Source organism: Streptomyces sp. 147326 (assembly GCF_045000215.1).
GTDB lineage: Bacteria > Actinomycetota > Actinomycetes > Streptomycetales > Streptomycetaceae > Streptomyces.
The window spans coordinates 8,738,881-8,928,490 of sequence record NZ_CP134201.1 but is presented as its reverse complement, the minus strand read 5'-3'; the positions used below and the strand labels follow the sequence as shown (position 1 = coordinate 8,928,490).

Genomic DNA, 189,610 nt, shown 5'->3' with positions numbered 1-189,610 from the left:
TAGCACCCCTGGCGTCGTACCCCGTTGTGGGGTGGGTCAGATCCCGCGGACCCGCGCGGCTTGCGGCCCCTTTGGGCCCTGCTCGATGTCGAATTCGACTCGCTGGTTCTCCTCCAGGTTTCGGTAGCCCTCCCCCTGGATCTCGGAGAAGTGGACATACAAGTCCGGACCGTCATCCTGGGAGATGAACCCGAAGCCCTTCTCTCCGTTGAACCACTTCACAATGCCCTGCGCCATGCCGGTTCTCCTCCATCGTGTGACGACCACGCTGATCTTCCCTCGTGATCACACGGGGAAACCTGACGAGAGGCTCCGGAACGCAGGCGGGAGCGGTACAGTCATCAGTATGCATCACATCGAAGATGATGCGTGTAGCTGTGTAGGATCCCGAGAACATCGCCACCCCCTCCCCGGCGGGTCTGTCCGCCGCTTCGAGTTCAGCGGAGTGCCGAATGCAGAAGTCTGGTGACATCGTGCTGCGTCCTCATCAGGAGGAGGCGGTGGAGGCGATTGTCCGGGGGCTGGATATTCCGCCCGGGAAACGGATTCCGGAGGCCGGTCTGCGCGCGACGGTGGTGGCGGCGTGCGGGACCGGGAAGACGTTCATGGCGGCCGCGGCCGCGCTCCGGCTGGCCCGGCACGGCCGGGTCCTGGTGCTCCTGCCGACCCTGGACCTGCTCACACAGACGGTCCGCGGGTGGAGGCTCGCCGGACACACCGGGCCGGCAGTCGCAGTCTGCTCGCTGGAGGGCGACCCTGTTCTGTGGGGCCTGGACGTGCGCTCGACGACGTCGGCGCCGCAGCTCGGTCTTTGGCACGGGCGCGGCCAGGTCACCGTGTACGCGACGTACGCCTCTCTGCCGGTTCTGGCCGAGGCGCACGAGGGTGCGTACGGGCTGCCGATGGACGTCTTCGACCTGGTCATCGTGGATGAGGCGCACCGTACGTCCGGCTCGGCCGGGAAGGCGTGGGCGGACGTTCATCGCCAGGAGGTTATCCCCGCCATGCGCCGGCTCTACATGACCGCGACCCCCCGGATTTGGAAGGAGCGGCCGCCCCGCACGCGGGCCCAGGAGCTGGAGATCGAGGAGGCCCGCCGGCTCTCCGAGGAGGAGCGCAGGGAGGCGGAGGCCGAGGGGCGGGTCTACGTCAGCAGGCCGCGCTGGGACCGCCTACCTCGGGAGCTGGCGTGTTCGATGGACGACGAGACAGTGTTCGGACCCGTCGTCTACGAGCTGTCCCTCGCATCCGCCATCTCCCGCGGACTGCTGGCGAAGTACCAGATCGTCGTGGCGGAGCTGACTGATCCGGTTGTGACCCCGGACCGGCTCCTGGGTGAGGAGCGGTACGAGGAGCAGCTGCGCGGCGAGCGGCTCGCCGCCCTACAGACCGCGCTCCTGGAGACCATGGCCGCCCACGGTCTGCAGACCACCATCACCTTCCATCACCGCACGATCGAGGCGGAGGCCTTCGCCGCAGGCCTGCCCCGCGTCGCCGCGCGGCTGCACCAGGTGGATCCGGGGCGGCATCCGGAGCGGGTGTGGGCGGGATGGCTGTGCGGGGAACACGAAGGCGCCCACCGGCAGACGGTCCTCGCCGACTTCGGACGCCGAGCTGGCCGCGCCGTGCTGGCCAACTGCAAGGTCCTGGGCGAAGGAGTCGACATCAGAAGTGTGGATTCGGTAGCCCTGGTCGACCCCAAAGGATCGGCCGTGGACATCGTGCAGGCGATCGGCCGGGCCCTGCGCCAGCAACCCGGGCAAGGGAAGATGGCGACTCTGATCGTGCCCATCTTTTTGGGTGCGGATGAAAAGCTAGAGGACATGCTTTCCTCGAATTCCTACCGCCCTCTCATTCGGGTTTTGGAAGGACTCCGGGCACACGATGAAAAGGCTGTGGAAATGCTTGCTATTCCGCAGGAGAGCCAGAAAAAGGTCGTGGACCCGTCGCGGCCGGTCGGGAAGGCACCGGAGGAGGGTGAGGAGGAGTCGCGGCTGTTGCTCCGGTTCGCCTCGCCGCGGGATCCGGCGCTGATCGCGAAGTGGATCACCTACCAGGTCATCAACACCGAACGGCAGGACTGGCGCCGCGGCGCCGAGGCCGCGTACCGGTACCGGCAGCGGGAGGGCGATCTGCAGGTCCCGTACGAGCACGTCGAGCCGGAAGGGGCGTTCCCGCTCGGGCGGTGGCTGTCCGAGCAACGGCGGGCCTACCGGGCCGGGACCATGACCGGCGAGCGCGCGGCCGAGCTGGAAGAGCTGGGGATCGTCTGGGACACCGCCGACGCCGCGTTCGAGCAGAACCTCGGCGCAGCGCGGGCCTACTACGAGCTCCACGGGACCCTGGCCGCGCCGCGGCAGGCCACCGCGCTCGACCAGGCCGTCGGACAGTGGCTCACGAACGTGCGCCGGCACGGGGGGCTGGGCAAGGACCCCGAACGGGCGCAGCGGCGGGGCGCGGCGCTCGCCGCCATCGACCCCGACTGGAACCCGGGGACGCTGGGATGGACGGTCGACTGGCAACGCCACTACGCCTACCTCACCCAGCTCCTCGCCGAAGGCGCCCGCCTGACCGCGATCACGCCGGGGGTGACACGGCACGGTGAGGACGTCGGACGGTGGCTGGCCACCCAACGGCGGGGCTGGGACCGGCTCAACGAGGAGCAGCAGCGCCGGCTCGGCGAACTCGGCGTGAAGAAGGCCCCACGCGCCCGCAAGACGGCGGCGAAGACGACTACGGCCACCGGGCCGCGCACGGGCGGCGAGGCGTTCCAGAAAGGCCTCCAAGCCCTCACGCAGTACACCGCGCGGGAGGGGGGCCTGCCGGGGCGCGGTGCCATCGAGCAGCTCCCGGACGGTCCTCACCGGGTTGGCATCTGGATCGGGAACCAGAAAGCCCGCCGCGACAAGCTCGACCCCGCCCAGCTCGCCGCCCTCGCCGACCTCGGCGTCGACTGGGCCGGGTAGCCCCAGAAGAATCCCCCGCCGGCGGGAGGCGGCAAGGACCATCCACAAGCGCAGGGCCGACTGAGGCCCGGGAGCGAACTCGACGCCGAACCCGGACGTCTTCGCAGCGACGCCAAAAAGCCCGTCGGACCATCCCCGCGGACGCGGGGTTGACGTGTACGCGCGCAGCTCCGCGTCCTGGCCCTGCGGACCATCCCCGCGGGCGCGGGATCGACAGGTTCCGGAAGCTGGCTTCCGTCATGCCCAGCGGACCAGCGGGCGCGGGGTCGACGGAGTGGAAGGCAACCTGATCGCCGACCCCAGCGGAGCATCCCCGCTGCGCGGGCCGACCGGCCGCACCTTGTACGCGCGTCGTCGACCACCCCCGCGGGCTGGTCGACGACAGAACTGTCCAGACCAGGTCAGTGCCGGTCTCTACGCCGGCCCCCTCTCAGCACATGGGGCAGGGCGCGTTACTGGTACGGACGAACGGTCAGGCCCAGAACGTGTCGGTGACGGTGATCTGCGGGTCGGTATGGCGGCGGATGAAGGTGAAGATGAGCCAGCCGCGGCCACCGGCGAGGTCGGCGATGTGCGGGCCGCCCGGACTGGTCGAGGCCAGCGGGCGGACGGTGATCCAGTGCGGCAGTGACACGTCGGCGTCGATGCCCCGGTAATAGGGATCCGGGGCGGTGATCAGCTCGGCGCGGGCTGACAGGCCCAGCTGCTTACCGTCCTGGGGCATGCTCTCGAAATCCTGGAGCGCCTCTGCCGTCCAGTCCATCTTCCAGGGCGGGAGTGGGAGCTCATCGGTCACCGACCGGGCTCCACCCCAGCCGCTTGGCGGCGTAGTCGGCTGTACTCGGCCAGGAGCGGGGCGGACTCCTCGGGGTCCTCGGACTTCGTGGCGCGGGCTTCGAGGTCACGCAGGTGGGCTTCCAGGCCTGGGTCGCGGGCGATGGCGTACTGGGTCCACCACAGGCGCATGAAGGCCGGTACCGGGGTGAGGTTGAAGGCGTCGCCGATCGCGCGGCGCCAGTGGGCCTCGAAGTCCGGCAGCAGATGCGGGGCGTGTTCCTGAATGGCCAGGCGCAGGGCCTGCGGGGTGCGTTCGGGCATCGGCGGCACCGGGCGGGGCTTCTCGCCGCCGGGGCCGTCGAAGTGAATGGGCTGCGCTGTCATGGCGAAGGGACTCCTGGTCTGCCTGCGGTCCGGCCCTTTCAGGCGGCGTTCTGGTCGGCGCCGGGGGCCGACGGATGCTGTGCCATGTACTGCTCGAACCACTCGGCCGGCACGAGGTAGGCCAAGGTCTTGCCCTTACGGGTGATCGCGGCGGGCTCCCCCGCAATCCGGGTGCGGTCGAGGATCTCGCCCATCTGCTTGCGGAGGTCGATCGTCGTGTACGTCTTCGGCTCCATCCCCCCAACCTACCCCAACTATCATAGTTGCGATAGTTCGCCTCCACGCACGCAAACCCCTGCCGGACATATCGCCAACGGCACCCTCGAACCATCCCCACAGACGCGGGGAGCGACGCCACGACCGCTCTCCTCCGAGTCCGCAGCGGCGGACCATCCCCGCGGGCGCAGGGTCGACTCTTCGATCCCTTCGTCGGCTCCGGCTCCACCCGGACCATCCCCGCGCGGGGTCGACGCGACCTCCCAGGCGTTCTACGCGGCGCAGCAGGGGACATCCCCGCAGGTGCGGGGTCGACGTCGGCGCGAGCTTTGCCAGCTCCTTTCCGAACGGACCATCCCCGCAGGCGCAGGGTCGACGCTCTGCGGCCGGCCTCGCGACGGTGGCAGCAGGACCATCCCCACGGACGCGGGGTCGACAGCATCAGCGCCGGGACTACGACGGTACCCGCGGGCGCGGGGTCGACCCGGTGGCTGTGGTTAGGTCGAGATGGCCGGCCGGACCATCCCCAGCAGGCGCAGGGTCGACCTGACTCCGCTGGTGAAGGCGGCATCGTCGGAGGGACCATCCCCGCAGGTGCGGGGTCGACACTTTCTGAGCTGCGGTTTTGTCGGCCCAGGTGGCTGTTCTCGTTCAGTTGCTTCGGGGCGGGAGGACCAGTCAGTACAAGTCGACAAGCTTTCATCCGGCGTGGTGCACCATCGTATCCCCCACCCCCGCGGACCTGAATCCGGTCCGGCGAATCCTGAAACCAACAGGGCGGAAGCTGCGGTGCGCACCGTCACCCTTCCTGGGCGGTCAGGAGCAGGACCAGGGCCTTTGGAGCGGGTAGTGCCGAGCGCGGGGGCCACCGCTTCGGCAGGCATGGCGTCGTCACACAGCGCGCCGGCGGTCTCCCGGCCGATCCGGGCGGCGATCCGCTCCAGCACTCCGGCGGCGCGCAGCGCGGCCAGCGGCGTGTCCGCGGCGGTGGCGGTCAGCTGCTCGGCCATCTCGACGAGGAGTGCGGCCAGCGGCTCGGGCAGCGGCACGGTGGCATCGCGGACGACGGACAGGTGCGCGGTCCAGTCCGCGAGCGGTCCCGTCAGGTCGAGGTCCGCTTCGTAGAGGGGCTGGTCGCCGATCGTGTTCCAGTCCAGGGGGAATTGAGCCGCGCTGCGCCATCCGCACGCGCACACCGCCCGGAGCGCGTCGGCGCGCGGGCGGCGGGCCCGGCCGTCGTAGGCCGACCAGTGCGTGGTCGACGGCACGTCCGGACCGCTCCCGACATCGAAGTAGACCGGGCCCGGCTCGCTGCCGCCGACGAGTACACCCGCCGCGCCCGCGTGCGCGTCCCCGAAGTCCACCGTCCACCAGTCCCACTCCCCCAGCACACCGCCCTCTCCCACGCACCCGCCGACAGGCCGGCCGGATCCTGTCTGCGACCTTGCCCCGTCCGCGCATGCGCCCACACCCGGGCGGCCCCAACAGCCAGTGCAGTTGGGTACCGGGCTCCGCGACAATTCCGAAAACACAGCACCCCCGATAGGGTTAAATCCAATCTCTAGGTGGGGTTAATTTTGCTAGGGTTCGGGGTGGAGGTGGGCCATGCCGAGCCAGGAAGAGCTGTTCGAGGCGGTGGACGCGCTGCTGGAGGGCGAGCCGCGGTTGCCGTCTCCGGCGGAGCGGGCGCGGCTGCGTGAGGCGGCGGGTGTCACGCAGGCCCGGCTCGCGGCCGCGTTGAAGTCGACGCCGCAGACTGTGAAGAACTGGGAGAACGGCCGCTCCGAGCCGCGCCCGCCACGGCTTCAGGCCTATCTGCGGCTGCTGGACGGCTGGGCCGAGCGGTACCCCGCACCGGCCGCCTCCGCGCCCGCTCCGGTTCCCGCGCCCGCTCCGGTTCCGGAGGCGTTCACCGGCCCCGTGGAGCAACCCAGCGGGCCCGCCGGACACTCCAAGGCCGCCATCGCCGCTGCACCGGATCCGGTCATGAAGGCACCCGTGGAGGCGGCCAAGCCCTCGGCAACGTCGCGCCGCCCGGCGAGGAAAGCCGCCGCGCAGCCGGCCGCCGACCCGCGGTTCCCGCACGGGCCCCTCGCGGTCCTGGACGGCGATGGGACCGCATACGGCGTCAACGGGATCGTCCTGGACTGCCCGGCCACCACCATTCCGCAGCTGGTGGAGTGGACGCTGGCCGAGTTCGGGCTCGGTGCGCCGCGCCTGAACCGCAACGGCAAGGACTCCGACCCGCTGATCGTCCTCACCGCAGCGGCCGCCGTGAAGCTCGGCCTGCCCGAGCGGCTGGAGGGCCACGAGCAGCGCCGCTCCCTGCGCTTGGAGGACGACCACCCCGTCGTCAAGCAGATCGCGAAGGCGAAGTGGAAGCTGACGCAGCGCGGCTTCGGCCCCTGGGCCCGGATCTACCGGCCAGCGCAGGCCGGGCAGCGCCAGTGCGTGCAGCTCGCGATCCTGCCCTGGGACGCCCTCGATGCCCGCTCCTGGCCCGGCGTCACCGGCATGGAGCCGGCCGACATCGCGCGTGTGCTCGGCACGTACGCGGCCCGGGTGATCACCCCGCGCGGCTCCACCGCCACCTCCGGGCTGGAGCTCATGACCGCGTTGCGGCCGCCGACCCGCGCCGTGAAGAACGAGACCACCGGCGAGTGGGCATCCGCCTACAACCCGGGCTCGCTCGGCACCGAACCGATGGACCCCGCCCCGCCAGAAGCCCCGCAGGAGCACCCGGTCGCGCAGGGATGGACCGGCGGCTTCCTCGACGAGGAGGCCTACCAGTGGGTGCGCGAGGTGGAGCTCCTCACGGATGAGGAGTGCCTGCGTCCGTACGCGGTCGGCCTGGACATCAACACCGCGTTCCTCGCCGCCTCCGCGCGCCTGGTCGTCGGCCTGTCCGGTCCCGACCACTTCCACCGCCCGACGTTCAACAAGAAGATCCCCGGCTCCTGGCTGGTGGACCTGTCGCACATCGAGCTGGACCCGCGTCTGCCGTCGCCGTTCACGCCGTCCGGCCGGCGGCCCGAGGGGCCGGCCTGGTACCAGACGCACACCCTCGCCTACGCCCAGGAACTCGGTTACGACGTCGCCCCGATCGAGGCGTACCTGCGCAGGGAGACCGGCGCCTACCTGGACCCGTGGCACGACCGCCTCAAGACCGCCTACCTCGACACGCTCGCCGACCTCGGCGTGACCGCCGATCTGGACGACCGGCAGTTCCTCGCCGCGATGGAGCAGCACAAGCAGGTCGACCCGGGCTTGGCGGCCGTCCTCGCCGCGATCAAAGCAACCGTCAAAGGCGGCGTCGGCAAGCTCCGCGAGCGCCCCCAGGGACGCCACTACCGTGACGGGGAGCGGTGGCCGGCGCTGGAGCGGCCGACCTGGCGCCCCGACATCCGGGCCGCAGTCATCTCCAAGGCGCGGGTCAACATGCACCGCAAGATGGCCAACACAGCGAAGGCCACCGGCCAGTACCCGCTCGGCGTCCTCTCCGACTGCGTCGTCTACGCCAGCCCCGGGCCTTCCCCGCTCGACTTCCTGCCCTACACCACCTCCGGCAAACCGCTCCCGGGCGCCTTCCGGCTCGGGACGACGCCGGGCCTCGCGAAGGTCGAAGGTGTGCAGGAGATGGCGTGGGCCGTGGACCTCATGGAGAAGGGCCTCAACCCGGCCCGCCACATCAAGGGCGGCGACGCCGTCCTTGAAGAGGGCGAGTAGGTCCGTGGCGGCCGACACCGGCACGCCCTCGCCGGAGGCCGGCGCGGAGCTGGAGCGGACGCTGGACCGCCTGGAGGCGCGCATGGAGGCCCTGCAACTCTGCATCCGTGCCCACCGGGCCTCGCCGCGGTTCGAACTGTGGCGGCATGACCTGCGCGAGACACGCGAGATCTGGTTCCGGCTGGTCGACCCCGCCGGCCAGGACCCCATTCCCGAAGGGAGCTGAGGATCACCGTGGGAGAGATTGAAGACGCGATCGAGCGCGCAGACCGGGAATCATTCACCCGCGAGCCGCCCAAGACGTTGAAGGGCCGCATCAACTTCCTGATGGGCAAGCTGAAGACGACCAAGGCCGTGGCCACCGAGCTCGGCGTCAGCCAGCGCTCCATCGAGCGCTACCGCACCGGCGACCGCAAGACCCCGCCGAAGGGAATCACCGACCGCATCGACGCCGCGGTGCGGGCCCGCTGGCAGCCGGTGGTGCGCGGCCGCCGCCGCAAGCAGGCAGCCACCGCAACCGGCATCACCGTCGAGACCCGCGCCCGGTTCGGATACACCGCACCCGTCGGCACCACCGACGACGGCCGCATGCGACGACTCACCGTCCACCTCCCACCCGCCTACGCGCAACGCCTCTTCGACGCCCAGCAACAAGGCGCCGCAGACCCGGAACTACGGGCGATCGTCGCCGAAGGCCTCCAGGAGACCTACTTCAAGGACGGCGGACGCCGCGCCGACCACCTCGAAGTCGAACTCACCGACATCGACTACATCGATGTGTCCTTCTAGCGCCTCTCGCCCGTACCGCCTGCCGCGCCCCAACGGTGAGCCGAAGCGCGATAGCTGTCACATAGGCAGGCTTGTTGTCACCGGCAAGGCCGTGGGTGCACACAGGTGAGACTTTGGCGACGACGACTTCGCCGCACTCACGGCATGGACGACCGGCCTGCGGACCTGAGGTGGGCCCCGGCCGTGTGGAACCGGGCGGTCGGGGCCGCACGTCCCCCCGTACATGCTGATCGTCCTGGGGATACTCTTCGCCGTCGCGCCCGCCGTCATCTGGATGACGATCGCCCGCACCCGCCCCGTCGGCTTCGCGATCGGCGGCACGCTGCTCGCCGGAGCCAGTCTGCTGATCAGTGTCCAGCGGGGCTGGATCGACGCCCCCAGACCCGACGCCCATCTCGTGTTCACGGCTCTCGCGCCCCTGCTCATCGCATGCGGCACGGGACTGGAAGGACGGCACGAGAACTCTCCTTCCCCGGAATGGACCTCCCGCCGCAAGGGAGCGATCGGCTTCCTGGGGACGCAGTTCGCCCTCACCCTCGTGGTCGGCCTTCTGTACGCGCTGATGATCAGCGAAGGCTCGGAGGCCCCGCCGTCCAAGGCTTTCCCCTCACTGCCGCCAGGCATCAGCATGGTCAACGAAGGCACCAGCTGCGGTTCCGGCGGCTGCTCGCGCGCCGCGACGGTCACCAGCGAGGACGGCATGTCCCGCCCGGAGATCATCCGCGAACTGGGCCTCCAGCAGGAGAGCTGCCGCTCCAGCGGCTGGCTGCTCGACTGGCGTGACGTGTGCGTCGGAGCCAGGGACAATGGCGAGAACGTCACCATCTACGCCAGCTGGGGATACTGAGAGGTCGTTTCGTAGTCGGCCACGGTGGTCCGGAACGAGGATCTGTGACAAACCGCGTGCCTCACAGATGACAATCAGGCTCCTTCGACCGGTGTCATACACCAGCTCAATCAGCTCTGCCGGCGACAACTGCCGTGCTTCGGATCAAACGGCCGACGAAGTCGACCAGGGCGCGGCGCTGCTGTTCCTCGCGAGCGATCTGCTGTGCCAGCACGGTGCGGTCGACGTACGGGGCGATGGCGGCGAGGACGAGGCGCTGGAGCTCGGCCGGCTCCAGGGCTTCGACTTCCCACTGCACGGGGCGGTCGATGGGGAAGTCGTAGCGGCGGGCGAAGGCCGGCCATCTGGGGTCGCCGCGTTTGCCCTCGGTCGCGGGCAGCTCGTACTCGCGGACCTGGTCGCGGGTGAGCAGCACGCGCCGGGTTTGGCTCCAGCATGCGGTGCGCGCGACCCAGTCGCGTTCGACGTCCTCGCCCGAGCAGTCGAAGTCACCGACCACGAGTAGACAGGCTTCGCGTTGCTCGTGGGTGACACGGTCGCGGACGACGTCGGCGTAGGACTGGGAGCTGAAGCCGCGGACCACGAGCACCGGGATGCCGCTTCGCTGCGGCTTCTTCGAGGACGACGTCGGCGAGGGCGCGGCGGGGGCTGTCCGCCAGCAGCTGTCGTGCCTGGCGCTGGACGTCGGCGGCCACGGCGCGGGCGTGGCCCGTAGAGGGCGATCTGCTCGTAGTCGTGGGGCTGGAACCCGGCGTGCGGGACGCTCCAGCCGAGTACGGCCTTGGCGAGCAGTTCGCGGGGTTCGCGGTCGAGGGGGAGCAGCTCCGCCTCCATGCGCCCCTCGGGGTCATGCAGGACGGTGTGGGTGCTGGTTGTGTTCATCGGGCCTCGCTGTTGTCGCCCGGGTGGCCGACGCCCGGCGTCGGGCCGTTGGCATCGTGCTCCTGGTCCTCGCTGTCGTGGCCGAGGAACCGGGCGAAGCCCCGGTCGGCGCGGGCCAGCAGGGCCGGGAGGGGGTGCTCGTAGTACGGAAGTCTGTTTGACCGCGAGCGGTTCATCACCATTCCGGACCGGTGCCGAAACGTCTCTCCTGGTAGCGCCCTTTAAGACATTGAATACAAACCCAACTCACCCGAATTGGCTACCGTCGGAAAATGAGGGCGTGGCGTGGCGCATATCCTGTGTACCGCGAGGCGACTGGACAGCAACCGCGCCAGCAATCGCTGTCGTTTCTGCCGCTCAGCGCTCCAGGGACCCGCTCCGGCCTCTCGGTTGCCGAGCCTCGCGCCCGCTTTTATCCCTTTAGATCCGAGCGTTGTCCGATTCTGTCGCCGTCCGGTTATGACCTGAACCGGGCAGTCGTTTCGTGAAATCGCTCAGAATCGGACACGGAATGACTATCGAGCACTCGGGTACGTCTGTGGCGGCGGTGCCGACCAATGACGACTACCGGCTGGGCGCTGACGCCTACTCCGACGAGCAGCGGATCGCGGTCCTGGCCAAGCTGGAGGGGTACCTGGGCGAGCAGCGCGGTCGTCTGCTCGGGTATCAGGTGAACTTGTCGCTCGACGGCCACGCGGCGCTGGGACGGTTCCTGGGCTTTCACATGAACAACATCGGGGACCCGTTCGTCGACAGTCACTACAGCCTGCACTCACGGTGGTTGGAGCGGGCGGTCCTGGAACACTACGCCCGTCTGTGGCACGTGTCTCTGCCCGAGGATCCGGCCCGCCCGGGCGTCGAGGACGGATGGGGCTACGTGCTGTCCATGGGCAGTACGGAGGGCAATCTGTACGCGATGTGGAACGCGCGTGACTACCTCGACGGCAACGCCCTGGTGCGTGACGAGGTCTCCGGCGAAGCCAGCTGCCGCACCAGCTACCTGCGGGCCAAGCACCCCGACGACAATCCCAACGCCTACATGCCGGTGGCGTTCTTCTCGCGGGAGACGCACTACTCGCACATCAAGGCGATGCGGGTGCTGGACATCCCGACCTTCTACGACCTGGGCGGAAGTCTCTACCCCGGGCAGTGCCCGATCGACGTGGCCGGCACCGGGATGCCGACGTACAACGGATGGCCGCTGGGCGGTGTCCCGACCACCGGCGGCGACGAGGGGCCGGGCACGGTCGACGTCGACGCCTTGGTCGCCCTCGTGGACTTCTTCGCTGCCAAGGGCCACCCCGTGCTGGTCAACTTCAACGTCGGGAGCGTCTTCAAGGGCGCCTTCGACGACGTCCAGGGCGCCTGCGAGCGCCTGCGGCCGGTCTTCGAGCGGCGCGGTCTCGTCGACCGCACCGTGCGCTTCGATCCCGACGACCCCGAGCGCGTCAGCACCCGCAACGGCTACTGGATCCACGTCGACGGGGCCATGGGCGCCGCCTACGCCCCCTACCTGGAGAAGGCCCGCGACACCGGGCTCATCGACACCGCGCCCCCGGTCTTCGACTTCCGGATCCCCGAGGTGTCCTCCATCGTCACCAGCGGCCACAAGTATCCCGGAGCGCCCGTCCCCACCGGCCTCTACATGGCCCGCGCGGGAGCCAAGCTGCGCCCGCCGTCCGACCCGGCGTACGTCTCCTCCCCCGACAGCACCTTCGCCGGCTCCCGCAGCGGCTTCGCCTCCCTGGCCATGTGGAACCACCTCGCCCAGTCCAGCGAGGAGCAGCAGATCTGCCAGGCCGCCGAAGTCCTGCGGATCGCCAAGTACACCGCCGAACGCCTGCGCGAGCTCAGCGAGCAGCTGCGGGAACGCGGTGAGTCCTGGGCCGAGGACGGCATCGAGGTCGGCCACGGCGATCACGCGCTCAGCATCTGGTTCCAGCAGCCCCGCGCCGAAATCACCCGCAAGTACTCGCTGGCCTGCATGCCCCTCAACCTCGACGGCCGCCGGCACGACTACAGCCACGTCTACGTCATGCCTCACGTCACCCAGGAACTGATCGACGAACTCCTCGCAGACCTCTCCCAGCCCGGAGCCTTCGATCGCTCCGCCGACAGCGACGCAGTGCGGCCCCCGCTCCCCCACCAGCGCTGACCCCGACCGGCAACGGGCAACGACATCACCGACTGACGGCCATCTGCGGTGCTGCCCCGCGCGCCCGCGGGCAGGGCAGCACCGCAGACGGCTCGTGTTCACGCCGTGACCGGACGCGGGCAGGCCGTCCGAGCAGTACCGCCGCTCCTCACTTGGGAAACCGTGCCGCCGCCGGGCGGGTGGGAGTTCCCTGACGGTCCCGCCCGGCCGCCCTCGCCACGCCGGCAACGGTGCTGGACCGAGGAAGGCGGCGGGCCCGCCCCGGGCGGCTGCGCACTCCTTCTCTCTCCGTCCCCTTCTTCGAAGAGGTACCTGCCGATGTCACCCGAAGCGTGGCTGCCCCGCATCACGGCGCTTTCCCGCGCCTATGACCTGGACGGCGACGGTCAGCCAGCGGGAGCCCGGACCGAAAGCGGAATCCAAAATTCACATCAGCTGAATCGACCCGGCAGCCTCCACGTCACCCCTCCGAGTCGATGACGTCCTGGCAGCCGAGCACCCCGACCTGGCCGATCCTGCAAAGCGAACTGCGGACTCCGGGCGCAACGGAGGCATGCTGTTCGGGCATACGCTCCTCGTTGCGTGCAGCGTGGTGTGCAGGCGGGTGCGCAGGTGTATGAGGGCGTCGAAGTCTGCGATCTGCGTGAACCTGGTCAGCAGGTGGCCGATCAGTGCGTCGTCACCGTCTCCCACCGCCAGCACGATCGCCTCGATTGTCTCCCGAACCGTGGGAGGCAGTCCCGTAGAGCCAGCTGCGTGCCCACCGAAACCGTCCCCTCCCTCTGCGGACAGCAGCCTCACCTCGTTACGCACGGGACAGGTTGCGGCGCGTTGGCACGCACGGTTTCGGCTCCGGGTCGGCGCTGTGTGGTCATGGCCCGATCCTGCGCTCGCCCGAGGTCAGCCAAACTCAGGAAGGCCGGTGACAGATCAGCCCAGCCTGCGCTTCGTGGCGGGCAAGCAGTCTCGGCTGCTCGGGCGGTTTCGACCTCAGCCGCCGACGGGGGCCGGTGGTGTGCAAGCGGCGACCACATCCACCCCAACGACGCCGGCTACCAGCGCATGGCCCAAGCCATCCCCTCACCAGACTCTGACAAGCAACGCCGGCCCCAGTCGCAGCCATGAACAGGCGGCACCGTCAGGGGTGCGGTGATCCGGCGCTGTCGCTTACGGGGGCACCGTCGTCCGGGGCTGCTGAGCGGGGGAAGAAGAGGTCTTCGAGCGCGTCTGCAACGAAGAGGAAGACCATCATCACGGCCGGTAGAAGCAGGGCAAGCAGGATCACAGAACCTCCCAGCAGGTCGGTCTGCGGGCTTCGCGGCCCGGCTCTCAGGATGGGGCCGAATGGCGGAACGCGCACGGTGACCCGGCCCGGCCTCTGCCGGGAGCCGTGCTCGATGTGCTGGAGCACGGCTTCGGCTGGGTCGGACACGTGCAGCTGGTCACCGGACGGCCGGCCAGCGACATCGACAAGGCCGCGGCCGCGGCCGCCATCGAGGACGCGTATGACCTGCTGCCCGGGTCGGTCGTGGTCGACTCCGGCGGCAGCGGTGCGGAAATCTGGGTCTACGAGCGGCCCTCCGCCGCCCGGCACCACGGCGCCACCCTCAGGACTGATGGCCGCCACGGACGTATGGGTGGAGCTGCACAGCGAGGCCCTGGGCGTGCGGATGGTGCGCGCCGACACCGTCAAGCAGGTGTGGTGGGCTGCGAAGCAGCCCGCGTTTTTCACCCTCGCCCTCCAGGGCGGGCGGAGGCCCGCCAGGACGACGCCAGCGCTGGCAGCGTTTTGCGTCGGTCCAAAGCCCACGCCGCGGCCGGGCTCAGCCCGAACTGGATCACCCACGACGGCACCTTCCACCTGGTCGACCGGTCGAACTGGATGCTGACCAACCAGGCCACCTGGCGGGAAATCAGCAACGCCGCCGACCTGGCGCTGGTCGGCGGATACCGTGTGCTCGCCAAATGGCACTGCGTCGCCGCCGCCCAGCGCCCCTGCCCGGACGGCAAGGCCAAGACAGGGTGCGGCAAAGTGCACCTGCAGTGGGACACCCCGCGCCGCATGGACGGTGAAGCCTCCGGGTGGACCAGCTACGACGGCGACGTCACCAGCGTCACCGTCGGCATTTCTTCGGCCCCGCGGCATCAGCCTCCTGAACCTGCCGGGCTGACCCACCTTTCCGCGGCGCGGAAAGGGTGAGCCGCCGGATTCGGCTGCGGAGCTGACCTGCAACAACGCGTGGTGTCCGATTTGAGGGGCTCCCACCTCCGGCAGTACCTCCGGTCCCCTCCGGTGCAACCCTCTGCGCGGGCCGGGGCAGGCACGGCGCGGGCCAGACCGGGTTCCAGCGCCAGGCCGTCCACGCGGCGGCGTCCGCAAACGGCTGGGAACGGTCAGCGAGCATCGCGAGCACCTGGCCGGGGGCGCGTTCCACCGCCTGGTGCTCGGCGTCGGTGACGATGCCGAGCCGCCGTACGTGCACGTCTCGTCCAGGTCCTCCACTGGTGCCGGGTGAGGTCGGGGTCGATGACCAGGTCCACGGCCAGGTCGAAGGTGTCGAGCCTGCGGCCGTGCGGACGGTGGGGCCCTCGAAGTTGATGTATCCGCAGCCGGCGCCCCGCCCCGTCGGGGACGAAGAAGGCATTCATGCTGAGCCAGGCGGGCGGAGGCTTCCAGAGCAGCAGCTCGGTCTCCAGCCACCGGCAGTCCGCGAGCTCCCACTCCCCCCTCGGCATCGCCTCGAACGCCTCGGTGCGTACCGACCGGTCGCCGTCGGGGCGGGCCTTGGCATACCGGGATGTGGCCCCAGCGGGCGAGGGCCTTGGCGATGACGGGGCAGGGGGCGAAGCACCGGCCCGCGAAGCACGACGCCGCCACGAGCACGAGGAATACCACGGCTTACGTCATCCCACCGATGCCGGCGGTGGCGAAGACGGGCGCATAGACGCCGATGTTGTCGCCGCCGTGGGCGAAGGTGACCGAGGCGACCTCCAGCGGGCTCGGCCTGCCCTCCCTGGTGTCTCGTCCCTCGTTCCCGCCGCCCTCGCGATGGTTCTTCCACGCCTGCCAGGCGGCCTTGAGGTCCAACGCGAGCGGCAGCAGACCGAGGTAGGGACACCTGACGCTGACATCACCGCCCAGGATGAACCGCCTCAGCTTGTCAGAACCGGGAACGGAGCACGCGTGCCAGGGCCACGGAGGCACCGGCCTCGGAGCGCTCGGGGTTATCCCCCGGGCGGTGTGCATCCCCCAGTCCAACGACCGGACAGCCATCCGGTTTCAGGCCGGGCCACGCTTCATACCGAACCGGGTTGCCTTCCCTTGCTGCCCCGGGCCTGGGGAGGTCTGGGTGCGGCTCAGGGGCGGAGGGAGAGGTAGTAGTCGCCGACTGCGGACAGGTAGTCGTGGTCCGCTGTCTCGCTGTCAGTGGTGACCCGGGGAGCGGCTTTGATCTCCTCCCTGCTCGGTGCGACCTTCACCGTCTGCTCTTCGGTGTCGATGGCGGTGACGGCGCCGGCCGGGATCAGAACGCTCCTGCCGAACACCCACACACCGGTGTCCACCACCAGGTGCTGCCTGCCGGGCTGGTCCTGCTGGCGGTCCACGTGCCCGATGACCCCGTCCGCCGCCTCCACGGTGAAACCCACCAGCGACTGCCGGGACGTGTATCCGCTGTCCTGCGCGTATATCCACACACTTCCCACAGACCAGTCTCCTCATCGTCGGCAACCTGCCCAGCGGCCTCATCGGCTCGTACCGTCTGCCCTCATTCCCCAGTACTTGCTGGACAATCGAGGGTTGGTGAAGGCCCGCAGGAGGCTTCGAGCTGTGCAACATTCTGACTGACGCGCGGGCCGAGGAGCTCCCGCTGGAGCGTCACCGCAGGACCCCGTACGCCGCGGGCACTGCTGATGGGGGTCACGGCCGGTGCCCTGCGGAAGCCCATCGGTGCGGTAGGCCGGTCTCGACACGGATAAGGGCCGCGCGTAGTTGCGCAGCCCTCATCGCGTGCGTGTCGGTTTCCGCCGAGGCCCCGGGCAGGCTTCCGTTGTTCGGGACGGGCGCTACAGGCTGCCCGGGGAAGCCAAGCCGATTGCGGTGCCCGCAGGCCGGTCGGGGAAGGTCAGGCCAGGCTGATGTTCTCCGCTTGGGGGCCCTTCTGGCCCTGGGTGACGTCGAACGTCACGGTCTGGCCTTCCTGGAGTTCGCGGAAGCCCGAGGAGTTGATCGCGGAGTAGTGGGCGAAGACGTCCGGGCCGCCGCCGTCCTGGGCGATGAAGCCGAAGCCCTTCTCCGCGTTGAACCACTTCACAGTTCCCGTAGCCATGTCTCATGCCTTCCAGTCGATGATGCCTCCCACGACGTGCGGAAGGCGGAGGTGATCGCCCTGGTTCCTGCGGCACAGCACAGCAAAACGCCCACGCCAAGGCGTGGGCAGAGGGAACTTCCGAACCACGACAGCTGGCTCAGACGCTACACGCCCGCACACCCTGTCACCACAGGAAACGGCGCGTACGCCACATAGGGGCGCGGGACCCGCCGGCACCCGGCGGATGCCTCCACCTCAGGCCGCGGCCGCCGGGTCCACCGCTGCGGCCGCGGCCCGCCGGTACTCGACGTTGGCGAACCGGTCTTGCACCAGCGACCCGCGCCGGGTCTGCAACAACACCCCGACGTCCGGGCCGGCCGAGGTGAACAGCAGCGGCGTGCGGGCCGCCACCCGATGAGGATGCCAGCCCTCGCCAGCTCCCGGCGGAGGCCGGCGCCCCCACCTGACCCAAGTCCACGTCGGAGGACTCCACCTTTCCACCGAGGCGGGCCAGGAAGCCGGCGCCTCCACGGCACGGGCCTGGTCGGCAGCGAACGGGCAGGTCAGCCGGCCTCGCGGCTGATCGGCTGCTCCGCCGCGGCGTCGTTGTTCACGGGCTTTACGCCAGCGGGCTTCGCAGAAGGACTCGGCCCTACCGACCAACTCGTCGATGAGCTGGTCGTACAGCCCCTTCGTTGGCTGAGGCTCAGCCGCCCTCGACGGACTCGGCCTCGGTCACGTTGTCACTGGTCATCGATGCATCTTCCTTGAGCAGGAGTTACACCGAACGATGTCCAGTCCCCGACCCTCGTCAAGGAGCGTCGCCGGACCAGTCCCGGCGGCGCCGATCGCCGGGGCACGGCTCGAGAACGCGCCGCGGGTGGAGGACGACCCGCAGAAGCTCTTCACGGAGGCGTGCCTGCATGGGCTGAGCGCCCGGCTGCGCGAGGACGTCGACGCGCTGGACAGCTACCTGCCGCCGCAGGTGGACAAGCTGGCCAGGAAGGTCGCCGAGGTGCTGGAGGAACCGCAGCCAGCCCCCGCGTGACCTCACTCTCTACCGCCGCTTTACTACGCCGCGTTCAGCAGCCAGAAACGGGTAATGCGCAGATTGCCGGGGTTTTTGCGCGCCTTCACCAGTGTCCGGATTGCCGGGGTTTTAATGCGCGCGGCAATGTACGGAACGGATTGCCGGGGTTTTTCGGCGATATCAGCCGCCCTTTCGACCTGTCGTACTTGACGACGAGTGCTGGCGAAACGGCCTACTGGGGTGCGGAATTGGATGGCGCACCAGCCGGCCGCGTCGGGCTCTTCGGGCCACGGCTCGCGAAGCGATGTCACCGCCGACGACAAGGCGCTTGGCCGACCATCGCCGCGGCCTTCCCTTGACCCAGAGCCTGCATCACCCGGGATGCGGGCCTCCCGCGGATCCCAGGGAAGTTCCGGAAGCCGCGCCAACGCCATCGCCCCGGGGAGGCAGAGGCGAGGGCCGGCGAGACATCCGAGGTGCAGTCATTCAGCGCGTGGTGTCGGCTGCCGGCGAGGTGCTCTGCCCTAACGGTCTGGTGTGCAGAGTGGCCAACACGGCTCATGGACGACTCGGAACGGCTCCGCACCCGAACGAGGGGAGACGACGGTGACGAGCTTCTCCCCTGGCCGTGCCGGCGCCGTGGCTGCCGGACGAGACAACCGGACGGCGTCTACATGGAGGGACAGGACGTGCTTGAAGCGTTGGTGGCGCCTCAGTTCGAGGGTGTCCACATGCCAGAGTCGGCCGGTCCCGGATGACGTCAGTACGGTGCAACTTGTGCCTACCGCGGCAGAAATGAGCACGATCCACAGGAGGATGCCTCCCACAGCTGGTCCTTTCAAAGGCTGAGGTTCAAGGGGATGCGCAGGGCCGGGGTCCTGGCGACCCTCGGCATAACGCGGAGGCATATGTGGAGTTGTGCCCTGTCCTCCGATTGCAGCCATGCGCAGCAATCTGCCGGCTCGGCATCTCGATCTATTTACCGATGATCAGTCGGTGGCTGTGGTGGCCAAAGGAGGGTTGACAGGTGACCCGGCGGACCACAGGCCGAGGATCGGCGCGCTTCCGTGGGCTACGGGGCCGTCCGCTAGGCGGGATGCAAGTCAACGGAGCCGGCGATGGGGGCTCAACGCTGAGGGGCAGGCAGGGATGACGGCCTGCGGCAAGAGCCGGCGATATGCATGGACAATCCCGCCGGGCATGAGAGCCGCCGCCGGGGGTGCGCGGCACGCAGCAGGGCCGTCGCGTCGGAACATGCGCGTGGCTGCCCGGCCGGTGCGGGACGGGGTGAAGGGTCCATCGCGCTGTTTGCGCCGGCCGCAGCGCATCGTCTTCCGAGTCGCGGCGTGGCGGCGCGAAAAAGGGGCGCGGCTACTGCCCTCCTGATTGGTATGGAAAACCGATAGGCCGGCGTCAACGCTTATTCGTCGACCACCATCACCCGGATGGCACACACCCAGACCGACACGGAGAGCGTTTATGGAATATGGCAACAGTAAAGCTCCCCGTCTTCCTCCGCAGGACTGCGGAGGAAGACGGACAGGGAGGCAGCTTTCACTCCGGGTCCACTCGGATCGGGAAGTGGATGTTCACTCCGGCCTCCACCGGCTGGGGCGAGACCCGGAACGCAACGCTGGGTAACGAAGATGTGGAAATCGATCTTCGGTACTCCTCCTCGATCTTTGAGGACTTCCTCCACACGATGAGCGTGATCCAGGTCGAGTTCGGCAGTCGGTTGGGGAACACGGCGGCGTCCGCAACGGCTGTCGGCGAGTGCTCGGGTGGCAGCCCCCGTGTATGAGCCGTACGGGTACCCGGACATCCACGGCCTGCATCCCCAGCCGGAGACCTCCGCGTTCTGGGACCGGCCCGAGCACGCACAGCACCCCTCCACCGGGCAACCGCTCGGCGGGCCCGGCGAGGCGCATCCGTCGTGGGATCCGGTGGAGGAACTCGCCATCCTTCTCCAGGAAAGCGCTGCACCCGGGCAACCGGAGCCCTTCACCCGAGTCGGCTTCGACGACACCGGGGTCACCGGTGACACGGTCAGCACCCTCGGCCTCGTCGCAGGGCTGAAGCACACCCCTACCGGGCGGCCGCCCACACAAGCCTCCAGCGGGCACCGCCGGAACCCGTCGAAGCCGCCGACTGTGACCCTGCTGCAAACGGGCAGTGTGTTCACCGCCGTGCTGGTCGGTGCCATCGCCACTGTGGTGAGCATCCTCAGTGGGCTCGCCATCTGCGACGCCCTGCGCCACAGCGCCGCGGCCCACGCGGACCGCGAGGTGGCCAGCTGGTGGCCCCTGCTGATCTACGGCCCCTGGATGGTCGCCTCCCTGTCCATCCTCAGATCGGCCCTGCACCAGCGCCGCGCGCTCCATTCCTGGTCCATCGTTTTGCTGTTCTCCACCCTGGCCACGCTTCTGTGCGTAGCCCAGGCACCCAGAACGATCGCCGCCGTGGCTGCGTCTGCTCTTCCTGCCGTCGCGGCGCTGGCCTGCTTCCAGCAGCTGGTCCGCCAGATCACACTCACGCGACCGCCTCGCCAAGCCGCTCCGCGACACCGAAACCCGACGCCCTCTGTGTCCGTTCCGCTCAGGCAGACGGCCGCGGCCAGACGCAGCCCGGGCAGTGTCCCTCCCGGCTACCCCGCGGAAGACAACAGAGTTGTCCACTCTCCGTCCCACAGTCACAGATTCGGGTAAGACGCATAACGGTCGTACGTGTGGGGCAGTGCCACTCGTGCCAGTCAGTGTCACGGTCCCAGGCTCGGGCAATGGGCTTGGGTTACTCGAGTCCGTACCGTCAGCGGAGTCTGACTGGCCGACAGTCTTGCCGTCGGCGAGATCGGTCCGCCGTCCAAGCGCGGGGAGTGGGGATCCTGGGCGAGCGTCCCAGCGGAAACGGCACTGTCGGACGACGACGCAAGAGGGTCGAGCATCCCATGGGCGGCGACCGCGAAGCACAAAGGCGGTAACAGCCGCTAACTCCGTGGACAACCCGGTCCTTCCCACACGTCAAAGGGGTGCTCGCCTGCACCTTTGAAACGAAGATCGAAACCGATAGTCACGGGCCGTGCGCAGACTCAGCCCGACGGTCTACCCCCCTTGCCCCATCCGAGCCTGGGGCTACCCACCGCGATGCGTCTCGGACCGCACCCCGGCACCCCAGACGTCCGGTCACTGCGGCACATCCGAGCGGCGTGCCGTGGGGAATGGTCCTGCCCGGGCAAGGCGGGCGACTGCCGTCGGCATCTGCAGCGTGTGTGCTGGCCAGGGCCGGCGCACCGGGCAAAGACCACCTCACGGCGACCGACGCGCTCCGGCGCCTCATCCCCGCGCTTACCACAAGAGGTCAGCAACATGGTGTACGAGTTGTCCCACGCTGAACGAATGCAGTACAAGCGGCGTCAGGACGCCGCCTACCAGGCCGGCGAAGAGGCTGTCACCAACCTCCAGGCGGCGCTCGCGCTTGCAGACCTGACCCTTCCCTCCCTGAGCAACGGCGGGCCGGTGGCCGGCCACGGCTTCGTCCGGCTCGGGGGATGCAACGCGGCCTTCGCCAACCGGCTCGCCGAAGTCATCGCCGCAGGTGCCGCGGCTCTGCAGTATCAACGGTGAATAACGCCAGGACACTGGGGCCTTCTCATCCGGGGCTGAGGCCGCTCGCGCGGGCAATGCCATCCAGTTCGGCGGTGATGGACATTTGCTCGTTGTGCCGGCAGGCCACCGCGTCACAGACAGCCCTCGACGCGGCAGTGCCGTGCTCGGCGCCGCCCTCCAGCACCGCGCACCCCGATGTGCCATCAGGCCCCGGGACCTCCACGAGGCGGTGATCCATACGTCCCGTGATCATGACCGCCAACACGGTCAGGTACTCCCGCCGCAGATCACTGGACAGGAAACCGTCGCCCGGCACCGTCAGAGGAGCGGACCGCCCATCTGACAGCAGCCCGCACGTCGCCTGCACAGCTCTCACCAGGGCCCGGAACTGCTGCGGAGACATCTGAGCCCGCAGTGTTTCCAGGTACACGCCAAGGACGTCGAACTCATCACCAGCGCCTTAGCCGTCGTCCATGTTCATGCCTCCAACCCTCCCCAGGCCTCTGCCGCCTACACCCGGCTCACGCAGCACACCCCAGAGGCGAGCGCTCCCTCTGTGTCATGCCATCTGCCCTCAAGCCAAAATCCAGGGGGCTCGGCAGGGCAGCGACCGCATCGTGCCAACGGGCCTCCCCCGGGCCGGGAGAGACGGGATTTCCGTTCAGCCAGGTACCTGGACACGTTTGAAAGAGCTCTATGCCGCAGCGCTCGTTCGAGACGGGCCGCCCCACCAGCGGAGCGGCCCGCTCTGAGGTTTTCCCCAGCCGTGACGGCTCCGGTAGGCACGGCGCGTGCCCCGGCCTCGGACCACCCCGCCGAACCAAGCCACCAAAGGTCATCCGGCCGCGTCTCCAGCGCACCAGGATCCGTAGCGTTCGGGGCAGCGGTGTCAGGCGGGCGCAAGAATCGTTTAAGCATCGTGACCGCTGATCAGCGAAAGTTCTTGCCTCATGTCCTGGGGCAGAGCCGGCTCATGCCCGGTTCCCTCATTCCCACGCAGATCCAGCCGTATGCTGCCGGATCCGGTCGGCATGCCCGCCGCGGCGGCCCCGAAGTCGCAGACCAATCCGCGCCCCTGTATGCGCGGCTCGCAGCGGAGTGGACTGCCCGCGGCGCCACGGTGCCCGGTATACCCGATCCCCTCTGGCAGCGCCTGATCTCCGTAGAGCACTTCGAGCGGGAAACCGAATCCACCCTGCGCCGGCTCCACCTCGCTGCGGACCCGACCCCAGCCTTGTGCCTGCCGGACCCAGATGCCGGCGAATCACGTGAACCACCCACCCGGCACCAGTGAGCCTGCTATCACCCGCGGGCGTTCTAGCCCACAGCCCGGCCCACGGGTCCGTTGAGCCGAATGGTGTGAACGACCAGGACGGGCACTGCCCGTGGCCGCAGGACTGGCAGCGGCACTACCGCGTCCTCCCTGACCTGGTCGACGCCGACGGCATCCTGCCCGACATGCGCGAGGGCTTATGGGCTGCCGCGCTTGGGGCGGCCCGGGCGCGGTCGACGCTGACGCTTCTTCGCGGGCACCGGCTGACCACGAGCTCCACCGAACGAACCGGGCCCGGCCTGTACCCCGGGGCAATCCGGGTACAGACCCGGGCCCGGTCGTCGTCAGTTTCCGAGCTGGGCAACGACCTTGGCGTGGGCGAGGTCATCCCTCTGGGAGGCGAAGACCTCGGCATCCCAGTCCTGCACGACCGCCTGGAGCACCGTCTTGTCGTAGGAGAGCATGCTCTTCTCGCGAAACTCCGTGTACGCCGGGGACCAGACGAACAAGGCGTACTTGGCGCGCTCAGAGCCGTTCTCCTCAGCTTCGAAGCGGCGGTAAGCGAAACGCACCTTCACTTCGAAACTGGTGGAAACGACACGCGCAGCGGCGTCGTCGGTCGCCAACCGGCCGCAGAAGGCGTCGTAGTCCGAGTCCACGCCCACGTGATCGACGGCGAGCTGACGGTGGCCCCCGTAGCCGAAGACGGCCCACGTAAGATCGCCCGCTCTGATCGCTTCGTACGTTCGTTTGATTTCTTCGCCAAGCACCACCGGCATCGGTTTCCTCCTACAGGTTGACTTCAGGGCTCACGTCGGGTCAGACATGCCCAAAGCGTCATGATCACCGGGCGAGATCTCCCCCTGAGCCCTCAGAGAACACTCGATCGGGTAAAGTCGCTCTCCCACTTTTTCGTGATCGGCTACCTACCGGCTCCGGCATCGGTCGTGGCCGTACGGGCAGTGATCCACTCAACCTTCAGCGAGAACGCTCAAGGTTCGGCGCAACAGAACCATCCCGGACAACGACCGCGCCACCCCACCCGACCCGAACCCCGGCACAACAGTTGTTCAGTCAGACCGTCGGGGACGCGGTGTAGTCGTGGCGTTGGTAGCCGCGTCCGTCGCCGTGCCAGTCCAGGAACAGCACCGTATCGCCGAGCGTGGCCGGCCCGGCCCGGTGGCTGATGGTCGCGGTCCGGTAGGTGCCGGTGCGCGCCCCGCTGGACGTGCTGTCCTCCAGCCGATCCTCGAGCTGGGGAAAGTCTCGCTCGGCCACCACGGGGTCGGTGCCTTCGCGGGATTGTTTGACTGCACCCGCAGCTTGGCACCGTCGAAAATCGTCGGGTCGTCCACGGGGTAGAAGCTGGCTCCGTCCCAGCGCACTTCGGCGTACGCGTACACGGTGCCCCCGGACCGGGCCGCGCACGTCCGCACCGTCACCTTCTAGTTGTCTGGCCACGGCCCGTCATAGCTGCTGTCGTCAATGTCCTTCGTGCTGCTCGCGCACTTGTAGGCCGGGGCCGCCGTGGCGGAGGGAGCGGCGGGCGCCGCCACCGCCACGACGGCCACCGCGGCCACCGCCGCGCGCTTGATGGTGCTCATGCCCGGTCAATGCCGGGACCGCGGAAGCGACACGGCCCCGCCCCGAAACCGCCTCGGACGAGCAACACCGCGGCGCCCGGGCGTCGATCGCACGTCCGGTCAGCCGGAAGCGGGTACCGCTCCGGTCCAGGCGAGGACGTCGTCGCGGCGGTAGTCCTCGCGCGTTGCGGGCCGTACGAATCGTGTCGGCCTCGGGGCGGTACCGAGCGGCCTGGCAGCGCAGGGCGGGTGATCAGCAGCTCCGTGGTCCCGTACCAGTCGGTGCGCTGGCAGAGGGTGAGCCAGGCCCGGGCGGTCAACACGGTGATGGTGGCGGCGTCCTCGCCGAACCAGCCGGCCAGAGCGGACTCCAGCTTGTAGGCGAGGGCGACCGCGGTGGGCACGTCCCCTTCCGCGTGCGCGGCCCACACGGCCGCCCACATCTCCCGGTACGCATCGGATTCGAGGAGCGCGGGCAGGGCTGCCGGGGGCGCGGGAGCCGTGGCGATGGCGGGGTCGGGGGCGCGGGCGGTGCGGGATGTCCGGCCGCGGGGGCGGGGGCTGCGGGGTGTTCGGCGGCGTCGAGCACGGTTCCGTCCGGGCAGACAATCATGCTTCGTCGCTACCGATTACGGGACAGACCCCCGGCGCCCGCCTGGCGATCCCCCCACCGTGCCGTCACGGCTGGGAGATGGTCCGATCAACCCTCGCAGTTGGTAGGGGTGTCGCATCGCAGTTGCTGCGGGTGTCGCCAACATCAGCGAGGCAGGCGTCAAAGCCGTTTTCGCCATCGACGATGTCATTGCCTCCGGCGTTGTCCCGGCCGTCCAGAAAGTCGTTGCCGTCGCCGCCGCGCAGGAAATCGGCGCCGGCGGTCCCGTACAGGATGTCGTTGCCGCCTCGGCCGAGGACACTATCGTCGCCAGAATTGCCGTCGAGAGTGTCGTTGCCGTCACCGCCATCGACATGGTCGTTGCCCTCGTCGCCATCGATAAGGTCGGCGTCGGCTTCGCCGAAGAGGTGGTCCCTGCCTCTGCCGCCGCTCATGCGATCGTCGCCAGCGCCGCCTCGGAGTGTGTCGAGGCCGGCAGAACCGCGCAGATCATCGTCGCCATCACCGCCGACGAGGGTGTTGTTGCCGGCTGCGCCAGCTTCGCCAAAGCTCTCATCAAGGGTGTCGTTTCCCGCCCCGCCGTCCATCCGATCATCGCCGCTCCTCCCGCTCAGGGAGTCATCGCCGCCGGCCCCGTACAGGGTGTCGTTTCCCGCCCCGCCGCCGAGGTCGTCAGCGCCGTCACTGCCATAGAGGGTGTCGTCACCTCCCTCCCCGATGAGCGAATCACCGAGCGGGCCGCTATTCCCGCTGTCGAGGATGTCGTTGCCCTCGTTACCGACGAGGAGATCATCGCCGTCACCGCCGTCAAGGAAGTCGGACCCCCTACCACCGTCGAGGCGATCGTTGCCGCCACCTCCCAGCAGCGTGGCGGGAACGCCGATATTCGACTCCGCGATCACACTCGCCGCGAGCCGGATCCGGTCGTCTTGATCCCCACCTTCGACGTAGATGCGCCTGATGGACAGCAGCCCGCAGCGTACGGCGCTGTTCGTCCCAGGCACCGGCCTACATCCGGGACCGGCCGTGACGGTATCGTTGAAGTCCCGAACCTCCAGGTAGGGGATGAATCCGACGACCACGCGCGTGATCGCAATTTCGTTTGCCTTGCCAGATGCCACCACAACGCGCAACGTTCCATTCGTGACTGCCACCACCCCAGTTAATGCTTGCGCTGGTCCGGCAAAGTACAGCGATTGGACCAGAGCGAGGGGTGTGAGCAGGCTGACGTAGCCCCAGGGCTTTCTCATGTAAGATCTCTTCTTTCGTAGACGGTGCCGAGAGCAGGTCACGCTCACGGATCGCTGTCAAGGGAGAGGCATGACCGCTGGTGCTCATTCCATGGACTCGTCAGATCAATGCTTGATTCCTTGCGAGTCAGCAAAGCGGCGGCACTAGGGCCGACGGCGAACCGCTCCCTTGTTCTCACCGTCGGAAGGGAATGGAGCGGATCGAACGAGCAGCACATTGCCGAGCCCGGCCTGGTCGTTCTGGACATCACCGGCGGCGACGAGGACACCGTCCGGGCGGTCATGGCCACGCTGGAGGGGCGCTGGGCAACCTCGGGCATCGTCCCGGTACGCCGGGCCAACTGCGGCCAGTCCGCCCCGACCGTCAGCACCGCCAGAATATCGTCGCCCCGGTGGCCCCGCAGCCGGTCGGCCGACCAGCCCGGAGCCAATCTTCTCCGCGTCCTCGCCGAGCTTCTGTCAGGCGCCTCTGAGCGGCGCGGCGGACCGCGTCGGAGATGGCCATCGCCAACCAGTAGGCCATCATCCCCGCGGTCTGGGCCGCTTCCCCGAGCGCCTCGGCGAACGGCTCGGGCTCGGGCGCATACGTCATCGGTAGCAAGCTCCCTCAATCACGGCCGCGGGCGGACCACGGCCCCGGCCTCAGCGCCTGGCCTGTGCGGAAGAGAGGGTGGTGGTGCGCGGGAGGTACCGGGTCACTGCGGCGAGGAGGGCGTTGGCCCGGCCGGGGACGACGGTGGGGCGACGGCGTCGGCGCAGGGCGGCGACGACGACCGCCTCGGAGGTCCGGACCAGGGCGGCCGGGACGTTGGTGTGCAGGCCGGGGCGGGTCGCGGTCGGTCCGGGGCAGAGGGCCATCACGTGGCCATCACGTAGACCCCGCGGGGCCTTTGCTCGTACCAGAGCGCTTCGGAGAAGGACGCGGCGAAGGCCTTGGTCGCACTGTAGACGGCTTGGCCGGGTTGCGGGGCGAAGGCCAGGGTGGAGGCGGCGGGAGCCGCCCGCTGGGCCAGAACCGGCCTCTATCTCGCCGTTCAAGGCCCCCAAGTCCCCGCCCATGACCGCCCGCCTGCACACCATGTCCGCCCTCACCTCATGCACAGGGCTATTTGGTTCCCCCCTGCCCGGCTGTCCCCCATACCCGAGGACACCCGAGCGGTACAGAGACCGGGACAGGTCGGAGAACAACAGCGCTCCGGTCAGGGCACGAAAACATGCAGGCGAGTCCCCACCTGACAGGCTCGCACCCTCACAGATGCATCGCTTGTCCCTGTCTCTGCTCCGCCGCCCTGCTCGCGGCATCCGGATTGCGTCACCATCCGCCCCGACCCGCCGCTCTCCCCTATGTCCTATGCCCCGTCGGCCGGGCAGCCGGGCGCGAAGCGGCCTTTCGGCGACGCGTGGGATATCCAGCTAGCGCGATCACATATAGGTAACGGACAATTCATACTCTACCTCAATTGCGAACAATCCGCCCGATTCTGCCGTTTTGACACTGCCGGGCCGATTCGCTACTTTTCCGCCTTTTCCAAATGGGATATCCATGGCGACCAAAGGGGAGTAACTGCCATCATCCGGATTGAAAATATCATCCTCCTCGAGAGCCTGCACATAAATGGCTACAACGAGGCTCTGCGCGTCTATCGCTTTGGGGCCCGATATTACCTGATAGGACAGAGCCTCGTCCGCACCCTTCTCTTTCTCCACGATGAATAGCTTGGAATCGAAGTAGCCAAGCGTGTCTCCCCCCTCGGCGAACGTGCAGGTAAATCTGACCTGCCCCGGAGCTGCCTCATCGATGTTTGTGAATATCACACGGGTGAGATCGATAGCGACTTTGCGCTGCAGCGTTTGGAACGGGTCGCTCAGCTGGTCCCACCCACCGGATCTGTCGACGACGACCAGCCGGGAGTCCATCGCATTACCCGGCAGTAGAGGCTCAATCAGCATGTCATGACGGGGGGAGAAGACGGGGTCGCTGTCGGAGCCTATAATCGAGGCGAATTCTTGAAGGCCATCGGGATTCTGCAGTGGCGCAAGGTGGCCCACATCGAGGAAGGATACGGTGTCCTCGGCCGTCGTGACGGGGGCGCCAGCGCCACCAGGGGTGGCGCCTGTGGTCACGACAACCCCCAGGTACGTGCCTCCTAGTACTGGCTTTGGGTCGGCGATTAGCTTTGTCCGTTTGAGCTTGGAGATGGCGACAGCCGCCACTTCGCCTGCGGGCTCATTGAAGGTTGACTTGGTAGGGTCGACCTGAATTCCTTTTGGAAATACGCGCGCCCTGTATGTAGCAGGTCGGCGACAAGGGCGACCAGCTGCTGGACGTGACCAGCGGGCAGGCCCGCGCCGCCACCGCCATGCCGCCGGGGATGCGCGCAATGGACTGCACCTTCGACCGCGGCCAGACGCTGGTGTGCACGCACGGATTCGCGGTCGTGGCCGTGGACGCGGCCACCGGCAAGCTGCTGTGGGCCCTCAAGGACGGTGAGGGGGACCGCAAGCCCCCGGCAGTGACCGCGGTGTGGCACGGGCGGGTCTACGGCCGAGGCGTGGGCGGTCCCGTCGTTCTCGACGCACGGACGGGTACGGACATGCCGACCAAGCCCGAAGCCGCGCCGCTTCTCCTGAACGAATACGCAGGGCTCGTGCTCGACGACAACCGCCTGTTCAGTTACCCGGCCGGCGGCTGAATGCTCCCACTTCTGCGCAGTGCGTCAACGGATGTACCGGTTCCGAGGCCGCCTACCGGCCCATGGCCTCGAAGAGTTGGTCCCGGCGAACGGTGACAGAGGCGGCCTCACGGCAGCCACACGGCAACCGCAGCCACACGGTCGTGTCCGAGCGGGTCGCGAGTTCCGTGGAGCCGTCGCCGAGCATCAAGTCCAGCTCCCCGAACGCGAACGCACCCCGGACGTCCCACTCGGAGAAGCCGCGCTCGGCTGCCCTGGCCATCAACAGTTCATGGGCCTCGATGCTCTCCGCGGTCTCCTCCCCGGCGCCCTGGGTGACGTTGAACGTCCGGCCCCGGCACGAGTAGCAGTCGACCTCCGCCGACTCCTCGCCGTCCCAGTCGTCGAGGAGGTCGTCCTCCTCGTAGGTGGCGTGGATATCGGGACGGCACCCGTCGTGCGCGGCACGACCACAGCCCAGGCAGACGCTGCAGAGCGTCTCCACGATCAGGGCGACCGCCCCGTCCGGGAGGGGCTTCTCGTAGGCGTGCTCGTAGAAGTCCTCACCGAGGCCTGTCGCCTGGCAGTCCGCGCATGGGGCGGCACCGCCGAGGTCGGGGGGGGTATGGCACGAACACGATGAGCTCGGCAAAAGAAGAAGGGCGCACGAGGCGGCCAGCCCGTCAGCCACGACGCCGACCTCTACAAGGAACGGAATACGGTCGAACGCCTGATCAACAAGTGGCTGGTCCAGCAGTACGCCGAGATCGCGCTGCAGTCCCTGGGCACCAAGGGCATGACCGCCCCGGCGAAGGGCACCGCAGACAAGCCCGGCCGCAAAGTCCGGCAGAAGGCCGGCCTCAACCACGCAATCTTGGACGCCGGGTTCGGCGAGCTGAAGCGCGAGATCGCCCAAAAGGTGGCCTGGCACGGCACCACCATCGCCCGCGGCGGCCAGCCGCATGCGGTCGTACGCTGTTTGCCACAGCCCTGCCGGGACCCCTACGGAGCGATGTTGTGGTTGAGCCGGAACAGGTTGCCCGGGTCGTAGCGGCGCTTGAGCTCGCGCAACCGACCCGAATTCTCACGGTAGTTGGCGCGTACCTTGCCCTGGTCGTCGCCGTCCATGAAGTTCACGTAGCCGCCGCCGTCGGCCGAGTACGGCTCCAGCGCCGCGTAGTAGCCGCGGATCCAGTCCTTCTGGGCCTCCATGTCCTCCCGGTTGGTCATGGTGAGGTTGAGCGCGGTCGAGAACCGGGCGTCCCGGTAGGAGAACGCCGTGTCCGTACGGCCGACCCGCCCGCACGCGCCGTCGATGGGGAAGACGATGGTGACGCTCTGAATGGACGGGGTGGCTGCCCCGAACTCGACGTGGGCGTCGATCAGGCCGTCCGGTAGGTCCTCACTGAACGTTCCCTTCCAGTAGTGGAACAGGCCCGGCGGCACCAGCTCGTCGAAGAGCGTGTTGATCACGGGGTACGGGATCCGGCCCACGTGCTGCCCCAGCACCGGGCCGAGCTCTGCGAGCATGGCCCGCACCCGGTCGTCCTGGTCCTCGGGGCCAGTCCAGCACAGGATCACCCCGCACACCGGCCGCCCGTGCCAGCGCTCGGGCAGGAACGGGACGGGCGGGCCGAGCCCCACCGCGAGGACCGCGCCGAGCTCCTCCGCCGAGTCGGCGATCAGCTGCCGGTAGCGGCGGATCACGTCGCCGTCGAGGGGGTAGAAGGTCGGCCCGCCGAGGATGTCACCCGCGGGGTGCAGCCGGTACTCGAAGGAGGTGACCACGCCGAAGTTGCCGCCTCCGCCGCGCAGCGCCCACAGCAGGTCCGCCTCGCGGTCCTCGGCACAGGTGCGGAAGCTGCCGTCGGCGGTGACGACGTCGGCCGAGAGCAGGTTGTCGCAGGCCAGGCCGCAGCACCGGGCCAGGTAGCCCATGCCCCCGCCGGTGGTGAGGCCGCCGATGCCGGTGGTGGAAACCATCCCGCCGGTGGTGGCCAGGCCGAAGGCGTGGGTGGCGTGGTTGACGTCGGCCCAGGTGCAGCCGCCCTGGGCGCGGGCGGTACGGGTCTGAGGGTCGACCCGGATTCCCCGCATCCGCGCGAGGTCCAGGACGACGCCGTCGTCGCAGGTACCGGGGCCCGCGACGCCGTGGCCGCCGCCGCGCACGGCGAGGGTCAGGCCCTGGTCGCGGGCGAAGCCGACCGTTTCGATCACGTCTCCCGCATCGGCGGCGCCGACGACGACCGCCGGGTGCTTGTCGTGCACGGCGTTGTAGACCTTGCGGGCCTCGTCGTAGCCGGGGTCGCCGGGTGCCGCGACGCCGCCGTGGACGGTCTCACGCAGTCGCTCCACCGGTGGGGCAGTGCCAGTGGTGGTCATGGCTGCCACCTGCCTTCGGTCGTTCCGGGAGTCCTGCTTCCGTTGTAGGCGCCGCGCCGACGGCCGCGCATCCCCGGAACTGCCCATTCCGGCGGTCGTGGGGCATGGGCGGAACAGCCCATGCCCCCGTCGGCCGGGGTCCGTGGCGCTCAGACCAGGCCGTGCGTGTACGCGTACGCGGTGGCGGCGGCCCGGGAGGAGACGTCCAGCTTGGCGTAGATGTTGTTCACGTGGCGGGCGACCGTGTGCTCGCTGATCACCAGCTCGGCGGCGATGGACCGGTTGGTCCCGCCCCGCGCGACCAGGCGCAGCACCTCCGTCTCCCGCAGGGTCAGCTCCCCGGAGCCGCGCTCCGCCATCGCGTCGAGGAGGACGGCCGCCCGGCGCGCGTCCGGTACGGCGCCCAGTCCGTCGAAGGCCGCCCGTGCAGCCCGCAGCTCCATCCGAGCACCGTCCAGGTCGCCCGCCGCCCGGTCGGCAGCGGCCAGGGTCATCCTGACCTGGCCTGCCTCGTACGGGACCGCCAGCTCCAGCCAGAGCCGCAGCGCCCGGCGCAGCAGGGCCAGCGCTGTCGGGAGGTCGCCCTCGGCGAAGGCCACCGTGCCTTCCGCTGCCGCGGCGCTCGCGTGCAGGGGGGTGGTGGCGGACGCGCGCCGCCGCTGCCAGGAGTCGGCAAGGCGGGCCAGCTCCCGCGCCGCCCTGCGGGCCTTTTCGAGCCGGCTGAGGGCGAGGGCCGTCTCGGTGCGGGCGGCGAGCAGCCGGCCCCGTTCGAGCAGGCGGCCGTCCCCGAGGTCCTCGGCCGCCTCGCCTGCCCCGGTGGTGCCGACGGCACCGGGCGCGCCGGCTGCGGACGTGGGCAGCCACAGGGCGGCGGCCGCGGCTTCCGCCCTGCCTTGGGCGAGCCGGAGCAGGGCCAGGCCGGGCTGCGGGTCGCGGCCGAGTTCGTGCGCCCGGCCGTAGGCAGCCTCCGCCTCGGTGTACGCGCCGCACCGCCGGTGGATCTCGGCGGTCAGGTAGCAGGCCTCGGCGGCGATCCGGGGCTCGTTCGGCAGCAGCTCCGTGCAGGTCAGCTCGGCCTCGTCGAGCGCCTGCGGCCAGGCTCCGCGCAGCTCCAGCACCTCCACCCGGTGGACCCGGCACAGCCCGCGGAAGTTGTTCTCGCGGGGCATGGAGGCGCACCAGGCCATGGCCGCGTCGGTCCACTCGACGGCCCGCGCGAAGTCGGCGCAGGCCATGCACTGCTGGAGGCCCAGGCAGTAGATCCAGCCGGTGTAGAAGGAGCTGAGCTCGCCGGCCGCAGCGGCGCACATGGCCTCATCGAGCAGCGCGAGGCCGTCGGCGACCCGGCCCTGGGCGAGCAGGACGGCAGCCTGCGCGTGGATGCTCATCGCGTACAGGTCGTTGCTGCCGCACCGCCGGGCGACGGCGGCCATCCGCCGGGCGGAGGCCGTCGCCTCCTCGAAGGCGCCGCGCTCCTGGGCCTCCTGCGCCTCGACCCAGGCCAGGAAACACTGTTCGGCGCATTCGGGTGCGCCGTCGAGCTGTTCGCGTGCCCGGCGCAGCCAGCCTGCGGCCGACCCGGACCGTCCGGCGAGCCGGTGCTCGTAGTAGAGCATCCAGGCGCAGTATCCGGCCTGGCGGGGGGCGCCCGCGGCGGCGTAACCGGCGTACGCGCGGGCCCGCGCCGTGAGCGACTCCTCGACCCGGCCGGTCCACCAGGCGGCGTCGGCGAGCGCGGCGAGGTCATCGGGGCCCAGCAGCCCGGGGTCCAGGCCGTCGAGCAGCGCGTACGCCTCGCCCCACGCTTCCCGGGCGATCGCGTCCTGTGCCTGCCGGACGGTGTACGCGGCCGCTTTCGGCGGCGCCGTCGCCCGTGGCTGACTGCCCACGCTCACCAGCATAGGAGCGGCGCAGAGGGTCGCATCGCGGACGGGAGCCGTCCGCGAGCCGGGTCCGGGTGGCGACGCGGCGACGCGGCGACGCGGCGACGCGGCGACGCGGCGACGCGGCGACGACGGCAGGTTGCTGACGCAGGAACCCGGCGGCTTGTCCGATCGTCCAGCGGCCCGGAAGCCGGCGGTGAGACCCAGGATCAGGGGCTCGAGAGCGCGCAACACGGGCGCGGCAGGAACGGCGGTGTCTTGGGCTTTCCTGCGGAAGGGCCCGCCCTGTGGACATCCCGTCTTGATCGGGTGCTCGTCGGGGTGGCGGGCGGAGTGATGAAGCCGAATCGTCGGCAGAACCTGTCCCCACGGCAGACCGAGAGCGCCAGAACCCGCCCGCGCGTGCTGCCGGCAGCCGTGGCACCACGCAGCGGCGCCCCCAGAGGGACTTCCTCGTCGTCTTCGCGGTCTCGACCGCAGGCCTAACTTGCCTCTGCCTGTTAACGCTCATCGTGGTCTGGAAGCTGGGAGGAGACGCCGAGGGCAACGTGGGCGGGGTTGCTCCGCAGTGGGAGCTGGCGCTCTCACAGCCCTTGCAGCAGCAGCCCGTACTGGACGGGGTGGTGGTCACCGCGGCGTGGCACGGTGAGGTCTACGGAGTCGACACGAAGTCAGGCCGCCGCATGTGGGCCGTTCCGACCAAGGACATCAACAGCCAGCCGGTAGTTTCGGGCGGTCTCGCGCATGTGTACTCCTGGAACGGGGAGCTGACGACGATCGACACCCGGACGGGAAGAGTCACGTGGACGAACACCGGCGTCCTCGATTCTCTCGCTGCTGACAACGGCACCCTGGTGACGGGCTCCGAGACAGAGGTGGCCTCCCTCGATCCGGGCGACGGCAAAGCGCGGTGGACCACCAAGCTGAAAGAGAAGATCGTCGGGAGCCCCGCGCTGACGAAGGACACGGTCTTCGTCAGCGACAAGAACGGTGAGGTCTACGCCCTGGACCTGAACACCGGGACGACCCGGTGGAGCAAGCCGTTGCTGGGCATCAGCAACGACCAGGGGCCCGTGACAGCCGGTAACACCGTGGTCGTGGCCACCGGCAAACAGATCGTCGCCCTGGACACCGGCAGCGGGAAGGAACTGTGGCGCCGTGACTTCGTCGTCGCCGGTCGGAACCTGCTGGCCGCCTCCGGATTGCTGATCTTCAAGAACACAGCCGGTGACGACGAAGCGCTCACCGCCCTCGACGTAAGCGACGGAACGCAGAAGTGGTCCCGGGTGAGGAGCAAGACAGGCGATGCCCGGGTCGACGGATACCTGTCGGCCTCAGCCGACCGCCTCTACGTCGCGTATGACAGCGAGAAGCTCTGCGCCCACCGGATCACCCACGGCACCCTCCTGAACTGCTTTCCCGGCATCAACGACCTGCCCGGCTCCGCGGCGACGTCCGATGGCGTGTACGTCAACAGCCACAACCAGCGCCTCTACTACCTCCGGAAGGACTCCTTCGGATGAGGACCCTGCCGCGGCTGCTCACACGCAGTCTTCTCACACTGCCGGCCCTCACCCTGACGCTGTCGGCCTGTGGCAGTGGCCCTCCTCCCGAGGAAGAGATCTCGGATACCCCTGTGTGGACGACATCGGCCACGGGAAAACGCACCTGTCCGCAGTACAGCGAAATCGATAACGCCTTGTTCGATGTAACTCCGTCCGAAGTGACGATGCGGGACGCAGCTACAGGCAACACCCGATGGACGCAGAAGCAGGAAAATGCGTCATGCCCACTGGTGACGAAAGAAGCCGTATACGTCACCATCAAGGGCAAACTCCTCGCTCTAGACAGAGGGACCGGGAAGGAAAAGGCAGCGCTCGAAATGCCTATGTCGGAGTCCCGCGTCCCTCCGGTGGCCACTCCCTCTGGTGTGCACGCAGGATTCAGCGGAGACATCCTGACAGCAGACATCCAGCTGCAACGCGAACTCTGGAAGCACGAAGAAACGTCAGACATGTGGATCGATGAGACCGAGGCCTCTAATGACACTCTCGTCATGGCGACCCACAATGGAAAAGTAAAGGCTTTGTCCGGCAAGGACGGACACCTTATCTGGACCTATACAACGCCGACGTATGGAGAGATCGACGCAACGATGTCTGTTGATGACGGGCTCGTCTACTTCGCTTCAGGAGACGGTTCCCTGTATGCCGTGGATGTGACCACCGGGAAGGAAGCCTGGGACACCAAACTCAATGAAATAGACGCATGGACACCGAATCTAACCGGCAGCATGCTGATCACGGGCGGCGGTGAATACTTGCACGGACTCGACAAAAAGACCGGCCAGAACATCTGGAAAAGAAAAATCTTTCCCCAGGTGTTCATTGCCGCCGCCGACCAGGTCATCTACGCGACCGAACCGAGCGACGGGAAGACATGGGTCACGTCACTCAACGCCGCAACAGGCGCCGTCAACTGGAAATTCTCCTCAAGCTCCAAAATATTTTCCCTCGCCATCAGCTCGAGCCACTTCTTCGTATGGACTGAAACAGAAATCAAGGCATACGAACTCACCACACCCAAATGACTTTTCCAGCCCTGTCAGACCGGCCGGAGACCACCGGCAGCACCCTCTCCTCTGGAGGCGGCAGCAGACAGCCGACCAGAATATGGATCCGGCGGCGGCTGCCCACCATCGGTGTCCTTTGTCGAACCGGGTACTCCCCCAGCAGACACGCTGCAGGAGCACTCTCATTAGGTGACCGTCGGCAGATACGGCCGTGAGTTCCATGGGTACGGCGATCCTGCCGTGGGCCAGGCGACGCCGCGGCCTCCGGCCGGGGCCAGGAAGTCAGGGTGAATCCTGGCCGGTTGGCGGCCGCGGGCCGGCCCTGCGCCGCCGCCGGTTCGGCGCTGCGCCCGCAGCTCCGCCCCGGCCCTCGTTCGAACATCACCAGACGTTTTCCTGCGGGCAGACCTCGGCCAGGAGCTCCAGCAGATGGGCCGCGACCGGTTCGGGCTCACCGCGCCGCACCCAGCTGTAGACGGCAGCCCCAGCCGTCGCATCGACGTTCTGCAGCACATACCCGTCCACCAGCCCGCGCGTACCGGGGCACTCCCGTACCCGGATCTGCCGGGGCCTCCCATCCTGCTCGGCCATGACCTCGACGACCTTGCGCTCCGGGCCGTCCCGAAACTGATACACCCAATATGTCCGCATATGGCCATTGTTTCCATTGCCACGCGCCGCCGTACATCGGACACCCCATGGGCGCTCAACTCTCTCCGCGTAGCCCGCCGACCTCCGCAGAGCGGCGTCCGGTCGCCGGGCAAACGGGTGCACCGATGGCCGCCGGCGCGGCTGTGGCCACGCAGTGGGGAACCGATGGACGGTGATGCCGGGACCGGCCCGGCACACCGTGAAAGAGGAGCCGCACGATGGAGCAGTCTGAACTGGAGAGCAAGATTCAGGCGCTGGAGACGGGTCTGGCCGTCCAGGAGGCGTCCATGGCGGGGGCGCAGGCCACGCAGGCGGCGACGCAGGCGGGGATGACCTCGACGTTCGGCGCGACGCAGGCCGGGACGTGGTCGGTGATGGCCGTCGGCAGTGTCTCGCTGGTGGTGGGGATCTTCCTCGGCCTGGCCATCGCCAAGGACTGACGACCGGCCCCGCCCTACCGGGAGCCCGCCGTCCGGTTCTGCGCCGCCCTCTGCCCGGCCTATGGCCGGTCGGGGGGCGGCTCGCTGCGAGGTGGCCGGGCCCCGGCAACAGACCCCGGTGTTCACCTCACCCGATGAACGTTCCCCCGGGGCGAGCGGGTGAAGACCGCAGCGGCCTGGGTATCACCCGTTTGCGAATCCCCCACCGCCACGAGGAACCCGAACGCGCAGCCCGCGCCCGTCGGCCGAAGGTCATGAGTGGTCGTCGTAGTGGTCCCGGCTGCCGGACTTGGCCAGCCCTCGGCTGATCATGTAACCGAAGGTGAGGATCACGATGTAGAGCCAGGCCCGGTCGGCGCGGAAGTAGTCGAGGTGACCCTCTTCCGTGCCCACCACCATCGAGGCGATCAGGACCGCAACCACACAGGCGATGTAGACGAAGAACTCCGTCGTCTTCAGCGCCGACTTAGTCTCGGTCGACAGACGGCGCGTTCCGCGTCCGGAAACGTCGGCACCGGCGGGGCGACCCGCAGGGGTACCGGCCGGGTTCGCAGTGGTCATGGCAGGTGTCCAATCCGTTGTGCGGAGCACGTAGTGCACTCCACGAGTCGGGATCACGCCAAGATCGGCGCCGTCCCACCGGAGCGACTACCCCAAATGGGAAGAATGAACATCACATAAAGAAGATCATGATCCTTGAGCTCATCGGACCTGAGGACGGAACGAAGTCGGGCGCGGGCGCGCGAGCACCTGGAAGAACTGGACCGCGCGCTGGAACGACTCGAACGGGGTGAGTACGGGCAGTGCGAAGGCTGCGGCGAGCTCGATGAGTTCCGGAGTCACCGGCCGCTGCGGCCATGACTACCTGACCACCAGGCGGCCCAGGCACAGGCCCGTGCAACGGACCCCGCCTGCGGGGTGCCACTCCATCGCCGGCGAGGTGGCCCCGTGTTCCGGGCACCAGGACACGGGAACGATGCCGCCGCAGTCGTACCGCCTGCACACGCGCTCCTCCCCCGGGCCGGCGTACGCGACCGCATGCCGGACCACCCCGGACGTGCCCGCGGTGGCGGTACCGCGCAGGCCGGCCGGCCAGGCCAGCGTCAGGCGCAGGTCTCCCGATCCCGACCGGAACCGGTCGATCACGCGTGCCTCGCCGAGGACGGCCAAGGGCGGCGTCCCAGGCGCGGCCAGGTGCTTCACGGTCAGTCCGAACGTGCCCGCGGACAGGGCGGCGAGCGCGTCGGCGTCCTCATCGGTGGACCAGCCGGACAACCGGTCCTCGTCTTCGGCGTCGTCGGCCAGGAGCAGGTGCGGGTCCTCCAGCCGGAAGCGACGTGTCTCGCCCCCTGCTGCGGCGACGACCAGGGCGGCGGACGGTACCTCCGTCGGGACGGCGATCTTGCCGTGGGCGAGGAGCCAGGAGACGACCGCGGCCCGGTCGAACTCGGGGCTGGTCGCCGTACCGGCTACTGGTGTCGGGAAGTCGTCGTGTCGGCGGCGCCAGTTCGCCGCCGCGGCCCGGCCCACCCCGGCGATCCGCCCCACCTCCGCCAGCAGCACCCGGTCCTCGCCCGGGACGACCGGGGTGAGGGCGGCGAGCGGAGAACGGCGGCCGGTCCGGGCGGTGGCCACCGCCCGCCAGTCCACCAGCGGCTGGACGACGGGGAGCAGGGCGACGTCCTGGGCGGAGTAGAGCGGCACCGTGGTCCACCCGCCGTGGGACTTGTAGTCGATCTCCACCGTGCCGATCGGGGAGAGGAACCCGAGGCGCACCGCGGCGTCGAAGTCGGCCCTGCGGACGCCGAGTCGGCGGGCGGCCTGGTCGGGGCCGAGGGGGACGTGCCGGTCGAGCAGGGCGGGCAGGTTCCGGCGGCGGGCGAGCGTGTTGACCTGGTCGGGGTGGACGTCGGGGAACTCGACTCCACCGCCGAGGTAGACGAGGAGCCCGGCACGGACCAGGTGGCCGACCGCAGACGCCGTCACCCGCGGCCGGCACCGCGGCAACGGGATGCCGAGCGCCTCCGTCAGCCGGTCCGCCGCCCACCCGCCCCCACCGGGCCCCGCAGCGCAGCGCGGACCGCTTCCGGGTCGGCGGCCTCCACCACCGCACGCGACCACCGGCCCGGCCCGACATCCGCGGCCGGGACCAGACCCGAACCCGTCGCCCACCGCCACGCCGCGACCGGCACCCGCAGCTGGCCCGACGCCTGACCCTCGTCGAACACCCGCACCGAACGCACCACGACTCACACCCCAATCAGCACATGCGCGGCCCGACCACCGGGCCGCGCCCGAAACATGCCGAAAGATCCCGCTTGATGTCAATAGGCATGATTTTAGGGCGCGTTGGAGGCGCACCGCACAAGCCGCGTACGCGTACGCGAGGGCGAAAATCACCCCTGCGGGGGGGCTGACCGGCTCCGACCAGACGGAAGCGGGGGCTACCATCGCGGCCCCCGCTCCTCCCTCGGACGGCCTACAGGTAGTCGGTCCGCTCCGTGCCGTAGGTGCCCTCGTACGGGCCGTGCAGGCGGGTTTCCGTCAGCCGGACCCGCACCACGCGTCCCCCGGGCAGCGGCACGGAGACTACGGTGCCCGGGGGCTCGGAACTGGGGAACGGCTTCGTGTATCCGTCGACGTCTGCGGGGGTGTACCAGCGGGTGATCTTCTTCGTGAACCTGTCCTTCCGCGGCCAGGACCCCATCGGCCCTGCCTCACCCCGAAGCGCGGAACGTCCTCCGTGGTCACGTCCAGGCGCAGCCGTTGGAACCGGAGCGGGGGGCGGTAGACGCCGCCGTGGTCGATGGCGCGGTCGGCGCTGACCTCGGCCGCCAGGACGGGGCGGACGAGGGTGGTGTCCAGGACGTCGCGGCTCCCCCAGGTCGCCGAGAAGCGCACGCCCTCCACGGGTGCCCGGGCGCGGCCGCGGTGAGGTGCTCGGCGACCTGCCGGGCGGCGTCCGGGCGCAGCGGTACGGTGCGACCGACCGCGCGCAGCCGGCCGTCCTGGTCGTGGCGGCCGAGGACGTACAGGCCGGGGCGGGTAAGGGTGCCGGTGATCGCGCCGACGATCGCCTCAGTGGTGTCCCGCCTTCTGATCTTGGTCCAGCCGCGCTATCCGGTCAGATAACGGCTGTTCAGGGGCTTGAACAGGATCCCCTCCACCCCGGACACGTCCGTCCAGGACTCCAGCCACTCCCGCGCCATGGCCAGGTCCGTCGTCATCGGGCACAACGTCCATGGCGCCATCAGGGCGCGCTCGGAGAACAGGTTCTCCAGCAGTGCGCGCCGCTCGGCGTACGGGCGGGTGAGGAGCTCCTGGCCGTCCTGCTGCAAGAGGTCGAAGGCGACGAAGTAGGCCGGCCACCGGGCGGCCAGAGCCAGGGCGCCGCGGGCGCGGGTGGCGGCCCAGCGCTGCAACGCCTCGAACGACAACCGGCCCGCCTCGGCGTCCCAGACGACCAGTTCGCCATCAAGGACCAGGCCGGGCGGCAACTGCGCCTCGGCGGCCGCCACCAGGTCCGGCCACCGATCCTGAACCAGCGCCCCGCGGCGAGTCTGCACCAGCACCGTGCCGCCCGGCCCGGCCGCGGTGAACAGCAGCGCCCGATGCCCGTCCAGCTTCTGCTCGTACGCCACCCCCGCCCGCAAAGCGGCCGGGCCCGGCACCGACTCCGCGGCCAGCGCCAGCATCGGCTCAACCGGCGGTCTCAGCGTCACCCTGGGACCTTCCTCGTAACCCCCTCTTCCAAGGATCCACCGGATCGGACGGACCCCGCCCGGCAGGCGCCTTGGGTGTCATCCATCCGAGGGGCCGGCGGGGCCGACCGGGGAGGGGCGCAGCTCCGCCCCGGCACAGTGGCAGCACTCTGTACCCGGGCGGGCATGGGCCGGGCCCAGGAACGGCCTCTAGGTGAGTTGGTTACCTGTCCCCTGGAAGTCGGCGACTGCGGTGATCACATTTCCGATCCCGTTGTTCACCGAGTCACCGAAAGTCTGCGAGTTGAAGTTGAACGACTCGTCCCGTGCGACGCTTCCGATGTCGCCCTGGCTGTCACCCTGACTGGCCATTGCGGTTCCCGTGAACGACAGGGCGGCCCCCGCGAGGGCGACAGCAGCAAGTACGCGCTTGGTGTTGTTCATGCCCAGCCAACGATCTTGAATCCTGCCAGGTTACGTCCGGACCGGACGGGCCCGGCCTGGCAGGCGCTTGGAGCGTCATCCGTCTGAGGGGCCGGCGGGGCCGGCGGGGCCCGAGAGTGGTGGTGTCAGCGTCGGGCGTCAACGCCGACCCTCGCGTTCACACGGGATGCCGAACGCTGTGGTTGTGCTGCGGGGTGCTGGCCGCCCGCGGCTATGGTCGGGCGCAGTCCGCGCCGATAAGGCGTGCGCGGGCGAGGCCCGGTGACCAGAGCGCTCTGGCGGTACTAGCACCGGGCCGCCCCACCACCCACCGCGACCGAGGTCCGGTCGCGCGGACCGGGAGGAGCGGAACCCGCTCCCCGTGGCCTGGCTCGGCTGGTGGCTGGCTGGCTGGCTGCACGAGCTGGCCTCGTCATGAGAACGGCCTCCCCTTGGAGGATGAGGGGAGGCCGATCTGTACAGGGCTTCGCTGCGGCTGGTTCAGATGACGGCGCTAGATGTGCCCGCGCGACGAGCGCGCCCGATCCAGGACTTGGTGCTGTCAGTACTTGCCGTGGTGGTCGGCCTTGTGGTGCCCGTCCGAGCCGCCGTTGTTGATGCAGGTGTTGCCGAAGGCGGGGTTGAGGAGGCCGACGATGTTGACGGTGTTGCCGCAGAGGTTGACCGGGATGTGGATGGGCACCTGGACGACGTTGCCGGACAGGACACCCGGAGAGCCGATCGCAGCGCCCTCTGCCGTGGCGTCGGCGGCGGCCATGCCGGCCCCGCCTGCCAGGACGGCACCAGTGGCGGCGGTAACGGCTACGGCCTTGGCGAAACGGAACATCAAGATCTCCTTGAACTCACTCTGCCGCGGGGAAGTACGGCAGACGACGTCCCCCACAACGGCCGGAGGCGCCCGCCCGTCACGGACAATGCGCCGAACCGGTGAGCTCGAGAAGCGTCCGCTCAGCCTGACCCAGGCCGCGACCGCCCGAGCCGGCATCCGCGCCGCCATCGCCCTGCGGGCCTGGCTGCGCCGGCAGGGCGTCGAACTCGCGCGATGCACCCACGGCTGGGCATCTATCCCGTCTAGGGCCTGTTGTGAAAGTGCTAGTCAAAGCCACTCGTTGATGACTGCGACCAGCACTGTCGCTTCGTAGCGCACGGCCAGCTTGATGCCCCTATGGATGTCAAGCAGCGATCCCGACGGGTCCCGTCTGCTCAGCCGGACGGTTCGCTGGGATGAGAAGTCGGTAGATCTCTCGTGCGACGTAGCGTTTGAGGCAGCGGATGATCTCGCGCCTTGTCTTGCCCTCGGTCAGGCGTCGTTGCAGGTAATCGCGGGTGCGGTCGTCCCAGCGCAGACGGCTGAGGACGATCCGGTAGAGGGCGGCGTTCGCTTGGCGGTCGCCGCCGCGGTTCAGCCTGCGGCGCTGTGTCTTCCCTGAGGATGCCTCGACCGGGCTGGTGCCGCATAAGGCTGCGAAGGACGCCTCGCTGGCGAGTCGCTCGGGGTTGTCGCCGGCCGAGATGAGCAAGGCAGCGGCGCTGTCCGGGCCGACGCCACGGACTTCCAGCAAACCCGGTGTACTGACTTCGACGGCCTCGGCTATCCGCTTGTTGAGATCGTCGATCTCCTCGGTCAGGTGCCGGATGCGGCGGGCCAGCAGTCTCAAGGTGTGGCGGGCGACCCCGGCCCTGCTCCGTCGCGATGTGGATCTTCGTGGTCAGGCCGCCTCGCGAGCGTCCGAGGCCGTGGTCGCTGGGTTCGATGTCCACGCCGCCAGGGCGCTCGCGTTGAAGATCCCTTTTTTACGTGCGCCAGCGGCATGCTGGTGGGCGGTCGAGTCCACACTCACGTCCCAGCTGATCCGACCCTCCGCGTCGGCCTGGGCCTGCAGTTCCTCCAGGACCCGCTTCCATGTTCCTCTCGCTGCCACCTGCGGAACAGGTCGTAGATTCGGTCCCACGGGCCGTACCGCTTGGGGACATCCCTCCATGGCGTTCCGGCCCGGGTCCGCCACCGTATCCCGTCGATCAGCTGCCGACGGGTCCACGTCCGCGGCCTCCCCGGCTTCTTCCCCACCGGCAGCAACAGCTCTAGCCGAGCCCACTGCCGATCTGTCATATCCCCTCGCGCCACACGATGATCATCGCAAGTCGAGATCCACTTCCGCAGCGGACATGGCGGTGAAGGTGAGGATGGTCGAGCGCCGGCGTCCACGTCCTGCTGTCGGACCGAATCTCGCGAACGACATCACTCACTGACCTGAGTGTGTGTCGGTCCTGAGTCGTAGCGGTCGAGAAACGCGTTCGCCAGGAGGTCGAGTGCGTGCAGTTTGGAGAACACCTCCGTACCCGCTCCCATCTCCTCGTCGCCGTCGGAGATCCGGTATGCCTGCACCATGTCGAGGACTTCGAAGTCTCCCTCCCTGGCGTACTCGGCCGACTCCCGCTCGGCCAGTTCGATGGCCTCATCGAGGGACCGCGCTCGGAATAGCACGACACGTTCCTCGAAGGGACGGTTTTCCCAGGTCAGCCATCGATAGAAGGTTCTGGCGCTGTACCACGCCTTCGACTCTTGCCTCATTGCCGGTCCGCTCCCCTCGCGCCAAACCGTGATCATCGCAACAGAAGATCCACTTTCGCAACAGGCCCTAGACGAGTAAGTCCGAAGGCCTGGTCAGTGGTCGTAGGCGATGAGTGACCTGGTCAGGGGTGTGTTGTGGGCCCGGTTGTGCCAGATGGCGGCGGTCAGGGCCAGGAGGCGTTGTCCGACGCGGGCCAGGACTCCGGCTGGGGTTCTGGCTCCGTGGCGTTCGAGGTCGAGTTGGCCTTTGAGGGTGTCGTTGACCGACTCGATCAGCTGCCGGATCGGTTTGAGCAGGTGTTCGCCCGGCCTCGCTTTGAGGTTGCGATAGCTGGGACGCAGCAAGGTCAGGCCGTGGTCGGCCATGAAGGTGTCCAGGTGCTTGGAGACGTAGCCCTTGTCGCCGACGACGGTCTGGCCGGGGTGGGTGGTCAGCAGGTCGGGATCACCCGTGAGCATGTCGGCCAGGACCTCACGTTCATCGACCTTGGGGTTGGTGGCTTTGCACACGTCGAACAGCAGCGTTTCGACAGCAGTTCGGGAGTCACCCTGGCCCTCGGCGCCGAGCCGTTGTTCATGACGACGGGAGGCACCGCCCACCGCTGGAAAGTCGTAGCGACGGTCTGGGCGTCCCCCCCGAGGCTGGGTCCGGCCTGGGGAGCATCGGTACAGCGCTGCTCCGGGACAACGGCTGCCTTTGCGGTGGGCGGTCTTCTGGGCCGCCGACCTGACCCGCACGCCGTCGGGCGAGGCATCTGGGCGACACGGCAGCTTCGGACATTTATCCCCGTATCCGGTACGGCCGCGTGCTAGAGATAGGGGGTAAATAATCCCAAAGTAGGAGGTATGTGACGATGCGCACAACTCTTCTCCGTGTGACGGCCGCGCTGGGTGCCGCGGCAGTGCTGGCCATCTGCGGCGCCGGCGCGGCCAGCGCCGACGGCGTGGGCAACGCAGGCGTGGGCAACGCAGGCGTGGGCAACGCAGGCGTGGGCAACGCAGGCGTGGGCAACGACGGCATCGGCAACGCAGGTGCTTTCAACGACGGCATCGGCAACGCGGGCATCGCCAACTGGGGTCTGGGCAACGCGGGCATCGGCAACACGGGCATCGGCAGCCACGGCATCGGTAATTCAGGCATCGGCAGCTCCGGCATCGGCAACTGAGACGGGCTTACGGCCCCCGCACCACCAGGTCGCACGACGCGCCCGGCTGACGCCGGGCCGGTCCACCCGGGCTGCCCGCTCCACCAGCGGCCGGCCCGGGTGTGTGGCGTCGAGCAGCTGGCCCGCGAGGATGGCGAGCCGCGCGAGCAGAATCGGCTTCACCTCGTTGCACGAGAACCTGGATGCCGTCACCCCCGGCGGCCGGCCTGGCCGCCGCCCGAGGGTCGCCACCGAGGAAGTCGTCCGTGCCGCCTGCGCGCTAGGCGTCTCACGACCCCCTGTGGCTTGCTGCCTCCCGTTCTCGTGAACATCGATGTCCTGTCTCGGCGGGTGCCTCCCGAAGTCATGACGAACAGGCTTCACTACCCGTGAATAAAGCCAGGTTGGCCAGGGCCCAGGCGATGGGCAGGCCGCCGGGCGTGCAGAGCAGGTGCAGGCGCAAGCCCCAGAAGAAGCGTGAGTGGGAGGGGCAGTAGCCGTAGCCGGCCCAGCCCGCGAGGTCGGAGCGTTTCACGGTGGGGCGTGAGCGGGCGCATTCCACGGGGGTGGAGTCGACGATCCATACGTCGTCGTGCCACAGGTCGATGTCCCGGGCGAGGGTACGGATGAACCGGCTGATCAGCGGGTTCGCGGCCCGCAGGCGCTTGTTGTAGCCGGATTGTCCGGGCAGGTAGGGGAACTCGGCGGCCAGGTGGCGGCGTGCGAACCGCAGCCAGCGGGTCTCGGAGGCGAAGCCGAGGACGGCCTGCATGACGGCGAGCGTCAACAGCTCGGCATCCGTCAGCCTCGGCGGGCGACCCGACCGCCGCGTTCCTGCCAGAGAGTCATCAATCCTCACGTACAGTGCAGTCGCGAGGGTCTCCAGGTTTGTCGTCACAAACGAACCAACGAGACCCTCGCTTCATGCGCCCGAAGACATCGGACTTACTCGTCTAGTCCGGGCCTCCGCCCTGATTGGGACTCTCCACTCAGCTGCATCAGCCTCCAGGAGTTGCGGACTCTCCTTCGCAGGGGTGGTGCTGCTGCTCGACGTCACGGACGCCCGCGCGATCCGCTCGACCGTGGCCTGGGCCCGGAGATCAATGCCTGCCGGACCCAACCAAGGCCAGACAGGCCGGCAGACTGCCCGGCCCGCCACCCGCCGGGCGCCTGACACCGCCGTCAGATCTTCCCCGCCACCGTTTCCGACAGTGGCGGTGACCGCTCTGTTCAGACGGTCGCTTCCTGGGGCAGGCCGCGTGTGGTGACGACTCGGGCGCTGCCGTCGGCCAGCCGGTAGGACAGGCCGACCACGGCTACCTGGCCGGCGGCGACCTGGTCGGCGAGCACGCGGGAGCGGTCCAGGAGGAGGTCGACGGTGTGGCGTATGTGCTCGGCGATGATGTCGTCGTCCTCGGTGAGTCCGGCGGCGCGGGCGGCCAGGACACTGGGCGTGACGCGCTCGATGACATCGCGTACGAACCCGGTGGCCATCACACCGTCGGCCAGGGCGGTGCGGGTGGCCGCGACCGCGCCACACGTGTCGTGGCCCAGCACCACGACCAGGGGGCAGTCCAGCACGCTGACTGCGTACTCGATGCTGCCCAGCACTTCCGCCCCCGCCACGTGGCCCGCGGTGCGGACGACGAACAGGTCGCCCAGCCCACGGTCGAAGATGATCTCGGCCGCGAGGCGGGAGTCGGAGCAGCCGAAGAGCACGGCAAAGGGGCGCTGAGCGGGCGCGGTCTCGGTGCGGCGCGCCGCGTCCTGGTTCGGGTGCTCAGGCGTGCCTGCTGTGAACCGCTGGTTGCCGGCCAGCAGCAGTTCGAAGGCTTCGGACGGAGTCGGGGAGGGTACGTCGCTCATGGCGGCAGGCTACGGCTTCGCCCGGCCCGCCACAGCGCTGGGTCCGCCAAAGGAGCGCGAGCGCTCCGGCCGGGGCAGGGGTCACGGCTCCTTGAGGTCGGGGACGACCTTGCGCAGGATCTCGGCGCTGATCGCGCCAGCACGCTTGAGGACCGGTACCGGCCCGGTGAGGTCCACGATCGACGAGGCGACGGCAGCCTCGGTGCGCCCGCCGTCGAGGTAGACGGCGACCGAGTCGCGGAGCATGCCCTGAGCGGCATCACAGTCCTGCGGGGACGGGTGCCCGGTCAGGTTGGCGGAGGAGACCGCCATCGGCCCCGTCTCGGCGAGCAGCTCAAGGGCCACCGGATGGGAGGGCATCCGGACCGCGACCGTGCCGTGGGTCTCCCCTAGATCCCACGTGAGGGATGGCAGGTGGCGGGCGACCAGAGTCAGCCCGCCCGGCCAGAACGCCTCCACCAGAGCCCAACCCTCATCGGGGAAGCCGGTGACCAGATCGTGCAGGGCGTCCGGGGAGGCGACCAGCACCGGGGAGGGCATGGCCCGGTCCCGGCCCTTGGCACCCAGCAGCCTGTCCACCGCGTCGCGGTCGAAGGCGTCCGCGCCGATGCCGTAGACGGTGTCCGTCGGCAGCACCACCAGCTCGCCCCGGCGCACCGCCGACGCGGCCTCGCGCAGCCCGTCGCCCCGGCCCGACGCCGTCAAGCAGTCAAAACGAACGGCCATGTCCGTCCTCCATCCCACCGGGCGCTCGGCCCGCACCTGCTGGCTCACCCCGGCAGGCTACCGGCACGCACACCCCCACATACTCCTGCTCATCGTCCGAGACTTGCCACGTGTCCAGCCTGGCTTTGTAAACGAGTAGCGGCTCTGGCTCACGTGCTGTGAAGTGCGTACCCTGAGTGACACATACGGCGCTACACGGCTGACGGCGCATGCTCTGGTTTCTCGCCGGGAAGGGCGTGCGCGACTTGGCGATGTGGTTGAAGCGGACGTGGGTCGACTGGACTGTCCTCGTGTCCATGATTGTGACCGCGGCCATGTGTGAGAGTCCCTTCCTGATCGTCTTCTTCACAGCCGTCGCGGTTGTTGCGGCAGTCGTCGGCGCGCACACGACGTGGCAGCTGGTGCGTGCACCCCGACACGCTCGGTGAACGAGGCAGGGACACACCACAGAACCTGAGCCAGAACCGCAACCCGTGAACAAAGCCAGACCTGTTTTGAGGGTGAGGCGGAACGCACCCCGGACATCGACGCTGAGCGCGCCGACCTCATGGCCCGGGTCCGCTCGGCCTTCGGAGACCACCTTGCCGTCGACCACGACGGAAACAAGAACGAGTACTCGGAGATCGTGTCGTCCGTGGCGCCGTAGCGGGTGACGAGGGTGGCGTACTTGCGGTCGAGCTGCCAGGTGGTCTCCGCGCAGTGTGAGCTGAGGGTGACGGGGTACGTCACCAGGTTCGCTCTCCGGGAGCCGGTGTTGTAAGGGCTGTAGGTGGTCGTGAGCGGGTTCAGCTTGACTAGTGAGGTGGTCGGCTCAGAAGGGGCGGTGAACGCAGGATCGGGGCTGGTGGTCGGTGGCGGACTCGCGGATGGGGAGCTGGTATCCGCTGACGGGCTCGGCGTCGGTGTGGGGGTGGGAGTGTTGGTGGCGCCGGGTGAGGATCCAGGCGGCTTGGCGTTCGCGGCGGCCGGCTCGTCATCCGAGGCTGCCCACACACCTGCGGCGACACCAACAGCCAGCAGAACGAGCGCGCAGACGATGGCCAGGAAGACCCTCCCCCGTCCCCGTCCTGCTCCGTTGCTCGGCGGGAAGGGGGGCTCCGGCGGGATGGTGATGTGGGGAACCAGCTGGTTCTGGTCCCCACCGCCATCCCCGGTCGTCTCCAGCAGCTGCAGGTGGACCCGGGTCCGGTCCAGGTCCGCGGCGCGGGCCGCTGGCGGTGGCGATCCGCGCCGGTTCCTCTGCTGCTGCGCTGCGGGCTTCGTGCCGTCCGCGCCACGGGGCGGGGGCGCCGCGTGCAGCGCCCCCTCGGCTCTTGGGCCGATGCCGTCAACGACGGCGGCGCACGAGTACCGCGATCACGTGCGGGGGTCCGAGCGCCGCTGCGTGCGTGCGGGCCCCCAGCAGGCCCCATGGGGTCCGCTGGGGGGGTCGGTTATGGGTGGTGGGTTCCCTTGCGTACGACCTTGGGGTCGTGGCTGCCCTTGCGGTTTCCGCTCTGCGGGTCGATGCGGAAGACACCGCCGGCTCCCGTGACCACGTTCAAGCTGTCGAACAGATAGAGCTGGTCTCCCACCGCGCGCACGTTGGGCGGGGTCTGGGACGTGCCGGTGGCGTTGCGGACTGCCAGCCGCGCCGTGAGCAGGGCGTCGTGTGCCATGACCGCCCAGCCGCTGGCCAGGTGGGTTTTGTCGAACTCCTGTCCGTGATGGGGAGTGGTGAACTCGGTGGCGAAGTCCTTGTAGAGGGTTTGGTCGGGGTTGGCGCTGTCGGCGAGCTGGTCAGGGTCGGCGAGCGGGACGTAGAGCACGGAGATGGGCGCGCTGGGGTCGTTCAGTCCCTCGATCTCGAAGTTCACGGTGGCGGCGTCGGAGCCGGTGACCACCGTGATCGCGGTGGTGCGGCAGGGGCGGTCATGCAGCTTCGCGATGAACATCTCCAGGTAGGTCGCGCGGCCCGCGTAGAACACCACGTCGGTTTTGGGAGTGCCGCACAGGTTGTTGGCGATGGTGCCCAGGCTGCTTTCCTCGGCACCCTGCTGGACCGTGAAGTTAAACGAGAGACCTCCCGCCTCCAGGTAGGGCAGCAGGCCCATCTGCGGGTTGCGGATGGCGGCTTCCAGGGACTGCGTGTAGAAGTCGGGATTTCCGTCCGGGGTCTCCGGCGCGCTGACCAGGGCCCCGGCCTTCATCTCCGGACGTTTGCCCAGTTCCTGGGCGAGCGCCTTGATCTGCGTGCTGACGTTGGGGGCCACTCGCACCAGGCCCGGGATCTGTGCGCCGCGGTCGATCGCGCCGCTCTTGTCGAAGCCGTCTGCGGTGATCACGTCGCCGACCATCGGAATGTGGGCCTGTGACAGTGAGCGCGCGGCGTCGATCGACTCTTTCTGACTCAGACCCATGCCGGTCACCGCGACGAGCCGGTCGTCTCCGCCGGTCATCGCTTTGAGCTCCTCGACGACGGCAGGCCAGTTCGACTCGTTGCTGCCCATGTTGGCCAGCACCAGCCGAATCTTGGGGTAGGCCTTGTCCTTGTTCGCTTCGTGCTGGGCGATGAAGGCCCCTTCGACCTGATGCGCGGCCCGGTCGCTCGTCAGGCTCTTGTCGCTCTTGGTCAGCGGCGCCATCAGCGCCACCGTGACGTACCCGCCCTCCTTCATCACCGCCTGGTTCTCGGCGTCGATCGCGGCGAGGGCCTTGTGGAGACCGGGGCCGAAGATGCCGTGCCCGTCGCTGCCGTCTGTGACTCCCGAACATTCACCGCCCAGCACGGTGCGCAGAGCCGGATTCGTGGTGCCGCAGTGGGCGCTGTACCACCACACGCCACCGCCGACGGCCGGGGCCACCAACGCTGCCGCGATCAGCGTGACCAGCCAACGCCGGGGCACGCCCCGGGACCGATCACGCGCGATCCCGGGAAGCCGAGCCCAGCCGCGGGGCACCGCCGCTGCGGAGTCTGCCTCCTTGGCCGAGCCCGAAGAGTCCGTCTGCTCGGGCACGGAGCCCTTCGGGGGCACTAGGTCCTCCGGCTGCCCGATGGGGGCACGACCGTCTGCCACGGCGTGCCACACCCGAAGCCACAGGGCCTGGTCGGCTTCCTCCACCTCGCAGACCCGGAGCAGCTGCTGCACGAACTCGGCCTTCGGGAGCTTGTCCCGTGACAGGGTTGCCCCCACGGTGCCTTTCGGAAGCGGCAGGCCCCCCTTCTCCGCTGCCTTGGTGGCGACCTGGTCCAACGTCAGTCCCATGGACCGCGGGACGCCGGCCAACAGCCCGCGAAACTCCTTGTCGGTGCCGATCGTGTACAGCTGCTCCCGCCAGGCGGCAGCGCCGCCGGGCAATGTCAGGCCCGTCATGCCGCTCCCCCGGGAGCGGTAGCGGCGCTCTGGCCGAGCCACGAGCTGATCTGGACGGCCGCGCCGGCGGCGACCGCCACGAGCCCGAACGCGTCGAGCATGGACTGGCCGGACTTCAGGAGGGCGACGACGACCGTCACCACGACCACGAAGACGACCACGCGAAGGCCGCCGGAGAGCGCACCCGTCCCGCAGGACGGGGCGCCGGCAGCCGGCCGGCCGTGACGGCGGGGAAATCGATGAAGATGCATGGGAAGCCTCCTGGGCGACGTGACGTGCAGGGCAGGCCCGAGCGGCGCTTTACCGGAGCACCGGGTTACGGGCCGTGATGGGAAGTAAGCCTGCAGTGATCAGTCAGCGGCTGGCAAGCATCTGGTCCCACCGGAACACGCGGCCCTCAAATCCGTTCCTGGCACCGGTCGTTCCGCGATCGACCAAGCCGGATTTCGCCCCGCTCACGAGGATTCGAACGGCGCCGTGAACGGGTCGGCCGGGGCCGCGCACACGGCCCCACCGACGCACCCGTCCAGAACGCTGGCCTGGCCATTTGACGTTCGGAACACGCCGGAACGGCCATTCGATCTTGCTATTGCCCGCCGACCGTGGTGAGACTGAACTGTGCGGCCGCTCCCCGGGGCGGCCACGGCCGTGAGACCCCCCGTCAAGTCCTCCTGGGCCAGGCGCGGACACCCCACGGATATGAGAGGGCCCCTGTTACCGGCGGGGGCCCTCTTCCGCACACGCTCCGCAACCGCCACCGTGGGACGGAACCGTACGGATCACCGAGGAGGCGGTCCGGACGGCCGCCCCGGAAGGGCCCGCCCCGTACGCACCCGCACTTCACGCGGCAGAACTGCCGTGGTGCTGGTCGGGCTCCTCGCGCCCTGCGCCGGCACCTATCTCACGATCGGCGAGGCCGGGTCCGGCGGCGCTACCGGCGCCGCCGCCCTCTACGGCACCTGGCGTGCACGCCGTGCGGATCGCCGGGGTGGGCCGGGCCGCAGCGGCGAACTGGCGTTGTCGTCGGCCCGCATGCTCGACCTCGCCCGCACCGCCGCACACGGCCCCTGGCGGCTGCCGCCCCGTGCCCACGCCGAAGCCCTCCAGCAGGAAGCCCGCGCCCCCGCGCTCACCGGCGCCGCCCCCGACACCGTCGCCCGCACCCTCGACGAAGCCCATCACGCCCTCGACCAGGCAGGGCCCGCCGCTCCAGCCAGCTGCACCGGACCCCTGTGCGCCGGTTACACCGAGGAGCGGCTGATGGCCCAGGCCGCTATCTGCTCCGCGCTTCGCTGGAGCTGCTGGGGCGCACGCGGGAGGCGGAACAGGCACGTCGCCAGCTCGCGGACATGGACCCCCCGGAGGAGTGATCCGGTCGACGGACGCCGGTACGGGTGTGTTGCCGCCTGGCGCTGTACCGAGGGCGGGGCGCTTCAGACAAACGACTGTGAAAGTAGCCGCGCGTGCGGCTCTGGCCCTGGCTCGCGCTCGGGGAGGATCGCCAGGGCGAGGCGGACGGCGTCGCAGCCATTTGTTCGAGCTTCGCAATGAGGAGCCACGCGTCGGCGACCGCGTCGTGCAGGCCGCCGAGCGCCTGGTTGCAGTAGGTGCCGCGCTGTCGAAGTCCAGCCGGTCAGCCCGCCGTCCACGGGCGGAGTTTGTCGGGGTTGCGCACTGCCCAGATGCGCGTGATCCGGTCATCCGCGACGTCGAACGCGTACACGGCCACGGTGACGCCTTCGTGCTCGATCACCAGACCGGCCCGGCCGTTGACCGTGCGCTCCAGGACCGTCAGGGCGCCGGACGCCCGGACGGCGAGGTCGGTAAGGTAGCGCGCGATTCCTTCGCCGCCCTCAATCGGGTGGAGCGCGGCGGCGACCACGCCGCCGCCGTCCGCCGTGAACGTCGCGCCGGGGGCGAGGAGTCTGACGAGGGCGTTGATGTCCTGCGCGTGCCACGCCTGCTTGAAGTCCCTGACGAGGCCCGCCTGGTGGGCTGCCGGGGCCGCAGGGGGCAGGGAGGCGCGGACGCGGCGCCGGGCGGAGGAGGCCAGTTCGCGGCATGCCGCCGGGGTACGGCCGGTGATCCCGGCGATCTCGGCGAACGGGTAGCCGAAGACATCGTGCAGGATGAGTGCGACGCGCTGAGCCGGGGTCATGGATTCGAGGGCGACGAGAAACGCCATGCTCACCGACTCGTCGAGTGTGACCCGGTCGGCCGGGTCCGCGGGATCGGTCGCGGCGGTGCCCGGGCGCCCGCTGATCCAGTCGGTCTGCTCGGGCAGCGGCTCTGGGATCCATTCGCCCATGTAACGCTCGCGCCGGACCCGCGCCGAGCCGAGGAGGTCCAGGCACACGCGGGTGGCGACCGTCGTCAGCCAGGCGCCGGGGGACTCGATGGCGTCCTGCTGCTGTCGGGACATGGCATACCAGCGGGTGTAGGTCTCCTGGACCGCGTCCTCGGCCTCGGCCAGGGAACCGAGGAGCCGGTAGGCAAGACCGATCAGCCGCCGCCGCTCGCTGATGATCCCGTCCAAGCCTGCGTCGGACTCGTCGTGCCGTGACTTCGCGTGATCGGTCATGGTTCCGGTGGCTCCCTGATCTCGGATCGTACCTCGGCGGTCCGACGAGACAGCACGTCCGATTGTCAGGTCTTCGACTCTCCCTGACGTTCCGCGGGGTCGTGTCGTCATACCGCTCAGAGACGCCACCGGCCCGGAGAACCCGGGTGAAACACATCAGGAGACAGCGATGACCAGGATCGGAATACTCATCGGCAGCACCCGCCCCGGCCGCAAGGGCGACCAGGTCGCCCGGTGGATCCACGAGCGGGCGACCCGCCGCGGCGACGCCGCATTCGAGGTGATCGACCTGCTCGACCACCCGCTGCCGCATCTGGACGAGCCACTGCCCGCGCTCGCTGGGCGGTACCAGCACGGGCACACCCGGACATGGGCTGACACCATCGCCCGCTTCGACGGATTCGTCATGGTCACCCCCGAGTACAACGCCTCCATCCCCGGCGTGCTCAAGAACGCGATCGACTACCTGTACGCGGAGTGGACCCACAAGGCCGTTGGGTTCGTCTCCTACGGCGCTGGCGGCGGCGCCCATGCGGCCCGGCAGCTGCGGGCACTGTGTGAGCTCCTCCAGATGGGTGCAGTGACCCCGCAGGTCTCGCTGTCCCTGCACACCGACTTCGAGGACCACTCGACACTCAAGCCGGGCGCCCACCGCGTCAGCGCCCTCGACACACTGCTGGATCACGTCGTCGCCCAGAGCACGGAAGGACGGACAGCCACCCCCACACAGCGCGAGACGGACGAAGCCGCGATCCGCCGCCACATCGACGGGATCATCGACGCGATCCAGGCCAAGGATTTCGAGGGTCTGAGGCGGCTCTACTCGACGGACGTCGTGTCCTTCGACATCGATCCGCCGCTCCAGCACGTGGGGATCGACGCGAAACTCAAGAACTGGGCGAACGTGTTCACCTTCTTCCAGGAGGTGACCTACGAGGTGCGCGACCTGATGCCCACGGTGGGCGAAGACGTGGCGTTCACACACGGCTTCGGCCGCCTCAGCGGCACGCTGCCCGACGGGACGGCGGCGGGCGGCATGTGGGTCCGGGTCACCTTCTGCTTCCGGAAGATCGACGGCGAATGGCTGATCACGCACGACCAGGTCTCCGTGCCGCTGGACATCCTGGGAGGCAAAGGGGTCGTCGACCTCGAACCGTGACACCAACGGGCCCTGCGCCGCCCCGCCCGGCGGGGCGGCGCAGGGCAGGTGCGCGGCTCCGGTGAAGTCTGCACTCGAGACTCGAGCCCGTCCAGACCACACCCGCCGCGATCGACGGCCGCATCTGGAACCTGTCGATCCCCACCGAGACCCACGGCGGCAGCCTCAACGCTCCTGGCCGCCAGGTCCTCATCGTCCCCGGCCGCAAGTGGGCCCAGACCCCCGCCACCTGCCCGGTCTCCGACACCGCCCCCGGCGAGTGGATCGGCACCGGCCCCACCGAGGTCCTGGTATGCACCGGCTGCGGCCTCGGCGTCACCTGACCGCCGCGGGCCGGCTCCCGCCCCACCCGGGGCAGGAGCGCCTCAGGCGCCCGCGCGTCAAAGCAGTGCGTCGGCGCCACCCGCAACATGAGCGCCCCCAGAGCAGGAGTCGCATCGTTGTACCGGCATGATCAGTACACAGCAGATCGCCGGTGAGACGGCCGCCCTGGACCTGATGCTGGCCCACCTCACCCACGACGCCGAAGCCATCACCTCCTCCACGGCCGACAGCACCGCCTGCCCGACCACCCAGGCCTACGCCCGCCAGCAGCTCTGCGGACTGCTCCACGACGCCGTCCTCGCCCGCCCCAAATTCTCCCTCAACCGACCGGCCGTCCTCGGACCCGCCGGACGGACCTGGCTCCAGCACGTCACCATGAACGGACCCGTAGCGGACACCGTCATCGCCCTCGCCGACGACGGACCGACCCCCGCCACCACCTCGACGACAACCAGTGGATCGGCCGCCTACGCCATCAGCGCCGTCGCCGCCGAACGCCTCACCCAGCTCCGGGACGCCGGCTGGCTCCCAGACCAAGTACACGCGCACCACGGTCTCGTGAAGACCCCAGTAAGCGGGCCCCCGGCCCGGCGAGGACGTCGAGGCGCGGGGTAGCGGCGTACGCGTGGGGGCGATGCCGACCGGCTGCTGTTACCTGTCCTGCGCGGTCAGGAGGAGGACCAGGGCCTTGGAGCGGGCGGTCCCGAGCCCGGTGGCGACCGTCTCGGCGGACATGCCGGCGTCGCACAGCGCGCCGGCGGCCTCCCGGGCCACCCGGGCAGCGACCCGCTCCAGCACCCCGGCGGCGCGCAGCTCGGCCAACGGCGCGTCCGCCGCCGTGACGGTCAGCTGCCCGGCCATCTCGACCAGGAGCGCGGCCAGCGGCTGAGGCAGCGGTACCGCATCGTCGCGGACGAGGGACAGGTGTGCGGTCCAGTCCGCGAGCGGTCCGGCGAGGTCGACGTCCGCCTCGTACAGGGGCTGGTCGCCGATCGCGTGCCAGTCCAGGGGGTACTGAGCCGGGCCGCGCCAGCCGCATGCGCACACCGCCCGCAAAGCCTCGGCGCGCGGGCGGCGGTGCCGGCCGTCGTACGCCGACCAGTGCGTGGTCGACGGCACGTCCGAACCGCTCCCGGCATCGAAGTACACCGGCCCCGGCTCACCACCGCCGACAAGGACACCGACCGCGCCCGCGTGCGCGTCCCCGAACTCCACCGTCCACCAGTCCCACTCCACCAGCACACCACCCTCACCCACACGTTCCTGCCGCCACCGTGCCCCGCCCGCGCACCCGCTCACATCCCCGGCAGCCCAACAGCGCACGCAGTTGGACCCTGCCGGCCCGCTGCGGTCAGGAGCAGCCCGAGGCGTTTGACGCGTCCGGAAGGGCCCGAACGCGACCTGAACGCGACGCGAAAACTCTGGAGCATGACGAAGGGCTGCCACCCGTCGGTGGCGGCCTTCACCTCCGGGCCGCTCTATGGGGCGGGGGTGAACTCCACGTCGGTGCCGCCGCAGCCGGCCGCGATGTCGAGCAGCCGGTCGCGCTCCGCCTCGTCGACCGCGAGGCCCCAGCGGAACTTGGTCGCCGTCCATTCGGCGCCGTACCGGCACAGCGCGTCCGGGGCCGGCGGCAGCCACTCCGCCGGATCCTGGTCCGCCTTCGACCGGTTCGAACGCGCCGTGACCGCAACCAGGGAGGAGAGCTGCTTCTGGTCGTTGGCGTACGCTTCGCGCCTTTGCGCGGTCTACGAACTGGCGCCCGAATCCCACGCTTCGGCGAGCGGGACCATGTGGTCGATGTCGAGCGCGCCGGCCGGTGTCACCTCCCGCTCGTCGTAATACGACCACCACACGCCGCCCGCCAGGGTGCAGCCCGGTCCGATCTCCGGATACACGACCGCCTCGGCCAGGAGGACCTCCTGGCGGGTGTTGCAGCCGTCGGCCGGGATGTCGCCGGCGTTCCAATGCCGGAACGAGGTCCGCTGGTAGCCGGTCCGGTCCTCTACCTCGACGGGCAGCGCGGATACCGCGACCCCGATCGGCAGCACCTGCGGCACGACGGCCGCGGCCGGAGCCTGGGTAGGGGGTTGTGCGGCCGCGTGCGCGGCCGTGGGCAGAGTCAGGGTCAGGGCGAGAGCAGCGGCGGCCGCGACAGCGGACCGCATCATGATCATCATGGCCCGGTTCTACCGGCCGCCGCGCCGTCAGCAACAGGCCCACGGGACCTGGTTCACCCGCTCGGGCACGCCGGTTCACCGGCGAAACGCCACTGCACCCGCCCCCGCCCGGTCAGCCGGCGGCCACCGCCGGACCCTCGCCGAACCCGGGTACGTCTTCGAGCCCGACATCCAGGCGAAGGCGCTGAAAGCGGAGCGGGTGGCGGTAGACGCCGCCGTGGTCGATGGCGCGGTCGGCGCTGACCTCGGCGACCAGGGCGGGGTGGACGAACTGCACCAGTGACTCCGAGTCCGCAGCGAGTTGATCCATGGGCTGAAGGAAGCTCCCGTTGTTGGACCTCCGCCACTAGCTGATCGAGGGTGGGGTCGAAGTACCTCGCCTTGGCTCGGTCGTCGAGCTGGAGTCCATACCCCAGTACGCCGTTCTCGGGGCCGACGCGACCGCCGTCGCCACCGGCAGTAGCCGGCTACACGTGCTTGGGCCGGAAGCCGCTCAGCTCATCGGCGACGGCACTGAGCCAGCTGCCCGGAGAGTGGTCTCCCGGCGGTTCGAGCTCCATTCCCAGTTCTGCCACGGCGACTGCGTGGTCGGTCTCGTCCAGTCCGAGTGCGAGCAGCTCGTGGATCTCGCCGACGACGCGGGCCACGAGAGTGTGGTCTGTCGAGACGGCGTAGTCGCGGACGGCCGCTTCGTGGTCAGTGAACTCGTCTGGCATGTCCTGCGAGAACCAGCCGCCGAGGAACTGGCCGAGTTCGGGGAAACGCGCATGCCATTCCCAACGGGTCTCGGGCAGCTCCGATGGGCGAGGGGCCTCACCGCTCTCGATGCTCTGCTTGATGTGGTCGGCGAGCTGGACGAGCCATGACTGGATCTCGGAGTCGGGTAGACCGATGTCCGGGACCGGGTAGAACTCGCCCAGCCGCTGACGCAGCCGACCGGGCGGATTGTTGGCGTAAGCGCGCAGTTGCTGCTCCGCGGCAGACAGAGCCCAGGGGCGAGTGTGCCAGGTGTGCCGCAGGTACGCGCTGAGAGCGCGGCTCGGCCGGTCTTGCTCGTCGTCTCCGGGCTGACCGAGGTACGCGCTGACCACTTGGTCCAGCTCGCCATAGCGGCGGTCGAAGTCGATGGGCTTCATGGACATCGGGGACGGCCTCTACAGGTAGATCGGGACGGTGGTGTGCACGACGAAACCGTCGGGCGCGCCGGGCTCGCGCCGAAGCACCACCCGTGCCGCCCGTACGTCCACGGGCCCAAGCCCGGCGAAGGCCATGGCCTGGAGCAGGACGCGGCCGACCGCATCGGGACGGGAGGGCCAGGCCGCTTCGAGGGTGATCCGGAGGCGGGTGCCCTGGGCGAGCCAGCGGTGGATGGCCTGCTCGTTACGGGTGATGACCTCCTGGGTAGCCCATTGGGCGGTTTCCCGGTCGGGGTAGGTGGCGGTTCGCGTCAGCATGGATTCCCAGTTCGGTGGATCTGATCAGGTGGGGTCGAAGTACCAGATCATCGCGACTTCGGCGTCGTTGACGGCAATCAGACCGGCATCCCAGCCGTAGCGGCTGAACGGATCCGTCTGGCGGACGGGCTGCTCGTAGAAGTCCGGGTTGTCGGTCTTCCACCCCACATTGGAGTAGAAGCGCGTGCCGTGGAGGAAGCGCGAGAGGATCAGACCCGCTCGGCGTTCCATTTCGGGCCGGTCACGTCCGAAATCCGCCGCCTTGGCCACCTCCAGGCCGGAAATACCGAGCAGGACGACCAGCGACTGGACCGAGCTCCGGGGAAGCTCGGTCACTCGCTGCCGGAAGCGGACCACGTCTTCGGGTGTAGTCGGGGCCTCGGCGAAGGGGAACAGCGGATCGTCCCGTCGTTCGTCCTCGTCCTCGTCCGGATCGAGCGATCGCCATCCGCGTGGGTCGGGAGTCTGACCGCGCATGATCGCGGCGGTGTCGAGCCACCACTCCTCGTGCTCCCGGCGGACAACGGATACGGAGGTATAGCTGTATTGGTAGAGCTCGAGCGCGTCTGCCCACGCCTCCGCGGTGAGTTCAGTCATCATTCACTCCACTACTCAGGTGACGATGTGTGGACGACGAAAGGCGGATTCAGGTTCGGGTCGTACTGAAGGCGCGTTCTCACACCTTTGGCATCCTCAACGGGCATCGGCACGTTGTTCACACCCCGAGAGGTTCGTCCGGTCACTGCGTCTCCGGTGAGCGGGCCTTCCAACGGTATCGATGGCACGACGATGGACAGTGCACGTTTGGCCGGGGGAGGATTCTTCAGCCATTCCTGGATTTCCGCGGTGTTGTGGCGGATGTTGTACTGAGTGTATTTCTGGGCGGACTCGAAGTCGGCGAAGCTCGACGCCGACATGAGCTCGAGCTTCCCGGACGGCTTGGACTGGTCCCGGTGCCTTTGCAGCAGCTGCTCATCGGTCTTGCCGACGTGCTTCTCCAGGGTGTGCCCGCCCCCGAGGTCCTCGTTCGTCGCCAGGTCGAACGAGTACATGAACGGGGTGGGACTCTCGCCGCCGCGCTGCCAGCTGTGTTCCTGCTTGAACTCGTTGAGCGACCGCGCACCGAACCCCTGGGCGCGCGCAATTTCGGACTGGTACGTCGGGGCGCTGAGGATCGCCTCTTCCAATTCCGGTACGAGCTTGATCAGCTTGTCGGCCGCTGCGTCGAACTCGCTGTGGTAGTGGTCGACGGCTGTGTCCACGGTCGCTTGGTCCATGTGAGACCGGAATGAGAGCATGACTTCGCCGACGATCGCGCCGACCGCGAGCTTGGTGACGTCCCTCAGGTCCAGGCCGTTCGTGAAGTCCTTGGCCGTGGCCCTGGCGGCCTCTTTGCCGCAGCGCTCGGTCGTCGCCCTGGTGGTGTCCATGACCTGGGCCAACCACTTGATGCTGTTGACGGGCCGTACCGAGGCGGCTTGTCGATGACGGCGGGCTCCGGGGTGTTCCTCGGCTGCGTACCCTTGCGACCGCTCGCCTCCCAGTCAGCCAGCACATAGTGGTTGGCGGTGATGGTCAGGCCCACGGCGGCGCCGCCGACGCTGACCACGCTCCTGCCCCAGGCCTCCAGGAACTTCTCCGTCACGATCATGTAGGCGACCGCGAAGTTGTGGGCGCCCCAGCCTCTGCCGGCGGACTGGTTGTACTTGTTCAGCGCGTCGACGAGCGCGAATGCCCGGTCGGCGTGGGCGAACTGCGCATCCTTCACCAGCTCCGAGGCGTGGTAGACGTGCACTGGCTGGACGTCGAAGCCGCCGTTCTGGTTTGGCGGGGGCGGAGCGGTTCCTGCCATCAGGCCGCTCCCCATCCGCGCAGCACGGCCTTGTGGGCGTTCGCGTAGTTGTGGTGCCCGTTGACGACGATGTCGTGGAGCCAGGCCTGGGTCGCAACCAGGTCCTGCGCCGACCGGTCCCATCGGTCGAGTTGGTCGATGAACGACTGCCTGGCTTCGCCGTCCCAGGTCAACACGACCTTCTCGGCCCGTTCGTAGAGCGCGTCGAGCTGCTTGTTAAGTGTCTTGAGGATGGCCTCAAGGTCGCCCGCGAGCTGCTGTTGCGTCGCGAAGTCGACTGATATCCCGTCGTCGCCAGACGGCACGGTTCCCCCTCGTGTCCTTGATGGTCGGTCGAGCCGGTGTTACCTGCTCACAGGTCGGCTATGCGGCTCCGGGGCGCGGTGACCGGTGCGACGTTCGGTGTGGAGAGGGCGTCCGCCTCCGCTGACACGTCAGCCCCCGCCTGTACCCGTCTGAACTGCTGCAGGACTTCGAGCTCCTGCGCCGTGAACCCGCCCTCGCTGAGGCGCACCGCCTCAGCGAGCAGGTTCATGGTCCCCCTGATCGTTACGGCGTCCTCCGCTGCCGCGCGATGCCGGGCGCGGTACGCCTCCGCTGCCGGCCCCCGCCACCGCGCCTCGATGGCGTCCACGATCTCGTCCATGCGCAGCAGTTGTTTCGTCAGAACTTCCTGCATCGCGTCGAGGTCGCGGGCGAGGCTCTTGAGCCGCTCGGCCTCCACCGAGAGATCTACGTTTCCCACGGTGCCTCCCCCCCCTGAGCTCCGGGTCGACAGATGATCAACATGTTTGACCTTAATAAAAGCGTTCGATCGGATTTGATTCGGATAGGGGGCACCGATCGGCAACCCGTGATCGCGGCAAGGACGACGGGAGCGTGTCAGCGGGCTGTCGGTGAGCTGTTCGGTCCGGTCAGCCCGGCGCGTCATCGTGACGTCGTCGCCAGGCAGGAACACCGAAACGAGGACCCCCGATGAACACCACGATCGCCGCTCTCCAGATCCTGATCGCGCTCGCCTTCCTCAGCATCCCGCTCGTCCGCCACCGTTACCCAGGCCGCCGTCGAGGCGGAGTTGAGCCGCCAGGGCGTACGGACCACGGTCATTGCGGGAGAACGGGATGCGCGTCGACGTCGGCGGGCAGGAGACCTGGGCGCCGGTCGGGATCGCCCTGGCCCTGGCGGTGCCTGCCGTCGCCGGGCTCGCGTAGCCTCCCGCGAGTTGGTGCAGTGCCCCGAACGGAAAGTCATCGTGAATGCCGAGCCTGCCACTCCCGTTCATGCCGTACCTGCGCCGCGTTCCCACCCAGCAGGGGCGGGTGGGGTGACGGAAGTCGACCGGGCTCGCCACGACCTGGCCAACCATCTCGCAGCGCAGGTACGGGACGACGGGTCCGTGCCTGGACCTTGCGCCAGCCGGGTCCTGGAATCGGCGCTGCTGCTGTCGCTGCTGCGCAGGCAGCGACACCACACCACCGCACAGAGGAGCCTGGAAGGATTCCTGACGCGGGACCCCGATGCTCGGACCACGCGTTTCGACTCCGCGCTCAGCGATGCTGTCCTTGCCGGCCGGCAGAGCGACGCCGACTGGGTGCACACGGAACTCCTCGCCGGCTTCGACCGCTTCACTTTCGCCCGGATGCGTGAGCTGCTGGTGAAGCTGCTGCGGGAAGGCCAGCGCCGTGGCGTGTGGGAGAACCATGTGACAGCGCACCTGCTGGCACTGCGGGCCGTCAGCGTCTTCGCCCCCGGGAGCGCAGATGTCGTGAGCCGGCCGACGCGGACGCCAGCTCCAGCGTGATCAGCTCGGCGAAGTTCGAGCAGCTGCGCCGCCTGTTCCGCACACCCCTGGCCGCGAACAGCGCGATCCACGCGGTCGCGTATGCGCCTCTGCCCGGCCCCCACCTGGTGACCGAGTCCGGCAGCGATGCGCTCTACCTCTTCGCCACCGCACCAGCCCCCACCCTCACCACCGACAGCAGCCAGCTCGCGCTGCCCCACACCTACACCACCGGCAGCCCAACGCCCCCGTACCCGGAACAGGCATGGCTCGATGCCGAAGCGAACGCGCTTCTCGTCTTCTCCACCTAGACACGTGGACAGATCACCTCGGTCGCCGTGGCAGAAGATGTCAGCACAGGGGCCGGCCGGACCGTACTGGGTCCGACCGGCCCGTTCGCACTCGCCCGGCTGTCCTCCCACCCGAGCGCACCCGATGCAGTGCTGCGACCCGTTTTCTGAGGATCAGCCCGAAACCACCGGATCGGGTCCCAGGACCCTCAACAACTCCCTCAAAAACCACGGCCCTTCAAGAACCCGCTAACACCCTTTGATGAGGAAATCCGGAAGCGAATGCGCAACATCCCGTGACCGAAAGTCATGATGGTGACAGAGGTGCCGCTTCCCCGGGCATCGTGCCGACCGGGCCTCCGCGGAGCGTGGCCGCGGTTGTCGGAGCTCCGTGGAGGCCCGGTCGGCGTGTGATGGAGGCTGCCCTCGGCCTCAGGGCCGTCCTCGCGGGCTCAGACGACCGCCCCCGTCCCCCTCTCCTTCTTGCTCCGCGCCTCCAACGGGCTGTACCCGTCAGGGACTTCCTTCGCGGCGCGGCGGCCCCGTGCCGGTGGGGTTGTCGGGTTGCGGTGTTCCAGGGCGATCGCGATCGGGACCGCGGTGAAGATGGTCGAGGCGATGCCGACCAGGACGCCCACGATCAGCGCCACGGAGAAGTCCGCCAGCGAGTCGCCGCCCAGTACCGCCAGTGCGGTCAGGATGAACAGGGCTCCCATGCCCGTGTTCACCGTGCGCGGGAGTGTCTGGACCACCGCGTGGTTGGCCGTTTTCTCCAGGTCGCCTCGGGGGTCTCGGCGGCGCGCTTCGCGGACGCGGTCGAAGACGACCACGGTGTCGTTCACGGAGTAGCCGATCACCGTGAGCAGCGCCGCCAGGAAGACGCTGTCCACCGGCCTGCCCAGCCAGGCGAACAGGCCCACCACGAGGAGGACGTCGTGGACCATCGCAGAGACTGCCGCTGCCGCCAGGGTCCAGCGGAACCGCACGCTGAGGTAGATCAGCTGGGCGGCCACCGCGATGCCCAGGGCCAGGAGCGCCTTGTGGCGCAGTTCGCTGCCGAGGCTCGGGCCGATCTGTTCGTCACGCTCCACCGTGACGGTTCCGCCGGGCTTCTCCAAGGCCGCCTTGACGCGCTGCTGTTCGTCGTCGGTGAGCTTCTCCGTGCGTACGGTGATGTCGCCGTCGCCGGACTCCTGCACCACCGCGCGCGGGAACCCCGCGTCGGACACGGCGTTCCGGGCCGTGTCCGCGTCGACGGACCTGCTGGTGCTGTACTCGACGAGGCGGCCGCCGGTGAACTCCACGCCGAAGTCCAGGCCGCGGATGAGGATGCCTGCGACGGCCACCGCCACCAGGAGTGCGCTCGCGCCGAGCCAACGGCGACGGTGGCGGACCAGGTTCGGGTTGCGGCGGGACAGCCATGTGCGGACCCGGCCCGTCGAGGCGATGCCCGTCAGACCGGGGCGCTTGCGTACGAAGCTGCGGGCGACGGCGAAGTCCGCGAGCGCGCGGGTGATCACGAGCGCCGTGAGCATCGATGCCAGGACGCCGATGCACAGGGTGACCCCGAAGCCCTTGACCGGGCCCGTGGCGAAGAAGAACAGCAATCCCGCGGCGAGCAGCGTCGTCACGTTCGAGTCGATCACCGCGCTCCACGCCTTCGCGAAGCCGGTCTTCACCGGCTTCGCCAAGTCCTTGGAACGGACGCCCAGGTACTCCTCCCTGGCCCGTTCGAAGACCAGGACGTTCGCGTCCACCGCCATGCCGATCGCCAGGACGAACCCGGCGAGCCCCGGCAGCGTGAGCGTCGCGCCGAGCGCCACCAGAGCGGCGTACGAGATGAGGCCGTACAGCGCGAGGGCCAAGGCGGCGAGCGCGCCAAGGAGCCGGTAGACGACGGTGATGAACAGTGCGGTCAGGGCGATGCCGATGAGCGCGGCCTTGGTGCTCGCCTCGATTGCGTCGGCGCCGAGCGTCGGGCCGACCGTGCGCTGCTCCACGACGTCGAGGGGCACCGGCAGCGCGCCGCCCTTCACGAGCGCCGCCAGCTCGCGCGCCTCGGTTCGGCCGAAGCCGCCGCTGATCTGCGTGGAGCCGCCGGTGATACCGGTCCCGCACACCACGTCCGCGGTGACGCCGGGCGCCGAGATGATCTTGTTGTCGAGGGTGATGACGACGCGGCGTTCCGGAGCGCCCTGAGGCGCGCAGGCCGCGTCCGAGGTGATCTTCGCCCAGGTGTCGCCCGCGCCCTTGCGGAAGTCGAGGGAGACCATCCAGCCGCTGAGCGACTGCTGGTCCAGGACCGCCTCGGCGTCCTCGACCCCCTCGCCGGTGAGGGCGGTGGGGCCCAGCTTCAGGTGGTTGCCCGGCTGGTCCGGGTCGGGCAGGGTGCGCGATCCGTCGGCCTCGGGCTTCGCGGAGCCCTTGTCGGCCGTCGCCCCCGTCACCGGGTGGACCGTGAGCTGTGCGGTGCGGCCGATGACCTCGGCGGCCTTGCGTGGGTCCTGCACTCCGGGCAGTTCGACGATGATCCGTTTCTCGCCGGAGCGGGCGATGCCGGGTTCGGAGACGCCGAGGGCGTCGACGCGCTGCCTGAGGACCTCCAGAGCGCGGTCGGTGGATGCGGCGTCGGCCTTGACGGTGGGTGAGTCCCGGGTCTCCAGGACGATCTGGGTGCCGCCGCGCAGATCGAGGCCGAGGCGGGCGGATTGGGTGAGGGCGATGTAGAGGGACAGCGCGACGGCTGCCAGCGCGACGATCGCCCTCCACAAGGGTGGGCGGGACAAGGGTGCGCGAGACATGCGTACTCCACGATGAGGGCAGGACGGAGGGACGCGTGACCGGCCCCGCGCGGTGTGCGCCGGGTCAGAAGGGTCAGGCGTCGATGACGGTCTGCGTGCTCATCGGTGGGGCGGGCCGCGCGGGGCGGCGGACTCGGCCGGCCTGCGCGGCGGCGCGAGTGCGGTGGCGGGGCCCGTGTCGGGCCCGCCCAGGGCGCGGCGCGGGGCCGTGTCGGCGGCCGTACGCGCGGGGTCCGCAGGCTGCGGGCCCGGGATGTGGGCGTCAGGTCGGTGCGTGACCGCGACATGCCGCGCCGGGACGTCGTCCGGTCCTGCCCCTTGTCCGGCGTGCCCCGCCACCGTGTGGTGGGCGAGCGGCCTGTCGGCGGGCATGGGCATGCCCTGCGCCCCGGCCACGGGGACGAACAGCGCGAGGACGGTGACGACGAGGGTCAGCGCGGACGCGGCCAGGCGCGCGGAGCGGCTCTGTTGCGGCACGCGTCCCCCCATCCCTTCGGTGCTCGTCGGGTGCGCACGGCGTGGCCCCGCCCTGCTCAACGTATGGGGCGCCCCGGTCCGTTCCGTGTTCCTCGGCAGTTCTTCGGAAGCCGAAGAACTTCAGCAACAGCGCGAATCCCAGCCGGTTCGCCGCCCCCGACTTGCTCCGAAGCCGCTCCTGGTCCTCCTCCAAACAGCGTCCAGACCTCGATCAAGTCCTCCGGCTCCCACTCCTGCCGCACTCCGCGCTCCCTCCGGTCTTCGTGACCGGACCAACGTCGCCGAGCGGCTCCTCAAGAATCCGGAAAGATCGAAAACCCGGACAAGCCCACCCCGGATTTGTTACAGAGAGCTACTTGTCACTTCGTGGCAGCTTCGGGAGGACAGGGCCTACTCGCCGTGCCACAGGGGTTGGCCGCCGCAGAGATCGTGCGGCGGGCCGCGACCGTGCCTCCGGCGGCGTGCCGGTGGAGGCACGGACGATCGCGGAGCCGACTGCTGCTACTCGCCCTTCCAGAAGACGGTGACGACGTTCCAGCCGCCGTCGCCGAGACCGACGAGGACCACCAGCTCGCCGCCACTGGAAAGCCCGAGCGTGTAGCGCCAGTTCCCGTTCTGCTGGCACGCGGCGTTCTTGGCACCGACCCTGACGACCTTCTGGATGTCGTCCTCGGTCACGCCGCGCTCGTTCATACGGTCGCGGGCGTGCTGGGTGATGCGGTCGTAGGCGCTCGGCGCGACATCCGAGTAGCAGCGGTTGGTCACTTCGTGTCCGCCGCGGATGGGCGGGCCCGCGGTCGTCGTGGCGGCCATCGCGGGGCCGGAGATCCCCATCACGGCAGAGGTGACAAAGCCGAGGGCCAGGAGCCGAAGGCGCTTCGAGGTGTTCACGGTGATTCCCTCTTCCGGGTGCTGTGTGCGCGGCCGGCCGGCCGCTGCGGAAAAGGTGCCCCGCGGCCATCCATGTGTGATCAGCAAAAGATCAACGGCAACCATCCGGTCATCCGGGGCGCGGCCGTCCAACTCCCCGCGGACCTCACCGGACTGCTCACCGGACTGCTCACCGAACTCGTCAGCCGGCTCGGCGGCCTGGCCTCCGAGGAACCGCTGGGTCGCGTTGAAGGGCCTGGCCGACCTGCGGTACGTCATCGCCCAGGTCGGCGAGGACGCCGCCTACGAGCTCGCGACCTACTCGTGGGCGTTGTCCGTGGCAGCGCCCAGCTGCCACGCACGGGCCCGCTGCCTGACTTTGGTCTGAACCCGGTCTTGGTGGGGTCAGCGGGCGAGGGAGACGGCGAAGGGCTCAAAGCCGTGTCGGCGCAGGATGTGGGGCACGATCAGGACCATGGCCTCGGTGGCGCGGGCTGTGGTGATGTCGCCGAGGTTCTCGATCCATGAGGGCTGCCAGCCCAGGTCGCCAAGCAGGCCGGTGACGGTCTTCTTCGCGTTCTCGTCGTTGCCCGAGACATAGACGGTCGGTGGGGTGGCCAGGGTTTCGGGAGCGGTCATGACCATGAACAGCATGGTGTTGAGGGTCTTGACCACTTGGGTGTCGGGGAGGGCGGCCTGGAGCTGCTCGGCGAGGCTGCTGCCGGGATAGCACAGGTCGCCGGGCAGGCCGTCACCGGCGTCGCGGGTGGCGTTGGAGACGTCGATGAGGATCTTGCCGGCGAGTTCGGTCCGCAGGCTGGCCAGGCGGTCAAGGGCGCTGTCGCCGGGCGTCGCGTTGATCACGATGTCCGCGGTGCTGGCGGTGCTGCGCGGGTCGGCGAAGGAGACGCGGGGGGCTGTGCCTTCGGCCGCCGCTGTGGTCTCTTCCGTGGGGCTCCGGCGGCCGAGGATGACGTGGTGTCCAGCCTCGGAGAGCTTGTTGGCGAGGTTGGCGCCGACGCGGCCGGCGCCCAGGATGCCGATGCTGGTCATGAGGTGATGCTCCTTGCGGTATCGGGTGGAAAGAGGGGAGGTGCCCGGTCAGGCGATCGGCGAGAGGACCTTGAGGGCGGCAGGGTGGATGCCGGGGGCGGCGGCGAGGAAGTCGCGGCTGCCGGTGTTCCAGGGTTCGCCCGCCAGGTCGGTGACGGTGCCTCCGGCCTCGGAGACCAGCAGTGCGCCGGCGACCAGGCCGGAGCGGACGTCGGAGAACTGCCAGAACGCGTCCATGCGTCCGGCCGCGACGTGGATGAGTTGCATCGTGGCGGGAACGGACACACGCACGACCAGGCCGTTGATGAGCATGGCGGTGACGGAGTCACCGATCCGCCGGAAGGTTCGCTCGTCCTCGCCGGGCTTGGCCTGGCCGGTGCCGATGAGCGCGGCGCCCATATCGGCCTTGGCGGACACCTTCAGCGGTCGGTCGTTGAGGCGGGCACCGCTGCCGGCGACGGCGGTGTAGGTGTCGCCGGTCAGCGGCAGGTGGACGACGGTGAGTACCGGCTGGTTGTCGCGGACCAGGGTGGCGGTCACGGCCCAGTCCTCCATCCCGTGGACGTGGTTGATGTTGCCCTCGGCGGGGTCGACGACCCACCATTCCCCGGGCGGGAGCGCGCCGCCGGCCAGCTCGTCCTCGGCCCACTGCGATCCTCGCCGGGCCCGCAGCAGCGGCTCCCGCAGCACGTCCAGCACCGCGTCGTCGTTGGCGTGGATCTCCTCGACAACCTCGTCGAGGCTCACTGCTCGGGCGTACGAGGTGTAGCGGTCGTGCAGCGTGAGGCCGGCGGCCTTCACCGCGGTGGTCACGTCGGACAGGAGCGTCACGTCGGCGTCGAAAGGCATGACTGTGCTCATGGTGGGCTCCCTGGGATCGGTCGAAGCGGGGCTCTTGTCTCGCCCCGCACTTCGAAGTTAGGCCGCTGGACCATTAACAACAAGTGCATGCTTGTCACTTGTAGAGTTACTTCCATGCAATTGGATCTGAACCTGCTCACCGCCCTGGACGCCCTGCTCGAAGAGGGGAGCGTCGCCGGCGCGGCCGCTCGCCTCCACGTCACCGCCCCGGCGATGAGCCGCTCCCTGGGCCGCATCCGCAAGGCCACCGGTGACCAGATCCTGGTCCGCACCGGCCGCAGCATGGTCCCCACCACCCGCGCGCTGGCCATGCGCGCCCAGGTCCACGCCCTTGTGCAGCAGGCCCACCAACTTCTCTCCACGCAGCAGGAACTCGACCTGGCGGCTCTCGACCGCGTGTTCACCGTGCGCTGGCACGACGCCCTGACCACCGCTTGCGGCACCGCCCTGATCACCGCCGTCCACCGCCAGGCCCCCGGCGTCCGGCTGCGCCTGCCCGCCGAACCCGGCACGGACACCCCCGAGCTGCGCCGAGGTGAGGTCGACCTCGAATCAAGCTCCAGCGCTCCGACGCTCCCCGACATCCGCCACCGCCTCGTCGGCAGGGACCGGCTGGTCGTTTCAGTCCGCCCAGGCCACCCGCTCACCGAAGGCCCGCTGAGCCTCGAGCGCTACGCGGCCGCCGAACACCTCACCGTCTCGCGGCGCGGACGCCTGCGCGACCAGGTCGATGACGCCCTGACCACGCGCGGCCTCGAACGCCGCGTCGTGGCTGCCGGGCCCACCGCCGCATTCGCTCTGCAACTCGCGCGCGGCACCGACCTGGTGGTCACCCTTCCGGACGCGGTCACCCGCGCGGCCCGGGACCAGCTCGGCCTGGTCACGCTTCCGCTGCCGCTCCAGTTGCCCGATGTCCCCCTGTACCTGCTGTGGCACCAGCGCTACGACGACGACCGCGCCCACACCTGGCTGCGCGAAACGGCCGCCGAAACCGTCCAGGCACTATTCGCACCACCGACCGCCTCTCGACAGCCCTCACCAACCGGACCGGGCAGTGACGGCTACGCCCCGGGAAAGGCCGGCGGCAGCTGACTCCCGTACTCGGGTTCTGGCTCAGCTTCTGTGGGGTGGCCGCGCTGGGTGAGAAGGCAGGTAGAGGGTGGACCAATCCCGGTGGCGAGAAGCAACCGGCGGTGGGCGGCCCTGCACGGGCTGGCGACCCTGACCCGGGCGGGACGGCTGCCGCTGCCGCCTGGAGACGCCGAGCGGAGGGTGGAACTGCTGGTGGACCGGCTCGCCATGGACTGACACACCGTCCCGGCAGGCACCCAGTCGGGGTCCTCGGGCCCGTTGCCTGCCTGCGGCATCGCTTCCGGTCACTCGCGCCCACACGGCGCAGCCGCAGATCGCCGGGCCCCCCGTACCCCAGACGGGCACCCGCGCCCGAAGCCCCGATACCGGCGTCGGGGACCAAACGGTCTTGCTGTGCGCGTGGTCGCAGCGGGCCAACGGAGATACTTCGGCCCATGGACACGAGTGCGGGGGCGGACGGGATTCGGCCGGGCCGTCCCGTGGAATGGGCGCTGCGTTCCGCAGAGCCGGCGGATGTCGAGGCGATTGCAGAGCTGCGGGCAACGGTGATGCGTCCGGACCTGGAGCGGCTGGGACGGTTCGACGAGCATCGGGTCCGGCAGCGGCTGCGGAATTCCTTCTCCCCGCAGCACACGTCGGTCATCGTGGCCGACGGCGCCTTCGCGGGCTGCGTCACTGTGCGACCGGCCGAGGACGGGCGGTGGCTGGAGCATTTCTATCTCACTCCGGCCCTCCAGGGCCGGGGGCTCGGATCGGCTGTGCTGCGAACACTGCTGGAACGGATCGATGCCGGCGGCGTGCCCGTTCGCCTGAATGTCCTGCAGGGCAGCGCCGCCCGGCGGCTGTACGAGCGCCACGGGTTCACCGTGGAGGTTCAGGACCCGATCGACGTCTACATGGTGCGACGGCCGGGTGCTCGGTCACAGGAACGTCAGTCCTCGGTCTCCTCGACGCCGCCGTCCGCCTCCGGGTCGCACAGGGGCCGACCGCCGGCCGGGGTCGAGGCGCGGAAGCTGTAACGGCCGAGCACGTTGAGTTTGGCGTGGCGAAGCGGGGAGAGCCGGGCGACGTCCTCGTCCAGGACGTCGTGCTCGTGCTGGCCGGCGGGCACGGCACGCAGCGCGGTGACGGCGGCGCCCAGGCTCGGCTACAACCTCTCGGGTGGCCCCGGAGTCGAGGGCGGTGTCGAGAGCGGCGCGGGCGGCGGCCGCGGCGGCGGAGGCGTCGCGGTTGTGGAGGGAGCCTTCGGCCCGGTAGGTCAGGAACACTGCTCTGGTTCGGGAGCTGCGTGGATCGAGTCCGCCCAGTCCGGAGTCGATCGCGGCGCGGGCGCGGCCGGGGTCGCCGAGGTCGAGCCAGCAGCGGCCGGCGTCGGTGTTGACGTCCGCCATCAACATCCAGGAAACCACGGGGGGTGTGTCGTTGGGGTGTATCCGGTCCAGCTCGGTCTCGGCGGACGTCAGCGCGCGCTGGGTTCCCTGGTGGTCCTGGAGTACGGCGCAGGCTCGTGCGCGGCGTACGTCGAGCAGGGAGCGAGCAGCCGCTGTGCGGGTGCGGGAGCGGGCGTGTTCCAGGACGCGGATCGCATCGGCGGGCCTGGACAGCCAGGTGGCCTGGTAGGCGAGGTCGGACAGGGCGACGGCGGCGAGGTCGGGGTCGCCGGCTTGGTGCGCGGCGTGGACGGCGGCCTGCCAGTGGCGTTGGGCGTCGGCGTGCCGGTCGGTGTCGAAGCGCAGCCATGCGGCGCAGTGCGCGAGGTCGGCAGCCACGACATGGAGGCGGCGGCTTGCTGCCGAGTGGTGGCGGCCCTGGGTGATCAGGTCGATCGCGGTGTTCAGGTGGGCGTCGATGAGGGTGGAGACCTGCGGGTGCGGTCCGGCGGCAAGGGTACGCAGCTCGCCGGACCGCTGCTCCAGCCACGTGAGGAGTTCTTCGTCGATGTGTTGTCCGTCGAGGGCCTGGGACAGGTGGCGTGGCTCGATGCGGGCCCAGCCGGCGGCGATCTCGATGAGGGTGCTGCTGCTGAGTACCAGGAAGGATCGTCGGTCCATGCGGGTGATCTGCACCTCTCGCAGGGCGGCGCGGCTTCCGGAGGGGCTGAACGGGGCGGGCTGTTCGAGGGCGGGCAGCCAGTCGGGTCATCGGAGTTGTTCGAGCGCGGCGGTGGGAACGTCGTGGACGTCGGCCTGCAGCGGCTGGCTCTCCTCGCTCGGTGTGGTGCGGCCTGTCTCCCAGAGCCAGATCCGGTTGCGGTCGATGCCGCTGCGCAGGCCGCGCCTGCGGGCCTGGTCACGGAGCAGGCAGGCGAGGTCGTCTCCGGACCAGTGGTGCTGGCGGGGGTTGGGGAGGTTTCACCGGGGCCGGGCACACAGCGGCCACGCAGTCATCCCCCGGAGCCCGGCATGGTCCGGTGGTGTCCTCGACGGCGTGACGCCGCGCATCCGCGCGGCGCCGTCGAGAAGGGCTGGTCCTCGCGTGAACACAGGGGATCGCTTCGCTGCTCTGTCCGGCGCGACCGGCACGGTGACCGGAGGCTTCGGACTGGTCGGCAGCCGCATCGTGCACAAGCTCCGCGCGCTGGGCGCCAAGCCGCTGGCCGTGGGCCGCCTGGACGCCTGGACGCCTGGACGCCTGGACGCCTACGGCAGTTGCGTCTACTCCTCCGTGTTCGGCATCTCGCCAGGGGACCCGGACGTCGTCGTCGGCGACATCACCGACGCCACGCTGATGCACGACCTGCTGTCGCGCAGTGACTACGTCGTCCACGCTGCGGCGCTGGCCGACGTCGCGGAGTACACCCGCAATCCTGCGGCCGCGCTGGAGGCCAATATCCGCGGTACCCAGACCGTGCTGGATGCCGCAGCCCGGCACAGCGGCACGCTGAGGCGGCTGGTCTTCGTCTCCTCGGCCAGCGTCTACGGCGTCGGTTCGGGAAACGCGGGGGCCCCGTTCGGCGAGGGGGACGCGCTGACCCCGGGTCGGTCTACGCCAACACCAAGCTGTGGGGCGAGCATCAAACGGCCCTGGCCCTGGGCAGTGGCGACGACAGTTACGCGATCGTGCGGTACTTCTCCGTCTACGGCCAACCTCAGGTGATCAAGGAGAACAGCCACAGCTGGGTGGTGGCCTGGTTCGCCAGGCGGGCCGCGCTCGGCCTACCGCTGCACCTCAACGGCGGCGGCCACCAGGTGCGGGACTTCGTGCACGTCGACGACATCGCGGAGGCGACCCTGCTGGCGGCCGTGACCGAGCGCGCGGACCGTACGACGCTCAACGTCGGCACTGGCCGCGCCACCTCCATCCGGCAGACCGCCGACCTGGTGCGCCGACGGAGCAGACCGCCGAACGGCTCGGATCGGGAGTGGTCCTCGCATACGAGGGCGAGGGACACACCGGTTATCTGTTCTCGTCCTGCGTGCGCGGCTACGTGCACCACTTCCTGCTCGACGGGCAGCTGCCGGCCGGGAACCGGACCTGCCCGGACGAGGGCTGACGAGGGCCTGGGAGGCCGGCCGCCCGGGTTCGGGCGGCGGGTGCCTCTGCCCCTCCCGCTCCGTCAGCTTCCGGACCCTGACCGGTGGTGCCATCCCGCCTCCCCTGCTGGATGGAAGCGACATCACTTCCAACCAGCACAACGAGCGACCCGGCGAACCTATGCGGTCACAGCACTAGAGGCGGGTCCGTTGTCGCAGCAATGCAGACCGGCAGGTGCGTCCAGGGGCTGGGCGCGCCGCTGCTCTGGGTTCCCGAAGTTGGTGGTGCCTCATTGCGTCATGGGTTGTGCGCGGCGGCTCGTTCGTACCATCGCAGCGCTTCGTCGATCTGGCCGCTGGCTGCGAGTGCGGATGCGGCCTGGCTGAGTGCTCCGGTGTGGCCGGCATGTGCTGCCCGTTCGTACCAGGTGAGTGCTTCTTCGGTTCTGTCCTGGTCGCTGAGCATGGTGGCTGCTTCGAGCCATGCCTGGTGGTGTCCTGCCGCTGCTGCTCGCTCGAACCAGTTCAGCGCTTCATCGATGCGGCCTTGTGCGTGGAGCAGGCGGGCGCCGGCGATCAGGGGGCTGTCGGTGGGGTTCGGGGCCGTGGGGGCAGGGGGCGTGATGGCGTCGAGGCGGCCGTGGCGGTGTGCTGCGGCGATGAGAGTGTCCTGGTCGATGACGGCTGGTGTGTCGGTAAGTGCTTTCCACACCGAGTCCGGCGGAGTGCCGGTTTCTCCGGTCAGCGTGTGGGCGAGGTAGTCGCTGAGTGCATAGGCGTGTTCGTCGGTGTCGGTCACCGAAGGGCGTCGGCTGCGGTGCAGCATGCTCAGGCCGCCGGCCACGGGGGTGGTGGCGTGGGCGATGGCTGTCTGCGCCCAGTCGTCGGGCAGGAGCTCCCAGACGAGGGGGTCGAGGTAGTCGACGGCCGCGGCGAGCAGTACGTGCTGCGGCAGTGGGTGCACGGCGCCGAGGGCTCGGGCAGCGGCAGCGGCCTTGACGAGAGCCTGGGTAGCGGGTGGTGCTGTCTGGTAGCGGGAGCGGAGTCGGGGGCCGGCGGTCAGCATGGGCAGGACGCGGGTTTCGGTCAGTTGTGCGGCCTGCCTGAGAGGCTCGTCACCGAGCTCGAGGGCGGTCTGGTGTTCTCGCTGCGTGAAGTGTTCACGGACGGCGAGGAGTGCGGCCTGCTGCATGAGGGCCCTGGCGTGGGGTGCCGGGTCGGGCTCGGTGTGGGAGGGCGGGCTGGTGAACTCGTTGGCGTAGTGGGGCCAGAGGGTGCCCAGGACCAGGAACGGGCCTCGCGTGGGGTCGCCGAGGACGGAGCGCAGTGTAGTGGTGAATTGTTCTCCTTGCGGCCCGTGGAGGGAGTGCTGGGCTTCGTCGAGCCAGATGACGGTGCACGCGGGGAGGTGCTGCAGTTCGGTGAGGACGCTTTCGGGGTCTGGTGCCGGCCAGGGGCGCCAGAGTCTCCAGGGCTGGGGCAGGTGGCGTACTGCTTCCCATATCGCTCGGGTTTTGCCGCTGGCGGACGGTCCCACCAGGAAGACCACGGTGCTGCGGCCTGTCACGGCACGGTCTATGTGGTCGTGGAGCTCCAGGTCGTGGGGGCGGGGGATGTAGGGCGTCAGGGGTGTGGCGGCGCTGTTGGGGGCGGCGATGGGGTGGACGCCGAGTTCGTGGGGGTCGTAGTCGGTGATGGGCCGGCCGGGCGTGGTGTGCGTGCGGGAGGCGACCCATAGTTCACGGATCGTTTGGAGCATGCTGGTGCGGTCCCAGGTCGCCATGTCGGCCAGGACAGATGCGATGGCTTCGGTGTCGGCCTGGCCGATGGCTGTGCCGGTGGCGAGGCCGCGGCGGATGGTGTCCCGGGACGGGGCGCCGCGCAGATGGTCGTCCTCCAGGATCGCGGCGGCGATCGTGTCCAGGGTCGGGGCTCCGGCGGCGAGGTAGGCATCGTGGAGCAGCGCGTTGAGGTCTTTGAGGGGGCCGGGTGGGAGGTTGGGCCGGGGAAGGGTTCTAGGGCGCTTGATGCGTGGTCCCGGTGCGGGGCGTACTGAAGCGGTGCGTTGGGCTGGGGGCGGGGGCGGGTCCGTGTCGGGGGTCGCCGTGCTTGCCGGGGTGGGGGCGGGTGTGGCTGGTCGGGCGGGATCGGTGGTGGCGGGGGGCTGCAGTGCCCTGGTCCATGCCTCTTTCCAGGCGGGGATGTCGTGGTGCCGGTGCGCTCCGCCGTCCGCGGTGGTCAGGCACCGTGCGAGGAAGGCGATCATGGTGGAGAGGCTGGGTGGGCGTCGCTGGGTCAGCAGGCTGTGCGCGGTGGTGCGGGAAAGTGCGGGAAGCCGGCCGGTCGGGTCGCGCCGGCACAGCTCGCGCAGGCTGGGAGCTCCGCTGGCCAGGTAAAGGTAATGCAGGCTGGTGTGCAGGTCCTCGACGGTGGTGATGTACGCGGGCGCGATGAAGCGTGTCGGGTCGTCGGTGTTCCGGCGGGCGCGGGCCTGGCTGTGGCTGGCAGCACGCCACAGCTGCTGCAGGTCGGTGAGGTCTTGCTCGGTGGCGTCGCAGGCGCGGGCATAGGCGAGCACGGTCGGCCAACGTGGCGGACGGTCGCCGCGGTCGGCCCGGGCCAGTGTCGCGACGGAGTACGCGCCGGACATGGCGTGGTAGGGCTTGCCGGCACGCTCGCGCAGCGTCCGAAGACGCTGCGCGAGCGTGTGGACGGGGCCCTGGCCGGTCAGTGGCGTCTTGGGCCGTCCCATCGGTCAGCTGCGGCGCCGGTGGAACACGCCGGTCAGACGGCGAACGACTTCGACGGCGACGCCGGAGGCGATGACCAGAACCGCGATGATCGTCTCGACCGGCATGCCGTAGGCGGCCATGCCGACGGTCAGAGCCAGGATGATTGCGGCCAGGAACGCGGCCGTGGCGGGCAGATGCTGCTCGCTGCGCTGGGACGGTTCCCGCGCATCACGTGATCGGGGCATGGTTCGACCTCCGGGCTGCTTCTCGCTTGTCGCTTCCACTCAAGTGATCTGTCTGGTCCGCGAGTTGCAGCTCGTGGGGCCAGGTTGACGATGATGCCGCACACGCATGGTGCGCTCCACCCTCCACCCACACCCCAATTCGTCATTAATCAGTCGAAACGGTTTCGCATTGAGGCTGGTCAGAACACGTTTGAGCTGATGAGGACCCTGCGGAGCCCGCGAGCGCGCAGGAAAGATTCATTGCGTCCCGCAAGCAGGTCCGCGCCTGCGCGTTGTTGCACCGATGTCCCGCATGGCACCCTTCTGCATGCGGACATCGGTGCAACAAGTCTTGTCGTCTTTCGAGTTCAGGAGCTTTGGGGGCGTGTTGTTGCAGATCCGTCCCGTGCTCTTCCTGTCGCATCTCAGAAGGCAGCGGCAGTCAGCGCGGACTGTTGCGAAGCGACCTGCGGGCCCTCGCGGTCGCTTCCACTCAACACAAGGGCACGCGGACCGCTCTGTTGCAGCAGAGCCCCGCACCGAACGCGGCGGTCCGCCCCACGGGGCGGACCCGCCCGCGCGCCGGCCAGAGCAGCCGAGATCGCGGCCTCAGCCCGACCGGGGTTCCTTCAAGGGCTCTGCGTTGCGGACACGCTCTAGGCGGTCACGTCCACCTGGAGCAGGCGTATCCCTCCAGGGAACGCACGGCGGCGGTCACTGTGCTGGTGACCGCCGCCGCCGTTTCCCGCCTGGGCTGTGTCAGCTGGCCCGCTCGAAGGCGAGGTTCGCGTTCGGGCAGCCGGCCGCGTATCCCAGCAACGCTTCCCGCTCGGCCTGGTCCACCGCCAGACCGCACCGGTGCTTGGTCGCCACCCACTCACCGATGTACCGGCAGTGCACCGCCGGAGCCGGCATCCACGTCGCCGGGTCCTGGTCGCTCTTCTGACGGTTCGAACGGGCCGTGACGCTGACGAGGGTCACGTCCGAACCCAGGTCGTTGGCGTACCGGCGACTTCGCTCCGTCGTGCAGCCGTAGCCACCAGCTGGTGGGGAGCGTCATGTGTAGCGTGCGATATTCCCGTGGTCGCCGAAACCTCAAGACTGATCGACTGACGTCCCTGGCGACGCGGCACGCTCCTGAACGGGATCTGAGGATTTCGGGTGATCTGGATCATCGGCCTGGGCGGCGGCACGCAGCGCCGCCTCTACCCGACGGTTGCTGGTCATGGTCGACGTGACGGCGGTCATGGTGAGGAGGAGGCCGGCGGCAGTGTAGAGCGGGGTGCGTACGTCGTAGGTGGTGGCCAGCCAGCCGCCGAGGAAGGCGCCGAACGGGGCGGCGCACATGGCGAGCATGCGGGAGGTGGAGGCGACCCGGCCCATCAGGTGGGCGGGGACGATCGCCTGTCGGAGGGAGGGGCCGAGCACCATCGTGGCGCCCATGCCCGCTCCGCAGACGGCGAGCGCGAGGCCGGCGACGTACGGGTTCGGGGCGGCGGCAAGGCCCAGGATGGCGAGTCCCTCGACTGCGGCCGTGCAGGTAAGCGCGGTGCCGGTGCCGAGTCGTCGGCCGAGGAAGGAGGCGATGCCCGCGCCGAGCAGACCGCCGGTGGCCTCCGCCGTGAGGAGCAGGCCGAAGCCGAAGGTGTCGATGCCGAGACGATCGTGCGCGAAGAGTGCGAGTACGGTCTCCACGGCGAGGAAGGCGATGTTCCCGACCGCCGGACGCAGCGCGAGCCCGAGCAGCAACTGATCCCGGAATACGTAGGAGGCGCCGGCCCGCGCCTGCCGCAGCAGCGCTTCACGATCCTGCGGTACGGGCCGGGGTGCGGCAGGCAGCGACCGTACGAGCAGTGCGGAGAGCGCGAACGAGACCGCGTCGGCGAGCAGCGGAACTGCCCGCCCGAGCGCGAGCAGGGCACTGCCCGCGGGCGGCCCGGCGAAGCCGGACGCGGCGGTCTGGGTGCCGCGCAGGCGGGAGTTGGCGCGCTCCAGGAGCGCGGGGTCGCGGCCGAGCAGGTCCGGCAGATAGGCCGTGGCGGCCGTGTCGAAGAAGAGGCCGCCGAGGCCGAGGAGGAAGGCGACGGCCGCGAGCAGTGGGATGCTCAGCACGTCGAGCGCGGCCGCTGCCGCCGGTATCGCGAGCAGCACCGCACGTGCCGTGTCCGCGACCCACATCGTGCGCCGGCGGTCCCAGCGGTCCACGAGCGCACCGCCGAGCACCCCGAAGAGCAGCCACGGCAGCGTTCCGGCGGCCGTGACGACGGCGAGCGCCATCGGATCCCGCGTCAACGTCAACGCGAGCAGCGGCAGTGCGGCATGCGTCACCCCGTCACCGAGCGAGGACACCGTCTGCGCAGTCCACAGCCGGCCGAAGCCGGTCGGCAGCTTCCGAACGTCTGAAGTCACTTGGCGTCCCCTTCGGCCTGCTCGCGCGGCGCCGGGTGGAACAGTGCGAAGACGAGTGACGCGTCCGGCAGCGACGGATCGGACAGCTCCCGGTACTCGTCCGCCAGTGCCTGCAGCCGCGCCCCCAGCTCCGCGAACTGCTCCTCGGTGAGTCGCAGATGCGCCATCCGTACGTGCCGCGCGCCGTCCACCGGGGCTGCCTCCAGGTCCGCCACCGCATGCCGCATCAGCACATCCGGACCTCCCTCGCCCGGATCCGGCAGCACGATCGCCCGCGCGGCCATTGCGTAGTACCGCTCGGTGACCCCCCGAACCTTCCGCGTTCGTACCACCTTCACCAGGCCGGCCCGCTCCAGCAGCCGTACGTGGTAGCTGGAACTCCCCTTCGCAAGGCCCACTCGCTCGGCGATCTGCGTAATCGTCGCCGGCTCGAAGCGGAGCACGGCCATGATCCGGTGGCGGGTGAGATTGGAAACGGCGCGTAGCTGCTCGTCAGTGGTGACGTGGAGCGTCTCGGGAAGATCATCAGTGGGCATGCACCCAATGGTCAACACTTCTTGACCATTGGGCAAGGGGTTTTTGTTCGAGCTTCCGGAATCGGCTGCCCGCATCATCGACGTCTACGGACTGGACGAGACCGCCGAACGCCTCACCCGGGCCGAGGACTCCCTCCCCCACCTCATGCAGTAGATCCGCGGACAGGCTGCCGCTGGCCAGACGAGCCAGGGACAGGTCGGTACAGCGGATCCCGCCGCCGGGGTGCCACTCCAGCACCGGCCCAACGGCGTCGCCGTGCTCCTCGCACCAGGAGGCGGGGACCGCGCCGCCGCAGTCGTGGCGCGTGCACACGCACCCCTCGCCCGGCCCGACATGGGCGACGCCGTGACGGACCGGCCCGCCTCGTGCACCTGAGGCGGCGGTGCCGCGCAGGCCGGCCGGCCAGGCCAGCGTGAGGCGCAGGCTTCCCGATCCCGACCGGAACCGGTCGATCACGCGGGCCTCGCCGAGGACGGCCAGGGGCGGCGTCCCGGGCGTGGCCAGGTGCTTGACGGTCAGGCCGAACGTGCCTGCGGACAGGGCGGCGAGCGCGTCGGCGTCCGCATCGGTGGACCAGCCGGGCAAGCCGGTCCTCTGTCGGACTGGCGCGGTCCGGCCGACGCGCCGTCAGGCCCACTGCCGCGTGTCGGCCAGCTGTCCGGATATCGCGTGGTACGTGAGTTGTACAAGGAGTGGCCCTTACGGGGGATCCGCCCCGCCCGCCGATGCAACACGGTGGGCAGGCACGCAATCTCCGAAAGAGCGGACACCGCACGTATGAAGCGCCTCGCACCGCTGTTAGCGACCGCCGGACTCATCGCAACCACCCTGTCCCAGCTGGCCGTTCCCCAGGCATCCGCTGCCCAGTCCACCCCCGAGTACATGAGCCAGAAGCCCGCCTGGCACCGCTGCAGTGCAGACAAACCGGCGACCTACGAGTGCGCGGTCCTCAAGGTCCCGCTCGACTACAAGCGCCCCCAAGGCCCCACGATCGACCTCGCGATATCCCGGGTGAAGAGCGAGAACCCGGCCAAGCGGCACGGCGTCATGCTCCTCAACCCGGGCGGACCCGGCACCACCGGGCTCTACCGGCCGATGCGGATGAGCACGGAGATGCCCAAGGACGTACGGGACCGCTACGACCTCATCGGCTTCGACCCGCGCGGCGTCGGGGCCAGCAGCCCGGTCACCTGCGGGCTGAACCAGACCGAGACGGGCATCGGCGGGGCGTACCGGCCCGAGCGCTTCGCCTCGGACGTGGCGTGGGCGCGCAACGTCGCGGACAAGTGCCGTGAGAAGGCCGGTGACGTGCTCCCGTACATCACCACCCGCAACACGGCCCGCGACATGGATGTGATCCGCGCCGCGCTGGGCGAGCGCAGGATCTCGTACCTGGGCTACTCGTACGGGACCTACCTCGGTGCGGTGTATTCCCAGATGTTCCCGCAGCGGACGGACCGCTTCGTGCTGGACAGCGCAGTGGACCCGCACCGCGTCTGGCGCGGCATGTACCAGGTGTGGGCGACCAGCTCCGGGCCGGCCTTCGAGCGGTGGACGCACTGGGCGGCGGAGCGCTCGGCCGAATACGGCCTCGGCGCGACCCCCGAGGCGGTGTCCGACACGTTCTGGGCACTGGTGGCGCGCGCCGACCGGGAACCGATCGACTACTTCGGGCAGAAGGTCACGGGTGACGACATCAGGGACCCGGGAGTGTTCTACTCCCCGGTTGAGGCCTCGATCATCACGAGGTCCCTCAAAGCCGCCGCCGAGCGGACACCCCTGCCGGCGGACGCCGGGGTGCCGGACGTGAAGAGGCTCCTCGCCGGCGGCCGGGGGGCCACCGGGCCGGATACCGACACGGCGGCCGCCCCGGCGCCGGGCAACGGGCCCGCCCCGGCGGCCGCCCCCGGTGACAACGCCACCGCCGTCTACTGGTCCGTGGTGTGCGGAGACACGGAGAACTGGCCGCGCGACCCCGAGCAGTACGCGCGGGACGCGGTCCAGGACAAGGTGAAGTACCCGCTGTACGGGGACTTCGCGTCGAACATCAAGCCCTGCGCCTTCTGGCAGCGGCCGTTGGAGGCCGCGACGCCCATGACGCACCAGGCGAAGGTGCTGACCGTGCAGAACGAGTGGGATCCGATGACCCCGCTCAGCAGCGGTCAGGGCCTGCACCGCGCCCTGAAGGGCTCGCGGATGGTGCTGGCGAAGGGCGGGCAGGGCCACGGCGTGTACCTCACCGACCCCACCTCCTGCGCCAACGACCCCGTCAACGCCTACCTCACCACGGGCCGGCTCCCCGCGAGGGACGTGACCTGCCAGAGTCCGCCACGCGACCAGGAGCCGGCGGGGTCGCCGGCGCCGTGAACCCTGCCATCGTCCTGGATGCCTCACGAGGTGCGAGGGGACACAGGCCGCTCGCCGGTCACCTCATTGGCCGACTGCTCCTTGATCACACTGGACGGAGCGGTGTCCGCGTTGACTTCCGCGACCCGCTCGAAGAACCATCGGGTCGAGGGATTCGCGGCTGCCCCAGGCGACGGTGAATGCACGCCGGTCCAGGGATGGTCGGGGCCGGCCTGGGTGGCTGGCAGCCGGCCTCCGCATTAGACCCGTCAGCGGGACCGTGCGTCCAATGGCGCGCAGGCGACCGCGCGGGACATGGCGCCCTGGGCCGGACTGCTTCCGGGCCGCGTCGCCCCGGCAGGCGTCAGCGGGTGGCGGGTCCGCTCGTCACGGTCGCCCAGCTGCCGTCGTTCACCGTGTACACCGTCAGCCGGCGGTTGACCGTGTCGCCGTTCCCGTCGAAGGTGACGCGGCCCGTTACACCGTCGAAGGCCAGCGTCGCCGCGGCCTGCGGCAGTTTCGCCCGGGCGTTGGGGGGGAGGGTGCCGCCGTTGGCCGTCACGACGGCCTTCACCGCCTCGATGAGGGTCCAGGTCGCGTCGTACGCGTAGGGGCCATACCAGCCGGCCGCCTCCGGGTACCCTGCCTTCCGGTACCGGGCGAGGAAGTCCTGCCCCGCCGCGGACTCCTCGGCGGGTACGCCGATGTTGGTCGCGAGGTCGCCCTCGGCCTTCGGGTTCGCCGTGAGGTATTGCTGGTCGAAGATGCCGTCGCCGCCCATCAGGGGGACGTTCACCCCCGCCTGTTTGAGCTGCTGGGAGAGCGGCGCTGCAGTGTCGTAGTAGCCGCCGAAGTAGACGGCGTCGGCGCCTGAGGACCGCACTCTCTCGGCGAGGCCCGCGAAGGCGCGTTCCGCGGGATCGACCTGCTCGGTACCGACGACGGTCCCGCCAAGCTTCGTGTACTCGGCCGTGAAACCGGAGGTGAGGGCGGTGCCATGGGCGCTCGCGTCGTCGATCACGTAGAGCTTGGTCTTCTTCGCCTCGCCGTGCAGGTACCGGGCGGCGAACGGCCCCTGGTCGACGTCCGTGGCGATGGTGCGGAAGTAGGTGGAGTACGGACGGGACTTGGTTCCTGCGGCCCAGTCGGGGCCCAGTGTCAGGACAGGGTCGGTGTTGCCTGGTGACACGTTGACCACGCCCGCCCTCGCGAGCGGTGCCACCAGGGTCCGGGCGACACCGGAGTTGAGGGGTCCGACGACCCCCAGCACCTTCTCGTCGGACACGAATTGGGCGGCGTTGGGCCCGCCCTTGGCGGGGTCGGCGCCGTCGTCCAGGGCCTTGATCTCGAAGTTCACACCGGGAACGTGCCGGGTTTCGTTGGCGGTCCTGGCCGCCAGGTCGGCGGAGTTCCTGATACCGAGGCCCATCGAGGACAGCCCACCGCTGAACGGTGCGTCCACCCCGATCACCACCGTGACGGACGAGGCCCCCGAGCCGCTGCCGGCCGCCCCGCCGCCGCGGGGTACGTCATCGTCACGAGTGAGGGTCCAGGTCAGGACGGAGCTCGTGGCGAGCGTGGCCAGCGCCGCGCCCAGGATCGCAGAGCGCCGGGTGAGGGCCCGCCGCCGAGCGGACGCCCGCTCGGCGTGCTCCGTCTTGGCCGTAGCCCTGAGCGTGACCGGGTCCTCGGCTGGGGGTACGGGCACGGGCGGGCCGGTCGGCCGGTCCGGCACGGGGCGGTGCGGGGTGCCGGCGGCGGACCTGGAGTCCAGGGCCGTGGGGGTCTGCGGTGACGGCGTCGTCGATGGCGCCTGCTCCGGTGCCGTCGGAGCGGAAGCGTGCTCCGCCGCCGCGTCCGGTGCCGGTGCGGGAGCGGGAGCGGGAGCGGGAGCGGGAGCGGGAGCGGGAGCGGGAGTCGCCCTCAGATCGGGCGTGGGTGTGGGAGTGTGCTCGGGTTGGGGCACGGACTCGTGGCCGAACCCGAGCGCGGCGGATGCGTCGGCCCGGGGCCGGGAGGACCGCAGCACCGACGCCAGCATCTCGGCCGCTTCCGCGGCGCCCACGCGCTGCGCCGGGTCCTTGGTGAGGAGCGCGTCCAGCACGGGCGCGAGCGGGCCAGCGTGGGCCAGCGGCCGGTGCGGGCGGGTGAACACGGCCACGGCGAGGGCGTGGAGCCCCTCCGCCTCGAACGGCGGGTGCCCCTCGACGGCGTGGTAGAGGGTGGCGCCGAGCGCCCACAGGTCGTTGGCGGGGGTCGGGCGCTTGCCCTCCAGCTGCTCCGGCGGCATGTACTGCGGCGTGCCGATGACGATCCCGCTGTGGCTCAGTTTGGTCGTCGCGTCCGCGAGGTGGGCGATGCCGAAGTCGGTGAGGACGACGCGGTCCTTGGTCAGGAGCACGTTGTCCGGCTTGATGTCGCGGTGGACGATCCGCGCCCCGTGCGCCTCGGCCAGCGCGTCGAGCATGGCGGCGCCGATCTCGGCCACCCGCTGCACGGGCAGTCGGCCCCGGCTGCGGATGGCGGCGGCCAGGGACTGCCCGCGGATCAACTCCATGACGATGACGGGGGCGCCGTGGTGCTCCACGACGTCATGGATGGTGATGATCCCGGGGTGGCTGAGAGTGACCGCTGCGCGGGCCTCGCCGGTGAACCGACGGAGCAACGTGGCGCGGTCGCTGTCGTCCATACCCGGCGGGAAGAGGATCTCCTTGACGGCGACTTCGCGTCCGAAAAGCTGCTGGTCGAGGCCACGCCAGACCCGGCCCATACCGCCCTGGCCGATGCGTTCGACCAGCTGGTACCGGCCGGCGATGAGTTCGGGATTCTGCTCGGTCACGCGCACACTCTAGGTCCTGCTGAGCCGATCAGGTGACGGAATCTTGGCTTGATCACGCCCACGGTGACGAGGGGTGCGGTGTGCTCGCGGTCACGGCGCATGCTCGTCGGGTGGTCCTGGACGGTGATGGTGTCGAAGTGTCGCAGCGCCTCGCGAATCCCGTCGGCACATAGCGGGGCGGCGGGTCTGTGCAGAGCGGACTGATCCAGTGCGCGTGGGGGCTCCCGTCTGCGGATTGGAGGACTGGGGGTTCGCGCCACGGGACAGAACCCGGAGGCCTCCGACTTCGGCTCGAGGAGGTCAGCGAAACTCGGCCCGATCGCGAACCGCGGCCGTGGGGACGCGCAGGGTAGGCGGAGCAGGCCTGCGTCGGCTTCGCCATCGCCGCGTTCGCCACCCCTGTCACCCGCTGGCTGACCAAGCCGGCCGACACCCCGATCCGCCCACGAAAGCGGGCGCCGGGTGGGCCGCAGCGGCCTCGCCTCACCGTGCGGTTCGACTCCCACCCCCACTGGCGGAGCGTCGGCCGGAGTCGGGCCAGCCCGACCCGGCTCTGGAGGGCCGCCCGGGAAGGACCGACGAGGTGCCACTCCATCGCAGGCTCCGCTGCGCTCCCGTGCTCCGGGCACCAGGACGATGCCCACGCAGTCGTGCCACTTGCACGCGCACTCCTCCCCTGGGCCGGCGGACGTGATCCCGTGCCGGACCACCCCGGTCGTGCCTGCGGCGGCGCCCCGCATCCGGGCCAGCCAGGACAGCTCCACCCAGAGCCCGCCCGCCCCCGACCGCGCCCGCTCCGATAGCCGGGCGTCCCCGAGCACCGCCAGCGGCGCGGACCGGCGCGGTCAGCCGCTTCACACTCATTCCGGTCGGTGCCTCAGTTCGGCCAGCGCATCGGCGTCGCCCTCCTGCGCCCAGCCGGACAAGCGGTCCGTCCCCTGCGCGTCGTCCGCCAGGAGCAGTGCGGGGTCGTCCGAGCGGAGGGTGCGTGTCCGGCCACCGGGGCCGGATACAGCGATCGTGGCCGCGGGCACGGTGGCGGGAACGCCGATCTTGTCGAGGGCGAGGCGCCAGGCCACCACCGCACGCCGGTCGAACTGCGGATACGGCGCGGCGCCTGCAACCGGGGCGGGGAAGTCGGGCAGGCGCCGGTGCCAGTCCCGCTCGCCGAAAGCTGGGACTCCGGGGCCTGGGCCGCAGAGTATTTCCTCGCCCGCGCGGCAATTACTTCTGGGGTAATCGCACCGCCCAACCGCCCTCAGCTACGTTCTCGGTCATCGCTCACCCCCGGAACGAAGGAGCCCCGTGGTGCCCGCTTATGGCTTCGCTCATCTCCGCAGCCGCCGGAATCACTCTGACGTCATCGAGTACCTGGAGCGCATCCAGGCGACCCTCGACCCCTTCGCAGGCCGCTTCGTCATCCACGGTCCGCCGGCCGAAGTCGTAGAGGGCAGTTGGCCTGGCAGCATGGTGCTGATCGAGTTCCCCAGCCTGCCCAAAGCCCGTGCCTGGTACGACTCTCCGGCCTACCAGACCATCCTGCACTTGCGTACCGACCACATCGAAGGCGACTTACTGCTGATCGAAGGTGTCGGGCCGAACTACCACCCGGCCGAACGAGCTAGCAAGCTGCAAACAAAAGCTGGCCGAGACAGCCAGTCGACCAGTCAGTCCAGCAGCCGCAGACGACGCGATGTCGCAGGAGCAGAATCCCGTTGATCGCCCTCACGGAATGTGTGCCGGAGCCCGGATCGGCTCCGGCAAGATTTTCGTAGCCGGATGCCCTCGCGCAGCGGGCGTCGACCCGGTCACGTTCGCTTGAGGTGGTCGTTCCCTCCGGCGGCAATGGGCGTCAGGAGTGCGAAGCGGCCTCATCCCTCTTCAGGTAGCCGCCCCGGAGGGCAGCCGTCGGCCGGATGCTTCGTGGGGCACATGCCGGGGTCCTCTGCATCGCCGAAGAGGTAGACCCACACGGTGCACGTCGGATCCTCGGTGAAGGACAGCTGAAGTTCATGACCGCGCGTGGCGGTCTCGTCGGGGACGATGCGGCCGTTGGCTTCAGGGCTGGCGTAGAAGGCCCAGCGGCCAGTGGACAGTGTCTCGGGATGAGCGCAACCCATCGCCCTCGTCACGGCTGAGAACGGGCCTTCCTGTGTCGGCCCGGACCCGTGAAGCGCCGTCAGGGGTCGGTCGGTTCCCCTACGGAGCTGGCGTACGCTACCGCGTGCCGGACGACCCCCGACGTGCCCGCAGCGGCACACCGCAGGCGGATGTGGTGGTCGCCGGCCGCAAGTGCCTGCCGTGCCGATGTGCGGATTGGTCACCGGCGCCCGCCTACGGGCACCTGCGGGAGTGACGCAAACCGAGCCGGTCCTGGCCGCGTCGACGGCCCACGGGCGGAGCGCTTGGGAAGCAGTTGGCGGCGTGCTGCCGACCAGGGCAGTGAAATGGCGACGGGTGACGGCTGCCGGGCCCTGCCCGCAGTCGGCAGCGCCATGCGGCCAGGAGCAGCGACCCGCAGGTGCCGCAGCGGTGCGAACCCACTCGGACAGAGGGGCGCCACCCGTGGCGGAAGGCACGGGGCCCGGCGGCGTCAGATGTCGCGGGTCCACACCTCGGGACCGCCTCCCTCCCAACGGATCGGCCCGTCCTCGGACAGATCCACATCCTCCAGGCCGGCACGGCGCAGGAACTGCGGCACATCTGCGGGCGTGAAAGCCCGGCCGAGGTCCGCGTCCACGCCGAGCGCGTGCGCAGTGACCTTGCGCCCGCCCTGCGGCGACACAGGATGGATCCCAATCTCCGTCTGGTCCGCCATCCATCCAGAGTGCGACGCCCCGGCCAGCACGGCATCCGCGGCTTTCGCGCACTGAACAGCGGTGGAGTGGCTCCCTGAGCGGGTCGCGAGAGCGCGATGACTTGACGTCACCTCAGAACTAGTGGATAGGCAGGCGTTTGGGGAAGGAAGGCCGGGTTACACGCATGGACATCGGAAGCGCACACCTGGCGGGTGGGGCTTCCGGAGCGGGCTCCGCCGCATGACGCCCTTCCCCCTTGGCGTCATGCGGCAGGCCCGCCCGCACGACGGGCTGCCGCCCGGATCCGTACGGCACCCGGACACCCCACGGTCTCGGCCCCCTCCCCGGCCGGGACGGGGTGACCGGCGAACCCCCGGCGCCGGCGCTCAGACCGCCGCCCCCGGGCAACGGACCCGACGGCAGCAGCCCGCCACATGATCAATATCGCTGCTCCGTCCGGGGCTGTGCCGCGCAGGCGGGCAGGCGGGCAGGCGGGCAGGCGGGCAGGCGGGCAGGCGGGCAGGCGGGCAGGCGGGCAGGCGGGCAGGCGGGCAGGCGGGCAGGCCAGTGTCACCCGCAGGCCGCCCGGCCCCGACCGGAACCGGTCGATCACCCGCACCTCGGCGAGCACCGCCAGCGAAGCCGTCCCAAGCGCGGTCAGCCGGGGACCGATACCCCGAACTCCCCCGTGGTCAGTTGGGCCAGGGCGTCGGCGTCCGGTTCGGTGAACCAACCGGACAACCGGTCCTCCCCTTCCACGTCGTCGGCCAGGACCAGCCACGGGGCATCGAGCCGGAACCGGTGCTTTGCGCCCCCCGCGGCCGACCACGACCAGTGAGGCCGCCGGCACCCCGGACGGGATGGCGATTTTGCTGTGGGCGAGGAGCCGGGCGACCATCGCGGACCGGTCGAACTGAGGGCTCGCGTCCGTCCCGCCCACCGGGGTCGGGAAATCCGCTTGGCGGCGGCGCCAGTTCACCACTGCGGCCCGGCCCACCCCCGCGATCTGCCCGCCTCCGCCAGCAGCACCATGTCCTGGCCCGGCGCGATCGGGGCTGGGGGCGGACGAGCGGAAGCACCACCGCCCGCGACCACCGGCCGGACCCTGCGTCCGCGGCCGGGACCAGGCCCGAGCCGGTCGCCCACCGCCACGCCGCGACCGGCACCCGCAGCCGGCCCGCCGCCTGACCCCCGTCGAACACCTCTCGCACCGAACGCCCCACGAAACACACCCCAATCACCCATTCAGGCGGTCCGGCAATCGGGCCGCGCCGGATTTTGATGACCCCGCAATGGGGCGCCCGGCCTCCGGAGTTGGCATGCCCTTTTCCCCCTGTCGATCGCAGGGCCCGGGTGGTGTCACCGGCTCCGAAGGCATCGATAGACCGCTGATCAGGGGCATGACCCCCGGCTTCTTCGCAGGCCGGGAGGCTCTTCGTCATGTGGATGTGGCGATCGGTGCCGTGGGACGGCCGGGGAGGAGAACGACCGGAGGACGCACGTGATCGACGTCAGCGGCATCGGCGCCTTCCTCGGTCTGGACGTCGGCAACACCACGCCACCGCCGTCGCGCCCGCCGGGAAGATTTCGGTGCAGTGGTATGGGACAGCGCCGACCATAGCTTCACCGAGAACCTGCCGCGGCGGCGCGGGCACGACGGCGGCGGCGGTACGGGTCCAGGCGCGGGCCGTCGCTGCTGACCCGCTGCTCCCGTGTCCGCCAAGTCCGACGCGGGGCGGCCGGGCCGCACAACGGCGCCGTTTCCGCCGCCGTTCAGTACTGTACAGAGCGGCCGTTCCGTACGTGCGGAGCACCGGAAGGGGACTCGCGATGGCCGGTCTGAGGCTGGGCCCGCTCCTGCGACACGTGGACTGGGAGTCGGGCACGAGCGCGACGGTGTGGGTCGAGACCGACCGGGCGTGCACGGCGGAGGTCCGGTGCCCGGGCGGCGGCGGTGGTTCGGCTCCCACGTTCTGCGTCGTCGGCCACCACTACGCACTGGTGGTCGTGACCGGACTCGCCCCTGGGTCCGCCACAACGTACGAGGTGCTGCTCGACGGCGAGCGGGTGTGGCCCCTCGCGGACTCGCCCCAGCCGCCCAGCACCATCCACACGCCGCCGGTCCCGGCGACGGGCGCGGTGGTCGCCTTCGGCTCGTGCCGGTGGGCGGCGCCTGCTGTGGGCGAGCACGATCCGGTGGGCCCCGATGTCCTCGACACCCTCTCCGCCCGGCTCGCCGCCGACCCGGAGGCCGAGCGTCCGGACGTTCTCCTCCTCCTCGGCGACCAGGTGTACGCGGACGAGACGTCCGCCGACACCCGCGCCTGGATCGCCCGGCATCGGCGGGCCGCCGGCACCGGCTCCGCCGCCCCGCCGGACCAGGTCGCCGACTACGAGGAGTACACCCACCTCTACGACGAGTCCTGGGGCGACCCCGAACTGCGCTGGCTGCTCTCGACCGTACCCAGCTGCATGATCTTCGACGACCACGACGTCATCGACGACTGGAACACCAGCGCCGCCTGGGTAGCCGACATGCGGGCAACGCCCTGGTGGCGCGAGCGGATCACCAGCGGCCTGATGTCGTACTGGGTCTACCAGCACCTCGGGAACCTCTCCCCCGCCGAGCTCGCCGAGGACGAGCTGTACGCGGCGGTACTGGCGGCCGACGACGGCACGGAGGTGCTGCGCGCGTTCGCCGAACGCGCCGACGCCGACCCGGCGACGGTGCGCTGGAGCTACCGCAGGGACTTCGGCCGCACCCGGCTGCTGATGGTCGACACCCGGGCCGCGCGGGTGCTGGAGGAGCAGCACCGGGCGATGCTGGACGCCGAGGAGGCCGCCTGGCTGCGGACGCAGGCGTTGGACGACCCCGGCGGCGTCGACCACCTGCTGGTCGGGACCTCACTCCCGTGGCTGCTGCCCCCGATGGTCCACTTCGCGGAGGGCTGGCACGCGGCGCTCTGCCGCGGCGAACGCGGGCCGCGCTGGGCGCGCCTGGGCGAGTGGCTGCGCCGGCGGGCGGACCTGGAGCACTGGGCGGCGTTCACCTCGTCGTTCGAAAGGCTGACGGAGACGGTGGCCGAAGTGGGGAGGGCCGAGGCGGCCCCGGCGACGGTGTGCGTGCTCTCCGGGGACGTGCACCACGCGTATGTGGCGGAGCCCGTCTGGAGCACCGGGCGGCAGCCGCGCTCCCGTGTCTTCCAGTTCACCTGCTCACCGCTGCACAACTCTGTGCCGACGGCCATACGGGCCGGATTCCGTTTCGGCTGGAGCCGGTTCGCCAAGGGGATCGGACATCTCCTCGCCCGCCACGGACGGGTTGCGAGGCCGGCGGTCCGGTGGGGCCGCACCGGCGGACCGTGGTTCGGCAACCAGTTGATGACGCTGACACTGCGCGGACGTACGGCGCGGCTGCGGCTGGAGAGGGCCTCGGCGGGTGCCAAGCGGGGGCGCCGCGGGACAGACCGCGCGGGAGCGCGGCTCGTCGGCGTCCTCGACCGCAGTCTGACGGACGGAAGCTGACGCCCCGCCGGGCGGTCCCCCCATTACCTTCTTGGAGGCCCCGCAATGGGGTCACCCGGCCTCTCACAGCAAGCCCAAGCTTCGCTGGATGTTCGGGAGGCTGCAGGCCAAGCACGGGACCGTCTTGGTCCCGGCCACCGCCAGCCGGCCTCCATCGGTGCCCCTGCCGCTGGCGGTGGCCCGGCGTTGGAGGGCTTCGAAGGGCTGCCGGCCGGCGGCGGTGTCCCAGACGAGGAGCTCGCCGTCGAGGAGCAGGTACTCGGGCGGTTGCTCGGCAACGGCGACCAGGACGGGGAACCTGTCCCGGACGCGGGAGCCGCGCCGGGTTTGCGGAAGCAGTCGGCCGCCGTGGCCTGCGGAGGTGAAGAGGATCGCGCGGTGGCCGTGCAGCGCGGCTGTCCTGGAAGCCGCGGCCGCCGCCATGGCGTAGAGCGCCCCTTTGCACCGCGCACCCAGCCCACCTACCTGGGCGGACACGGCTGCGCTCGCTCATAGCGTCGGAGGGTCTGGCTCAGTCCCGCAGGTGGTGCCAGTAGTCGCCGGAGGGCATGTGCGGGGACAGGCAGTGGGCGCGCTGCCACATGCCTTGCGCCTGCTGGTCGGGACGCTGCTGCTCCCCGTGCAGGGCGTTGAGAATGAGCAGACCGCCGGTGAGCGCCGGTACCACCCACTCGCGTAGGACAGGTGGCGTTCCGCCTTGCCGGTGTCGTAGGAAGCGGCTGCTTCCTCGGCGTCCTGGGGGTCTTGTGAGGAGGCGAGTTCGGTCTTCTTGCCCAGCATGCGGGCGTAGGCCGTGGCGGCCAGGGCGACGCCGGTCAGCACCGTTTTGGCCACAGTGGACGCGGCCACGCCCTGCTGGGTGGCGACCCGGGACGCGTTCGCCGCGAGCAGCCCGCTGCCGTCGACCAGGTGCGCGCCGATCGAGACCGCGCTGACCGGGGTCCACTTCGCCCAGCCGGTGCTGGCGGTCCGGGCGTTGTCGCGCCAGCTGTCGCTGTGGCCCTTGGCCGCTCCGTTGAGGCCGACCGCGCCCATCAAAGATCCGCCGAACCATGCGGCCAGGCCCACATCGTGCATGCTGCGCCAGACGGTGTTGCGTTCGGGCGTGACACTCCTCGGCAGGACGCTGCGCGTGCCGACATCGTGCCGGTGCTGCAGCCACCGTCGCCCGCCCCCGCGGGCGCCGCCATACCGGCTGCTCCGAACGGCCGTGAAAGCGGTGAGGTCAGGCTTCGGCTAGGTCGTCTCTTTTGGATCTTGTCGGTTAAGCCCGCGTCGTCTGGTGCCGTGCATCGCAAGGCGGAGGGGCGCCCGAGTACTGGACGTACTTGGGTGCCCCGACAACGCGGCGAGGTGCGGTGCCAGGCGGCGCGGGTCAGGCAAGATCCGAAAGAGACGGCCTAGGGGTGTGTGCGTGCGGGCCGGCGGATTGCAGGCCGCGCCAGTCCAGGCACAGGACGGTGGCGTCCTCTCGTGAGGGCCCTCTGCGATGGCCGGACCGGGATTCGCTCCGTCCCGGCTGGCTGCCGGGACGGAGCTAGGGGCGGAGGGGGCCGGGCTCAGCGGGTGCTTGCACGCCCTCGCCGGCGGAGCACGACGGCTCCGCCCGCGAGAGCGAGTGCCATGCCGGAACCGCCGGCAAGCAGCAGGGTGGAGGACGGGGCGTCGTCCGCCGTGCGCTGGAGGCTGTAGCCGCTGGAGTAGCCCTTGGTGTCGTACTCCGAGCCGGGCAGCTTGTCTGCGTAGCGGGCCTTGACCAGTTTCTGGTAGTCGCCGAGTGACACCGACGCCTGGCCGCCGAGTCCTTGCCGGGCCTGGTCGTTGAGTGGCTCGACGGTGGTGAGCTTGAGCTGGTACCAGCCGCGGAGCTGCGGCTCGGTGAAGACCAGTGTGCCCAGGGTGGCTTTGCCGGCGTATGTGGCGTCGCTGTCGCCGTCGCGCACGCCTGCCAGGTGCCAGCCGCCGCCCTGGGTGGGGGCGAGCATGACGGTGGCGTTGCGGCCGTTGACGGTGGTGCTCAGCGAGGAGACCAGCTGTGTCAGCTTGATCGCCTCGGTGGGCAGTGGCTTTGCGGTGCCCGCGACGAACCCGGGGGTGATCTCGTTCATCGCCACCGGGTCTTTGATCGTGAAGACCGGGAGGCCCTGGCAGGGCTCGGCCGTTTCGGGGATCGTCTGCACCGGCCCGCCGGCGCCGTCGGTGGGCACCGCGGTGCGCAGGAAGCGGCAGACGGCGTTGCGGACGTCGGTTGACTTCACCGCGTTGAGGGCGGCCTGGTAGTCGGGGATGTCGGCCGGGAGAGGGTCCTTGGCGGGGGCCGCGTGCGTCGGACCGACGACGGACAGCAGCGCGGATGCACTCACTGCGATGACGAGGGACAGACGGGAGGAGCGGGAGGCCGCCCGCTTGCTGGACATTTCGGTGCCGCTGGTGTCGCGCATGTCGCCTGCCTTAGCGGGAGATACCGATGCGGGAGTGGGTCCACTTGGACGAGCTGTTGCTCACGTAGTCGTTGTAGTTCCACCACGTGTACGTGGTGGTGTCCGGCCACGGGTCGGCCACGGCGATCGTGTTGTTCGACGTGTCGAAGCCGTAGACCACGTTCATGTGGCCGCCCCCGGACGTCCACCCGATGCGGGCACCGATCGGCCGGGCCGCCTTGACGTCGGTGTACACCTGGTTGAACGTGGCTGCGCTGCTCAGGCCGGAGCCGGTGTGGGTCATGCCGAGGCTGCTCCAGCCCCTGGCCATGTCGTCGAGTGTGGCGGGCTGGTTGTTGCAACCGTAGTAGGGCTGGGCCCGGTTGCAGAAGTCCGTCTGTGTGGAGCCGAAGCCCTGGAACTTGGCGATGGTCAGCCCGGAGGCGACCCAGCACCACTGGTTCTTCTCCTGCTTCAGCATGCTGATGGTGTCCTGGCCGGCTTCCGCGTGGGCTGTGCCTCCTGCGGCCGCGAGCGATCCCAAGGCGGCCAGCGCGATGGCCAACGTCGTGGTCCCGTTCCTGAACCTGCCCATTTTCCTGCCTTCCCCTGATGGGTACAACGAGATGAGCGGGGCAATCTGGCACGAATATGACAGCGCATCATGTCCGGGTCACATAGGGAGCTTGCAGGAAATCACCCCCTACTGATTATTTGTCGGGTAATCATGCGACTCGGGTGCTTGCAGCTCACGTCTGCCTGCCGAGGCGGGGTGTGATGCTTACAACCTGCCCGCGTTTAGAGGAACTCCCAGGTGTCGCGGGGCAGGACGAGTTCGGCAGAGGCGACGCCGGCGGCCTTCAGCAGCGGGACGCCGTGCGCGACCTTCGGGCCCCGGGCTGCGATCCGGGCGTCTGCCCGGACGTGGTGGGCGCAGCGGCGGCCCCGGCTGCCGCGCCGCGGTAGGCGGCCCCGACTGCGCCGGTCTGCGGTGGTTCTGGCTGCCGCGGGGCGGCAGCCAGGGCCCTCGCGAAGCCGCGAAGGAGTTCGGCGAGCCCGCGCGGCTGCTGCATCGCCTCCCGTGTCGCCTTCCGGCTTCCTGCACATCAGAGATCATCTTGTCCTGGCGGCAGCGCAGCTCCCGGTGCTCTTCGCCATTCCGACGAAGGCATGGTTCACGGGGACGGCCACAGTCCAGACTGCGCGCCCGACCCGCGGGCGCGCACTTCCTCAGGCGGCGGCCGTCGGGTTCGCCGGTTCGGCGGCGCGGCGGTATTCGGCGTTGATGCGCTGGGCTTCTTCGAGCTGGTCTTCGAGGATGATGATGCGGCAGGCGGCCTCGACGGGTGTGCCCTGGTCGACGAGTTCCCGGGCGCGGGCGGCGATGCGCAGCTGGTAGCGGGAGTAGCGCCGGTGACCGCCCGCGGAGCGCAGCGGGGTGATGAGACGGGCTTCGCCGATGGCGCGGAGGAAGCCCTGGGTGGTGCCGAGCATCTCGGCGGCCCGGCCCATCGTGTAGGCGGGGTAATCGTCGTCGTCGAGACGGCCGAACGAGTCGTCTGCTGTCATCGCACCTCTCTGTGGAACGCGTGGAGGGGCCCTGGTGCCATTGGCACCAGGGCCCCGAAGGAACTGCTACACCATCTGCCGGCCCTGATACTGCGCCGGCCTTCTGTTTCCACAGACCCGACCGATACGCCGTCGGGGGTGCGGGGATCGCGGATGCGTGACCGGAGACCACCTCACTATCGATGTCCTGCGGTACCCGGACTCGCGTGGCGTCCGGGCGATCCTGATGGCGCCCAATCCCTCCGTTCTTCCCTCGGTGATCAACTGCTTACCTGCGGGAACTGCTGTACTGCTGATACTGCGAACTGCGGATACTGCGGGTACTGCTCCACTCGTACTGCTGATGATGCGAACTGCTTGTACTGCTCGTGACCTGGCCAAGCGCCACGCTTTCGGCAGCCAGCCCCGTTGCCCATCGTGCATCTGCCCTGGCTTAGAACCCCACTGCCGAACCTCCCGGTGCGCGCGCCCGCAGCCGACGCCTTCACCGAGGTACCGCTCCACTTACTTCACTGCTGGGTACTGCCAACTTCACCACTGCGTTAACTGCGGTACTGCTTGCGGCGGCCCCTGATCACTGCGGGCCACCCGGTCCGGTCGTCAGCCCCGTCGCCATCCTGCACCTGCTCTGGCTTCGAAACTCCACCACCGCACCGTCCTGCGCACTGCAACTTCGGGTACTGCGGTACTACTGCCCGGCAGTTCGTCTCTGCCAGGCCCTGCGGTCTCTCTGGGCTACGAGAGAAACCATAACCACGTCACCACGCAATGTCTAGTCCGGCCGACACAGATTTTCAGATGCCCTCCCTTGAGGTAATCGGGTGCTGCCGGGTTGAACGGCTGTCGGCGGGGGCACCACGACCGGGCAGGCAGAGCCGGACTTCACCACACGGGACCCGACCCGGAGGGCCAGATGACCACGATGAGCGCCGAGCGCACAGCCCCTCGTTCTTCGTCTGCCGTCGCCGAGGCACGCCAGGCCGCCCGGGCCTTCATCGAAACCCTGGGGCAGCCGGCCATCGAACCGGAGCACGTCGACACCGTCGTCCTGGTCGTCTCCGAACTCGTGACCAACGCCCTGCGCCACGGCGGCGGCACCTACACGCTCTGCCTGGCCGCCCACCCCCACACCATCGAGGTCGCCGTCGACGATCTCAGCCCCCACCCGCCGCGCATGCGCACCCCCGACCTCGACGGCGGCACCGGCGGATTCGGCTGGCACATGGTCAACGACCTCTCCCTCGCCACCGTCGTCACCCCCAGGCCCGGAGGCGGAAAAACCGTACGCGCGCTCCTCCCCCGCTGGACCCGCGGGTAGTCGCGGCCTGCGGGCGGGTAGTCGCCGGTCGGGAAGTTCGGCCGACCCGTAGAAGGCGATCTCCTCGAAGCTCCGGTCGTCTTTGAGCGCGGCCGCACCGGCTTCCGCGCCGAACGTGGCGTCGGCGGCGGCCCACAGCCGCATCGACCGACCTGGATCGATTGGGCGATCAGCAGGTGCAGGACCTCGTGCGCGCCGCCGCCGACCGGTTCGGCGCCGCTTGGGGCCCAATCTCCTCCCGGCAGCCGCCCGCAGCTCCGCCCCCGGCGCTGTCACCCACCCGTTCGAACATCACCAGGCGCCTTTCCTGCGGGCAGACCTCGGCCAGGAGCTCCAGCAGATGGGCGGCGACCGGTTCGGGCTCACCGCGCCGCACCCGGGGGTGCAGACGGCAGCCCGGGCCGTCACATCGGCGTGCTGCGGAGCTGCCGGGGCCCCGAGCTGAGACTCCCGCGCCAGCCCACCTGCCTTTCGGAAGGCTCCCTACTGCCCTGCTCCATAACCCGCTTAAGATATAGACGTGAGGGGTGCGCCGACCGGCGCACCCCTCACAACGCTCTCGGAGATAAAAATGGCACTCGGTATCGTTGTACTCTTTGTGATTCCCGTCCTCATCGTCCTCGCAGCGTGCATCGCCATCGCATTCTTCAAGCCGAAGGAATCCCGCACCGGCTGTCTCCTCGTGTCAGGCGGTCTCTTTCTGGTGTGCGCACTTACCGTGGCGATGTTCCTCGTCGAGTGGAACACGACGTGAAGTTCCGCCACCCCGCAGCGTGGAGTCCGTGAGCCTGGTCGTCCGTTCGTGAGTGTGGTGCTGATCGCGGCGTCCGCGGTAGTGGCCAGCGCCCGCTCGTACACGGCGATCGGGCAATGGGCCGCTGCGGCCCCCGACCACCCTGGCCCGGCTGGGTACCCGGGTCGTCGGCGCCTTCGCGGTGCGTGACGTTCTGGCGCGGTCCAGGCCGCCCGGATCATGCGCTTTCGCACGAACGCCAGAACCTTCCGGGCGTGGCCCCCAGTTGACGCGCTGAGTCAGGGAGTGAGCCCCACCCGGACAGAGGCTCGGGCCGCTCTCCGCTGCGAGGTGCCCGCCCCGGGCCATCTCCGCTCCCCGGCCTGGTCGGCGGGGCCGTCGTCTTCGACGCCGAAGAGCAGGCGCGGGCCGGCGACTACTGCCTGGCTGCCCGAGGCGTTGCGGCGATCTATCAGCGCTGCGGCGGCACTGGGCAGGTGGGAGCGGAAATACGGCTGGGCGAGGAGCGTGTCCCTGCCCAGCCGCTCCGCCCACGAGGGCGTCGAACATCAATGGTCCGGCTCCTGTCAGTTCTCCAACTGCCGTGAGGCCGACCGGATGCCTGCTCTCTGCCGTGCGCGAGGACCTGGAGGGCCCTGCTCGGTTCTCCGCGGAAGGGGCGGACGTCTTCACTGCCACCTGCGAAGCGGAAAGGCGGCAGCCAGGCCGGCGAACCAGGGGGCGGCGTCGATGACGACCTGGTGGCTGGTGACTGGTGGGGTACCGGTAGTCCGGAACTCGAGACGGGGCCAGATCGTGACGATGGCGGCGCCCTTGCCCGTTGTGATGCCGGTGCAGTAGCCGGAGTTGTGGTTCTTGGGGCTGTCGGCGGGAGCCGCCGGTCTTGGTGGTCCGACTACTGCTGATGGCGATCTCGCTCGCCGGGACTGTCAGCCTCCGTCGGCCGCCGTGCGGGCCCGTACCTCCTCCGGGGTGAGGTAGTGGTCCGTGTACTCGAAGTCGCGCAGCGTCCCCGGCTTGTACGTTTGGAAGCCGGTCCGGACGAAGTCGTCGCCGGCCACGGCGTTCAGGAGCCAGTTCGTCATCACCCGGGTCTTCGCGGCCCCGGTGCGCAGCGCCGCCCAGTGGTAGCCGCGGGCCACGGCCTGGGCGGGCATTCCGCGCAGGTCGATGCCGAGCGGCCGGGAGACGCCGTCGCGGCCGCCGAGGTCCACGACCAGTCCGAGGTCCTTGTGGACGTAACGACGCAACGGCGTGCCCCGCAGCGTGGCGACGACGTTGTCGGCGGCGACCTTGCCCTGGCGCATGGCGTGCTGCGCGGTGGGCGGGCACACCGTACCGTCCCCGCCGCCGGCGAGGTCGGGTACGGCGGCCGCGTCACCGAGCGCGAACGCGCCGTCCGCCCCCGGCACCCGCAGGTCCGGAGCGACGACGAGCCGGCCGCTCTTCGCGGTCTCGGCGCCCAGGGTGGCGATGAGTGGGCTCGCGGCGACGCCGGCAGTCCAGATGAGGGTGCGGCAGGGCAGTACGCGCCCGTCGGTGAGGGTGACGTCTTCGGGGCCCGCCTTGGCGACGGAGGTGCCGAGCGAGACCTCGATGCCGCGGCGGCGCAGCACGTCGAGGGCTGCCCGGCCCAGCCGGTCGCCGAGCTCGGGCATCAGCTTCGGGGCCACGTCCACGAGGTGCCAGCTGATCTCGCGCCGGTCCAGCCGGGGGTAGCGGCTGACGGCGTTCTTGGTGAGCCGCTCCAGGGAGGCGGCCGTCTCGGTGCCCGCGTAGCCGCCGCCCACCACGACGAAGCCGAGCCGTGTGGCCCGTTCCGCCGAGCCCGGTGCGGCGGCGTCGGCCAGGTCGAGCTGGGCGATCACGTGGTCGCGCAGGTGGGCCGCCTCAGCCAGCGTCTTCATGCCGCGGCCGTGCTCCGCCAGGCCTGGGATGTCGAAGGTGCGGGTCACGCTCCCCGGCGCGAGCACCAGGTGGTCGTACGGCTGGTCCACCAGCTCCCCGGTGATCTTCCGGATGACGCAGACCTTGGCCCGGGTGTCGACGCCCACGGCCCCGCCGGGCACGATCCGGGTCCGGTGGCGGCGGCTGCGGCGCAGCGACACCGCCACGGACTGGGGGGTGAGCACCCCGGAGGCCACCTGCGGCAGCAGGGGCAGGTAGAGCTGGTAGGAGAACGGAGTGACCAGCAGGATCTCCGCCTCCCCGGGTGACAGCGTCCGCTCCAGGCGGCGTACGCAGGAGACGCCGGCGAAGCCCGCGCCGACGACCACGATCCTCGGTCGTGCCATGGTGTCCGTCCCTTCTCGGGTGTACGGGTCCCCGGCACGCCTTCCCCGGCAGGCCGTTCCATGCACGCGGAAGCGGGGCGGACGGCTCCAAAGGGCGTGGACGGGCCACCGAACGGCCCCGGACGCCCCGCCCCGAGGCGCGGGAGTGCGGTGCCCATCAGGGCCTCGCATTTCAGATGCTGGGGAATCCGCTTCCTTGGCGATGGTGAGCACGGGGCAGGGTCTGAACCGCAAGCATCCGGGCGTTCTCAGAAGCCGGCGGCACCGATTCCTGGCCCCATAGGGTGTCTTGGCGCTGAACAACACCCGTTCTCGGTGTTCACCGACGAAGCCAGCGGTCGATACCGGTACACGGTGGGTGCCAACCGGCGTGGCGTGGTGGGGTACGAAGCCGCAATCGCTCACCTGGGTGCCGCCGCGGCTGGTCGTCCATGGTCGGCGGGCGAGGGTGCAGGGTGCTGGCCTTCCGCGCGGACCGGTGGGCGGCCAAGATGGCCGCCGGGCAAGCTGCCTTGGGGCAGTCGCTCCCGGCGCACCAGGCCCGCCCAGCGATTGATGCCTTCAGCCTTCGTGAGGGCGATGTTGCCAGCGCCAGCCTGATGGACGGCCGTCATCCGGCCCATCTGCGGCAGGCACGCGCTCAGGTCGACACCGACCTGCTGGAACCCGACGAGCCGGCGCCAGCTGCGGCCAGTCCGCCCGCGCCATCAACTCTGCGAGGACGTCCTCCCCGAGCACGCCGCGCAGCTGGACCGCAGACCGGCCCAGAGTCATCTCCCCGGCGGGCGCAGTCGGAACCGCTCCGAGCCGTCGGCCCGGTAGACCAGCGCGTTGTCCGACGAGGTGAAGGGTGTGAAGTCCAGGGCTTCCACCACCAGCCCGCTCCACCGGACCGTGGTGGTCGCCCCGGGTCCAGTCGGTCACCGCGTTCTCCTTCCGCTCATGGTCAGGTGTCGGTGTACGCGTTCTGCCCGGACTCCGGGTCGATGCAGACGACGTCGGCGGGCCGAGGCCGGCGGCCTCGAGGGCGGTACGGAGGTTGGAGAAGGCCCGGCCGCGTTGATGCCGAGGCCGGGCTCCGGTTGCCTCTTATTCCAACAGATTCAGGTCGCAAGCTTTTCAGTGTCACCCCAAGTGATTCCCGTGGATTCGAGAAATTCGCTGAGGTAGTTCTCTGTTTCTTGTCGCAGGTCTTGCTGCGCCAGCCACAGGGATTCGCATTCCGGGCAGGTGTGGAACATTTCGCCGGTTGACTTGATTCGATGGGCGGCAAGCCAGTCCTGCCCGCAATGCGGGCAGGCGATTTTGCTGCTCAATGGAAACTCCTGGAATGCCGTAATGACTTCGTTCCGTGTTCGACGGTATGGATATTAGTCCTCGCCGTAGTCCAGACCTTCGGGGCTGCGGTACCAGCCATCCCCAAGGTCCAACAAACCAGGCACGATCTGCCCACCCCGGCTGGCACCCTGCCAGTGCCGAGGGGCCGGCACACCACTGGTCCTCGGGCGGCCGGCGCATGCGCCGTGGGCCTGGGGCTCGGGGTGGTGCTTGTCGGCCAGGGGTGGGTTTCTACGATCACGGGTGTGCGTCATTCCTTCCTTCACCGCGGCCGTCGTTTGTCCTACCTCGATTTCGGCGGGCCCGGCCGGCCCGTGTTGGCCCTGCACGGGCACTACAACGAGGCCGCCGCGTTCGCTCCCCTGGCTGGCGCGCTCTCCCCGGAGTGGCGGGTGTTGGCGCTGGACCAGCGCGGGCACGGGGAATCCGATCGCGCCGGCTCCTACGGCCGGGAGGACTACGTCGGAGACGTGGCTGCCTTCCACGACCACCTCGGGCTCGGCCCGCTGACGGTGGTGGGGCATTCCCTCGGCGGGGTCAACGCCTACCAGTACGCCGCCCGCCACCCCCGGCACGTCGCCGCCCTGGTCGTCGAGGACATCGGCGCCGTCGTCGACATCGACACCGCCTTCACCCGCCGCCTGCCCGGGCCACAACCCACCCGTGAAGCCCTGGCCCAAGCGCTCGGAGCCGCCGCACCCTACCTGGAGTGTTCCTTCCGCAGGAGGGACGACGGGTGGGGATTCTCCTTCGACATCGACGACACCATCGCCTCCCAAGAAGCCCTCACCGGCGACCACTGGGGCGACTGGACGGCCCTGACCTGTCCGACCCTCCTCGTCCACGGAACCCGCAGCGACGAGATCACCCCCGATCACGCCCGCGAGATGCACGCCCGCCATCCGGGCCTCGTCCGCCGCGTCGAACTCGCTGCCGGGCACGTCGTCCACCACGACGCCCCGGACGACTTCGCACACGCCCTCCGCGCCTTCCTCACCACCTGACGGTGCACGACATCCGTGTGTTCGGCCGGCCGGCCCGCCTCCGTCCCTGAGGCTCAGGTCTGCCCCTCCCCCAGCTCGCCCGGCTCCTCGGCCTCACCGGCGCAGTTGGGCGGTGCACCGGTCGCTTCAAGCAGGGGTGCGGGCTGGCCGCATGAGCGGCGTACTCGCGATCGCCTGCCAGGCCGGGCTCCGTCTCGTCGGCATCCTCGTCTGGATCCGGCGCCGGCGCCAAGAGACGGAAGCCGGGGGCGGCGGGCCGGGCCGCGCCGGTCCTGCTCCCGGTGTACGGCGCCTGTGGGCGGTGGCAGCCCGGGGCGCTGCCACCGCCGCCGTCCCCCCTCAGCCGGTTGCGGTCACGTCTGAGCGGACGGGGCCGGGAGCGTGGCGAGTTCGGCCAGGGTGCGGGCCGCCGGGGCCGGGTCGGCCAGCCACTTCAGGTGGCTGCCCTCCAGCGTGCGGACGTCGTACGGGTTGTCCGGCGTCAGCTCGTCGCCCTCGCGGATCAGCCGGTCCTGCAGGGCGAGGGGCAGGCTCGCGTCGTCGGCCAGGCGGATGTAGGTCTTCGGGATGCGGCCCCAGGTGGCGGCCTGTGCCCGGTCGGCGGAGTGGCCGGCGTCCAGGTTCTCGTCGGGCTGGAAGGTGTTCAGGAAGGTGAGGAACTGCTCGTCGGTGCCGTCGGCGAAGAAGGCCGCCTTGAACGCCGCGAGCGAGTCCGGGTTCGCGGTGCGGAAGTTGACGCGGAGCAGGCCGAGGTCGGCAGGGTTTCCGGCGAGCGCCGAAGCGAAGGCGGCGGGGTCGACCCCGGCCATCTCCGGCTCGGCGTAGTAGGCGCCGATGTCGAGACGGACCGGGCACCAGGCCGAGACGTAGACGATGCGGTCGATCAGGTCCGGGCGCGCGTTGGCCGCGGCCGTGGCCGTGATGCCGCCGCGGCTGTGGGAGACGAGGATCACGGGGCCGTTGCGCTTGGCCCGTTCCAGGATCCCGATCAGGTGTGCGGCGTTGTCGGCGAGCGTGACGCCCTTGATCGAGCCGGGTGCGGTGGCGAGGCCTTCGGCGTCCTGCGGCGTCTGATAGGCGCGGGTGAAGGTCGCCCGGAAGCCGTGGCCGGGCAGGTCGACGGCGACCGACCGGTGCCCGAGGAGGCCGAGTTCTGCTTGGAGGGGCGCGAAGGAGAAGGAGTTCGCGAAGGCTCCGTGAACCAGGACGAACGTCGGTTGCATCTGTGTGCTCACTTTCCGGCCGACGCGGTTCGGCGTCGGCCATGGCGGGGCCCCGGCGCGGCATGCCGGTTCGGGGCCGAGGAACGGGCCCGCGTCCGCGGCACGCCGTCCCCCGCTGCGGGGGACGGCGTGCCGTGCGTGGGAGGCGTCAGGGCGCGCGTCAGTCGGCGAAGTGCGGTCGATCGCTGCACCTGGCGGGCAGGGGGTGGACATTGGTTTGGTGATCGAACAGGTCGGTCCTGACCGGCAGCGGTCTCTTGCCGGCGGCCCTGCGCGGTCAGTGCGATGTTCGGCGCAGGACCAGGCAGAGGAAGCCGAAGCTGTCCCGGTACCCGTGCAGCCACTGCGAGCGCGCGGTGGTGGCCGTCTCCAGTACCTGTGCGGCGGCCGGGTCGTCAGGGTGGTCCAGGGCCCATGAGGCCAGTGAGCCCCAGCAGGCCCACTCGTAGGCGTCGAGCTCGCTGCGGGTGCTGACGTGGCCGTGGACAGGGGTCCATCCGTCGGCGACGACGCGGTCCACCGTGGTCGCCAGGTCGGCGAGGTCACCGAACATCTCGACGGCCTCCGGTGAAGGGGCGCGGTCCCAGAACGACTCGCCGATCAGGACGCGGCCGCCGGGAGCCAGGTGCGCGCGGGCCGCCGCGAGGGTGGGGAGGAGACCGCCGAAGGCATGGGTGGCGCCGATGCTGATCACCAGGTCGAACGGCTGGGCGGAGACGAAGTCCGCGGCCTCCTGCCGGTGGAGGACCAGGCGCTCGTCGATTCCGCGTTCGCTCGCTGCCCGGCGGGCCTGCGTCAGGGCGACTTCGGAGACGTCGACGCCCTCGGTGTGCAGGGGCGGGCGCGTCGCCAGGGCGCGCAGGAGCCATTCCGCTGTGCCGCATCCGAGGTCGAGCACGCGCTCGTCGCCCCGCGGGAGGCCGTGTTCGAGCAGCCGGCTGACCGCGTCGTCGTCGAGCGGAGATTTTATCGGGTGGCCGGCATGGGCGATCATGGAGATCTGTTCGCGGCTCACCGGCGCGGCGTGTCCGGTGTCGAGGAGCAGTTTCGCGGCCACCTCCGTCCCGTCGGTGCGGATCGTGTCGGCGACGGCCTTCGCGCGTGCTTGCGTCTGGGGGGTCAGGGCTGTCCTGAGTGCGGCTGACAGGGACTCGAGGGTCGGGGTCGGGCCGTCGTGTGCCGCGCCGATGCCCAGGTCGGCCACGCGGGCGGCCCAGTGCGGCTGGTCCACGAACTGGGGTACCACCACCTGGGGTGCGCCGGCCAGGGCGGCGGTGGTCGTGGTGCCTGCGCCGCCGTGGTGTACGACGGCGGCGACCCGGCGGAACAGGGACTGGTGGTTGACGTCGCCGACGGCGAAGCAGTCGTCCGAGTCGTCCGCCGGGCCCAGGTCTGCCCAGCCGCGGGAGACGAGCACGCGGCGGCCCTGCGCGCGGGCGGCCTCGACGGTGGTCCGGGCGATGTCGGTGGCTGTGCTCATGGGCATGCTGCCGAACCCGACGTACACCGGTGGGGTGCCGGCGTTCAGGAAGGCCTCCAGGTCGGCGGGCAGGGGGCGTTCGTCGGGCAGGATCCATGCGCCGGTCTGCACGGGCTCGAGGTCGGTCAGTTGCTGCCACGGGCCCAGGACCGGGTCGACGGCCAGCCAGGGCTGTTCGGTGAAGACGTGGTCGCGGACGTTGTCCACCGGTGCGAGGCCGATCGCCGCGCGGTGGGCGTTGAGGGGCTGGAGGTAGAGGGCGTTGACCTTCTGGGCGTCCAGGTCCCACAGGGCCTGGTGGTCGGTCATGTCGGGCGGGGCCGGCGGGCCGGGGCGCGGGGAGGGCCGGTAGTGCGCGGAGGGCATCTCGAACGGGTGGAAGGCCGCATACACGTAGCGGATGCCCAGCTTCTCGGCCACCGAGCGGGCGCCGGCCGGCATCAGACCGCTGGCCACCAGTACGTCGCAGTCCTCGGCGGCCTTGCCGACCGTGTCGAAGTGCGCGGCGACCAGCTCGGCGGCGAATGCGGCCGCGTCCGAGGGCGGTGCTCCCGTCCGCAGCGCGCGCACGTCGCGCCCGAAGGGCACCAGTTCCGCGCCGACTGCGGCCAGCAGTTCCGCGAACTCCTGGTCCGGCGGTGCGCATACGCGTACCTCCGCGCCGAGTTTGCGCAACTGCGCCGCCAGTCCCGCCAGCGGCGCGATGTCGCCGCGTGATCCGTACGCCATCAGCAGCACACGCATGTGGTGTTTCTCGTTTCTGTGGTTGCCGGCCTCGGCCGGTGGTGGTGCGGCAGGTTCCGGGGTTTTCCGGGTCTTGCCTCCCCCCTTTGGGGGGCGGGTTGGTGTGGGGTGGTGGTGGTCGGCGGGTTCAGCGGGCCCAGGGCAGTTCGCGGGTGCCTACGGTGCCGGGTACGGAGGCGAGGGCGTCGCTGTGCATGGCGACGTGGGCCTCGGCCCGCTCGGGGGCGTGGATCCGGCGCAGGAGTGTGGGGGGCAGGATGCCGCGGCTGGGTGGCGCCAGGCCGGTCATGGTGGCGTTCGGGGAGACGGTGAGGTTGTCGTTCGACGGAGTGATGACGCGCATACGGGGTGCTCCTCGGTGGCGTTCGGCAACGGGGCGGGACAGGAGGGACGGGAGGGGAGGGCCCGTGGGTGGGGTCAGGTGGCGGGGACGTCGAGCTGGAACTCGCGGGTGCGCCGGTAGGAGCGGAATCCCAGTCGGTGGTTGACGGCCAGCATGTGGACGTTGTCGTCGGCGTTGTCCGTCTCGATCTCGACGACGTCGGGGTGCTCGGCGCGCAGACGCCGCACCATGGCGGCCTTGACCCATAGCCCGAGGCCGTGGCCGCGGTGCGCGGGCACGACCGCCGTGTCGTACTGCTGGGCACGCGGTCCGGAGCCCTGGGGAAGGAGGATCTCGGTGTAGCCGGCCAGGGTGCCGTCGTCGTGGACCGCCGCGATGGTCAGCAGTGTGTCGCCGCGCTCCGCAATCACCTTGGCCATGGCGCGGACGCGGTCGGCGTCCCACGCGACGCTGCCGTAGTCGAGGCCGCCGACGGGCATGTCGTTCATCGCGTTCTTGGCCGAGGCGAAGGCGTCGGCGAGGTGGTCGGGAACCGTGCCGGTCCAGTGGGCCGGCCGGTAGCCGGGGGGTGCGGTTTCGGCGGTCTGCGGCAGGTCGGCCCCGGCCGGCTCGTCGAGGCGCAGTATGAGGTGATCGAGGGTGAGTGCCGGGCGGAAGCCCCGCCGTTCGCTGAAGGCTTCGCCCGGGCTGCCGGCCGCGGCTGCTGCGACGAGGCTGCGCCGGTTCTCGGTGCGGCAGGCCGCCACGGCTGCCGACAGCAGGAGGGAGCCGGTTCCCAGGCGCCGGTGTGCGGGGTCGACGTGCAGTTCCAGTTCGGACAGGTGTTCCTGGCCCGGGGAGGTGAACACCCGCAGGGCGGCGACTCCGACGGGGACGCCGTCCGCCCCGGTGGCCAGCCAGGTCAGGCGACGGCTGCCCAGAGGGGGCTGGGTGAGCTGGGCGTGGGTCCGGGCGGGGTCGGGGGCCGGTACTGCGGGCAGGTCGTGGGCCATCGAGGCCGCGACGATCTGATGCCATGCGGCGGCCTCGGCGGCCGAGACGCGCTGCAGCGCAGTGATGTTCACGGATGTGGGCAAGGTGATGGCTTTCGTGGTCGGGTCGGTCGTGCTTCGGGATGGAGCGAGGGCGTGTTCTCGGCCGACCGGCCCCGGGGCGGCGGCTGGTGAGGCTGCGTCAGGCCGTGGTGCCCGGGCTCCAGCGGTCGAGAACGGCGTACGCGGGGATCCACCGGGCGGTGCAGGCGGCGTACGCGGGTGCGGGCAGTCGGGCGAGGAGTCTCTGCGCTGTCGGTTCGTCGGCGCCGTCCAGCAGCCATGGCAGGAGCAGCGGTGCGTCCTGGTCGATGTGCTGGGCCTGGACGCGGCTGAAGTGGTCCCACTGCTCGGCTGTCAGCTCCCGCCGGACGAGCGGGAGCGCCGCTTCCTCCTCGTGTTTGAGGTGGCCGGCCAAGCCGCGGGTCAGTGCGTCGGCGAGCTGGCCCAACCGCAGCGAGCCGGCACCGGGGTCGGTCAGCGCGCCGTCGATGGCCTGGATCACGGGGGTGATGGCGGCGTGTTCGGCCTCCATCACCTCCAGCAGCGCCAGGTCCTTCGGCCGGCCGGCCAGGTTCTGCCGCAGCGACGGCCACAGTGCGTCGTCCTCGGCCGTGTGGTGGGCGTGGAGGGCCTTCTTGAACAGGGTCCATCCGGCAGCGGTGGCCAGCACCTGGCGCGGGTCACGGTCCGCGTCGGTGGTGACCCGGTCCAGATGGGCCAGTTCCCGGCGCAGGGCGTCATGCATCGCGTACGTCACGGTCAGGTCGATGGCGTCGCTCATGGGCAGTTCAGGGACGGGACGGTGTGCTCAGCGGTCACGGCGTCGTTGTGGCTGAGGGCGAGGGGCGCCGGTATCGGGACGAAGGCGCTGGCGCTGGCGGGGCGCCTCATCCCGTCCGGCCGGACGAATGGGAGGTCTTGCGCGCGTGACGGCATGCCTTAAACGATCTTGTGGTTCGTGCGTAAGATCAAGGAACACTTGTGCGCGGTTCGATAACCGCTGGGTTATCGACGAAGGGCCGGGGGCCGGTGGAGCTGCGGGACATCGAGATCTTCCTGGTGCTGGCCGAGGAGCTGCATTTCGGCCGGACCGCGCAGCGGCTGCACATCTCCCAGGCGCGTGTCAGCCAGGCCATCAAGAAGCAGGAGCGGCGCATCGGTGCCGAGTTGTTCGCCCGCACGAGCCGCACGGTGCGCCTGACGGAGGTCGGCCGCCAGTTCCGCGACGATCTGCAACCGGTCTACGCGGGCCTGCACGAATCCCTGGAGCGGGCCCAGTTGGCGGCCCGCGGCATCACCGCACAGCTCCACGTCAGCCTGATGCCCTTCAACGTCGCCGATCTGCACCCCTACTGGAAGGCGTTCCGCGCGCGGTACCCGCACTGGGGGCTCCAGATCCGCCAGGCAACCTTCACCGATGTGTTCGGCCAGCTCCGCAGCGGTGCCATGGACGTCATCGTCGCCTGGCTGCCGGTGGAAGAACCGGACTTCACGGTCGGACCGACCCTGTGCACCGACTCGCGGATCCTCGCGGTGGCGGCCGACCACCGGCTCGCGGAACGGGACTGGGTGCCGCTGGAGCTGCTCGCCGACTTCCCGCACGGCACTGCCCACGGCCTGCCGGACTACTGGGAGGACAGCTACCTGCCCTTCCACACCCCGCGGGGCCGGTCGATCGAGCGCGTGATGTCGGCGGCATCGGACAACGCCGATGAGCTGATCAGCCATGTCGGCATGGGCGAGATCATCCACGCCTTCCCCGGCCATGTCACCAGGTACTGGGGCATGTCGAACATCAGATGGCTTCCCCTCCCCGACATGGCAACCATGCGCTTCGCTCTGGTCTGGCGGACCGAAGCCGAAAACGATCTCATCCGCGCTCTGGCCGACACGGTGCGAGACCTCGGCGTGTTCCGCTTCTGAGAACCTGGACTGCGTACCCGGACGACCCCGCACCACCACCGCGGCGCCCGCCCGGCGGACGCGGGTGCTGGAGGGCCGCGCCCGCGGCGGGCCGCAACGGTCCACTCAGCAGCGCGCCGAAGGATGAACGGGCATGTCGGCCGACGCCAGCGAGCGGATGCCCAGCTGGTGCAGCGCCTTGCTCCGGGCGGGCGGCGAAGGGCCCCACGGGGTCACGTCGCGGCCCAGCGCTGCGTGATCAGGGCGGCCTGTTCCAGCAGGGCCGCGATCAGTTCCTGGGCGGCGCCGGCGGAGGTGGAGCGCAGTAGGGCGACGCTGATCTCGCGGGCGAGGTCGGGTCGGTCCAGGGGGCGTACTACCAGGTCGGGCCGGTGGTGCCCCAGGGCGAGCCGCGGGACGAGGGCCACGCCCGTCCCCGCCGCGACGAGGCCCTGGACCACCGCGTAGTCGTCGGTGCGCATCACGTGCAGGGGCTCGTACCCTTCCTGGCCGCACGCCCATGCGAGCACGCGGTCGCAGGGGTCGTGGGGGTCGGCGGCGCCCACCCACGCGGTGTCCCGTAGTTCGGCGAGGGGGACCCGGTCCAGTGATGCGCAGGGGTGGTCCTGCGGCATGACCAGGAGGAGCGGATCGGCCAGCAGCGGGTGGACCTCGACGTCCTCTTCGAGGTCGAGGCGGTCGCCGGGCTGTGAGAAGACGAGGGCGGCGTCGAGCTCCCTGGCCCGCAACCCGCGCAGCAGCAGCGGGAGTTCGCCTTCGGTGAGCGAGATGTGCACGCCTTGCCGGTGGAGGCGCTTGACCGCGGGCGCCAGCAGCAGGGCGCCCGCCGTGGGGAACGTGCCGATGTGGAGGGTGCGCGTGCCGCGCTCGGCGAGGCTGCGCACCTCCAGTTCGGCCTGGCGCAGGCGCTCGAGCACGGCCTCGGCGTGCGGCAGCAGGGCTTCGCCGAGTTCGGTCAGCGTGGCGCCGCGCGGTCCGCGCTGGACGAGCCGGGCGTCGAAGTGGGCTTCCAGGGCGGCGAGATGGTGGGTGATCGTGGGCTGGCTGTAGTGCAGTGCGCGGCCGGCGGCGGCGAGGGAGCCCTCCTGTGCGATGGAGCGCAGTACCTCCCGGCGCTGCGAAACTCACCGCCCGCGAGGCGTTCCTGAGCCCCGCCCGGGTCGTGGCCGCGGAAGAGGCCGTCGGACGGATCAGTGCGGACACGCTGGCCGCGTACCCGCCGGGCATCCCCAACGTCCTGCCGGGCGAGGTCGTCACCGCCGAGGTCGTCCGGTTCCTCCAGCAGACCGCGGCCTCGCCGAACGGCCACGTCCGTGGCGCGCTCGACCTGGGCGTGACGCGCCTGCGCGTCGTCGCCTGAAGACACCGGGCAGGCCCGGCGTTCCACCCAGCGCGCCAGGGCTGCCGCCCGCGAGCGCGCCGAGCGGCTCCTGGACCGCGTGGGACTGGCCGACAAGGCCGGGAACTACCTCTCCCCCTTCGGCAGCCTTCAGCCGAGCCGGCTGAGCGCCCATCAGAGCTGACCGCCGCGGAGGAGGCACATTCATCCGTAAAGGTTAAATTCGGAGGCAAATTCAAGGCTAAATTCTGCTAGCGTCGGGGGTGGAGGTGGAGTGATGCCGAGTCAGGAAGAGCTGTTCGAGGCGGTGGACGCGCTGCTGGAGGGCGAGCCGGCGTTGCCGCCGCCGGCGGAGCGGGCCCGGCTGCGGGAGGCGGCCGGCGTTTCGCAGGCGAAGCTGGCTCAGGCCCTGAAGTCGACGCCTCAGACGGTGAAGAACTGGGAGAACGGCCGCTCGGAGCCGAGGCCGCCGCGCCTGCAGGCGTACCTGCGGCTGCTGGAGGGCTGGGCCGAGCGGTACCCGGCGGCCGCGCCGGTGCCGGTGCCGCCACCTCAGAACCTCACCGGCACCACCCGGCAGCCGACACCCGCCGCCGCACCCGTGGCGGCCGCCGTCACGGAGCCGGCACCCGCGGCCAGGCCCTCGGCGGCCTCGCGCCGCCCGGCACGGAAGCCCGCCCTCCAGGCGCCCGTCGACCCGAGGTTCCCGCACGGCCCGCTCGCGGTCCTGGACGGCGACGGCACCGCGTACGGCGTGGACGGGATCGTGCTGGACTGCCCGGCCACCACCGTTGCGCAGCTGGTGGAGTGGACGCTGAAGGAGTCCGGGCTCGGCGCCGCACAGCTGAACCGCAACGGGAAGGACTCCGACCCGCTGGTCGTGCTGACCGCGGCCGCCGCCGTGCGGCTGGGGCTGCCGGAGCGGCTGGAGGGCCACGAGCAGCGCCGCTCGCTGCGCCTGGAGGACGACCACCCCGTCGTGAGGCAGCTCGCGAAGGCGAAGTGGAAGCTGACGCAGCGCGGGTTCGGGCCGTGGGCGCGCATCTACCGGCCGGCGCAGGCCGGGCAGCGCCTGTGCGTGCAGCTGGCGGTCCTGTCCTGGGACGCGCTCGATGAGCGGTCCTGGCCCGGCGTCAGCGGGATGGAGCCGGCCGGCATCGCCCGTGTCCTGGGTACGTACGCGGCCCGGGTGCTGACCCCGCGCGGCTCGACCGCCGTCTCCGGGCTGGAGCTGATGACCGCGCTGCGCCCGCCGACCCGCGCCGTGAAGAACGACCGGGGCGTATGGGAGTCCGGCTACAACCCCGGCAGCCTGGGCGCCGAGCCGATGGATCCGGCGCCGCCGGAAGCCACCGCCGAACACCCCGTCGCCCGCGGCTGGCAGGGGGGCTTCCTCGACGAGGAGGCGTACCAGTGGGTCCGTGACGTCGGGCTGCTCACGGATGAGGAGTGCCTGCGGCCGTACGCGGTCGGGCTGGACATCAACACCGCGTTCCTCGCCGCCTCCGCGCGCCTGGTCGTCGGGCTGTCCGGTCCCGACCACTTCCACCGCCCGACGTTCAACAAGAAGATCCCCGGCTCCTGGCTGGTGGACCTGTCGCACATCGAGCTGGACCCGCGTCTGCCGTCGCCGTTCACGCCGTCCGGCCGGCGGCCCGAGGGGCCGGCCTGGTACCAGACGCACACCCTCGCCTACGCCCAGGAACTCGGTTACGACGTCGCCCCGATCGAGGCGTACCTGCGCAGGGAGACCGGCGCCTACCTGGACCCGTGGCACGACCGCCTCAAGAGCGCTTACCTGGACACGCTCGCCGAGCTGGGTGTGACGGCCGAGCTGGACGACCGCCAGTTCCTCGCCGCGATGGAGCAGCACAAGCAGGTGGACCCCGCGATGGCGGCCGTACTCACCGCGATCAAAGCAACCGTCAAAGGCGGTGTCGGCAAGCTCCGCGAGCGCCCCCAGGGACGCCACTACCGTGACGGCGAGCGGTGGCCGGCGCTGGAGCGGCCGACCTGGCGCCCCGACATCCGGGCCGCAGTCATCTCCAAGGCGCGGGTCAACATGCACCGCAAGATGGCCAACGTCGCGAAGGCGACCGGCCAGTACCCGCTCGGCGTGCTCTCCGACTGCGTCGTCTACGCCAGTTCCGGGCCCTCGCCGCTCGGCTTCCTGCCCTACACCACCTCCGGCAAGCCCCTCCCCGGCTCCTTCCGTATCGGGCCCACCCCTGGCGCGGCGAAGGTGGAGGGTGTGCAGGAGATGGCGTGGGCGGTGGACCTGATGGAAAAGGGCCTCAACCCGGCCCGTCACATCAAGGGCGGCGACGCCGTCCTTGACGAAGGGGAGTAGACGGTGGGGGACATCGACGCCGCCCTGGAGCGCGCGGACCGCGAGGCCTTCACCCGCCAGCCGCCCAAGGGCCTCAAGGCCCGCATCAACTTCCTGATGGGCAGGCTGAAGACGACCAAGGCCGTCGCGCAGGAGCTGGGGGTCAGCCAGCGGTCGGTGGAGCGCTACCGCACGGGCGAACGCAAGAGGCCGCCGAAGGAGATCACCGACCGGATCGACACCGCCGTGCGCGCCCGCTGGCAGCCTGTGGTGCGCGGGCGCCGCCGCAAGCAGGCCGCCACCCGCACCGGCATCACCGTGGAGACCCGCGCCCGGTTCGGGTACACCGCGCCCATCGGCACCACCGACGACGGGCGCATGCGGCGCCTCACCGTCCACCTCCCGGCCGCCTACGCCCAACGCCTGTTCGAGGCCCAGCGGCAAGGCGCCGGCGACCGGGAACTGCGCGCGATCGTCGCCGAAGGCCTCCAGAACGTCTACTTCAAGGACGGTGGCACGCGCGCCGACCACCTCGAAGTCGAACTCACCGACATCGACTACATCGACGTCTCCTTCTGACGCACGGGCCGGCCCGATGGCGCCCCACCCCCGGCAGGGCAGGCCGAAGCCCCTGGGCCCGACGGGTCCCAGGGGCTGATCAGCTGCATGTCGGCTTCACCGTGTGAACCGCTGCCGGCACGGGGAGCTACGTCACCCGGGTCTCAGAGTCAGCCGGAAGCGGCCGCGCTGGTTTCCACGGGGGCCTCGCCGGTCTCCGTGGCCGGGGTTTCCGTCGCGGGGGTCTCCGTAGCCGGGGTCTCCGTAGCCGGGGTCTCCGTCGCGGGCGTCTCCGTCGCGGGCGTCTCCGTGGCCGGGGTCTCCGTAGCCGGGGTCTCCGTCTTCGGGGTTTCCGTGGTCGGGGTCTCCGTCTTCGGGGTCTCCGTGGTGGGAGCGGGCTTTTCGGGCTTGTGCTCGCAGTACACCGTGCCCTTGTAGAACTTGCAGCCCGGCATGTTCTTGACGTCCTTGATCTTGCCGTGCTTCTTGCCCTGGTTCTTCTTGCCGTGCTTCTTGCCCTTGTTGCCCCGGTTGTCCTTCTTGCCCTTGCTCCCATGACCGCTCTTCGCATGGTCGGCGACCAGCGTGACCGCCTCGCTGACCTGCGGCTTGGCCGGCGCAGCGAATGCACTGGTGGGCAGCAGCACGCCTCCCCCGACAATCGCGGCCGAGACGGCGAACATCGAGAAACGCTGCTTCCGAGAAGTGCGAGCCATGAGAATTACTCCAGTAAAAGGGGGGGATGGGGGGAAGTTTCGAAGGACGATCCCAGTGGTGAAATGTCTGGTTTGTCCTTCTGCTAAAAGACTGACCTCCGGACTTCACGACACTGTCCGCCGACTGTCACAGGCACGTGACAGGCCCCCTGGCCGGGCGGCGCCACGCTTGCGACCGGGCCGCCTGCGGGGACCGACCCAGCCATCGCACCCGCACCGACCTGGGGCGATGGCGGGACGGGCGATCCGTGCGGCAAGGTTGCGGGGCCGGTGTGACCGTCGCGAAGGGGGCCCCTCCACATGTACGCAGATGACGCCGCCGACCACTGCGGAGGGGACCTGGCCCGGCCGGCGCACGTGCCGGCCGACGCGACCAGGGTGATGTGGGGGGAGGTGCGGGATCCCCGCGGCGCTCCCCATCGCTACGGAGTTCTCACGGCGCTGCTGGCGGCGGGCGTCGACGCAGCCCGGATACAGGTGTTCGAAGACCTGGAGGAGGGCGGCGCCTACTGGGTCGTCACCCTGGACGCCGGGCGCACGGCGATCCTGACCGACGACACCGAGGAACACGTGGGCCACCTGGAGGGGCCGTGGCCGTTCAAGGCCGTGTTCGTCGGGCCGGAAGGCGTCCACATCAAGATCAATTACTCGGTCGACGCGCTCACGGACCGCGTCATCGCGTGGTGCACCGAGGCCGCCGGGCCCCGCCCCGGAGCCGGCTGAGCGCTCGCGCCTCTCCCGGCCCCGCCGCCGCCCCGGGGCCCGGCGGCTACTCCAGCAGCCGCCGGCCGATCAGGTCCATCACTTCCGCGCGGCTGCGTTTGCCGTTGTCGGCGGCGTTGAAGTGGTTGCCGATGCGCACCGAGACGGCGAGCAGGCAGCGGACCTCCACCTCGTCCTCGTCGGGGCAGAAGGAGGAGAACAGGGAGCGCAGGTAGTCCATGCGGCGGTTGTCGACGCGGCGCAGGCGCTCGGCGACGGCCGTGTCGCGGCGGGCCCAGTCGCGGATCGCGATGTCGGCGGTGGTGCCCCGTACCGGCCCGTCGGTGCTGTCGGCGACGATGTCGAACAGTCGCTTCAACCTGGCCTTGGCCTCTCCCCCGCCGCTCTCCACCTGTTCGATGACGCCTTCGGCGACCTCGTACTCCCAGGTGTCGAGCATCTCGGTGAGCAGTGCGTCCCGGTTGCGGAAGTAGCCGTAGAAGCCGCCCTTGCTGACGCCGAGCGCCTGGGCCAGCGCCTCGATCCGCACGGCTTCGGGGCCGCCGGCGACGAGTGCCCGCAGGCCTTCCTCGATCCATTTTTCACGGGGTGTGCGGGTCGCGCCCATCTTGTGTGCCTCCTCACGTCCCGCCGAGTATACGGGGGCGTATAGATGTGCCTACACTCGATCTATACGCCACCGTATAGACAGGGGTCCGGCCATGCGACTTCCCCGAACCGACCACACCGACCGCCCGTGGCGGATCCACGGGATCGCCGACGACTTCACGGTCGAGGACGTGTGGGCGCTGCCCACCCCCGGCGGGCCCGACGACCTCGCGCTGCTGGTGAGCCAGTTCGCCGAGGGCCTCAAGGGCGGGGTGAACGGAGACGGCTTCGTCTCCCGCGTGCTCTTCGCCGTCCGCTGGAAGCTCGGAGCGCTGCTCGGCTGGGACGAGCCGGATTCCGGCACCGGTGTCGGGCGGCCCGGCCTGCGTGACCGGTTGCCGGCGGACCTTCGCGACGGCCCCCGGGGCCCCGACCTCGGCTCGTCCCCGTTCACCTCGCTCTACCAGCGGGAGGACGAATGGGCCGCCGAGATGGCCAACAAGACCGTGCAGGCGGTGATGCACATCGGCTGGGTGCCGGACGGGGCCGGCGGCTACCGCGGCCAGATGGCCGTCCTGGTGAAGCCGAACGGACTGCTCGGCTCCCTCTACATGGCCGCCATCAAGCCCTTCCGGTACCTCGGGGTGTACCCGGCGCTGATCCGCTCCATCGGCCGCGAGTGGGAGGCGAGCGTCGCCCAGCGCAGCGCGGGCTGACCGGAGGCCTCAGGACCGTACCCCGTTCGGTCAGCGGCTCACGGCCTGGTCCACCAGGTACCACAGGACCATCAGGGCCGCCCAGCCCAGGACTCCCAGCGAGCCGAGTGCGATCCCCGTGACGGACGCGATCCGCGCGGACGGTGCGGCCACGCCGCGGCGCAGCGCGCGGATGCCGTACGCGACGGCGGCGATGCCGAGGGGCAGGGCGAGGAGGACGAGGTACGGCAGGGCCGGCAGGGTGCCGAGCGCCAGGAAGGCGCCGGCACCCAGTGCGAGGGATGCCGTGCCGGTCTGGTGTCCGCCTGGCGCATGGTCGAGTTGGTCGGTGACGGTCAGCTGCTCGGTGCTCATGGCGCCCACGGTAGGGCCGGCGCCGGCGCCGCGGTATGGGCGCACCTACTCGCTTGTCCCTGAGTAGCCAGCCCTGTCGCGGCCGCCTCGCGTCGAAGCCTGTGGCCGCGAGAGGCCGGGCCCGTGGCCGCGCCGGGGCGGCGGGTCAGGACACCACGGGGGCGGCGTCGACTTCGGTCAGCTTGACCGTGTAGAGCCCGCTGCGCTCGCTCTTCACGTCCGTCACCTTGAGCTGCGTGCCCGGTGTGAGGATGTACTCCTCCTCGCCGGTGAAGGCGGAGAAGCTCCTGATCCCGACCGCCTGGGCGGGCGTCACCTCGAAGAGCGTCCGCTTGCCGCGGCTGCCCAGGAAGGAGCGGGCCACGTTCAGCTCGGAGGTGCACGAGGAGACGCCCCACCAGGTGACCGTCCGGCCCACCGGGTACTGCGCCCGCAGGTCCAGTGACACACCGCGCCACAGCGGCTTGGTGTGTGCGGGCAGTCCTGAGACCGCAGAGAACAGCAGCCGCAGGTACGGCAGGTAGGGCGTGACCCTGGTGCGGTCCGGGGAGCGGAGGACGGCGTTGATCTCGCGGTAGAAGGCGGACTCGCAGGTGTAGAGGTAGAGCGCGGAGATCGCGTCGGCGGACAGGCCGGTGGACATCTCGTCCGCCCGCCGCTTGCCGAAGTCGCGTGACCGGCCGATGTGTCCGGCGAGCCCGGACAGCGTCGCGGCGACCGGTGCGACGGCGTCCTGGAAATCCATCAGCGGGGTGTCGAACACGCCGGTGATCGCGGGGAGGACCAGGCCCTCGTCCTTGACGCTGGTGAGCCGCTCCAGGTACAGCTGGTGCAGGTTCATGGTCGACTCGATGAAGGCGCCCATGCGTGCCGCGACACCCCCGTCCGCACCGGCCGCGCCCTGGTTCCACCCCTTGCTCGGCAGCCAGTCGATCGCGTCGGCGCCCAGCGACGCGAGAGCCTCGTTCACCATGGCGAAGTGGTCGCCCTCGCAGAAGATGTCGCCCTGCGCCGCCGGGTTCGCGTGGTCGATGTGCCGGACCTCGACGTCCGGGTACTTCTCCTGGAGTCGCAGGACGACCCGCTTCAGGCTGCGGGCGTGCGCCCCCCACCAGGCGAACACGATCCCGCGGTCCTCCTCGTCGGCGTCCTGCTTGGCCTTGAGGATCTCCTCGACGATCCGTTCGGCGACGGGCCGCCAGAACGCCGTGTGCCGGTCGGCGCCCATCGCCGCGTCGCCGCTGGCGGTGAGTGAGGCGTTCAGCAGCAGCACGCCCTGCGTGAGCATCGCCTGGAACCACTCCGGCGGCTGGACGGTGTCCCGCTCCTTCAACAAGGCGCGAACGTCGGCGATGGGTGTCTTCTTGGCGATGCCGTACTTCCACATCGCCGCCGCCTTGATGATGCAGCGGATGCTGACGACCCTGCCGAACTGGCTGTCCTTCCAGTCGCTGAAGGTGTTGTCGAACATGGCTATGCCGGTCGCGCTCTCCGGCCGCGGGTAGGGGTTCTGGCCGAAGGCGACGACCTTCCACTTGTGCGGCGGGTTGGGCTTGAGGGCCTGGAAGGTCAGTTCACGCACCGGGACGACCTCGGGGCTGCGGCCCTTCCCGATGAAGTGGGCGGCGTCCGGCAGCGCCTCGATGACCGGCTTCAGGAGCGGAAGCCAGGGCTCGCCGCCGCCGTTGAAGAGTTCGGTGAGGGCCAGGGGGTCGTGCGCGTCGGTCATGGGGGAAGAGCTCTCGATCGTCGTGGCCGGGGGATGGACGTGGCCGGCAGGCTGGCCGGCGGGGTGGCCGGCAGACTGGCCGGCGGGGACGGGCCCGGCGGCCTTCGGCGGCACGATGCGTACGCGCTCCTCGGCGGGGGCGTTCTCGATGCCGTTCAGCTGCGTGATGATCGTGGCGCGCAACTCGTCGTCGTCCTCGAACCAGTGGTCGTGGAAGAGCGTGTAGCCGGTCCACATGAGGTTGGCGCACACCCTGGCCGGGACCCGGCCGGTCTGCGCACCCATCCCGACCAGCGCCACGGAGCGGATGCTGCCCGGCGCCTGCCGGTTCTGGCGGTGAACGGCCTGGAACGCGGCGGCGCAGGCCAGCGCCACGTTCAGCGTGGCACTCACGTTCTGCGAGGACTGCACCATGGTCGGCGTCGATATCAGGTACCGGGGGGTGGCTGCCCCCGACGGGACGCAGACCGCGCTGCCCACCGGGAGGGCTCCGGCGAACCGGTCGCGGATCGCGCGCCGCACACGCAGCTGGATGCCGGATCCGAGGTGACGCTTGATGGCGGCGTCGGCCCCGCCGTCCATCCGGCCCCGGGAGTTCGTCGGGGTGACCCAGGCGTCGACGTCCTCTTCGAGGATCGAGCCCCTGCGGATCTCGATGCCGGGGGTGTCCGCGAACGCCGCCCGCCACGCCTCCACCACGCGCTCGTTCACGTCCGTCAGCACCACCCTCAGCGTGGGCTGAACACTGCTCTCGGTCATCGTCCTCCTGTCGGGAAACGGCCCTTGCAACACCTCGAACGTAACCGCCGCCACTGACAACGGCGCTCCGGTGAGGGGCTGGTGAGCGGCCGTCACACCTGGGGAAACGCCTGGCGGGCCGGTCTGCGGCCGCCGTCGGGCGTACGGCAGTGCCTGGTGTGCCGCGGCGGACCGGACCTCGCGGGCGGCCGTCTGCGATCGCGGCCGCATGGCCGACCGGTTCGCGGGAACCCGGCAGGGCGGGGGGGCGATCGAGAAGGAGGGAAGAGGGAACCATGGCATCCGACTCGTCGCCGGTGCCCGTACCGGCCACCACGAGCACCGTCACCACGGCCGTGCCGGCCCGCCTCGACCGCCTGCCGTGGTCCCGGTGGCACTGGATGATCGTGATCGGCCTCGGCACCGTCTGGATCCTCGACGGACTCGAGGTCACCATCGTCGGCAACGTCGCCGGCCGCCTCGCCGAGGAAGGCAGCGGCCTCGACATCACCGCCGCCCAGGTCACCGGCGTCGCCGCCGCCCTCTACGTGGCGGGTGCCTGCTGCGGGGCGCTCTTCTTCGGATGGCTGACGGACCGCTACGGCCGCAAAAGGCTCTTCATGGTCACCCTGGCCGTCTACCTGGGCGCGACCGCGATGACCGCGCTCTCGTTCGAGTCCTGGTGGTTCTTCCTCTTCCGCTTCCTCACCGGCTTCGGCATCGGCGGCGAGTACGCGGCCATCAACTCGGCGATCGACGAGCTGATCCCGTCCCTCTACCGGGGCCGGGTCGACCTCATCATCAACGGCAGCTACTGGCTGGGCGCGATCGGCGGCGCCCTGCTGTCCGTCGTGATGCTGGACACCGACGTCTTCCCCAAGAACCTCGGCTGGCGGCTCAGTTTCGCCCTCGGCGTCGTCCTCGGCCTGGTCATCCTGCTCGTACGCCGGCACGTTCCGGAGAGCCCGCGCTGGCAGTTCATCCACGGCAAGGCGCAGGACGCGGAGGAACTGGTGTCGTCCGTGGAGCACGGGATCGAGCAGGAGAAGGGCGAACGCCTCCCTGCGCCGGCCGGTGAGATCACCATCCACCAGCGCAAGAGCATCGGCTTCGGCCTGATCGCCAGGACGGTCTTCGGCCGCTACCCGCGCCGCGCATTCCTCGGCCTGTCGCTCTTCATCGGCCAGGCGTTCCTCTACAACGCCGTCACCTTCGGCTTCGGCACCATCCTCACGACGTTCTTCGACGTGCCGACGGGCAGCACCGGCTACTACTTCGCCGTCATCGCCGCGGGCAACTTCCTCGGACCCCTGCTGCTCGGCAAGCTGTTCGACACGCTCGGACGCCGGATCATGATCTCCTCCACCTACCTGCTCTCGGGCGTGCTCCTGTTCGGCACGGCATGGCTGTTCGACCGGGGCTCCCTCACGGCGACGACCATGACGGCCTGCTGGTGCGTGGTGCTGTTCTTCGCGTCGGCGGGCGCCTCCAGCGCGTACCTGACCGTCTCGGAGGTCTTTCCCATGGAGACCCGCGCCATGGCCATCGCCTTCTTCTACGCCCTCGGCACGGCGGCCGGAGGCATCAGCGGGCCGCTGATCTTCGCCGACCTCACCGAGTCGGGCGTGGTCGGCGACACGGCGCTCGCCTTCCGGATCGGCGCCGCGCTGATGTGCGCCGCTGGCCTCGTGGCGGTCTTCCTGGCGGTCAAGGCCGAGCGCCGTTCGCTGGAGGACATCGCCGAGCCGCTGTCGGTGGCGAAGCCGGCTGCGGCCGGCTCGCAGTGAGCGCGTCCTTCGCCGCCCCGCAGGGCCTGCCTGGTGCGGCTGAGCGTTTCCTGGGGGCGGCCAGGACCGGGCAGGGCGCCGTCCCGGCCGGCGGCGGTCGCGGCCCGGCCAGGTCAGACCGCTGCGGCCGGACGATCCTGCGGCCCTGAGGGGCGCGGGAGGGCCGGCGCGTTCACACTGGCAGGGCGACGAGTACAGCAGGGAGGCCGGATGAGCTGGGCATCATGGACCACGCGCGGGGTCTTCGCCGGCCGGGGCGGAGTGCAGACCGACGAGAAGGGCCACGTCCTCACCGGTGAGCTCGACATTCACACCACCTGGACCGAGGTCGACGGTCTGGCGCACGTCACGGTGCAGTACAGCGGGGCGTCCGACTGGCTCCCCCTCGTCGGAAGCCCCGTCCCGTGCCCCAGCGAGGAGGCGAGCCGCGCCCTGCACGACGCGGTCATCCACTCCATACGCATCGGAGCGGTCCTCCCCCTGAGCACCGCCCGTCCCTGGGCCGCATGAGCCCCCGGCCCGTGCCCCGTGAGCTGAGGAAGCCGGGGAAGCCGCCCCGGCTCCGGCCGGGGCGGCCGGGTTCTACGCGGTCCTGGGGCCGCAGCGCATGCCGATGTAGACGCAGCCCGTGCCGTCGGGCAGCGTGGAGAAGACCACGGGCGTGTAGTCCTCGCTGAATGCCGCGCCCACCCCCGTACCGGCGAAGACCGTCTCCGTCACCGGCAGCAGATCGATCCGAAGGGGTTCGGAGAAGCCCTTCATGCCGTCGACGAATTCGTACAGCGCGTGGCCCGCCCCGTCCCGCTCGGTCACGGTGATGACCACGCCCTCGCGCCGGTACGTGCCGACCAGCGGTGCGAAGTCGACCGCGGGCGGCCGGGCCGGCGGGGCGAAGGGCTCCGGCATGGTCACCCCGGCGAGTTCGGCGAGGAGCTCGCGGTAGAGCGCCGCGTACACCTCCCGTGCGCCACCGCCGTTGGTGAGCAGCGCGACCGCGACGCCCGCCGACGGCACCACGCGCAGGTAGCCGTACTGCCCGATGGAGGCGCCGTCGTGCCCGTAGCCCTGGACGCCGTTCCATTCGTACAGGGTCCAGCCCAGGCCCCAGCCGTCCGAGCTGACCGTCCACTTGTCGGGACAGTCCACCTCCCGGCGCTGCATCAGCGCGACCGTCTCCTCGCAGAGCACGCGCGTGCCGTCCTCGGCCACGCCGCCGGCCAGGTGCATCCGCGCGAGCCGGGCGAGGTCTCCGGCGGTGGCGATGACCCTGCCGTAGGGGCCCGCCGAGCGCGGCATCATGTCCCATTGCGGGGCCGGGTCCGGGTTCTGGCCCGGCTCGCCCAGGTGCCCCATCGCCGCGCGGAACCGCAGCGCCTCCTCGGGCAGCGTCATGGTGTGGGTGAGGCCGAGCGGGGTCAGGAGCAGGTCCTTGAGCGCCCGGTCCCAGACCTTGCCGGTCACCACCTCGATGATCCGGCCGAGCACGTTGTAGCCGACGCTGCTGTAGGAGATCACGGTGCCGGGCGGGCAGTCGAGCGCCACGCCCTTCGCGGCCTCGACGTACTTGGCGAGGCAGTCGTCACCGCGGCCGCTGTCGTGGGTGAAGTCGCAGGTGAGACCGCCGGTGTGGCTGAGCAGCCGGCGTGCGGTGATCGCCCTGGCCGCTTCGGGGTCGGCGACCGAGAACTCCGGCAGTAGGTCCACGACCGGGGCGTCCAGGTCCAGTTCGCCTGATTCGGCGAGTTGCATGATCAGGGTGGCGGTGTAGATCTTGGCTATCGAGCCCATCTGGAAGACCGAGTCGGTCGTCGCCTCCACGCCCGTTCCGCGGTGCAGGACGCCGGTGGCCAGTTCGTGGACGGTCCCGTCGACGAGAAGCGCGAGAGACGCGCCCGGGACGTGGTGCGCGGCGCACAGTGCGTCGAGGCGGGCCTGCCAGTGGGCGAGGTCCGGATTCCGGCCCGCGGAATCCCGCGACCCCCACGCGCCCGCGGCGTCCCCGTCGCCCCGCTCGTCCCGGTTCACGTTCTTCGGCATGTCTGCTCCCACCCGATGCGTACGACATTCCCTCACTGCGAACACTGTACGCATCAAGGATCGTCGTACGCAAGACGCGTACGGCGTGCGCTCCGTGGGGGGAGCTGCGGGGGCCGTCAGTTCTGCGGGGGTCCTGCGAGGGAGCGCAGGCGGCGTCGTTCGAGAGCGGCGGCGAGGGAGTAGGCGCCGCCGCCTGCGACGGCGAGGACCCAGTGGAGCTCCGGTGCGGTGGCCGCGCGCTGGGCCCGCAGCGCGGCGGTGGCGGCCAGGATGATGCCGGTCGCGACCCCGGTCCCGAGGAGCGTCATGGGCAGCCAGCCGGGGAGGCCGAGCAGCGGGGTCTCGCCGTGGGAGGCCGCGGCGGCGCCGTGGCCCAGGACGTAGGCGAGTCCGAAGCCGGCGTAGGCCGCACGGTTGTCGACCTCGCCCGACCGACGGGCCGCAGGGGCGCCGGCGCCGGCCGGCGGGAGGGTGGCGGTACTGGTCACGGTGGAATCTCCGGGGTGAGGAGCGGATGTGCGTGCAGGCTCGGGACGGGGCCGCGCGAAGGGGTGGGAGACGGCGGACGGTTGAGCGCGGGCGGGTGCCCGCGAGGCGGCCGCCGCCTTGTCCTTCGCGCGTCCGGTGTTCCATGGCGCACGGCCTCATGCCGGGCGGTATCCACCTTCCGTCCCCAGCGAAGGCGATGGCTGTCCGGTCCTGTCCGCACCCGTCCACCCGTCCACCCGGCGACAGGGCACGGGCACTTCAGGGAGGGGCTTCCTCCCGTCAGGGGCGCAAGCCCGCTCGCCTGAGTGCGGTCTCGGACAACGCGGCGATGACCTGCTGGTCGCCGCGGCGCCAGGCGTCCGCGAGGCCGCCCGGCGGGGTGGAGATCGCGGAGAGGTCGCCCGGCGGTCCGGTGAGGGCGCGCAGGGCGAGGAGGTCGGCGCCTCCGGGTGCGCCGAGAAGGCGCCGGATGGTGGCGCTGCGACGGATCCAGCGCAGGCGCAGGGGGAGCCACAGCAGCAGTACGAAGGCCACGGGGAGGACGATCAGGGCGACCGCGGCCAGGGTGGCCACCTGGCTGACGGTGTCCTGCAGCGACTGTCCTGCTTCGGCGAGCCCGGTGCCGGCGTCGGCCGCGGACTGGAACGGCTTCTTCAGGAGGTCGCCGACGAGCGGCACGTCCGAGGCTGTGTCGCCGGCGTCGTGGAGGGCGGTGGCGAGGCTTTCGCCCGAGCTCTCCACCTTGCGTCCCGGCTCGGCCAGCAGCATGATCGCGCCGTGCACGGCCAGGGCGAACTTCACCGCGGCGGCGATCAGGACCACGGCGATCACGTCCGCGAGGATCTGGCGGTTCCGCCGTGCTGGGGTCTGGGCGTAGAGAAGCATCGGCTGCTCCTGTTCCGGTCATGGCATCGAGGAGGGCCGGCCCCGGCCGGAGGTGTGCGGTGCTGGCGGCAAGGCCAGGCCGGTTGCTCGACCGTACGCCGGAACCGGCCCTTCCCCTGGTGTCCGTGGGCACACGTCTGCGACACGGTGCCGGGTTGGCGCAGCGCCGCCGGCCGCCGGCTGCCGGCCGCCAGGTGGAGGACGAGCAGGGCGCCGCCGACGGAGCGTTCGGGGCGGCCGGACCACCGCTCCCCCGGTTCCGCACCGTCCGTGACGACGTGCCAAGGGCCGCGGCGACCGGGCGCGCATGATCGGCGGTCAGCTCACTGCGCGGATCCGGCGCCGCCCGGCGGGCCGGCGCGCCCTCGCGCCCCGGCCGTCAGGGAAAGTCCGGGCACTCTGCGACGGAGCCCTGCGAGACGGGCTGCCACACGCCGTGGTTCTCACGTGCGCTCAGGCGGTCCGCCTCCCGGGCGCACTCGGTCAGCTGGGCGGTGGTCAGGGGGACGGCGGCCGTGAACACCCGCCCGACGTGGCGGCAGAGTTGCACGGGGCGGAAGTCCGGTGAGTACGGCTCGCCGACGACGGCGAACAGATCGGGCAGTCGCCAGCCCAGCGGGCCGGCTACCGCACAGAGCCGGTATCGCCGGTGCCGGGTCGGCTGCCAGTCCGACACCATGCCGAACAGCGTGCTGCGGGACAGTCCCGCGAAAGGGAGCTCGTTGACGCCGAAGCCGCGGTTGCGGAGCAGCCCGTTGAACACGGCGCCGGAACCGCTCTCCGCGGGCGTGAGGTACGGCAAGGCCGGTTGCACGAAGGGTCCCGGGGCGTCGAGGTGCGCCAGCGAGCGGACGAAGTCCTCCAGCGAGGCCAGTTGCGCGTGGTCGCAGTGGCTGACGCGGTAGGCGAACTCCTTCGTGATCGTGGCGTCGCGCTTCGGGGGAAGGAGTTCCGCCGGCACCGGGTGGCCCGCTATGACGAGCAGGTCGGCGTGCGGTATCTCGAGTTCGGCGGCGAGTTCGGCGAGCGCCTCGGGGGCGGTATCGGTGTCGCTCGCGGCGAGGCTGCTGAGGAGATCGGCTCGTTCCATCCGAGGACGGTAGCGGTGGGGTGAGAGGGCGGATGCCCGAGGTGACGATCACTCAGTGCCCCTTTTTGAACGGGCAGGTCGGAGCGCGTCCGTGTCTGGCAAGATCAGCTTGTGGCTCGGCATCCGGTGACCTTCGGCCCGGCTGTTCCATCCGCACCGTGAGGAGACGTACCGTGCCGTTGACGAGCCGCCGCTCCCTTGCGTCAGCCCTGGGCGTTCTGGCTGCCGCGCTGTTGGCTTTCACCGGTCTGTGTTTCTGCCAGGGCAGGACGCCGGGCCTCCTCCCGGAAAGCAGTTGGGGAGCCTGGAGACACGAAGGTCTCGCCGGCTGGTCGACGCACGTCAGGGTCAACACCTGGTCGCATGCCGCCCAAGCCCGAGTCAACTGGGGCAAGGCCGAAGAGATCGAACTCAACGCGTACGGCAGGGCGGCCCGCGGTACCACCGCCACGCACCGCACCGTCTTCACCCTCACTCCCGACGGGAAGCTCACCGCGAAGCAGCCGTGAACCGGATCGGGCCGGCCGGCAGCGCCGGGATCGGCCACGGCATCGTCCGGGCAGCAAGGCGGTCGCCGGAGGCGGCACCGCGCGGGCGGTACGGCGCCGGGGATCATTGATCCGTGACTGCCTTTCATTGCGCCGTGTGCGGTGCCCGGCTTTCCGCTGCGGTGTGCGAGGTGCCCGCGCCCGGGGAGGGTGAGGCGTGGACCCCGCTCGACTCTCCCGTGGATCCCTGCCCGCCCAGGATGGCGGCCGGCACCTTCGCCCGCGATCCGGAGCCGGGCCGGATCGCCTGGGGTTCCCCGCCCAAGGGCTTCGGAAGGTCTGGGGCGGGGCACGGGCCCGGGGTGGACCTGGTGTTGTGCCCGGCCGACCTGGTGGGTACGGAGAGGATTGCGGGCCGCTGGATCGGCTGCTGCGGGCCGGGCGGGCACGACGGGCCGAACCTGGCCTGCGCGGGGTGCGGGGCGAAGGTCGGGGTGTGGATCGGCGACTGCTACACCTGGCTGGAGGTCGTGCTCGACGGGCGCCTGGTCACCCGTTCCCCGGCGGGATGATCTGCCTTCCTCCGGCTCAGCTCCGGCGGGCCCGGTGGGCCGCTCGGTCGCGCCAGTGGCAGTACGCCGCCGCCGGGTCGGTCCAGTACCTCCACGGGAGGGCGTCCACCCAGCCGTCGACCAGACGGAACTGCGCCAGCGCCGCGTCGTACCGCTTCTGGCGGGTCAGGAAGTAGGCCAGCAGGTGGCGCACCCCGGCGGTGTTCGGGTGGTCCGAGGGGGCCGCGGCAACGTCGGCCAGGGCGGCGTCGACCAGGGAGATCAGGTGGGGTGAGCGGAAGTCGGCGGTGCTCGCGTCCGTGTCGCGGTGTTCGTACCAGGCGATCAGGGGCAGCACGGTGAGCAGGCTGCCGAGCGGTGCGCCGGCTGCTGCCCGCTGGGCGAAGGACATGGCGCGCTCCTCCGAGCCGCGCCACTTCGCGCACCAGTACTGGAGCGCCGCGTAGTGCGCGTCGTAGTGGTGCGGGTCGCGGGTGGTGATCTCCTTCCAGATCCGGTGCATGTGCTCTTCGGCGTAGCCGAGGCCCAGTGCCGCCCATATCTCGTTGACGTAGGGCGTGGGGTCGTCCGGGTTCAGCTCGGCCGCGCGCGCGTTCTCCTGCGGTACGCGGGCCAGGGTGGCGTGGAATCCGGCGAACTGCTCGGCGCTGGTGTGCTTCGCCCAGCCGCCGCGCTGGTGCCAGGCCAGGTTGACCATCGCCTTCGCCCGCACCAGGGCGAGGTCGGCGGTTGGAGCCCCCGGATGAGGAGTGATCGAAACAGGTGGGGGGACACGGGAGTATGACCTGGGGCGCGGTCTGCTGCAAATACGTTTCCGCTGGTGAGGGAGGCACGGGGCGGGCTCCGGCGTTCCGGACCAGGTGCAGGGGTCCCGCCTCACACGAGTGCGGGGAACGTCACCGTCGGATCGCCCAGCAGGACCAGGCTCTGCCGGTCCAGCGCCGACAGCCGCAGCCGGGTCATCGCCGGACGGACCTCCTTGCGGCCTCGGGCCAGCTGAGTGTGCAGGGCGGCCCACTGACTGTGGAGTTCGCCCACGTCCGCCCGGTATTCGGAGAGGGCGAGGCCCAGCGGTTGGCCGCCGTACAGGTGCGAGGACAGGGCGGCGGCGATCCGCCTGCCCAGTTTCTGGCCGGTCTCATCCACTTGGAGGGTCCAGCTGAAGGTGGGCTCGACGTGCCCCAGTACCGCCCGCACGGGGTGGGGGCGGCCGAGCAGTTCCAGGGCCGCAGGTGCCACCATCGTTCCCAGTCCGGCCACGGCGGTCACCGTGCCCAGTGCGCTGCTCCCTTCGGGCAGCAGCCCGGTGTACAGGCTGTCGCCGCTGGCCCCGGCCGAGCAGCAGGCCTGTGCGTACCAGATGCAGCCGGGCGGCATGAGCTCGCGCAGCTCCCGCAGGGGGACGTCCGTGTGCGAGGCGTCCACGGGCAGCCCGAGCCTCGCCCGCATCGCGTCCGGGTCGCCCAGCGGTCCGGTGCGTCCGTGGCTGGACGTCGCCACCAGGCCCGGTGCGCTCCGGCTCAACTCCTGCAGGAGTGCGGCGCCGGTGGCTTCCTCTCCGGCCAGCTGCCGGAAACCGGTGAGCGGTGGCGGGGTGAGTCTCGCGGCGAGCTGCTGGGCGATGGCCGTGTTCATCAGGGCGGTGATGTCGCCGGGACCGTGCACGACCGTCCAGCCGAGCGCGCGGTCGAGGGCGGTCGTGGTGCCGTTCCAGTCGGACAGCAGTGCTTCGATGTAGTGGGCCAGTTGCTCTCCCGACAACGGGATCCGGCCCACCGCGTGCCGGGTGCTCAAGGCGTACTGCACGGACCAGGGGATGACCTCGGGACCGCCGATGATCACCACGTACTTGGGCAGGCAGCCCCTTCCCACGCCGAATGGCGTCAGGCCGACCGTCGGTTCCTCCGGTGGCCCGCCTGGGTAGTAGCGGCGCAGGAAGCGGCCCTCCAGCTTCGGGCGCCAGCGCAGGACCACGGTGCCCGGGCGTGCGGCCAGCAGTTCCTGTACGGCTGGTGGTGCATCGGCGCCCGCCGCCTTCTCCGCATCCGTCATACCGGAGTCTTCGGGCTCGGGCAGCAGCACGCCGTATCCCACGTCGGGTGCGCTCCACCGGGTCAGATCGGGCGGGGCGCCGAAGGGCAACGCGGCCTGGGAGTGCGGCAGCCCGCGGCTTCGCGCCCCCCAGCTTTCGGCGCCGCCCCCGAGCGCACTGCGCGGGGCCTCCTCGCCCGTCCAGGCGTTCAGCTGGACCTCCTGCGGAAGCACTTCGGTCATGGCTCGGCCATCCCCAACGCGGCGTGCAGCTCGGCGATCCGCTCGTGGGCCCTCTCCAGCAGGCCGGGGTCGGCGGTCAGGGGGTCGAGGGTGGCGGCGAACTCCTGCCACACGTCCAACTGCCCTTGCAGTGTGGAGAAGTCGGCGGGGGACAATGCGGTGGATCCCGGGAAGACCAGCAGCGGATCGGCCTGTACGTACAGCACCGGATCGGTCCAGGAGTCCGCCGCGGCCGGATCCTGCCCGGCCAGCGCGAGGCGGGGCGCGGTGAAGACCACGGCCCAGTCGACCTCCCGGGCGAGCGTGGCGTTCGGCGAGATCGCCGCCCGGACCGCGGCGAGGACCTCCGGGTAGAGGGCCGCGCAGAACTGGTTGGTGTCGTGGAGGTCGACCAGTCTGCGCATCCCGGCGACGGCGGGTACCCCGTTCGATACGAGCTCGTGCGCCATGGCCTGGGTGTCGGAGGCTTCAGCGGTCTGACAGGCGCTCAGGACGACCAGCCAGGGGTCGGAGGGCTCCAGGGCGGTGATCAGTTCGGGCACCTTGATCCGTACGGAGCCCGCGTCCTCGGGCCGGTCCGGCTCCCGCTGTCCCTCCGGCGCGCGGTCTTTCGCTGCCTCGACGTCGGCGAAGTGGGCGAACGCCAGCGTCCGCACTCCCCCGAGGCCGGCCCCGCCGTGGCAGAGGAGATGCAGGATGTGGGGCCGGGCTGCGGTGATGCTCCTGCGCAGCTCCGGTTCGGTCGGCGGGATCAGCTCGGCCGTCACCTCGGGCCGTCCTGCGGCGGCCACGGCGTCCAGCACTTCCTGCTCGCCGCTGATGACGTGCAGCCGGACCTTGACGGCCTTGGCATCGGCGGTGGCGGTGGCGTCCAGCAAGGTGGCCAGCTGCGGAAGTCCGGACCGGCCGGCTGCGGAGAGCACGGCGACCAGTCGCAGCGGCGCCGCGAATCCCTGTTGTCTGAGGCCGCGGCGGCGGGCGGCGATGCGTACGATCGGCCAGCGGCGGTCAAGGGCGCAGAAGCCGTGTACGGGGTCGAAGAGCAGTTCCCAGGGGAGCCGGTCGGCGTGCGACGAGAGCATGTGGAAGTAGAGCGGGCCCGGCGCGGCGCCCGGCGGCAGTGCCAGCACGGCGGCCAGACCCTTGCCCACGGCGGGATGCAGGGCCAGCCGGTCCAGCAGCGCCTTGCCGCGTTCCACGATCGTTCCGCCCGGGGGGTCCGAGACGTCCGTGAGGGCGTGTTCACCCAGCCCCGGGATGTCGGTCGGGGCATCCTCCAGCTTGAGCAGGACCTGGTCCCCCAGGGGCTCGAAGCTCAATACGGTGCGGTTCATGACTGCTCCACCCGCCGGTCGACGAGTTCGCGCAGTTCGGCGAGGGCCTGCGCGGTGCCGCGGTCGTACGCCTGCTTCATGGCCGGTGTCTCGCCCGGCACGGCGGCGGTCTCCACCAGGTCCGCCGCCTTGGACTCGATGAACCGCTCCGAGAGGGCCATCCAGCCGGGGACGGAACTCGCCTGCCGGTAGAGGGAGAGGGTGGCCTCGCCCGGGGTCATCCCGAGGGCCCTCGGCAGGATCTCCCGGCTGGTGGCCGAGTCGTCGATCGGGGCGCGCCCGGTCAGCCAGGCCTGGTCAGGCTGTTCGGGGTCGGGCCACTCTTCCCGGAGGAGGTCCTGGACCTGCTCGGGCTGGATGTACGCGAAGAGCGACCAGTGGTGGGGAGCGGGATTCTCGCCCCGGCTTGCGAGTGCGGCATGCGCCTGTGCCAGCACCCGCCCGGGCACGTCGAGCCGCATGTCGCTGTAGAGCGTCGCCCCGGAACGGCGCAGGCCGAGCCCGTCCGCGAGCATCCGCGTGGCGAGGTCGGACGGGTTGTGCGGGGTCGAGGCGAGCGACAGTACGGATGCGCCGATGCGGTCGGCCAACAGCCGGAGGTCGTCGCCGCTCAGGTAGGCGCAGTCCCGTCCCTTGCCGGGACGCCCCGGATCGAGGCTCACCATGAGCAGGGGGCGTTCGTCGTCGAAGGACGCGTTGGCCATGACGTGCAGGGCTCGCACGGCATGGCCGCCGGCCAGCTCTCCGGCGATCCAGTCCGTCCACGGCAGGGGCCGGTCCGGGTGCGGCGGCTCCGTGCCGGTCGCTCCACGGCCCCGGATCTGCCGGGCCCGGGGCCCTGTCCGCTCCCGGCGGGTCGCCGCGGCCTGCCGGGGATCATGGAGGTGCGCTGCGACCGTACCGTCCGCCTTCAGCGCCTCGTATACGGCGGCATCGGCGAAGACGTGGGCGACGACCCTGCCCCGTACCGCCTGGGTGAGCTCGGCGAGGAAGGACCGGACGGTGCCGGCCGCCCTGTGGGCTCGCACGTCGCCGTCGCCGCTGGCGACGGCCTCGCTGGCGACGACGGCCACCGTCCAGTCCTCCCCGGGGTCGGTGGCCACCGGGAGGCGGTCGGGTACCCGCACCATGGCCCGGCCCGTCAACTGGACGAGGTCCCGCTCCCACGGGACGGCGCCCAGGTGCCCGTACGGCGGCACCAGCCGCAGCCACAGGGTGAACTCCTCGTCCCGGCGCCTGGACAGCACCTGGAGGACTTCCTGTGTCAGCCGGGGCGGGACGCGTAGATTTTCGGGGATGCCCGGGCCGGTGAGGAGCCCGAACTCCTGCGGAGCGAAGCTGCTTTGCCAGTCGCTGTGGGCCTGTGTGCTGTCGTCCGAGTAGCTCAGCAGGTCGGCCTTGACGAGCGGGGTGCGTTCCGCCAGGTCGAGCCGTACCCGCAGTACCGTCAGGCGCCATTGCTCGATGAGGGCATCGGCCATGGTGGCTCCCTGCCCGGGCTGCGGCCGCCCGCATGCCCGTCGTTCAGTCGGGCCTCGTCAGGCAGTGCAGTGCCCACCAGGTGACGGGGCGGCTGACCTCGCCGTGTCCCGGGATCGCGGGCTGTCCGTCGAACTCGATGCTGCCGTCGACGGCGATGATCCTGGCCCCGCTCTCCAGGTCGTACCGGCCTTTGTCGGGGAAGATCGCATCGGCCTTCGCCGTCCGGCCCGGTTCTTCGGCTGGACCGTAGCCGCCGAGCGCGCCGTACAGGTCCGTGTTGCCGAACGCAGCGATCTCCGGTTCCCCGAGCTGGCTGCCGCGCATGGCGAGGTGGAAGAACGTGCGCAGCGGTTCGTCATGTGCGGAGAAGGTGGTCACCAGGGGGCGTTCGAGTAGGTCCGGTACGGCGTGGTAGCCGCCCTTGCGGCCGGTGCCCGCCACGTTCCCGGCGAAACACCACCGGTTGACCGCGGGCTGGAGGAGCAGCATCGAGTGTGCCTTGCGCGCGGGCGCCGCAGTGGCGAGCGCCGAGAGCAGGACCCGGGCGCCGAAGGAGTGGCCGATCAGATGCAGTCGCGGTCCGCCCTGCTGCAGGATGTGCCCGACGAGGGGGGACACGCCGTGTGCGCCGACGTCTCCGGCGCGGGCCTTCATCTTCCACACCGTCGCCGCACGCAGCAGGCTGCGCGGGTCGAAGGGTATGTCTGCGGCAACGGCGGGGGCTCCGCCGACGGGTGGCGCACCGTCTTCGTGTTCTTCGTCCGGGACCAGTCCGATCTCGTCCCCGTCGGCAGGGACCGGGTGTGCGCCGGCTTCCAGCACCTGCCAGGTGTCCAGGAACTCCTTCGCGGTCGGCGCCCTCGAGCCGTCGTCGGGGTCGGCCTCGGAGCGCAGCGTGCCCAGCACGAGTCCGGCCAGTTTCAGGGCGTCGGCGCGTCCGATCGCCGTATGTCCGTCGATCCGTTCCGTGAACTCGGGGCGCTTCGCGCCGGGCAAGGACGTCGCGACCAGCTCCAGCATCTCCTCGACCTCGGCGGCCTCCCGGCCCTCGGGGTCGGGCGCCGCGGCGATGTCCGGGCCTGCTTCCCAGGGAAAGACGAAGCTGGTGGATGGCCAGATGATGCCGATCAGGAGCGGGCGGTAGCCCTGCGGGGTGGGGATCGCAAAGGTCCTGCGCTGCTCCATGTAGCCGTTGATGAAGCTCCGGTAGCGTTCCAGGGCCTTGTCGAAGATGTTGTTCCAGCCGTGCGAGAAGAGGTACACGTCGCTCACGCCCGGCAGGCGTCGTTTGAGGTCCTCTTCGGCTCTCGGGCTGAGAAGCCGGCCGTCCTCGTCGTACCGCAAGAGGAAGAAGTCGGCCTGCGCACCCCCCTCTAGCGTGATCTGCTGAAAGGAGCCGGACATGGGAATGCTCCTGTGTTCGTGCACGCGTGTCCGCCGCATGTGCGGCGATCTTGATTCCATGCTTCACCCACCCCACGAGTAGGGCAAGTCGGACGGAGAGGAGCCGGCGGAACCGGCGTGGCTTCCGGTGGGGCGCCCGCCCGGGTGGTCCCCTGCGGCAGCGGCATCTTGTCGGGGGTCCAGGCCGCGCGGCTCCCGGTTCGGTGGCTACCGTTTGAGGTAGGCCAGGACGGCCAGGACCCGGCGGTTGTCGTCCGCGGACGGTTCGATGCGGAGTTTGGTGAAGATGGCGGCGGTGTGTTTGGCGACGGCGCTTTCGCTGATGAACAGGGTTTGCGCCACGGCCGCGTTGGAGCGGCCCTCGGCCATCAGGGCCAGTACGTCCAACTCGCGCGGTGTCAGCTGGGCGGTGGTGCCGCGGGCGTCGCTGCGGGCCAGCAGCCGTGCGATGACCTGCGGGTCCATCACCGTACCGCCCGCGGCGACGGTGCGTACCGCGTCGACGAACTGGGTGGTGTGCGTGATCCGGTCCTTGAGGAGGTAGCCGATGGCGCCTTGGCCTCCGGCGAGCAGTTCGTGGGCGTAGAGCTGGTCGACGTACTGGGAGAGTACGAGGACCGGCAGCGCGGGCCGGGACCGGCGTGCTTCCAGGGCGGCTTGGAGGCCTTCGTCGGTGAAGGTGGGGGGCAGGCGGATGTCGACGACGGCGACGTCCGGTTGTTCTTCGAGGAGTGTTCTGAGCAGGGCGGGGCCGTTGTCGACTGCGGCGATCACCTCGAATCCGTGTTCCTGGAGGGTGCGGGCCAGTCCGTCCCGGAGGAGGAAGAGGTCTTCGGCGAGGACGACGCGCACGGTATCTCCAAGGTCGCGGTGGTCGGGCCGCCCCGCGGGCTGTGCAGGACGAGGGTTCCGTCGAAGGGGTCCAGGCGGCGCCGTACGCCGTGCAGTCCGCTTCCGTGGGGGTCGGCGCCGCCGCGGCCTTCGTCGGTGACCGTGACGCGCAGGGCGTCGCCGGTGTGGCTGAGGCGGATGCGGACCTCGGGGGCGCCGGAGTGTTTGGCGGCGTTGGCGAGGAGCTCGGCGACGGCGAAGTAGCCGGCGGATTCCACGGGGGCCGGGAGCCGGCCGGGCAGGGCCGCCTCGACGTGCACGTCGAGGTGGCTGTCGAGGGCCAGTGAGCGGACCGCGTCGCCGAGGCCGCGGTCGGCGAGGACCGGGGGCAGGACGCCGTGGACGAGTTCGCGGAGGTCCTGGAGGGCGCGTTGGGAGAGGGCGCGTACCTCGTGCAGCAGTGCGCGGGCGGCCGGCGGGTCGCGGTCGAGGAGCCGGGTGGCTTCGTCCAGGGTCATGCCCAGGGCGACGAGGCGGGCCTGTGCCCCGTCGTGCAGGTCCCGCTCGATGCGCCGCAGTTCGGCGGCCTGGACGTCGAGGATGTCGGCGCGGGATCCTGCGAGGTGTTCGATGCGGCGGACGAGTTCGGTGGTGTGCGGGGCTGCCAGCAGGCGTCTGCTCCAGCGTGCGTGGAGCCGCAGGGTGGCGGGGGCCAGCCTGAGGCCGGCGGTGATGCATGCGAGGCCGAGCAGGAGTGCGGCGAGCACCGCCCTGGTGGAGTCGACCAGGATGAAGGCGTACCAGTTGCCGTCGCCCAGGAGCCGCCAGACGAAGGGCTGGACGGCCGCGCCGAAGAGGCCGTACCCGACGAGGGCCAGGGGCACGGCGGCGAGCAGTGCGCCCGTCCACGGCTCCGCCCAGGCCCAGCGCAGGTCGTGCCAGAACCCGTCGTCGCCGAGGAGGGCGCGGGCCTGCCGGTGGCGGCCGGCGGTGTTGGCGGGTGGGGCCGGGCGGGGTGGGAGCGGTCGCGGTGGGCTGATCACGGTTCCGGTCCAGCGGGCGGCCCAGTCGCGGTAGCGGTCGGCTCTGCCGGTCGGGGCCGGGGGCGTCCTTGCACGTGGGTGCCGGAGGGGGTGTATCCAGGTACACCCCGTGGGGGCCGCTCAGGCTGGGGTGGTGGAGCCGTTCGTGAGTCCCCTGGCGAACGCGCGGGCGGCGGTCAAGTCGTCCTCGTTCGGACGGTGCTTGTTGGTGCCGCCGACCGGCCTGAACGGCGCCCACGTGTCGAACGCGCGGCAGGTGAAGGTGCCTTCGACCGCGAAGCCCTTGCCTCGAAGGAGCCGTACCAGCGGGCGGGTGAACGGCGCGAACGGCAACTGCGGCAGGCCGCTCGTGGCGAAGACGAAGGCCCGCCCCGGCGAGGCCGGCACCGCGCGGACGAACCCGAGCAGGTCGTGGTGCATCCGCTGGGAGAAGACACCGGAGCCGAAGCCCACCAGGTCGTAGCCTGCCGGGTCCGCGACCGCCGCCTCCTGCGGCGCGACGACGCGGGCGTCGAGCACGTCGGCCATCGCCTCCGCCACGCGACGGGTGTTGCCGTGGGATACGGACGTGCAGACGAGCAGGGTCTTCATCAGCGTCCCCCTTCGTTCGTCGGCTTCGTTTGTCGGCTTCGCGCCGCCTTCCGTAGCGGAGACCGGGCAGACCCGCCGGATGTGACAGCCCCGCGCTGTGACGGGATCCGCGCGGCAAGGGGGGCGGGTCCCGGAGCGGCTGCGGCTACCGGGCCCGTAGCGCGGCCAGCCGCTGTTCGAAGGGCACGATCTCGAAGCCGCCGGCCGGATTCGCCGAGGTGATCGCCCCTGTCGGTGAACGGGGTGCGATCGCCCCGGCGGTGTCGGGGTCCGGGGCGGTGTCCGGGGTGGTGTCGCGGGCGGCGGGTGCCATGAGGCGTGCCAGTTCCGCGCCCGCACGGGCGATCCTCTGCGCCAGTCCCTCCTCGCCCCAGTCCTGCGAGGCCGCGTACACGGCGGTCGGCGGGACGAGCGCGCGCAGGTAGGTGAACAGCGGGCGCAGAGCGTGTTCGGTGACCAGGGAGTGCCGGGCCGTGCCGCCGGTCGCGCCGATGAGCACCGGCTTCCCGGTGAGGGCGTCCTTGTCGATGAGGTCGAAGAACGACTTGAACAGGCCGCTGTACGACGCCGCGAACACCGGTGTCACGGCGATCAGGCCGTCCGCGGCCGCGACCGCGTCGAGTGCGGCGGCCAGTCGGGCGGGCGGGAAGCCGGTGACGAAGTGCTGGGCGATCCCGGTCGCCAGGTCCCGCAGTTCGATCACTTCGGGCGCGGCGTTGACGTGGCTGAGTGTCGCGGCCGTGAGGCGGTCGGCGAGCAGGCGGGTCGAGGAGGGCGAGCTCAGGCCGGCCGATACGACGGCGAGCTTCATGCCTGCTTCTCCTCCTTCGCGCTCTGGCGGGCCGCCGTCACGCGGGCGGAGTGGGTCGGCGCGTCCGGTACGCCGGCCGGGCGCAGGTTCGCGAACTCCTTGCGCAGCACCGGCACGACCTCTTCGCCGAGCAGGTCGAGCTGTTCCAGGACGGTCTTGAGGGGCAGGCCCGCGTGGTCCATCAGGAACAGCTGGCGCTGGTAGTCGCCGGCGTAGTCCCGGAAGGACAGGGTCCGCTCGATGACCTGTTGCGGCGAGCCGACGGTCAGCGGTGTCTGGGAGGTGAACTCCTCCAGGGACGGGCCGTGGCCGTAGACCGGCGCGTTGTCGAAGTACGGGCGGAACTCGCGCACCGCGTCCTGCGAGTTCTTGCGCATGAACACCTGGCCGCCGAGTCCGACGATGGCCTGTTCGGGGGTGCCGTGCCCGTAGTGGGCGTAGCGCTGCCGGTAGAGGTTCACCATCTGCTCGGTGTGGGAGGCCGGCCAGAAGATGTTGTTGTGGAAGAAGCCGTCGCCGTAGTAGGCGGCCTGTTCGGCGATCTCCGGCGAGCGGATGGAGCCGTGCCACACGAAGGGTGCGACGCCGTCCAGCGGGCGCGGGGTGGAGGTGAAGGACTGCAGCGGGGTGCGGAACTTGCCCTTCCAGGTGACGGTGTCCTCGTCCCACAGGCGGCGCAGCAGTGCGTAGTTCTCGATGGCGAGGTCGATGCCGTCGCGGATGTCCTTGCCGAACCAGGGGTAGACCGGGCCGGTGTTGCCGCGGCCCGTCATGACGTCGACGCGGCCGTCCGCGACGTGCTGGAGCATCGCGAAGTCCTCGGCGATCTTCACCGGGTCGTTCGTGGTGATCAGCGTCGTCGAGGTGGACAGGATCAGGTTCTCGGTGCGTGCGGCGATGTAGCCGAGCATCGTCGTCGGTGAGGAGGGGACGAACGGCGGGTTGTGGTGCTCGCCGGTGGCGAAGACGTCGAGGCCGACCTCCTCGGCCTTCTGTGCGATGGCGAGCATCGCCTTGATGCGCTCGTGCTCGCCCGGCACGCGTCCGGTCGTCGGATCGGCCGTGACGTCACCGACGGTGAAGATCCCGAACTGCATGGCTCCCCTTCCCAAGATTGTTGATAATTCAACCATACTGGGAACGGGGGGTGCGTCCGGGGTATTCCCGGCGGGGTGCGGGGCCGGCCGCGCCGGCCGGTGCCGCGTTTTCACCCGGCCGGCGCACATGCGCGGGCCGGGGCGGCACCGCGGCAGCAGGCTGTGACGCAGGACGTACCGCGCCGAGAGGTGACAGCGGTGAGAGCAGCCAGAATGCGGGCGGTGGCCGCCGTCACGGTCACGGCCGTGTCCGTGATCGCCGCCGCCGCGGGCTGCTCGGCCGCCGGCGACGGCCCCACCGGCCCGAAGACGAACACCGCGGCGCAGTCCCCCGCCGCCCCGGCATCAGCGTCCGCCCCGGCGGGCCACGGCCGGCTGATCCCTCGGTACGACACCGGCAGGACGGCCCAGGACCGGCGGATCCAGAGATTCCTGCAGGACAACGAGGTCCTGGAACGCGTCGCCGCCTTCGTCGACGACCGGATCGCACTGTCCTACGACGTGCCCCTGATCGCGAAGAGCTGCGGCGGGGCGAACGCCTCCTGGGACCCGCAGACGAGGAACATCACGTACTGCTACGAGCTCGTCGAGGAGACCAGACCCATCTTCCAGGAGCAGGCCGCCCGGGAGGGCTCCGGCGGCGCGGCGGAGCGGGCCAGGGCCGTGGACGAGGACATCATCGGGTTCTCCAACGGCGTGCTGCTGCACGAGCTCGGTCACGGCCTGGTCGACATGTACGACCTGCCGATCACCGGCAAGGAGGAGGACGCCGTCGACCAGCTCGCCACGATGCTGCTCGCCACCGGCGGCGAGCGGCACATCGACTACGCGGTGAGCACCCTCAACACATGGGGCGCCCTGGCCGACGCCCAAGAGGCCGGAGACCTCTCCGGCCTCTTCTCCGACGAGCACTCGCTCAGCGCCCAGCGCTTCTACAACGAGATCTGCTGGCTGTACGGCTCGGACCCCGATGCCTTCAGGTCGGTCGTCATCGCCGTCGGCAATCCGGACGGTGTACTGCCGGAACTCCGGGCCGAGGGCTGCCGGCACGAGTACGAGCAGATCGAGAGGTCATGGGGCAGGCTCCTCGAGCCCTACCTCAAGTAGCCCGGCCTGCGGACGCCGGTTTCGCTCGATCGGATGACGGGCGGGGTGCGGCGTTACCGATCGGGGCAATCCGTACAAATGCCCGCTACGAAGAAGAGGTGAGACCAGCGGAGCACCACGGCCGGCCCCGGGACGGGGCCGGTCCTTCTTCTCGGCGAAAGAGCGGCTGATGGCATCGAGGCACAAGGGCGGGCGTGGCGGCCGCGGCGCCGGGCCGCGGTACGGCGCCCGGCGACGCGCGAGGGGGCGCCGGTGACACAGCCCCTGCGGTTCCACAGTGCGGACGCGGGCGGCCCGCGGCTGCAGGAGGTGATGGAGCGGGTGGGCCACGGCGACAAGGACGCCTTCACCGTCCTCTACGACGCGGTCGTCGCCACCGTGTTCGGGATCGTCGTCAAGGTCGTCCGGGACCGGGCCCAGTCGGAGGAGGTGGCGCAGGAGGTGATGATCGACCTGTGGCGTCAGGCCGCCCGCTACCGCCCGGAGCAGGGGACCGTCATGACGTGGGTGGCGACGATCGCGCACCGCAGGGCGGTGGACCGCGTCCGGTCCGCCCAGGCCTCCTCCGACCGCGAGCACGCCACCGCCGTGCGCGAGCGGCACCGGCCCTTCGACGAGGTCGCCGAAGAGGTGGAGAGCCGGCTGGAGAGCGAGCAGGTGCGCCGCTGCCTGGGGAGCCTGAGCGAACTCCAGCGCCAGGCCGTGACCCTCGCCTACTACCGGGGCCTGACCTACCGCGAGGTCGCCGACCGGCTGGGGTCCCCGCTCGCGACCGTCAAGACCCGGATGCGCGACGGACTGATCCGGCTGCGCGACTGCATGGGGGTGACCGCGTGAAGCACGACGAAGACCTGCACACCCTCACCGGCGCGTACGCACTCGACGCACTCACCGGCAAGGAGCTGCACGCCTTCACCGCACACCTCGGGCACTGCGCGGCCTGCGCCCGGGAGGTCGGCGAGTTCGAGGCGACGGTGGCGCGTCTGGCCGCGGCGGCCGCCCTGCCCGCACCCGCCCCGATGAGGCAGGCGGTCCTGCACCGCATCGAAACCGTCCCGCAGCCGTCCCCGCCCGGCCGGCCCACCGCGCCGGCCCGGCTCACCGCGGTCCTCAGGCGCAGGGCCGGAGCGTTCGCCGCCGCGGCCTGCGTCGCCGCCGCCGCGGCCTTCGGCGGACTCGCCGCGTACCAGTACCAGCAGGCCGAACAGGCCCGTACGCAGGCCCGGCAGGCCACCCGTCAGGCCCAGGAGCTGGCCGCCGTCATGGCCGCCCCCGACGCGCGGACGGTGCACGGACGCACCACCACCGGAGCGACCACGTCCGTGACCACCTCGGCACTGCGCGACCAGGCCGTCTTCGCCAGCAGCGGCCTGCCCGTCCCTCCCGCCGGCAAGACCTACCAGCTCTGGTTCGACGACCACGGCACCAAGCGCTCCGCCGGCCTCGTCCACAGCGACGGCGCCGTCGTCATGCAAGGACGTCCCGACAGCGCCCGCGCCGTCGGTCTCACCCTCGAACCCGCGGGCGGCTCCCCCGCGCCCACCACCAGCCCCCTGCTGCGCCTCCCCCTCCCCGTCTGACCGGGAACGGGACCAGGGCGCCGGTCCAGCCGACTCATCCGACTAAATGTTGGTTTGAGGCTTTTCCAATCCCTCCGGCGGCCGGTGCCGAATCCCTTCACGAGCCCCCTGCGGAAGCAGGGGCCGAGCATCCGCTCATTCGTGAAGCAGAAGGAGGTGAGACCCATGACCGTTTCCGTGCGGACCCGCAGCCTTCTCGCGGGCGCGGCCGTGGCCGGCCTGCTCTCGGGCGGCGCCACGCTCGCGGCCACCGGCACGGCCGCCGCCGCTTCGACACCGGCATCGGCATCGGCATCGGTGGCCACTGCTCTGAACGGGGACCGTGACCGTGACCGGCACGACCGCTGGGACAACAACAAGCACCGGTCGGACCGCCACGAACGCTGCTCGTGGACCAAGGGGCACTGGGCCAAGACGTGGGTCAAGGGCCACTACGAGAAGAAGGGGCACCACGGCACCTGGCACCCCGGCCACTACGACCACCGGGGCCACTGGCACCCCGGCTGGTACGGCCACGGCTGGTCCCAGAACCACTGGGTGCCCGGCCACCACGACACCCACTGGGTGCCGGGACACTGGAACTGCCACAACAAGTGGTAACCGGTTTCACCTGGCCCGCAGGGGCTCCGGGCACCGCCCGGAGCCCCTCTCGCCTTTCCCGGCAGGTACGGCGGCAACCGCTCGCTCGGGCAACAAGGCCCGACGGTAACCAGTCCGTGAGTAGACCCGTCCCGCACCTGCCCGGACGCAGGCGGCGCGGGCTCCGCCGCCACCCGCCCGCCGAACCGGTGGAGTTGGACGGCGCGCGGCACGGCTTCACGGTGCACGAGGCCCCTCACGGCACGGCCGGCCGGGGCCAGTCCGTCCGCGGCCCGGTGTGTCTGCGCGGCCCGTGCGGCCGGGGTCCCTTCAATGGGCAGCCTCCTTACGGAAACGGGCACCGTATGACCTTCTCCGCACTGCACACCCGCCGGTCGGTCCTCACCGGCGGCTTCACCCTGGCCGCCGCGGCGGCACTGCCCCTGGCCGCGGCCGGGCGCGCGCACTCCGCCGCCGGCCCGGACGTCATCGGCTGCGCCGCCTGGGGCGCGCGGGCCCCGTCCGAGCCCGTCGTCGTCCTGGCCAACCGCCCGGAGCGGATCGTCGTCCACCACACGGCGACGGCGAACGTGACGGACTACTCCAGGCAGCGCGCCTTCGCCCTGGCCCGTGCGATCCAGACGTACCACATGGACGCGCAGGGCTGGATCGACACCGGTCAGCACTTCACCGTCAGCCGCGGGGCCTTCGTGCTGGAGGGCCGCCACAACAGCCTCGCGGAACTGCGCGCCGGCACCCGCCAGGTGCGCGCGGCACACTGCGTCGGGCAGAACACCGTGTCGATCGGCATCGAGAACGAGGGCACGTACACCTCGCAGGCCCCGCCGGCGGCGCAGTACGCGATGCTGGCCGACCTGTGCGCCCACGTCTGCGGCCAGTACGGCCTGCCCGCCTCCGAGATCTACGGCCACCGCGACTTCAACGCCACCTCCTGCCCCGGCGACCGCCTCTACGCCCTGCTCCCGGCCCTCCGCAAGGACGTCGCCGACCGCCTCGGCACGCCCCTGCAGGACCCGGAGCCCGATCCGGAGCCCGATCCGGAGTCGGACCGGGTGTGGGACCTGGTCCGGCAGGCCTCCGACCCGCCGGCCGCGGCCTACGCGGAATACCTTCCGGCGGGCCTCCTGCCCTGACCGGAGGCGGCGCGCGCACGGAACGGCCGGCCCCCTCCGCGGCGGCCGGGAGCGGCGCGCGTCAACACCGTGGTCCGCGGCTCATCCCCTCCGGGCCGGCGGATTCCGCGAGGCGGAACGGTACGGCCGCGCCCGCCCGGCAGCCCGTGGATCCGGGGCCGTAGGGCCCTTCGGTGGTGGTCCGGGGGCGGATCGCGGCTGCCCGCGGCCTGACGCGTGCGCGCAGTGGATCACTTTCGGTGCCAGCATGCCCGGCGAAAGGGGGGCGGGGCGGCGAACACCGCACAGGGACGAGAGGGAGGACCGTGACACCTCAGACCGTGGCAGCGCAGACCGTGGCAGCGCAGACCGTGGCAGCGCAGACCGTGGCAGCGCAGACCGTGGCAGCGCAGACCGTGGCAGCGCAGACCGTGGCAGCGCAGAGCGTGGCGCCTCAGGTGGCCGATGAAGCGGCTGGGACCGTTCCGGGGCAGAGCAGGCCGGCCGCCGGCGGGCCCGGCGCCGTTCCCGGAGCCGGTGGGCCCGTGGCGGCGGGACCCGACGCGGAACTCCTGGTCGCGGCGTCCGTTCTGCTGGCGGATGCGGCCCTCAGTGCGAAGCGGGCCGGTGCGGAACTGACCGGGGCGCTCAGCAGCTGGCGGTTCGGTCTGGCCGCCCTGCGCCGTCCCGGGTGGGCGCTCGGCACGGCGGTGTCCTGCGCCAGGGCGCTGACCAGCCCTTCGGGGCTCGGGTTCGGTCCCAACGGCGGGCTCGCCGGGGAGCTGGCCCGGATGGCGGGGAGCGTGACCTACCGCCGGCCGGCCGCGGTGTCCATGGCCGTGGACGCCTTCGCGCTGCGGATCGAGGCGGCGGTGGTGGAGCACCCGAACCTCGGCTCGGCACTGGCGAGGCGGCTCACCGACGCCATGGTGGAGGGGAACCGGTGGGAGGCGCTGCGGGCGCTGCACGCGCTGGTCGAGCGGCTGGGCGTGACGCGCGCCCTGACGACCGTCAGCCCGGTGATCATGGAGTTGCTGGCGCTGCTGGGGCTGCTCGACGAGAACCCGGTCAACGACGGCTTCTCCTGGGTGACGCTCGCCGGCGGAGTGCCGACCACGGATCCCTTCCTCGGACTGCCGAGTTCGCTGCTCGCCCGCCTCAACCCCGGCCCCGGGCGGGCGGAGCGGACCGAGCCGGACTCGATCCTCGCGAAGGTCCTGACGACGTCCCGCAACGACATCGTCAGCTACATCAACGACATCGGTGCGCTCGGCAACCACGGGCTGGTGCTGCTGCGGCGCGTCGAGTGCGCCGACGGCCGCGTCAAGTACGTGCTGCTGCTGCCCGGTACGAGCTTCGTCCTGCCGAGCAACAGCACCCCGCAGGACCTGATCGGCGCGTTCGACGGGTTCCTGCGCTCCGATACGACGTACACGCGCGCGGCGCGGAAGCTGCTGCGGCGGGCGGGGGTGCCGGCCGGGTCGGAGCTGATGCTCGTCGGGCACAGCCTGGGCGGACTGACGGCGATGAACCTGGCGATGGACGTGGAGCTGGCGTCCGCCCACCGGATCACCCACGTCGTCACGCTCGGCTCCCCCATCGACAACAAGCGCCCGGCCGACCACACCACCCAGGTGATCAGTCTGGTCAACAAGCACGACGTGATCCCCATGCTCGACGGGCGCGGGCCCGCCTCTCCCCACGACATCCCCGCCGGCTGGGTCGAACTGACCTGGCTGGACGAGTCCTACGACTATCCGCTGTCGCACGCGCCGCAGGCGTACTCCGACAGCCTGCGCGGGGAGATGGCGCACCACCGGGACCGGGTGAACGAACTGATCAGGGCCTACGACGGCGAAGTCGTCGGGAACCAGCCGTACATGCTCCGTGACAAGTGACGAGCGAGCGCATGACCACGAGGGAGAGCGACCGATGACCCATGCCGACGGCCCGGCCACGGCGGCGGCGCGGCCCGAGACGGCCTGGCCCCTGGAGAACGTGCTGTTCAGCGCCGCGCTGGCGGCCCGGCGGATGCCGTGGGCGGACCTGCCCGCGCGCACGCTCGGCCTGGACGCGCTGACCCGCGACGGGCTGACGGACCGGCTGATGGCACACCTGAGGAGCGGCCGGGCCGGGCGCCCGGTGCGGCTGCGCACGCCCTTCGGGGCCTTCCTCGTACCGCTGACCCGGGCGGATGCCGAGAGCCTGCTGGCCGGTGCCGACGGCGCCGGGGCGCTGGGCACCCCGTCCGCTCTCGCGGCCGACGGGCGCAGGTCCGGGCTGTCGCCGCACGTGGTGCCGGCGGGCACGTGGGAGGCACCCGCGCAGGGCGGCGCCGGCGGGCTGGGCGCCCAGGTGGCCGAGCACCTCGCCGCGGTGACCGGTGCCCGACGGCAGGACGGCACCCTGGACCCGGACCGCTGGCAGGCCGGCATGCTGCGGCTGAGCCGGCGCGTCGTACTGGGCGCCGAGGCCGCCGAGGACACCCTGCTGAGCGAGATGGTCTCGGCGGCGGCGGGCGCCGCGGGCGGGCGTGCGTACGAGGCGCGGGCGGCGGCCGTGCGACGGCGGATGGCACCGTACCTCGCCGGCCCCGAACCCGGCTGCCTGGCCGGCCGGCTGGCGGCCGGGGACCGGGGCGTGCCGGAGCTGCACCTGGCCGTCGCGCACGCGCTGTCCCTGGTGTCGGCGGCCACCGCCGTATCGGCGCTGAAGGCCCTGGCCCTGCTCGGCACGGATGCGGACGCGTGCGGAACGCGTGCGGGTGTCACGGGGGCGGCGCCGTCGGCCGGGGAGCCGGCCGGCCAGGTTCTGGACCGGGCCGCGGACCGGGCCATGGACCTGGCTCTGGAGCAGTACCCTCCGCTGTCCGCCGTGGTGTATCCGCTGCGCGCGCCGTTCGGGGCGCAGGGCCTGGCGATCGGAGCCGGGGAGGAAATCCTGTACGACCCGGCGCTGTTGGGGCCGCGTACGGAGGACGGGCGTACGGATCCGGCGTGGGCGCTGTGCGGGAACCCGTCCGGCTGCGCCGTCGCCGGGTTCGCCGCGCGCGTCGGCCGGGAGGTCGTCCGCGCAGCCGCCGGCGCGGTGCGTCCTGTGGTTCCCCCTGCGCGGTTCGCGGTGGGCTGCCCGCCGGACGCCGGCGATTCCCGGGCCGTGGCCGCGCCGCTCGCCTCGTACGGGGCGCGGGGGCGGGCCGGCGCGGACCGGCTGGACCGGCTGGACCGGCATGCCGAGAGCCTCTCCGCGTGCGCCGCCGATGCCGGCTGGAACGGGAGCGAGGCCGGCGAACGGTTCCGCACGGTCCTCCTCGCGCACGCCGACCGGTGTGCGAGGGCGGCCGCCGAGGTGCGCAGTGCCGCGAGGTGGCTGGCGGACTGAGCGCCGTACGCGGGGCCGCTTCCGCCCCGGTCCTCGAACGGAGGACTTCGGGCGGTTTCCGTCCCGGTCAGCCGTGATCAACAGGGCTCTCGGCCGTTGAACCGGCGGAACACCGTCTCGCCGGCCGCGAGCCGGCCGGCGTGCGATGTGAGAGTGAGGTCCCGGCGTGAGGGACAGTGTGGTCGAGATGATCAGGGCGACCGGGGCCGAACTCGGCTCCGCCAGACGGCTGCTCGGCGAAGCCGGCGGTGTCGCGTGGGACCGCCTCCTCGACTGGCTCGTCGACGACTACTTCCGGGTGGTCGCGCTCGGCCTGGAGAACATCCCCGCACAGGGCCCGGCGGTGATCGCCGTCAATCACTCCGGTGCCTGGGGCCTCGACGCGTTCGTCCTGGACAAGGTGCTGGGAAGGGCGCTGGACCGGCGCGTGCGCTTCCTCGCGGCTCCGTTCGTCTTCCGCACCCCCATCCTGGGGCGGCACGCGCGCCGTAACGGCGCACTGCCGATCGGTCCGACGGCCGGTGTCGAGCACCTCAACGCGGGGCAGCTCGTCGGGGTGTACCCGGAGGGCATCGCGGGTCTGGAGAAACCGTTCACCGAGCGGTACCGGCTGCGGTCCTTCAGCCCCGGCTTCGCGGTCGCCGCCATCCGCTCGGGTGCCCCGGTGGTGCCCGTCGGGATCGTCGGCGCGGAGGAGGCGTGCCCCAAGCTCGGCGAGGTGCCGACCCTTGCCCGGCTGCTCGGCGTGCCGTACTTCCCGGTCACCACGCCGTTCCCGCTGCCGTCCAACTGGACGATCACCATCGGGGAACCGATCCCGGCGCCGGCCCGTCCCGACGGCCTGGCCGCCCGCCGGGACGCCGCCCGGGGGCTGAGCGAGATGACGCGTACCGCCGTACAGGAGCTGATCGACCGCGAACTGGCCGATCGGGAGCACCTGTTCGACTGAGGGCGCGGTGCGGCTGCGGCCCGGCCGCCGGGCCGGGCGGTGTCCTGGGCCGCGGCCAGGCGCTGCCGGCTCTCTTCACTGTCGGTGGCACGTCCGCGTGCCCGGGCTCGGTGGACCCTGCGATGATCGCGGCCCTGGACGCGGGCCGGCTCGCGCTTCCCGTCGGCGGCGGCTACACCGGGCCCTGACCGACCGGGACTCCCAGCCCCCGGGCCGTGCCGGCAGCGTCCTTGCGCTGCCGGACCGCCTGCTCGCGCAGGGCGTCGATGAGCGTCGTGACGTGGGGCCGGTCGCCGCGGCCGAGCGCGGCGACGCCGATGTAGCGGACCGGCCCCGGCGGTGCGATGGGGACGGTGCACAGGCCGGGGACGTGCGGGGCGAGCGCGATGGAGGGGACCAGGGAGATTCCCATGCCCGCGGCGACGAGCGAGCGGGCGAAGAAGTAGTCGGTGGTGGTCCCGCGCACCTGCGGATCGAAGCCGGCGCGCTCGGCGTAGCGGCGCAGGTACGCCTCGGTCTTCAGGCAGCCGAGCACCCAGGGTTCGGCTGCCAGTTCGGCGAGGTCGAGGGCGTCGCGGCCGGCGAGCGGGTGCCCTTGCGGCAGGACGACGTGGAGGGGGTCTTCCAGGAGCGGCGTCCACTGCAGTCTGGAGCCGGCGCCCGGCCCGACGGGGAGCGGGCCGTCGAAGTGGTAGGCGAGGGCGAGGTCCACGGCGCCCTGGCGGACGAGGGGCAGGGTGTCCTCGGGTTCGCCTTCCCGGATGTGGAGCACGGCGTCGGGATGGGCTGCCGTGAGCCGGGTGAGAGCGGCGGGCAGCAGGAGGCGGCCGCCGCTGGTGAAGGTGGCGACGGTGAGCCGGGTACGGCCGGTGCTGAGCCGGGCGACCTGCTGTTGTGCGTGTTCGAGCTCCGCGGCGACGGATTCGGCTGCGCCGACCATGATCTGGCCGGCCCGGGTGAGGGTGACGCCGCGGGTGCTGCGGGAGACGACCTGGGTGTTGAGGCTGCGCTCCAGGGCGGCCACCTGCTGGGAGACGGCCGAGGGGGTGAGGCGCAGGGCCGTGGCCGCCTGGTTGAAGCTGCCGTGCTCCGCCACCGCCCGCAGGACGCGGAGCCGTTGCACATCGATCAACAGTTTTCCTTCATACGCATCCAGTAGGCCGGGACTTCTGCTGGTGACGATAGGTCTCCAGGATGGGGGCATGCAAAGGATCTGCGTCATCGGCGGAAGCCGGTACTTCGGAAAGCTCCTGGTGAAGCGTCTGCAGGGGGCGGGGCACCGGGTCACGGTGATCAACCGCGGCTCCGCCCCGCCGCCCGCCGGCGTGGAGCACCTCGTCGCGGACCGCAACGACGAGGCCGCCCTGACGGCCGTGCTCGGCTCCCGCAGCTTCGACGTCGTGGTGGACCAGGTCTGCTACACCCCGGTGCAGGCCGCCGTCTCCGCCCGCGCCTTTGCCGGCCGTACCCGGCGCTACGTCATGACCTCCACGATCGAGGTCTACGATCCCGCGACCGCGGCGCTGCCGGCCGTGCCCCGGGGCACGCCGGTGCCGGAGGAGAGCGTGGACCCGGCCGCCTGGGCGGTGGCCATGGACCTTCCCTGGCACGACGACGCGTACGTGGAGGCGCACTACGCCGAGGGCAAGCGGCAGGCGGAGGCCGTCTTCGCCCGCGCCGGCGGCTTCGGTTTCGCCAGTGTGCGCAGCGCCCATGTGCTCGGCGGCGGTGCGCGGGAGTTCACCGGCCGGCTGGCGCATTACGCGGGGCGCATCGCCAGGGGCGAGGAGATCGCTGTGCACGCGAAGGTGCTGCCCACGGTCTTCATCCACTACGAGGAGCTGGCGGACCTGCTGCTGTGGGCGGCCGCGGCCGGCTTCACCGGTGCGGTCAACGCGTGCTGCGACGGCCCGCTCGATGTCTACGGCTTCGCCGCGGTCGTCGCCGCGCAGGTGGGCCGGGAGCCGGTTTACCGGACCGTCGCGGCGGGCGGGGAGGCGTCGGCGTTCTCCTTCGACCGCCACTACGCCATGAGCAACGCGCGTGCGAAGGAGCTGGGGTTCTCCTTCTCCCGCACCGTCGACTGGCTGCCCGGCGCCGTCGCCGAAGCCCTGACCGCCGAGCCGTCACCCACCGTCTGAGGATCGAGCCGCCATGCAGTACCGCACCATCGCCCGCACGGCCGTCGGCGCCATCGGCCTGGGCGCGATGCCGCTGTCGATCGAGCACCGCCCGGACGAGAGGCGGGCCATCGCCACCGTCCACGCCGCCCTCGACGCCGGCGTCACGCTCATCGACACCGCCGACAGCTACCACTGGCGCGCCGGCGAGGCGGGCCACAACGAGCTGCTGATCGCCCGCGCCCTGGCCCGCTACGGCGGCGACACCTCCCGGGTGCTGGTGGCCACCAAGGGCGGCCGGGGCCGCCCCGGCGACGGCAGCTGGACCGTCAACGCCTCCCCCGCCCACCTGAAGCGGGCCGCCGAGGCCTCCGCGAAGCGTCTGGGCACCGACGCGATCGGCCTGTACCAGCTGCACAAGCCGGACCCGGCCGTGCCCTGGGCGGAGTCCGTCGGCGCGCTGCGCGAGCTGCTCGACGCCGGCACGATCCGCGCCGCGGGAATCTCCAACGTCACCACCGCCCAGATCCGCCAGGCGCACCAGATCCTCGGCGGCGGACTGGTCTGCGTGCAGAACCGGTACTCCCCCGCCGTCCGCGACAGCGAGCCCGAGCTGCGGCTGAGCACCCGGCTGGGTCTGGCGTTCCTGCCCTGGAGCCCACTGGGCGGCATCTCCCGCAGCTCCCTCGACGGGCCCACCGGCCCCACGCCCGTCGCCTCCGCCTTCCACCGTGTCGCGGCCGGGCGCGGGGTCAGCCCGCAGCAGGTCGCCCTGGCCTGGCTGCTCGCCCGCTCCCCGGCCGTGATCCCGGTACCGGGAGCCAGCCGCCCGCTGTCCATCACCGACTCGGCCAAGGCCGCGGATCTCACGCTGAGCGCGCGGGAGCTGGCACTGCTCGAGGACGCTCTGCCGGGCTGAGGCGGGTCACGGGTGTGGGGGTGTCAGGCGCGGCAGCGCAGCATCTCCAGCGGGGGGTTGGCGTGGAAGTCCGCCCAGAAGTCCGCACCGTAGGCGCGCACGCCGGCCTCCGACACCGTCAGCGGGACCCAGGTCACCTCGCTGAACCCGGCCGCCTGCAGGCTCTTCTCGTAGACCTCGCGGCGCGGGCGGTTGGCGACGAAGGAGACCGGCTGGTCGAGCAGGGCCGTGGTCCGCACCTGCGGCCCGGTCTCGGCCGTCTCGCCGGTCAGCACGGAGAGGAACCCGTACTTCTCGGGGGTCGGCCCGTCGAAGCGGAAGTCGGGTGACTGGTTGAGCAGGAAGAACTCGCCGCCGGGCTTCAGGCTCCGGTGTACGTTGCGGCACATCCGCTCCGTGGTGGCGGTGTCCTGGGCGTAGTTGAGCAGCTGGACCGCCAGGCCGACGTCGAAGCGCTGGGCGAGGGGCCGCAGTTCGGCCACGTCACCGATCTCGTAGCGCACGCCCAGCGGATCGTGTTCTTCCAACTGCTGTGCGACGGAGACCATTTCACCGGAGACGTCGACGCCGAGCACCTCGGCGGCGCCGCGCCGCTTGAACTCCCTGCTGTAGAAGCCGGTGCCGGAGGCGAGGTCGAGGACCGACTTGCCGCGTACGTCCCCGACCAGGGCCAGGAAGCTGGGCACCACCGCGTACTGCTCCAGCGGCAGGGCTTTGAACCCCTCGTACGCCTCACCGATCTCGTCGTACTGCTGCTGTGCGCTCATGGTGTCGTACTCCCCGTTTCGGCATGTCCTTGGCCGCGGTTTCCGGTCCCCGACTGCGGGGAACGCCGCGGCTTCTGACTGGCAGTCTCTACGGGTCGCGGCGGGCCGTCGTACTGGCTGAAGCCACAAAGATCGGGGCTTCGTCCCGGCGTCGTGTACGGAGGGCGTAGGGGTGCGGGCGCTAGCCGAAGACGCCGATGCCGCCCTCTCCGCCGTTGCCGGGGACCGATCGTCTCCAGATGTCGGTGCGGGTGGCGTTCATGGGAGGGGCTCCGTAGGCGGGTGGGGGCGTTCGGCTGCGGATGCGGCGGGCGGGCCGCCCTGGTGTGGTGTCATCGGTGACTCCGTTGCGCCCCGGGCCGGGGGCTCGGGTCACGGCCCGGGAAGTCGGGGCTTGACAGGCCGGCGGCCGGGCCGGGAGCCGCACACACCCCCGCGTACGGCGTACGCACTGCAGGCCGGGGCCGCTAGCGTGTGGTCCAGCCGCCGTCGACGGACAAGGTCGCGCCCAGGACGAAGGACGCGCGGTCGCTGCAGAGCCAGGCGGCCGCCTCCGCGATCTCCGTCGGGCTCGCCATGCGCGGGAGGGGGGCCGACCGCAGGAGGACCTCTTCCATCGCCGGGTTCTGCTGCAGCCAGTTGTCGATCATCTCGCTGCGGGTGGAGCCCGGGGCGATGGCGTTGACGCGGATGCCCTGGGCGGCGTACTCGCAGGCGGCGGCCTTGGTGAGGCCCAGGACCGCGTGCTTCGAGGCGATGTAGGTCGCCGTCACCGGGGTGGCGACCAGGCCGGCGGTGCTGCTGTTGTTCACGATCGAGCCGCCGCCGCCCGCGAGCATGGCGCGGATCTCGTGGCGCATGCAGTTCCAGACGCCGCGGACGTTGGTGTCCATCACGGTGTCGTACGCGTCCTCGTCCAGCAGGTGCATGGGCTGGGGGGTCGCGCCGATGCCGGCGTTGTTGAAGGCGGCGTCGAGGCGGCCGTAGGCGGCCACGGCCGCCTCGACGGCGCGGGCCACGTCCTCGGTGCGGGAGACGTCGGCGACCACGTACTGGGCCTGGTGGCCGTCGGCGAGCAATTCCCTTGTGAGGGCCGCGAGTTGGGGTTCGCGGCGGGCCACCAGGGTCACCGAGGCGCCTTCGCGGCAGAATACGCGTGCGGCGGCCGCGCCGATGCCCGCGCTCGCGCCCGTGATCAGCGCCGATCTGCCCGCCATCAAAGAGTTGCTGGTCTCCCGGGTCATCGCGCGACCGTAACACGAGGGGATGGAGGGCGTGATGACAGGAAGAGTCGTGCTGGTGACCGGCGCCACCGGGTTCGTCGGTTCCGCGGTGGTGGAGCGTCTGGTGCAAGAAGGGGTGCGCGTACGGGTGTTGGCGCACCGGGCCGATGTGCCGTCAGGAGCGGGCGTGGAAGGCGTACGGGGGGACCTCGCGCACGCCGGGTCGGTGCGCGGGCTGTGTGACGGTGTCGGCGCCGTGCTGCATCTCGCGGCGCGGATCGGGGGCGCGGAAGAGGAGTGCCGGGCCGTCAACGTGGAAGGGACGCGGGCGCTGCTGGCCGAGGCGGAGCGGGCCGGGGTGCGGCGGATCGTGCAGTTGGGGACGGCGGCCGTGTACCGGGACGGGGCGCACCGGGGTGAGGTGGAAGGGGAGCTCGCCGAGGAGCCGGGGTCGGTGACCAGTGTGACCCGGCTCGTCGGTGAGCGGATGGTGCTGGCGGCGGGCGGGGCGGTGGTGCGTCCCCATCTGGTGTACGGGCGGGGGGACCGCTGGGTGGTGCCGTCGCTGGTGCGGCTGCTCGCGCGGTTGCCGCACTGGGTGGACGGCGGGCGGGCCCGGATGTCCATGGTGTCGGTGGACGCGCTGGCGGGTGCGATCGCGGAGCTGGCCGTACGGGAGGAGGGCGTACGGGGTGTGCTGCATGCGGGGCATCCCGAGCCGGTGACCGCGCGGGAGCTGGTGGGGACGGTGGCGCGGGAGCTGGGGCTGCCGCTGCCGAGGGGGGAGGTGGACCTGTCCGGGGCGCTGGAGTTGCTGGGAGGCCCGGAGGGTCCCGATCCGGTGGTGCGGCGGCAGGTGTCGCTGTTCGCGGTGGACCACTGGTACGGCAGTGGGCGGTTGTGGGGGCAGCTGGCGGCGTCCCCGGGGGCGCGGTTCTCGCAGGCGTTCGGTCAGTACGCCGACTGGTACCGCGGTGAGGAGCGGATGCGCGGCCGCTGACCCGGAGGGGTTGCGGGGGCGGTGGGAGCGGGGTCGCGGGCGTGGGTGGGCGTCACCGCAGGGGGTGCGGGCCGGGCCGGTCCTGGGCCGCGCCGGTGACCGTCGAGGTGAAGACGGTGCGGCCCTCCTGGTGGCCGGTGACCTCGACGCGGCCGGGTGCGAGGAGGGCGGCGTCCACCCAGCAGGGGGCGTCCAGTTCGGCGTACTGGTGGAACTCGGTGGACAGGCCGGTGGGGGTGAACGCGCCGGGGCGGTGGAGCCCGCAGGCGGCCTGGCGGGCGGCCTCGACCAGGACCATGCCGGGGTGGTGGTCGTTCGCGTGCTCGAAGAGGATCGGGTGGTCGAGGTCGGGGTTGAGCAGCCAGCGGCCGGGGCGGTCGGCGGGTGCGAGGACCACGTCGAAGGGGGCCAGCCGGCCGGCGGAGGCGGCGGGCACGGGCGTGCGGCGGGGCAGCGGTCGCGCCAAGCCGGCGTGGCCGCGGTCGCCGCGCAGCCGGCGGTAGGTGGCGGGGGCGACGCAGGTGAAGCGGGCGGTGCCGGAGGCGGCGAGTTCCCCGTTGCGGTGGATGTCGACCTGGAGGAAGCCGGAGAAGCGGCTGCCCTTCCAGGTGAAGTCCGTGCAGGTGGCGGTCATGTCGAGTTCGCTCGGCCGGCGGCCTATGCGCAGCTGCTCGGGGCGGGAGGTGAAGTCCAGGCTCCAGAGGAGGACGTTGTGGCCGAGGGGGACTCCGTAGACGGCGTGGCAGAGGTAGAGCCCCGTCTGTCTGATGGTCTCGCCGGCCTGTACCGGGTCGTGGCCGCCGCCGTCGGCGCTGGTGAAGAAGGTGTGGGCGCGGGGCCACTGCCCGGTGAGGGAGAAGGTGTCGTCGCCGATGCGCTCGCAGCCGGTGAGGAAGACCTCGGCCAGTGAACTGCGGTGGACGTACTCCCTGGGCACCGTGGTGGTCAGCACCGGGGCCTCGTTGCAGCGCGTCCAGGGGTCTCCCGCTCCCGCGAGCGGGAGGGCGGGAGCGTTGTTCCGGATCGTCAGCATGGTCATGGGACCTCTCCCGCAGAGCCGTTTGACGGATGGGACGGGGTGCGTACGCGAGACGCAAGATACGTACTCTCCGGTTTTGTTTGCAAGGTGCGGAAGGAGAGTGAATGTCGCTCGCGCACCGGTGGCGGGGGTGGCCGTGGAGGGTGGTGCGGGGGCGCCGTGACGTCGACCAGCGAATATCAGGATGGCGGCCGTCGGCCGTGATGTGAGGGATCACGGCCCAAGTGGGAGAGGGCCTTCCGGTCATATGCGCCGGTCCGGCGGGGCATCGTCACGCGGTGTTCAACGAGCGGCGCGCGAGTTGTTCTTGAGTGGTCGTCATGCGATGAGGCATGCCTTGCAAACCATTGGCAGGCGGGGCGGAGCAATGCCAGAATCGGGGCCGCCGCCGGTCATCAAAAGAACCGGATGGATGGTTTTTGAACGCAGGGTGTCGGCAGCTCGCTGCACCCTGTGACCGATGTTCGCCACCATCCGGGAGAGCCGTCAGATGACCCGTCAGTGCCCCATAGCGATCGACCTCTCCGGAGCGGACGTGCACGCCGAGGCGGCGCGCATCCGGGAGCAGGCGCCGGCGACACAGGTGCTGCTGCCCGGCGGGGTGAGGGGCTGGGCCGTCAACCGGCACGCCGACATCCGCAGGCTGCTCGTGGACCCGAGGGTGTCGAAGGACGCGTACCGGCACTGGCCGGCGTGGATCGACGCAGAGGTCGGCGCCGAGTGGCCGCTGGCGATCTGGGTCTCGGTGCAGAACATGATCACCGCCTACGGCGAGGAGCACACGCGCCTGCGCAAGCCGGTCGCCGCCGCGTTCACCTCGCGGCGCGTCGCCGCCCTGCGGCCGAGGATCGAGGAGGTCGTGGACGGGCTGCTGGACGGGCTGGCCGCGCTGCCGCCGGGCCGGGTGGTCGATCTGCGGGCGGGGTTCGCGCACGAACTGCCGACCCGGATGGTCTTCGAGCTGTTCGGGATCCCGGAGCGGTCGTGGGCACCTCTGCACAAGATCATCAGAGGCTTCTTCGACACGACGACCACGGTCGAGGCGGCGCAGCAGAACGCGGCGGACATGGAAGTGACGATGGCCGACGTGGTCGCGTACCGGCGGGCGCACCCGGGCGACGACATCACCAGCGTGCTGATCGCCGCCCGGGACTCGGACGGCGAGGAGGACGGGGTGCGGCTCAGCGAGAAGGAGCTGGTCGACAACCTGATCCTGCTCTTCACGGCCGGGTACGAGACCACCGTCAACCTCATCTGCACCGCCCTGCACGAACTGCTGCGCCATCCGGACCAGTTGAAGCTGGTGCGCGAGGGGCTCGCCTCCTGGGAGGACGTGGTCGAGGAGGCGCTGCGGATCGAGCCGCCGGCCTCGTACGGGCTGCTGCGGTTCGCGGTGGAGGACATCGACATGGGCGAGGGGGTGGTGATCCCGCAGGGGGACCCGATCCTGGTGTCGTTCGGCTCGGTCGGGCGCGATCCCCTGCTGCACGGGGCCGGTGCGGAGCGGTTCGACGTCACGCGCGCGACCCGTGGACAGCACCTGTCCTTCGGTTTCGGGACGCACTACTGCCTGGGCGCGACCCTGGCACGGACCGAGTGCGCGATCGCCGTGCAGCGCTTCTTCGAGAGGTTCCCGGAGCCGGTGCTGGCGGCCGCGGGGAGCGGGGAGCTGCCGCGGGTGGCCTCGTTCATCTCCAACGGGCTGCAGGAGCTGCCGGTGGTGCTGGGGGCCGAGAACAGGGGTATGTGAGGCGGAGGGGAAGCAAGTGGCGGAAGGGGGCGTGGGGTTTTGGTGGAGAGGTGACGGATTGTGATGCCCGGCTGGACAGACGTGCTTGACTAAAATACGGACCTTCTGGTTGGTTTTGATGGGGTGGCGGATCCTGTCAGGGGGTCCGGCTGGCACAACCCCTGGACAACGGAGGCACCGTGGCACGGCAAGAGCGTGCGGTACGTACGCGTCGCGCGATCTTGGAAGCGGCGGCGGCGGTCTTCGACGAGCGCGGATACGACGCGGCCACCATCGCCGACATCCTCGCCCGGGCGGGGGTCACCAAGGGCGCCCTGTACTTCCACTTCTCCTCCAAGCAGGAGCTGGCCCAGGGGGTGCTCGAGGAGCAGTTCGCCGAGGGCGGGGTGCCCCACCGCGAGAGCAAGCTCCAGGAACTCGTCGATGTCGCGCTGGTGTTGGCGTACCGCATGAAGCACGAGCCGATGCTCAGCGCGGGGGCCCGGCTCTCCCTGGGCCCGGGCATGCGCGACATCTTCGGCGGAGGGTCCGTGCCGGGCTGGATCGAGTTCACGCGCGCGCTGCTCTGCGAGGCCAAGGAGCAGGGCGAACTGCTCCCGCACGTCGATCCCGCCGAGACGGCCTGGATCCTTTCCGCCTGCTGGACGGGCGCCCAGATCTTCTCCCAGACCCTCAACGACCGGACGGACCTCGAACAGCGGGTGGCCGCCGTCTACCAGCACATCTACCCGTCCATCGCCACGCCGGCGGTGCTCGCGCGGCTGGAGATGGGCCCCGACCGGGGGCGGCGGGTGACCGTGGAGATGGGGATCGCGGCCGGCCCGGCGCAGGAACCCGAGCCGGCGCTGCCCTGAGGCCGACGCGTCCGGCGCGCGGTGAGGACGTGCGGGGCGGGGTATACGGCTCTGGAGGTCCGGCCGGAGGGCGGGTTGGTGCGCGTCGGCTCCAGCGGGACACGAGCTGCGCTCCGGTGCGGCCGCAGACGGTGGGCGTCACGATCTTGTACCCCCTGGGCAAACCGCATTGACGGTTTGTGGAGACTCCATGGCCAAGCAGGAGCGTGCGGCCCGCACGCGAGAAACTCTGATCCGTGCCGCTGCGGAGGTCTTCGCCGAGCAGGGGTTCGTCACCGCGTCGATCGCGGCGATCAGCCGACGGGCCGGCGTGAGCGCCGGCGGGCTGCACTTCCACTTCGAGAGCAAGACCGCGCTCGCCCGGGCCGTCGAGGACCGGGCGTCGCAGGCGCTGCGGCGCGTCACCACCGAGAGGTGGGGGGCCGTGGTGGCCCCGTCCGGGGCGGTGGACGGCAACGCCCTGCAGGTGCTGGTGGATTCCTCCCACTCCCTGATGGCCCTGCTGGCGTCGGACGTGGTGGTACGGGCCGCCTTCGGGCTGTGCGCGGACGTCTCGCGCAGGAGCGAGATCGACCTGCGGCGTCAGTGGCGCCTGTGGGTCGAGGCGGTCACGCGGGCCGCGGCGCGGCACGGCGCGCTGGCCGAGGGGCTCGCCCCGCAGGACGCGGCGAGCGTGGTGGTGGCCTCCACCGCGGGGCTGGAGGCCCTGGGAGCCCGCGAACGGGACTGGCTCGCACCCCACGCCCTCACCCGGTTCTGGACGCTGGCACTCCCCCGGCTCGCGGCCGACGGGACGCTGGGCGGGCTTGCGCCGGAAGGGTCGGGAGGGCTGGGAGGACCGGACGGGGCGGATGGGCCGGGAGGCCATGGTTCTGCCGCCCAACGGGACTCCATACCAGACTGAATGGTCTGTTTAGAGGGCCGTGGGAGTCGATTCCGGGGTCCCAGCCGGGGGTGGCCAAGGGGCGCGGGGGCCGGTCCAGGCTGTCAGTGGTCGACTGAACTCCCAGGCAGGAGCGGGTTTTTGATGGGCAGTCAGGATGTTTCCGTCTCCAAAACAGCACAACCGGTTTGATATTGACAAACCGTCGGTCCTGTTTTCTACTGGCTGTGCGACTCATCCAAGGACAGGGGAGTACGGCGTGGACATCGATGTACTGGGCGCGTTGGCTGTGCGGGAGAACGGGATCTCCATCACGCCGACCGCCCCCAAGCCCCGGCAGGTCCTGGCGCTCCTGGCCCTCCATGCCGATCAGGTGGTGCCCGTATCGGCGCTGATCGAGGAGCTGTGGGCGGGCGAACCGCCGCGCAGCGCCCGGACGACGCTCCAGACGTACGTCCTGCAGTTACGTGCCCTCATCGCGACCGCTCTGGAGCGGGGCGCGGCCGACGGCGCGGAGGCCGCTGCGGATCCCGCCACGGTTCCCGGTACGGATCGCGGCGCGGGCGTGCGGACCGCGAAGGACATACTCGTCACCCTGCCGGGCGGCTATCTGCTGAGCAGCGGCGGCGGAGTTCTGGACGTGCGGGAGTTCGACCGGCTCGCCGGGAGCGGCTACCGCGCCATGGACGCGGGTGACTTCCCCGCCGCGGCGCGGCTGCTGCGCGAGGCGCTGGCCCTGTGGAGCGGGCCCGCCTTCGCCGACGTGCAGAGCGGGGTCCAGCTGGACATGGAGGCCAGACGGCTGGAGGAGACGCGGCTGTGCGCCCTCGACCAGCGGATCGAGGCGGACCTGCGGCTGGGCCGGCACCGGGAGCTGCTGGCCGAACTGACCGTGCTGGCGAGCCGGTACCGCACGCACGAGAACCTGCACGGCCAGTTCATGCTCGCCCTGCACCGCTCGGGCCGGCGCGGCGAGGCGCTGGACGTCTACCAGCGGCTGCGGGGGACGCTGGTGCGCGAGCTGGGGCTGGAGCCGTCCGTGGCGCTGCGGCGCCTGCAGCGCTCGATCCTGATGGCGGGTCCCGAGAGCCTCTCCGAGCCCGGGGTCGAGCCCGGGGGCGACCGGCTCGTACGGGTCTGAGGTGTGTGAGGTCTCTGAGGCCTTCGGGGCCGCCGTTCTCCGGCCTGTCAGGGGCCTTCGGGGTGCGGGGGGCTCCGTCGGCGGCGGCGAGAGGGGACGGCTCGGTGCAGGAGAGGTCGGAGCGAACCCGCAGACGGCTGGTCCGTGCCGCGGCCGAGATGTTCCACCGCAACGGCTACGCGAACGCGACGCTGGAGGAGATCGCGGGCGCGGCCGGGGTGACGAAGGGGGCGCTGTACTTCCACTTCGCCTCCAAGGACGAGCTGGCAGAGGCCGTGCAGCAGCGGGGACACACGCTGCTGCACGACGAGGTACGGGCCCTGCGCGAGTCGGGGGCCTCGCCGCTGCAGGCGCTGATCGACATCACGCACTGGCTGGCCGCGACGCTGCACGAGGATCCGGCGATCCCGGCGAGCTTCCGGATCACCAAGGAGTGCGGGGCGGGGCCCCGGGGGCCGGCCGGGGCGCGGCCGGCGGTGGTGGACTTCCACGCGGCGTGGATCTCGGCGGTCCGTACGCTGCTCCGGCTGGCGAGGGACGCGGGTGAACTGCCGGCGGCGGAGCGCGGGTGGGAGGGCGCGGAGGCGCTGGTGACGGCTGCGGCGTGCGGGATCGAGGTCCTGTCCGGTACCGGGATGCCGTACCGGGAGCTGCGGCGGAAGGTGGCGGCGATGTGGGCCCTGCTGCTGCCGGGCCTCGTGGACGGCGCGAGGGTTGGGGAGTACCGGGCGCGGGCGCGCGGTGGCGCGCCGGCCGGCAGCGGGGGCGCCGCGGCGGGCGTGCAGCTCGCGCAGGCACCAAAGGGCTGACTCAGTAAGGGAGTTGCCCGCTCGGGCGTGGGGCGTGCCGGGCCGTCCCCCCTCCGGCGGGCGCTGCCGGGACGTCTTCGGGTCCAGATTCGGGTTCGGGTCCGGATTCGGGTTCGGGATTTCGGGCGGGTGCACGGCTGCGGCCGGTGCGGGTGCGGTCCGGGGGATGTTTCCGGACGCCCGGGGAGCGCTCTCGGGGACTGTTCGTGCGGTGTTCCGCCTGGTACGGCCGTGGTTTCACGGCTGCGGGGCGGGGCTTGGAGAGGGGCTCGAAGGGAGCTTGAGGATCCGGTGACATCGTTCAGGGACCGCTACCGTGCCCCGAGTCGGAGGCCGAACAACGAGGGACTCGACGACGTGCGGAGGAGACGGTGAAGATTCAGGTGCTGGGTCCGTTGAGTGCCGAGGTCAACGGGGGTTCGATCGTTCCGACCGCACGCAAGCCGCGGCAGATCCTCACGCTCCTCGCCCTCTACCCGGGCCGGGTGATGCCGGTGCCCACGCTCATGGAGGAGCTCTGGGGCACCAACCTGCCGCAGAGCGCGCTCACGACCCTGCAGACGTACATACTCCAGCTGCGCCGGCGGCTGGGTACCGCCATGGGACCGGGCGGAGGTGCGGGGGGCGCCGCTGGCGCGAAAGAGGTCCTCGTCACGCGGCACGGCGGGTACCTGCTGCAGATCCCGCCGGAGGCGGTGGACGTGCACGAGTACGAGGGCCTCGTGGCCCGCGGCCAGAGCGACTTCGAGCAGGGCGACGACGAGAGCGCGGCGTCCATGCTGCGCGCGGCGCTCGCGCTGTGGCAGGGGCCCGCGCTGGTCGACGTACGGGTGGGCCCGATCCTGGAGATCGAGGTGATGCGGCTGGAGGAGAGCCGGCTGGTCACCGTGGAGCGGCGGATCGACGTGGATCTGCGGCTGGGCCGGCACACGGAGCTGCTGGCCGAGCTCACGGAGCTGATCGCCCGGCATCCGCAGCACGAGGGGCTGCACTCGCAGGCGATGGTGGCGCTGTACCGGTCGGGCCGGCAGGCGACGGCCCTGGACGTGTACCGGCGGCTGCGCGGCCGGCTGATCGAGGACCTCGGAGTGGAGCCGTCGCCCCAACTCCAGCGCCTGCACCAGGCCATGCTGGCCGTCGACCCGGCGCTGGACGTGCAGGCGGGGCCGAAGCGGGGGTCGACCTTCGACCTGTACGCCGTCTGAGCCCGGCTCCCCTCCCCTGCTGCGCGGGCACTCTTGCTAGGGGCAGGACTCTTCGTTCTTCACCGTGCCGAAGTCGATCTTCGTGTCGGTGGCGGTGGCCGTGCCGGCGGCCGGGGTCTGCGTGCAGACCTTCCAGTTCCGGTCGAGGACCTGGTGACGGTTCTTGCCGAGCGCGTCGTGCGAGGAGAGCAGGTAGAACCCTGCGGCCTGCGCGTTGTTTTGGGCGCTCTGGAGGACCTGGCCGGCGAAGTCGGGCACGACGGCCGCCGGCTTTCCCGCCTTCGGCGGCACAGGAGCGCTGCCGGCCGGGGCGGGCGCGGCCGTCGTGGCAGCGGGGGGCGCGGCGGGCGACGGGCTGCTGCTGGTGTCGGCGGCCTGCGGGTCGCACCCGGCGAGGGCGAGGCATCCGATGGCGGCGAGCAGGGTGACGGTGTGGTGTGTGCGCATCGCGCCACTGTGCCGGGGCCCGGTGGGCTGCGCAGCGGCTTTGACCGGTCTGTGACGGACCACTGCCCCTCAGACCACGTCCTCAAGGAGCACTTCTGGACGCCGCCCGCCCAGACCGAGTACGCACGGCCCATGGGCTGGAGCGCCTCGGCGAGCGGCACGGCCGGGACGAATTCCGCCTCCACGACCTCCGCGACCGCCTCGCCGGCGCGGACTGGGCCGACGACGAGGAATGCACCGCGTACGGCCTCATTGAGGAGGAGACGGCTGAACTGCGCGCCTGGGCCCGGCACTGGGTGAGCGATCTCGACCAGCGCCTGCACGACCACGACGGCGAGGCCTGACCGTCCCAGGGCTGGATTCCTGTCGCGCATCCCAGGGCTGAGCACGGTCGTGGTCCGTGGCGACAATCAGCTGGCGGACTGCGGGATTCCTGGTGCGGTGACGAATCCTTGTGCCATGACCAATGACACGACGGCCCCCGGCCCGGCACTGGCGTCTCCCGTCGGCCCCGGGCCCTCCCGCGCCCTGCCGTTTCACCGGCTGGCCTTGGCGACCGGGTATCACAGCTGGTGGCGACCGCTGGCCGGAACGGCGATGGTGCTCCTCGGGGCCGTCGTGCTGATGTCGGCGCTGTTCCTCGGCGCCGAGATCGTGGGGAGGGTCGCGAGCCGCCCCCTCGACTCGGACGGCATGGCCGTCTGGGGCGACCTCGGCGACACCGCGCTGGCACTGCTGTCCATAGCCCTGGTGACCCCCGTCGTGCTGCTTGCCGCGTACTGCGCGCAACACCGCCCGCCGGGGACCGTGTCGTCGGTCGACGGCCGGCTCCGCGGGCGCCGGCTGGCCACCTGCCTCGGGCTGGCCCTGCCCCTGGTCCTGCTCATGGTCGCGGTTCAGGTGCTGGTACCGAGCCCGGCGGGCGAGGGCGAGGACCTGGTGTGGGCGGGCACCTCGACGTTCCTCACCGGTCTTGCGACGGTGTGGGTCCTGGTGCCGTTCCAGGCCGCGGCCGAGGAGTACCTGTTCCGCGGCTGGCTGCTGCAGGCGGTCGGCGCGTGGTGCCGCTCACCGTGGGTGGCGATCGCCCCGCAGGCCCTGCTCTTCGCCGCGGTCCACGGGTGGGGCACCGCCTGGGGCTTCGCCGATCTCGTCGTCTTCGGGGTGGTGACGGGCTGGCTGACCATGCGTACGGGCGGGCTGGAAGCCGCCATCGCCCTGCACGTCCTCAACAACCTGGTGGGGATGAGCATCTCGGCCGCGTTCGCCGGCGCGTTCGCCTCACAGGAGACCGCCGCCGACATGGACTGGGTGGCCATGGCCATCGACGTCCCCACGGTGCTTCTCTACGCGACGGCCGTGCTGTGGGTCACCCGCCGCCGCGAACGGGCGGAGGATGCCGGCGGGCCGGGTGCCTCGCCGGCTGCGCTGACCGGCGGCAGGCGTGCGGGCCGTCACTGACGCGGGATGTCGATGCCGGCTGCGCGCAGGTTCGCCTCGACCAGGGTGTTCAACCGGGCGATGGACGGTGCCTGGTCTTCCCGGTGGTGGTTGACCAGTTCGTACCGGGAGACGGCGTCGGGCCGGTTGTGGAACCCGGCCGGCGCCGCCAGCAGCGCGCGGTGGGTCAGCAGCTTGTCGGCCAGTGCGGACGCCAGCTCCCCGATCCGCGGGTCGTCCGGATCCCAGGACCTCGCATCCCAGCCGCGCTTGGTCAGCTCGACGTGCTCGGGATCGTCGAGGAAGTGTTTCAGGCGGGCCAGGAAGCTGTCGAAGATCTCCGGAACCAGCGCGGGCCAGCACCATGGCCTCCCGCTGACCGGCCAGGTAGTCGGGGCTGAAGCCGAGTTCGGAGAGCCGGTCCAGGACCGTGCAGGCCCGGTCGGGCAGCAGGACCCGGTCGCCATGGGTGAGCCGGTGCAGGGTGTCGCGGCGCGCGCTCAGGTCCTCGATCCGTTCGGTGAGCCGGCGGTGGACGTCGTCCAGGGCGGCGGCGAACCGCTCGGGATCGGCGTCGAGCAGGTCACCGATCTCGGCCAGCGGCACACCGGCCCCGGCCAGGGTCCGCACCTGGACCATCCGGAGCAAGTCGGCCGACCCGTAACGCCGGTAGCCGGAACCGTCACGTTGCGGCTCGGGGACCAGGCCGAGCCGGTGATAGTGCCGCACCGTCTTGACCGTGACGCCGGCGAACGCCGCCGCCTGACCGATCGTGAGCCCGTCTGCCATCGGCTCGGCACACCTCCAGGTCGTGGACGGCCGCGGTCTCGCGAACCAGGGCCGAGGGTAGCGCGCATCCGGTCAGCCCATGCCTGCGAAGGAGATTGACCTTGACCTTGGGTCAGGGTGCACGCTCATCGCACGGCCGCCTCGCATACGGGGCGCGCCGCACACCTGCCCATCGCGAGACCGAGGAATGACCATGAGCGAATCCCTCCCCACCACGAAGAACTCCGCCGCCGTACCGGACCGCCCGGAACTGCGGAAGGCCGTCCGGGAGATCGTCGACTCCGGTATCACCGGAGTGCAGCTGCGCGTGCACGACGAGCGGGGCGCATGGGCCGGCAGCGCCGGGGTGGCCGGGCTGGGCGAGAGCGCCGGGCCGCCGGTCGACGGGCACGTGCGGATCGGCAGCAACACCAAGACCTTCACCGCGACCGTGGTGCTGCAACTGGTGGCCGAAGGCAGGATCGCACTGGACACCCCGGCGGCCGACTGCCTGCCGGAGTTCGGGCTGGACCGGCGGATCACGGTGCGGATGCTGCTGCAGCACACCAGCGGGGTGTTCAACCACACCGGCGAGCTCCTGGAGGACGGGACGGTCGCGCACGGGATCCCCTCCACGATCTCGGGCCGGGAGTGGGTGGAGGGCCGGTTCCGGACCTACCGGCCCGAGGAGCTGGTGCGGCTGTCGCTGTCGAAGCCGGCGCGGTTCGAGCCGGGGACGGGCTGGAGCTACTCCAACACCAACTACGTGCTGGCCAGGCTGCTGATCGAGAACATCACCGGCCGCTCGTGCGCCGAGGAGACGCAGGAGCGGATCCTGGGGCCGCTCGGTCTGTCGGGCACCGTGGTGCCGGGCACCTCGCCGGAGCTCCCCGAGCCGTACGCCCGCGCCTACTACCGGTACGAGGACGCCGGCCGGCAGACGACGGTCGACGTCAGCCGCCACAACCCCTCCTGGATCTCCGCCGGCGGGGACATGATCTCGACCACCCGGGACCTGCACACCTTCATCTCGGCGCTGACGGGCGGCAGGCTCCTGCCGGCTCCGCTGCTGGCCGAGATGCGCACGCCGCACGCCCAGAGCGGATTCGGCCTGGGGTTGCGGGTGCAGGAGGTGGGCGAAGACGGCACCACCGTCCTCTTCCACAACGGCGGCGCGGCGGGACACGCGGCGTTGATGTACAGCACGCCCGACGCCAGCAGGACCCTGACCGCCGCGCTGAACTATGTGGACGACGCGGCGATGTCCCTGGCAGGGGTGTTCCAGAAGGCGCAGGAGAGGCTGGTCGAGGAGGTGTTCGGCGGCGGGCGGGCCTGATGGCCGGGCTATCTCTTCGGCCAGCCGATGTCGTCGTCCGGGCGGGTCTTCCCGGCCGGTTCGGCGGGCCGGCGGGCGGGGGCCGCGAGGGTGGTGTGGGCTGCGGGCGTCCAGGACGCGCGGGATGCGCACACCGATGGCCTCATCGTCGACTCCAAGGCGCTGAATGCGGGAAGAGCGGGGCTCCGGCCGGGTGCCGGGGCCGGGTTCTGGAGAGTCTGCCTCGGCCGGATCGAGGAACGCTCGAGGAACGCATGACGTGCGCATGAGAGCCGTCGCGAACCCCTGGCAAAGGTTTGCCCGCGTATTGCCGGGCGTCCTACGCTCGTTGGCGGTTCCCGACAGATTTCTTGCCCGCGACCTCAGGGATGCTCATGCTGCGACAGCCCGCGTTCGGACACCGCCTGAGAAAGCTCCGGATGGCCCAGGGCCTGTCCCAGACGGCGCTGGCCGGCGAGGGCATGTCCACCGGTTATCTCTCCCGCCTGGAGTCGGGCGCACGCCAGCCGACCGAGCGGGCCGTGGGGTACCTGGCGGGCCGGCTGGGCCTGGAGGCGGCCGACTTCGAGGAGCCGGCCACCGGCTCGCTGGCCCATGCGCTCACCCTCGCGGCGTCCACCGGCTCCCCCGACGCCGTCGAGGCTCTGCGCCAGGCGCTGACCGCCGAGGGCCACGAGAGCCCGGTACTGCGCTGGCAGGCGCTGTGGCTCCTCGCCCAGGCCGCCCGCGTCCAGGGCGACCACGCGCTGGAACTGGAGCGGCTCACGCGGCTGGTCGGGCTCGGTGAGGAAGTGGGCGTGTGCGAGCTGCGCGTACGGGGCCTGACCCGCCTCGCCCGCTGCCTGCGGTCCGTCGGTGAGATCAACCCGGCCCTGGAGGCCGCCGTCGAGGCCCACCGGCTCGCACTGAGTGAGGAGTTGGGCGTGGAGGACCGGGCCGCCGCCCTGCTGGCGCTGGTGTCCGTACAGGCCGAGGCCGGCCGGGTCGGCGACGCGCGGGTGCACGCCGACGAGCTGACCGTTCTCGTCGAGGGCCGCGCCGACGCGCTGTGGGCCGAGGCCATGTGGACGGCCGCCGCCGTCCGGATGCGCCAGGGCGACTACCCGGGCGCGCAGGCCTGCCTCGACGATGCCCTCGACCGGTTCGGCAGCCAGGAGGACCTGGTCCTGTGGACCCGGCTGCGGCTGGCCACGGCCCGGCTGCACCTGCAGAAGCTGCCCGCCGATCCGGAGCAGGCCCAGCGCCGCGCCGCCGAGGCCGAGGCCGCTCTCGCCTTCGTGGGCACACCGGCCCTGCGGCAGGATCTGACCGCGCTCAAGGCCGACCTGGCCTTCGCCACCGGCCGGTACGACGACGCGCGCGCCCTGCTCGCCGCGCTGGCCGGCGACCAGTCGAGGATGACCTACCGCGGCCGGGTACGGCTGGAGATCCTGCGTCATCAGCTGCTGATCCTCGGTGGCGACCCCTGCGGGATCCAGGGCCTGCGCGACCTGGCGCAGCAGGCTCAGCAGGACGCGAACATCGACCTCGCCGCCGAGATCTGGCGGGTGCTGGCCGACGCACTCACCCAGGCGGGACAGGCAGGGCTGGCGGGACAGGCAGGGCTGGCGGGACAGACGGGAGTGGCGGGACAGGCCGGTCAGGCGGGCCGGCTCAGCGGGGCCTCGCCCGTCGGGGGTTGAGGAAGGCTCAAGTCCCCTGGTGCAGCCTGGATCGCATCGCAGGAACGATCAGGGCGGGGGTGTGTCTCATGTCGTCGCAGCGCGTGCACGCGAGCGAGCGGACGGCGCGGGTGGCCGCCCCGGCCGGCGTGGTCTACGGGCTGCTGGCCGATGCCGTCCGCTGGCCGCTCCTGCTGCCCTCGTACGTCCACGTCGAGCGGATGGACTTCGACGGGGTCCGGGAGCGGCTGCGGCTGTGGGACGTGCGGGACGAAAGGGTCCGTTCCTTCCACGTACGCCGGGTGCTGGACCCGCATGCCAGGACCGTCGGGTTCGAGCAGGAGGACACCGCCCGCCCCGGGGTGCCCACCACCGGCGTGTGGACGGTCGAGGCGCTCGGCGAGACGGAATCGCTGCTGACGCTGCGTCAGGACCGCACGCTGGAGGGGCTGCCCGCCGCCGAGACCGGGCGCAGCCGGCAGGAGTGGCAGGCGGAGCCGGCCGAACAGCTCGCCCGCGTCAAAGAGGTCGCCGAGCGCTGGGAGCGCCTGGACCAGCTGCTGCTCTCCTTCGAGGACAGCCTGCACGTGGACGGCCCCGCCGAGCTGGTCTACGACTTCCTCTACCGGATCGGGGACTGGCCCGAGCGCGTCGCGCACGTGGAGTCGGCCCGCGTGATCGAGGACGTGCCCGGCGTGCAGCTGGCCACGGTGGACACCTGCGCCGCCCCCGGCGGACGCACGCTCACCACCCGGTCGGTGCGGCTGTGCTTCCCCTCGGCCGCGCGGATCGTCCACAAGGAGCTGACGACGTCCCGGCTGATCGCCGCACACAGCGGCGAGTGGTCGCTGGTCCCGGACGGGGGCGGCGTACGGGCCGTCTGCGCCCGGCAGGTGATGCTGCGGGAGGAGGCGGTCGAGGAGGTGCTGGGTGCGGGGACCGGCCTGGTCGAGGCCCGCCGGTACGTACGGACGTGGCTGGGGCGGGCCGGTACCGAGACGCTGCGCCTGGCCGGGTGGCACGCCCAGAGCGCCGTCCGCCGTCTGCGGTGAGCCCCGCGTCCGCGAATCCGTACGTCCGCGAGTCCGCGAGTCCGCGATGAGCACGAGAAGGAGGCCGTGACCATGGTTCCCGCCCGGTACACCCCTGATCCGCTCGACGGGCCCCTGCACATCGCCGGTCCCGAAGGACCCTGGGACGAGGTGGGCGACCGGCTCGACGACGCCGGCCGGGCGGTCGTCTGCACGACGTGGGGCCAGTGGCTGGCGGCCGTGCTCCTCGACCCCGCGCTGCGGCCCCTGCTCGGAAGCGACTGGCCGCGCTACCGGCAGACGGCGCCCGCGGCCGGCCGGATGCGGTTCGCCATCTCGCGGTTCGTGGTCAAGCACTCCGCCGCCGCCGCACTGAACGTTCCCGTGGACAGCCTGGAACTGGGGTACGAGCCGGACGGACAGCCCCTGGTGCGGGGTGCGGGCGAAGACCTGGAGGTGAGCCTGGCGCACACCGGTGAGCTGATCGTCGTCGGCGTCAGCCGCACCGGTCCGATCGGCGTGGACGCGCAGCCCGCGGACCGTGACGTCTCCTTCGACGTGCCGCCCGGCCGGCTGTGCACCGCGGAGGAACGCGCGGCGCTGGCCGCGCTGCCCGAGGGCGAGCGCCGGGCGCGGCTGCTGTGGCTGTGGACCCTGAAGGAGGCCTACGCCAAGGCGCTCGGGCACGGGCTGCGCCGCCGCGCTTCCGCCTTCGGGTTCGACCACGACGACCGGGGGCGTGTCGTCCTGGCGGGCGCACCGCAGGAGGGGGACGCGGCCGGGGTGTGGACGTTCACCACCCATCCCGTCCAGGGGCGTTACCTGGTCGGCGCCGCGCACCGGCGCCGGCCCGCGCTCCCGGCGGCGGCCCGGAAGGCGCAGGTCGACACCGGTTCGCGGAGCGCTGCAGCCCCACTCGAGGAAAGGGGGCCCGGGCCCGCGGACCGCTTAGGCTTTCTGCGGCCGGTGACCTCCGGGCGGGGCGAGGGAAGGCGGACGCCGTGAACGCAAGGGAACGTCCCGCGGTGCCCTTCGCGCCGGCCCCGCCGTGTCGTGTCCGTGTCCGTGCCGGCGACTGACCACAGCGCGGCGGGCGTCCGGCCCGACGGTGTGCGGCCGGGCCGGGTGCGGGCCGGCTGCGTGCGGGCCGGCCGGTGAGCCGCCGTGACGCCGCGGACGGCCCGGGGCCGGTCCTCGCGGTGGTGCACGAGGCGGGCCGCGGTGCGCCCGGCTCCACGCTCGTCCTGGGCGTGCGCGGGCTGCGCCACGACGCGGACGCCGAGGTGTTCGCCGCCCGCATCGCCGAGCGCCACCGCCGCTTCCGGGTCACTCTGGAGGGTCACGGTCCGGGCCGGCACACCCTGCGCCTCCTCCCGGACGCCGCCGTGGTCGGCCCCGCGCCGCTGAGCGCCGAGCTGCTGGCCGACCTGCTGGGCCCCTGCCCGGGTGGCGAACCCCTGGCCCTGGACGGGTACCGGCGTGAACTGCTCGTGGAGGCCGTCACCCGTCCCGGGGGACCGGACCGGCACGTGGAGCAGATCCACTGGAACTGGGCGGGCCCGCTCGACCGGGCCCGCTTCGACGCGGCCTGGCAGTCCGTCTGCGGGCGGGAGTCGGTGCTTCGGGCCGCCTTCGACTGGACGGCCGTGCCACGGCTCCTGCTGCATCCGTGCGCCGAGGTCGAGGTCGTCCACCGCACTCGCGCCGAGATCACCTGGCAGGAACTCCTGGACGCGGACCGGGCGCGGGGGTTCGCCCTCAACCGCCCGCCGCTGCTGCGCCTGACCCTGCTGGAGGGGGATGCGGGGGCGCCCACCCGGGTGCTGCTGACGTGCCACCGCGCCCTGCTCGACGAGCGCGGCGTCCATCTCCTGCTGCGCGCGTTCTACCGCGCCTACCTGGCCGCAGGCGTCCTGCCCGGGGGTGAGCGCCGCCCCGATCTGTGGGACCACGCGCGCTGGCTGGCCCGGCAGAGCGCCGAGGGTGCCCGGGAGCTGTGGACGCGTGCGGCGCCCCCGCGCGGCGCCGCGACCGCGCCGGGGCGGCCCGGCGCGGACACCCGCCAGAGCGGGGACGGGCACCTGCGCCGGCGGCTGGGTGAACCGTACGGTCCGAGGCTGCGCTCGTGGGCCGCGGCCCGGGGTGCCGGCGAGAGCAGCGCCCTGCACATGGTGTGGGCGCTGCTGCTGTACCGGGCGGCCGCGGCCGAGGGCCCCCTGCCGGTGAGTTTCGGGGTCCGGCTCCGCGGCGGCGACATCGCGCTGCCCGGGGCGGCCGGTATCCCCGGGCTGCTCGGCAGTCCGCTGCCGATGACGGTGCGGGTGGATCCGGCGGCCCCGCTGACCGGCCTGTTGCGGCAGGTGCACGACGCCCGGCTGGACATGGCCGCCTACCCGTGGGTGTCGGCCGACCGCATCGGCGAGTGGAGCGGCCGGGGGCCGGGCGAGCGGCTCACCGACACCGTCATCGTCTTCGACGGCCCGGCCGGACCGGGGGCCGACGTGGGCCGTGAACTGGCGGCGCAGGGCATCGGTGTGGATGCGCCGCGGACCGTCGGCGCCGCAACCGGGGTGCCCGTCACGGTCGTCGCCCGGCACGAGAGCGGCGGCGCGCTGGTGCTCGACGCCGTCTACGACCGGGCGAGACTGGCGGACGCGGACGCCGCCGCCGTTTTGGGCCAGTGCGTCGGCCTGCTGCGGGCCCTGACCGATCTGGCGGACCCGGATCCCACCGTCGGCCAGGTGCTGGACCTGCTGGCGGACGACGAGGTCCCCGCCATGGCCGGCCGGCCGCCCGTGGCGCGGCGCGCCACCGTCAGCACGCTGCGCAGCGGGGCGTCTTCGGCGGACGTGATCTGTCTGCTGGTGGTGCCGGGGGTGGTGGGCGGCTGCTACGAGCTGTTCACGCGCGAGCACCGGGGCCCGCAGACCATCGTGGCGCTGGACCTGAGCGGTCCGCCCGGCCCGGTGGTGCCCGCCGCCGTGACCGCCCTGGCCGGTCTGCCGGCGTCCGGCGGGCGGCTGGTGCTGTGCGGGTGCGGGCCCGGCGCGGGGGCGGCGTACGAGCTCGCGCGGGTTCTCGCGGAGGGGACGGGGTCGCCGGTGAGCGTGGTCATGACGGGCCTGGGCGGTCCCCGGGGCAGCGCGGACGCGCTCGCCCGGGGGCTCGCGGGGGTGGCGGTGCGGCGCGGCTGAGCGGCCGGACGGCTGAGGGGCGCTGAACGGAACCGGGCGTTACGCGGCGAAGAGGTCGAAGGTGGAGGTGCAGCGCGGTCCGGCGAGCACGTCGAGCTGCGGGTCGACGGCCAGCATGGCCTGGTGCAGGCGCTGGAGTTGCGGTGACGGCTCCACTCCGAGGTCCTCGATCAGCCGGCCGCGCAGCCGGCGGTAGACGTCCAGGGCGGTCGCCTGCCGGCCCGAGCGGTACAGCGCCACCATGACCTGCGAGTGGAGTCCCTCGTGCTGGGGGTGGCGTGCGGTCAGCTCGGTCAGTTCGGCGATCAGTTCGCCGTGCCGGCCCAGTCTCAGGTCGGCGTCGATCCGCCGTTCCACGGTGACCAGGCGGCTCTCCTCGAGGCGCATGACCTCGATGTCGAGGATCGGTCCGACCCGTACGTCGACCAGTGCCGGGCCCCGCCACAGGTCCAGGGCGGCCCGGAAGCGGGCGGCGCAGACCTGGCTGTCGCCGGACTCGAAGGCGGACTGGCCCTCGCGGACGAGGCGTTCGTAGGCGTGCACGTCGACGCCGTCCTCGGGTATCTGCAGGAGGTAGCCGCCGTGCCGGGTGACCAGCACCTCCTTGGCCCCGCCGGGGGCGTCGGGCCCCATCGCGGTGCCCAGCCGCCTGCGCAGCTGCAGGATGTACGTCTGCAGGGTGGTCAGCGCGCTCTGTGGCGGCGCGGTTCCCCAGATCTCCTCCATGAGGGTGGGAACCGGCATGACGCGCCCCGGATAGAGCGCGAGGAGCGACAGGAGCTGTCTTGGTTTTCCCGCGGTCGGAACAATGGATCCGCCGTTGACCTCGGCGCTCAGCGGACCCAGAACCTGAATTCTCACGGTCTCCTCCGTACTTCCTTGGCTCTTTTCCTCCGGTGGCCAAGGAGCTGCCCCCCGTTCGAGGCACGCTAGCCGGGGTGGATGTGTTCCATCTCTTTCCTGTAGCAGGTTTCGAGCCGCCTTCCACCTGCGGCGCCGTGGCAGAGTGCCCCCTTTTCGCACGGGTGCCGGGAATGCGGGAAAGGATTCCGATCCCTATTTACGGCACGGGAACTCCCGGGCGGATTCCCGCCGGGCGGTTACGGCCAGTCGATAAGGGTGGTGGCGGGGCCGGTGCCGGGGGCGGCCGGGGCGCCGCCGGCGGAGGCCGGGGCGACGGGCCAGTCGATGTCGCCGCCGTCGGCGTGGGCGGCCGCGCCCGCGGTGAGGACGGCGGCAGTGGCGAGGGCGGCGGTGGCGACGATGCGGGCGATGTTCTTCATGGTGACTCCTCCGTGGCAACGTTTCGAATCTTCTTGGCAAGTCCTCTGCCAAGAAGACTGGCAACGTCTGCTCGGGATTTGCTCGTCAATCGCTCGAGAAGGACTGGAGGGAAGGGCGCCGACCGCCTCCCGCGCGACCTGTCCGCCTCTGTGAATCGCTGTGACCTGCGCGGAAATCAAGAGGACGGGGGCGGCGGGGAATCTTGCCAAGAGTTGCCAGGGGGCCGGAACTTGAGCGCCGCCGGAGCGGGCATTGCCAAAACCGTCAAGCGGTAGGCAATGTATTGCCAGACGTTTTGGCAATGCGTGGAACACAGGGTCGTGGACGTGCCGCGGCCCCGACAGCGGGGGGAGGCCCCTGAATGAATGCGCCGACGTACGACACGGAACGAACGGCCCACCTGAACACGGCGGGCACGGGCCGGATGCCGGACGGCGTGCGGGCCGTGCTCGCCGCCTGCACGGCCCGCGACGACCGCTTCGGCAGCCGCGCGCTGGCGGAGCACCTCGGCGCCGTCCTGCACACCGAGGTGCACGAACGCCTCGGCGCCCTGCTGGGCGTCCCGGCCGGCGACACGGTCCTGGCCACCGGCGCGGCCGAGGCCTTCGACGCGTTCGTCCGTGCCGCGGAGCTCGGTCCCGGCGACCGGATCTGGACCACCCCGTACGAGGGCGTGGCCCGCCTGAGCACCCTCTGCGCCCTGCGCGACCGCACCCGTTGCCGGCTGGAGGTCGTCCCGCTGCGGGCGGACGGGGACCTCGACCTGGACTGGATGCGGGCCCGCATCGACGAGGACGTCGCCCTCGTCTCGGTGGTCCACGTCTCCTCGGCCTGCGGAACCGTCAGTCCCGTCGAGCAGGTGGGCCGGCTCCTGTCCCCCCACCGGGCCCGGTACGCCGTCGACGCCTCCCACTCCGTCGGCCAGCTCCCCGTCGTCGCCGCGCGCATCGGCGCGCACCTGGTCACGGCGGACGGCTGGCGGTTCCTGCGCGGCCCGGAGGCCGTGGGCTTCGCCTACGCCGCGCCCGGGGTGTGGAGCGGCCGCCCGCCGGCGCCCGTCCCGGCCGCCGTCGCCGCGCTGAACGCCGCCCTCGCCCACCACGCCGCCGCCGTACGCCTCCCGTACGAGGACCTGCTGCCCCGGCTGCGCGCCGCCGTCGAACGCACCCCCGGGGTCGAACTGCTCGCGCCGGGCCGGGAGCAGGCCGGGATGCTGGCCTTCCGTCACGGCGAGGTGCCGGCCGCGCTCATCCGCCGCGGTATGGCCCGGCGCGGGGTCGTCCTGTGGAAGACCGTCGCGCAGGAGAACCCGCTCCACCCGGCCGCGCGGGACGGCGCCACCGCGGTGCGGGCATCCGTCCACCGCGACAACAGCGCACAGGACATCGACCGCTTCGAGCGGGCCCTGCGGGACGTCCTGCGGGAGGAGCGGGAGGTGCGGGAGCACGCCGGCACCGCGGCCGCGGCCCCGGGTGCGGTGTTGGCCGCGGCCGCGGGCGGCGGGGACGGCTTCGGCGGGCCGTCGCCGCAGCGGGGGAAGCCGGTCCGCCGCGGCCACCTCACCCTGCACCGGACGACCTGAACCCCGCCCCCCACCGTCAGGCCGCCGGGCCCGCACGCCGCAGCGGCGCCAGGACCGCGTCTCGTACGGGGTTCGAGTGGACTTCCACGGCGTCTTGAGCCGCGCGCGCCACGGTGGCCGCAATCCGGTCTTCAGATCTGGAGGATCCCCATGACCATCATCGACGTGTCCACCCCGCCGGGTGCCGACCGTGCCGCGGAACTGGCCGGCATCAAGGCCCGGGCCCTTGCCGGTCCCGGCGAACGGGCCACCGAACAGCAGCACGCCAAGGGCAAGCTCACCGCCCGCGAGCGCATCGGACTGCTGCTGGACGAGGGCTCGTTCCACGAGATCGAGGCTCTGCGCCGGCACCGCGCGAGCGGTTTCGGGCTGGAGCAGAAACGGCCCTACACCGACGGCGTGGTCACCGGCTGGGGCACGGTGGGCAGCCGCACCGTCTTCGTGTACGCGCACGACTTCCGCATCTTCGGCGGGGCGCTCGGCGAGGCCCACGCGGAGAAGATCCACAAGGTGATGGACCTGGCCGAGGCGGCCGGCGCCCCGCTGGTCTCGCTCAACGACGGGGCCGGTGCCCGTATCCAGGAGGGCGTGTCCGCCCTGGCCGGCTACGGCGGCATCTTCCGGCGCAACACCCGCTCTTCCGGTGTCATCCCGCAGATCAGCGTGATGATGGGCCCGTGCGCGGGCGGGGCGGCGTACTCCCCCGCGCTCACCGATTTCGTCTTCATGGTCCGCGGCACCTCGCAGATGTTCATCACCGGCCCCGACGTGGTCCGCGCCGTCACCGGTGAGGAGATCACGCAGAACGGTCTCGGTGGCGCCGACGTGCACGCCTCGGTCTCCGGGGTGGCCGCCTTCGCCTACGACGACGAGGAGAGCTGCCTGGAGGACGTACGGCACCTGCTGTCGCTGCTGCCCGCCAACAACCGCGAGACACCGCCGCGCGAGGTGGGCGACGACCCCGCGGACCGGCGTACCGGGGCGCTCGCCTCGATCGTGCCCGCCAATCCGCAGCAGGCGTACGACATCCGCCGGGTCATCGAGGAGGTCGTCGACGACGGAGACCACTTCGAGGTCCAGCCCGGCTGGGCGGCCAACGTGGTGTGCACGCTCGCCCGGATGGACGGACACGTGACCGCCTTCGTCGCCAACCAGCCCGCCCACCTCGCCGGGGTGCTCGACATCCACGCGAGCGAGAAGGCGGCCCGCTTCGTGCAGTTCTGCGACGCCTTCAACATCCCGTTGGTCACCCTGGTCGACGTTCCCGGTTTCCTGCCCGGTGTCGGCCAGGAGCACGGCGGCATCATCCGGCACGGCGCCAAGCTGCTGTACGCGTACTGCAACGCCACCGTCCCGCGGATCTCCCTGGTCCTGCGCAAGGCGTACGGCGGCGCCTACATCGTGATGGACTCCCGTTCCATCGGCGCGGACCTCGCCCTGGCCTGGCCCACCAACGAGATCGCCGTCATGGGCGCCGAGGGCGCGGCGAACGTGATCTTCCGCCGGGAGATCGCCGCCGCCGCCGACCCCGACGCGACGCGCGCACAGAAGATCAAGGAGTACACGGCCGAGCTCATGCACCCCTACTACGCCGCCGAACGCGGCCTGGTCGACGACGTCGTCGACCCGGCCGAAACCCGCTCGGTGCTCACCTCGGCCCTGGCCATGCTCCGTCCCAAGTACGCCGATCTGCCGTCGCGCAAGCACGGCAACCCGCCGGTATGACGGCCGGGGAGGCGGCCGCCGCCGGGTCCGGAGCGGGGGCGGGGGCGCAGTCGTGGAGGATCACGCGCGGGCACCCCGACGCGGCGGAGACGGCCGCCGTGCTGGCGGTCCTGACGGCCCTGCTGGCCAGAGGGCCGGGCGAGCCGCCGGAGCCCGCGCGCACCCCGGCGGCCGGCTGGGACCGCACCGGCGGGTTCCGGCGCGCGGGGACCTGGCGCGAGCGCTGATCCGTCGTGCCCCGAGTGCTCTGCGGCACGCTCTGGACGTCCTGGTGAGCGACGGAGGGAACAAGAATGACGGTCAAGGCGAGAGCGCAGGCCCCCGAACGGCCCGTGGCGCTGGTCACCGGGGCGACCAGCGGCATCGGGCTGGCCGTCGCCCGGGACCTGGGAGCGCGCGGCCACCGGGTGTTCGTGTGCGCGCGTACCGAGGCCGCGGTCAAGCAGACCGTCGCGGACCTGCAGTGCGAGGGGATGAGCGTGGAGGGCGCGGCCGCCGACGTACGCGACCGCTCGGCCGTGAAGGCGGTGGTCGCCTCGGCGGTGGCGGTGTACGGGGCGCCGGTCAGCATCCTGGTCAACAACGCCGGCCGCAGCGGCGGCGGCGCCACCGCGGACATCACCGACGAGCTGTGGCACGACGTCATCGACACCAACCTCAACAGCGTGTTCCTGCTGACGCGCGAGGTCCTCAACGGCGGCGGCCTCGGGGCGCAGCCCTGGGGCCGCATCGTCAACATCGCCTCCACCGCGGGCAAGCAGGGAGTCCTGCTCGGCGCCCCCTACACCGCCTCCAAGCACGCCGTGGTCGGCTTCACCAAGGCGCTCGGCAAGGAGCTCGCACCGACCGGTACCACCGTCAACGCGGTCTGCCCCGGATATGTGGAGACGCCCATGGCGGCGCGCGTGCGCAGCGGGTACGCGCAGGCGTGGGACACCACCGAGGAGTACGTCCAGGAGCAGCTCGAATCCAAGATCCCGCTCGGCCGCTACTCCACCCCCGAGGAGGTGGCCGCTCTGGTCGGCTACCTGACCACCGATCTGGCCGCCTCCATCACGGCCCAGGCCCTCAACGTGTGCGGAGGGCTGGGGAACTTCTGACGCGGGCCGCCGCCGGGGGGGCGCACGTGGGGGGAGGGCCGCGGACGGTCGGTCGTCCGCGGCCCTCCCCCGCTGCCTGTCCCCCGCCCCCGTTCCTCACAGGACGGTCGGCGGCCCCGAAACGTCCCAGAGGACGGCCTGCGGGGCGATGCGTGCGTCGCGCCAGTCGGCCAGGGCGGGTGCGTCCACCTGCTCGTCCGAGAGCAGTACGTGGCGCAGCGCCGGCAGGCTGCTCCTGCTGCCGCGCGCCGCCACGGCCAGCCGTGCGAAGGCGGACGGCAGTTGCGTCACCACCGTCACCTCCTGCTCGGCCAGCAGGCGGGCGAAGGCGCGGGCGTCGCAGGCGGTGTCGCGGTCCACGACGACGGCGCGTGCGCCGGACAGCAGGGGTCCCCAGAGCTCGCGCATGCCCAGGTCCAGGCTGAGGGAGTGGAAGTACGTCCACACCTCGTCCGGTCCCGACTCCAGCACCGGGACCAGGGCGTCCACCCACGACAGCACGTCCATGTGGCTGACGGGCCGCACGGCCAGTGCCCGGCCCGGGTCGCCGCCGGTGGGGAGGGCCAGGAAGGCGGTGGCATGCGGGATTTCGCGGCGCATCGCCGCCTCGGGCCGCGCCGCGATGACGAACCTGCCCGCCTTGGCCAGCGGGATCTCGTCGCGCAGCAGTCCGCCGTCCGAGACGACCATCTCGGCGCCGGCGTCGCGCATCAGGAACTCCTGCAGGCCCGCGTTGTGCCCGGGCTCCAGCGGCAGGACCGCCGCCCCGGTGCGCAGCGCGCCCACCACGGCGGCGGGGGCCCCGCAGGTGCGCCGTGCGCGTACGGCGACCACCGATCCGGGTCCCGCGCGGCCCGACAGGCGTCCGGCGATGTCGTCGGCCAGCCAGTCCGCTTCGAGGTAGGTCGTCTGCCGCTCGCCGTCCCGGGCGCAGACCCGGGCCGGGTGGCGGGCGGCCGCGGCCGCGAAACGGATGTCGATGCGGTCCCGGCGGGCGGACGGCTCGGCGGCCGGGTCGAGCCCGATCCGTGCGAGCAGACCGGCCAGGTCGGCGGACAACTGGTCGAGCTCCGGATGATCCGGAGTGGCGTTCATGCGGCCTCCCAGCGGGCGGGTCGTTGCTGGGCCGATGGTGTCGCAGCGGACCGGAGAACGGCTCAAGTCCCGCCGCACAAGGCGGCTTGACGGCTGGTCAGGAGCGGCTGGACGTCTGCTCGACGGTCTGTCTATGGGTGGTCGAGGGCCGCTGGAAAGGCCTGGCCCGCCCGCTGGGGGCATGCCTACGATTCTGGAGCTCACGCCGAAGCCACCCTCTCTCCGTCGCGCTGCGAGGTGACCTCTCGTAGACGCAGGCATATGGAACTGAGCTTTGTGGCTATGGCCCGTCTCGCGAGACTGGACTTGACTGTACTCATGACTCAGAACACGCAGATCACCCTCGTCATCGGCGGTCACGGCAAGACCGGCCGGCGCGTCGCCGAGAAGCTTTCCGCCCAGGGCCGCGAGGTCCGCATCGGTTCGCGCAGCGGCCGGCCCGCCTTCGACTGGCACGAGCCCGCCACCTGGGGACCGGCGCTGGAGGGCGTCGACCGGGTGTACGTGACCTACTACCCCGACCTCGCCTTCCCGGGCGCCGCCGAACAGGTCGGCGCGTTCTCCAAGGTGGCCGTCGCCGGCGGTGCGCGCCGTCTGGTGCTGCTGTCCGGGCGCGGTGAGGAGGCCGCGGAGGTGTCGGAGGAGAACCTGAAGGCCTCCGGCGCCGACTGGACCATCGTCCGCTCGAGCTGGTTCAACCAGAACTTCAACGAGAGCTTCTTCCTGGAGCCCGTACTGGCCGGCGAGATCGCCCTGCCGACCGGTGACGCCGTGGAGGCCTTCGTCGACGCCGATGACATCGCCGATGTCGTGGTGGCGGCGCTGACCGATGACAAGCACATCGGCAAGACCTACGAGCTGTCGGGCCCGCGCCTGCTCAGCTACAGCGATGTGGCCGCCGAACTGACCAAGGCCACCGGCCGGGAGATCAAGTACATCTCGGTCACCAACGAGGAGTACCGCGCCGTGCTGCGCGAGAACGGCCTCCCGGAGGAGTTCGCGGACCTGTTCACGATGATCCTCGACGGGCGCAACGCGCACCTGGTGCACGGTGTCGAGGAGGCCCTGGGCCGCAAGCCCAAGGACTTCTCCGAGTTCGCGCGCGACGCGGCGGCGTCCGGGGTCTGGAACGTCTGACGGTACGAGACCCCTTCACCACCTGCTCCCTCCCTTTTCGCTCCTTGACCGGGCGGCGACTCTGGTACGGCCGCCGCCCGGTGCTCGGGGTGTCCGGGGACGGACACCGCACACCGGCATTACTGCGCACCGGTACCACCACGCACGACAGACAGGCAGGAGGCTCCCGTGCCGGCTCCCCCGTCGTATTCCAGCGAACACGGGCTGGAACACCTTCCCCCGCACTTCCACGGCTTCGCCCTGATGCACGTCGCGATGCGGCGCGACGCGGCCCGGCTGCGCGCGGCGGCCCCCGCGTGGAACGGCGCGGGCACCGCGTGGTGGCAGCGGCTGCGCGAGGTCATCGAGTGGCACCACACCAGCGAGGACGACGTCCTGTGGCCCGGACTGCGCCGCCGGGACGCCGACTTCGAGGCGCAGGCGCGTGAACTGCACGAGGATCACGAGGAGCTGGACGCGGCGATGGCGGCCGTCTCGACGGCCATCGCCCGCCGCGGCGACGGTCTGGTGAGGGCGGCGCAGACCTTCGAGGGCGTGCTGCGCGACCACCTGCGTGATGAGGAGCGGATCGTCTTCCCGGTCTTCGACCGGCTCGGCGAGCGGGCCTATCTGGCCGAGGAGCGCAAGGTCGTCTCCAGTGCCCCGATGCGCGTGATGACGTATCTGCAGCCGTGGATGTTCGACGGCGCGTCGCGGCAGTCGGTCGCGCACGTCTGCGCCACCATCCCGCCGCCCGTCCGGCTGATCGGCGCCACGCTGCTGAACCGGCGCTACGAGCGCACGTTGAAGGGAATTCTGAAGTGAGCAGCACGACCACGCAATCGGTGACGCTGGTGGCGGCGACGGTGGGGACCGGGCTGATGGCCGGCCTGTACTTCGCGTTCGACATCTCGGTGATGCCGGGCCTGGGCCGGGGCGACGACCAGACGTATGTGACCGCGATGCGGAACATCAACGAGGCGATCGACAACGGCCTGTTCGGCCTGCTCTTCCTGGGCGCGTTCCTGGCGACCGGGGTGGCGGCCGCGCAGCAGCAGCGCGGCGGCCGCCTGGACGCGGCGCGCTGGGGCTGGGTGGCCTTCGCGCTGTACGGGCTGTCGCTGGCCGTCACCGCGATCGTGAACATTCCCCTCAACAACCAGCTGGCCCGGGCCGGCGCCGACGCGGCGGCGGCCCGCTCCCGCTTCGGGGGCCGCTGGGCATCCGGCAACGTCGTGCGCACGGTGGCCTGTACGGCGGCGCTGGCGGCGCTGGGGCGTGCGCTGACGCTGCACGGCCGCGCGTCGGTGGCGTAGGACCCCCGCGATCGGCGCCCGCTCTCTTTCCGTCCCCCGCGGGAGAGCGGGCGCTTCGCCGCGTGCGGACGCCGGCGCGGGGGTGGGGAGGCGGGGGCGCGGGGGTGGGGGCTTCGGCGCGGACGCACGACGCGAGAGGATGTACGCATGGACACGCTGACCGGACTGCTGGAAGGCCCCAAGGCCCGGGGGGCCTTCCTCCTCAAGTCCGTCTTCAACCCGCCCTGGTCGCTGCGTGTGGAGGACCGGGCGCCGCTGTCGGTGGTCACGATGGTGCACGGCGAGGCATGGCTGGTTCCCGCCCTCGGCAGTCCGGTCATGATCCGGCCCGGTGACGTGGCGGTGGTGCGGGGCCCCGAGCCGTACACGGTCGCGGACTGCCAGGACACGCCGGTGCAGATCACCGTCGGCCCGGAGCAGCGGTGCAGCACCGAGGAGGGCGAGGACGTCACCGAGACGATGGCGCTCGGCGTGCGGACCTGGGGCGACGATTTCCAGGACGCGGGTTCGGCCGTGATGCTGAGCGGCACCTATCAGGCGCCGAGCGAGATCGGCCGGCGGCTGCTGAGCGCGCTGCCGACGATCCTGGTGCGCCCGGCCGAGGCCGCCGACACCACGCTGGTCGCGCTGCTCGCCTCGGAGATCTCCAAGGACGAGCCGGGCCAGGAGATCGTGCTGGACCGTCTCCTGGACCTGCTGCTGATCGGGGTGCTGCGGACGTGGCTGGCGGCTCCGGGCAGCGGCGCGCCCTCCTGGTACCGGGCGCAGAGCGATCCGGTGGTCGGCCCGGCTTTGCGGCTGCTCCACGAGAATCCCGCGCACGGGTGGACCGTCGAGGAACTCGCCCTGAAGGTGGGGGTGTCGCGGGCTTCGATGGCGCGCCGGTTCACCGACGTCGTGGGTGAGCCGCCGGTGGCCTATCTGACCGGGTGGCGGCTCGCGCTGGCCGCGGATCTGCTGCGGGAGCCGGACGCCACCATCGCGACGGTGGCCCGGCGTGTGGGCTACAGCTCGGCGTTCGCCCTGTCGACGGCCTTCAAGCGCGTGCGGGGCATGAGTCCCCAGGAGTTCCGTACGGGTGCCCATCCGGTCGCCGCGCCGCAGGCTCCGCGGCAGGCGCGCACGGTGGTGCTGCCCCGGCCCTGACGGCCGGCGGTGTCCCGGGCCCGGGTGCCGGGGGGTGCGCGGGCCCGTGTCCTACGGGGGCGGCGCCGAGGTGATCAGGCCGGCTGCCGTGGCGTTGGGGGGCGGCGGCCGGTCTTCGCGCGCCACCGCGGTCAGGACCAGGTCCGCTCCGGCCAGCCAGCGGCCCTGGTAGACGGGGTCCACCGGTGGGGGCAGCGGCGGGTGCAGGGTCGCCGTGAAGCCGCCGTCGGGGAAGAGGGTGAGGGTGGCGTCGCGGAAGCCGAGCCAGATGCCGGTGGCCGGGTACCAGGCCTTGTAGGCCGCCTCCTTGGCGGAGAAGAAGACGCGGTCCCAGGGGATGCGGGGGTCGGCGGAGGCGAGGCCGGCCAGGTGGGCGCGTTCCGTCTCGGACGCGATCAGGGCGAGGACGCCCCGGGGCAGCGGGCCCGCCGGTTCCGCGTCGATGCCGAGGGCGGCGATCACGGAGGCGGGGGCGGCCACCGCGGCGCGGTAGCCCTCGCAGTGGGTGATGCTGCCGACCACTCCGGCCGGCCACTGGGGGGCGCCGCCCGGTCCCGGGAGCAGGGCGGCGGCGGGGCGGCCGAGGTCGGACAGGCAGCGGCGGGCGCAGGCCCGGGCCGTGGCGAACTGACGGCGGCGGTGGGCCCGCCGGCCCTGCATCAGGTGGGCCTCGGCCGGGAAGAGAGGAGCGGGCGCCGCGTCGTCGAAGGCTTCCGATGACGTGACGCCCGGGGGAAGGAGTTCCTCGATCATCGTGAGGCGAGCTCGGTGACGGCCGCGACCGCGAGGAGCGGACGCTCCAGCGCGAGCATGTGGCCGGCGCCGGGGACCGGTTCGAAGCGGGCGCCGGGCAGGACCTGGGCGAGGGTTTCGGCCAGCGCGATGTCGATGACCTTGTCGCTGTCGCCGTGCAGGACCACGGCGGGGGTGGCGACGGCCTTCAGTGCCTCGCGGACGTCCCAGCCGCGGGTGCAGCGGAAGAAGTCCGCCCGCACGCGCGGTGTGGTGGCGGCGAACATCTGCCGGTTCACGTCGCGTACGGCGGGATCCACGTCCTTGCCCATGGTGGAGCCGAGCAGTCTGCCGCCCAGCCAGGGCCGGCGCAGGGCCCGGGAGAAGATCTGGCTGCCCATCATCTTCACCTCGCTGTCCGGGGTGTCCTGGCCGTGCGCCGCCGTGCCCAGCAGGACCAGGCCGCGCAGCCGGCCGGCCGAGGGGGAGGTGGCGGCGTAGGAGAGGGCGGTGAACCCGCCGCCGGAGTGGCCGACGAGCACCGCCTCGCGGGCGTCGGTCTCGCCCAGGACCGCCGCCAGGTCCGCGCTGAGGCGCTCCACCGAGACGGGGGTACGGCCGAGGGTGGAGGCGCCGTGGCCGCGCTGGTCGTACAGCACGACCCGGTGTCCGGCGCGGATCAGCCGGTCGGCGACGGTGCCCCAGGCGCGGCGGGTGTGCGCCCAGCCGTGCAGCAGGACCACGTCGGCGGCGGGCGGTGCCCCGTTGAGGGGGGCCAGGACGGTCACCGCGAGTTCCGCGCCGTCGTCGGTGCGGACCGTCAGTTCGCTGGTGTTCTCCGGGACGGCGGTCACCGGGGTACCGCCGACAGCTGCCGGGCCAGTGACTCGAATGCGGCGAGGGTGGCCTTGGAGTGTTCGGCGCCCAGGTCGGCGACCTTGGCCAGGGCCTTGAGCCAGCCGTGCGGGCTGCCGGTGAAGTGCATCGAGACGCGGGTGCGGCCGCCGGGCAGCGGTTGGAGCAGGAAGGTGCTCGGGCCGCGGAAGACGCCGTCGACGTACTCGATGTCGAGCCGGCGGCCGGGCTCCACGGCCACCGTGCGGGAGGTGAAGCGCAGCTTCAGTCCGCCCTTGTCGACGCCTTTGGTGTGCACGACCACGCCGACGGTGCCGCCGACCTCGTCGGGGGCGCCGGCCAGGGCGGTGAACGTGTTGTGCGGGACCCACCACTTCTTCGCGCCGCGGAATTCGGTGACGAGCGCGTCCCAGACGGCATCCGCCGGGGCGTCGATCACCGCCTCGTCGATCAGGTCGTACGTGCTCATCTCTGGGGCCTCCACTCGATACGGGAAAAGGCGGTGGGGGCGGGGCTGTTGCTCTCCCCCGCCCCCACCGCCGGGACTCCACAGCCGGCCGGCCTGCCGTCAGGCGAAGAAGCCCTGGCCGGGCGTGAAGATGTTGTTGGGGTCGAACTTGCGCTTGGCGTTGACGAAGCCGCTCCAGCGGTTGCCGAAGTGCTTCTGCCAGTCGGCGCCCGTCATCGGGATCGAGCCCACCAGGTAGCGCTTGGCGCCGCTGGCCACCGCGATGTCGTACAGGCGGCGGTTCTGGTCGATCATGCCCTGGATGTTGGGCTCACCCGGGTTGGGGAAGCGCAGCAGGTCGAAGAGGTAGACCACGGACTCGTTGGGCATCATCGCCAGCGGCCGCTTGATCTTCGAGGTGTAGAACGGGTAGAAGAGCAGGAATCCGCCGCCGAGGGAGTTCGCGTCCAGCTCCTGCTCGACGCGCTTCATGAACGCCTTGGTCTTCGAGGCGGGCAGGAACATGCTCAGCCACGGCTTGGGCGTGTACCAGTGGCCGCCCTCCTTCAGGTACGCCTCGTAGGCGTCGAGGCGGAACATGTAGTCCCGGAAGGACACGTCCTCGATGACCGCGTCCGCGCGGACGTCCTTGAGGTCGCACAGCAGCCTGGTGCGGTTGGGCGGCGTCGTGTTGTAGGTGGCGCCGACCTCCAGCTTGTACCGCCAGCCGGAGTTGTCCGGGGTGCGCAGCATCTCGCCGGCGTGGACCTGGAACCGGCCGTCGGCCAGGACCTTCTCGGAGTCGGCGAGGTACTGCTCGACCGTGTTGTAGAAGAGGCTGAAGATGACGGCCCGCTTGGGCGCGGGGATCAGCTTGACGGTGGCCCGGACGATGATGCCGACCTGGCCGCCGCCCGAGAGTGCCGCGTTGAACAGCTCCGGGCGCTGGGAGGCGCTGGCGGTGACGAGTTTGCCGTCGCCGGTGACGATGTCGATCGACTGGACGGTGTCGCACAGCAGGCCGTACTTCTGCACGGTGCCGCCGATGCCGCCGATGCTGATGGTGCCGCCGACGGAGATGTAGAGGTAGTCGGGCAGGGCCGGCGGGGTCTTGCCCACCTTGAGGGCGGCGTCGGTCAGCTGGCCCCAGGTCACCCCGGCCTCGACGACCGCGGTGTCGCCGCCGATCGAGATGATCTTCGACATGCCCTTGGCGTCGATGGAGATGCCGCCGGGGACGCGGGCCTGGCCGTAGACCGAGTGGGACTCGATGTCGTTGCCGGTGCCGCCCTGGCCGTTGACGGCGACCTTGATGTTGTTGGTGCGGGCGTAGTCGACGATCTTGACGATGTCGTTGATGCCGCCGGGGCGCAGGACTGCCCACGGCTTGCTCGGGGCGCCGTCGAAGAGGTGCCCGAAGTCGTTGGCGAAGGCGTCGACGACGCCGGGGGTCGTCTCCAGGGTGCCGGCCAGTCCCGGCACGGGGACGACGTCGGAGTTGCCGGCGGCCTCGGCGGCCGTCGCCCAGGTCTGGGACACGGCGTTCCAGCCGACGACCGCGACGGCCGTGGTCGCGATCCCGCCCAGGACCCGGCGGCGGGAGGGCTCGGCGGCGGTGCCCGCGGCAGTTCTGTGGGTGCTGCTCATCTTCGTGCGTCTCCTACTGGTGAGATACCGGCTTGGTGCTGCGCACCCGGGAAGCGAGCTGGTACTCGCTCAGGTCGAGGCGCTTGGTCCCGCGACGGAAGCGCCAGGTGTAGGTGGGGAAGACCGTCGTGTTGCGGCCGTTCGCGTCGAGGTACCAGCTCTTGCAGCCGCCCGACATCCAGACGGTGCCCTCGAGGTGCTGGTCGAGTTTCCGGTTGTAGGCGTCCTGCGCCTCCTGGCGGACCTCGATGCTGGCCAGGCCGCGCTTTTGCGCCTGCTTGAGGGAGTCGACGACGTACTGGACCTGCGCCTCGATCATCACGGTCTGCGAGGAGTGGCCCAGGGCGGTGTTCGGGCCCAGGAGCATGAAGAGGTTGGGGAAGCCGGCGATGGTGGTGCCCCGGTGGGCGGCCATGCCGTCCTTCCAGGCCTCGCGCAGCTGGACGCCGTCCCTGCCCCAGATCCGGCGGGCGACCGGGCGGTCGGTGGCCTGGAAGCCGGTGCCCAGGATGATGGTGTCGACCTCGCGCTCCACGCCGTCGGCGGCGACGATCGACTTGGGGCGGACCTCGGCGATGCCGTCGGTGACGATCTCCACGTTGGGCTGCTGGATCGCCGGGTACCAGGTGTTGGAGAACAGCAGGCGCTTGCACGCCACCAGGTAGTCGGGGGTCAGCTTGGCGCGCAGTGCCTGGTCGGGGACCGACTTCTCGAGGTGGTCACTCGCCATCTTCTGGACCTTCTCGGCGAGCTTGGGGCGCTTCCAGAAGAAGGCCAGGATCTCCCGGCCCCACATGTTGAAGCCCCGCCGGAACTGCTGGTATCCGGGCAGTGAGCGGAGCATCCTGGTGTGGAGCTCGCTGTTGGCCTTGTCGGGCTTGGGGCCGATCCACGGGGGCGTGCGCTGGTAGAGGTCCAGCCGGCCGACCTCGGGCTGGATCTTGGGGACGAACTGGATGGCGGAGGCGCCGGTGCCGATGACGGCGACGCGGCGGCCGGCCAGGTCGTGGTCGTGGTCCCAGTTCGAGGAGTGGAAGATCTTGCCCTCGAAGTCCGTCAGTCCCTTGATGTCGGGTACGGCGGCCTCGCTGAGGTAGCCGGTGCCGGTGACCAGGAACTGGGCGGTGTACTGGCCTTGCGAGGTTTCGATCTTCCAGTGCCGCTCGTCCTCGTCCCAGCGGGCGGCTTCCAGTTCGTGCCCGAACCGGATGTGGGGGCGTACGCCGAAGCGGTCGGCCGTGTCGCGCAGGTAGGCGTACAGCTCGTCGCGGGAGGCGAACGTCGACTTCCAGTTCGGGTTGCGGGCGAAGGAGAACGAGTAGAGGTGGGACATGACGTCGCACGCACAACCCGGATAGCTGTTGTCGCGCCAGGTGCCGCCGACCTCGTCGGCCCGCTCGAACACCAGGAAGTCGTCGATGCCCGACTGCAGCAGTCGGATGGCGGTGCCCAGGCCCGAGAAGCCGGTGCCGATGACCGCGACCCGCAGGTGCCGGGTCGGTCCGCCGCCACCGGGATGCGTCTCGGTGCCCGTGCGTGCTCCGCCGTCCTTGGCCGGCTCAAGAATGCTCGTCACGTCGGCCTCCTCAGCGGCGCGTGATGGTGACGCGGAAGTTGTTGAAGAACTTGTCCTCGAGCGTGTACGCGAAGATGTCGAGGTAGCGCTCGAAGCGCGAGACGACCTCTTCGCCCTCCAGGGCCACGGCCTCGTCCCGGCGCTCGGCCAGCAGGACCAGCCAGGCGCGGCAGGCCATCGCGAAGGACTCGCGCTCGTTGACGATCTCGTCGATCTCGAAGAGGCCCTCGGCGGCGGCGGACAGCTCGCTCAGGTGGGGGATGTGGCAGCCCTCGAACTCGGAGCGCTGGAGGAACTTCAGGTCGTCGAGGAGGCCGCGGTTCATCGGCAGTGCCTCAGCGGTCATGGTGTGCAGCACGAACTTGGCGCCCGGGTTGAGGGCGTTGGCGACCTGCTGGAAGAAGTACCGGTAGCGCTTGGTGCGCTCCTTGGGCGGCAGGTTGGAGGAGACGAAGTGCTCCAGGGCGTTGATGCAGAACGCGGCGTCGTACTTCTCGCTGTCGTCCGCGACCTTGTAGTCCGCCCAGCTCTGGACGAGCGTGGTGATCCGCGGGTTGCCGAGGCCGTCGATGAAGGCCTCCTGGGTGCGGGACAGGGTCAGGCCGACGGCCTGCTCCGCGCCGTGCACGGTGGTGAGGCGGTTGAGCATGGTGCCCCAGCCGCAGCCGATGTCCAGGACGCGCTTGGCGCGGCCGGCCGCCACGTTCGCGAGCTCGGCGAACTTGTCGAGCTTGCGCTCCTGCGCCTCGTCCAGGGTGGCGACCAGGTCCTCGCCGTCCTCCCAGTAGCCGCCCGAGTACATCATCGTGGGGCCCAGCAGGAGCCGGTAGAAATCGTTGCTGACCTCGTAGTGGTGCCTGATCGCATCGACCTCGGGGTCCACCGACTTGGGGGCGACCGTTGTCATCCTGATCCTCTTTCCTGCGTGTCCGGCGGGCCGTGTTTCCGAATTCGCGACCGAGAAAACCCGATGCCCCGCAAGGCGTGCGCAAGAAGGCCGGGAATGAGGATCCGGGGCGGTGTTGCGCCTTCCTTGCGGGGGCGGAGCTTTTATCACTCTCGAAAACCAGACACGCACTGCCGAGTTGCATTGCCGAGAGAGGACCGACCCCATGTCGCTGCCCACCATCGAAGAACTGGCGAGCCAGCTCGAGGCCGTCTCGGGTGCCGCGGAGGTCAGCCCCGACGCCCCGCTCCAGCACATCGCGGACGTCGACTCGCTGGACCTGATGGAGTGGCTGTACGGATTCCAGAACCAGTACCCGCACATCCCGGCCGACGAGTCCCTCTTCGCGGACCTCGACGACACGACCACGCTGCGTGACGTCTACGCGAAGATCGTCGACCTCGTCCCGGCTCAGGCGTAGCGAGGGGTGACGTGACCGGCTTCGACATCACCGGGTGGGGCATGTCCGTACCCGAACGCATCGTCACCAGCGCCGAACTCGCGACACGTTTCGGCGTCGACGAGCACTGGGTCGTCAGCCGCTGCGGGATCCGCGAGCGGCGGGCGGTCGACCCGGGGCAGACCACCGCCTCCCTGGCCGTCGAGGCCGGCCGGCGTGCGCTGGAGAAGGCCTCTTTGACCGGCGCCGACATCGCCCACCTCATCGTCGCGACCGCCACGCCCGAGCAGCCGTCCCCGGCGACGTCCGCGTTCGTCCACCACGAACTGGGCATTTCGGGGAGCGCGCACGACGTCAACTCCGAGTGCGCGGGCTTCGTCTACGGGCTGGTGTCCGCGATGGCGCTGATCGCCATCGATCCCCGGCCGATCCTGCTGATCGGCTCCGACACCCATACCCTGACGGCCAACCCGGCCGACCGTGACCTGTCCATCCTCGTCGGTGACGGTGCGGGCGCCATCGTCCTGCAGCCGGGCGCGGAGAACCGGGTCAAGGCGTGGAACCTGGGCGCCGACGGTGCCTGCACCGGCTCGCTGAAGGTCCTCGCCGGCGGCAGCCGGATGCCGACCACCCAGGAGACGCTGGACGCGGGCCTGCACTACGCGCAGATCAACGGCAACGAGATCTACCTCAACGCCGTCCGCTACACCGTGCGTACGGTGCGCGAGACGCTGGAGAGCGCCAAGGTGGACGCGGCCGATGTGGACCATGTCGTTCCGCACCAGGCCAACATCCGGATCATCAACTCGATCCTGTCGCACACCGGTCTGCGCCAGGAGGCTCTGATCACCAACCTCCAGAAGTACGGCAACACGGCTTCGGCGTCGATCCCGATCGCGCTGACCGAGGCCCTGGAGGAGGGCCGTATCAAGGCCGGTGACAAGGTCCTGCTGGCCGGTTTCGGAGCGGGTATGACCTGGGGTTCGATCCTGATGGAGTGGGGCGGTGTCGCGGCATGAGCAAGAACGGTGCGGGAGAGCGGCCCGAGTCCCCGGTCGCGCTGGTGACCGGCGCCTCGGGCGGTCTCGGCCAGGCCCTGGCGCTCGAACTCGACGCGCTGGGCTGCCGGGTCGCGGTCCACTACAACAGCGCCCGTGAGGCGGCCGAGGCGGTCCGGGAGAAGCTGGTGAACCCGTCGGTGCTGGTCACCGGGGACGTCGGTTCGTGGGAGGCCACCCAGGCCCTTTACGAGCGGATATCCGCCGAGCTCGGCCCGGTGGACGTCCTCGTCAACAACGGGGCGATCCGCAAGGACAGCCTCATGGCGATGCAGAACCCGGCGGACTGGGCGCAGGTCATCCAGACCAACCTGGTCGGGTCGTTCCACACCGCCCGGGTGTCGGTGCCGCACATGCTGCGCCGGCGGTGGGGCCGGGTGATCAACATCGTGTCCCCGTCGGGCATCATCGCGACGGCCGGCCAGACGGCGTACTCGGCGTCCAAGGCGGGTCTGATCGGCTTCACCCGTACGCTCGCGTCCGAGTGCGGCCGGCGCGGGGTGACGGTGAACGCGCTGTCCCCCGGGTTCATGATCACGGGTATGACGAACACCCTCCCGGACCGGGTCATCGAGGGCATGGAGGGCAAGGCCCCCGTCCCCCGGTTCGTCACGGTCGAGGAGGTCGCCCGCAGTGCCCGCCTCTTCCTCGAGCAGGACTGCATGACGGGCCAGGTCATCAGCATCGACAGCGGCGTGTCCATCACCTGACCCCGGCCTTCCCCTCCCCCGGCCCCGGCCTCCCACCCCCAGGGGAGGCCGGGGCCGCTCGCCGTGCCCGGCGGGCCGCCGGGACCGGGGCGCCGGGGGTGTGGGGAGGCGGGGCCGGCCGGGGCCGGACATGGCGCAGGCCGCCGCGCACTGCGCGGCGGCCTGCGGCGTGTCCGGGGTCAGGCGGCGGGGAAGGAGGTGACGGGACGGGTGACGGGATGGGTGACGGGATGGGTGACGCAGCCGTGGTCGACCAGGGAGCACGGGCGGGGGGCGGAGGCGCGGTGGTCGATCTCGAAGACCCCCATGAGCAGCGGGTCCAGGCGGGCGGCGGAGCGCGGAGCGAAGGAGCGGGGTTCCGGTGTGCGCAGCAGCTCCAGGTAGGCCGCTTCGGTCTCCGGCGCCGGATCGATCCCCAGCTCTTCCGCCAGTACCTCGCGCAGCTGCTGGTAGCTGCGTAACGCCTCGGCCCGGTTGCCGGCCCGGGTGTGGGCCGCCATGCGGCAGCGGTAGGCGCTTTCCCTGAAGGGGGCCCGGCGCACCGCCTCCTCCGCGTAGCGCAGGGCGTGGTGCTCGTCGCCCAGGGCGGAGGAGGACAGGCTCGCGGTCTCCAGCGCCTTCAGGCGCAGCTCTTCGAGCTGTTCGCGCATGGCGTTGACCCATTCGCCCTCGTGGGAGGGCAGGAAGGATCCGCGCAGGTTCGACACGGCGCCGGCCGCGAGCTGCTGGGCCACGGCGTAGGCGCCCTCCGCGTACGCCTCGGCGGCCTCGGTGACGGCGGTTTCCGCGCATTCCACGTCCACGGCCGCGTCCTGCGGCAGCCGCAGGAGGTACCGGCCGCCCTGGGCGACCAGCGGGGTCACGCCCGGCTGGTCCTGGGGTGTGGTGACGAACGTGCGGACGCGGCTGACGAGGCTGCGCAGCGCGGAGGCCCAGGTGTCGGGCAGTCCTTCGGGCCATATGGTCTCGGCCAGTTGGTCACGGTCGGTACCGCCGGTCCGCTCGAGGAGCAGGCGGGCGAAGGCCACCTGCGCCTGGGCGCTCGACAGGTGTTGCGGCGCTGCTCCGTCCGGCTCGATCGTGACAAGACCTATGAGTCTGATCAGCACTATGCACTCTCCGAAACGGTCGGCTTCCGGCCGTGTCCCCCTAGTTCGTGCGATTCAGAGGATACCGGCGGGCCGTCTCCGCATGTCAACAGCGGTCGGCAAAACATTCCTTCGCGAATGAAAGCCGAGGTCCGGGCATTGTCGTTCTCTTTTCGAGTACGGCTATGGCCTTCCTCTTGCGCCGCTATTGCGCCCCCCGAGTCTTAATGGAATTCCACTAGAGCCCCGCCGGAAGTACGGCAGAGCGCCGATGGAGTTCCGGGTCCGCCGGACGATCGCGACGAGGAGAAGCACGTGAACGCATCCGCCGCCTGGAGCCGGCTCGAGCCGAAGCTGGCCTACTTCCGCGACCGGGTCCGGTCGCTGGAGTACGAGCCCAACCGCAAGAACAGCTTCGTCGCCTACACCGTCGAGCGGGATTCGGCGTACGCGGACCAGGACGGGCGGCGTCTGCTGATGATGTCGGGCTACAGCTACCTGGGTCTGGCCGGCGACGAGCGGGTCGTCTCGGCGGCGAAGGCGGCCGTCGACCGTTACGGCACCGGCAACCACGGGGTGCGGGCGCTGGCGGGATCGACGCCGCTGCACGAGGAACTGGAGGCCGAGGTCGCCAAGTTCGCGGGCCGTGAGCAGGCCCTGGTGTTCGGTTCGGGCTATGCGGCGAACGTCGGCACGGTCGGTGCCCTCGTCGGTCCGGGCGACACGGTGTTCATCGACAAGTACGACCACGCGAGCATCGTCGACGGCTGCAAGCTCTCCGGTGCCACGGTGACCCGTTTCCGCCACAACGACGTCGCCCACCTGGAGCGCCGGCTGGCCGCCGCCCCCGATGCCGGTGTCCGCCTGGTCATCGTCGACAGCGTCTACTCGATGGACGGGGACATCGCCCCCCTGGTCGAGCTGCGCAAGGTGTGCGACGCGCACAACGCGCTGCTGATGGTCGACGAGGCCCACGCGCTCGGTGTCATCGGCGCGACCGGCAAGGGCATCGAGGAGCACTTCGACTACGAGGTGAAGGTCGACGTCAAGCTCGGCACCCTCTCCAAGGCCATCCCCTCCATGGGCGGCTGGGTCGCCGGTTCCGCGGAGCTGATCCACCACCTCAAGTACGCGGCCCGCCCGTTCCTCTTCTCCGCCGCGCTGGGGCCCGCGCAGAGTGCGGCGGCGCTGGAGTCCCTGCGGATCCTGCAGCGCGAGCCGGAGCGGGTGGAGTTCATCCAGGGCGAGTCCGCGCGGTTCCGCTCCATCCTGCACGAGGCCGGCATGAGCACCGTCGACAGTGAGACCGCCGTCGTCCCGGTCATCGCCGGATCCGACATCGCCGCCTACGACTACGCCACGGTGTGCCGCAAGAACGGTGTCATCGGTCTCCCGGTGGTCACCCCGGCCGTCCCCAACGACCTGGCCCGGCTGCGGATCGCCGTCACCGCGGCGCACACCAAGGCCGACATCGACTTCGCCGCCGAGGCCTTCATCAAGTCGGCGCGCGAGTGCCGCATCATCTGACCCCCTCTCTTCACGACGACCGCTCTT

187 protein-coding genes and 12 pseudogenes are annotated in these 189,610 nt (G+C 71.0%); 81 read left to right on the top strand and 118 right to left on the bottom strand.

Annotated elements, in window-relative coordinates; all coding sequences use genetic code 11:
* Positions 1-36: 36 nt before the first annotated feature.
* Positions 37-237, bottom strand: coding sequence for a cold-shock protein (locus RIU97_RS41605; protein WP_383810978.1), 201 nt, complete (start codon positions 235-237; stop codon positions 37-39).
* Between the two features lie 215 nt (positions 238-452).
* Here RIU97_RS41605 and RIU97_RS41600 point away from each other — a divergent pair, with 215 nt between their 5' ends.
* Positions 453-2,966, top strand: a complete 2,514-nt coding sequence (locus tag RIU97_RS41600; RefSeq protein ID WP_404962708.1) for a Helicase associated domain protein — start codon at positions 453-455, stop codon at positions 2,964-2,966.
* A gap of 472 nt (positions 2,967-3,438) precedes the next feature.
* On the opposite strand, the gene RIU97_RS41595 is transcribed toward RIU97_RS41600, so the two are convergent.
* The 4 genes from RIU97_RS41595 to RIU97_RS41580 form a co-directional block, all read right to left on the bottom strand.
* Positions 3,439-3,762: a hypothetical protein gene (locus tag RIU97_RS41595; protein ID WP_404962707.1), complete on the bottom strand. Its 324-nt coding sequence runs from the start codon at positions 3,760-3,762 to the stop codon at positions 3,439-3,441.
* Positions 3,759-4,127 carry a DUF6247 family protein gene (locus RIU97_RS41590; protein WP_404962706.1) on the bottom strand — a complete coding sequence of 123 codons (369 nt, stop codon included), beginning with the start codon at positions 4,125-4,127 and terminating at the stop codon, positions 3,759-3,761. The genes RIU97_RS41595 and RIU97_RS41590 overlap by 4 nt, the downstream gene beginning before the upstream one ends.
* A gap of 38 nt (positions 4,128-4,165) precedes the next feature.
* A complete protein-coding gene (locus tag RIU97_RS41585) occupies positions 4,166-4,363 on the bottom strand; it encodes a type II toxin-antitoxin system prevent-host-death family antitoxin (protein WP_404962704.1) in 198 nt (65 codons plus the stop codon).
* A gap of 477 nt (positions 4,364-4,840) precedes the next feature.
* The gene (locus RIU97_RS41580; protein WP_404962703.1) at positions 4,841-5,734 is read right to left on the bottom strand and encodes a hypothetical protein; all 894 of its coding nucleotides are present in this window, start codon (positions 5,732-5,734) and stop codon (positions 4,841-4,843) included.
* A 214-nt stretch (positions 5,735-5,948) separates the two neighbouring features.
* Here RIU97_RS41580 and tap (RIU97_RS41575) point away from each other — a divergent pair, with 214 nt between their 5' ends.
* From tap (RIU97_RS41575) to RIU97_RS41560, 4 genes are all read left to right on the top strand, one after another.
* Positions 5,949-8,069, top strand: coding sequence for a telomere-associated protein Tap (tap, locus tag RIU97_RS41575; protein WP_404962702.1), 2,121 nt, complete (start codon positions 5,949-5,951; stop codon positions 8,067-8,069).
* A 4-nt stretch (positions 8,070-8,073) separates the two neighbouring features.
* Entirely contained in the window at positions 8,074-8,295 is a 222-nt protein-coding gene (locus tag RIU97_RS41570; protein WP_404962701.1) for a hypothetical protein, read from the top strand.
* Between the two features lie 8 nt (positions 8,296-8,303).
* Entirely contained in the window at positions 8,304-8,858 is a 555-nt protein-coding gene (gene tpg, locus RIU97_RS41565; protein WP_404962700.1) for a telomere-protecting terminal protein Tpg, read from the top strand.
* 223 nt (positions 8,859-9,081) lie between these two features.
* Positions 9,082-9,705, top strand: a complete 624-nt coding sequence (locus RIU97_RS41560; protein ID WP_404962699.1) for a hypothetical protein — start codon at positions 9,082-9,084, stop codon at positions 9,703-9,705.
* 106 nt (positions 9,706-9,811) lie between these two features.
* On the opposite strand, the gene RIU97_RS41555 is transcribed toward RIU97_RS41560, so the two are convergent.
* Complete coding sequence (locus RIU97_RS41555) at positions 9,812-10,294, bottom strand: hypothetical protein (RefSeq protein ID WP_404962698.1); 483 nt, start codon at positions 10,292-10,294, stop codon at positions 9,812-9,814.
* A 289-nt stretch (positions 10,295-10,583) separates the two neighbouring features.
* Positions 10,584-10,763, bottom strand: a complete 180-nt coding sequence (locus RIU97_RS41550) for a hypothetical protein (RefSeq protein ID WP_404962697.1) — start codon at positions 10,761-10,763, stop codon at positions 10,584-10,586.
* A gap of 335 nt (positions 10,764-11,098) precedes the next feature.
* Here RIU97_RS41550 and RIU97_RS41545 point away from each other — a divergent pair, with 335 nt between their 5' ends.
* Complete coding sequence (locus tag RIU97_RS41545) at positions 11,099-12,742, top strand: histidine decarboxylase (protein ID WP_404962696.1); 1,644 nt, start codon at positions 11,099-11,101, stop codon at positions 12,740-12,742.
* Positions 12,743-14,132: 1,390 nt separating this feature from the next.
* Complete coding sequence (locus RIU97_RS41540; protein WP_404962695.1) at positions 14,133-14,942, top strand: hypothetical protein; 810 nt, start codon at positions 14,133-14,135, stop codon at positions 14,940-14,942.
* A gap of 699 nt (positions 14,943-15,641) precedes the next feature.
* Here the strand turns inward: RIU97_RS41540 and RIU97_RS41535 are convergent.
* From RIU97_RS41535 to RIU97_RS41520, 4 genes are all read right to left on the bottom strand, one after another.
* A complete protein-coding gene (locus RIU97_RS41535; RefSeq protein WP_404962694.1) occupies positions 15,642-15,830 on the bottom strand; it encodes a hypothetical protein in 189 nt (62 codons plus the stop codon).
* A gap of 269 nt (positions 15,831-16,099) precedes the next feature.
* Positions 16,100-16,447 (bottom strand): PRC-barrel domain containing protein, encoded by a 348-nt coding sequence (locus RIU97_RS41530; RefSeq protein WP_404962693.1) that lies wholly within the window; start codon positions 16,445-16,447, stop codon positions 16,100-16,102.
* A 419-nt stretch (positions 16,448-16,866) separates the two neighbouring features.
* Positions 16,867-17,070, bottom strand: a complete 204-nt coding sequence (locus tag RIU97_RS41525; protein WP_331719018.1) for a cold-shock protein — start codon at positions 17,068-17,070, stop codon at positions 16,867-16,869.
* Between the two features lie 237 nt (positions 17,071-17,307).
* Positions 17,308-17,463, bottom strand: a complete 156-nt coding sequence (locus RIU97_RS41520) for a hypothetical protein (RefSeq protein ID WP_404962691.1) — start codon at positions 17,461-17,463, stop codon at positions 17,308-17,310.
* 379 nt (positions 17,464-17,842) lie between these two features.
* On the opposite strand from RIU97_RS41520, the gene RIU97_RS41515 reads away from it, so the two are divergent.
* Positions 17,843-18,100, top strand: a complete 258-nt coding sequence (locus RIU97_RS41515; RefSeq protein ID WP_404962690.1) for a hypothetical protein — start codon at positions 17,843-17,845, stop codon at positions 18,098-18,100.
* Positions 18,101-18,123: 23 nt separating this feature from the next.
* Here RIU97_RS41515 and RIU97_RS41510 read toward each other — a convergent pair whose 3' ends face one another.
* The gene (locus RIU97_RS41510; protein WP_404962688.1) at positions 18,124-18,405 is read right to left on the bottom strand and encodes a hypothetical protein; all 282 of its coding nucleotides are present in this window, start codon (positions 18,403-18,405) and stop codon (positions 18,124-18,126) included.
* Between the two features lie 1,163 nt (positions 18,406-19,568).
* On the opposite strand from RIU97_RS41510, the gene RIU97_RS41505 reads away from it, so the two are divergent.
* The 3 genes from RIU97_RS41505 to RIU97_RS41495 all read left to right on the top strand — a co-directional run bounded on the left by RIU97_RS41505 (position 19,569) and on the right by RIU97_RS41495 (position 21,702).
* Positions 19,569-19,883: a hypothetical protein gene (locus RIU97_RS41505; RefSeq protein WP_404962687.1), complete on the top strand. Its 315-nt coding sequence runs from the start codon at positions 19,569-19,571 to the stop codon at positions 19,881-19,883.
* Positions 19,876-20,787 (top strand): hypothetical protein, encoded by a 912-nt coding sequence (locus tag RIU97_RS41500; protein WP_404962686.1) that lies wholly within the window; start codon positions 19,876-19,878, stop codon positions 20,785-20,787. Before RIU97_RS41505 ends, RIU97_RS41500 begins: the two co-directional genes overlap by 8 nt.
* 687 nt (positions 20,788-21,474) lie before the next feature.
* Positions 21,475-21,702, top strand: a complete 228-nt coding sequence (locus RIU97_RS41495) for a hypothetical protein (RefSeq protein ID WP_107050552.1) — start codon at positions 21,475-21,477, stop codon at positions 21,700-21,702.
* Between the two features lie 25 nt (positions 21,703-21,727).
* Here RIU97_RS41495 and RIU97_RS41490 read toward each other — a convergent pair whose 3' ends face one another.
* From RIU97_RS41490 to RIU97_RS41470, 5 genes are all read right to left on the bottom strand, one after another.
* On the bottom strand, positions 21,728-22,087 hold the full coding sequence (locus RIU97_RS41490; protein WP_404962684.1) for a hypothetical protein: 360 nt from the start codon (positions 22,085-22,087) through the stop codon (positions 21,728-21,730).
* A gap of 1,214 nt (positions 22,088-23,301) precedes the next feature.
* Positions 23,302-23,736: a hypothetical protein gene (locus RIU97_RS41485; RefSeq protein ID WP_404962682.1), complete on the bottom strand. Its 435-nt coding sequence runs from the start codon at positions 23,734-23,736 to the stop codon at positions 23,302-23,304.
* A 295-nt stretch (positions 23,737-24,031) separates the two neighbouring features.
* Complete coding sequence (locus tag RIU97_RS41480) at positions 24,032-24,238, bottom strand: hypothetical protein (protein WP_404962681.1); 207 nt, start codon at positions 24,236-24,238, stop codon at positions 24,032-24,034.
* A 164-nt stretch (positions 24,239-24,402) separates the two neighbouring features.
* The gene (locus RIU97_RS41475; RefSeq protein WP_404962680.1) at positions 24,403-24,561 is read right to left on the bottom strand and encodes a hypothetical protein; all 159 of its coding nucleotides are present in this window, start codon (positions 24,559-24,561) and stop codon (positions 24,403-24,405) included.
* Positions 24,562-25,218: 657 nt separating this feature from the next.
* Positions 25,219-26,307 carry a calcium-binding protein gene (locus tag RIU97_RS41470; RefSeq protein ID WP_404962678.1) on the bottom strand — a complete coding sequence of 363 codons (1,089 nt, stop codon included), beginning with the start codon at positions 26,305-26,307 and terminating at the stop codon, positions 25,219-25,221.
* A gap of 204 nt (positions 26,308-26,511) precedes the next feature.
* On the opposite strand from RIU97_RS41470, the pseudogene RIU97_RS41465 reads away from it, so the two are divergent.
* Positions 26,512-26,712, top strand: a pseudogene (locus tag RIU97_RS41465) (DUF6207 family protein); the annotation flags it as partial.
* 333 nt (positions 26,713-27,045) lie between these two features.
* Here RIU97_RS41465 and RIU97_RS41460 read toward each other — a convergent pair.
* From RIU97_RS41460 to RIU97_RS41450, 3 genes are all read right to left on the bottom strand, one after another.
* On the bottom strand, positions 27,046-27,261 hold the full coding sequence (locus RIU97_RS41460) for a hypothetical protein (protein WP_404963128.1): 216 nt from the start codon (positions 27,259-27,261) through the stop codon (positions 27,046-27,048).
* A complete protein-coding gene (locus RIU97_RS41455) occupies positions 27,261-27,383 on the bottom strand; it encodes a hypothetical protein (protein WP_404963113.1) in 123 nt (40 codons plus the stop codon). The genes RIU97_RS41460 and RIU97_RS41455 overlap by 1 nt, the downstream gene beginning before the upstream one ends.
* A gap of 442 nt (positions 27,384-27,825) precedes the next feature.
* Positions 27,826-28,617, bottom strand: coding sequence for a hypothetical protein (locus RIU97_RS41450; RefSeq protein ID WP_404962677.1), 792 nt, complete (start codon positions 28,615-28,617; stop codon positions 27,826-27,828).
* A 113-nt stretch (positions 28,618-28,730) separates the two neighbouring features.
* Here RIU97_RS41450 and RIU97_RS41445 point away from each other — a divergent pair, with 113 nt between their 5' ends.
* Complete coding sequence (locus tag RIU97_RS41445) at positions 28,731-29,096, top strand: hypothetical protein (RefSeq protein ID WP_404962676.1); 366 nt, start codon at positions 28,731-28,733, stop codon at positions 29,094-29,096.
* 622 nt (positions 29,097-29,718) lie between these two features.
* A pseudogene (locus RIU97_RS41440) lies at positions 29,719-29,817 on the top strand (IS5/IS1182 family transposase); the annotation flags it as partial.
* 260 nt (positions 29,818-30,077) lie between these two features.
* Here RIU97_RS41440 and RIU97_RS41435 read toward each other — a convergent pair.
* Together RIU97_RS41435 and RIU97_RS41430 are read right to left on the bottom strand one after the other, a co-directional pair.
* Positions 30,078-31,457: an FAD-binding oxidoreductase gene (locus RIU97_RS41435; protein ID WP_404962675.1), complete on the bottom strand. Its 1,380-nt coding sequence runs from the start codon at positions 31,455-31,457 to the stop codon at positions 30,078-30,080.
* Positions 31,458-31,606: 149 nt separating this feature from the next.
* Complete coding sequence (locus tag RIU97_RS41430; protein ID WP_404962673.1) at positions 31,607-33,358, bottom strand: LuxR C-terminal-related transcriptional regulator; 1,752 nt, start codon at positions 33,356-33,358, stop codon at positions 31,607-31,609.
* Positions 33,359-33,852: 494 nt separating this feature from the next.
* Between RIU97_RS41430 and RIU97_RS41425 the strand changes: the two genes are divergently transcribed.
* Both RIU97_RS41425 and RIU97_RS41420 read left to right on the top strand, forming a co-directional pair.
* Positions 33,853-34,863 carry a PQQ-binding-like beta-propeller repeat protein gene (locus RIU97_RS41425; RefSeq protein ID WP_404962671.1) on the top strand — a complete coding sequence of 337 codons (1,011 nt, stop codon included), beginning with the start codon at positions 33,853-33,855 and terminating at the stop codon, positions 34,861-34,863.
* Positions 34,860-35,930: a PQQ-binding-like beta-propeller repeat protein gene (locus RIU97_RS41420; RefSeq protein ID WP_404962669.1), complete on the top strand. Its 1,071-nt coding sequence runs from the start codon at positions 34,860-34,862 to the stop codon at positions 35,928-35,930. Before RIU97_RS41425 ends, RIU97_RS41420 begins: the two co-directional genes overlap by 4 nt.
* Before the next feature lie 363 nt (positions 35,931-36,293).
* Here RIU97_RS41420 and RIU97_RS41415 read toward each other — a convergent pair whose 3' ends face one another.
* On the bottom strand, positions 36,294-36,548 hold the full coding sequence (locus RIU97_RS41415) for a hypothetical protein (RefSeq protein WP_404962668.1): 255 nt from the start codon (positions 36,546-36,548) through the stop codon (positions 36,294-36,296).
* A gap of 233 nt (positions 36,549-36,781) precedes the next feature.
* Between RIU97_RS41415 and RIU97_RS41410 the strand changes: the two genes are divergently transcribed.
* Positions 36,782-37,003 (top strand): hypothetical protein, encoded by a 222-nt coding sequence (locus tag RIU97_RS41410; RefSeq protein ID WP_404962666.1) that lies wholly within the window; start codon positions 36,782-36,784, stop codon positions 37,001-37,003.
* Between the two features lie 252 nt (positions 37,004-37,255).
* Here RIU97_RS41410 and RIU97_RS41405 read toward each other — a convergent pair whose 3' ends face one another.
* The 12 genes from RIU97_RS41405 to RIU97_RS41350 all read right to left on the bottom strand — a co-directional run bounded on the left by RIU97_RS41405 (position 37,256) and on the right by RIU97_RS41350 (position 44,320).
* Positions 37,256-37,564, bottom strand: coding sequence for a hypothetical protein (locus tag RIU97_RS41405; protein WP_404962665.1), 309 nt, complete (start codon positions 37,562-37,564; stop codon positions 37,256-37,258).
* A gap of 141 nt (positions 37,565-37,705) precedes the next feature.
* Entirely contained in the window at positions 37,706-37,846 is a 141-nt protein-coding gene (locus RIU97_RS41400) for a hypothetical protein (protein ID WP_404962663.1), read from the bottom strand.
* 18 nt (positions 37,847-37,864) lie between these two features.
* Positions 37,865-38,989, bottom strand: a complete 1,125-nt coding sequence (locus tag RIU97_RS41395) for a hypothetical protein (protein ID WP_404962662.1) — start codon at positions 38,987-38,989, stop codon at positions 37,865-37,867.
* A 41-nt stretch (positions 38,990-39,030) separates the two neighbouring features.
* A complete protein-coding gene (locus RIU97_RS41390) occupies positions 39,031-39,249 on the bottom strand; it encodes a hypothetical protein (protein WP_404962661.1) in 219 nt (72 codons plus the stop codon).
* A 233-nt stretch (positions 39,250-39,482) separates the two neighbouring features.
* Positions 39,483-39,710: a hypothetical protein gene (locus RIU97_RS41385; RefSeq protein ID WP_404962659.1), complete on the bottom strand. Its 228-nt coding sequence runs from the start codon at positions 39,708-39,710 to the stop codon at positions 39,483-39,485.
* Positions 39,711-40,119: 409 nt separating this feature from the next.
* The gene (locus tag RIU97_RS41380; protein WP_404962658.1) at positions 40,120-40,725 is read right to left on the bottom strand and encodes a hypothetical protein; all 606 of its coding nucleotides are present in this window, start codon (positions 40,723-40,725) and stop codon (positions 40,120-40,122) included.
* 189 nt (positions 40,726-40,914) lie between these two features.
* Positions 40,915-41,148 carry a hypothetical protein gene (locus tag RIU97_RS41375; RefSeq protein ID WP_404962657.1) on the bottom strand — a complete coding sequence of 78 codons (234 nt, stop codon included), beginning with the start codon at positions 41,146-41,148 and terminating at the stop codon, positions 40,915-40,917.
* A gap of 541 nt (positions 41,149-41,689) precedes the next feature.
* Complete coding sequence (locus RIU97_RS41370) at positions 41,690-41,974, bottom strand: chaplin (protein ID WP_257552152.1); 285 nt, start codon at positions 41,972-41,974, stop codon at positions 41,690-41,692.
* A 346-nt stretch (positions 41,975-42,320) separates the two neighbouring features.
* On the bottom strand, positions 42,321-42,806 hold the full coding sequence (locus RIU97_RS41365; RefSeq protein WP_404962656.1) for a transposase: 486 nt from the start codon (positions 42,804-42,806) through the stop codon (positions 42,321-42,323).
* A gap of 179 nt (positions 42,807-42,985) precedes the next feature.
* Positions 42,986-43,258: a transposase gene (locus RIU97_RS41360; RefSeq protein WP_404962655.1), complete on the bottom strand. Its 273-nt coding sequence runs from the start codon at positions 43,256-43,258 to the stop codon at positions 42,986-42,988.
* A 129-nt stretch (positions 43,259-43,387) separates the two neighbouring features.
* Positions 43,388-43,756 carry a DUF4288 domain-containing protein gene (locus RIU97_RS41355; RefSeq protein WP_404962653.1) on the bottom strand — a complete coding sequence of 123 codons (369 nt, stop codon included), beginning with the start codon at positions 43,754-43,756 and terminating at the stop codon, positions 43,388-43,390.
* 57 nt (positions 43,757-43,813) lie between these two features.
* A complete protein-coding gene (locus tag RIU97_RS41350; protein WP_404962651.1) occupies positions 43,814-44,320 on the bottom strand; it encodes a transposase in 507 nt (168 codons plus the stop codon).
* Between the two features lie 275 nt (positions 44,321-44,595).
* On the opposite strand from RIU97_RS41350, the gene RIU97_RS41345 reads away from it, so the two are divergent.
* The gene (locus tag RIU97_RS41345) at positions 44,596-44,886 is read left to right on the top strand and encodes a hypothetical protein (protein WP_404962650.1); all 291 of its coding nucleotides are present in this window, start codon (positions 44,596-44,598) and stop codon (positions 44,884-44,886) included.
* A 382-nt stretch (positions 44,887-45,268) separates the two neighbouring features.
* Here the strand turns inward: RIU97_RS41345 and RIU97_RS41340 are convergent.
* The 7 genes and pseudogenes from RIU97_RS41340 to sigJ form a co-directional block, all read right to left on the bottom strand.
* A pseudogene (locus tag RIU97_RS41340) lies at positions 45,269-45,763 on the bottom strand (IS982 family transposase); the annotation flags it as partial.
* Positions 45,764-46,095: 332 nt separating this feature from the next.
* Positions 46,096-46,731 carry a carbonic anhydrase gene (locus RIU97_RS41335; RefSeq protein WP_404962649.1) on the bottom strand — a complete coding sequence of 212 codons (636 nt, stop codon included), beginning with the start codon at positions 46,729-46,731 and terminating at the stop codon, positions 46,096-46,098.
* An 81-nt stretch (positions 46,732-46,812) separates the two neighbouring features.
* Positions 46,813-47,457 (bottom strand): L-threonylcarbamoyladenylate synthase, encoded by a 645-nt coding sequence (locus tag RIU97_RS41330; RefSeq protein ID WP_404962648.1) that lies wholly within the window; start codon positions 47,455-47,457, stop codon positions 46,813-46,815.
* Positions 47,458-48,890: 1,433 nt separating this feature from the next.
* Complete coding sequence (locus tag RIU97_RS41325) at positions 48,891-50,810, bottom strand: hypothetical protein (protein WP_404962647.1); 1,920 nt, start codon at positions 50,808-50,810, stop codon at positions 48,891-48,893.
* Positions 50,807-51,061, bottom strand: coding sequence for a hypothetical protein (locus tag RIU97_RS41320; RefSeq protein WP_404962646.1), 255 nt, complete (start codon positions 51,059-51,061; stop codon positions 50,807-50,809). The genes RIU97_RS41325 and RIU97_RS41320 overlap by 4 nt, the downstream gene beginning before the upstream one ends.
* 589 nt (positions 51,062-51,650) lie before the next feature.
* The gene (locus tag RIU97_RS41315) at positions 51,651-51,989 is read right to left on the bottom strand and encodes a hypothetical protein (protein WP_404962645.1); all 339 of its coding nucleotides are present in this window, start codon (positions 51,987-51,989) and stop codon (positions 51,651-51,653) included.
* 454 nt (positions 51,990-52,443) lie between these two features.
* On the bottom strand, positions 52,444-53,391 hold the full coding sequence (gene sigJ / locus RIU97_RS41310) for an RNA polymerase sigma factor SigJ (RefSeq protein WP_404962644.1): 948 nt from the start codon (positions 53,389-53,391) through the stop codon (positions 52,444-52,446).
* 169 nt (positions 53,392-53,560) lie between these two features.
* Between sigJ and RIU97_RS41305 the strand changes: the two genes are divergently transcribed.
* On the top strand, positions 53,561-54,550 hold the full coding sequence (locus tag RIU97_RS41305) for an NAD(P)H-dependent oxidoreductase (protein WP_404962643.1): 990 nt from the start codon (positions 53,561-53,563) through the stop codon (positions 54,548-54,550).
* Between the two features lie 450 nt (positions 54,551-55,000).
* Positions 55,001-55,489: a hypothetical protein gene (locus RIU97_RS41300; RefSeq protein WP_404962642.1), complete on the top strand. Its 489-nt coding sequence runs from the start codon at positions 55,001-55,003 to the stop codon at positions 55,487-55,489.
* A 36-nt stretch (positions 55,490-55,525) separates the two neighbouring features.
* On the opposite strand, the gene RIU97_RS41295 is transcribed toward RIU97_RS41300, so the two are convergent.
* From RIU97_RS41295 to RIU97_RS41250, 10 genes and pseudogenes are all read right to left on the bottom strand, one after another.
* Positions 55,526-56,131, bottom strand: a complete 606-nt coding sequence (locus RIU97_RS41295) for a hypothetical protein (protein WP_404962641.1) — start codon at positions 56,129-56,131, stop codon at positions 55,526-55,528.
* Between the two features lie 221 nt (positions 56,132-56,352).
* Positions 56,353-57,054: pseudogene (locus tag RIU97_RS41290) on the bottom strand (HNH endonuclease family protein).
* A gap of 112 nt (positions 57,055-57,166) precedes the next feature.
* Positions 57,167-57,364, bottom strand: a complete 198-nt coding sequence (locus tag RIU97_RS41285) for a hypothetical protein (protein WP_404962640.1) — start codon at positions 57,362-57,364, stop codon at positions 57,167-57,169.
* A 157-nt stretch (positions 57,365-57,521) separates the two neighbouring features.
* Complete coding sequence (locus RIU97_RS41280) at positions 57,522-58,196, bottom strand: contact-dependent growth inhibition system immunity protein (RefSeq protein ID WP_362628306.1); 675 nt, start codon at positions 58,194-58,196, stop codon at positions 57,522-57,524.
* Positions 58,197-58,208: 12 nt separating this feature from the next.
* Positions 58,209-58,508, bottom strand: a complete 300-nt coding sequence (locus RIU97_RS41275; protein WP_404962639.1) for an RNase A-like domain-containing protein — start codon at positions 58,506-58,508, stop codon at positions 58,209-58,211.
* A gap of 24 nt (positions 58,509-58,532) precedes the next feature.
* A complete protein-coding gene (locus RIU97_RS41270; protein ID WP_404962638.1) occupies positions 58,533-59,105 on the bottom strand; it encodes a hypothetical protein in 573 nt (190 codons plus the stop codon).
* 11 nt (positions 59,106-59,116) lie between these two features.
* On the bottom strand, positions 59,117-59,938 hold the full coding sequence (locus RIU97_RS41265; RefSeq protein WP_404962637.1) for an RNase A-like domain-containing protein: 822 nt from the start codon (positions 59,936-59,938) through the stop codon (positions 59,117-59,119).
* A complete protein-coding gene (locus RIU97_RS41260; RefSeq protein WP_404962636.1) occupies positions 59,851-60,360 on the bottom strand; it encodes a hypothetical protein in 510 nt (169 codons plus the stop codon). Before RIU97_RS41260 ends, RIU97_RS41265 begins: the two co-directional genes overlap by 88 nt.
* Positions 60,360-60,665, bottom strand: coding sequence for a WXG100 family type VII secretion target (locus RIU97_RS41255; RefSeq protein WP_404962635.1), 306 nt, complete (start codon positions 60,663-60,665; stop codon positions 60,360-60,362). Before RIU97_RS41255 ends, RIU97_RS41260 begins: the two co-directional genes overlap by 1 nt.
* A 47-nt stretch (positions 60,666-60,712) precedes the next feature.
* On the bottom strand, positions 60,713-61,105 hold the full coding sequence (locus RIU97_RS41250) for a WXG100 family type VII secretion target (RefSeq protein WP_404962634.1): 393 nt from the start codon (positions 61,103-61,105) through the stop codon (positions 60,713-60,715).
* A gap of 579 nt (positions 61,106-61,684) precedes the next feature.
* On the opposite strand from RIU97_RS41250, the gene RIU97_RS41245 reads away from it, so the two are divergent.
* Positions 61,685-62,161: a hypothetical protein gene (locus tag RIU97_RS41245; protein WP_404962633.1), complete on the top strand. Its 477-nt coding sequence runs from the start codon at positions 61,685-61,687 to the stop codon at positions 62,159-62,161.
* On the top strand, positions 62,158-62,451 hold the full coding sequence (locus RIU97_RS41240) for a hypothetical protein (protein WP_404962632.1): 294 nt from the start codon (positions 62,158-62,160) through the stop codon (positions 62,449-62,451). Before RIU97_RS41245 ends, RIU97_RS41240 begins: the two co-directional genes overlap by 4 nt.
* A gap of 431 nt (positions 62,452-62,882) precedes the next feature.
* On the opposite strand, the gene secD is transcribed toward RIU97_RS41240, so the two are convergent.
* From secD to RIU97_RS41225, 3 genes are all read right to left on the bottom strand, one after another.
* Positions 62,883-65,231: a protein translocase subunit SecD gene (secD, locus tag RIU97_RS41235; RefSeq protein ID WP_404962631.1), complete on the bottom strand. Its 2,349-nt coding sequence runs from the start codon at positions 65,229-65,231 to the stop codon at positions 62,883-62,885.
* Positions 65,232-65,330: 99 nt separating this feature from the next.
* On the bottom strand, positions 65,331-65,708 hold the full coding sequence (locus RIU97_RS41230; protein WP_404962630.1) for a hypothetical protein: 378 nt from the start codon (positions 65,706-65,708) through the stop codon (positions 65,331-65,333).
* A gap of 501 nt (positions 65,709-66,209) precedes the next feature.
* On the bottom strand, positions 66,210-66,599 hold the full coding sequence (locus RIU97_RS41225) for a DUF4258 domain-containing protein (protein ID WP_384716850.1): 390 nt from the start codon (positions 66,597-66,599) through the stop codon (positions 66,210-66,212).
* 226 nt (positions 66,600-66,825) lie between these two features.
* Between RIU97_RS41225 and RIU97_RS41220 the strand changes: the two genes are divergently transcribed.
* Positions 66,826-66,966 carry a hypothetical protein gene (locus RIU97_RS41220; protein WP_404962629.1) on the top strand — a complete coding sequence of 47 codons (141 nt, stop codon included), beginning with the start codon at positions 66,826-66,828 and terminating at the stop codon, positions 66,964-66,966.
* 17 nt (positions 66,967-66,983) lie between these two features.
* On the opposite strand, the gene RIU97_RS41215 is transcribed toward RIU97_RS41220, so the two are convergent.
* Together RIU97_RS41215 and RIU97_RS41210 are read right to left on the bottom strand one after the other, a co-directional pair.
* Complete coding sequence (locus tag RIU97_RS41215; protein WP_404962628.1) at positions 66,984-67,631, bottom strand: NADPH-dependent F420 reductase; 648 nt, start codon at positions 67,629-67,631, stop codon at positions 66,984-66,986.
* Between the two features lie 48 nt (positions 67,632-67,679).
* On the bottom strand, positions 67,680-68,492 hold the full coding sequence (locus RIU97_RS41210; RefSeq protein WP_404962627.1) for an inositol monophosphatase family protein: 813 nt from the start codon (positions 68,490-68,492) through the stop codon (positions 67,680-67,682).
* A gap of 114 nt (positions 68,493-68,606) precedes the next feature.
* Between RIU97_RS41210 and RIU97_RS41205 the strand changes: the two genes are divergently transcribed.
* From RIU97_RS41205 to RIU97_RS41195, 3 genes and pseudogenes are all read left to right on the top strand, one after another.
* The gene (locus RIU97_RS41205) at positions 68,607-69,584 is read left to right on the top strand and encodes a LysR family transcriptional regulator (RefSeq protein ID WP_404962626.1); all 978 of its coding nucleotides are present in this window, start codon (positions 68,607-68,609) and stop codon (positions 69,582-69,584) included.
* A 102-nt stretch (positions 69,585-69,686) separates the two neighbouring features.
* Positions 69,687-69,800, top strand: a pseudogene (locus RIU97_RS41200) (TetR-like C-terminal domain-containing protein); the annotation flags it as partial.
* A 218-nt stretch (positions 69,801-70,018) separates the two neighbouring features.
* Positions 70,019-70,603: a GNAT family N-acetyltransferase gene (locus tag RIU97_RS41195; protein ID WP_404962625.1), complete on the top strand. Its 585-nt coding sequence runs from the start codon at positions 70,019-70,021 to the stop codon at positions 70,601-70,603.
* Here the strand turns inward: RIU97_RS41195 and RIU97_RS41190 are convergent.
* Positions 70,516-70,725: pseudogene (locus RIU97_RS41190) on the bottom strand (hypothetical protein); the annotation flags it as partial. The gene RIU97_RS41195 and the pseudogene RIU97_RS41190 overlap by 88 nt on opposite strands.
* 1,334 nt (positions 70,726-72,059) lie before the next feature.
* On the opposite strand from RIU97_RS41190, the gene RIU97_RS41185 reads away from it, so the two are divergent.
* The 3 genes and pseudogenes from RIU97_RS41185 (at position 72,060) to RIU97_RS41175 (ending at position 73,077) form a co-directional block, all read left to right on the top strand.
* On the top strand, positions 72,060-72,680 hold the full coding sequence (locus RIU97_RS41185) for an NAD-dependent epimerase/dehydratase family protein (protein WP_404962624.1): 621 nt from the start codon (positions 72,060-72,062) through the stop codon (positions 72,678-72,680).
* Positions 72,584-72,805 (top strand): annotated as a pseudogene (locus RIU97_RS41180) (NAD-dependent epimerase/dehydratase family protein); the annotation flags it as partial. The gene RIU97_RS41185 and the pseudogene RIU97_RS41180, both read left to right, overlap by 97 nt.
* Positions 72,700-73,077, top strand: a complete 378-nt coding sequence (locus RIU97_RS41175) for an alpha/beta hydrolase (RefSeq protein ID WP_404963112.1) — start codon at positions 72,700-72,702, stop codon at positions 73,075-73,077. The pseudogene RIU97_RS41180 and the gene RIU97_RS41175, both read left to right, overlap by 106 nt.
* A 278-nt stretch (positions 73,078-73,355) precedes the next feature.
* Here RIU97_RS41175 and RIU97_RS41170 read toward each other — a convergent pair whose 3' ends face one another.
* The 6 genes from RIU97_RS41170 to RIU97_RS41145 all read right to left on the bottom strand — a co-directional run bounded on the left by RIU97_RS41170 (position 73,356) and on the right by RIU97_RS41145 (position 79,544).
* Positions 73,356-75,809: a helix-turn-helix domain-containing protein gene (locus RIU97_RS41170; RefSeq protein ID WP_404962623.1), complete on the bottom strand. Its 2,454-nt coding sequence runs from the start codon at positions 75,807-75,809 to the stop codon at positions 73,356-73,358.
* A 3-nt stretch (positions 75,810-75,812) separates the two neighbouring features.
* Positions 75,813-76,034, bottom strand: a complete 222-nt coding sequence (locus RIU97_RS41165; RefSeq protein ID WP_404962622.1) for a hypothetical protein — start codon at positions 76,032-76,034, stop codon at positions 75,813-75,815.
* A 738-nt stretch (positions 76,035-76,772) separates the two neighbouring features.
* Positions 76,773-76,994, bottom strand: coding sequence for a hypothetical protein (locus RIU97_RS41160; RefSeq protein WP_404962621.1), 222 nt, complete (start codon positions 76,992-76,994; stop codon positions 76,773-76,775).
* 114 nt (positions 76,995-77,108) lie between these two features.
* Entirely contained in the window at positions 77,109-78,422 is a 1,314-nt protein-coding gene (locus RIU97_RS41155; protein ID WP_404962620.1) for an MFS transporter, read from the bottom strand.
* Positions 78,419-78,958: an ArsR/SmtB family transcription factor gene (locus RIU97_RS41150; RefSeq protein WP_404962619.1), complete on the bottom strand. Its 540-nt coding sequence runs from the start codon at positions 78,956-78,958 to the stop codon at positions 78,419-78,421. Before RIU97_RS41150 ends, RIU97_RS41155 begins: the two co-directional genes overlap by 4 nt.
* On the bottom strand, positions 78,948-79,544 hold the full coding sequence (locus RIU97_RS41145; RefSeq protein WP_404962618.1) for a hypothetical protein: 597 nt from the start codon (positions 79,542-79,544) through the stop codon (positions 78,948-78,950). The genes RIU97_RS41150 and RIU97_RS41145 overlap by 11 nt, the downstream gene beginning before the upstream one ends.
* Before the next feature lie 192 nt (positions 79,545-79,736).
* Between RIU97_RS41145 and RIU97_RS41140 the strand changes: the two genes are divergently transcribed.
* A complete protein-coding gene (locus RIU97_RS41140; protein ID WP_404962617.1) occupies positions 79,737-81,326 on the top strand; it encodes an alpha/beta hydrolase in 1,590 nt (529 codons plus the stop codon).
* 343 nt (positions 81,327-81,669) lie between these two features.
* Here RIU97_RS41140 and RIU97_RS41135 read toward each other — a convergent pair whose 3' ends face one another.
* Together RIU97_RS41135 and RIU97_RS41130 are read right to left on the bottom strand one after the other, a co-directional pair.
* The gene (locus RIU97_RS41135; protein WP_404962616.1) at positions 81,670-84,144 is read right to left on the bottom strand and encodes a bifunctional serine/threonine-protein kinase/ABC transporter substrate-binding protein; all 2,475 of its coding nucleotides are present in this window, start codon (positions 84,142-84,144) and stop codon (positions 81,670-81,672) included.
* Between the two features lie 860 nt (positions 84,145-85,004).
* Positions 85,005-85,226: a hypothetical protein gene (locus tag RIU97_RS41130; RefSeq protein ID WP_404962615.1), complete on the bottom strand. Its 222-nt coding sequence runs from the start codon at positions 85,224-85,226 to the stop codon at positions 85,005-85,007.
* A gap of 226 nt (positions 85,227-85,452) precedes the next feature.
* Here RIU97_RS41130 and RIU97_RS41125 point away from each other — a divergent pair, with 226 nt between their 5' ends.
* A complete protein-coding gene (locus RIU97_RS41125) occupies positions 85,453-85,863 on the top strand; it encodes a DUF1330 domain-containing protein (protein WP_404962614.1) in 411 nt (136 codons plus the stop codon).
* A gap of 874 nt (positions 85,864-86,737) precedes the next feature.
* Here RIU97_RS41125 and RIU97_RS41120 read toward each other — a convergent pair.
* Positions 86,738-86,962: a hypothetical protein gene (locus RIU97_RS41120; protein WP_404962613.1), complete on the bottom strand. Its 225-nt coding sequence runs from the start codon at positions 86,960-86,962 to the stop codon at positions 86,738-86,740.
* Between the two features lie 1,810 nt (positions 86,963-88,772).
* Here RIU97_RS41120 and RIU97_RS41115 point away from each other — a divergent pair.
* On the top strand, positions 88,773-90,467 hold the full coding sequence (locus RIU97_RS41115; RefSeq protein WP_404962612.1) for an alkaline phosphatase D family protein: 1,695 nt from the start codon (positions 88,773-88,775) through the stop codon (positions 90,465-90,467).
* 63 nt (positions 90,468-90,530) lie between these two features.
* Here the strand turns inward: RIU97_RS41115 and RIU97_RS41110 are convergent, their stop codons facing one another.
* From RIU97_RS41110 to RIU97_RS41090, 5 genes and pseudogenes are all read right to left on the bottom strand, one after another.
* Positions 90,531-90,944: a hypothetical protein gene (locus RIU97_RS41110; protein WP_404962611.1), complete on the bottom strand. Its 414-nt coding sequence runs from the start codon at positions 90,942-90,944 to the stop codon at positions 90,531-90,533.
* A gap of 34 nt (positions 90,945-90,978) precedes the next feature.
* Positions 90,979-91,544: pseudogene (locus RIU97_RS41105) on the bottom strand (hypothetical protein).
* A gap of 482 nt (positions 91,545-92,026) precedes the next feature.
* Positions 92,027-92,908 carry a hypothetical protein gene (locus tag RIU97_RS41100; protein WP_404962610.1) on the bottom strand — a complete coding sequence of 294 codons (882 nt, stop codon included), beginning with the start codon at positions 92,906-92,908 and terminating at the stop codon, positions 92,027-92,029.
* 10 nt (positions 92,909-92,918) lie between these two features.
* Positions 92,919-93,482 (bottom strand): papain-like cysteine protease family protein, encoded by a 564-nt coding sequence (locus RIU97_RS41095; protein ID WP_404962609.1) that lies wholly within the window; start codon positions 93,480-93,482, stop codon positions 92,919-92,921.
* A 635-nt stretch (positions 93,483-94,117) separates the two neighbouring features.
* Entirely contained in the window at positions 94,118-94,456 is a 339-nt protein-coding gene (locus tag RIU97_RS41090) for a MerR family transcriptional regulator (protein WP_404962608.1), read from the bottom strand.
* Between the two features lie 913 nt (positions 94,457-95,369).
* Here RIU97_RS41090 and RIU97_RS41085 point away from each other — a divergent pair.
* Together RIU97_RS41085 and RIU97_RS41080 are read left to right on the top strand one after the other, a co-directional pair.
* Complete coding sequence (locus RIU97_RS41085; protein WP_404962607.1) at positions 95,370-95,774, top strand: ATP-binding protein; 405 nt, start codon at positions 95,370-95,372, stop codon at positions 95,772-95,774.
* Between the two features lie 520 nt (positions 95,775-96,294).
* Positions 96,295-96,528, top strand: coding sequence for a hypothetical protein (locus RIU97_RS41080; protein ID WP_404962606.1), 234 nt, complete (start codon positions 96,295-96,297; stop codon positions 96,526-96,528).
* 929 nt (positions 96,529-97,457) lie between these two features.
* Here the strand turns inward: RIU97_RS41080 and RIU97_RS41075 are convergent.
* Positions 97,458-98,822 carry an NAD(P)/FAD-dependent oxidoreductase gene (locus tag RIU97_RS41075; protein WP_404962605.1) on the bottom strand — a complete coding sequence of 455 codons (1,365 nt, stop codon included), beginning with the start codon at positions 98,820-98,822 and terminating at the stop codon, positions 97,458-97,460.
* A gap of 1,103 nt (positions 98,823-99,925) precedes the next feature.
* Positions 99,926-100,138, bottom strand: a complete 213-nt coding sequence (locus RIU97_RS41070) for a hypothetical protein (RefSeq protein ID WP_404962604.1) — start codon at positions 100,136-100,138, stop codon at positions 99,926-99,928.
* Positions 100,139-100,405: 267 nt separating this feature from the next.
* Here RIU97_RS41070 and RIU97_RS41065 point away from each other — a divergent pair, with 267 nt between their 5' ends.
* Positions 100,406-101,164 carry an alpha/beta fold hydrolase gene (locus tag RIU97_RS41065; protein WP_404962603.1) on the top strand — a complete coding sequence of 253 codons (759 nt, stop codon included), beginning with the start codon at positions 100,406-100,408 and terminating at the stop codon, positions 101,162-101,164.
* 353 nt (positions 101,165-101,517) lie between these two features.
* On the opposite strand, the gene RIU97_RS41060 is transcribed toward RIU97_RS41065, so the two are convergent.
* The 6 genes and pseudogenes from RIU97_RS41060 to RIU97_RS41035 all read right to left on the bottom strand — a co-directional run bounded on the left by RIU97_RS41060 (position 101,518) and on the right by RIU97_RS41035 (position 106,769).
* Positions 101,518-102,387, bottom strand: coding sequence for an alpha/beta fold hydrolase (locus tag RIU97_RS41060; protein WP_404962602.1), 870 nt, complete (start codon positions 102,385-102,387; stop codon positions 101,518-101,520).
* A gap of 277 nt (positions 102,388-102,664) precedes the next feature.
* Positions 102,665-103,402, bottom strand: a complete 738-nt coding sequence (locus tag RIU97_RS41055; RefSeq protein ID WP_404963111.1) for an SAM-dependent methyltransferase — start codon at positions 103,400-103,402, stop codon at positions 102,665-102,667.
* 18 nt (positions 103,403-103,420) lie between these two features.
* Positions 103,421-104,611 (bottom strand): annotated as a pseudogene (locus RIU97_RS41050) (glycosyltransferase); the annotation flags it as partial.
* A gap of 127 nt (positions 104,612-104,738) precedes the next feature.
* The gene (locus RIU97_RS41045) at positions 104,739-104,954 is read right to left on the bottom strand and encodes a hypothetical protein (protein ID WP_404962601.1); all 216 of its coding nucleotides are present in this window, start codon (positions 104,952-104,954) and stop codon (positions 104,739-104,741) included.
* A 74-nt stretch (positions 104,955-105,028) separates the two neighbouring features.
* Positions 105,029-106,018, bottom strand: a complete 990-nt coding sequence (locus RIU97_RS41040) for a GNAT family N-acetyltransferase (RefSeq protein ID WP_404962600.1) — start codon at positions 106,016-106,018, stop codon at positions 105,029-105,031.
* A gap of 109 nt (positions 106,019-106,127) precedes the next feature.
* Positions 106,128-106,769 (bottom strand): hemerythrin domain-containing protein, encoded by a 642-nt coding sequence (locus tag RIU97_RS41035; RefSeq protein ID WP_404962599.1) that lies wholly within the window; start codon positions 106,767-106,769, stop codon positions 106,128-106,130.
* A 200-nt stretch (positions 106,770-106,969) separates the two neighbouring features.
* On the opposite strand from RIU97_RS41035, the gene RIU97_RS41030 reads away from it, so the two are divergent.
* Positions 106,970-107,911, top strand: a complete 942-nt coding sequence (locus RIU97_RS41030) for a LysR substrate-binding domain-containing protein (RefSeq protein WP_404962598.1) — start codon at positions 106,970-106,972, stop codon at positions 107,909-107,911.
* Positions 107,912-108,123: 212 nt separating this feature from the next.
* Here the strand turns inward: RIU97_RS41030 and RIU97_RS41025 are convergent, their stop codons facing one another.
* Both RIU97_RS41025 and RIU97_RS41020 read right to left on the bottom strand, forming a co-directional pair.
* On the bottom strand, positions 108,124-108,828 hold the full coding sequence (locus RIU97_RS41025; RefSeq protein WP_404962597.1) for a LysR substrate-binding domain-containing protein: 705 nt from the start codon (positions 108,826-108,828) through the stop codon (positions 108,124-108,126).
* A gap of 84 nt (positions 108,829-108,912) precedes the next feature.
* Positions 108,913-108,966 (bottom strand): annotated as a pseudogene (locus RIU97_RS41020) (hypothetical protein); the annotation flags it as partial.
* 32 nt (positions 108,967-108,998) lie between these two features.
* Here RIU97_RS41020 and RIU97_RS41015 point away from each other — a divergent pair.
* The 4 genes and pseudogenes from RIU97_RS41015 to tpg (RIU97_RS41000) all read left to right on the top strand — a co-directional run bounded on the left by RIU97_RS41015 (position 108,999) and on the right by tpg (RIU97_RS41000) (position 112,158).
* Positions 108,999-109,271, top strand: a complete 273-nt coding sequence (locus tag RIU97_RS41015) for a hypothetical protein (RefSeq protein WP_404962596.1) — start codon at positions 108,999-109,001, stop codon at positions 109,269-109,271.
* Positions 109,272-109,305: 34 nt separating this feature from the next.
* A pseudogene (locus tag RIU97_RS41010) lies at positions 109,306-109,419 on the top strand (ectoine/hydroxyectoine ABC transporter ATP-binding protein EhuA); the annotation flags it as partial.
* A gap of 108 nt (positions 109,420-109,527) precedes the next feature.
* Positions 109,528-111,600: a telomere-associated protein Tap gene (tap, locus tag RIU97_RS41005; protein WP_404962595.1), complete on the top strand. Its 2,073-nt coding sequence runs from the start codon at positions 109,528-109,530 to the stop codon at positions 111,598-111,600.
* A 3-nt stretch (positions 111,601-111,603) separates the two neighbouring features.
* Positions 111,604-112,158 (top strand): telomere-protecting terminal protein Tpg, encoded by a 555-nt coding sequence (gene tpg, locus RIU97_RS41000; protein ID WP_404962594.1) that lies wholly within the window; start codon positions 111,604-111,606, stop codon positions 112,156-112,158.
* 149 nt (positions 112,159-112,307) lie between these two features.
* Here tpg (RIU97_RS41000) and RIU97_RS40995 read toward each other — a convergent pair whose 3' ends face one another.
* Positions 112,308-112,853 carry a hypothetical protein gene (locus RIU97_RS40995; protein ID WP_404962593.1) on the bottom strand — a complete coding sequence of 182 codons (546 nt, stop codon included), beginning with the start codon at positions 112,851-112,853 and terminating at the stop codon, positions 112,308-112,310.
* Positions 112,854-113,153: 300 nt separating this feature from the next.
* Between RIU97_RS40995 and RIU97_RS40990 the strand changes: the two genes are divergently transcribed.
* Positions 113,154-113,576 carry a hypothetical protein gene (locus RIU97_RS40990; protein ID WP_404962592.1) on the top strand — a complete coding sequence of 141 codons (423 nt, stop codon included), beginning with the start codon at positions 113,154-113,156 and terminating at the stop codon, positions 113,574-113,576.
* A gap of 46 nt (positions 113,577-113,622) precedes the next feature.
* Here the strand turns inward: RIU97_RS40990 and RIU97_RS40985 are convergent, their stop codons facing one another.
* Positions 113,623-114,183, bottom strand: a complete 561-nt coding sequence (locus RIU97_RS40985) for a TetR/AcrR family transcriptional regulator (RefSeq protein ID WP_404962591.1) — start codon at positions 114,181-114,183, stop codon at positions 113,623-113,625.
* A gap of 94 nt (positions 114,184-114,277) precedes the next feature.
* On the opposite strand from RIU97_RS40985, the gene RIU97_RS40980 reads away from it, so the two are divergent.
* Positions 114,278-114,880, top strand: a complete 603-nt coding sequence (locus RIU97_RS40980; RefSeq protein WP_404962590.1) for a DUF2867 domain-containing protein — start codon at positions 114,278-114,280, stop codon at positions 114,878-114,880.
* Positions 114,881-114,910: 30 nt separating this feature from the next.
* Here RIU97_RS40980 and RIU97_RS40975 read toward each other — a convergent pair whose 3' ends face one another.
* Positions 114,911-115,234, bottom strand: a complete 324-nt coding sequence (locus RIU97_RS40975) for a hypothetical protein (protein ID WP_404962589.1) — start codon at positions 115,232-115,234, stop codon at positions 114,911-114,913.
* Positions 115,235-115,379: 145 nt separating this feature from the next.
* Positions 115,380-117,722, bottom strand: a complete 2,343-nt coding sequence (locus RIU97_RS40970; protein ID WP_404962588.1) for an ADP-ribosyltransferase domain-containing protein — start codon at positions 117,720-117,722, stop codon at positions 115,380-115,382.
* Between the two features lie 275 nt (positions 117,723-117,997).
* Between RIU97_RS40970 and RIU97_RS40965 the strand changes: the two genes are divergently transcribed.
* Together RIU97_RS40965 and RIU97_RS40960 are read left to right on the top strand one after the other, a co-directional pair.
* The gene (locus RIU97_RS40965; RefSeq protein WP_404962587.1) at positions 117,998-119,488 is read left to right on the top strand and encodes an MFS transporter; all 1,491 of its coding nucleotides are present in this window, start codon (positions 117,998-118,000) and stop codon (positions 119,486-119,488) included.
* Positions 119,489-119,698: 210 nt separating this feature from the next.
* Positions 119,699-119,998, top strand: coding sequence for a hypothetical protein (locus RIU97_RS40960; protein ID WP_404962586.1), 300 nt, complete (start codon positions 119,699-119,701; stop codon positions 119,996-119,998).
* Positions 119,999-120,070: 72 nt separating this feature from the next.
* Here the strand turns inward: RIU97_RS40960 and RIU97_RS40955 are convergent, their stop codons facing one another.
* The 4 genes from RIU97_RS40955 to RIU97_RS40940 form a co-directional block, all read right to left on the bottom strand.
* On the bottom strand, positions 120,071-121,525 hold the full coding sequence (locus RIU97_RS40955) for a serine hydrolase domain-containing protein (protein WP_404962585.1): 1,455 nt from the start codon (positions 121,523-121,525) through the stop codon (positions 120,071-120,073).
* 116 nt (positions 121,526-121,641) lie between these two features.
* Positions 121,642-122,013, bottom strand: a complete 372-nt coding sequence (locus RIU97_RS40950; protein ID WP_404962584.1) for a hypothetical protein — start codon at positions 122,011-122,013, stop codon at positions 121,642-121,644.
* A gap of 280 nt (positions 122,014-122,293) precedes the next feature.
* Positions 122,294-122,899 carry a hypothetical protein gene (locus tag RIU97_RS40945; protein ID WP_404962583.1) on the bottom strand — a complete coding sequence of 202 codons (606 nt, stop codon included), beginning with the start codon at positions 122,897-122,899 and terminating at the stop codon, positions 122,294-122,296.
* Between the two features lie 379 nt (positions 122,900-123,278).
* Complete coding sequence (locus RIU97_RS40940; RefSeq protein ID WP_404962582.1) at positions 123,279-123,989, bottom strand: hypothetical protein; 711 nt, start codon at positions 123,987-123,989, stop codon at positions 123,279-123,281.
* 173 nt (positions 123,990-124,162) lie between these two features.
* Between RIU97_RS40940 and RIU97_RS40935 the strand changes: the two genes are divergently transcribed.
* Positions 124,163-124,498 (top strand): hypothetical protein, encoded by a 336-nt coding sequence (locus tag RIU97_RS40935; RefSeq protein WP_404962581.1) that lies wholly within the window; start codon positions 124,163-124,165, stop codon positions 124,496-124,498.
* 113 nt (positions 124,499-124,611) lie between these two features.
* Complete coding sequence (locus tag RIU97_RS40930) at positions 124,612-125,049, top strand: hypothetical protein (protein ID WP_404962580.1); 438 nt, start codon at positions 124,612-124,614, stop codon at positions 125,047-125,049.
* 16 nt (positions 125,050-125,065) lie between these two features.
* Here the strand turns inward: RIU97_RS40930 and RIU97_RS40925 are convergent, their stop codons facing one another.
* The 10 genes from RIU97_RS40925 to RIU97_RS40880 form a co-directional block, all read right to left on the bottom strand.
* Positions 125,066-125,761 (bottom strand): hypothetical protein, encoded by a 696-nt coding sequence (locus RIU97_RS40925; RefSeq protein ID WP_404962579.1) that lies wholly within the window; start codon positions 125,759-125,761, stop codon positions 125,066-125,068.
* Positions 125,762-125,925: 164 nt separating this feature from the next.
* Complete coding sequence (locus RIU97_RS40920; protein WP_404962578.1) at positions 125,926-127,323, bottom strand: hypothetical protein; 1,398 nt, start codon at positions 127,321-127,323, stop codon at positions 125,926-125,928.
* A complete protein-coding gene (locus RIU97_RS40915; RefSeq protein WP_404962577.1) occupies positions 127,320-128,657 on the bottom strand; it encodes a CHAT domain-containing protein in 1,338 nt (445 codons plus the stop codon). The genes RIU97_RS40920 and RIU97_RS40915 overlap by 4 nt, the downstream gene beginning before the upstream one ends.
* A complete protein-coding gene (locus RIU97_RS40910; RefSeq protein ID WP_404962576.1) occupies positions 128,654-130,138 on the bottom strand; it encodes a hypothetical protein in 1,485 nt (494 codons plus the stop codon). Before RIU97_RS40910 ends, RIU97_RS40915 begins: the two co-directional genes overlap by 4 nt.
* 43 nt (positions 130,139-130,181) lie before the next feature.
* Positions 130,182-131,543 (bottom strand): hypothetical protein, encoded by a 1,362-nt coding sequence (locus tag RIU97_RS40905; RefSeq protein ID WP_404962575.1) that lies wholly within the window; start codon positions 131,541-131,543, stop codon positions 130,182-130,184.
* Positions 131,544-131,750: 207 nt separating this feature from the next.
* Positions 131,751-132,395: a response regulator gene (locus RIU97_RS40900; RefSeq protein WP_404962574.1), complete on the bottom strand. Its 645-nt coding sequence runs from the start codon at positions 132,393-132,395 to the stop codon at positions 131,751-131,753.
* On the bottom strand, positions 132,314-133,513 hold the full coding sequence (locus RIU97_RS40895; protein WP_404963110.1) for a sensor histidine kinase: 1,200 nt from the start codon (positions 133,511-133,513) through the stop codon (positions 132,314-132,316). Before RIU97_RS40895 ends, RIU97_RS40900 begins: the two co-directional genes overlap by 82 nt.
* A gap of 24 nt (positions 133,514-133,537) precedes the next feature.
* Positions 133,538-134,008, bottom strand: a complete 471-nt coding sequence (locus RIU97_RS40890; protein WP_404962573.1) for a flavodoxin family protein — start codon at positions 134,006-134,008, stop codon at positions 133,538-133,540.
* 145 nt (positions 134,009-134,153) lie between these two features.
* On the bottom strand, positions 134,154-134,819 hold the full coding sequence (locus tag RIU97_RS40885; RefSeq protein WP_404962572.1) for a CE1759 family FMN reductase: 666 nt from the start codon (positions 134,817-134,819) through the stop codon (positions 134,154-134,156).
* Positions 134,816-135,916 (bottom strand): LLM class flavin-dependent oxidoreductase, encoded by a 1,101-nt coding sequence (locus RIU97_RS40880; protein WP_404962571.1) that lies wholly within the window; start codon positions 135,914-135,916, stop codon positions 134,816-134,818. The genes RIU97_RS40885 and RIU97_RS40880 overlap by 4 nt, the downstream gene beginning before the upstream one ends.
* Before the next feature lie 198 nt (positions 135,917-136,114).
* Between RIU97_RS40880 and RIU97_RS40875 the strand changes: the two genes are divergently transcribed.
* From RIU97_RS40875 to RIU97_RS40840, 8 genes are all read left to right on the top strand, one after another.
* Complete coding sequence (locus tag RIU97_RS40875; protein ID WP_404962570.1) at positions 136,115-137,023, top strand: DUF4344 domain-containing metallopeptidase; 909 nt, start codon at positions 136,115-136,117, stop codon at positions 137,021-137,023.
* Positions 137,024-137,275: 252 nt separating this feature from the next.
* A complete protein-coding gene (sigK, locus tag RIU97_RS40870; protein ID WP_404962569.1) occupies positions 137,276-137,860 on the top strand; it encodes an ECF RNA polymerase sigma factor SigK in 585 nt (194 codons plus the stop codon).
* Positions 137,857-138,603, top strand: a complete 747-nt coding sequence (locus RIU97_RS40865; protein WP_404962568.1) for an anti-sigma factor domain-containing protein — start codon at positions 137,857-137,859, stop codon at positions 138,601-138,603. Before sigK ends, RIU97_RS40865 begins: the two co-directional genes overlap by 4 nt.
* 165 nt (positions 138,604-138,768) lie before the next feature.
* Complete coding sequence (locus RIU97_RS40860; RefSeq protein ID WP_404962567.1) at positions 138,769-139,203, top strand: hypothetical protein; 435 nt, start codon at positions 138,769-138,771, stop codon at positions 139,201-139,203.
* A gap of 344 nt (positions 139,204-139,547) precedes the next feature.
* A complete protein-coding gene (locus RIU97_RS40855; protein WP_404962566.1) occupies positions 139,548-140,336 on the top strand; it encodes a peptidoglycan recognition family protein in 789 nt (262 codons plus the stop codon).
* Positions 140,337-140,656: 320 nt separating this feature from the next.
* Positions 140,657-142,213 (top strand): lipase family protein, encoded by a 1,557-nt coding sequence (locus RIU97_RS40850; protein ID WP_404962565.1) that lies wholly within the window; start codon positions 140,657-140,659, stop codon positions 142,211-142,213.
* Positions 142,214-142,247: 34 nt separating this feature from the next.
* Positions 142,248-143,696, top strand: coding sequence for a hypothetical protein (locus tag RIU97_RS40845; RefSeq protein WP_404962564.1), 1,449 nt, complete (start codon positions 142,248-142,250; stop codon positions 143,694-143,696).
* A gap of 166 nt (positions 143,697-143,862) precedes the next feature.
* The gene (locus RIU97_RS40840; RefSeq protein ID WP_404962563.1) at positions 143,863-144,645 is read left to right on the top strand and encodes a lysophospholipid acyltransferase family protein; all 783 of its coding nucleotides are present in this window, start codon (positions 143,863-143,865) and stop codon (positions 144,643-144,645) included.
* Positions 144,646-144,817: 172 nt separating this feature from the next.
* On the opposite strand, the gene RIU97_RS40835 is transcribed toward RIU97_RS40840, so the two are convergent.
* Positions 144,818-145,777, bottom strand: a complete 960-nt coding sequence (locus tag RIU97_RS40835) for a LysR family transcriptional regulator (protein ID WP_404962562.1) — start codon at positions 145,775-145,777, stop codon at positions 144,818-144,820.
* Positions 145,778-145,847: 70 nt separating this feature from the next.
* Between RIU97_RS40835 and RIU97_RS40830 the strand changes: the two genes are divergently transcribed.
* Together RIU97_RS40830 and RIU97_RS40825 are read left to right on the top strand one after the other, a co-directional pair.
* On the top strand, positions 145,848-146,786 hold the full coding sequence (locus RIU97_RS40830; RefSeq protein WP_404962561.1) for an NAD-dependent epimerase/dehydratase family protein: 939 nt from the start codon (positions 145,848-145,850) through the stop codon (positions 146,784-146,786).
* A 13-nt stretch (positions 146,787-146,799) separates the two neighbouring features.
* A complete protein-coding gene (locus RIU97_RS40825; protein ID WP_404962560.1) occupies positions 146,800-147,684 on the top strand; it encodes an aldo/keto reductase in 885 nt (294 codons plus the stop codon).
* Between the two features lie 23 nt (positions 147,685-147,707).
* On the opposite strand, the gene RIU97_RS40820 is transcribed toward RIU97_RS40825, so the two are convergent.
* Positions 147,708-148,451: a class I SAM-dependent methyltransferase gene (locus RIU97_RS40820; RefSeq protein ID WP_404962559.1), complete on the bottom strand. Its 744-nt coding sequence runs from the start codon at positions 148,449-148,451 to the stop codon at positions 147,708-147,710.
* A gap of 467 nt (positions 148,452-148,918) precedes the next feature.
* Positions 148,919-149,695 carry an SDR family NAD(P)-dependent oxidoreductase gene (locus tag RIU97_RS40815; RefSeq protein WP_404962558.1) on the bottom strand — a complete coding sequence of 259 codons (777 nt, stop codon included), beginning with the start codon at positions 149,693-149,695 and terminating at the stop codon, positions 148,919-148,921.
* 34 nt (positions 149,696-149,729) lie between these two features.
* Between RIU97_RS40815 and RIU97_RS40810 the strand changes: the two genes are divergently transcribed.
* A complete protein-coding gene (locus RIU97_RS40810) occupies positions 149,730-150,674 on the top strand; it encodes an NAD-dependent epimerase/dehydratase family protein (RefSeq protein ID WP_404962557.1) in 945 nt (314 codons plus the stop codon).
* A 52-nt stretch (positions 150,675-150,726) separates the two neighbouring features.
* Here RIU97_RS40810 and RIU97_RS40805 read toward each other — a convergent pair whose 3' ends face one another.
* Positions 150,727-151,713, bottom strand: a complete 987-nt coding sequence (locus RIU97_RS40805; protein ID WP_404962556.1) for a ScbA/BarX family gamma-butyrolactone biosynthesis protein — start codon at positions 151,711-151,713, stop codon at positions 150,727-150,729.
* Positions 151,714-152,173: 460 nt separating this feature from the next.
* Between RIU97_RS40805 and RIU97_RS40800 the strand changes: the two genes are divergently transcribed.
* From RIU97_RS40800 to RIU97_RS40775, 6 genes are all read left to right on the top strand, one after another.
* A complete protein-coding gene (locus RIU97_RS40800) occupies positions 152,174-153,463 on the top strand; it encodes a cytochrome P450 (protein ID WP_404962555.1) in 1,290 nt (429 codons plus the stop codon).
* Between the two features lie 179 nt (positions 153,464-153,642).
* A complete protein-coding gene (locus tag RIU97_RS40795) occupies positions 153,643-154,317 on the top strand; it encodes a ScbR family autoregulator-binding transcription factor (RefSeq protein WP_404962554.1) in 675 nt (224 codons plus the stop codon).
* Positions 154,318-154,507: 190 nt separating this feature from the next.
* Positions 154,508-155,221: a ScbR family autoregulator-binding transcription factor gene (locus tag RIU97_RS40790; protein WP_404962553.1), complete on the top strand. Its 714-nt coding sequence runs from the start codon at positions 154,508-154,510 to the stop codon at positions 155,219-155,221.
* Positions 155,222-155,459: 238 nt separating this feature from the next.
* Positions 155,460-156,341, top strand: coding sequence for a BTAD domain-containing putative transcriptional regulator (locus RIU97_RS40785; RefSeq protein WP_404962552.1), 882 nt, complete (start codon positions 155,460-155,462; stop codon positions 156,339-156,341).
* 104 nt (positions 156,342-156,445) lie between these two features.
* Positions 156,446-157,150 (top strand): ScbR family autoregulator-binding transcription factor, encoded by a 705-nt coding sequence (locus RIU97_RS40780; protein WP_404962551.1) that lies wholly within the window; start codon positions 156,446-156,448, stop codon positions 157,148-157,150.
* A 371-nt stretch (positions 157,151-157,521) separates the two neighbouring features.
* Positions 157,522-158,355 carry a BTAD domain-containing putative transcriptional regulator gene (locus RIU97_RS40775; protein ID WP_404962550.1) on the top strand — a complete coding sequence of 278 codons (834 nt, stop codon included), beginning with the start codon at positions 157,522-157,524 and terminating at the stop codon, positions 158,353-158,355.
* A gap of 36 nt (positions 158,356-158,391) precedes the next feature.
* Here the strand turns inward: RIU97_RS40775 and RIU97_RS40770 are convergent, their stop codons facing one another.
* Positions 158,392-158,802, bottom strand: coding sequence for a hypothetical protein (locus tag RIU97_RS40770; RefSeq protein WP_404962549.1), 411 nt, complete (start codon positions 158,800-158,802; stop codon positions 158,392-158,394).
* A gap of 459 nt (positions 158,803-159,261) precedes the next feature.
* On the opposite strand from RIU97_RS40770, the gene RIU97_RS40765 reads away from it, so the two are divergent.
* A complete protein-coding gene (locus RIU97_RS40765; RefSeq protein ID WP_404962548.1) occupies positions 159,262-160,263 on the top strand; it encodes a CPBP family intramembrane glutamic endopeptidase in 1,002 nt (333 codons plus the stop codon).
* Here RIU97_RS40765 and RIU97_RS40760 read toward each other — a convergent pair.
* On the bottom strand, positions 160,257-160,709 hold the full coding sequence (locus RIU97_RS40760; protein ID WP_404963127.1) for a hypothetical protein: 453 nt from the start codon (positions 160,707-160,709) through the stop codon (positions 160,257-160,259). The genes RIU97_RS40765 and RIU97_RS40760 overlap by 7 nt on opposite strands.
* Positions 160,710-160,872: 163 nt before the next feature.
* Positions 160,873-161,031: pseudogene (locus RIU97_RS40755) on the bottom strand (MerR family DNA-binding transcriptional regulator); the annotation flags it as partial.
* A gap of 193 nt (positions 161,032-161,224) precedes the next feature.
* On the opposite strand from RIU97_RS40755, the gene RIU97_RS40750 reads away from it, so the two are divergent.
* Positions 161,225-162,346: a serine hydrolase domain-containing protein gene (locus tag RIU97_RS40750; protein ID WP_404962547.1), complete on the top strand. Its 1,122-nt coding sequence runs from the start codon at positions 161,225-161,227 to the stop codon at positions 162,344-162,346.
* Positions 162,347-162,354: 8 nt separating this feature from the next.
* Here the strand turns inward: RIU97_RS40750 and RIU97_RS40745 are convergent, their stop codons facing one another.
* Positions 162,355-162,480: a hypothetical protein gene (locus RIU97_RS40745; protein ID WP_404962546.1), complete on the bottom strand. Its 126-nt coding sequence runs from the start codon at positions 162,478-162,480 to the stop codon at positions 162,355-162,357.
* A 234-nt stretch (positions 162,481-162,714) separates the two neighbouring features.
* On the opposite strand from RIU97_RS40745, the gene RIU97_RS40740 reads away from it, so the two are divergent.
* From RIU97_RS40740 to RIU97_RS40725, 4 genes are all read left to right on the top strand, one after another.
* A complete protein-coding gene (locus RIU97_RS40740; protein ID WP_404962545.1) occupies positions 162,715-164,028 on the top strand; it encodes a helix-turn-helix domain-containing protein in 1,314 nt (437 codons plus the stop codon).
* A gap of 68 nt (positions 164,029-164,096) precedes the next feature.
* On the top strand, positions 164,097-165,059 hold the full coding sequence (locus RIU97_RS40735; RefSeq protein WP_404962544.1) for an SRPBCC family protein: 963 nt from the start codon (positions 164,097-164,099) through the stop codon (positions 165,057-165,059).
* A 72-nt stretch (positions 165,060-165,131) separates the two neighbouring features.
* Complete coding sequence (locus tag RIU97_RS40730) at positions 165,132-166,043, top strand: 4'-phosphopantetheinyl transferase family protein (RefSeq protein ID WP_404963109.1); 912 nt, start codon at positions 165,132-165,134, stop codon at positions 166,041-166,043.
* Between the two features lie 149 nt (positions 166,044-166,192).
* Complete coding sequence (locus tag RIU97_RS40725) at positions 166,193-168,232, top strand: condensation domain-containing protein (RefSeq protein ID WP_404962543.1); 2,040 nt, start codon at positions 166,193-166,195, stop codon at positions 168,230-168,232.
* Between the two features lie 39 nt (positions 168,233-168,271).
* Here the strand turns inward: RIU97_RS40725 and RIU97_RS40720 are convergent, their stop codons facing one another.
* Positions 168,272-169,093 (bottom strand): BTAD domain-containing putative transcriptional regulator, encoded by an 822-nt coding sequence (locus tag RIU97_RS40720; RefSeq protein WP_404962542.1) that lies wholly within the window; start codon positions 169,091-169,093, stop codon positions 168,272-168,274.
* A 239-nt stretch (positions 169,094-169,332) separates the two neighbouring features.
* The gene (locus RIU97_RS40715) at positions 169,333-169,515 is read right to left on the bottom strand and encodes a hypothetical protein (RefSeq protein WP_404962541.1); all 183 of its coding nucleotides are present in this window, start codon (positions 169,513-169,515) and stop codon (positions 169,333-169,335) included.
* Between the two features lie 362 nt (positions 169,516-169,877).
* Here RIU97_RS40715 and RIU97_RS40710 point away from each other — a divergent pair, with 362 nt between their 5' ends.
* From RIU97_RS40710 to RIU97_RS40695, 4 genes are all read left to right on the top strand, one after another.
* Positions 169,878-171,098: an aminotransferase class V-fold PLP-dependent enzyme gene (locus RIU97_RS40710; protein WP_404962540.1), complete on the top strand. Its 1,221-nt coding sequence runs from the start codon at positions 169,878-169,880 to the stop codon at positions 171,096-171,098.
* Positions 171,099-171,248: 150 nt separating this feature from the next.
* Positions 171,249-172,823 (top strand): acyl-CoA carboxylase subunit beta, encoded by a 1,575-nt coding sequence (locus RIU97_RS40705; RefSeq protein WP_404962539.1) that lies wholly within the window; start codon positions 171,249-171,251, stop codon positions 172,821-172,823.
* Entirely contained in the window at positions 172,820-173,050 is a 231-nt protein-coding gene (locus RIU97_RS40700; protein WP_404962538.1) for an acyl-CoA carboxylase subunit epsilon, read from the top strand. The genes RIU97_RS40705 and RIU97_RS40700 overlap by 4 nt, the downstream gene beginning before the upstream one ends.
* Before the next feature lie 66 nt (positions 173,051-173,116).
* Positions 173,117-173,923: an SDR family NAD(P)-dependent oxidoreductase gene (locus tag RIU97_RS40695; RefSeq protein WP_404962537.1), complete on the top strand. Its 807-nt coding sequence runs from the start codon at positions 173,117-173,119 to the stop codon at positions 173,921-173,923.
* A 96-nt stretch (positions 173,924-174,019) separates the two neighbouring features.
* Here RIU97_RS40695 and RIU97_RS40690 read toward each other — a convergent pair whose 3' ends face one another.
* Entirely contained in the window at positions 174,020-175,018 is a 999-nt protein-coding gene (locus RIU97_RS40690) for an AMP-binding protein (RefSeq protein WP_404962536.1), read from the bottom strand.
* A gap of 318 nt (positions 175,019-175,336) precedes the next feature.
* On the opposite strand from RIU97_RS40690, the gene RIU97_RS40685 reads away from it, so the two are divergent.
* From RIU97_RS40685 to RIU97_RS40670, 4 genes are all read left to right on the top strand, one after another.
* Positions 175,337-176,155, top strand: coding sequence for an NAD(P)H-binding protein (locus RIU97_RS40685; RefSeq protein ID WP_404962535.1), 819 nt, complete (start codon positions 175,337-175,339; stop codon positions 176,153-176,155).
* Positions 176,156-176,323: 168 nt separating this feature from the next.
* The gene (locus RIU97_RS40680) at positions 176,324-176,959 is read left to right on the top strand and encodes a hemerythrin domain-containing protein (protein ID WP_404962534.1); all 636 of its coding nucleotides are present in this window, start codon (positions 176,324-176,326) and stop codon (positions 176,957-176,959) included.
* Entirely contained in the window at positions 176,956-177,450 is a 495-nt protein-coding gene (locus RIU97_RS40675) for a DUF1772 domain-containing protein (RefSeq protein WP_404962533.1), read from the top strand. The genes RIU97_RS40680 and RIU97_RS40675 overlap by 4 nt, the downstream gene beginning before the upstream one ends.
* Before the next feature lie 147 nt (positions 177,451-177,597).
* Positions 177,598-178,596, top strand: coding sequence for an AraC family transcriptional regulator (locus RIU97_RS40670; RefSeq protein ID WP_404962532.1), 999 nt, complete (start codon positions 177,598-177,600; stop codon positions 178,594-178,596).
* A gap of 51 nt (positions 178,597-178,647) precedes the next feature.
* Here the strand turns inward: RIU97_RS40670 and RIU97_RS40665 are convergent, their stop codons facing one another.
* From RIU97_RS40665 to RIU97_RS40640, 6 genes are all read right to left on the bottom strand, one after another.
* Entirely contained in the window at positions 178,648-179,349 is a 702-nt protein-coding gene (locus RIU97_RS40665; RefSeq protein WP_404962531.1) for a 4'-phosphopantetheinyl transferase, read from the bottom strand.
* Positions 179,346-180,182: an alpha/beta fold hydrolase gene (locus RIU97_RS40660; RefSeq protein ID WP_404962530.1), complete on the bottom strand. Its 837-nt coding sequence runs from the start codon at positions 180,180-180,182 to the stop codon at positions 179,346-179,348. Before RIU97_RS40660 ends, RIU97_RS40665 begins: the two co-directional genes overlap by 4 nt.
* A complete protein-coding gene (locus RIU97_RS40655; protein WP_404962529.1) occupies positions 180,179-180,652 on the bottom strand; it encodes an SRPBCC family protein in 474 nt (157 codons plus the stop codon). The genes RIU97_RS40660 and RIU97_RS40655 overlap by 4 nt, the downstream gene beginning before the upstream one ends.
* Positions 180,653-180,751: 99 nt before the next feature.
* Positions 180,752-182,278 (bottom strand): FAD-binding protein, encoded by a 1,527-nt coding sequence (locus tag RIU97_RS40650; protein ID WP_404962528.1) that lies wholly within the window; start codon positions 182,276-182,278, stop codon positions 180,752-180,754.
* A 13-nt stretch (positions 182,279-182,291) separates the two neighbouring features.
* Positions 182,292-183,854, bottom strand: a complete 1,563-nt coding sequence (locus RIU97_RS40645) for a flavin-containing monooxygenase (protein WP_404962527.1) — start codon at positions 183,852-183,854, stop codon at positions 182,292-182,294.
* Positions 183,855-183,864: 10 nt separating this feature from the next.
* Complete coding sequence (locus tag RIU97_RS40640; RefSeq protein ID WP_404962526.1) at positions 183,865-184,761, bottom strand: class I SAM-dependent methyltransferase; 897 nt, start codon at positions 184,759-184,761, stop codon at positions 183,865-183,867.
* Positions 184,762-184,966: 205 nt separating this feature from the next.
* Between RIU97_RS40640 and RIU97_RS40635 the strand changes: the two genes are divergently transcribed.
* From RIU97_RS40635 to RIU97_RS40625, 3 genes are read left to right on the top strand one after another with little or no spacing between them, the layout of a single operon-like run.
* Positions 184,967-185,221 (top strand): hypothetical protein, encoded by a 255-nt coding sequence (locus RIU97_RS40635; protein ID WP_030390264.1) that lies wholly within the window; start codon positions 184,967-184,969, stop codon positions 185,219-185,221.
* An 11-nt stretch (positions 185,222-185,232) separates the two neighbouring features.
* On the top strand, positions 185,233-186,219 hold the full coding sequence (locus RIU97_RS40630) for a 3-oxoacyl-ACP synthase III family protein (protein WP_404962525.1): 987 nt from the start codon (positions 185,233-185,235) through the stop codon (positions 186,217-186,219).
* Entirely contained in the window at positions 186,216-186,968 is a 753-nt protein-coding gene (locus RIU97_RS40625; protein WP_404962524.1) for an SDR family NAD(P)-dependent oxidoreductase, read from the top strand. Before RIU97_RS40630 ends, RIU97_RS40625 begins: the two co-directional genes overlap by 4 nt.
* 179 nt (positions 186,969-187,147) lie before the next feature.
* Here RIU97_RS40625 and RIU97_RS40620 read toward each other — a convergent pair whose 3' ends face one another.
* A complete protein-coding gene (locus RIU97_RS40620) occupies positions 187,148-188,077 on the bottom strand; it encodes a BTAD domain-containing putative transcriptional regulator (protein ID WP_404962523.1) in 930 nt (309 codons plus the stop codon).
* Between the two features lie 294 nt (positions 188,078-188,371).
* On the opposite strand from RIU97_RS40620, the gene RIU97_RS40615 reads away from it, so the two are divergent.
* Complete coding sequence (locus tag RIU97_RS40615) at positions 188,372-189,583, top strand: aminotransferase class I/II-fold pyridoxal phosphate-dependent enzyme (RefSeq protein WP_404962522.1); 1,212 nt, start codon at positions 188,372-188,374, stop codon at positions 189,581-189,583.
* The last annotated feature ends 27 nt before the right edge of the window (positions 189,584-189,610 follow it).

What these genes read in the sequence shown, in the direction of transcription:
- RIU97_RS40920 (WP_404962578.1), bottom strand. Translation starts at nt 127,323, where the DNA reads ATGACCGAAGTGCTTCCGCAGGAGGTCCAGCTGAACGCCTGGACGGGC.
- RIU97_RS41300 (WP_404962642.1), top strand. Translation starts at nt 55,001, where the DNA reads ATGATCAGTACACAGCAGATCGCCGGTGAGACGGCCGCCCTGGACCTG.
- RIU97_RS41320 (WP_404962646.1), bottom strand. Translation starts at nt 51,061, where the DNA reads ATGCATCTTCATCGATTTCCCCGCCGTCACGGCCGGCCGGCTGCCGGC.
- RIU97_RS41475 (WP_404962680.1), bottom strand. Translation starts at nt 24,561, where the DNA reads ATGAGCACCATCAAGCGCGCGGCGGTGGCCGCGGTGGCCGTCGTGGCG.
- RIU97_RS40695 (WP_404962537.1), top strand. Translation starts at nt 173,117, where the DNA reads ATGACGGTCAAGGCGAGAGCGCAGGCCCCCGAACGGCCCGTGGCGCTG.
- RIU97_RS40860 (WP_404962567.1), top strand. Translation starts at nt 138,769, where the DNA reads ATGACCGTTTCCGTGCGGACCCGCAGCCTTCTCGCGGGCGCGGCCGTG.
- RIU97_RS40735 (WP_404962544.1), top strand. Translation starts at nt 164,097, where the DNA reads ATGTCGTCGCAGCGCGTGCACGCGAGCGAGCGGACGGCGCGGGTGGCC.
- RIU97_RS41170 (WP_404962623.1), bottom strand. Translation starts at nt 75,809, where the DNA reads ATGGGACGGCCCAAGACGCCACTGACCGGCCAGGGCCCCGTCCACACG.
- RIU97_RS40730 (WP_404963109.1), top strand. Translation starts at nt 165,132, where the DNA reads ATGGTTCCCGCCCGGTACACCCCTGATCCGCTCGACGGGCCCCTGCAC.
- RIU97_RS41545 (WP_404962696.1), top strand. Translation starts at nt 11,099, where the DNA reads ATGACTATCGAGCACTCGGGTACGTCTGTGGCGGCGGTGCCGACCAAT.
- RIU97_RS41205 (WP_404962626.1), top strand. Translation starts at nt 68,607, where the DNA reads ATGCAATTGGATCTGAACCTGCTCACCGCCCTGGACGCCCTGCTCGAA.
- RIU97_RS41075 (WP_404962605.1), bottom strand. Translation starts at nt 98,822, where the DNA reads ATGGCACGACCGAGGATCGTGGTCGTCGGCGCGGGCTTCGCCGGCGTC.
- RIU97_RS40915 (WP_404962577.1), bottom strand. Translation starts at nt 128,657, where the DNA reads ATGAACCGCACCGTATTGAGCTTCGAGCCCCTGGGGGACCAGGTCCTG.
- RIU97_RS41420 (WP_404962669.1), top strand. Translation starts at nt 34,860, where the DNA reads ATGAGGACCCTGCCGCGGCTGCTCACACGCAGTCTTCTCACACTGCCG.
- RIU97_RS40760 (WP_404963127.1), bottom strand. Translation starts at nt 160,709, where the DNA reads ATGGCGACCGGGTCCTGCTGCCCGACCGGGCCTGCACGGTCCTGGACC.
- RIU97_RS41505 (WP_404962687.1), top strand. Translation starts at nt 19,569, where the DNA reads ATGGCAACAGTAAAGCTCCCCGTCTTCCTCCGCAGGACTGCGGAGGAA.
- sigJ (WP_404962644.1), bottom strand. Translation starts at nt 53,391, where the DNA reads ATGACCGATCACGCGAAGTCACGGCACGACGAGTCCGACGCAGGCTTG.
- RIU97_RS40955 (WP_404962585.1), bottom strand. Translation starts at nt 121,525, where the DNA reads ATGCCGAAGAACGTGAACCGGGACGAGCGGGGCGACGGGGACGCCGCG.
- RIU97_RS41430 (WP_404962673.1), bottom strand. Translation starts at nt 33,358, where the DNA reads ATGCTGGTGAGCGTGGGCAGTCAGCCACGGGCGACGGCGCCGCCGAAA.
- RIU97_RS41560 (WP_404962699.1), top strand. Translation starts at nt 9,082, where the DNA reads ATGCTGATCGTCCTGGGGATACTCTTCGCCGTCGCGCCCGCCGTCATC.
- RIU97_RS41600 (WP_404962708.1), top strand. Translation starts at nt 453, where the DNA reads ATGCAGAAGTCTGGTGACATCGTGCTGCGTCCTCATCAGGAGGAGGCG.
- RIU97_RS40765 (WP_404962548.1), top strand. Translation starts at nt 159,262, where the DNA reads ATGACCAATGACACGACGGCCCCCGGCCCGGCACTGGCGTCTCCCGTC.
- RIU97_RS41585 (WP_404962704.1), bottom strand. Translation starts at nt 4,363, where the DNA reads ATGGAGCCGAAGACGTACACGACGATCGACCTCCGCAAGCAGATGGGC.
- RIU97_RS41485 (WP_404962682.1), bottom strand. Translation starts at nt 23,736, where the DNA reads ATGCCGGTGGTGCTTGGCGAAGAAATCAAACGAACGTACGAAGCGATC.
- RIU97_RS41315 (WP_404962645.1), bottom strand. Translation starts at nt 51,989, where the DNA reads ATGGGCTTCGTCGAGGGTGCGGGCGACGGTGTCGGGGGCGGCGCCGGT.
- RIU97_RS41140 (WP_404962617.1), top strand. Translation starts at nt 79,737, where the DNA reads ATGAAGCGCCTCGCACCGCTGTTAGCGACCGCCGGACTCATCGCAACC.
- RIU97_RS41215 (WP_404962628.1), bottom strand. Translation starts at nt 67,631, where the DNA reads ATGACCAGCATCGGCATCCTGGGCGCCGGCCGCGTCGGCGCCAACCTC.
- RIU97_RS41590 (WP_404962706.1), bottom strand. Translation starts at nt 4,127, where the DNA reads ATGACAGCGCAGCCCATTCACTTCGACGGCCCCGGCGGCGAGAAGCCC.
- RIU97_RS41195 (WP_404962625.1), top strand. Translation starts at nt 70,019, where the DNA reads ATGGACACGAGTGCGGGGGCGGACGGGATTCGGCCGGGCCGTCCCGTG.
- RIU97_RS40975 (WP_404962589.1), bottom strand. Translation starts at nt 115,234, where the DNA reads ATGAGCACCGAGCAGCTGACCGTCACCGACCAACTCGACCATGCGCCA.
- RIU97_RS41210 (WP_404962627.1), bottom strand. Translation starts at nt 68,492, where the DNA reads ATGAGCACAGTCATGCCTTTCGACGCCGACGTGACGCTCCTGTCCGAC.
- RIU97_RS40625 (WP_404962524.1), top strand. Translation starts at nt 186,216, where the DNA reads ATGAGCAAGAACGGTGCGGGAGAGCGGCCCGAGTCCCCGGTCGCGCTG.
- RIU97_RS41405 (WP_404962665.1), bottom strand. Translation starts at nt 37,564, where the DNA reads ATGACCACTGCGAACCCGGCCGGTACCCCTGCGGGTCGCCCCGCCGGT.
- RIU97_RS41525 (WP_331719018.1), bottom strand. Translation starts at nt 17,070, where the DNA reads ATGGCTACGGGAACTGTGAAGTGGTTCAACGCGGAGAAGGGCTTCGGC.
- RIU97_RS40740 (WP_404962545.1), top strand. Translation starts at nt 162,715, where the DNA reads ATGCTCATGCTGCGACAGCCCGCGTTCGGACACCGCCTGAGAAAGCTC.
- RIU97_RS41045 (WP_404962601.1), bottom strand. Translation starts at nt 104,954, where the DNA reads ATGCGCGTCATCACTCCGTCGAACGACAACCTCACCGTCTCCCCGAAC.
- RIU97_RS41550 (WP_404962697.1), bottom strand. Translation starts at nt 10,763, where the DNA reads ATGAACCGCTCGCGGTCAAACAGACTTCCGTACTACGAGCACCCCCTC.
- RIU97_RS41360 (WP_404962655.1), bottom strand. Translation starts at nt 43,258, where the DNA reads ATGACAGATCGGCAGTGGGCTCGGCTAGAGCTGTTGCTGCCGGTGGGG.
- RIU97_RS40815 (WP_404962558.1), bottom strand. Translation starts at nt 149,695, where the DNA reads ATGACCCGGGAGACCAGCAACTCTTTGATGGCGGGCAGATCGGCGCTG.
- RIU97_RS41495 (WP_107050552.1), top strand. Translation starts at nt 21,475, where the DNA reads ATGCAGTACAAGCGGCGTCAGGACGCCGCCTACCAGGCCGGCGAAGAG.
- tap (WP_404962702.1), top strand. Translation starts at nt 5,949, where the DNA reads ATGCCGAGCCAGGAAGAGCTGTTCGAGGCGGTGGACGCGCTGCTGGAG.
- RIU97_RS40970 (WP_404962588.1), bottom strand. Translation starts at nt 117,722, where the DNA reads ATGACCGAGAGCAGTGTTCAGCCCACGCTGAGGGTGGTGCTGACGGAC.
- RIU97_RS41370 (WP_257552152.1), bottom strand. Translation starts at nt 41,974, where the DNA reads ATGTTCCGTTTCGCCAAGGCCGTAGCCGTTACCGCCGCCACTGGTGCC.
- RIU97_RS40650 (WP_404962528.1), bottom strand. Translation starts at nt 182,278, where the DNA reads ATGAGCAGCACCCACAGAACTGCCGCGGGCACCGCCGCCGAGCCCTCC.
- RIU97_RS41150 (WP_404962619.1), bottom strand. Translation starts at nt 78,958, where the DNA reads ATGCCCACTGATGATCTTCCCGAGACGCTCCACGTCACCACTGACGAG.
- RIU97_RS41115 (WP_404962612.1), top strand. Translation starts at nt 88,773, where the DNA reads ATGGCCGGTCTGAGGCTGGGCCCGCTCCTGCGACACGTGGACTGGGAG.
- RIU97_RS40960 (WP_404962586.1), top strand. Translation starts at nt 119,699, where the DNA reads ATGAGCTGGGCATCATGGACCACGCGCGGGGTCTTCGCCGGCCGGGGC.
- RIU97_RS41035 (WP_404962599.1), bottom strand. Translation starts at nt 106,769, where the DNA reads ATGAGCGACGCCATCGACCTGACCGTGACGTACGCGATGCATGACGCC.
- RIU97_RS41335 (WP_404962649.1), bottom strand. Translation starts at nt 46,731, where the DNA reads ATGAGCGACGTACCCTCCCCGACTCCGTCCGAAGCCTTCGAACTGCTG.
- RIU97_RS40810 (WP_404962557.1), top strand. Translation starts at nt 149,730, where the DNA reads ATGACAGGAAGAGTCGTGCTGGTGACCGGCGCCACCGGGTTCGTCGGT.
- RIU97_RS41375 (WP_404962657.1), bottom strand. Translation starts at nt 41,148, where the DNA reads ATGAACAACACCAAGCGCGTACTTGCTGCTGTCGCCCTCGCGGGGGCC.
- RIU97_RS40655 (WP_404962529.1), bottom strand. Translation starts at nt 180,652, where the DNA reads ATGAGCACGTACGACCTGATCGACGAGGCGGTGATCGACGCCCCGGCG.
- RIU97_RS40830 (WP_404962561.1), top strand. Translation starts at nt 145,848, where the DNA reads ATGCAAAGGATCTGCGTCATCGGCGGAAGCCGGTACTTCGGAAAGCTC.
- RIU97_RS41490 (WP_404962684.1), bottom strand. Translation starts at nt 22,087, where the DNA reads ATGTCTCCGCAGCAGTTCCGGGCCCTGGTGAGAGCTGTGCAGGCGACG.
- RIU97_RS41410 (WP_404962666.1), top strand. Translation starts at nt 36,782, where the DNA reads ATGGAGCAGTCTGAACTGGAGAGCAAGATTCAGGCGCTGGAGACGGGT.
- RIU97_RS40980 (WP_404962590.1), top strand. Translation starts at nt 114,278, where the DNA reads ATGCGACTTCCCCGAACCGACCACACCGACCGCCCGTGGCGGATCCAC.
- RIU97_RS41100 (WP_404962610.1), bottom strand. Translation starts at nt 92,908, where the DNA reads ATGCGCGACACCAGCGGCACCGAAATGTCCAGCAAGCGGGCGGCCTCC.
- RIU97_RS41270 (WP_404962638.1), bottom strand. Translation starts at nt 59,105, where the DNA reads ATGACTGAACTCACCGCGGAGGCGTGGGCAGACGCGCTCGAGCTCTAC.
- RIU97_RS40825 (WP_404962560.1), top strand. Translation starts at nt 146,800, where the DNA reads ATGCAGTACCGCACCATCGCCCGCACGGCCGTCGGCGCCATCGGCCTG.
- RIU97_RS41085 (WP_404962607.1), top strand. Translation starts at nt 95,370, where the DNA reads ATGACCACGATGAGCGCCGAGCGCACAGCCCCTCGTTCTTCGTCTGCC.
- RIU97_RS40700 (WP_404962538.1), top strand. Translation starts at nt 172,820, where the DNA reads ATGACGGCCGGGGAGGCGGCCGCCGCCGGGTCCGGAGCGGGGGCGGGG.
- RIU97_RS41325 (WP_404962647.1), bottom strand. Translation starts at nt 50,810, where the DNA reads ATGACGGGCCTGACATTGCCCGGCGGCGCTGCCGCCTGGCGGGAGCAG.
- RIU97_RS40995 (WP_404962593.1), bottom strand. Translation starts at nt 112,853, where the DNA reads ATGGCTCGCACTTCTCGGAAGCAGCGTTTCTCGATGTTCGCCGTCTCG.
- RIU97_RS40715 (WP_404962541.1), bottom strand. Translation starts at nt 169,515, where the DNA reads ATGAAGAACATCGCCCGCATCGTCGCCACCGCCGCCCTCGCCACTGCC.
- RIU97_RS41260 (WP_404962636.1), bottom strand. Translation starts at nt 60,360, where the DNA reads ATGGCAGGAACCGCTCCGCCCCCGCCAAACCAGAACGGCGGCTTCGAC.
- RIU97_RS40790 (WP_404962553.1), top strand. Translation starts at nt 154,508, where the DNA reads ATGGCCAAGCAGGAGCGTGCGGCCCGCACGCGAGAAACTCTGATCCGT.
- RIU97_RS40670 (WP_404962532.1), top strand. Translation starts at nt 177,598, where the DNA reads ATGGACACGCTGACCGGACTGCTGGAAGGCCCCAAGGCCCGGGGGGCC.
- RIU97_RS41355 (WP_404962653.1), bottom strand. Translation starts at nt 43,756, where the DNA reads ATGATCACGGTTTGGCGCGAGGGGAGCGGACCGGCAATGAGGCAAGAG.
- RIU97_RS41330 (WP_404962648.1), bottom strand. Translation starts at nt 47,457, where the DNA reads ATGGCCGTTCGTTTTGACTGCTTGACGGCGTCGGGCCGGGGCGACGGG.
- RIU97_RS41385 (WP_404962659.1), bottom strand. Translation starts at nt 39,710, where the DNA reads ATGGGGTCCTGGCCGCGGAAGGACAGGTTCACGAAGAAGATCACCCGC.
- RIU97_RS41265 (WP_404962637.1), bottom strand. Translation starts at nt 59,938, where the DNA reads ATGGACACCACCAGGGCGACGACCGAGCGCTGCGGCAAAGAGGCCGCC.
- RIU97_RS40845 (WP_404962564.1), top strand. Translation starts at nt 142,248, where the DNA reads ATGACCCATGCCGACGGCCCGGCCACGGCGGCGGCGCGGCCCGAGACG.
- RIU97_RS40945 (WP_404962583.1), bottom strand. Translation starts at nt 122,899, where the DNA reads ATGCTTCTCTACGCCCAGACCCCAGCACGGCGGAACCGCCAGATCCTC.
- RIU97_RS40640 (WP_404962526.1), bottom strand. Translation starts at nt 184,761, where the DNA reads ATGACAACGGTCGCCCCCAAGTCGGTGGACCCCGAGGTCGATGCGATC.
- RIU97_RS40890 (WP_404962573.1), bottom strand. Translation starts at nt 134,008, where the DNA reads ATGAAGACCCTGCTCGTCTGCACGTCCGTATCCCACGGCAACACCCGT.
- RIU97_RS40685 (WP_404962535.1), top strand. Translation starts at nt 175,337, where the DNA reads ATGACTCAGAACACGCAGATCACCCTCGTCATCGGCGGTCACGGCAAG.
- RIU97_RS40690 (WP_404962536.1), bottom strand. Translation starts at nt 175,018, where the DNA reads ATGAACGCCACTCCGGATCATCCGGAGCTCGACCAGTTGTCCGCCGAC.
- RIU97_RS40805 (WP_404962556.1), bottom strand. Translation starts at nt 151,713, where the DNA reads ATGACCATGCTGACGATCCGGAACAACGCTCCCGCCCTCCCGCTCGCG.
- RIU97_RS40985 (WP_404962591.1), bottom strand. Translation starts at nt 114,183, where the DNA reads ATGGGCGCGACCCGCACACCCCGTGAAAAATGGATCGAGGAAGGCCTG.
- RIU97_RS40750 (WP_404962547.1), top strand. Translation starts at nt 161,225, where the DNA reads ATGAGCGAATCCCTCCCCACCACGAAGAACTCCGCCGCCGTACCGGAC.
- RIU97_RS41515 (WP_404962690.1), top strand. Translation starts at nt 17,843, where the DNA reads ATGTCCAGTCCCCGACCCTCGTCAAGGAGCGTCGCCGGACCAGTCCCG.
- RIU97_RS40710 (WP_404962540.1), top strand. Translation starts at nt 169,878, where the DNA reads ATGAATGCGCCGACGTACGACACGGAACGAACGGCCCACCTGAACACG.
- RIU97_RS40855 (WP_404962566.1), top strand. Translation starts at nt 139,548, where the DNA reads ATGACCTTCTCCGCACTGCACACCCGCCGGTCGGTCCTCACCGGCGGC.
- RIU97_RS40905 (WP_404962575.1), bottom strand. Translation starts at nt 131,543, where the DNA reads ATGTCCGGCTCCTTTCAGCAGATCACGCTAGAGGGGGGTGCGCAGGCC.
- secD (WP_404962631.1), bottom strand. Translation starts at nt 65,231, where the DNA reads ATGTCTCGCGCACCCTTGTCCCGCCCACCCTTGTGGAGGGCGATCGTC.
- RIU97_RS41095 (WP_404962609.1), bottom strand. Translation starts at nt 93,482, where the DNA reads ATGGGCAGGTTCAGGAACGGGACCACGACGTTGGCCATCGCGCTGGCC.
- RIU97_RS40940 (WP_404962582.1), bottom strand. Translation starts at nt 123,989, where the DNA reads ATGGAACGAGCCGATCTCCTCAGCAGCCTCGCCGCGAGCGACACCGAT.
- RIU97_RS41280 (WP_362628306.1), bottom strand. Translation starts at nt 58,196, where the DNA reads ATGTCCATGAAGCCCATCGACTTCGACCGCCGCTATGGCGAGCTGGAC.
- RIU97_RS41090 (WP_404962608.1), bottom strand. Translation starts at nt 94,456, where the DNA reads ATGACAGCAGACGACTCGTTCGGCCGTCTCGACGACGACGATTACCCC.
- RIU97_RS41120 (WP_404962613.1), bottom strand. Translation starts at nt 86,962, where the DNA reads ATGGCGGACCAGACGGAGATTGGGATCCATCCTGTGTCGCCGCAGGGC.
- RIU97_RS40880 (WP_404962571.1), bottom strand. Translation starts at nt 135,916, where the DNA reads ATGCAGTTCGGGATCTTCACCGTCGGTGACGTCACGGCCGATCCGACG.
- RIU97_RS41605 (WP_383810978.1), bottom strand. Translation starts at nt 237, where the DNA reads ATGGCGCAGGGCATTGTGAAGTGGTTCAACGGAGAGAAGGGCTTCGGG.
- RIU97_RS41285 (WP_404962640.1), bottom strand. Translation starts at nt 57,364, where the DNA reads ATGGATCAACTCGCTGCGGACTCGGAGTCACTGGTGCAGTTCGTCCAC.
- RIU97_RS40990 (WP_404962592.1), top strand. Translation starts at nt 113,154, where the DNA reads ATGTACGCAGATGACGCCGCCGACCACTGCGGAGGGGACCTGGCCCGG.
- tap (WP_404962595.1), top strand. Translation starts at nt 109,528, where the DNA reads ATGCCGAGTCAGGAAGAGCTGTTCGAGGCGGTGGACGCGCTGCTGGAG.
- RIU97_RS41275 (WP_404962639.1), bottom strand. Translation starts at nt 58,508, where the DNA reads ATGCTGACGCGAACCGCCACCTACCCCGACCGGGAAACCGCCCAATGG.
- RIU97_RS41165 (WP_404962622.1), bottom strand. Translation starts at nt 76,034, where the DNA reads ATGCCCCGATCACGTGATGCGCGGGAACCGTCCCAGCGCAGCGAGCAG.
- RIU97_RS40800 (WP_404962555.1), top strand. Translation starts at nt 152,174, where the DNA reads ATGTTCGCCACCATCCGGGAGAGCCGTCAGATGACCCGTCAGTGCCCC.
- RIU97_RS40885 (WP_404962572.1), bottom strand. Translation starts at nt 134,819, where the DNA reads ATGAAGCTCGCCGTCGTATCGGCCGGCCTGAGCTCGCCCTCCTCGACC.
- RIU97_RS40635 (WP_030390264.1), top strand. Translation starts at nt 184,967, where the DNA reads ATGTCGCTGCCCACCATCGAAGAACTGGCGAGCCAGCTCGAGGCCGTC.
- RIU97_RS40820 (WP_404962559.1), bottom strand. Translation starts at nt 148,451, where the DNA reads ATGAGCGCACAGCAGCAGTACGACGAGATCGGTGAGGCGTACGAGGGG.
- RIU97_RS41060 (WP_404962602.1), bottom strand. Translation starts at nt 102,387, where the DNA reads ATGCAACCGACGTTCGTCCTGGTTCACGGAGCCTTCGCGAACTCCTTC.
- RIU97_RS41435 (WP_404962675.1), bottom strand. Translation starts at nt 31,457, where the DNA reads ATGACCACCACTGGCACTGCCCCACCGGTGGAGCGACTGCGTGAGACC.
- RIU97_RS40705 (WP_404962539.1), top strand. Translation starts at nt 171,249, where the DNA reads ATGACCATCATCGACGTGTCCACCCCGCCGGGTGCCGACCGTGCCGCG.
- RIU97_RS41460 (WP_404963128.1), bottom strand. Translation starts at nt 27,261, where the DNA reads ATGGCCCTCTGCCCCGGACCGACCGCGACCCGCCCCGGCCTGCACACC.
- RIU97_RS40665 (WP_404962531.1), bottom strand. Translation starts at nt 179,349, where the DNA reads ATGATCGAGGAACTCCTTCCCCCGGGCGTCACGTCATCGGAAGCCTTC.
- RIU97_RS40965 (WP_404962587.1), top strand. Translation starts at nt 117,998, where the DNA reads ATGGCATCCGACTCGTCGCCGGTGCCCGTACCGGCCACCACGAGCACC.
- RIU97_RS40770 (WP_404962549.1), bottom strand. Translation starts at nt 158,802, where the DNA reads ATGCGCACACACCACACCGTCACCCTGCTCGCCGCCATCGGATGCCTC.
- RIU97_RS41305 (WP_404962643.1), top strand. Translation starts at nt 53,561, where the DNA reads ATGACCAGGATCGGAATACTCATCGGCAGCACCCGCCCCGGCCGCAAG.
- RIU97_RS40910 (WP_404962576.1), bottom strand. Translation starts at nt 130,138, where the DNA reads ATGGCCGATGCCCTCATCGAGCAATGGCGCCTGACGGTACTGCGGGTA.